Origin of the sequence: Microbulbifer sp. MI-G, from assembly GCF_030440425.1 — a bacterium.
Taxonomy (GTDB): Bacteria; Pseudomonadota; Gammaproteobacteria; order Pseudomonadales; family Cellvibrionaceae; genus Microbulbifer; species Microbulbifer spongiae.
Genome location: NZ_CP098023.1, coordinates 2,678,842 through 2,909,527 on the forward strand (window position 1 = coordinate 2,678,842; position 230,686 = coordinate 2,909,527).

Annotated in this window: 177 protein-coding genes, 2 tRNA genes, 2 rRNA genes, 12 pseudogenes and 2 other annotated features (2 of these 195 running past the window's edge); of the genes and pseudogenes, 65 read left to right on the forward strand and 128 right to left on the reverse strand. The window is 54.4% G+C overall.

Going from position 1 to position 230,686, the window contains the following annotated elements:
* The 10 genes from tmk to M8T91_RS11325 all read right to left on the reverse strand — a co-directional run.
* Nucleotides 1-190: the beginning of a dTMP kinase gene (gene tmk / locus M8T91_RS11280; protein WP_301414263.1), read on the reverse strand. The gene continues 434 nt to the left of window position 1, outside the view; the window shows 190 of its 624 coding nt (coding positions 1-190); it begins with the start codon at nt 188-190; the stop codon falls past the left edge of the window.
* Nucleotides 191-1,252 (reverse strand): endolytic transglycosylase MltG, encoded by a 1,062-nt coding sequence (gene mltG / locus M8T91_RS11285; protein WP_301414264.1) that lies wholly within the window; start codon nt 1,250-1,252, stop codon nt 191-193. It lies immediately after the preceding gene.
* On the reverse strand, nt 1,249-2,019 hold the full coding sequence (locus M8T91_RS11290; protein ID WP_301414265.1) for an aminotransferase class IV: 771 nt from the start codon (nt 2,017-2,019) through the stop codon (nt 1,249-1,251). Before M8T91_RS11290 ends, mltG begins: the two co-directional genes overlap by 4 nt.
* 45 nt (nt 2,020-2,064) lie before the next feature.
* Nucleotides 2,065-3,306, reverse strand: a complete 1,242-nt coding sequence (gene fabF / locus M8T91_RS11295) for a beta-ketoacyl-ACP synthase II (RefSeq protein WP_301414266.1) — start codon at nt 3,304-3,306, stop codon at nt 2,065-2,067.
* A 192-nt stretch (nt 3,307-3,498) separates the two neighbouring features.
* Nucleotides 3,499-3,735 (reverse strand): acyl carrier protein, encoded by a 237-nt coding sequence (gene acpP / locus M8T91_RS11300; RefSeq protein WP_020415205.1) that lies wholly within the window; start codon nt 3,733-3,735, stop codon nt 3,499-3,501.
* Between the two features lie 224 nt (nt 3,736-3,959).
* Nucleotides 3,960-4,715 (reverse strand): 3-oxoacyl-ACP reductase FabG, encoded by a 756-nt coding sequence (gene fabG, locus M8T91_RS11305; RefSeq protein ID WP_367317715.1) that lies wholly within the window; start codon nt 4,713-4,715, stop codon nt 3,960-3,962.
* Nucleotides 4,716-4,760: 45 nt separating this feature from the next.
* On the reverse strand, nt 4,761-5,705 hold the full coding sequence (fabD, locus tag M8T91_RS11310; RefSeq protein ID WP_301414267.1) for an ACP S-malonyltransferase: 945 nt from the start codon (nt 5,703-5,705) through the stop codon (nt 4,761-4,763).
* A gap of 46 nt (nt 5,706-5,751) precedes the next feature.
* Nucleotides 5,752-6,798, reverse strand: coding sequence for a phosphate acyltransferase PlsX (gene plsX / locus M8T91_RS11315; protein WP_301414268.1), 1,047 nt, complete (start codon nt 6,796-6,798; stop codon nt 5,752-5,754).
* 3 nt (nt 6,799-6,801) lie between these two features.
* A complete protein-coding gene (rpmF, locus tag M8T91_RS11320) occupies nt 6,802-6,993 on the reverse strand; it encodes a 50S ribosomal protein L32 (RefSeq protein WP_301414269.1) in 192 nt (63 codons plus the stop codon).
* A 74-nt stretch (nt 6,994-7,067) separates the two neighbouring features.
* Nucleotides 7,068-7,610 carry a YceD family protein gene (locus tag M8T91_RS11325; RefSeq protein ID WP_301414270.1) on the reverse strand — a complete coding sequence of 181 codons (543 nt, stop codon included), beginning with the start codon at nt 7,608-7,610 and terminating at the stop codon, nt 7,068-7,070.
* A gap of 107 nt (nt 7,611-7,717) precedes the next feature.
* Here M8T91_RS11325 and M8T91_RS11330 point away from each other — a divergent pair, with 107 nt between their 5' ends.
* A complete protein-coding gene (locus M8T91_RS11330) occupies nt 7,718-8,332 on the forward strand; it encodes a Maf family protein (RefSeq protein ID WP_301414271.1) in 615 nt (204 codons plus the stop codon).
* Here the strand turns inward: M8T91_RS11330 and M8T91_RS11335 are convergent.
* Together M8T91_RS11335 and rluC are read right to left on the reverse strand one after the other, a co-directional pair.
* Nucleotides 8,307-8,951, reverse strand: a complete 645-nt coding sequence (locus M8T91_RS11335; protein WP_301414272.1) for an HAD-IA family hydrolase — start codon at nt 8,949-8,951, stop codon at nt 8,307-8,309. The genes M8T91_RS11330 and M8T91_RS11335 overlap by 26 nt on opposite strands.
* Entirely contained in the window at nt 8,951-9,952 is a 1,002-nt protein-coding gene (gene rluC / locus M8T91_RS11340) for a 23S rRNA pseudouridine(955/2504/2580) synthase RluC (RefSeq protein WP_301414273.1), read from the reverse strand. The genes M8T91_RS11335 and rluC overlap by 1 nt, the downstream gene beginning before the upstream one ends.
* Nucleotides 9,953-10,753: 801 nt before the next feature.
* On the opposite strand from rluC, the gene M8T91_RS11345 reads away from it, so the two are divergent.
* From M8T91_RS11345 to M8T91_RS11365, 5 genes are all read left to right on the forward strand, one after another.
* On the forward strand, nt 10,754-13,708 hold the full coding sequence (locus M8T91_RS11345; RefSeq protein WP_301414275.1) for an Rne/Rng family ribonuclease: 2,955 nt from the start codon (nt 10,754-10,756) through the stop codon (nt 13,706-13,708).
* A gap of 162 nt (nt 13,709-13,870) precedes the next feature.
* Nucleotides 13,871-13,958: transfer RNA gene (locus M8T91_RS11350), tRNA-Ser, on the forward strand.
* A gap of 249 nt (nt 13,959-14,207) precedes the next feature.
* The gene (locus tag M8T91_RS11355) at nt 14,208-14,624 is read left to right on the forward strand and encodes a hypothetical protein (RefSeq protein WP_301414276.1); all 417 of its coding nucleotides are present in this window, start codon (nt 14,208-14,210) and stop codon (nt 14,622-14,624) included.
* A 100-nt stretch (nt 14,625-14,724) separates the two neighbouring features.
* Nucleotides 14,725-14,940 (forward strand): hypothetical protein, encoded by a 216-nt coding sequence (locus M8T91_RS11360; RefSeq protein ID WP_301414277.1) that lies wholly within the window; start codon nt 14,725-14,727, stop codon nt 14,938-14,940.
* A gap of 80 nt (nt 14,941-15,020) precedes the next feature.
* Nucleotides 15,021-16,183 (forward strand): IS3 family transposase gene (locus M8T91_RS11365; protein WP_301413877.1). Its coding sequence is split into 2 segments (ribosomal slippage): nt 15,021-15,276 and nt 15,276-16,183, totalling 1,164 coding nucleotides; the frame shifts between segments, so codons are not numbered across the junction.
* Nucleotides 16,184-17,145: 962 nt separating this feature from the next.
* On the opposite strand, the gene M8T91_RS11370 is transcribed toward M8T91_RS11365, so the two are convergent.
* A complete protein-coding gene (locus M8T91_RS11370) occupies nt 17,146-18,759 on the reverse strand; it encodes an ATP-binding cassette domain-containing protein (protein WP_301414278.1) in 1,614 nt (537 codons plus the stop codon).
* Nucleotides 18,760-18,954: 195 nt separating this feature from the next.
* Here M8T91_RS11370 and M8T91_RS11375 point away from each other — a divergent pair.
* Together M8T91_RS11375 and M8T91_RS11380 are read left to right on the forward strand one after the other, a co-directional pair.
* Nucleotides 18,955-19,446, forward strand: a pseudogene (locus tag M8T91_RS11375) (transposase family protein); the annotation flags it as partial.
* Between the two features lie 522 nt (nt 19,447-19,968).
* On the forward strand, nt 19,969-20,097 hold the full coding sequence (locus M8T91_RS11380; RefSeq protein ID WP_301414279.1) for a hypothetical protein: 129 nt from the start codon (nt 19,969-19,971) through the stop codon (nt 20,095-20,097).
* A gap of 148 nt (nt 20,098-20,245) precedes the next feature.
* Here M8T91_RS11380 and M8T91_RS11385 read toward each other — a convergent pair whose 3' ends face one another.
* Complete coding sequence (locus M8T91_RS11385; protein WP_301414280.1) at nt 20,246-21,439, reverse strand: NAD-dependent formate dehydrogenase; 1,194 nt, start codon at nt 21,437-21,439, stop codon at nt 20,246-20,248.
* Between the two features lie 1,307 nt (nt 21,440-22,746).
* Between M8T91_RS11385 and M8T91_RS11390 the strand changes: the two genes are divergently transcribed.
* From M8T91_RS11390 to M8T91_RS11400, 3 genes and pseudogenes are all read left to right on the forward strand, one after another.
* Entirely contained in the window at nt 22,747-23,472 is a 726-nt protein-coding gene (locus tag M8T91_RS11390; protein ID WP_301414281.1) for an SIMPL domain-containing protein, read from the forward strand.
* 238 nt (nt 23,473-23,710) lie between these two features.
* Nucleotides 23,711-24,151, forward strand: a complete 441-nt coding sequence (locus tag M8T91_RS11395) for an energy transducer TonB (protein ID WP_301414283.1) — start codon at nt 23,711-23,713, stop codon at nt 24,149-24,151.
* A gap of 90 nt (nt 24,152-24,241) precedes the next feature.
* Nucleotides 24,242-25,218: pseudogene (locus tag M8T91_RS11400) on the forward strand (IS3 family transposase); the annotation flags it as partial.
* On the opposite strand, the gene M8T91_RS18935 reads toward M8T91_RS11400, so the two are convergent.
* Nucleotides 25,210-25,446 (reverse strand): GPO family capsid scaffolding protein, encoded by a 237-nt coding sequence (locus M8T91_RS18935; RefSeq protein ID WP_367317768.1) that lies wholly within the window; start codon nt 25,444-25,446, stop codon nt 25,210-25,212. The pseudogene M8T91_RS11400 and the gene M8T91_RS18935 overlap by 9 nt on opposite strands.
* A 600-nt stretch (nt 25,447-26,046) precedes the next feature.
* On the opposite strand from M8T91_RS18935, the gene M8T91_RS11405 reads away from it, so the two are divergent.
* Nucleotides 26,047-26,385: a hypothetical protein gene (locus tag M8T91_RS11405; protein ID WP_301414284.1), complete on the forward strand. Its 339-nt coding sequence runs from the start codon at nt 26,047-26,049 to the stop codon at nt 26,383-26,385.
* 255 nt (nt 26,386-26,640) lie between these two features.
* Here the strand turns inward: M8T91_RS11405 and M8T91_RS11410 are convergent, their stop codons facing one another.
* The 13 genes from M8T91_RS11410 to M8T91_RS11470 form a co-directional block, all read right to left on the reverse strand.
* Nucleotides 26,641-26,847, reverse strand: coding sequence for a hypothetical protein (locus tag M8T91_RS11410; protein ID WP_301414285.1), 207 nt, complete (start codon nt 26,845-26,847; stop codon nt 26,641-26,643).
* A 346-nt stretch (nt 26,848-27,193) separates the two neighbouring features.
* Nucleotides 27,194-28,255: an FAD-dependent oxidoreductase gene (locus M8T91_RS11415; protein ID WP_301414286.1), complete on the reverse strand. Its 1,062-nt coding sequence runs from the start codon at nt 28,253-28,255 to the stop codon at nt 27,194-27,196.
* 187 nt (nt 28,256-28,442) lie between these two features.
* The gene (locus M8T91_RS11420) at nt 28,443-28,895 is read right to left on the reverse strand and encodes a hypothetical protein (protein WP_301414287.1); all 453 of its coding nucleotides are present in this window, start codon (nt 28,893-28,895) and stop codon (nt 28,443-28,445) included.
* Complete coding sequence (locus M8T91_RS11425) at nt 28,883-33,277, reverse strand: RHS repeat-associated core domain-containing protein (RefSeq protein ID WP_301414288.1); 4,395 nt, start codon at nt 33,275-33,277, stop codon at nt 28,883-28,885. The genes M8T91_RS11420 and M8T91_RS11425 overlap by 13 nt, the downstream gene beginning before the upstream one ends.
* Before the next feature lie 70 nt (nt 33,278-33,347).
* Entirely contained in the window at nt 33,348-33,770 is a 423-nt protein-coding gene (locus tag M8T91_RS11430; protein ID WP_301414289.1) for a tetratricopeptide repeat protein, read from the reverse strand.
* A 49-nt stretch (nt 33,771-33,819) separates the two neighbouring features.
* Nucleotides 33,820-34,935 carry a FlgD immunoglobulin-like domain containing protein gene (locus M8T91_RS11435; RefSeq protein WP_301414290.1) on the reverse strand — a complete coding sequence of 372 codons (1,116 nt, stop codon included), beginning with the start codon at nt 34,933-34,935 and terminating at the stop codon, nt 33,820-33,822.
* Between the two features lie 6 nt (nt 34,936-34,941).
* The gene (locus M8T91_RS11440; RefSeq protein WP_301414291.1) at nt 34,942-35,886 is read right to left on the reverse strand and encodes a TolB family protein; all 945 of its coding nucleotides are present in this window, start codon (nt 35,884-35,886) and stop codon (nt 34,942-34,944) included.
* Nucleotides 35,887-35,901: 15 nt separating this feature from the next.
* Nucleotides 35,902-43,125 (reverse strand): right-handed parallel beta-helix repeat-containing protein, encoded by a 7,224-nt coding sequence (locus M8T91_RS11445; protein WP_301414292.1) that lies wholly within the window; start codon nt 43,123-43,125, stop codon nt 35,902-35,904.
* Between the two features lie 170 nt (nt 43,126-43,295).
* Nucleotides 43,296-43,967, reverse strand: coding sequence for a ferric reductase-like transmembrane domain-containing protein (locus tag M8T91_RS11450; protein ID WP_301414294.1), 672 nt, complete (start codon nt 43,965-43,967; stop codon nt 43,296-43,298).
* 40 nt (nt 43,968-44,007) lie between these two features.
* Nucleotides 44,008-44,985: a chromate resistance protein ChrB domain-containing protein gene (locus M8T91_RS11455; RefSeq protein WP_301414295.1), complete on the reverse strand. Its 978-nt coding sequence runs from the start codon at nt 44,983-44,985 to the stop codon at nt 44,008-44,010.
* Between the two features lie 626 nt (nt 44,986-45,611).
* Complete coding sequence (locus M8T91_RS11460) at nt 45,612-47,120, reverse strand: M4 family metallopeptidase (RefSeq protein WP_301414296.1); 1,509 nt, start codon at nt 47,118-47,120, stop codon at nt 45,612-45,614.
* A 414-nt stretch (nt 47,121-47,534) separates the two neighbouring features.
* Entirely contained in the window at nt 47,535-47,945 is a 411-nt protein-coding gene (locus M8T91_RS11465; protein ID WP_301414297.1) for a hypothetical protein, read from the reverse strand.
* A gap of 905 nt (nt 47,946-48,850) precedes the next feature.
* A complete protein-coding gene (locus tag M8T91_RS11470; protein WP_301414298.1) occupies nt 48,851-49,342 on the reverse strand; it encodes a hypothetical protein in 492 nt (163 codons plus the stop codon).
* Nucleotides 49,343-49,481: 139 nt separating this feature from the next.
* Here M8T91_RS11470 and M8T91_RS11475 point away from each other — a divergent pair, with 139 nt between their 5' ends.
* Nucleotides 49,482-49,799 (forward strand): YceK/YidQ family lipoprotein, encoded by a 318-nt coding sequence (locus M8T91_RS11475; RefSeq protein WP_301414299.1) that lies wholly within the window; start codon nt 49,482-49,484, stop codon nt 49,797-49,799.
* Between the two features lie 15 nt (nt 49,800-49,814).
* Nucleotides 49,815-50,009, forward strand: coding sequence for a hypothetical protein (locus M8T91_RS11480; RefSeq protein ID WP_301414300.1), 195 nt, complete (start codon nt 49,815-49,817; stop codon nt 50,007-50,009).
* Nucleotides 50,010-50,094: 85 nt separating this feature from the next.
* Here the strand turns inward: M8T91_RS11480 and M8T91_RS11485 are convergent, their stop codons facing one another.
* The 12 genes from M8T91_RS11485 to M8T91_RS11540 all read right to left on the reverse strand — a co-directional run bounded on the left by M8T91_RS11485 (nt 50,095) and on the right by M8T91_RS11540 (nt 78,554).
* Nucleotides 50,095-55,290, reverse strand: a complete 5,196-nt coding sequence (locus M8T91_RS11485; protein WP_301414301.1) for an OmpA family protein — start codon at nt 55,288-55,290, stop codon at nt 50,095-50,097.
* Nucleotides 55,290-58,103: a hypothetical protein gene (locus M8T91_RS11490; RefSeq protein ID WP_301419079.1), complete on the reverse strand. Its 2,814-nt coding sequence runs from the start codon at nt 58,101-58,103 to the stop codon at nt 55,290-55,292. The genes M8T91_RS11485 and M8T91_RS11490 overlap by 1 nt, the downstream gene beginning before the upstream one ends.
* The gene (locus M8T91_RS11495) at nt 58,066-68,322 is read right to left on the reverse strand and encodes an isopeptide-forming domain-containing fimbrial protein (RefSeq protein ID WP_301414302.1); all 10,257 of its coding nucleotides are present in this window, start codon (nt 68,320-68,322) and stop codon (nt 58,066-58,068) included. Before M8T91_RS11495 ends, M8T91_RS11490 begins: the two co-directional genes overlap by 38 nt.
* A 306-nt stretch (nt 68,323-68,628) precedes the next feature.
* Nucleotides 68,629-70,008, reverse strand: coding sequence for an AgmX/PglI C-terminal domain-containing protein (locus M8T91_RS11500; protein ID WP_301414303.1), 1,380 nt, complete (start codon nt 70,006-70,008; stop codon nt 68,629-68,631).
* 9 nt (nt 70,009-70,017) lie between these two features.
* Nucleotides 70,018-70,557, reverse strand: a complete 540-nt coding sequence (locus M8T91_RS11505; RefSeq protein ID WP_301414304.1) for an ExbD/TolR family protein — start codon at nt 70,555-70,557, stop codon at nt 70,018-70,020.
* Complete coding sequence (locus M8T91_RS11510; protein ID WP_301414305.1) at nt 70,554-71,129, reverse strand: ExbD/TolR family protein; 576 nt, start codon at nt 71,127-71,129, stop codon at nt 70,554-70,556. Before M8T91_RS11510 ends, M8T91_RS11505 begins: the two co-directional genes overlap by 4 nt.
* Entirely contained in the window at nt 71,129-71,860 is a 732-nt protein-coding gene (locus M8T91_RS11515) for a MotA/TolQ/ExbB proton channel family protein (RefSeq protein ID WP_301414306.1), read from the reverse strand. The genes M8T91_RS11510 and M8T91_RS11515 overlap by 1 nt, the downstream gene beginning before the upstream one ends.
* 69 nt (nt 71,861-71,929) lie before the next feature.
* Nucleotides 71,930-72,250, reverse strand: a complete 321-nt coding sequence (locus M8T91_RS11520) for a hypothetical protein (RefSeq protein ID WP_301414307.1) — start codon at nt 72,248-72,250, stop codon at nt 71,930-71,932.
* Nucleotides 72,250-72,834, reverse strand: a complete 585-nt coding sequence (locus tag M8T91_RS11525; protein WP_301414308.1) for a tetratricopeptide repeat protein — start codon at nt 72,832-72,834, stop codon at nt 72,250-72,252. Before M8T91_RS11525 ends, M8T91_RS11520 begins: the two co-directional genes overlap by 1 nt.
* A 67-nt stretch (nt 72,835-72,901) precedes the next feature.
* On the reverse strand, nt 72,902-76,024 hold the full coding sequence (locus M8T91_RS11530) for a tetratricopeptide repeat protein (RefSeq protein ID WP_301414310.1): 3,123 nt from the start codon (nt 76,022-76,024) through the stop codon (nt 72,902-72,904).
* A complete protein-coding gene (locus M8T91_RS11535; protein ID WP_301414311.1) occupies nt 76,024-78,042 on the reverse strand; it encodes a tetratricopeptide repeat protein in 2,019 nt (672 codons plus the stop codon). Before M8T91_RS11535 ends, M8T91_RS11530 begins: the two co-directional genes overlap by 1 nt.
* 2 nt (nt 78,043-78,044) lie before the next feature.
* On the reverse strand, nt 78,045-78,554 hold the full coding sequence (locus tag M8T91_RS11540) for a hypothetical protein (protein ID WP_301414312.1): 510 nt from the start codon (nt 78,552-78,554) through the stop codon (nt 78,045-78,047).
* Between the two features lie 239 nt (nt 78,555-78,793).
* Here M8T91_RS11540 and M8T91_RS11545 point away from each other — a divergent pair.
* From M8T91_RS11545 to M8T91_RS11555, 4 genes and pseudogenes are all read left to right on the forward strand, one after another.
* Nucleotides 78,794-79,847, forward strand: a pseudogene (locus M8T91_RS11545) (transposase).
* Between the two features lie 323 nt (nt 79,848-80,170).
* Nucleotides 80,171-80,272 (forward strand): annotated as a pseudogene (locus M8T91_RS19035) (IS5-like element ISCARN107 family transposase); the annotation flags it as partial.
* Nucleotides 80,273-80,284: 12 nt separating this feature from the next.
* Entirely contained in the window at nt 80,285-80,449 is a 165-nt protein-coding gene (locus tag M8T91_RS11550; RefSeq protein WP_301414313.1) for a hypothetical protein, read from the forward strand.
* A 399-nt stretch (nt 80,450-80,848) separates the two neighbouring features.
* On the forward strand, nt 80,849-81,322 hold the full coding sequence (locus M8T91_RS11555) for a hypothetical protein (RefSeq protein ID WP_301414314.1): 474 nt from the start codon (nt 80,849-80,851) through the stop codon (nt 81,320-81,322).
* A gap of 653 nt (nt 81,323-81,975) precedes the next feature.
* Here M8T91_RS11555 and nfuA read toward each other — a convergent pair.
* From nfuA to curA, 3 genes are all read right to left on the reverse strand, one after another.
* Complete coding sequence (gene nfuA / locus M8T91_RS11560) at nt 81,976-82,566, reverse strand: Fe-S biogenesis protein NfuA (protein ID WP_301414315.1); 591 nt, start codon at nt 82,564-82,566, stop codon at nt 81,976-81,978.
* A gap of 111 nt (nt 82,567-82,677) precedes the next feature.
* Nucleotides 82,678-83,358, reverse strand: a complete 681-nt coding sequence (locus M8T91_RS11565; RefSeq protein ID WP_301414316.1) for a type 1 glutamine amidotransferase domain-containing protein — start codon at nt 83,356-83,358, stop codon at nt 82,678-82,680.
* A 72-nt stretch (nt 83,359-83,430) separates the two neighbouring features.
* The gene (gene curA / locus M8T91_RS11570; protein WP_301414317.1) at nt 83,431-84,462 is read right to left on the reverse strand and encodes an NADPH-dependent curcumin/dihydrocurcumin reductase; all 1,032 of its coding nucleotides are present in this window, start codon (nt 84,460-84,462) and stop codon (nt 83,431-83,433) included.
* A gap of 310 nt (nt 84,463-84,772) precedes the next feature.
* Here curA and metH point away from each other — a divergent pair, with 310 nt between their 5' ends.
* Entirely contained in the window at nt 84,773-88,468 is a 3,696-nt protein-coding gene (gene metH, locus M8T91_RS11575) for a methionine synthase (RefSeq protein WP_301414318.1), read from the forward strand.
* Between the two features lie 4 nt (nt 88,469-88,472).
* A complete protein-coding gene (locus M8T91_RS11580) occupies nt 88,473-88,694 on the forward strand; it encodes a DUF2970 domain-containing protein (RefSeq protein ID WP_301414319.1) in 222 nt (73 codons plus the stop codon).
* Nucleotides 88,695-88,785: 91 nt separating this feature from the next.
* Here M8T91_RS11580 and M8T91_RS11585 read toward each other — a convergent pair whose 3' ends face one another.
* Nucleotides 88,786-88,923 carry a hypothetical protein gene (locus tag M8T91_RS11585; protein ID WP_301414320.1) on the reverse strand — a complete coding sequence of 46 codons (138 nt, stop codon included), beginning with the start codon at nt 88,921-88,923 and terminating at the stop codon, nt 88,786-88,788.
* A gap of 244 nt (nt 88,924-89,167) precedes the next feature.
* On the opposite strand from M8T91_RS11585, the gene M8T91_RS11590 reads away from it, so the two are divergent.
* The 3 genes from M8T91_RS11590 (at nt 89,168) to csrA (ending at nt 92,244) form a co-directional block, all read left to right on the forward strand.
* Nucleotides 89,168-90,829, forward strand: a complete 1,662-nt coding sequence (locus tag M8T91_RS11590) for a nitrite/sulfite reductase (RefSeq protein WP_301414321.1) — start codon at nt 89,168-89,170, stop codon at nt 90,827-90,829.
* Complete coding sequence (locus tag M8T91_RS11595) at nt 90,813-91,355, forward strand: DUF934 domain-containing protein (RefSeq protein WP_301414323.1); 543 nt, start codon at nt 90,813-90,815, stop codon at nt 91,353-91,355. Before M8T91_RS11590 ends, M8T91_RS11595 begins: the two co-directional genes overlap by 17 nt.
* Before the next feature lie 700 nt (nt 91,356-92,055).
* Nucleotides 92,056-92,244: a carbon storage regulator CsrA gene (gene csrA, locus M8T91_RS11600; RefSeq protein ID WP_301414324.1), complete on the forward strand. Its 189-nt coding sequence runs from the start codon at nt 92,056-92,058 to the stop codon at nt 92,242-92,244.
* Nucleotides 92,245-92,405: 161 nt separating this feature from the next.
* On the opposite strand, the gene M8T91_RS11605 is transcribed toward csrA, so the two are convergent.
* Nucleotides 92,406-93,181, reverse strand: a protein-coding gene (locus M8T91_RS11605; protein WP_301413852.1) for an IS5 family transposase whose coding sequence is annotated in 2 segments (ribosomal slippage) — nt 92,406-92,866 and nt 92,866-93,181 — 777 coding nt in all. Because the reading frame shifts where the segments join, the coding sequence is not laid out codon by codon here.
* 1,175 nt (nt 93,182-94,356) lie between these two features.
* Between M8T91_RS11605 and M8T91_RS11610 the strand changes: the two genes are divergently transcribed.
* Nucleotides 94,357-95,061 (forward strand): helix-turn-helix domain-containing protein, encoded by a 705-nt coding sequence (locus tag M8T91_RS11610; RefSeq protein WP_301414325.1) that lies wholly within the window; start codon nt 94,357-94,359, stop codon nt 95,059-95,061.
* Between the two features lie 289 nt (nt 95,062-95,350).
* Here the strand turns inward: M8T91_RS11610 and M8T91_RS11615 are convergent, their stop codons facing one another.
* The 4 genes from M8T91_RS11615 to M8T91_RS11630 are packed head-to-tail and all read right to left on the reverse strand — an operon-like array spanning nt 95,351 to nt 98,848.
* A complete protein-coding gene (locus tag M8T91_RS11615; RefSeq protein ID WP_301414326.1) occupies nt 95,351-96,670 on the reverse strand; it encodes a sensor histidine kinase in 1,320 nt (439 codons plus the stop codon).
* Nucleotides 96,671-96,682: 12 nt separating this feature from the next.
* Nucleotides 96,683-97,411, reverse strand: coding sequence for a response regulator (locus M8T91_RS11620; protein WP_301414327.1), 729 nt, complete (start codon nt 97,409-97,411; stop codon nt 96,683-96,685).
* Nucleotides 97,412-97,457: 46 nt separating this feature from the next.
* Nucleotides 97,458-97,910: a DUF3019 domain-containing protein gene (locus M8T91_RS11625; protein WP_301414328.1), complete on the reverse strand. Its 453-nt coding sequence runs from the start codon at nt 97,908-97,910 to the stop codon at nt 97,458-97,460.
* An 11-nt stretch (nt 97,911-97,921) separates the two neighbouring features.
* Nucleotides 97,922-98,848 carry a MipA/OmpV family protein gene (locus M8T91_RS11630; protein ID WP_301414329.1) on the reverse strand — a complete coding sequence of 309 codons (927 nt, stop codon included), beginning with the start codon at nt 98,846-98,848 and terminating at the stop codon, nt 97,922-97,924.
* 203 nt (nt 98,849-99,051) lie between these two features.
* On the opposite strand from M8T91_RS11630, the pseudogene M8T91_RS11635 reads away from it, so the two are divergent.
* Both M8T91_RS11635 and M8T91_RS18940 read left to right on the forward strand, forming a co-directional pair.
* Nucleotides 99,052-99,297, forward strand: a pseudogene (locus M8T91_RS11635) (transposase); the annotation flags it as partial.
* A 5-nt stretch (nt 99,298-99,302) separates the two neighbouring features.
* Nucleotides 99,303-99,473, forward strand: a complete 171-nt coding sequence (locus M8T91_RS18940; protein ID WP_367317769.1) for an integrase core domain-containing protein — start codon at nt 99,303-99,305, stop codon at nt 99,471-99,473.
* Between the two features lie 314 nt (nt 99,474-99,787).
* On the opposite strand, the gene M8T91_RS11640 is transcribed toward M8T91_RS18940, so the two are convergent.
* A protein-coding gene (locus M8T91_RS11640) for an IS3 family transposase (protein ID WP_301414331.1) occupies nt 99,788-101,003 on the reverse strand; the annotation gives its coding sequence in 2 pieces (ribosomal slippage) (nt 99,788-100,715 and nt 100,714-101,003; 1,218 coding nt in all).
* Nucleotides 100,610-100,725: a sequence feature (AL1L pseudoknot), on the reverse strand. Its footprint overlaps the gene before it by 116 nt.
* Here M8T91_RS11640 and M8T91_RS11645 point away from each other — a divergent pair.
* Nucleotides 101,003-101,326, forward strand: a complete 324-nt coding sequence (locus M8T91_RS11645) for a helix-turn-helix transcriptional regulator (protein ID WP_301414332.1) — start codon at nt 101,003-101,005, stop codon at nt 101,324-101,326. The two genes, M8T91_RS11640 and M8T91_RS11645, sit on opposite strands and share 1 nt — an antisense overlap.
* 14 nt (nt 101,327-101,340) lie before the next feature.
* On the opposite strand, the gene M8T91_RS11650 is transcribed toward M8T91_RS11645, so the two are convergent.
* The 5 genes and pseudogenes from M8T91_RS11650 to M8T91_RS11670 form a co-directional block, all read right to left on the reverse strand.
* On the reverse strand, nt 101,341-101,688 hold the full coding sequence (locus M8T91_RS11650) for a type II secretion system protein GspG (protein ID WP_301414333.1): 348 nt from the start codon (nt 101,686-101,688) through the stop codon (nt 101,341-101,343).
* 67 nt (nt 101,689-101,755) lie between these two features.
* Nucleotides 101,756-108,265 carry an RHS repeat-associated core domain-containing protein gene (locus M8T91_RS11655; RefSeq protein ID WP_301414334.1) on the reverse strand — a complete coding sequence of 2,170 codons (6,510 nt, stop codon included), beginning with the start codon at nt 108,263-108,265 and terminating at the stop codon, nt 101,756-101,758.
* A 1,471-nt stretch (nt 108,266-109,736) separates the two neighbouring features.
* The gene (locus tag M8T91_RS11660; RefSeq protein WP_301414335.1) at nt 109,737-109,937 is read right to left on the reverse strand and encodes a hypothetical protein; all 201 of its coding nucleotides are present in this window, start codon (nt 109,935-109,937) and stop codon (nt 109,737-109,739) included.
* Between the two features lie 326 nt (nt 109,938-110,263).
* Nucleotides 110,264-110,663, reverse strand: a pseudogene (locus M8T91_RS19040) (transposase zinc-binding domain-containing protein); the annotation flags it as partial.
* A 171-nt stretch (nt 110,664-110,834) separates the two neighbouring features.
* On the reverse strand, nt 110,835-111,413 hold the full coding sequence (locus M8T91_RS11670; RefSeq protein WP_301414337.1) for a hypothetical protein: 579 nt from the start codon (nt 111,411-111,413) through the stop codon (nt 110,835-110,837).
* A gap of 1,281 nt (nt 111,414-112,694) precedes the next feature.
* Here M8T91_RS11670 and M8T91_RS11675 point away from each other — a divergent pair.
* Genes M8T91_RS11675 through M8T91_RS11685 form a run of 3 tightly spaced genes read left to right on the forward strand, consistent with a single transcriptional unit; the run spans nt 112,695 to nt 115,292 of the window.
* A complete protein-coding gene (locus tag M8T91_RS11675; RefSeq protein ID WP_301414338.1) occupies nt 112,695-113,564 on the forward strand; it encodes an SPFH domain-containing protein in 870 nt (289 codons plus the stop codon).
* A 3-nt stretch (nt 113,565-113,567) separates the two neighbouring features.
* The gene (locus tag M8T91_RS11680) at nt 113,568-113,774 is read left to right on the forward strand and encodes a type II toxin-antitoxin system antitoxin (RefSeq protein ID WP_301414339.1); all 207 of its coding nucleotides are present in this window, start codon (nt 113,568-113,570) and stop codon (nt 113,772-113,774) included.
* Nucleotides 113,775-113,801: 27 nt separating this feature from the next.
* Nucleotides 113,802-115,292 carry an alpha/beta hydrolase family protein gene (locus M8T91_RS11685; RefSeq protein ID WP_301414340.1) on the forward strand — a complete coding sequence of 497 codons (1,491 nt, stop codon included), beginning with the start codon at nt 113,802-113,804 and terminating at the stop codon, nt 115,290-115,292.
* A gap of 613 nt (nt 115,293-115,905) precedes the next feature.
* On the opposite strand, the gene M8T91_RS11690 is transcribed toward M8T91_RS11685, so the two are convergent.
* The 5 genes from M8T91_RS11690 to M8T91_RS11710 all read right to left on the reverse strand — a co-directional run bounded on the left by M8T91_RS11690 (nt 115,906) and on the right by M8T91_RS11710 (nt 120,229).
* Nucleotides 115,906-116,250: a gamma-glutamylcyclotransferase family protein gene (locus M8T91_RS11690; protein ID WP_301414342.1), complete on the reverse strand. Its 345-nt coding sequence runs from the start codon at nt 116,248-116,250 to the stop codon at nt 115,906-115,908.
* A 98-nt stretch (nt 116,251-116,348) separates the two neighbouring features.
* Nucleotides 116,349-116,867 (reverse strand): GNAT family N-acetyltransferase, encoded by a 519-nt coding sequence (locus M8T91_RS11695; protein WP_301414343.1) that lies wholly within the window; start codon nt 116,865-116,867, stop codon nt 116,349-116,351.
* 208 nt (nt 116,868-117,075) lie between these two features.
* Nucleotides 117,076-117,528, reverse strand: coding sequence for a nuclear transport factor 2 family protein (locus M8T91_RS11700; protein WP_301414344.1), 453 nt, complete (start codon nt 117,526-117,528; stop codon nt 117,076-117,078).
* Nucleotides 117,529-117,634: 106 nt separating this feature from the next.
* Entirely contained in the window at nt 117,635-118,402 is a 768-nt protein-coding gene (locus M8T91_RS11705) for a type 1 glutamine amidotransferase domain-containing protein (RefSeq protein ID WP_301414345.1), read from the reverse strand.
* Between the two features lie 966 nt (nt 118,403-119,368).
* Nucleotides 119,369-120,229 (reverse strand): delta-class carbonic anhydrase, encoded by an 861-nt coding sequence (locus M8T91_RS11710; protein WP_301414346.1) that lies wholly within the window; start codon nt 120,227-120,229, stop codon nt 119,369-119,371.
* Nucleotides 120,230-120,912: 683 nt separating this feature from the next.
* On the opposite strand from M8T91_RS11710, the gene M8T91_RS11715 reads away from it, so the two are divergent.
* Nucleotides 120,913-122,127 (forward strand): PQQ-dependent sugar dehydrogenase, encoded by a 1,215-nt coding sequence (locus M8T91_RS11715; RefSeq protein WP_301414347.1) that lies wholly within the window; start codon nt 120,913-120,915, stop codon nt 122,125-122,127.
* Between the two features lie 194 nt (nt 122,128-122,321).
* Nucleotides 122,322-122,795, forward strand: coding sequence for a DUF6265 family protein (locus tag M8T91_RS11720; protein WP_301414348.1), 474 nt, complete (start codon nt 122,322-122,324; stop codon nt 122,793-122,795).
* A gap of 282 nt (nt 122,796-123,077) precedes the next feature.
* On the opposite strand, the gene M8T91_RS11725 is transcribed toward M8T91_RS11720, so the two are convergent.
* The 16 genes from M8T91_RS11725 to M8T91_RS11800 all read right to left on the reverse strand — a co-directional run bounded on the left by M8T91_RS11725 (nt 123,078) and on the right by M8T91_RS11800 (nt 138,116).
* Nucleotides 123,078-124,076, reverse strand: coding sequence for a carbon-nitrogen hydrolase family protein (locus tag M8T91_RS11725; RefSeq protein ID WP_301414350.1), 999 nt, complete (start codon nt 124,074-124,076; stop codon nt 123,078-123,080).
* A 551-nt stretch (nt 124,077-124,627) separates the two neighbouring features.
* Nucleotides 124,628-124,704, reverse strand: a tRNA-Pro gene (locus tag M8T91_RS11730).
* Nucleotides 124,705-125,167: 463 nt separating this feature from the next.
* A complete protein-coding gene (locus M8T91_RS11735) occupies nt 125,168-126,484 on the reverse strand; it encodes a sensor histidine kinase (RefSeq protein ID WP_301414351.1) in 1,317 nt (438 codons plus the stop codon).
* Nucleotides 126,481-127,215: a response regulator transcription factor gene (locus M8T91_RS11740; protein WP_301414352.1), complete on the reverse strand. Its 735-nt coding sequence runs from the start codon at nt 127,213-127,215 to the stop codon at nt 126,481-126,483. Before M8T91_RS11740 ends, M8T91_RS11735 begins: the two co-directional genes overlap by 4 nt.
* Nucleotides 127,199-128,683 carry an ArnT family glycosyltransferase gene (locus M8T91_RS11745; protein WP_301414353.1) on the reverse strand — a complete coding sequence of 495 codons (1,485 nt, stop codon included), beginning with the start codon at nt 128,681-128,683 and terminating at the stop codon, nt 127,199-127,201. Before M8T91_RS11745 ends, M8T91_RS11740 begins: the two co-directional genes overlap by 17 nt.
* Nucleotides 128,667-129,695, reverse strand: a complete 1,029-nt coding sequence (locus M8T91_RS11750; protein WP_301414354.1) for a glycosyltransferase family 2 protein — start codon at nt 129,693-129,695, stop codon at nt 128,667-128,669. The genes M8T91_RS11745 and M8T91_RS11750 overlap by 17 nt, the downstream gene beginning before the upstream one ends.
* Complete coding sequence (locus tag M8T91_RS11755; protein ID WP_301414355.1) at nt 129,679-129,990, reverse strand: GtrA family protein; 312 nt, start codon at nt 129,988-129,990, stop codon at nt 129,679-129,681. The genes M8T91_RS11750 and M8T91_RS11755 overlap by 17 nt, the downstream gene beginning before the upstream one ends.
* A 548-nt stretch (nt 129,991-130,538) precedes the next feature.
* The gene (locus M8T91_RS11760) at nt 130,539-131,570 is read right to left on the reverse strand and encodes an NAD(P)-dependent alcohol dehydrogenase (RefSeq protein WP_301414357.1); all 1,032 of its coding nucleotides are present in this window, start codon (nt 131,568-131,570) and stop codon (nt 130,539-130,541) included.
* A gap of 200 nt (nt 131,571-131,770) precedes the next feature.
* Nucleotides 131,771-132,166: a glycine zipper family protein gene (locus M8T91_RS11765; RefSeq protein ID WP_299942385.1), complete on the reverse strand. Its 396-nt coding sequence runs from the start codon at nt 132,164-132,166 to the stop codon at nt 131,771-131,773.
* Between the two features lie 192 nt (nt 132,167-132,358).
* Complete coding sequence (locus M8T91_RS11770) at nt 132,359-133,063, reverse strand: hypothetical protein (RefSeq protein ID WP_301414358.1); 705 nt, start codon at nt 133,061-133,063, stop codon at nt 132,359-132,361.
* On the reverse strand, nt 133,056-133,571 hold the full coding sequence (locus M8T91_RS11775; protein WP_301414359.1) for a DUF2878 domain-containing protein: 516 nt from the start codon (nt 133,569-133,571) through the stop codon (nt 133,056-133,058). Before M8T91_RS11775 ends, M8T91_RS11770 begins: the two co-directional genes overlap by 8 nt.
* A 1-nt stretch (nt 133,572) precedes the next feature.
* On the reverse strand, nt 133,573-134,841 hold the full coding sequence (locus tag M8T91_RS11780) for an SAM-dependent methyltransferase (RefSeq protein WP_301419081.1): 1,269 nt from the start codon (nt 134,839-134,841) through the stop codon (nt 133,573-133,575).
* Nucleotides 134,842-134,843: 2 nt separating this feature from the next.
* Nucleotides 134,844-135,629 (reverse strand): DUF1365 domain-containing protein, encoded by a 786-nt coding sequence (locus tag M8T91_RS11785; RefSeq protein ID WP_301414360.1) that lies wholly within the window; start codon nt 135,627-135,629, stop codon nt 134,844-134,846.
* Between the two features lie 13 nt (nt 135,630-135,642).
* Nucleotides 135,643-136,893, reverse strand: coding sequence for an NAD(P)/FAD-dependent oxidoreductase (locus M8T91_RS11790; protein ID WP_301414361.1), 1,251 nt, complete (start codon nt 136,891-136,893; stop codon nt 135,643-135,645).
* Nucleotides 136,893-137,672, reverse strand: a complete 780-nt coding sequence (locus M8T91_RS11795; protein WP_301414362.1) for an SDR family NAD(P)-dependent oxidoreductase — start codon at nt 137,670-137,672, stop codon at nt 136,893-136,895. Before M8T91_RS11795 ends, M8T91_RS11790 begins: the two co-directional genes overlap by 1 nt.
* Entirely contained in the window at nt 137,673-138,116 is a 444-nt protein-coding gene (locus tag M8T91_RS11800; RefSeq protein ID WP_301414363.1) for a nuclear transport factor 2 family protein, read from the reverse strand.
* Nucleotides 138,117-138,293: 177 nt separating this feature from the next.
* Here M8T91_RS11800 and M8T91_RS11805 point away from each other — a divergent pair, with 177 nt between their 5' ends.
* The gene (locus M8T91_RS11805; protein ID WP_301414364.1) at nt 138,294-138,911 is read left to right on the forward strand and encodes a sigma-70 family RNA polymerase sigma factor; all 618 of its coding nucleotides are present in this window, start codon (nt 138,294-138,296) and stop codon (nt 138,909-138,911) included.
* 7 nt (nt 138,912-138,918) lie between these two features.
* Nucleotides 138,919-139,593: a ChrR family anti-sigma-E factor gene (locus tag M8T91_RS11810; RefSeq protein ID WP_301414366.1), complete on the forward strand. Its 675-nt coding sequence runs from the start codon at nt 138,919-138,921 to the stop codon at nt 139,591-139,593.
* Between the two features lie 19 nt (nt 139,594-139,612).
* Here M8T91_RS11810 and M8T91_RS11815 read toward each other — a convergent pair whose 3' ends face one another.
* Nucleotides 139,613-143,125, reverse strand: a complete 3,513-nt coding sequence (locus tag M8T91_RS11815) for an indolepyruvate ferredoxin oxidoreductase family protein (protein WP_301414367.1) — start codon at nt 143,123-143,125, stop codon at nt 139,613-139,615.
* A gap of 225 nt (nt 143,126-143,350) precedes the next feature.
* Here M8T91_RS11815 and M8T91_RS19045 point away from each other — a divergent pair, with 225 nt between their 5' ends.
* On the forward strand, nt 143,351-144,139 hold the full coding sequence (locus tag M8T91_RS19045) for an Lrp/AsnC family transcriptional regulator (protein ID WP_301414368.1): 789 nt from the start codon (nt 143,351-143,353) through the stop codon (nt 144,137-144,139).
* A 162-nt stretch (nt 144,140-144,301) separates the two neighbouring features.
* Nucleotides 144,302-144,676 carry a DUF4870 domain-containing protein gene (locus M8T91_RS11825; protein WP_301414369.1) on the forward strand — a complete coding sequence of 125 codons (375 nt, stop codon included), beginning with the start codon at nt 144,302-144,304 and terminating at the stop codon, nt 144,674-144,676.
* A gap of 192 nt (nt 144,677-144,868) precedes the next feature.
* Here the strand turns inward: M8T91_RS11825 and M8T91_RS11830 are convergent, their stop codons facing one another.
* The 5 genes from M8T91_RS11830 to M8T91_RS11850 all read right to left on the reverse strand — a co-directional run bounded on the left by M8T91_RS11830 (nt 144,869) and on the right by M8T91_RS11850 (nt 151,730).
* Complete coding sequence (locus M8T91_RS11830) at nt 144,869-145,639, reverse strand: zinc-dependent metalloprotease family protein (RefSeq protein WP_301414370.1); 771 nt, start codon at nt 145,637-145,639, stop codon at nt 144,869-144,871.
* 237 nt (nt 145,640-145,876) lie between these two features.
* Nucleotides 145,877-146,560: a protease inhibitor BamI-like protein gene (locus M8T91_RS11835; protein WP_301414371.1), complete on the reverse strand. Its 684-nt coding sequence runs from the start codon at nt 146,558-146,560 to the stop codon at nt 145,877-145,879.
* A 336-nt stretch (nt 146,561-146,896) separates the two neighbouring features.
* Nucleotides 146,897-150,850, reverse strand: a complete 3,954-nt coding sequence (gene cobN, locus M8T91_RS11840) for a cobaltochelatase subunit CobN (RefSeq protein ID WP_301414372.1) — start codon at nt 150,848-150,850, stop codon at nt 146,897-146,899.
* Between the two features lie 2 nt (nt 150,851-150,852).
* On the reverse strand, nt 150,853-151,200 hold the full coding sequence (locus M8T91_RS11845; RefSeq protein ID WP_301414373.1) for a DUF2149 domain-containing protein: 348 nt from the start codon (nt 151,198-151,200) through the stop codon (nt 150,853-150,855).
* Nucleotides 151,200-151,730: a MotA/TolQ/ExbB proton channel family protein gene (locus tag M8T91_RS11850; protein ID WP_301414374.1), complete on the reverse strand. Its 531-nt coding sequence runs from the start codon at nt 151,728-151,730 to the stop codon at nt 151,200-151,202. The genes M8T91_RS11845 and M8T91_RS11850 overlap by 1 nt, the downstream gene beginning before the upstream one ends.
* A gap of 238 nt (nt 151,731-151,968) precedes the next feature.
* Here M8T91_RS11850 and M8T91_RS11855 point away from each other — a divergent pair, with 238 nt between their 5' ends.
* The 3 genes from M8T91_RS11855 to M8T91_RS11865 all read left to right on the forward strand — a co-directional run bounded on the left by M8T91_RS11855 (nt 151,969) and on the right by M8T91_RS11865 (nt 156,929).
* A complete protein-coding gene (locus M8T91_RS11855) occupies nt 151,969-154,287 on the forward strand; it encodes a TonB-dependent hemoglobin/transferrin/lactoferrin family receptor (RefSeq protein ID WP_301414375.1) in 2,319 nt (772 codons plus the stop codon).
* 206 nt (nt 154,288-154,493) lie between these two features.
* A complete protein-coding gene (locus tag M8T91_RS11860) occupies nt 154,494-156,146 on the forward strand; it encodes an amidohydrolase (protein ID WP_301414376.1) in 1,653 nt (550 codons plus the stop codon).
* 513 nt (nt 156,147-156,659) lie between these two features.
* Nucleotides 156,660-156,929, forward strand: coding sequence for a YMGG-like glycine zipper-containing protein (locus M8T91_RS11865; RefSeq protein ID WP_301414377.1), 270 nt, complete (start codon nt 156,660-156,662; stop codon nt 156,927-156,929).
* 87 nt (nt 156,930-157,016) lie between these two features.
* Here M8T91_RS11865 and dcd read toward each other — a convergent pair whose 3' ends face one another.
* Entirely contained in the window at nt 157,017-157,586 is a 570-nt protein-coding gene (gene dcd / locus M8T91_RS11870; RefSeq protein ID WP_301414378.1) for a dCTP deaminase, read from the reverse strand.
* Between the two features lie 221 nt (nt 157,587-157,807).
* Here dcd and imuA point away from each other — a divergent pair, with 221 nt between their 5' ends.
* Genes imuA through M8T91_RS11885 form a run of 3 tightly spaced genes read left to right on the forward strand, consistent with a single transcriptional unit; the run spans nt 157,808 to nt 159,885 of the window.
* Nucleotides 157,808-158,494 (forward strand): translesion DNA synthesis-associated protein ImuA, encoded by a 687-nt coding sequence (imuA, locus tag M8T91_RS11875; RefSeq protein ID WP_301414379.1) that lies wholly within the window; start codon nt 157,808-157,810, stop codon nt 158,492-158,494.
* Nucleotides 158,495-158,518: 24 nt separating this feature from the next.
* Nucleotides 158,519-159,688, forward strand: a complete 1,170-nt coding sequence (locus tag M8T91_RS11880) for a DNA polymerase Y subunit UmuC family protein (RefSeq protein WP_301414380.1) — start codon at nt 158,519-158,521, stop codon at nt 159,686-159,688.
* The gene (locus M8T91_RS11885; protein ID WP_301414381.1) at nt 159,688-159,885 is read left to right on the forward strand and encodes a hypothetical protein; all 198 of its coding nucleotides are present in this window, start codon (nt 159,688-159,690) and stop codon (nt 159,883-159,885) included. The genes M8T91_RS11880 and M8T91_RS11885 overlap by 1 nt, the downstream gene beginning before the upstream one ends.
* A gap of 317 nt (nt 159,886-160,202) precedes the next feature.
* Here the strand turns inward: M8T91_RS11885 and M8T91_RS11890 are convergent, their stop codons facing one another.
* The 3 genes from M8T91_RS11890 to M8T91_RS11900 form a co-directional block, all read right to left on the reverse strand.
* A complete protein-coding gene (locus M8T91_RS11890; protein ID WP_301414382.1) occupies nt 160,203-161,171 on the reverse strand; it encodes an acyltransferase family protein in 969 nt (322 codons plus the stop codon).
* 2 nt (nt 161,172-161,173) lie between these two features.
* Nucleotides 161,174-162,367: a serine hydrolase domain-containing protein gene (locus M8T91_RS11895; protein WP_301414383.1), complete on the reverse strand. Its 1,194-nt coding sequence runs from the start codon at nt 162,365-162,367 to the stop codon at nt 161,174-161,176.
* A gap of 77 nt (nt 162,368-162,444) precedes the next feature.
* A complete protein-coding gene (locus tag M8T91_RS11900) occupies nt 162,445-162,912 on the reverse strand; it encodes a pilin (protein WP_301414384.1) in 468 nt (155 codons plus the stop codon).
* Between the two features lie 379 nt (nt 162,913-163,291).
* Between M8T91_RS11900 and pilB the strand changes: the two genes are divergently transcribed.
* From pilB to M8T91_RS11925, 5 genes are all read left to right on the forward strand, one after another.
* Nucleotides 163,292-165,001 carry a type IV-A pilus assembly ATPase PilB gene (gene pilB, locus M8T91_RS11905; protein WP_301414385.1) on the forward strand — a complete coding sequence of 570 codons (1,710 nt, stop codon included), beginning with the start codon at nt 163,292-163,294 and terminating at the stop codon, nt 164,999-165,001.
* Nucleotides 165,002-165,152: 151 nt separating this feature from the next.
* Nucleotides 165,153-166,367 carry a type II secretion system F family protein gene (locus M8T91_RS11910; protein WP_301414386.1) on the forward strand — a complete coding sequence of 405 codons (1,215 nt, stop codon included), beginning with the start codon at nt 165,153-165,155 and terminating at the stop codon, nt 166,365-166,367.
* A gap of 20 nt (nt 166,368-166,387) precedes the next feature.
* Complete coding sequence (locus M8T91_RS11915) at nt 166,388-167,260, forward strand: prepilin peptidase (protein WP_301414387.1); 873 nt, start codon at nt 166,388-166,390, stop codon at nt 167,258-167,260.
* Nucleotides 167,261-167,335: 75 nt separating this feature from the next.
* Nucleotides 167,336-167,938, forward strand: coding sequence for a dephospho-CoA kinase (coaE, locus tag M8T91_RS11920; protein ID WP_301414388.1), 603 nt, complete (start codon nt 167,336-167,338; stop codon nt 167,936-167,938).
* 20 nt (nt 167,939-167,958) lie between these two features.
* Nucleotides 167,959-168,210: a DNA gyrase inhibitor YacG gene (locus M8T91_RS11925; protein WP_436970301.1), complete on the forward strand. Its 252-nt coding sequence runs from the start codon at nt 167,959-167,961 to the stop codon at nt 168,208-168,210.
* Nucleotides 168,211-168,241: 31 nt separating this feature from the next.
* On the opposite strand, the gene mutT is transcribed toward M8T91_RS11925, so the two are convergent.
* The 19 genes and pseudogenes from mutT to mraZ form a co-directional block, all read right to left on the reverse strand.
* The gene (gene mutT, locus M8T91_RS11930) at nt 168,242-168,655 is read right to left on the reverse strand and encodes an 8-oxo-dGTP diphosphatase MutT (RefSeq protein WP_301419085.1); all 414 of its coding nucleotides are present in this window, start codon (nt 168,653-168,655) and stop codon (nt 168,242-168,244) included.
* A 21-nt stretch (nt 168,656-168,676) separates the two neighbouring features.
* A pseudogene (argJ, locus tag M8T91_RS11935) lies at nt 168,677-169,878 on the reverse strand (bifunctional glutamate N-acetyltransferase/amino-acid acetyltransferase ArgJ).
* Between the two features lie 224 nt (nt 169,879-170,102).
* Entirely contained in the window at nt 170,103-172,844 is a 2,742-nt protein-coding gene (gene secA, locus M8T91_RS11940) for a preprotein translocase subunit SecA (protein WP_301414389.1), read from the reverse strand.
* Nucleotides 172,845-173,006: 162 nt separating this feature from the next.
* Nucleotides 173,007-173,942: a M23 family metallopeptidase gene (locus M8T91_RS11945; protein WP_301414391.1), complete on the reverse strand. Its 936-nt coding sequence runs from the start codon at nt 173,940-173,942 to the stop codon at nt 173,007-173,009.
* A gap of 146 nt (nt 173,943-174,088) precedes the next feature.
* Nucleotides 174,089-175,000 (reverse strand): UDP-3-O-acyl-N-acetylglucosamine deacetylase, encoded by a 912-nt coding sequence (gene lpxC / locus M8T91_RS11950; RefSeq protein WP_301414392.1) that lies wholly within the window; start codon nt 174,998-175,000, stop codon nt 174,089-174,091.
* A gap of 460 nt (nt 175,001-175,460) precedes the next feature.
* Nucleotides 175,461-176,675, reverse strand: a complete 1,215-nt coding sequence (gene ftsZ, locus M8T91_RS11955; protein ID WP_301414393.1) for a cell division protein FtsZ — start codon at nt 176,673-176,675, stop codon at nt 175,461-175,463.
* 87 nt (nt 176,676-176,762) lie between these two features.
* Nucleotides 176,763-177,998: a cell division protein FtsA gene (ftsA, locus tag M8T91_RS11960; RefSeq protein ID WP_301414394.1), complete on the reverse strand. Its 1,236-nt coding sequence runs from the start codon at nt 177,996-177,998 to the stop codon at nt 176,763-176,765.
* Nucleotides 177,999-178,111: 113 nt separating this feature from the next.
* Nucleotides 178,112-178,927 (reverse strand): cell division protein FtsQ/DivIB, encoded by an 816-nt coding sequence (locus M8T91_RS11965; protein WP_301414395.1) that lies wholly within the window; start codon nt 178,925-178,927, stop codon nt 178,112-178,114.
* Nucleotides 178,928-180,343, reverse strand: coding sequence for a UDP-N-acetylmuramate--L-alanine ligase (gene murC, locus M8T91_RS11970; protein ID WP_301419087.1), 1,416 nt, complete (start codon nt 180,341-180,343; stop codon nt 178,928-178,930).
* Between the two features lie 76 nt (nt 180,344-180,419).
* Nucleotides 180,420-181,511: an undecaprenyldiphospho-muramoylpentapeptide beta-N-acetylglucosaminyltransferase gene (gene murG, locus M8T91_RS11975; protein WP_301414396.1), complete on the reverse strand. Its 1,092-nt coding sequence runs from the start codon at nt 181,509-181,511 to the stop codon at nt 180,420-180,422.
* Nucleotides 181,511-182,722 (reverse strand): putative lipid II flippase FtsW, encoded by a 1,212-nt coding sequence (gene ftsW / locus M8T91_RS11980; protein ID WP_301414397.1) that lies wholly within the window; start codon nt 182,720-182,722, stop codon nt 181,511-181,513. The genes murG and ftsW overlap by 1 nt, the downstream gene beginning before the upstream one ends.
* Complete coding sequence (murD, locus tag M8T91_RS11985; protein WP_301414398.1) at nt 182,719-184,098, reverse strand: UDP-N-acetylmuramoyl-L-alanine--D-glutamate ligase; 1,380 nt, start codon at nt 184,096-184,098, stop codon at nt 182,719-182,721. The genes ftsW and murD overlap by 4 nt, the downstream gene beginning before the upstream one ends.
* A gap of 8 nt (nt 184,099-184,106) precedes the next feature.
* Entirely contained in the window at nt 184,107-185,192 is a 1,086-nt protein-coding gene (gene mraY, locus M8T91_RS11990; RefSeq protein ID WP_301414399.1) for a phospho-N-acetylmuramoyl-pentapeptide-transferase, read from the reverse strand.
* The gene (locus tag M8T91_RS11995) at nt 185,192-186,571 is read right to left on the reverse strand and encodes a UDP-N-acetylmuramoyl-tripeptide--D-alanyl-D-alanine ligase (RefSeq protein ID WP_301414400.1); all 1,380 of its coding nucleotides are present in this window, start codon (nt 186,569-186,571) and stop codon (nt 185,192-185,194) included. The genes mraY and M8T91_RS11995 overlap by 1 nt, the downstream gene beginning before the upstream one ends.
* Nucleotides 186,568-188,094, reverse strand: a complete 1,527-nt coding sequence (locus M8T91_RS12000) for a UDP-N-acetylmuramoyl-L-alanyl-D-glutamate--2,6-diaminopimelate ligase (protein WP_301414401.1) — start codon at nt 188,092-188,094, stop codon at nt 186,568-186,570. The genes M8T91_RS11995 and M8T91_RS12000 overlap by 4 nt, the downstream gene beginning before the upstream one ends.
* Nucleotides 188,091-189,851, reverse strand: a complete 1,761-nt coding sequence (locus tag M8T91_RS12005) for a peptidoglycan D,D-transpeptidase FtsI family protein (protein WP_301414402.1) — start codon at nt 189,849-189,851, stop codon at nt 188,091-188,093. Before M8T91_RS12005 ends, M8T91_RS12000 begins: the two co-directional genes overlap by 4 nt.
* 190 nt (nt 189,852-190,041) lie before the next feature.
* Nucleotides 190,042-190,317 carry a cell division protein FtsL gene (ftsL, locus tag M8T91_RS12010; RefSeq protein WP_301414403.1) on the reverse strand — a complete coding sequence of 92 codons (276 nt, stop codon included), beginning with the start codon at nt 190,315-190,317 and terminating at the stop codon, nt 190,042-190,044.
* 4 nt (nt 190,318-190,321) lie between these two features.
* The gene (gene rsmH / locus M8T91_RS12015) at nt 190,322-191,254 is read right to left on the reverse strand and encodes a 16S rRNA (cytosine(1402)-N(4))-methyltransferase RsmH (RefSeq protein ID WP_301414405.1); all 933 of its coding nucleotides are present in this window, start codon (nt 191,252-191,254) and stop codon (nt 190,322-190,324) included.
* Between the two features lie 12 nt (nt 191,255-191,266).
* Nucleotides 191,267-191,710, reverse strand: a complete 444-nt coding sequence (gene mraZ / locus M8T91_RS12020) for a division/cell wall cluster transcriptional repressor MraZ (protein ID WP_301414406.1) — start codon at nt 191,708-191,710, stop codon at nt 191,267-191,269.
* 1,140 nt (nt 191,711-192,850) lie between these two features.
* On the opposite strand from mraZ, the gene M8T91_RS12025 reads away from it, so the two are divergent.
* Nucleotides 192,851-194,806: an alpha/beta hydrolase family protein gene (locus M8T91_RS12025; RefSeq protein ID WP_301414407.1), complete on the forward strand. Its 1,956-nt coding sequence runs from the start codon at nt 192,851-192,853 to the stop codon at nt 194,804-194,806.
* A 503-nt stretch (nt 194,807-195,309) separates the two neighbouring features.
* On the opposite strand, the gene M8T91_RS12030 is transcribed toward M8T91_RS12025, so the two are convergent.
* Nucleotides 195,310-195,861 (reverse strand): flavodoxin, encoded by a 552-nt coding sequence (locus tag M8T91_RS12030; RefSeq protein WP_301414408.1) that lies wholly within the window; start codon nt 195,859-195,861, stop codon nt 195,310-195,312.
* A 215-nt stretch (nt 195,862-196,076) separates the two neighbouring features.
* A complete protein-coding gene (locus M8T91_RS12035; protein WP_301414409.1) occupies nt 196,077-196,547 on the reverse strand; it encodes a Spy/CpxP family protein refolding chaperone in 471 nt (156 codons plus the stop codon).
* Nucleotides 196,548-196,715: 168 nt separating this feature from the next.
* Between M8T91_RS12035 and M8T91_RS12040 the strand changes: the two genes are divergently transcribed.
* The 3 genes from M8T91_RS12040 to M8T91_RS12050 all read left to right on the forward strand — a co-directional run bounded on the left by M8T91_RS12040 (nt 196,716) and on the right by M8T91_RS12050 (nt 199,572).
* Complete coding sequence (locus M8T91_RS12040; protein WP_301414410.1) at nt 196,716-197,423, forward strand: response regulator transcription factor; 708 nt, start codon at nt 196,716-196,718, stop codon at nt 197,421-197,423.
* A 12-nt stretch (nt 197,424-197,435) separates the two neighbouring features.
* The gene (locus M8T91_RS12045) at nt 197,436-198,809 is read left to right on the forward strand and encodes an ATP-binding protein (protein WP_301414411.1); all 1,374 of its coding nucleotides are present in this window, start codon (nt 197,436-197,438) and stop codon (nt 198,807-198,809) included.
* A gap of 88 nt (nt 198,810-198,897) precedes the next feature.
* Complete coding sequence (locus tag M8T91_RS12050) at nt 198,898-199,572, forward strand: SRPBCC family protein (protein WP_301414412.1); 675 nt, start codon at nt 198,898-198,900, stop codon at nt 199,570-199,572.
* A gap of 229 nt (nt 199,573-199,801) precedes the next feature.
* Here the strand turns inward: M8T91_RS12050 and rluB are convergent, their stop codons facing one another.
* From rluB to M8T91_RS12080, 6 genes and pseudogenes are all read right to left on the reverse strand, one after another.
* Nucleotides 199,802-200,659 carry a 23S rRNA pseudouridine(2605) synthase RluB gene (gene rluB, locus M8T91_RS12055; protein ID WP_301414413.1) on the reverse strand — a complete coding sequence of 286 codons (858 nt, stop codon included), beginning with the start codon at nt 200,657-200,659 and terminating at the stop codon, nt 199,802-199,804.
* Nucleotides 200,652-200,837, reverse strand: coding sequence for a hypothetical protein (locus tag M8T91_RS12060; protein ID WP_301414414.1), 186 nt, complete (start codon nt 200,835-200,837; stop codon nt 200,652-200,654). The genes rluB and M8T91_RS12060 overlap by 8 nt, the downstream gene beginning before the upstream one ends.
* The gene (scpB, locus tag M8T91_RS12065; protein WP_301414415.1) at nt 200,821-201,828 is read right to left on the reverse strand and encodes an SMC-Scp complex subunit ScpB; all 1,008 of its coding nucleotides are present in this window, start codon (nt 201,826-201,828) and stop codon (nt 200,821-200,823) included. The genes M8T91_RS12060 and scpB overlap by 17 nt, the downstream gene beginning before the upstream one ends.
* A gap of 200 nt (nt 201,829-202,028) precedes the next feature.
* Nucleotides 202,029-202,853: pseudogene (locus M8T91_RS12070) on the reverse strand (segregation and condensation protein A); the annotation flags it as partial.
* 114 nt (nt 202,854-202,967) lie between these two features.
* Nucleotides 202,968-203,591: an L-threonylcarbamoyladenylate synthase gene (locus tag M8T91_RS12075; RefSeq protein WP_301414416.1), complete on the reverse strand. Its 624-nt coding sequence runs from the start codon at nt 203,589-203,591 to the stop codon at nt 202,968-202,970.
* Between the two features lie 83 nt (nt 203,592-203,674).
* Nucleotides 203,675-204,589, reverse strand: a complete 915-nt coding sequence (locus M8T91_RS12080) for a PHP domain-containing protein (RefSeq protein WP_301414417.1) — start codon at nt 204,587-204,589, stop codon at nt 203,675-203,677.
* A 256-nt stretch (nt 204,590-204,845) separates the two neighbouring features.
* Here M8T91_RS12080 and M8T91_RS12085 point away from each other — a divergent pair, with 256 nt between their 5' ends.
* The 7 genes from M8T91_RS12085 (at nt 204,846) to M8T91_RS12115 (ending at nt 209,765) form a co-directional block, all read left to right on the forward strand.
* Nucleotides 204,846-205,571 carry a VC0807 family protein gene (locus tag M8T91_RS12085; RefSeq protein ID WP_301414418.1) on the forward strand — a complete coding sequence of 242 codons (726 nt, stop codon included), beginning with the start codon at nt 204,846-204,848 and terminating at the stop codon, nt 205,569-205,571.
* Between the two features lie 46 nt (nt 205,572-205,617).
* Entirely contained in the window at nt 205,618-205,917 is a 300-nt protein-coding gene (locus M8T91_RS12090; RefSeq protein WP_301414419.1) for a YciI family protein, read from the forward strand.
* Nucleotides 205,918-205,953: 36 nt separating this feature from the next.
* On the forward strand, nt 205,954-206,634 hold the full coding sequence (locus M8T91_RS12095; protein WP_301414420.1) for a TIGR04211 family SH3 domain-containing protein: 681 nt from the start codon (nt 205,954-205,956) through the stop codon (nt 206,632-206,634).
* A gap of 127 nt (nt 206,635-206,761) precedes the next feature.
* Entirely contained in the window at nt 206,762-207,346 is a 585-nt protein-coding gene (locus M8T91_RS12100) for a peptidylprolyl isomerase (protein WP_301414421.1), read from the forward strand.
* 12 nt (nt 207,347-207,358) lie between these two features.
* Nucleotides 207,359-208,117, forward strand: coding sequence for a pyridoxine 5'-phosphate synthase (locus M8T91_RS12105; protein WP_301414422.1), 759 nt, complete (start codon nt 207,359-207,361; stop codon nt 208,115-208,117).
* Nucleotides 208,117-208,986 (forward strand): Rossmann-like and DUF2520 domain-containing protein, encoded by an 870-nt coding sequence (locus M8T91_RS12110; RefSeq protein ID WP_301414423.1) that lies wholly within the window; start codon nt 208,117-208,119, stop codon nt 208,984-208,986. The genes M8T91_RS12105 and M8T91_RS12110 overlap by 1 nt, the downstream gene beginning before the upstream one ends.
* On the forward strand, nt 208,983-209,765 hold the full coding sequence (locus M8T91_RS12115; RefSeq protein WP_301414424.1) for a TrmH family RNA methyltransferase: 783 nt from the start codon (nt 208,983-208,985) through the stop codon (nt 209,763-209,765). The genes M8T91_RS12110 and M8T91_RS12115 overlap by 4 nt, the downstream gene beginning before the upstream one ends.
* Nucleotides 209,766-210,184: 419 nt before the next feature.
* On the opposite strand, the pseudogene M8T91_RS12120 reads toward M8T91_RS12115, so the two are convergent.
* A pseudogene (locus tag M8T91_RS12120) lies at nt 210,185-210,451 on the reverse strand (integrase core domain-containing protein); the annotation flags it as partial.
* A gap of 188 nt (nt 210,452-210,639) precedes the next feature.
* Between M8T91_RS12120 and M8T91_RS12125 the strand changes: the two are divergent.
* From M8T91_RS12125 to M8T91_RS12140, 4 genes and pseudogenes are all read left to right on the forward strand, one after another.
* A protein-coding gene (locus M8T91_RS12125; RefSeq protein ID WP_301414425.1) for an IS5 family transposase occupies nt 210,640-211,415 on the forward strand; the annotation gives its coding sequence in 2 pieces (ribosomal slippage) (nt 210,640-210,955 and nt 210,955-211,415; 777 coding nt in all).
* Nucleotides 211,416-212,108: 693 nt separating this feature from the next.
* On the forward strand, nt 212,109-213,476 hold the full coding sequence (locus tag M8T91_RS12130) for a M12 family metallo-peptidase (protein WP_301414426.1): 1,368 nt from the start codon (nt 212,109-212,111) through the stop codon (nt 213,474-213,476).
* A gap of 144 nt (nt 213,477-213,620) precedes the next feature.
* Nucleotides 213,621-214,680: pseudogene (locus tag M8T91_RS12135) on the forward strand (IS3 family transposase); the annotation flags it as partial.
* Nucleotides 214,610-214,818: pseudogene (locus M8T91_RS12140) on the forward strand (IS5-like element ISCARN85 family transposase); the annotation flags it as partial. The pseudogenes M8T91_RS12135 and M8T91_RS12140, both read left to right, overlap by 71 nt.
* On the opposite strand, the gene M8T91_RS12145 reads toward M8T91_RS12140, so the two are convergent.
* Nucleotides 214,799-215,653, reverse strand: a complete 855-nt coding sequence (locus M8T91_RS12145) for a hypothetical protein (RefSeq protein WP_301414427.1) — start codon at nt 215,651-215,653, stop codon at nt 214,799-214,801. The pseudogene M8T91_RS12140 and the gene M8T91_RS12145 sit on opposite strands and share 20 nt — an antisense overlap.
* A 543-nt stretch (nt 215,654-216,196) precedes the next feature.
* On the opposite strand from M8T91_RS12145, the gene M8T91_RS12150 reads away from it, so the two are divergent.
* On the forward strand, nt 216,197-216,505 hold the full coding sequence (locus M8T91_RS12150) for a hypothetical protein (protein ID WP_301414428.1): 309 nt from the start codon (nt 216,197-216,199) through the stop codon (nt 216,503-216,505).
* 176 nt (nt 216,506-216,681) lie between these two features.
* Here the strand turns inward: M8T91_RS12150 and M8T91_RS12155 are convergent.
* The 8 genes from M8T91_RS12155 to M8T91_RS12190 form a co-directional block, all read right to left on the reverse strand.
* Nucleotides 216,682-217,756 (reverse strand): IS3 family transposase gene (locus M8T91_RS12155; protein WP_301414429.1). Its coding sequence is split into 2 segments (ribosomal slippage): nt 216,682-217,504 and nt 217,503-217,756, totalling 1,077 coding nucleotides; the frame shifts between segments, so codons are not numbered across the junction.
* Between the two features lie 144 nt (nt 217,757-217,900).
* A complete protein-coding gene (locus M8T91_RS12160) occupies nt 217,901-218,218 on the reverse strand; it encodes a phage virion morphogenesis protein (protein ID WP_301414430.1) in 318 nt (105 codons plus the stop codon).
* Between the two features lie 124 nt (nt 218,219-218,342).
* Entirely contained in the window at nt 218,343-218,792 is a 450-nt protein-coding gene (locus tag M8T91_RS12165) for a phage tail protein (protein ID WP_301414431.1), read from the reverse strand.
* 89 nt (nt 218,793-218,881) lie between these two features.
* Complete coding sequence (locus tag M8T91_RS12170) at nt 218,882-219,040, reverse strand: hypothetical protein (protein ID WP_301414432.1); 159 nt, start codon at nt 219,038-219,040, stop codon at nt 218,882-218,884.
* A gap of 4 nt (nt 219,041-219,044) precedes the next feature.
* Nucleotides 219,045-219,443 carry a hypothetical protein gene (locus M8T91_RS12175; RefSeq protein ID WP_301414433.1) on the reverse strand — a complete coding sequence of 133 codons (399 nt, stop codon included), beginning with the start codon at nt 219,441-219,443 and terminating at the stop codon, nt 219,045-219,047.
* A gap of 93 nt (nt 219,444-219,536) precedes the next feature.
* Entirely contained in the window at nt 219,537-220,217 is a 681-nt protein-coding gene (locus M8T91_RS12180) for a hypothetical protein (RefSeq protein WP_301414434.1), read from the reverse strand.
* Nucleotides 220,147-220,818: a hypothetical protein gene (locus M8T91_RS12185; protein WP_301414435.1), complete on the reverse strand. Its 672-nt coding sequence runs from the start codon at nt 220,816-220,818 to the stop codon at nt 220,147-220,149. Before M8T91_RS12185 ends, M8T91_RS12180 begins: the two co-directional genes overlap by 71 nt.
* Nucleotides 220,819-221,121: 303 nt before the next feature.
* Complete coding sequence (locus M8T91_RS12190) at nt 221,122-221,445, reverse strand: hypothetical protein (RefSeq protein WP_301414436.1); 324 nt, start codon at nt 221,443-221,445, stop codon at nt 221,122-221,124.
* Between the two features lie 1,153 nt (nt 221,446-222,598).
* Here M8T91_RS12190 and M8T91_RS12195 point away from each other — a divergent pair.
* Entirely contained in the window at nt 222,599-223,651 is a 1,053-nt protein-coding gene (locus tag M8T91_RS12195) for a DMT family transporter (protein WP_301414437.1), read from the forward strand.
* A 272-nt stretch (nt 223,652-223,923) separates the two neighbouring features.
* On the opposite strand, the gene M8T91_RS18955 is transcribed toward M8T91_RS12195, so the two are convergent.
* The 3 genes and pseudogenes from M8T91_RS18955 to M8T91_RS12205 form a co-directional block, all read right to left on the reverse strand.
* The gene (locus M8T91_RS18955) at nt 223,924-224,010 is read right to left on the reverse strand and encodes an integrase core domain-containing protein (RefSeq protein ID WP_367317772.1); all 87 of its coding nucleotides are present in this window, start codon (nt 224,008-224,010) and stop codon (nt 223,924-223,926) included.
* A gap of 31 nt (nt 224,011-224,041) precedes the next feature.
* Nucleotides 224,042-225,258, reverse strand: a protein-coding gene (locus tag M8T91_RS12200; RefSeq protein WP_301414438.1) for an IS3 family transposase whose coding sequence is annotated in 2 segments (ribosomal slippage) — nt 224,042-224,970 and nt 224,970-225,258 — 1,218 coding nt in all. Because the reading frame shifts where the segments join, the coding sequence is not laid out codon by codon here.
* Nucleotides 224,864-224,980: a sequence feature (AL1L pseudoknot), on the reverse strand. It overlaps the preceding gene by 117 nt.
* Before the next feature lie 52 nt (nt 225,259-225,310).
* Nucleotides 225,311-226,308: pseudogene (locus M8T91_RS12205) on the reverse strand (IS3 family transposase); the annotation flags it as partial.
* A gap of 605 nt (nt 226,309-226,913) precedes the next feature.
* On the opposite strand from M8T91_RS12205, the gene M8T91_RS12210 reads away from it, so the two are divergent.
* Entirely contained in the window at nt 226,914-227,693 is a 780-nt protein-coding gene (locus M8T91_RS12210; RefSeq protein WP_301414439.1) for an alpha/beta fold hydrolase, read from the forward strand.
* 270 nt (nt 227,694-227,963) lie between these two features.
* On the opposite strand, the gene rrf is transcribed toward M8T91_RS12210, so the two are convergent.
* A 5S ribosomal RNA gene (gene rrf, locus M8T91_RS12215) occupies nt 227,964-228,079 on the reverse strand.
* 200 nt (nt 228,080-228,279) lie between these two features.
* A 23S ribosomal RNA gene (locus M8T91_RS12220) occupies nt 228,280-230,686 on the reverse strand; it runs 473 nt beyond the window's last position.

Here is a 230,686-nt window from a genome sequence, read left to right on the forward strand (position 1 = left end):
CCACCACTTCCTCGCGCCTGGTGAGCAACAATGCGCGCAACTGTTCTGCCAGGGGCGTACCCCCGGGCTCCCGGGTCTGCACAAATGGGATTTTGCGATCGTTTAACCATTGGGTAATAAACTGCAGGTTGGTGGACTTGCCAACGCCTTCCACCCCCTCCAGAGTTATGAATTTTCCGCGCGACACCATTTAATTTCCTTCTGCCGGGCTGGAGCGATAATCTGCTCGCCGCTTCAGCTGATACTCCCGCACTGCACGGTTATGCTCTGTCAGAGTTGCTGAAAAGTGGTGGGAGCCATCACCCTTGCCTACAAAGTAAAGGCTTTTGCCCGGCTTGGGGTTGAGCGCTGCGCGAATGGCCGCGCGCCCAGGCAGGGCTATAGGCGTTGGGGGAAGCCCGTGGATGACGTAAGTATTATAGGGGGTCGGCTGGCGCAAATGCGCGCGGGTAAGATTTCCGTTGTAACCCTCACCCAAACCATAGATCACCGCAGGGTCCGTCTGCAGCCGCATACCCCTGTTCAAACGGCGCACGAAAACTCCGGCAATTTGGCCGCGCTCGGAAGGCTGACCGGTTTCTTTTTCGATTAGCGAGGCCATGATGAGGGCCTCATAGGGGGATTTGTAGGGAAGCTTGTCTCCCTTCGCCCGCCATTCTTCGCCCAGCACCTGCTGCATGCGTTCATAGGCCTGCTGCAGCAACTCGATATCCGTGGTGCCTGAGCGATACACATAAGTGTCGGGGAAAATCCAGCCCTCGACCGCGCCTTCTTCCAGGCCGAGCGCTTGGGCTGCAGCATGTACCGTGCTGCCCGCTGCAGATTTCACGATCTTATGCTCCGACCTGATCTTCTGCAGTGCCTGGCGAAACGTCCAGCCCTCCACAAGAGTAACCCGGTAGCGCATCACCTCACCGCGGTGCAGGCGGGAAACCAGGTCTATAGCGCTGCTGCCTTTGGGCAGCAGGTATTCCCCGGGATGGATATCGGTCTTGCCCGCCCAATAGGCATAGGCGAGCACAAGACGGGGCCAGTGGATAATGCCATCGCGCTCAAGGTGCCTGAGCGCCCTGGACAAGCTGCTGCCCTTTTCCACTTGGAACTGCCACCCGTTTTCCTCTATCGGCAGTGCAGCGGTCAAGGTGGCATTCGCCATCCACAGCGATAGCGCCGCCAGCAGACACACCAGGAAGAACCCACCAAATGTGGCCTTACAAAGCTTTGCGAGGACACTGGGTCGCTTTTTCTTCACCACAATTCTTCCACAATCAACTGCTGCAATCTTCGCGCACCGGCGCTTATTGACCAGTTCTTGATACCAATAACCTCTACCACCGGGAGCACCCCCCGGACACTGTTACACAGCACTACCTCATCGGCGCTGCTGAGTAGTTGAATATCCATATCCCGCTCCTGCCACCTGACCCAATCAGAAAGCCATGCACGCATGACTCCCCGGACACCACAGCGTTGCAGATCCGGGGTCACCCAGGTCTCGTCGAAACGTGCCAACAGGTTACAGCGCAGGCTTTCTATTACCCTGCCAGCGCTATCGAACATCAGGCCGTCCAGTCGCTCACCCGCCGGCAGTTCAGCTTTAGCTGCATTATATCGGCTGCGAGACAGGAATTTGCAGCCCGAATTCATCAAACCAGAAATTGGCAGGCGTGTGTTGCAAGGAAACAAGTGAACACCGAGTTCCGCCTCCAGAGAGCACATCATCGGAAAAAAGGACAGATCCCAGCATCTGTCACCGCCAACAAGACCAATACGCAAGCGGGCGACCGCTTCTCCCCGGATATACCGGGCGGCCAGATGTGGGATGCAACGATCGATTTCATTGAGCAGGTCCCGATTCAAAGAGGCGCAGCGGATCAAGCGGTCCCGGTGCAGTGGCCACAACGGCAGGCTGCCGCTGTGGCAACGCATGGTTTCGAGGATGCCCTCTGTATAGTCACTGTCGGGGGCCAACCGGGGCACAGCCCGCCCCCGCAGGAAGAGTTGTGGTAACTGGAACATCCTTCCCCCAGCGGAGCGTGTCCGCCCCCTGTTCGGGCGAGTGCATCAGACTCGCTTGAAGATCAGCGACCCGTTAGTGCCACCAAAACCAAAGGAGTTTGAAAGCACCGCGTCTATCACCATGGACTGGGGCTCATGGGGAACAAGGTTCATACCGCGACAGACATCGTCCGGGTCATGCAGGTTGATGGTAGGCGGTGCTACCTGGTCGCGCAGAGACAAAACGGAGAAAGCCGCTTCTATTGCACCCGCAGCCCCGAGCAAATGACCCGTCATCGACTTGGTGGAACTCACTGCCAACCGACTGCTTGTATCCGCAAAGATACAGCGCACCGCCTGAATTTCAGCCCTGTCACCCAATGGCGTTGAGGTACCGTGAGCGTTGATGTACTGAATGGCATCCGCATTGAGTCCGGCATCTTTGAGCGCATTTTGCATTGACAGTGCCGCACCTGCACCGTCCTCGGGGGGAGAGGTCATGTGGAAGGCATCGCTGCTCATACCAAAACCGGCGGCTTCTGCATAAATTGTTGCCCCTCGCGCTCTGGCCCGCTCGTACTCCTCCAGTACCAGCACGGCAGCTCCTTCCCCCAGCACAAAACCGTCGCGGTCTTTGTCCCAGGGTCGACTGGCGGATTTCGGATCGTCATTGCGGGTCGAAAGTGCCCTCGCTGCGCAGAATCCACCGAGTCCGACGGGTGTTGTAACCATTTCGGCACCGCCACATACCATGACATCTGCGTCGCCATATTGGATTGCGCGCATGCCCAGGCCCAGCGCGTGCGTACCTGTTGTACAGGCCGTGGTCACAGCGAGATTCGGCCCCCTCAGGCCATACTTAATCGACAAATTGCCCGCGACCATATTGATAATGGCGCCCGGCACAAAGAAGGGGGACACCCGGCGCGGCCCTTTTTCAGCAATCAGCATGCCATTGTTTTCAATGGCCAGGATGCCCCCCATGCCGGAACCGATACAGGTACCCATGCGCGGTGCGTCGCACTCATTGACTTCCAGACCACTGTCTTCCACCGCTTGGATACCCGCAATCAGGCCATATTGCAAAAAGGTATCCATTTTGCGTGCATCTTTGGCGGGCATATAAGGGGTGGGATCAAACGCTTTCACTGTGGCCGCAAAGCGGGTAGAAAAAGCGGAAACATCAAATGTCTCTATCGGAGCTGCACCACTGGTCCCTGCGAGAATACCGGACCAAGTCTCTCCCAAGGTATTACCCAGCGGGCTGACACCCCCCATTCCGGTTACTACCACTCTTCTGTGCGACACTCTGATTCCCCCGAAGCTCTTGCTGCCGCCGTAGATTCCAACCCAGTGGAGAGAACAACCCCCGGCCAGCAGTCATCATTCCATGGTGCGAATAAAAAGAGAGCCGCGCTATGTAACACATAGAACGGCTCCCGGAGTCGCTTGGCCAAGTATCGAAAGGATACTGCCAGCGCCTAAACTACCCAGCAGAAATTAACCAAGGTTGTCCTTGATGTAATCCATTGCCAGCTGAACAGTAGTGATTTTCTCAGCTTCTTCATCGGGGATTTCGGTCTCGAATTCCTCTTCCAAAGCCATTACCAGCTCAACTGTGTCGAGCGAGTCCGCGCCCAGATCTTCAACAAAAGAGGCTTCAGGCTTGACATCTTCTTCCTTCACGCCCAATTGTTCAGCAACGATCTTTTTAACGCGCTCTTCAATGCTGCTCATGATTCAATTTAACTCCTAGTGGGTAAAAATCTGTTTTGGTCGCTATTGTTATTTCACCAAATCCAACCATTGGTGACAACGACCGGCTCACACAGCTTCTGGATAATTCAGAGGCCATTGTACCCCAAGTTTTTGGGGATGTAATGCACGGCCCTTCACCACCTTCAGAAAACAAGCATATACTTTTGAAATCAATAAGTTATAAAATTAATTGCAAATGCTGGTCAAGTCATGTACATGCCGCCATTGACCTGTATTGTCTCACCGGTGATATAACCACCGGCGTCACTCGCCAGGAATGCCACCACAGACGCAATCTCTTCGGGCTGGCCAAGTCGACCGAGAGGGATCTTTTCCAGGAGTGTTGCCCGCTGCGCCTCAGGCAACACTTTGGTCATATCGGTATCAATAAATCCGGGCGCAACGGTATTGACTGTAATACCGCGAGAGCCGATTTCCGCCGCCAATGAGCGCGCAAATCCTGCCACGCCGGCCTTGGTAGCGGCATAATTACTCTGGCCCGCATTTCCCATACTGCCTACAACAGAACTGATATTGACAATACGCCCCCAGCGCGCCTTGGTCATATCGCGCAAGCAGGCCTTGGTCATACGGTATACGGCGGTCAAATTTGTTTCAATCACTGAGTCCCACTCATCATCCTTCATGCGCATCAGCAGGTTGTCCCGGGTGATGCCCGCATTGTTGACCAGGATAGTAGGCGCACCAAAATCACTTTTCACGGCAGCGTGCAATTGTGTGATGCTCTCCGACTTGGTGACATCGAGAACCATGCCAACACCGCTGAAGCCTTTTTCGGCAAAGCGCAGAGTGATTTTCTCAGCGCCGGCAGCACTCGTGGCAGTACCAATGACCGTGGCACCCAGACCGCCCAACATATCTGCCGTCCCCGCGCCAATACCCCGGCTGGCTCCGGTAACCAGGGCGACTTTGCCCGCTAGGGAAATCTGTAACGTCATAGTGGCTTTGTCCTTGTGAATAGTCGCACCGAGCTTTTGTACGGTCTATGCCGCAGTGGATCTCAGGGCTTCATTAAAGCTGTATGGATTATCAACAGCATGGCAGGTAATGTTGCGATCGATTCGCCTGACCAGTCCAGCCAACACCTTGCCGGGCCCGCATTCAATCAACTGCGCCGTACCATCGGCGATGATTTTTTGCGTACAGGCGGTCCAGCGTACAGGGTGATAGATTTGCTCGATCATCAGGGCCTTTATTGCCGCCGGATCTGATTCTGCTTGTGCATGCACATTGTGCACAATGGGAATTTCAGGTGTATCAAACTGCACCGCTTCAATCTGGGGCGCAAGTTTTTCGGCAGCGGGTCGCATCAACTCGGTGTGGAAAGGGGCGCTAACCGGCAGAGACATGGCCCTCTTGGCACCCGCCGCCCTGCAGGCCTGTATCGCTCTCTCCACTGCAGCGCTATTGCCGGCAATCACAACCTGACCGGGAGAGTTATAATTCACAGCAGCAACCACTTCGCCCTTTGCAGAACCAGCACAGGCAACTTCCACTGCCTCATCATCCAGACCAATCACTGCTGCCATGCTTCCGCTGCCCAAGGGTACAGCCTCCTGCATCAGGCGACCGCGTTCACGCACCAGGTGCACCGCCTCTTTAAAAGCCACAACACCGGAACAGACCAGTGCCGACCACTCCCCGAGGCTGTGGCCTGCCATACGGCCCGGCAAAGCGCCACCGCGCCCGCGCCAGAGACGATACAGGGCAACGCTTGAGGTCAAAAGCAGGGGCTGGGTGCGCTGGGTGAGATTGATATCCTCCTGCTCGCCATTTTGACAGAGGTCCCAGAGGTCGTACCCCAAAACTTCCGAAGCCTCGGCAAAGGTGGCCGGGATTTCGGGAGCCTCCAAGGCAATCTCGGAAAGCATCCCAATCTTCTGGGATCCCTGCCCCGGAAAGACAAATGCAAGTGCAGCATTGGTCATAAGATATCCTTAAACCTAAGTGGCAATTATCAGCAGAGGCTATTTCCTACCCTGCTTCATTCGGGTTCCGCGCGCCGGATTGCGCCAGAGCTGCATCAACCCTGGCGGCAAGATTGGCATCGGCGCACTCCTTGGCCGTTACCAGCGCCCGGTAGAATGCCTCGCTGCTGGCCCCGCCGTGACTCTTGATCACATTGCCTTTCACCCCTACAAAACTGGCGCCATTATAGCGGGCAGGCTCCAGCTGTGTACGCCATTTTCGCAACAGTTTTATGGCCAATTGGCCAAAAAAACGCTTGAAATATCCCTTTTTCTCGATGGTGAACACTTTTTGACCCATTAGTCGAATCACGCCTTCAGCGGACTTCATTGCCACATTCCCCATCAAACCATCGCAGACAACCACATCCACGGCCCCGGTAAAAATATCGTGCCCTTCCACAAAACCCACATAGTTAATCCGGGGATCAGTCTCAAGCAGATTTGCGGCTTTTTGTATCTCGGCTGTTCCCTTGTGCGCCTCCGCACCGATATTGAGCAGGGCCACCTTGATGTCCTCGCGGGCAATCGCCGTGTGGATATGCTGCGCCTCAATGCCCATCCGTGCAAATTGCAGCAGGTCTGTTGCATTGCAGTCCACATTCGCCCCGAGATCCAGAAGATAGCAGGAGCCCTTACCCGAAGGCACAGACTTACCCAGCGCCGGCTTTCGAACCCCGTCAATATTACCCAGAATACTGCGGCTTAGCGCTAACAGTGCGCCGGTATTGCCTGAGGTGACAACGGCCTGGGCATCACCACGGGCAACCGCCTTCAGTGCCAGGGCCATTGTGGACTCACGCCTGTGACGCACAGCCTGCAGGGGATTGCATGCCTGGGTGATCATTTGTTCGCAGTGAATGATCTCAAACCGATCGGGGGAACTCTGGCGGTACTGCCTGGATAGCTGAGCCGCGAGCACGTTGCGCGGGCCAAAAAGCGTTAAGTGCGCCTCCGGGAAGCTCTGAAGAAATCGGATGCAGGCCGGAACGACAGAGCGGGGACCTAAGTCCCCGCCCATCGTATCCACGGCCAATCGCAATCGGTTGACCAAGACTTACTCTTCTTCGGTGCCGCCGGTTGCGATCACCTTGCGGCCACGGTAGAAGCCATCTTTGGTCACGTGGTGACGGCGGTGCTTTTCGCCAGTCGTCGGGTCTACCGAAAGCGTTGTATCGTCACCCAAGGCGTCGTGAGAGCGGCGCATACCGCGACGGGAACGAGTCTTCTTGTTTTGTTGAACAGCCATTACCAGCTCCTAAAATAAACAGATTTCGCTGGAACCGGGGCGCCTACCGGCGAGCCCTAACCCATCGGGCCAATCTACGACTTGCCCGATGAACCCTTCAATTGCTCCAGCACTTTAAAGGGGTTTTCCCGTTGCCCACCCGCTTCGGTATCACTCTCACCAAACTGGAAATGCCCCTTGGGGACACACTTCTCCTGATGATAAGCCACCATCGGCAGATTGAGCAGAATTTCATCCTCGAGAATCTGGTACAGATCCAGCTCATCGCCGCCCTGTATCACTGGGTCCAGGTCTCTGGGGAGAGACTTGCCCTGCGCCTCGGACCATACAATACCCCAGTAAAATGGCGCTTCCAACTGCTCGCGTACCGGGTGCAGACAGCGCTGACAAAGCAGCTCGACAGTACCAGTGACTCTACCGCGCACAGTAAGGCGCCCTTGTAGGTCCCGCCCAAATCGCAGTTCCGCTGAAATTGCGCCATCAATAGACTCTACCGCACTATTTAGCCGCTCAAGGGCATCCGGCGGCAAAATGCCGTCGAGAGACTGCTCGCGTTGCGCCAACTTTCGCGCGTCAATACACTTCGGTAACAATGATCTAGAGGGGTCTGTCGGCATAAGCGCGCAATTCTATGGACTCACCCCACCCTTGTCAAAGCCATTGAGGCACTGCAGTATCCCCCGAACTTAAACCGCAACCGGACAAAAGTGGAGACACGGTAAGCATGGCCCAGCCCCTGATACTCGCCTCAAGTTCTCCCTATCGAAGGGCCCTGCTCAGGCAACTGCAACTCCCTTTCCAGTACGCCGCCCCCTTAACTGATGAGGAGACGAAACCCGGGGAGAACGCTGGCACCCGGGCCCTGCGCCTCGCCGAAGAGAAAGCCCGCGCCCTGGCCTGCACATATCCGCAGGCCCTGATTATTGGAGCGGACCAAGTGGCCGAATGCAGCGGCCACATCCTCCACAAACCGGGCTCCCGGGAGCGCGCCATAGCGCAATTGGGCACCTGCGCCGGCAAACGAGCCACTTTCCATACAGGCTTGTCTGTCCTCGACAGCGCAAGCGGCAGGCAATCGACCTGCCTAGAAACCTATACGGTCTATTTTCGCCCACTCAGCAAAGCACAGATTGAACGCTACGTGGAACTGGAGAAACCTTACGACTGCGCGGGCGCATTCAAAGTGGAGGGACTGGGGATTACGCTATTTGAAAAGCTGGAAGGTACCGACATCAATACCCTGGTGGGCCTCCCGCTGATCCGTCTAACAGACCTGTTGTGCGAGCACGGTATGGACCCACTGGCACCGCCTCTCAAGACACCAGGGGCGGCCAGCTGAGCAACTCGGTGAAGCGGTGGATAATGGCTTTGGGGCCACATTCCCGCAAACGCGCCGGACAATGTACACCGTAGCTGACCCCGACGGAGGGCATGCCTACCGCCGCCGCCATCTCCAGATCGTACACTGTATCTCCCACCATGACCGCCTGTCCAGCGGAGCGGCCTGTCTCCCGCAGCAGTTCCCGCAGCATCCTCGGATCAGGTTTGGAGGCCGTCTCGTCTGCGCAGCGGCTCGCTGCAAACAGGTGCCCCAGACCATGCTGCTCAAACTCGCGATTGAGGCCGCGGCGGCTTTTGCCCGTGGCCACTGCCAGCTGATGTCCAGTGCAACGCAATTGATCCAGGGTATTCAACACCCCGTCAAACAGCGGCAGGGGCTCGGCCCGGGCAGCCAACCACTCCTCGGAATACAATTGACGCAGCGCCTGTTTTTCCTTAACACCGGCATCGGGCAACAGTGCCTCCACCGCCTCCGGCAACCCGAGCCCGATAATATCGCTCACCGCCTCTGCAGCAAGCACTGGAAGCCCCACCCGCTCAGCAGCGCGCTGCATGCACCCCACGATACGGGACTCGGAATTACAGACAGTGCCATCCCAGTCGAGAATAACCAGCATCAGCCCATTTCCTCGCGCAATCTCTTCAGCAGTGCCCCCAGTTCATCGGGTAACGGCGCCGCCACAACTACCTTTTCCCCATCGGGGAGCTGACAACCCACAGAGGCGGAATGCAGAAAGAGACGCTTGAGGCCCAGGCTGCGAAACCTTCGGTTCACGTCATCTGGTGTGTACTTGTCATCACCTGCCAGTGGACAACCGACAAACTGCGCATGTACCCGGATCTGATGAGTGCGACCCGTCACCGGTTTTACCGCAAGCAGGGTCGCCGCCCGAAAGCGCTCCAGCACCTGAAACCGGCTCACAGAGGGTTTGCCGTCGGGATGAACGGATACCATCCGTTCGCCGCTCTTAAGAGTATTCTTGCGCAGGCAGGCCTCTACTACCCGCCGGCTGCGCGGCCATTTACCCGCAGCCAGCGCCAAATACGATTTATCCACGCGACCACTGCGCAGATCAGCCTGCACATGCTGCAGCACTGCGCGTTTGCGCGCCACCATGATCGCACCACTGGTATCCCGGTCCAGGCGGTGTACCAGCTCAATAAAGGGGCTTTGCGGATAGATCTGGCGCAGCACCTCAATAAGCCCGAGCCGTATACCGCTGCCGCCATGCACCGCCAAACCCACAGGCTTGTTGATAACCAACAGCCCATTGTCATCGTAGAGAATCGACGCTTTCACCAGCTGACGCAGTGATGCCCCCGCCAGCGGGGCAGGCGCTGTGTCGGCCACGCGTAGTGGCGGCACGCGCACCACATCACCCGTCTTTAGCTTGTATTCCGCTTTCACACGCCCTTTGTTTACTCTGACCTCCCCCTTGCGCAGGATTCGGTAGATCCTTGAACGGGGCACCCCCTTGAGGCGTGCCAGAAGGAAGTTATCGATCCGTTGCCCCGCCAGCTCAAGCGGCACAGTCAAAAATTGCACGCCACCAGAGGGAGTCCAGGTACCAGAGGAATTGTCGGCCGCAGCCAACTTAAAGGAGGGTGTACTTCGCATGGCAGGCATCATAGCGTTGCAACTGGGACAATTGAAGCACTCTTCTGTCCATGCTATATTCAGGCAGACCGGATTCGGCAGGTTTTCGACTGTTGGCATCTTGCCACTGTAAAAAACAGCTCTGTTTTCAAAGAAAATATCGCCGTTCGGCCGGTGCGCGGAAATGCCGCGTTATCGATAACAACCCAGCCGGTGAGGCGTTACCCAGCATTGCAAACCCCTGGGGCCTCATCGTAAGTAACAACCCGCAGTTGCGCGGGTATTTATCGCGAAGGTAAGACGGGCCGTGACCCGCAGCGCTTGAAAGGACGACTCATTAACTTGCGTCCCATTCTGTAGCAGATAACGCCAGCGACCGCACTGGCTACCCGGGTTTCTCCGCTTACGCAGACCCGGCGCACAAAATATAGAACTGCTGGTCTCGGTCAAAAGCCGCGCTACACAACCAGCAATGTTGACGCAAACCTTGCCACCCCGCCTGAAACTGACCGACGGGTGGCACCCGACCCAGCCATGCAAGCCCATGGTACGGGTACCGGGCAGTACTCACAGAAAGTACTGAAGGAAAAATGGTACAGAAGGTACCAATGGATCACGTGGCAGCAGTGCGTATCCAGAGTTTTTGCAGTGCCAGAAAGGGTGCACACTGGTTTCAATCAGCCGCACAGATCGAATCAGCGGCAGAGCATAGTGCCACCCTTGTCCCTGCCCCGCCATCTGGTCCTCTCCTCTTGGCGGCCCACAAGCAAGCCTGTGAACAGCGGTTGTCCTCCTTTGCGTAACGCAAGGAAAACGACACGCATGAAGAGAATGCTAATCAACGCAACCCAGCCAGAGGAGTTGCGTGTTGCCCTGGTAGACGGCCAGTGGCTCTACGATCTGGACATTGAAAACCGTACCCGCCAGCAGAAAAAAGCCAATATCTACAAAGGCAAGATCACCCGTGTGGAGCCTTCCCTGGAAGCTGCCTTTGTCGATTACGGCGAAGAGCGCCACGGCTTCCTTCCACTAAAGGAAATCTCCCGCGAGTACTTCCTCAAGCACGAAGGCCGCATCAAGATCAAGGATGTGGTTAAGGAGGGCATGGAAGTCATTGTACAGGTAGATAAGGAAGAGCGCGGCAACAAGGGCGCAGCGCTCACCACCTTTATCAGCCTTGCCGGGCGCTATCTGGTGCTCATGCCAAACAACCCCCGCGCCGGTGGTATTTCCCGGCGCATTGAAGGTGATGAGCGCTCTGAGTTGCGCGATGCCCTGGCCAGCGTGGAAGTCCCTTCGGGCATGGGTATTATCGTGCGCACCGCTGGTGTCGGCCGCAGCAGTGATGAACTGCAGTGGGACCTGAACTACCTGCTGAAGCTGTGGGCAGCGATCAAAGAGGAAGCCGACTCCTCCAAGGCGCCACACTTCCTATTTCAGGAAAGCAACGTCATTATCCGCGCAATTCGTGACTACATGCGCGACGATATCGGCGAAGTGATTGTCGATGACAAAGGCGCTTACCAATTGGCAGCGGAATTCGCCCGCCAGGTCATGCCCCACTATACCAGCAAGGTAAAGTACTACGAAGATGCTATCCCGCTGTTCAACCGCTACCAAATCGAAAGCCAGATAGAAACCGCCTTTGAACGGGAAGTAAAGCTGCCCTCTGGTGGCTCCATCGTGATTGATGTCACAGAAGCGCTCGTATCTATCGATATCAATTCCTCCCGCGCAACCAAAGGGGGAGATATTGAGGAGACTGCCCGCAATATCAACCTGGAAGCGGCAGATGAAATTGCCCGCCAATTGCGCCTGCGCGATATGGGGGGCCTGGTTGTTATCGACTTTATCGATATGCAGAGCAAATCCAACCAGCGCGAAGTGGAAAAGCGCATGGAGAAGGCCCTAAGCATGGACCGCGCCCGGGTCCAGGTTGGCCGAATCTCCCGCTTTGGCCTGCTGGAAATGTCCCGCCAGCGCCTGCGCCCCTCTCTGGGTGAGACCACTTTCCGGATCTGCCCCCGCTGCAGCGGTCAGGGCACCATTCGCGGCACAAAATCCCTGGCGCTCTCCATTTTGCGCCTGGTGGAAGAAGAGGCCAAGAAAGAGCGCAGTGCAGAGATTCGTGCGATCACGCCAGTCAATGTCGCCACATATCTGCTCAACGAAAAGCGCAAAACCATTTCGCAGATCGAATCCCGAAATAATACCCGTGTCGTTGTCGTGCCCAGTGCGGAACTCGAAACTCCACACTTTGAAGTGCAGCGCCTGCGCGATGACGACACGGCCACTCCGGAAACCTCCTATAAAATTTCCGGCACTGTCGAAGAGGTCGCTACCAGAAAAGAGGAGAAGCCCCAGCGCACAGCGGTTCAACCCGCTGTACAGCAGATCGCACATACCGCTCCGGCACCCACCCCGGAACAAAAGCTCGAACCCGGTCTGCTCAGCCGTTTGATTAACGCCATTGCCTCTCTCTTCTCAAGCGGGGAAAAAGCGTCTGACAAACACAAAAAATCCAAACATCGCAGCAAAGGTTACCAGCGCAATCGCAATCAGCGCGGTGGCCGCAGCAACCGCAATGGGCGTCCCGCACGCCGCAAGGATGACCGCCGCGAGGACACCAGACAAGAAGACAAACGCCAGGGGAAGCAAACCGAGGAATCCGAGACCGGTTCAGGGCGGGGCGATGGCCAACGCCGACGCCGTCGCCGTCGCAGCCACGACAACCGTGGCCAAGACGACAACCGCTCTACAATTACTGATACCAAAGCTGAGCAGGCTGGTGAAGCCACGGGGCAACAACAGAAGCCGGCACGCCGCCCAAGCAATGTTCGCGGACGCCCGCAGGCACGCCGCCGCGGCCGCCGTGGAGAAGTTGCCACAGCCGCAACCCAAGGCCAGGAAGAACTGAACCGCGAAATCAATGAAGCCATTGACGAAGCGGAAGGTGAAGCCAAAAAGTCACAAGCCATTGCCAATAAAAACCGCAGTGCAGCGCCGCCTGCAGCCCAGGAAACCAGATCCAGGAGGCGGCACGAGCGCCAGCCCAAGACATCAAAACCCGCACCTCAAACAGAGCAAGTTGCGCAGGTAGCAGAGGTTTCAACAAGCCCTCACTTGATGGAACAACCTGAACCCACAGCAATACAAAGTGATACCGCCAGAGGAAATAGAGCCAAGGCCGAAACGGCATCTACACTCGCAGAACCGACGATCACTATTGATACCGAAAAGCAACCGATCCCGGCAGCATCTGAGGAGCCGTCTGTTGCCAACCCAATGGCAGAAGCACAGGCTCCCGGCAAAGTGGAAATAGACACTGCTGTTGAGAAAGCGGTTGCCGAAACACCAATAACAGATCCCTCTCCGCTGGAGAATGCTTCTGCTATTGAGCCGGTGGATGTCGAAGAGATTGCCTTAAAAGAAGCCAATGACGCCGCTTTGTGGGAACAGCGCGATGCGGGCGACGGCGCCCAGGAAGCCGTGTTGGCCGCGGAAGCTGCGGCATCGGAAAAAGCACCCTCCCCAGCACTGCAGGGCCGCGCCGGTAATGATCCCCGGATCAACCCCAAGCCGCTGCACGAGCTTTCGATTGTCACAGAACACCATAAAATGGGTCTACAGCAGCCGCTGGACACAGATCAGCCCGCTGCCGTCGAGCACAGCCCGCGCACCCTGCCCCGCCCCACCAATGATCCCCGTGTGAGCCAAGGGGAAGCGCAGAATCATGCCGATACCGACATCGGCCGCAACTCAGCAGAGGCCAGCTGAGCACACAGGGTAAAAGCCACCTGCCCCTGGAGGTGGCTTTTACCCGTGCAACGCTGTGGCAAAAACTGTCCAACAAATCGTCTAACTTATTGAACTATTTGAAAAAATTTATAATGATGCTTGTATCCAGCCAGGAGCCAGGTATAATCCCGGGCACAAATTGGTGGGGTGGCTGAGTGGTCGAAAGCGGCGGTCTTGAAAACCGTTGACTGTAACAGGTCCCAGGGTTCGAATCCCTGCCCCACCGCCAGTAAAAAATCTTTTAAATCATATAGTTAAAAGATGCAAAAAGGCGCAACCAAATATCTTGGTTGCGCCTTTTTTCATTGAGGTGTCAACACAAAAATATCTCTTACTGCCAGAGACGCGCAAAGTGCATGTGCATATAGCGCCCCTCCCCCGCTTCTCAGCCGATTTATTAGCAAGCAAAGCCGACTGAAAGAAAAAGAAGCCAGCTGCAGTAAGAAAAAGCAGAAGTGCCATTTGAAAAGGAGTTTATATGGCGGGCTATAAGCTAAACATGCGCGAGGAGCTAGAGCGCAGATATACCGAACTCAGGCGGCAATCAATCCAAATGGCTTATGAAGCACTGGGCCTGCCGGATACCCGCCTTGCACTTGTCGATAGCACTTCCTATGCCGCTTTCCAACACTGGGAAAATCACCCTAACAGGAGGGTTAATTGGGACTGGCCTTCTTCTTGGATATGCTGGAAACTTAAATTCCCTAAACGATTTGAGGCTGCCACTTGGGCTGGCAATCGCTTGGTAGGCTTTGCCATGGGGCGCCCAACCTATCACGCTACAGGGCTAAGACTTGACTACATCGAGAAGTCACCAGAAGCAGGGGAGCCACATTTAGACCTAACTTATTTGGCCTATACGCCTATGCCACTCTTCTTGGTGCCACGCATGTGAAAATCATGCACCCCATAAATAGTGATGTCCGAGATTACTATGAACACAAGGGGTTCCAGTACGACCCCAAAAGCGACAGCTGTATCCGGAGAATTATTTGATGAATGACAAAATCAAAGACTTCAATACTGCTCATGATGAGAGGCTCAAAGGGCTTTCCAAAGAAGAACGAGCAAAAGCTGGGCTAAAGAAGCTGGCTCAACAAATGAGAAAAGAGAAAGGCAAGATCAAAGAGCCTAAAGGCTTGGCGTCCGGCAAAAGTGACAAAGACAGAAAGATGATCATTGATCTCGATAAGGACCATGACAATGAGTAACAAGCCGCTAACTGTAGTGGTCTACTAAACCCGGACACCATTTTAGGTGGTAAAGTCGCCACCTGAGTTAGAGGTGTTCAATGAGTAGACAACGTCGTTCCTTCTCCCTGGAGTTCAAACTGGATGCTGCCCGCCTGGTCGTAGATCAAGCTTATTCAGTACCTGAGGCCGCCCGTTCATTGGATGTGGGTACCACCGCCATCCGCCGATGGGTGAAACAGCTTGAAGCTGAACGTAGCGGGAAGACACCTGCGAGCAAAGCATTTACCTCCGATCAACAAAAGATCCAAGCGCTTGAGGCCCGGATCAATCGCCTGGAACGGGAGAAAGAGATACTAAAAAAGGCTACCGCTCTCTTGATGTCCGACGAGATGAATCGTACGCGCTGATAGACCGATTAAGTGAGCAAGAGTCCGTCGAAGTGGTCTGCAAAGCGTTTGATGTACCTCGATCATGCTACTACGAGTACAAGAGCAGAAAAAATAGCATTGATGTATCGAGGGTTCAGCTTTGTGCCAGGGTCAATGAAGTCTTCAAGCGTAGCCGCAGTGCCGCTGGTAGCCGAACAATTGTGGGGATATTCAACAATCAGGGCATCACAATCGGGCGCTTCAAAGTGCGCAGGCTGATGCGCGAAGCTGGTCTGATCTGCAAGCAGCCGGGCTCTCACAATTACAAAAAGGCAACGGTTGAACGGCCAGATATACCGAATGAGCTTGATCGAGAGTTCAATGTGGAAATGCCAAATCAAGTCTGGTGTGGCGATATCACCTACATCTGGGCTGGCTCTCGCTGGTGCTACCTGGCTACGGTGATAGATCTGTACGCCCGCCGTACCGTCGGTTGGGCGATTTCAGAGCAGCCGGATGCGGCTCTCACGGTGAAAGCTCTGGAAATGGCCTGGGAGCAGCGAGATAAGCCAAATGGTGTCATGTTCCACTCGGATCAAGGTAGCCAGTATGGGAGCCGTCTTTTCAGGCAGCGGCTATGGCGCTGCCGGATGAGACAGAGTATGAGTCGTCGTGGAAATTGCTGGGACAATGCTCCGATGGAAAGACTGTTCCGCAGCCTGAAAAGCGAATGGGTACCGTTTCTTGGCTACGCCTCCATCGCAGAGGCAAGCCGGGACATCAGTCACTATCTGATGACCTACTACAATTGGGAACGTCCCCATCAGCACAACGATGGTATACCACCCGCAAAGGCGGAAGAAAAACTTAACTTACTGTCCGGAAATAGTTGACCACTACAAACCGACAAGGAAAAACAGTTCACTGTTCTACCTAATGAAGCAGACCCAAAGAGTTCATACACAAAGGCAAAGAAAGCAATCTCCAAGGCATTAGCTGAAGTAAAGAAAGGTAAAGGCACAAGATAACTGCCTGACCAGCGCTGCCATTACAAATCAAGCCAGAGCGCGCCAGCCCTAGCTGCAAAGATGCTCCTGTCGCCCTCTTCCCTTGTAGCCCGTACCAGTACTCTGAGGTTCTGATCAGTGAAAAATCTGTTCAAAGCGCTTCAATACCTTTCATTTTGTGAAATCTCCACTGGCTGTAGACCCCGCACCAGCTCAGGCCCTAGCCTCTTATGCCATTTCATCAACTAAAAGAGCGCCCAAAACCGGCAGGCGTGGGGAGGAGTGACCTGCGGCCCTCTTCTCTGTGCAATTAACGATCAATTACGCATTATTGGTTTAATGGATCCTTTTCTAATTTTTGGGATCATATTGCATCCTAAAAGCCTATATTGGATTATCAATCGGAACACTTTCAGACCAGTAAAAATTAACAGGATTTTCATAATTATATTCTTCATAGCCCCCCTCTAGAGTAGCCAATTTGATTGACCATTGGATTTGAAAATGATTTTCTTTAACAGTGTGACTGTCATATTCATCTGACCTTAGTCGTATATGCAAGCATATAGAACCGACGCAGAGAATAGGAAGGATATCTACTTCAAACAAGGTGCTGTGCCCGATCTTAGACTTGGGAATGGGTATTCACAAAAATTGGACAGCCCAAGAGATGCGAAAAGGTCACTATTACCAGAAAATCTTGGGTTTAATTCATCGCAATTTTTATCTGGCACTATTTTTGTTCTCTTGGGTAATTGGAAAACCTGGTTGATCTTTGCGTTGGCACTCAAAAGTAGAGCTCAGGTGAACAACGGAAAATATGGTTTATCGCGAGACAGTTCTTCCTGTCAAAGTGACTCCAAGCTCCAGCCTTGTTCAGTAGCAAGCAAGAAATCTGTTAGTTCGAGGTTTTCCAAAAATGAGTCATCATGCGATACTATTACCAACGTACCTTGGTAACTACGCAACATGATTTCCAGTGCCTGTATCGAGGGTAAATCAAGGTGGTTGTTCGGTTCATCCAGCAACAGTAGCTGCGGTGGTGAATCGGCGTAGAGTATGCATGCTAGAGCCCCCTTTAGACGCTCTCCACCGCTCAGCGATCTGCTGGGTATTGCTATTTTCTGCGCATTAAGGCCTAGTTGCGCCAAACGCATGCGAAGATCCCCTTCGATAGCTTTACGATTGGCTAATTGTAGCTGTGCGAGTACCGTCTTATCCGGATCAAGATTCCCTAACTCCTGGTTGAGGTATGCATTCTCGGAGGTCACCTTGCATGACCCGGTCAAGGGCTTTAGTTGGCCCGAAAGCACACGAAGCAACGTGGATTTGCCACAACCGTTCGGGCCGACAACACCTATACGCTGTTGCCCACTCAAGATCAGGCTGATGGCACGAGTTGATGTAGTTACGTAAGGTAGCTCTACGCGATCCAACTCTGCCACACGACGTTTTACGGATTGGGTGATTGCTATTGCATGCAGGATTATTTGTGACTCATCTTCAACTTGCTGCGCTGCTTCGCGCACATGTTGGTTTAGTTGCGCTCGAATAGCGGCGTGTTTCTTACACAACTTGCCTGACGATGTTTCGCAACGCTCTTTTTGTCGATCCAGCAAGCTCTTAGCTTGGTTGGCTATTTTACCTTGTCGATAGCCCCGTGCTTGGCGTCGCTCTTGGCGTTCACGCTGCTTCCGCGCAGCTTGCTCCTGACGCTGGCGTTCAAGCTTGCGCTCATTGAGATTCTGTAGGGCATGCTGCCGCTCGTGTGCCTTAGCCTCGGCATAAAATGAGTAGTTTCCCCCGTAGCTGTGCAGTCCCTGAGATGATAATTCCACGATGCGTTCCATGACTTCCAGCAATTGCCGATCATGACTGACCACAATCAGCCCGTGCGGCCACCGTTGTAGTTGTTCGATCAGTGCTTGACGATTCGGTCTGTCGAGATGATTGCTCGGCTCATCAAGAATCAAGAAGTCTGCATCCGAGAGCGTGGCACCAATCAGGGAAACTCGCACCGCCTCACCGCCGCTCAGAATGCCGGCAGGTGTATCTGCCACAAGGTGGCCCAAGTTGTTGTGTTCAAGCTCATATTGAAGTCGCTGGTGTATGTCCCAGTCATCCCCTACGGCATCGAAATCCTCCGATGCCGTACTGCCAGACTCGATCCGTGCTAGTGCATCCAGTGTACGCTTTACTCCCACCAAGTCGGCCACTGTAGAACCATCAGGATATATCACTTGCTGGGCAAGATAATACACGCTGCCGGAACATTGACAGTACCCGGAGGTTGGTTGTAACAACCTAGCCAGTATGCGTGCCAGCAAAGTTTTTCCCACACCATTACGTCCAACCAACCCCGTTGAGCGCAGGTCAAACAGTTCATTAAGGTCGGAAAAAAGAGTTCTGCCGTCTGGCAGCACGTGAGACACGTCTTTTAGTACGAGATGGGTATTTGTCATGGGCTATTTCCAAGATGCCAAGTACTCCCCCTGCTACTGGGGGCTGGTGGAGACTGGCCGTTATAACAACGGCGGCATCAATAGCGCATTGGACAAATACCTCATATTGAAGGGAGCTGGCGAAAGATCATACAAGAATTTACAAAATTGGACAATGCAAGAAATTCAACTAATTGAACCATCGTACTCAGATCTATGACTGAAATACTGAATAACATCCTGCCTCTGCTTAATTACCAAGTGTTGGGTTGCCATTCCACCGACGACGAAATACGCCACCAGGTAGCCGCGCTCAATCCCATTGCTTGCGAGGAATGCGGCGTGCAGGTCGAGTTCGGGCAGTTCGGCAAGCGTGATGTTCCCTACCGTGATCTGCTCCTCTCTGGTAAGCAGGCCACCCTTTAGGTGGTCCGCCGCCAGTTTACCTGCTGGGCCTGCAAGATCACCTTCAGGCCCCAGCTATCGGAGATGGTGGACGGCTACCGCATGACGCTGGACTGCATGAGTACGTGGAAAAAGAACCCTTTAACCACCCCCTACACTCTCATAGCAGCTCATGCCGGGCTGATCAAAAAGACGGTATGCGACATATTCGGCGCCCGTGCTGAGCTTCTGGGGTGCAGGCACCGATTCGGTGAACCCCACATTCCGGGCATCGACGAGCTGTACCTGAACAAGCGCTTCAAGGGGGGAGGACCAAGTGGTTCAAGGAGACAAATGCGCTATTTTTACAGTTAAAGCATTATTCAGAAAAAATTTCTAGGAAGATGTATTTTCAAGATAGATAATTGTATAATAGGTAAGATTGCACACAAGGCTCAGGCTTTTTGATATGAGGATACATTGCATTAAATGTGAGCCCAAAGCAGTGATCACCGTAACAACAGGATAGTTCCCAAACTCACACAGCTATATTGCGCCTGTAAAAATCAGGACTGCGGACACACCTTTGTGTGTGATGTCGGTTTCTGTCGCACCATCAATCCACCAAAAAATAATCAACACGCCTTACTTAAAAACTGGCTATTGACACTGCCCGCAAAGGACCGTCTGACTTTGTTTGAATCCTTAAACAAGCATTAATGACTACTCACAACATGCCAGCCTGCGATCAACATTATTGTGTAGGGGTGATGGAAAGCTCACGCATTTCGTGATGGCGTAATATTCTACCTAACCGAACAAAATATCCATCAGATAATCTACGGTGTGCTGAAGTATCTGAGCGCACTGCAGTCCCGTTTTGCCGAACTCAACGAATGGATCGGCGAAGCGGTAGTGCAGTTCCAGTCCTACCAGATCGACAGCGGCAACGAGCCGCACGCCCAGCCCGCCTAAGTCACGCTCACCTCTTTGACTCCCTGGCCACCTTGTGCAGTCTTTTTAATTGTAAGCGGTACGTAAATCCTATTGTTCATAAAAAGAATGAAACTGGTATACCCTTTACAAGGTAAAACGTTTGGCAGTCAAAGATATCCTCCAGTTATTAGGTATCCTTTGCTAACTGTTCTGCTCCCTCTGTTGTGTTACCCTCGGTATACGCATTTGCACCGGCCCCTGCAAGAGAACCATTTTTAACAATGAAGTACTCCTCACGAATAGCCCTACCCGTCAAAAAGCACTCTAAAATTTCTCTGACGCCTGCAGCATAGCGTGCCTGAGCAGATAGGCTTGTGCCCGAAGTGTGGGGTGTCATTCCATTGTGGGGCATTGATCGCCAGATATGGTTGGCAGGGGCAGGCTGTGGAAACCAAACATCACCAGCGTAACCACTGAGTTGACCTGACTCAAGGGCCTTGGCAATGGCTTCACGGTTGCAGATTTTACCTCGGGCTGTATTGATCAAATAAGCGCCGGGTTTCATTTGATCAATAAGCTCTGTAGTAAATAGATTCTCAGTTGCGGGGTGTAGGGGGCAGTTGATGGAGACAACATCGCAAGCAGCGAGCATAGAGATTAGTTCATCATGATAATTAAGACCAAGCTCTGTCTCAATGCTTTCTGGCAGACGATGCTGATCAAAGTAATGCAAATGGGTCTCAAAAGGCTTTAGTCTGCGTAATACGGATAAACCGATTCTGCCTGCACCTAAAACTCCAACATGCATGCCCTCCAAATCGTAAGAACGCGCCACCGCATCCGCAATATCCCACCCGCCTTGTTTAACAATGTCGTGCTGGTGAATGTAATCCCGCACCAATGCCAAAATCATCATGACGACGTGTTCGGACACAGAAATCGAGTTAGACCAAGTAACTTCCACAACATCAATGCTATGCTTAATAGCGGCACCCAGATCGACATGATCAGAACCAATACCGGCCGTGATCGCCAGTTTGAGATTTTTGGCTTTTCTCATCAAACTCTCTGTCAGGTAAAAAGGCCAGAAAGGCTGTGAAATAACAATATCAGCATCTTCAAGTTCTCTTGCTGCTGTTGAGCTGGGGCCATCCTTATCGGATGTAACAACTAATGTATGCCCAGCACTTTCAAGGAACTTGCGTAAACCCAATTCTCCTGAAACAGACCCCAACAGTTCACCTGGAGTAAAATCAATACTCTGTGGGCTAGGCAAACTGGACCCATCTGGATAGCTTGTAAGTTCAGGCAGTTTTTTGAGTGGATATTGTGAAGGCATTCCCTCTTTTGGATCACTGTACAAAACAGCCAATATCTTCATGGTCAGCATTCCTTTATTTAATTTAGATAACAAGTGAGATATTGATTGTAGATTAAGATAGGAAAATAGACCGGCATTGTCGCGATTACTTTTTATAACGTCATAAACCTGCTCTTACTTGATCATTCATCCCGGTTATAGTTGATTACTTTTCTGGGCTTTCAAAATAGTGATCAACGGTCAGAATTACTCATCCAATCTTCCCTGCCTCTCTCATTTTATGTTGATAAATATGCCGCCCCGGCTACCCACTCACATTTTCATCTGTAAGGAGGGGGCGGTGAGATCGAAGACGTGCTGTGACTACCCCATGGTGCTGATCCGAGCCAGAGAGATGTCGCTCAAGCTCTCATTGTCTCCAGTGGCGTGAGAATAATTGTCTTAACTGTATCTAGCAGGTCGGTTACGCTGGTCGCTTTCCACTGACCTCGGTGAGCACGTTAGGAAGCTTACTATTCCCTTCTCAACCCCCCATCTGTCATTGTCCGCCTCCAAGACCACTCGCAGCCTGTCACACACCTCGTATCATCCCGGCACGCGCAGTCAACCCCCCGCCTCGCCTACGGTCTTTCTGCTGACTGGTGCGCGCTCTTGCCTTTGCGCCACAGTGGGGACAACAGAGGCCGATGCGCATAGGGGTTGTGTCCATTACCGGTTTGGGTCCTATCTCGTTGATTGCCTGGGTATCCATCACTGTGCCCTCGATCAGTTGTTCATAGTAATAGTACCCGATGCACCTGTTGTGGGAAGCTGAAGCTACAAATATTGGCGTTTTTATAGAGTGATCAAATTATTGGCCATAGAAATTATGCTCCAGATACAGATAGTTCTACTCATTTACATAAGTGGTGTGTGAATCACGTTTGTTCTCAATACACAAACACAGAATCGGCACTCCATATTGGTGAAAGCATATAATTCATACCGGCCATGGAGCACCACAAATTGCTAAAGCTGGCTGAGTGCCACGGCTAAGTCTGGCAATGAAGCCAATTCGGCAAACTGGACAGGTCCACTTCCGCCTCTGCACATAACCATTTAAGCTGCCCATCAATGATGTGCAAGAACGCCCCTCTGGCCTCCCTGGGCGCATCCGGGTTCAGCGCACACAGCGCCAGACGGATATTAACTAACTCTTGGATTAGCTTTGGCGACACCGCTCAAACGCTGCTGTTTCTGCTGCCGGTGCACGCACCGGTCGATTATCATGATTCGGCATAGTTCCAAAACTCCTTTTTCCGTTGTAAAGTGTAATTCCATAACGCCTATAGTCGTCCTATTGGATTCAAAAGAAAAAGGAAATATCCATGAAATTTGTTTTACTTTTTATATCGATGATGCTTCCACTGTCAGTATTAGCCAATCCTGTTCCAGACTTTCCTTTTGTAATAGTCACGGAAACGGCACAGGAAAAGGTTAAACCAGATTTAGCAAGTATAAGATTCACACTCATCGCTTACGAAAAAGACTCTGAAAAAGCAATGGCGTCATTGACAAGCTCAAGCATTAAAATGCTCGAGTTACTTAAAGAGCATGACATATCGGTATCACAGCTAGAATCAACACAGATCGACAAACGCACCAAACGGGCAAGAAAGGAAGGTGTTTACGATTTGGAAATTTTAGGCTATGAGGTTGAGCAGGGTTTCACCCTAAAGCTGAATGTCCTAGAAAAATATCCTGCCATTATGAATGCATTGGTTAAAACCGATGGAATTCAAGGTATTGATGCGCTTTTTGAAACCTCACAAGAGGAGCAATATAAGGATAAGCTTATTGCTGAGCTTAGCGAAAAGACAAGAAATAAAGCAGAAACACTTGCTCATGCCCAATCCAGAGAGGTAAAAAGTGTTTATGGTATAACTACGGAAGGTAACTTCGGACAGGCGTATGCGATTTTCTCCTTAGAATACAGTCCTACAATGTCTGCTATGGTAGCGTCACCTGACTATTATGGCATGGATTTGATTATGGCAGCACCGGAATACATCAATATACAACAACGAATTACAGCAATCTATGAATTGAAATAGACGAAATATATTGATAGCAGTCTGAGAAATATAAAGATGAATTCAACCAAAACCAGCTTGTGTAAATATTTTTTAATTTATGCTCCGATCAAACTGAATAAAGTAATTTCCCTCCCATCAGAAAAACTGCATTGCCCTCTTGCTTTCGTCATACCTGATAATTTATCATTAAAAAACTCCTATAAGAAAGGAAATGATACACTGACCTATTAACTCCCTACTTCCATAGTGTTATACAATGAAAAAGCTAATAATATCTTTACCAATTTTAATTTCTGGATGTTTCCGTATCCCTATTCCTTACCCAGATATAGAATGCTTACCCAACATTGAGTGCCCATCCTATGGGGATTGCCCCCATCTTATCGGCTCCCTTAAACCCAATAAAGAACAAATAGAAAATGCAAAGAAAAGAGGCTGGGCAGTACCAGTATATAAAACCCAAGCAATATATCCAAGACTCGCCTTAGACCAAAACATTGAAGGCTATGTGATTGTTAAATTTGATGTACATCAAAATGGTGATCCGATTAATCTAAAAGTTGTTGAAGCTATGCCAGAAAATATTTTTGAAGAAGCCGCGATTCAGTCAGCAAAAAATTATAAATATGAATCGAGCAATCAAGGGTTCAAAGATATGAGCACAAAGATATTTTTTAAGATAGCTAATTCTAATTAGAACGCAAACACGCGAGTATTGGCCTTCTTTTTTCTGGTCCTCCCCCCTTGAAGTGGTCGACCCGTATAATTAGGAGATGGAAGACTAAACATGGGAATCAAACATCATAAGCCGGAAGAAATTGTCACGAAGCTGCGGCAGATTGAGGTGCTCTGCGGTCAGGGAATGTCGCGTTTGGATGCGATACGCCAGATGCAAATAACTGAGCAGACGCTCTATCGCCGGCGTAAGCAGTATGGCGGGATGGGAACCGACCAACTGAAGGAACTCAGGCGACTACAAAAGGAGAATGAGCGGTTGCGCCGAGCAGTACCGAATCTCACGCTGGACAAGTTGGTTCTGTCAGAGGCTGCCAAGGGAAACTTCTGAGCCCTTCACGTCGCCGTGCTTGTATTGCCCGCCTACGAAGTCGATTTCACATTTCTGAGCGTCGGGCGTGCCGTGTTTTGGGCCAGTATCGATCCACACAAAGGCGCCTGCCTGTTGGTCGTTCCGACGAAAACCGTTTGGTTGCTGACATGGTCGAGCTTGCGCGACAGTATGGTCGATACGGCTATCGCCGGATTGCAGTTTTACTGAGAGATGTGGGCTGACAAGTGAACAACAAGCGCGTGGAGCGACTGTGGCGGCGTGAGGGGCTGAAGGTTCCAATGAAACAACCAAAGAAGGGATAGCTCTGGCTAAATGACGGGTCGTGTGTTCGACTGCGTCCGGAGTATCCGCACCATGTCTGGTCGTATGACTTTGCTCACCATCGGACTAGCGATGGGAAAGCATTCCGAATGCTGAACATCCTGGACGAGTACACCCGAGAATGCCTGGCAATCCGGGTGAAACGAAAGCTGAACTCAACGGAAGTGATTAATGTATTAACAGATCTGTTCATTTTACGCGGTGTTCCCGCCTACATCCGGTCAGACAATGGTCCGGAGTTTATTGCACAGGCGGTCAGGGACTGGATCACATTTGCTGGTGCAAAGGTGGCTTACATAGAGCCGGGTTCACCCTGGAAGAATGGGTACTGTGAAAGCTTCAACGCCCGGCTCAGAGACGAGCTTCTAAACGGGTGTCGAAGCTGGTCTGTTCGCAGCGATAGCGCTGCGCATCCAGCGCGCTGGGGTATTTGGTCTGGCGGTCCTGGTCGCCGGGGAGTCGGTGATCGCCATCCCCACCAGGTAGGCCTCACCACTGCCGGCAAAATCCGGGTCGACCTCAATGGAGGAATACAGCTTCTGGCGCTTCTTGTTCATTTGCACCAGCTCTTTGGTGGGATCGATCTGTCCCAGCAGCGCCATTTTCTGTTCACCATCGACGGTGAGTGCTTCCGCTTTTACCGCCAGGATACTCGATGGTATCGAACCGCCGCTTTCACCACTTCTTGAACTCCCAGTTCCCGGCCCTCGAAAACAGGGATAACTGGGCACCTAGAGTTGGCCAGCATCAAGCACCTCTCTTCCTGTCAAGAATTTTACATGTCAATTGACCATCCGGGGCCACCACTACAACGTCACCATCTACAGGGGGTAGAGATCAATCGACAATGAGCAAGTCATGGTCATGGATACCCACAACGAACTTCTGGTAAGATAAAATTTTGATATTGAGTTTCAATTGAATCGAATTGTTTATTTCATACTCTGTTTATAGTAGTACTTCGCTTGGTCTGTGAAAATGACAGGTTTGCCAGGTACCTGTTAAATAGATCAATTTTGCTATCTGGCTAAAATCCTGTAATATCTCTCGCCGCACTGGCCCACAGGAATGTTACCTATTTGTCTACTGGTCATATTTCAATCAGTTAGCAAAAATACAGATTATTTTGTTTGTCTGACTCATCGGTCTTCTGAGAATGTGTCGCTCTGTCACCAAAAGTAAAATCTTAAGAGTTCATGCCAATGAAAACAAAGTCATTATTGATATTTCTTTGCATTATCATACCTAGCACATGTTTCGCAGAGTTTCATTACTCTGGAAAAATTAGCCAAATACACGCTGGCCCTCAATATCAAGATAAGGTATTGATTAAAATTGCTGGGGAACCATCAGGCGAAGTAGCGTGCTCTACTAACGCCAGCTTCACCTTTGCATTCAATGGTGCGGGAGACGGTAGCATTTATTTCAGCTTACTACTGAGCGCACTAGCTGCTGAAAAAACCGTCACCCTTAGAAGTAGTGACGATTGTACTGTACATAGCAATGTTGCCGATCTAAGAAATATATCAATCGTACCTTAGAATTATCAGCAGGTTGGCACTCGAATAGAATTTTGACACCAGCTATTCTTTAATCCGCTTATATTCAGAAATTATTTTTTGGAAAAAACAAATTTGGATTGCACTCCTAACGCTAATCAATACCTTATTCTGAATATGAGCCTTCCATTAGGCAAAGAGGCTCTTTCACTATTACTTGCAGCACATCAAGCCCAATCAGAGTTTTGGATAAACAGTTCTGGCACAGGCACAGAATGCACAGTTGTCTCGATCCGATCAGATAAATAGATATGTGCAGATACTGGCTGACACTTTGTATTTTTGCAAATCCCAACGGGTAAAAAACAGGCAGCAACGCCCGGTCAGATCCTGATCCGCTACCGCGTCGCGGTAGATCACGCCAAGGCCCACATAGCAGTGAATGATGGTGGGCCAATTCACTACAAGGGCGCCGTGGGCAAAGCTGCACCCGAACTGCCTCACTGCAATATCCTCTGCCCACCCCGGCCCCGCAATCTCCTGTCCGCGCAGTAATACCTAGCCCAGATAGTGCTCCTCGCCCCGATGCAGGTGCCGGTCCAGCGCGTAGTTTTTCACCGCGTTGACCTCGGCCAGTACAGCTGCGCACTACGCTGCTTCTGTCATCGCACCTGCTTCGGCAGACTGGGTACTGGCAGCAACAAGGTTGCCACTATCTTGGATACTCTGCACCAGGCGATCAAGGCCATCGTAGCTGTTATTTTCTAGTGATGGTTGATCGGGACCAGTTGCTCTGTAATGGCTCTGAAGTGGTCAACGGCTTTCGGTCAACTGGCCACTATAAATCACTTCAGAACTCAACTACAAACTGCCCCAGCTTTCTGCGCACCACAGGTAGGGAGCTGGCAACAGCAAGGAAAGCTCTAAATTCAAGCCTTGCTTTTATGGACCTTCCGGTGACGATTTTGCGGACACGCTCGGTAATCTCTATGATTTTTTTATCTTCGCGGTGACGCAGCTCTGAATAGCCTGAAAGTCGCCTCTCCACAACGCGCTTGGCCAGTTCGGCAGCGTCCGCAATACCAAGGTTCATACCACGCCCTCCTATAGGTGAATGGCAGTGCGCTGCATCGCCGGCAAGATGCACCCTGCCTTTTGAGTATCGCTCGGCTTGGCGAATAGAGATTTTAAAGGTTCCCTCCCGATGAATCTTGCAAACCTTCAATCCCATTGGAAAAGCATCTATAGCATTATCACAACTGGCCACTAAACGGTGACGATCTTTTCCAATCGGAACCGCAACCGCCACTGTGCCAGACGATGACCTCACCAAGGTGAATTTTTCACGAGATGGCCAACCCTCTGTGTCCACATCCGCAATAGACCACTTTTCTTCCAGGTCAAATCCTAGATAGTTGATTCCAGCTGCTTCCCGCACTTTGCTATGAATACCGTCTGCACCAATGATCAAATCAAATCTCTCTTCCACTCCGCTGGAGAGCAGTGCCACGACACCTTTGGACTCCTCTCTCAGGTCCTGAAGCTCATTTTGGTATCCCACTTCAACGCCCATGCTCCCGAGTGTGTTAGCCATAATCGCCTCTGTACGATCCTGAGGGAGCCCAAGGATAGTTGGGAAATAGATGCGATTCGAATGCAGCGGTAGCTCCAGAGCCAGTCGCTCTCTCTGGTAAATACAAGCGCCGCGTATCGGCACCCCTTCCTCAATCAACGTTTCCGAAACTCCCGAATGGGATAGCAACTCCAGACTACGAGAAGTGATGCCTACAGCCCGACTCAACGTTGATGCATTATCCCGCCGGTCAATTACCTTGGCCAGTAAACCTCTCCTGGCCAATTCAATTGCAGCGGTAAGGCCAGTGGGCCCAGCGCCAACAATCAATATTTTCACAAGCTTCACCCAGTTCCCTTACCTGTCAGTCAGTACGATAGCAGATGACAAAGTTTGTGAAGAAATTGAGGCCCGGCATCCCGGCTATTTGGGTTCCCAAGACATGCAGCACATGCCGTGTAGGGTGTACATGACCACAAGAGCTAGTGAAAATCGCATTGTGAACTTGCAGTGTCAATAGAACCAGCTATGGATAACCAGCAAGCAGGGAAATGAGCTCCTCCAGACTTGCATAAGATTCAAGCTTGTCATCGATAGACTTAAAATTCTCATTTTTAGGATCAAACCACTTGGGATTTTTTTTCATGAGCACAGAGAGCTGCTGCTTTACAGATTCAAAAGAGACTTTCTCGGGCTCAGATAATTCAAACTGAATATTGGTAGAAAGCTCCTCTTTTGGCCTCAAGAAAAAATCCAGTGCAACATCAATAATATTTTTGACTTGCACGTAAAAGCTATCACGCGCCTCATAACCCAAAACAGAAAATTTATGACCTTTCGAATCAATAATTGTTAAGTCGTCAAAAAGTTTTTGCTCTACGCTTTTTCGCGTCCTTATGCACAAATCTTTTTCGGTGTTGAGTTGCCCCTGAATAAATTTCTTATTAAATATCAAAACTGGATAGGTTAAGGATTGCATTCACAACCTCCACCCCCGCCTACTGAATTCCCAGCAACACCTCCTGCAATGCCCCCACCTACTTGCCCTTGCTTATACCAGCTTGGAGTTCCATACCACCACCGTTGGGCGGCATTGAACTTTGGCTGCCCTTGCCAGGAGCCATGAATTCTGCGGTGAATATTCTTTGGTAGCGGGTTTAAATTTAGAGGATGGTTTCTCCAACTAGGGCCTGTCCTGCCACCACGGCCAAATGCCCAGTGATGCGCTTCCCAGTCCCCTCGGGGTGCTGATCCATTTCGATTATGATACCTCCTGTATCTCCGTTGAACATTATTCCACCTTTTGCTTGATCTTGCCCACTTGGCTCCTGAAACGGAGTGTTTAAAGGCATTCGTTGTAGCAGCGCGCCCCAAGCTTCCTAACCCCCCGGTTACTGCGCCAAGTGCCGCTGAACCCGCAACCTGGCCCCAATTGACACAGTTCAGATTTCCACCGTTTTGGGCAAGCTGAAGTCCCAAATCAACAAGGCCACCAATAACGCCACCTAGAACCCCAAATTCGCCGGTAGGGTCTGTGTAAATTAATGGGTTGTTGTCAACGTAGGTGTATGTGTTCAAACCGTCATATAAACCCAGCGGATCACCTTGGATGAACCTGCCGATCATTGGTTCATAGTCACGGTAGTAATTGTAATAGTGTGGTGCTTCAGCAACTTTAATCTGTCCAGGAAAGCGCAGGTTCACTACCGTCTGATTGTTATCACCATCCGGATCAGTATCCGGCATTGACTGCCCAAAGGCATCGCTGTCCCAGCGCCAGACCACGGTTTCATTCTGGCTGGTGCCCACCCTTGGCGTGTACAAGTGGTCTGTATGCAGGTAAGTCAGAGCCGCACTCTGAACCTGCCCTCCAGTGTAAATAGCCTCTACCTGTGCAATGGGCATATTGTCCAGGTAAATATAGTCCACCCGATTCTGCACGGCACCAGCTGCGCTGAGGTGGGTTTCACTCAGGTACTGGCCGTTCAGATCGTAGTGCAGCAGATTGTCTTCCGTCTTGTCGGTGCGTACCCGCTGGCCGATGGCATTGTAGTAGTAGGTACCCTTGAGTGTGCCGTTTTCGCTGTAGGTGTTGAGCCGGTTGGCGTGGTTGTAGGTGTACTGCCTGGCGCCATCATTGGTGCTGGTAGTATTGCCGGCGCTATCGGTGCTCCAGGCCTCACCACCCTTTTCGCTGAGGCGGTTCGAGTTGCTCTCGTAGCCATAAGCGATCACCTCACTGGTATTGTTTTTTGTGGTGGTCTGCTGGGTACGGTTGCCCAGCAGGTCGTAGGTAAAACGGTTTTGCCCTGCCACAGAGCTGTCATCGGTGAGGCGATAGAGCGTATCGTAGTCGTAGCTGCGGTTTTTTACCGCATCCAGACTGTCGGTGATGCCGGTGATATTGTCGACCGGATTGTAACTGTAGCTTTGCGACAGAAGATCGCCCCCGCTGCCGGTGGCGCTCACCGATTGCAAACGGCCGTCCTGGTCGTAGCCGTAGTGTTGGGTAATGCCGTTGCCGTAGTCCATGGCGGCAACACCACCGAAGGGCTGGTAACGCACATTGCTGACCAGGGTCTGGGCTTCCGCTTCGGCATTTTCCCGGGTGGTGACTGTGGCGATACGCCCCAGGGCATCGCGCTCATAGTGGACGACGCGCCCGGAAGGATAGGTGATTTCAATCACCCGCCCTTCGCTGTCGTAGCGGTAGCCGGTGCTGAAAGCCTGCCCGGCGATGGTGTCGTCCTGCCGAGTGATGCGACCCAGTACGTCATAGGTCAAACTGGTACTGCCGGCGTCATTGCTATAGCTGGTCAGGCGGCCGATGCCTTTGTTGCCGTCAACAGTGCTGTCGTAGCTAAAGTTGGCATTTTCGCCGGGGCTGCCTGGATAATGAATGCCGATAAGACGGTTGAGGGCATCGTAACTCCGCTGACTGACAATACCGCGGGCATCGATGCTGGATATGCGGTTGCCGGCAGTATCATAGGTATAGCGGCTGGCGCCGCTGTCGGGGCTGACCAACTCCAGCAGGTTACCGGCCAGGTCGTATTGATAGCTGGTGCGGTTACCGCGAGGGTCGGTGACTTCCGTTACACGCTCCTCGGCGTCATAGGCAAATTGGGTACTGGCAGCCAGGTTGCCGCTGTCCTCAATACTCTGCACCAGGCGCCCGAGGCCGTCGTAGCGATGATCGGTATCATTATCCAGAGCGTCTTTGACTCCGGTCATGCGCCCAAGGCCGTCGTAACTGAACAGGGTGCGCTGCTGCTCGGCGCCGAGGGTCTGTTTGAGGCGGTTGAGGGCATCGAAGGTGCGGCTCAGGGTGCGGTTCAGCGCGCCCTGGCTGTCGAGCACGTCCTCTTTGCGGATATTGCCCTGGGAGTCGAGGGTATAGCGTATCCTGTTGCCCTCACCGTCCTCGATCCGGGTCAGGCGGTTGCGGGTGTCGTAAGTGAACTGGAGGCTATTGCCATCTGACTGGGTCACCTTGGTAACATTGCCGCGGTCATCGTATTCGTAGGCAGTGACGATATCGCCGTCGCTATCCTCTCCCCCGGCATGGATCACCTGCTCCTGCAACCAGCCGCGGGGGTGGTAGCGGTAACTGGTAGTTAAGCCGTTGGCATCGCGGGTGCTGGTGACACGGCCGGCGGCATCGTAGGCAAGGTATTCCAGGGTCTGGCCTAGGGCGTTGGCCAGGGTTTTCAGGTCGCCTTTGCGGTAGCAGTTGCCACCACTGGTACAGCCGCTTTGATCGGTGGTGTCGTAATAGGTGTAGGTAACAATATCCTGCACGTCGGTGCGGGGGCCGTCGATCTGTTTCACCAGGGCGCTGTCGGGGCAGCCGGTTTCGCCGCTGCAGTAGGTATAGGTGGTGATGGCGTCGGTGTTGTCGTCCTGGCGCTGCCGCATACTGGCAATATGCACCGGGCGATTCTGTGCGTCGCGTACAAAGGTGTATTCGGTGTGGAACACCCGTTCGGGGGCCAGGCTTGAGACCCGTTCCATACTGGCCACGCGGCCGTGGTCGTAGGTCCAACGCTCGGTGATCACTTCACCGCTGGCGAGGGTGGTGCTGGCGCTGGTCTTCTGTGCCTGGCTGTTGTAGGTGTAATCGGTGGCGGTGAGCAGGGTTAAGTCATCGCCCTGCTTTTCCCAGTACTCGCTGCGAACCCGGTCCTTGCTGTCGTTGTAGATCTGGCGCAACTCGTTGCCGAGGGGGTCGATGCGTTTAGTGAGATAGCCCACCTCGTCAAATTCATAGGTGCTGTTGCGGGTGTCGAGCACTTCGCCACTGGCACTTTTCACCGTCTCGGTGATTTGGGTAATGCCGGTCTCCAGATATGCCAGCTCAATACTATTCTGCCCCTCCACCTGCTTTTTCACCCGGCCCTCATCGTCGTAGGTGTTGGTCACCCAGACAGCGCCGGCACCGCGCTGCAGGCCGGTGATGCGGTGGGCATCCGCGCTGTCTTCGTATTGAAAACTGTGCTGGTAGTTGTCCAGGCCCGCCACCTGTACCAGGTTGCCGCGGGTGGCGGTTTGCCATTGGTCGTGGTGGTAATCGATACGGCGGCCATCGCTGGCGATCACGTGGCTGAGGCGGCCGCTGTTGTCGTCGTAGAAGAAGTCGACTGCGGCACCGGTGGCGGCGCCGTCCGCACCCCGCTCTTCAATGCGGGTCAGGCGCGGCTGGTAGGCCACCACCATCGGCTTGCTGGGGTCGACACTGTTGGGGGAAGTGCCGATCAGCGGCAGGCGCCCGCGCTCGTCGTAACTTAGACGGTGGCTCTGGCCCTGTTGATTGATGATCGCCACCAGGCGCCCATCGGTGTCGAACTCGTCGCGCTTGCCGCTGGCATAAGTAAAGGTGTAGCTGCCGTCGCCGTGCTCCTCCAGGGTGCCCTGGGGGGCATCCCGCGGCGTGACATAGGCGCCGCCGGTAAACACAAAGGTATCGCGGCGGCCGCAGCCGGAGCGCAGCAGCACCGAGCCATCGGGATATTCAAACAGGCGGCGGTCGTGGTCGAAGGCCCAGCCGTAACCGAGAGCATTGTCGAACTGAGAATTGCTATCAAAGCGACGCAGCAGGCGGATGGGATAGTTGACCCCCACCTGCAGGTCGGTGTCGGCCAGGTAAAAGCCCCCATCGAACGTGCGGATGGGGTCGCCCACGGAACTGGTGCTGCTGTCACAGCAGGGGTTAGGGCTGCGCTCGCAGGGCGGCGGCTCCGGCGGCTCCGGCGGGTGGTCACCGGCCGAATCGCCACCAAAATCATGCGCCGTCGCGGCCTGCATCAATACAATCGCACAGAACCCGGCGAGCACTGTGCGCACCTTTCCCCAACTGGTCATGCTGTATTCCTTTTTTATTCCGCTATTACCGGGCGTGTCTGAATCGACCACGCTTGAAGGATGATTAAATTCAGTTCTTGTCCAGTGCCCGGTACCGGGCGTAGGCCTGATCGGCCTCGTCCTGCCGGCCCAGCTGCTCGAAGGCCTGACCGCGGCGCAGGTGGATATCCGCCCGCTGCGGGGCCAGTGCCAGGGCCAGATCGTAGGCTTCCAGGGCCTCTGCCCACTGGCCCCAGGCCCGCCACAGACTCCCCATCAGCAACCAGCCCTCAATATTTTTGCGATCATGTTGCAATAAAAGATCGAGCTGCTGGTAGGCCCGCTCCAGTTTGCCCAGGCGGTAGTAGTGATCTCCCAGTGCCAGGAGCTGCCCGGCGCTGCGCGCGTGGAGACGAATGCGTTCGATCGCCTTGATACGCGCGTGGTAATTTTGCTCCGCCGCCTGTGCGGGCAGGCAGAGCAACAGGGCCAAAAACAGGACAAAGCGTTTCATGGGAAAAATTCCTTTTTGTTGTCGGCTTGTTACCATTTCAGTGTCTGCATCAGGGCTCGGACGCCGCCGGTGGCCGCTCTACCCAGAGCTTCAGGGTGGCGGTGCCGAAGTTGCCTTCGTAGCCGCGCACATTCACCGTGACAAAGTGTTCCCCTGCACTGACGCGGCGGCTGTCCCACTGCCAGGTCATGGGCAGAAAACCCACCTCGTTTTCAAAGGCGAAAATGCCATCCACATAGAAAACCGGTTCAAAGCGCTGGGCCAGCAGGCGCGCGCGGTCTTTCTGTGCCACATGCAAACGCAGCGGCACGGTGCCGGACACCCGCCAGCGCCCTTCGCTGTCGCGCTCGGCGTCGATCCCCAGGCTCAGGTGTGTGGCAATATCGCCGCGGCGCTCCAGGGGCTGGTCGGCGTGGTGGTACATACGCTTGGTCCGCGGACCCGTTGTGTTTTTCTCACGGCGCTTTTCTGCGGGGAGATCCGCAAAGGCCACCCGCTGCGGCCGCTCGCCCACAAACAGGGTGTTCTGCGGCAGTGCATAGGCGGTGACCGCCAGATTCAGACGCGGGTGGGCATCGATCTTCAATACCTGGGATTCGTCCCAGCCGTCCCAGGATTCCGCCTGGGCACCCCCCGGACGCGGGGCCCAGTCGAGCAGGGTGCGCAGCAGCGGGCCACCCGCTTTCAGACCCAGGCGGATACTGACCCGCGCGGGCTGACTCAGGTGGTAGCGGATCCGGCCCGCATCCGTATCCCAGCGCACATCCGCCACTTCGACCCGTGCACCGCCGGTGAGATCGGTCAGGTCATGGGTAACACTGCGCTCATTATTTGTGGCGCTCAGGGTGTAGCTGTAGGCTTCCGCCGGCACCGGGTGCCCGTGCAGATCCAGGCCGTCCCAGCTCAGTTGCTGCACGCCGGCGGCGACTTCGCCGCCCTCCACCACCCGCACCAGGCGATCGCGGCCATCGTAGAGGGCCAGGGCAATCCGGGCCGGTTCATCCAGGACAAAACGGATCCGGGCGCGCTCGCCCCTGGCCGGTTCGAATACCTGCTTGTCCACGCTCACCTGGGTGATTGCCAGCGCCTGTACCCCGATGCTCAACAGCCCCGTGGCCAGTGTGGCTATGGCTGCCAGGGCCCGGCCCCAGTTCGATTTGTACATACTTTTTTACCTCCCTAGCCCGAGCGCCGCCGCTCCGTCCGCCTTTTCTCCATCCACTTGTTCTGCAGAGGATGCGGCCCCTGTATTGCCGTCGGTCGGCGCCCACACCGGTTGGCGTGCGCCCCCGGCACTGCGGGTCAGCGCCATTGCGGTTTTGCTGGCAAGATCGTACAGCCAGATATTCAGAGCACCGTCGCGGGTGGAGTGGAAAACCAGTTGATCCCCTCGGGGAGACCAGTTGGGGCGGGCATCCAGTGCCGGTCTCTGTGTCAGTCGCTCGCTGCGCCCGTCGGGGCGGCGCAGCCACAGTTCGTAATCGCCGGAGCGATTGCCGGAATAGGCGATGGCGCCATCCGGGCGCACCGCCAGATCGAAGTGATAGAGATCGCCCACGGTAAGCTGCTCGGTGGCGCGGGCGGCGACATCCACTTTCCAGATATCGTGTACCTGGCCACCACTGCCGGAGAGGAAATACACCGCCGCACCATCCGGCGACCAGTTGGGCTCGTGCTGCAACCGCGGCATCGCGGTGAGCTTGTCCAGTTTCTTACTGGCCAAGGTGTACCGATAAATATCGTTGTCATCGATACTGCTGGAGGTGCTAAGGGAAAAAGCCAGGCTGTCCCCGTTGGGGCTGATCACCGCATCCAGAATATTCGGCAGGGGCGCTGCAATCTGGGTCAGTGCCCGGCTGTGGCTGTCCAGCCGGTACAATTTGCCATCGTGCAGGTTCACCAGCAGATGGCGCCCATCCGGATACCAGGAGATGCGCGAGACATCGGCACCAAACCGGGTTAATTGCTCAAACTCCTCACCTGCGGTATCGGTGCGCCACACTTCCCAGTAGCCGTCGGCCACACCTAGGTAGGCGATATCGTCTGCAGTGCCAAGCTGCGTGAGAAAGCCGAGGTAAAGCAGAGAAACTAATCGAGTAACTGTTTTAAATGACATACAGTTTCTACCCACTCAGCGATACAGATTCACAACACCGCGGTACAGGGTGCGCTCGCCGCTCTGCGGCGAAGTGGCCTGGATCGCAAAGGTGTACACCCCTTCCTCCCCCACCAGCACCGCGTTGGGATCGGACTCGTTGTAGCCGCGCCACGCCACTTCATGTAACAGGGCATTGCCCTCGGTATCCTGCGCGCGCATCAGCTCCTGATCCACCAGCACAATGGCCGAGGGGTGCTGGGGATCGACAATACCGGGGGGCAGCAAGCTGAAGGTGACGATGGCATCCGTGCTGACCTGGTAGGCCATGCGCGTCTGCTGCTCGTAACTGTGGCTGACGATATAGGGATCGGATTTGACTTCGATACTGGGGGCCTCTGCGGCACCGGTGATGCGCGGTGCAGTGCCTGCGAGATAGAGGGCAGTACTGCGCAGCGGCTTGGGTGCCGGATAGTAAATAGCAACCGGGGACTCAACAATACGGCCTTCCCGATCGCGCCCATCCCAATAGAGCCAGTGCTGGCCCTTGGAATAAAACACGTCTTCGAAGGCGTAGAAAGGGGGTTCGCCATTTGGAGTGACCCGCATACTCACCAGGCTCGGGCCCGCGACATTTACTGAGATTTTGTAAAACTCATTGGCGTAAGCGTTGTAATCGCGCGGTACAGAACCGGACACACTGCCCTGTCCCCCCGGTTGTGGCACCTCATAGACAAATTCATCGAGCCCATCATTGGCGCGCAGCACGACATGATAAAGCCCCTCTGCTTGCAGGGCATTCTGGTTATCGCGCCCATCCCACTGGATCGGATAGTCACCGGCTGTGGCATAGTTTTCCGCCACCTGATAAACCAGGCTCTCGTCGGCATCCCTGCGGATCTCGATGCTGACACTGGCAGCGCGGTTGACACGGAAACTGCCCAGGGCCCGCTCCCCTTCCAGGGGATAGAACTTTGCTATTGGCAGAGCCACATCGGTGAGATATACCGCCGGCAGGCCGGGGGCGACTTCCAGGTAACCACTGAAATCCACTTGCGGGGAGGACGCTGAGGCCGTATAGATTTGCGATGTAATGGTGGCTTCATCCACCGTACCCCACCAGTTACCGGTGATATCCAGGCTGGTGTTGGCGGGATCGCCAAAGTCCGTGGCATAGAAATCGTACTGGTTATTGCCGTAGAGGCTGTTGCCGGTTACCACCGGCTGGGGATTATTGGCAACACTGCCATCCCCTTTGACATAAATCCCATAATTGTTGAGGGTAATTTCGTTGCCACCGGTAATCAGGGGACTTCTGCCGGCACGCACATAAATGCCGTAAGTATTAAAACGGAACAGGGAGTTGCGCACCCTGCCCTGGCCACCGTTGAAGTCGAGGCCGTACTCAGCTCCCTCGATACGGGCATAGTCCAGATCAACACTGCCGCCGGCAATCACTTCAATGCCGTACCACTGCCCCGGGGCGGGAATGATCGAGGGCGGGGCAAAGGCCACGCGGGATGTGGCGATACCCTGGGCGATCAGGGTACCGGCCACCTGTAGTTTCTGATTGGGGGCTGCTCTCAGGCTGGCACCCGCTTCCAGAGTCAGGGTGACTCCGGGCTCTATCAACAGGCCACGCAGCATCAGATGATGGCCGGCGGGCAGGACAGTATCCTCCGCAATCGGTCCGGATAAAGTGAGGCCGTCATAGGCTGGCTGGCCATTCAGGCCATCGAGATAGCTGCCATAGTTCACCAGCGGCAGACTTGGAGTATCAACCCTGTCGTAAATGGAAGCGGTAATAATGGTCAGGTCAGTACTACCCCACCAGTTGCCGGTGGCATCCAGGGTGGTCTGTGCCGCATCCGCAAAATAGCGGGTGTAATAGCTGTAAGAACTGTTGTCGTAGAGACTGTTGCCGGTGACTACCGGTAGCGGGTTCTGCGCCGCATCGCTCCTGTGGCCCTCGGCGTAGATACCATAGGTATTCCCGGCAATCACATTGCCGCCGCTGATCTGCGGGGCACTGTTGCGATACACATAGATACCGCTTTGGCTGCCGCGAATGGTATTGCCGGCTATCTGCGGGGCTATCACCGCTTCTGTCGAAGCGGCCCGGGTATCGATACCGGTGTAGTTGTTCAGCAACTGTGAATGGCGCAGCGAACCATCGCCGCCATTAAAATAGATACCCTTACTGGCACAGTGCACTTCGGCGTATGCGATGCTCGCCGTGGCCCCGGTAACAATTTCGATACCCGACCAGTCCTGCCGCTTGGTATTGATACCATCACAGGCTTCTGCTGCCGGCTTGAAAATAATGGGCGAGGCCTCACTACCCGCTGCCGTCAGTGCACCTCTGACCAGTAACGGAAATTTGCCGGCAAACTGCAGCTCTGTGCCGGAACCAATGCCCAGGGTGGCACCCGCCGCAACTTCCACCCGGCCCAGCACCAAATAACTGCCTTCTGACAAGTCCGCATCTTCCTTGAAAGGACCCAACAGTATCTCTCCAACATAGGCCGGATCACCCTCGGCCCCATCCAGAAAGCTGCGGTAGTCCACGACCGGATAGGTGCCCTGGTTATCCGTCCAGTCGTAGATCTTCTGTGCAATCTGTCCCGCATCTGTGGTGCCCCACCAGTTGCCGGTGGCATCCAGGGTGGTCTGTGCCGCATCTGCAAAATACCGGGTGTAATAGCTGTAAGAACTGTTGTCGTAGAGACTGTTGCCGGTGACTACCGGTAGCGGGTTCTGCGTCGCATCGCTCCTGTGGCCCTCGGCGTAGATGCCATAGGTATTCCCGGCAATCACATTGCCGCCGCTGATCTGCGGGGCACTGTTGCGATACACATAGATACCGTTTTGGCTGCCGCGAATGGTATTGCCGGCTATCTGCGGGGCTATCACCGCTTCTATCGAAGCGGCCCGGGTATCGATACCAGTATAGTTGTTCAGTAACTGTGAATGGCGCAGCGAACCATCGCCGCCATTAAAATAGATACCCTTACTGGCACAGTGCACTTCGGCGTATGCGATACTCGCCGTGGCCCCGGCAACAATTTCGATGCCCGACCAGTCCTGCCGCTTGGTATTGATACCATCACAGGCTTCTGCTGCCGGCTTGAAAATAATGGGCGAGGCCTCACTACCCGCTGCCGTCAGTGCACCTCTGACCAGTAACGGAAACTTGCCGGCAAACTGCAGCTCTGTGCCGGAACCAATGCCCAGGGTGGCACCCGCCGCAACTTCCACCCGGCCCAGCACCAAATAACTGCCTTCTGACAAGTCCGCATCTTCCGTGAAAGGACCCAACAGTATCTCTCCAACATAGGCCGGATCACCCTCGGCCCCATCCAGAAAGCTGCGGTAGTCCACAACCGGATAAGTGCCCTGGTTATCCGTCCAGTCGTAGATCTTCTGTGCAATCTGCCCCGCATCTGTGGTGCCCCACCAGTTGCCGGTGGCATCCAGGGTGGTCTGTGCCGCATCTGCAAAATACCGGGTGTAATAGCTGTAAGAACTGTTGTCGTAGAGACTGTTGCCGGTGACTACCGGTAGCGGGTTCTGCGTCGCATCGCTCCTGTGGCCCTCGGCGTAGATGCCATAGGTATTCCCGGCAATCACATTGCCGCCGCTGATCTGCGGGGCACTGTTGCGATACACATAGATACCGTTTTGGCTGCCGCGAATGGTATTGCCGGCTATCTGCGGGGCTATCACCGCTTCTATCGAAGCGGCCCGGGTATCGATACCGATATAGTTGTTCAGTAACTGTGAATGGCGCAGCGAACCATCGCCGCCATTAAAATAGATACCCTTACTGGCACAGTGCACTTCGGCGTATGCGATACTCGCCGTGGCCCCGGCAACAATTTCGATGCCCGACCAGTCCTGCCGCTTGGTATTGATACCATCACAGGCTTCTGCTGCCGGCTTGAAAATAATGGGCGAGGCCTCACTACCCGCTGCCGTCAGTGCACCTCTGACCAGTAACGGAAACTTGCCGGCAAACTGCAGCTCTGTGCCGGAACCAATGCCCAGGGTGGCACCCGCCGCAACTTCCACCCGGCCCAGCACCAAATAACTGCCTTCTGACAAGTCCGCATCTTCCGTGAAAGGACCCAACAGTATCTCTCCAACATAGGCCGGATCACCCTCGGCCCCATCCAGAAAGCTGCGGTAGTCCACAACCGGATAAGTGCCCTGGTTATCCGTCCAGTCGTAGATCTTCTGTGCAATCTGCCCCGCATCTGTGGTGCCCCACCAGTTGCCGGTGGCATCCAGGGTGGTCTGTGCCGCATCCGCAAAATAGCGGGTGTAATAGCTGTAAGAACTGTTGTCGTAGAGACTGTTGCCGGTGACTACCGGTAGCGGGTTCTGCGTCGCATCGCTCCTGTGACCCTCGGCGTAGATACCATAGGTGTTCCCGGCAATCACATTGCCGCCGCTGATCTGCGGGGCACTATTGCGATACACATAGATACCGCTTTGGCTGCCGCGAATGGTATTGCCGGCTATCTGCGGGGCTATCACCGCTTCTATCGAAGCGGCCCGGGTATCGATACCGGTATAGTTGTTCAGCAATTGTGAATTACGTACCGAACCATCGCCGCCATTAAAATAGATACCCTTACTGGCACAGTGCACTTCGGCGTATGCGATACTCACCGTGGCCCCGGCAACAATTTCGATACCCGACCAGTCCTGCCGCTTGGTATTGATACCATCACAGGCTTCTGCTGCCGGCTTGAAAATAATGGGCGAGGCCTCACTACCCGCTGCCGTCAGTGCACCTCTGACCAGTAACGGAAACTTGCCGGCAAACTGCAGCTCTGTGCCGGAACCAATGCCCAGGGTGGCACCCGCCGCAACTTCCACCCGGCCCAGCACCAAATAACTGCCTTCTGACAAGTCCGTATCTTCCGTGAAAGGACCCAACAGTATCTCTCCAACATAGGCCGGATCACCCTCGGCCCCATCCAGAAAGCTGCGGTAGTCCACAACCGGATAAGTGCCCTGGTTATCCGTCCAGTCGTAGATCTTCTGTGCAATCTGCCCCGCATCTGTGGTGCCCCACCAGTTGCCGGTGGCATCCAGGGTGGTCTGTGCCGCATCCGCAAAATACCGGGTGTAATAGCTGTAAGAACTGTTGTCGTAGAGACTGTTGCCGGTGACTACCGGTAGCGGGTTCTGCGTCGCATCGCTCCTGTGGCCCTCGGCGTAGATGCCATAGGTGTTCCCGGCAATCACATTGCCGCCGCTGATCTGCGGGGCACTGTTGCGATACACATAGATACCGTTTTGGCTGCCGCGAATGGTATTGCCAGCTATCTGTGGGGCTATCACCGCTTCTGTCGAAGCGGCCCGGGTATCGATACCGGTATAGTTGTTCAGCAATTGTGAATTACGTACCGAACCATCGCCGCCATTAAAATAGATACCCTTACTGGCACAGTGCACTTCGGCGTATGCGATGCTCGCCGTGGCCCCGGTAACAATTTCGATACCCGACCAGTCCTGCCGCTTGGTATTGATACCATCACAGGCTTCTGCTGCCGGCTTGAAAATAATGGGCGAGGCCTCACTACCCGCTGCCGTCAGTGCACCTCTGACCAGTAACGGAAACTTGCCGGCAAACTGCAGCTCTGTGCCGGAACCAATGCCCAGGGTGGCACCCGCCGCAACTTCCACCCGGCCCAGCACCAAATAACTGCCTTCTGACAAGTCCGTATCTTCCGTGAAAGGACCCAACAGTATCTCTCCAACATAGGCCGGATCACCCTCGGCCCCATCCAGAAAGCTGCGGTAGTCCACAACCGGATAAGTGCCCTGGTTATCCGTCCAGTCGTAGATCTTCTGTGCAATCTGCCCCGCATCTGTGGTGCCCCACCAGTTGCCGGTGGCATCCAGGGTGGTCTGTGCCGCATCCGCAAAATACCGGGTGTAATAGCTGTAAGAACTGTTGTCGTAGAGACTGTTGCCGGTGACTACCGGTAGCGGGTTCTGCGCCGCATCGCTCCTGTGACCCTCGGCGTAGATGCCATAGGTGTTCCCGGCAATCACATTGCCGCCGCTGATCTGCGGGGCACTGTTGCGATACACATAGATACCGCTTTGGCTGCCACGAATGGTATTGCCGGCTATCTGCGGGGCTATCACCGCTTCTATCGAAGCGGCCCGGGTATCGATACTGGTGTAATTGTTCAGCAATTGTGAATGGCGCAGCGAACCATCGCCGCCATTAAAATAGATACCCTTACTGGCACAGTGCACTTCGGCGTATGTGATACTCGCCGTGGCCCCGGTAACAATTTCGATGCCCGACCAGTCTGATCGCTTGGTATTAACGCCATCACAAGCCGCTGTAGCGGGTATGAATTTGATCGGATCGGCTGCCATCCCAGCCACCTGCAAGTGACCGGACACCGTCAGCTTGCGGTTCCCATCCGCAACAATATTCACGCCCGGCTGAATCCACAGTGTGGTGTTCACGGCCACATTCAGGTTACCTGTCAGGGTATAAGGCGAACCATCCCCCTTTGTCCACACCAGCGTACCGGGGATCTCCCCCGCCCATTCTCGTGTAAGGGTATTGGTATAGGTGGTGGTGACACTATTGGAGGGGGGGCTTTGGCTGCTTTCCGTTTCAGAAAGCGCATAAATCACATTGGCTCCATCCTCCAACGGCACCCAGGCAGAGAAAACACCGCTTGCATCGACAGGGATGGCCCTGGTTACCCTGCCATTGACAAAAAAGCTGACAACGGATCCCGGCTCTGCCGTGCCTGTCAAGGTAATCGGATTCTCTTCGGTATCGGCAGCGGGTGCATCCAGTATCGGCGCAGAGTGATTGGCAGCAAGCGCCAGCTGCCCCCCTGCAACGTTTCCACCAGCGGTGAGCACATATTCAACGCTCAGCATTTCTGAAGCATTGCTCGTATCACTGTTGTGCATCGCACGAATCTGGTTTTCACCGGAGGTCAGGGCAATCACCAGGGCAAAGTCTCCTGTTGCATTGCTTGTGGTTTGGGTGACAAGCGAACCATTGATCTCGATAGCAACTGTGGTATTGGGCTGTTCTGTAAGCCCCGCAATATACAGCTGGGGGGTATAGACCCTTTCCGATACCGGATACAGCAGTACCTCCGCATGGCTGCTGACCGGCAGTAACGCGAGGAGTCCCCAAAGTAACACGGGTAGGCAGGTGCTGAGGTACGAGCCCAAAACCCCAGCGTGAAAGTTCCGTTTAACCATTTTTACTCTACCCTGTAGCATGTCTTAAACCCTGTGTTTCCACTCTTTAACAATCAATCAGGACAGTTGAGCTTTCCAAAAACACTCCGATGAATTGCAGTGTTGGAGCGAATTTTCCCGGCAAATACACAGCCTCCAGTCAAAAGCGCCTGTGATCAAAATCGGGCTTTTTACCAGGCACTGCCTTTCTGGTTGAGTGTGAACAGCCCCCTGAACCTGGCCACACCAATAACCAGTAATGTGGCGGACATCGACACCAGGAAATACATCATTAATGACATCTGCGATTCCGTCCCAATGGCTGTAGCGTGCAGAAACACCAGTGGAAACACGATGATCCAGAGGTAGTGCCCAATCCGCCATCTCCCCCTGCCCGATGCCAGTTTCCACCCGGCAAAGAAGCCGACACACAACAGCCCAAACGCGATCAATCCCAAACTCACCGATTGATTAAAATAGCCCTGGGTGAAATTCGGCAAAAACAGCCCCCAGGCGGGTTTGCCTGCCCGTACTGACGCTGCTGCAAAGAAAAGTGCGACGTGCAGAAAGGCGAGGGAGAAGGTCACAATGCCAAGTAACCGATGAGACCTGCTACTCCACGCTGCCCTGTAGGCCGGGCCGGCCAGCCGCTTGGTCAGTGCCAGCAAACACTGAAGCCAAAATACACAGATCGCCATCAATCCGGCCAGCTTGGAAAAAATATATAATTTCTGCCCCGGCGGTGAGTAACCAACAAAATAGTCCGCCGGATTGCCCACTGAGGTCCACCATGCAAACAGAGGGATTGCCATCGCGACGATGGCGATAAGTGCCAGGAAAATGCTTGTGACTGTGCTTTTCATTACGCCCTGATCCCGAGCATACCCACTTTTCAAAAACGCGCTAAGTACCAAAACCGGAGCACTGGCCTTGGGAGATACAACGATCAAACTGCCGTAAAGCCTGTTCCTGGCTCAACGCCCGGGAACCCACTGTGGGCAGGCCCTGTGCAACCCAGCCTTTAATCCCATAGGGCTTTAAAATCACAGAGCGCTGAATGCCCGCCTGGGCCAGCGCTTTTGCCATTTCAAACCCCCTAAAATCCTTGACACAGTAACTGACAACATAATCCGCCGCCTGCAGCTGTGCTATGGCCTGATCATCAAGCTCGCGCAGGGGGATGTTGAGCGCATGGGGGATATGAGCCTCTGCAAATTCCGCAGCCTCCCGCACATCCACAAAGACAACGTTTTTCCCCCGCTGCAATTCACCGAGAAGCTCAGCAATCGGCATTTCTTGCACGGCAGCCGCGGCGGATACCAGGTTGAGCTGGGCGTCTCTATCACAGGTCACCGTTAAGTCTCCCTGCTGTATCGGGGCCCCCGCGGCCTGACTCTGCCCCAAGGCAGAAAAGACTCGGTCAAAAAACGTGAGATAACACTCCGCCGGCACACGGTCTCTGCCATATCGTTCCTGCAGGTCCCTGAATGCGGATTCCACAACCTGAGCTTCCCGGGTTTTATCCGCCCCCCAGAAATTGACTTCAATATCGTGCACAATGCCCACCAGATCCTGGACAACCGGGTTACCTATCCCGTAGGTATCCCGAGTTACCTCAAAAGCCGTGCGATTCTCTATTCGGCGAAGTTCAGAGACGGGCGTATCAAATGCAATGCCGGCAGGTAAGCTTGCGCCCTGCTCTACAACCACCAAAGACCCATTGGTGTCCACATGCCGCGTAAGCAGCCAGGCCGTGGCCCACTTATCGGGCCCCAGCCCATATTCAGTGACAAAACGCTGGGGATTATTTCGCTCCGACGGGGTACAGGCTGTTAAACACAGAAAAAACAGAGCTACAGATACACGAGAGATGCTAGCCAACTACAAACTCCTTTTGTGTTCTGGCAATTACCTATCGTAAAAAAGACGGTGATAGCGTTTCTATCACAGTCATTGAACTACAGCAATGCAAACGAGATGTTTTTGAGACCTTGATCTTTACAGGTTGTTGAAAATATCGAATAGTTCGAGAATATTTTATTAGACAATCTATAAAAAAAGAATTTTTGGTACAGCCAAAATTATTCAACTACACCATTTAGTCATTCCTTTTTTAATCCACCCTACCGGGATAATTTACTTGCATTGTTCATACACGACGGGGCGAGATTAATCTGCAGGGTGATTTCTGAAACCGGTAGACGTCAACCCAAAGCACAGTGACATCAGTTGTGACTGCCGAAGGCGCGTAGTTTACATCCTCGCCTGGCGGGATAATAAACTAACAAAAGTAAGTCTGATGCTGTATTTTCCTGAATGCTTATGCCAGTTTCCACTACATATAACAGAGCACTGCCAGGCGGACAATATGAAGTCGGTAATGACCGATGAAGCACCCTGCTCAGAACGGACAAGGTGCGTTTTCTACCAAATACACTTCGATGAAACTTGTAAAGTAACCTATTGACTTACAACCGGAAGATCAATTTGCTATTTTCTGGCAACGGCTAATTACTGGCACAACTCGCGGTGGGAACGCCTACGGTATCGAAGGCATTAACAACCACCGCCGCATCATAGCCAAGGTCATTGGCTGCAAATAAAACACCACAGGCACCTTCAATAAAACTGGAATCTGTATTCCAGTACATCTGATTGGCTAACACAAAGAGATCAAAAGCATGCCGGGTATCCCAGCCACTGCTGTTCGCCATCAGGTAAAAAGCCCGATTAAACACCCCAGAACTGCCATGGGGGTCAAAGCCCTCCTGGTAATCGGAGGCATGGCCAATGGAGTAATCATCTAAGGTAGGATCTTGAAAATACCGTATTGCGTCTCTTCCCCAATATTCATTTCTGGTAATTTCTTGACCAACAAGCCAGTCATTACTGCCGTACAGATAAAACTCGGCAGCTTCACCAGCGATATCTGAAAAAGATTCATTAATACCCCCCGGTTGATTCCAGATGCTTAGATGCGAGTTCTGTTCAGTGAACCCGTGCGCAACTTCATGGGCAATCACATCAAGGCTAACCAGCGGGTAGGTAACGAAGGCCCCGTCGCCAAAGTTCATCTGGGTACCATCCCAGTTAGCACCGACATAATCCTCACCATAATGCACCTGTAATCGCATTTTATGCGTCAGAGGGGCAATACCGTACCAATCAGTATACATATTGGATATGACATTCCCAAAAAAGTGGGCATCATTTAATGGCGAGTAAGCGCCGTTAATCGCTTTGTAGGTATTATTCGGACAGGTAAACTGAAAAACCGTACCCCCCTCCCGCTTGTGCTCCATATTGACAGTTTCAACGTTGGTGGTATCCATCCTGCAGTCATTGTCCACCTGGAGAGACGGAAAGTCGATGCCATAGAGATACTGTCCTGTTTTCTCATTCCCGCCTGGCCCAGTAGCCTCCAGATGGTTTATGCCTTCCCAGTGCTCTAAAACTTCACCGCTAAGTGCGTCAATAAAGTAGAATGGTCGTGATATTTGATCGCCATACTCAACCCAGTTGACCAGATAAGAGAGACGCGCCCTGTTAAGATAGTCAATGTAAATATAGAGCTCCTGACTCTGGTTCCGGGACAGCAGTTTGAGTGCTGAAAGCGGGAGTGCGTTTGAAAGGGGATTTTGTTGCATACGCAGGTTAGTGGATCGAGTCATCGCCCGTTCCAGCGCTTGCTCTGGCTTGATCTCAGGCTGTACCTTGGGCAGCTCAAGATGTAATCCGGTTACGATATCACCATACAGTTGCGCACCTGAGCCCTCTCCTGAACGAGTAACTGTTTGCCCCCAAATCGGGATTCCCCAATGGGTTTGCCGCAGCCGGGTAATGCGTTTGCCATTGGGAAGAACCCGCGAGCGCACAATATCAAATGTCATATCAGAAGCTATTCTTGCTGAGTCTTGCGCTTTGAATATTTCCGAAGTTACCGGAACTCGACCTACGGCTTGAGCGCCAGTGGCGATAATCAGGATACAAATAGCACCTAGTAACTGCATTCTCATTATTTTATTCCTTATCCACAGATATCTGGATGATCTTTTCAGGCGACAGGTAAAGACTCGATAATTGGAGAATATATTGTTAATCGACTCTGGCTTTGATTTCCAATACAAATAGCACGTCACACATCTGCACTTGCCTGACAATACAAACCAATCCAAAACCGAGACATTACATTTAAATATTATTTATTGTATAGAAACAGGAAATTTCTAGAATTTTTATTGGTATGAATTATCATTACCACCTATTTGAAGCGCCCTTCCCTTTTTTCAGCCTATTTTTAACGAATAGCCTGATTTCCTCTAGAGTTTGCCAACTAATAGCTATTCAGCAATGAAACTGTAAAATTGGAGTAAAGGGATCTTCCAGAATACAACAGCAACCCGCCCCAAAAATTGGGGCGGCACAGAGGCTCAACCGTCAATATTAAATCTTATTTGATATTCCCCGGTAAAGACATTTTGCACCAGAACTTCAGAGCTGCACCGTGATGAGGGTTCAGCACCAATTGAAAATGTGTAGGCGGCTCCAAGCGCAATAACCGACCAGTTGAACCTGCAGGATTGATAGGTCAAAACACCCGCATCTGCCAGACCATTTGAGATAGAGGTATGGAAAGTGGTACTATTCGCAAGTGCAGGACTTGGAAACAATGGGGTAACAATACCAGTGGTATTGGTTCCATCAATCAATGTTTTATCCGATGAGGTATTATTTTTCAGCTCGATACTTGTCGACAAAGTACCAGCCAGAGCCAACAACGGGTTGACAACCAAAAATACGACCGCTGTTATTACCAAACATTTACGCTTAACTGCCATCATAAATTCCCTTTTAAAAAAAGAAAACACACCATAGCAGATACTTTCCAGAAAAACCCTTAAAGAACAATTCCTGCGTGATATCTTGCGTCAATTAATTTGTGATTTGTGACACAATTCCAACAAGTCATTTGGGATAAATCCGAATCGTTTTGCATTCAAACAAACATCCTTTCAGGACACCACTAAAAGCAAGACAATCAAAATTGTAAAATACTGTTACCAACTTTGATTCACAGCATTGTCAATTTTTTTCGTCCGATAGTTTGATAGCTCAATACGTATGAATCACTGGTCCAGACAGAACATATCAGTTCAGTTCAGTTCAGTTCAGTTATTCTACACAGTTTAGGAAAAGAATATGATCAACGTTCAAGTTGATCCTTTCTCTTTTGATTCACAAGCTGTCAAAGTTTACTCAGGTCACACAGGCCCATCCAAACAAGCTCACAACCTATCGACAAATCAAGGATAGGCGAGGATACCAGCAATCATACGGCCTGATTTGGCCACAATTCGCCATATTAGCATTCTCTCTAGGCTAGGCCAAAGATGAGATGATGCTACAAAGGGCAAAAAATCACTGAAAAATTTGAACAATTACAGTCGGGAAGGTACTAAAGTGAGCATGGATAAGGCCTTAGAGGATGGTGAAACTCTCAGTGCCATCAAAAACTCACCGACTGAGAGTTTGGATAGCATCGCAAAATTTATAAAATCGGAAAAAGACTACTCCGCTGACTGATAGATTTCAAATAAATTGTTACTACTGAATAAACCAGACATCACTTTCAAATACTTCACCCATTGTGAAATCAATATAAAAATACAATCGGATAGAAAAGAGGGCTGTTGGACTTGTGGGCCTACTCTCGTAAGACCCCGTCATCGCCATTTGCCAATCATATTCATAAGCACCGCCTGGCTGGCGTAATTCGTTGGGTGTGATCATCGGAGCAGTCGGTGAAGTGATAACCAATTCCCAGTTTCAATTGCTCCTCCAGGTGCCGGCACAAACCGATAAAGGCACCACTGCGGCGGTCCTGGGCATTGGGCAGATCCAGCAGGCACCCTTCGATCAGGAGATCCCAGCGGTTCACGAAATGCCAGTCGGCACGCAGCACATAAAGGCTGACGCGGCTGTCGAAGAACTCCGGCTCCTGTCTATCGAGACTGAGCTGGCCGAGGCGGTAGGCGTGCTTGCCCCTTAGGGTCCAGTGGCGGGTGAGGTCGTAGCTGGCTTCCACGGAGAAGATGTGGCGCCTCTGGATTGACACTATCGCAATGCTCGTTATCCACAGTGTATGCAAACAGAGCATAGCCCTGTCGCTGAGCAAAAAATCAGACCCCAGGCGCGCTGCTATGCCGATATCAACGCCGACACATTGAAGTCTCGACAATAATAACAGCCGACAGTACCATGGGCGCACTTCAGGGAAAGGACATAAGCCCGCAAAAATGCAGCTCCTTTGGAACCTAGCCCTCGTCCAAGCACTCTAACCCACCGCCTGTGGCTTTACTAGAAATGGAGAATAAAAAGTGCATAAAATCTATATTATTGTTTTTTCGTTGATTGTTACTGGCTGTGGAACTTTTACTTCCCTATCGAGTTCGGATAACAAAATTGCAAGTGCTCTGAAACGTCAAAAAACCCAGTGTGAGGAGACATCACGAGCCTATGGCGGGGTGTCATACAATCTCTGCAAATTAAATTCAAACCCCGGTTACCCACATTTTGACTGGGCTCTTGGCTTCTACGTATTGGACATAGCAGCATGTACGATTACAGATACCGTTGTCCTGCCCTATACGATTGTTGAACAGCATAAAAAGGGAAGCATCAGGATCAAATCTTGAAAACCAATACAGGGAGTGATCAGAATTTTCCTTGACCTCCCCGCAAGCAGCTTTGACGAAGTCGATGGAGACGATGCGGCACCGCTCAATGCCACTTATCACCTTGATAACGACCCCGGTAGCTTAAACTGGGCACCGGGCTCGACAACACCGGTGCCAAAGACCAGTGGCCAACCGGTTTCCGGCAGAAACAAATTGCTTATCGTATGAGTATGAGAAGGCGGAAAACTTTATTTTTACTGGCGTGTAGACAGAAAAGATAAAGTGTTCCGCCGTTTCAGAGCGCTCTCTGTAATCACCACTTTCCGATCATATTCACAAACACCCCCTGGCTGTCGTAATCCAGCTGGGTGAGGTCATCGGAGAAGTCGGTAAAGTTATAGCCAACCCCCAGTTTCAATTGCTCCCCCAGGTGCCGGTACAAACCGACGAGGGCACCGCTTCGGCTGTCCTGGGCATCGGGCAGGTCCAGCAGGCGCCCTTCGATCAGCAGATCCCAGCGGTTCACGAAGTGCCAGTCGGCGCGCAGCACATAGAGGCTGGCGCGGCTGTCGAAGAACTCCGGGTCCTGCCTGTCGAGACTGAGCTGGCCGAGGCGGTAGGCGTACTTGCCCCCCAGGGTCCAGCGGCGGGTGAGATCGTAGCTGGCGTCCATGGAGAAAATATGGCTTTTCTGGATAAACTCCGCGGAGGTGTTCTGCACCGTGACCTGGTCCCGGGTCGGCACATTGTAGAAGTAGGTGTACTTCATCAGGGTGTTGAGGCGGTCGTGATGCACCGGGCGGTAGGCGTAGCCCATCACCGCTTCGGTAAACCTGCCATCGTAGAACTCCCCCTGGGAACTGCGGCTGTCGGAGTAATTGAGTTTGCCCACTAGGCGCCAGTCGGGATTGAGCTGGTAGCTGAGGGTGTTTTTCAGCAGCCAGGTGTCCCGCTGGGATTCCGTCACGGTGGTTTCATCCAGTGCGGTTTCCATGGCGTCGGTGCGGTACTCCACTGCGGCGGCGAGGCGGACTGTCTCCAGGCTGTAGCCCAGATTGAAGCCCAGTGCGTTGCGCTGGGTTTTGGCACCGGTGCGCGGATCTTCCAGGGTACCCGCCTCCAGGGTGGTGCCGTAGGTCCAGCGGTCGCTGGGGGCCAGGTCCACCCCCAGGGCATGGGTCAGGCCGGTGGATACATCGCCGTGGCTGTAGCGCTCCTCGCCGTAAATGCTGAGGCTGTCGGAGTAGCGGCTGCGGAAGCCGGTGCTCATATTGCCCTTGCGCGCCCGCACGCCGGTATCACTGCGCTCGTTATCCAGGGTGTAATTCAGGTACAGGCTGGTCCTGTCACTGACCAGAAAATCGGACCCCAGGCGCGCCGCCATGCCGGTATCGCCGCCGGATACCTCGCTGTCCAGGGCCAGGCGTTCGCTGACCCGGTAGGCGCCGCCGACGCCGATGCGATTGTTGTCCTCGCGGTTGCCGGTTACTTCCAGGGTATTTTGCACAAAGCCGAAAGCGCTCCAGTCTTCTCCGGAATCGTAGCGCGCCTCCACCGCCATATCGGTGCGCTCCCCCTGGGTCTGGGTGGCGGGAACCGCGGTGGAGAAATCCTCGCGGCGGTCCCTGCGCACCCCGGAGCTGAGGCGCCAGCGGTCGTTGAGGCGGTAGCCCAGGGCCAGGTCCAGGGCACGGGTTTGCAACCCGAACTCCTCTTCCCTGCTGTCGGCCTTGAGACCCAGGTCCAGGCGTTCGCCCAGGGGCAGATTGACACCGGCCCCGTACTGCAGTGTGTCGCCCTGTACAAACTGACCGGGGCCGGAGAAACCGGCTTGGCGCTCCTGGTGATAGAAGTTGGCGGAACCGGGCAGGTTTTCGAACAGGTCGCCCAGTTGCAGGCTGCCCTCCAGTTTGGTCGCGCCCGCACTGGCTTCGGGATCGAAGCTCTGTCCGTTGTCAAAGCTGAAACCACCGTCCAGGGAACTGGTACTGTCCAGGTTGCCCCCTGTGCTGTCCGCCACTTCGACTTTCAGCCAACTGCCGGCGCTTTTGCGCAGGGTGAGATCGAATCCCTGCAGGGCACTCTCGTTGCCCTCTTCGTCCTGCCGGGTGCCACTGATACCCAGTTTGACGCTGTCCCCCAACCAGTAGTGGGCGCGGCCACCAAAGGCCAGGGTATTGATTTCCTCGAAACCGGGGGTGTATTCGTAGCGGGCCACCAGGTACTGGGGGTTGCCGTTGTAGGAGCCGTCCTGGATCAGCAGGTTGTCGTTGGCGAGGGCGGACAGGGGCTTGTTCAGCAGCACCCGCCCCTGGAGGTAGTCGATATCGTAATCGATCACCGGGGAGAGGTTTTTCACCCCCAGCACCAGGTCGGAATCCTTGTCCCGCACTTCGATACGCAGCCGCTCGGAGCCGCTCAGAATATCCTGGTGGCGGAGGAAATACAGGGAACCGCCGGTGCCGCGATATTCGTCGCGGCCGGCGACGGTACCGGGCTCGGCGCCAAAGGCATCCACCTGCAAGCGCTTTTCCCCAAAGCTGGTCACATCGTCGCTTTCAAAATGGCCGTTGGCACCATAGAGGGCGCGGTCGATCTGTGCCAGTTCGTTGTCGGCATAGGTGGCCTTGAAGTTGCCCCAGAGGCCATAGTCATCGTACTTGGACAGTTTCAGATAAAATTTGCCGGAGGTGGGCGCGTCCTCCACCACGGTGGCATCGTCGCCGAAAGTGGGGTAGTAGAGATCGCTGTCCAGGCGGCGAAACAGCGCATCGGGGGATTTTTCCATAAAGTTGGAAAACAGGTCGTCCACCGGTCCCTCTTCGGTATCGGCACTGGCGGCGAGACGCCAGCCTTCGCCGAAACCGCCGCTGGTGTAAAACGCCAGGCGCCCGTCATAGCTGACGGCATTGTCATAGTGGGTTTCATCGCCGGTGACCAGTGCCGCCGGGCCATTGGTTTTGTCATAGCCGATGGTGAGGTCGGCAATCCCCACGGTAAACCAGTCACTGCGGGCAAATTCCAGATCGCGCAAGAACAGTTCGCCATTGCCGCCCCCATCCAGAACCGCCACTTCCACCGTGTGGGTACCCGGCGCGAATATCTGTTCGGCAACAAACTCCCCCCGCGGATTGACCGGCACCGGGTTGCCCGCCAGCCAGACACTGTGGCCCGGTGGCACCTGGGCGCCGTTGACCAGCACGCTGTTGCCGTCCAGGGGGATATTGCGCCGGGCGAGGCGGTTTTCGCCGTAGCCCACCAGCAGTTCCCGGCCCACATCCACCGCCTCTGCGGGGGCTTCGATGGTGTCCACCAGCCACAGTGTCTGTGCATCGGTTTCGTCGTAGCGGCCCTGTTGGTCGTACACCCGCAGCAGGTAGTGCAGTTTTTTCAGCGGTGCCTGAAAAGCGCTGAACTCCGCCTGCCAGGCCCCGCGTCCATTGCTGTCCAGGGGCACCACGGCGACAGGGGTATCGCGGGGGGACTGGTCCGCTTCGAACAGGCGCACTTCGGCCCGCTCGATAAAGGACGGATAGTTGGTATAGCTGCGGAACTGGACCCGGTTATCCGCCATTTCGGTATCCGGATTGTCCGCGTAGCGGATGCTGTTGGGCCAGGCGGTGACATTGAGGCGCGGCTGCATGGTCTTGTTGTCGAAACGGAACTGGATATTGGCATGGTCCAGGGCCACGTCGGTACAGCGCTGCAGGTCGGCGGAGTTTTTGTAGGGGTCATATTCCGGGCTGCCATCCACGGTGATGCGCATCAGGTTGAGGGCATAGGGATTGTTGGCCAGGGCCTCACGGTTGATGCGCTCTATTGCCAGGCGGTCGCTGTCGGCCAGCACGGCCAGCTCATCGTAGAGCACCTGTACTTCCACCCGCGCGTCGTCCAGTTGTACAAAGCCGTCGCGCACCACATCGTCGGACTGCACATAGCCGCGCCCGTCGAAGGTCACCTGGGTGTCGTCCAGCCCCAGCTGTTGCTGTACCCGGGCCATGGCGCGGCGGGCGCGGGCGCGGGACAGGCCGACATCATCGCCATACACCATGGCCTCGCGACGCTCCATGCGCTGGTTGTCGCTGTAACCGATAAAGCTCAGGCGCACATTGGCTTTGCTGGCCACCTCGGCCATGACACTGCGCATCCGCTGCAACTGGGTTGCGGTAATCTCCGGGTCGCCGTCGCGAAAGCGGATAGGTGGCAGTGGCCCGGAGGGGGATTCGTGGGCGATGGTGATGGTTTCCGCGGCCGCCGCTTCGGGGCAGGCCTGCACGCCGTCGGTCTGAATCTCCAGGGGGTCGTCGTACCAGAATTCCACTGCCACACGGCGATTGAGGGCGCGCCCCTTGGGGGTGTCGTTGGCGGCGATGGGCTGGCTGGCGCCCTTGCCGCTGTAGGTGACGGCACTATCGGGCAATCCCAGGCTGTCGCGCACCGCCAGAGCCACCCGGCGAGCCTCCGCCAGCGACAGCGCCGCGGCGTCCCGGTAGCGCTGCGCAGGACCCTCCGGCAGTGGAGCCCCGTCCGTATGGCCGACAAAGTGCATCACCAGGTTGTGCTTGTCCGCCAGGTTGGCGCGCACCTCGCGCAGGCGGCGCACAAAGCCGTCGGGCAGGTCCACCTGCCCCGGCGCCAGGCGCAGGGGGGTCAGCAGGTTTTTCAAGCGCGCGCGCTGCTCGCTGCCGGCGGTGTAACTGAGCCTGCACACGGTTTCCTGGCGGCACACCTGGACGCGGTTCAATGCCAGCGCCTGGGCGCGGGCGCGTTCGGCCATGGCTTCCTCGTCCAGGGCGTCATAGGTGGCCAGCACCTGGACGCGGCGGTTCAGTTGCCGCCCCGCGGTGGTGATGTTATCGGCGATCGGCTCCTTATCACCGCGGCCTTCAACCGCAATCCTCTGCCCGGGCAGTGCCAGGGCGCGCTGGAAAAAGTCCGCCACAAAGCGGGCGCGGGCCAGGGTCAATGCCTCCTTGCTCCGGTATTCCGCCACCAGTGCCGGATCCAGGGGGTCGGCGTCCGTGTGGCCGATAAAGTGCAGCTTGAAGTTGGGCTGTGGACCCAGCTCGCGCAGTTTTTCCCGCAGTGATGCCACGGCACCGTCGGCAAGCCTGTCCTCAACCCCGGTAAAGGTCAGCGGCTGGATAAAGTCCTCCACCACGACGGGGTCGGCGGCGGCAATAAAGCTGGTGGCATCCTGCAGCCACTGGTGCTCGGGGGCGCGCAGCAACATGCCTTCGGTGTTGCTGCCGATGGGTTTTTCCTCGAATGCGGCCTCTGGCTCCTCCACCTCCGGCGCCAGGCCGGGAATTTTCTGCCACAACTGCCACCAGCTGGACTCCTCCGGCTGGGATTGCGCGTCCGCGGCGCGGCCCTGAGCCGGCAGGGACAGGGCCAGGGCGAGGGCGACAGCACTGGCGAGACAGTGGTGTGGACCCCTGCGGACGCAGGCTTTGAGGCCACTGAACACCCCGGATCTGGCGGTTTTATTACCTATTGCAGAGGACATCACTGCAACCCCCCCTTACCGGGCGGCGCGCCGCGCCGCCAGAAGACTTCAGTTTCAATCGTCAGTTCGTAGTCCCTATCCGCGCGCGCCCAGTCATCGGCAATCTCCGCCTTGATGGCCTGCAAACGCGCTTCCACCAGGTCCGGGGCCTCATTTTCCGCCAGGTAGGACAGGCGCAATACGGAGGGCGCCTCGCCGAGTTTTTCCAGCAGCAGGTCGATACGGGACCGCCACTGGGGGCGCAAGCCGGTGCTGTCCGGCTCGAACACCGCCTCGGCCATATCCAGGCGCACCACCCGGTGCAGGCTGGCACCGAAGTTAAACTTCACCATCTTGCCCCGGGTGGCCCGCATCACCCGCGGGTTTTCCGTGGTGAGGCGATAGCCGCTGGGCAGGCTGCGGTCGTCGAGCTTGAGCACGAAATTGGAGCCGCGGTCGGCATTGGGCACCACCGCGCAGGTGATGTGAAAACGCCCGTGGGCATCGGCGGTGGCATTGAGGCCGGTGGCACTCACCACCCGCGCGCCGGCCAGGCCGCCCTCGCCGGCATCCTGGTAGCCGTTCCTGTTTTTATCGTCGAATACCTTGCCGATCACGTCGGTGCAGTCGAAGGTGGGGTCCGGCACCACGCGCACCGTGGCGGAGGCCTCGCCGGAGGCAAGCTGCCCGGAGAGCTGGTTGAACAGGCGCGCGCGGTTGATATATTTGCCTTCCCCCACACCGGAGCCCACCACCAGCAGCAGTTTCAGTTCGCGGGTCTGCTCGGCCTCCACGCGCAGGTCCGGCCAGATCAGCTGCAGGCCGTTCATCACCGGCTCCACCGGCTCGCCGTCCAGGCGCGCCGAGCCGGCCACATACTTGAAGCCGGCGGGGAAGAAATCCACCAGCTGCAGGTCGGTGAGCGGTATCGACAGGGTGTTGCCGAAGGTAATGGTGTAGGGCACCAGCTGGCTGCGGGTCACGTTCAGCAGTGCGGCGGTTTTGGTAATGGAGAGCGCGCCCTCCAGTTGGGGGTCCATGGGAATATGGTTGTTGAACAATTGGCTCTCCCCCGGAATCCGGTCGTCGTCCAGGGTCAGGCGCAGGTAGTAATCGGTGGCCGCATCGCGGGCCGCCACATCCAGCGGTGGAAGCTGGGCGGACAGCTGCACCTCGCAGTGATCCGTGGTGCCCGGTATCCGGTCGGCGCTGCTGCCGAGACAGGCGCCCACGTCGAAACCGGCCGTTTCGCCATGGGTCTGCGCGGGGATGATCAGGGATTCGCCACCCACATAGTTGTCATCGGCAATGTTCACCCGAATCAGGTAATCCGTCCGCGCCGGACAGGCGGCATCGCTGAAGTTGATGTCGAATTTGTAGTAGCCGCCCGCGCGGGTCACCTGGCCCTGCTGCCTGTCGTCGTCGAAACAGCGATCCGGCAGCGCCTGGCCGGAACTGGCGCGCAGCAGGGTCAGGGTGGCGCCGGCGATGGGCTGGCGCAGCACCGAGTTGTAGATCACACCATTGGGGGTGATGGGCAGGTTGAGGTTTTGCGGATTGGCGCCGGACCCGGCCACTATATCGCCAATGCGCTGCGGGCCATTGGTGAAGTTGGAACTGGTATTGCCCAGGGAGGCGGTGTTCTCCCCGGCATCCGGGGCCCGGTAGCGTATCTCATAGCCGGGACCGGCGGCGCCGTTGGGCGCCAGCCCGCGAAACTGGAAATAACCGCTGTCATCGCTCTGCACCGTCTCCAGCAGGGCGTCATTGAAATAGAGATCCACACTCCAGTTCAACAGCAGGCGCTCGTCCACATCCGCTCGACTATTGAAATTCACGTCGTGCCACAGGTAGCCGGCCAGGTTGGCGATACCTGGAGTGCCGCCCACATCGATGGCGACACTGGCCCGGTTGCTGGAGGCGGGATTGTTCCACTGCACCTCGGCGGTGTTGAGCACCCGGTAGCCGATGGCCAGGCTGTCCGAGAGCCTGGCCTGAAAGCGCAGGCTGGCACTTTGGCCCGGGGGAAGGTCGCCATAAACCGCGGCGTAATCCGCACTGATCACCGTGCCACTCACACTGATGCCGTCAACCCGGCCGTTGAGCGTGGCGGAATTTACAACGTAGCTGAGAACGCCGTCGCCGGCAGTGGCCAGGTCGTCGCTGATGCGCACCCGGGTCGCCGGCACGGCACCGATATTGGCAATGGTCACCAGGTATTCCAGGTCCGCGCCGGCCTCGGCGGCACCACCGCCCACCACCGTCACTTCCTTGACGATGGACAGCAGCTGCGCATCGCCCACCACCACCTGGGTGGGCTGGGCGCCATTGGCGGGGTTGCCGTCCGCATCGGTGAGGGTCAAAGGCGGTTCCGCTGCAGTGACGCTGCCCTGGTTGCTGATCACGGTACCGGTGGCGGTGCCGCTATCGACCGTCACCTCGAAGGTCACTGTGGCGCTGCGGGCGGCAGTGATCACGCCGCCGTCCGCCGCTGGCAGTGGCGGCGTCAGGTCGGCGGAGGAAACCGGCAGCCCGGATTCCAGCGGTGCACCGCCGCTGTCGGCCACGGCGATACCGTTGAGGCGGGTACTGTCAGCCACATAAGTGGTATTGGCGGGCACCTGGTCCCTGAGTATCACCCGGGTGGCATCCACGCCGCCCTGGTTGTGAATGGCAATGGTGTAGCGGAGTACGTCGCCGGGGTCCACTATCCCGGGGGACAGGTTGTCCACGGCAATGGCCACGGTCTTGTGGGCGACCAGCAATGGCACATCGCCCACAATATCGATGGTGGGGTCATTGGGCACACTGGTGTCGGGGTCGTCGGAGGGCACTTCCGCGAAGGGACCGCTGCCCGCGCCTTCGCCATTCAAAAAACCCTGGTTGGAAATAATGGTGCCGTCGCTGACGTCGTTGATGGTGACATCGAAGGTAATCACCGCCGCCGTCGCGCCACTGGCCGCGGCGCCGATAATGCCGGCTGCCTCGCCGGCGGTGTTGATCTGCAGGCCGGCGACGAGGGCGAAGCGCCCCCACATCCGCAAGCGCTGTGCCGTTCATGGTGGTGGAGCCGGGGACATAGGTGGTGTTGGCGGGCACCTGGTCACGCAGCAGCGCATCGACACTGTTTTCGTTGCCGGTATTTTCCACCCGCAGGGTGTAGCGCAGGGTGTCCCCCACCATCAGCAGGTCCGGGTCGCCGGTTAAGTCCGCCGAGGTTTTGTGCACCAGCAGCAGCGGCCCCGACTCGATCACCACCCGGGTGGGGTCTTCATCCCCGGCCAGGTCGGGGTCGTCGACGCCGTTGATATTGGGGTCGTCACTGTCCCGCAGCAACTGGCCGGGCAGCTGCACCTGGGCCTGGTTGAGCACCTGGGTGCCACTGTCGATCACATCCGCCAGGGTTACCTGGTAGACCAGTTGGAGGCGATCACCGGCGCTGCCCGCCGCCGCCAGGTCCAGGCTGTTCACCTGCAGCAGGCCGCTGCCATGGGTACCACCGGTGGCACTGGTGCCGCTGCTGTCAGCGCCCGCCGGCACCGAGATCAGTTGCAGTGAACCCGAACGGAACAGGGGCAGGCTGTTGAGGCGGCCGAGGTCGTCGCTGATTGCAATACCGCTGACCGCGGCCCCGCTGAGGTTGGCGAGGGTGAGGGTATAGCGCAAAACCTCCGCGGGGCTGGCCAGGTTGGTGGGATTGTCCCCACGGGTAATATTTTCCACCGTTTTATAGAAGGTCACCCTGGGCACCGAGGCGCTGACCGTAAAGGCATCCTCATGGTCGAGGACGCCGGGGGTGCCATCGGTGGGTGCCGGGCGCGTGTACTGGCGCACTTCCGGCATGGTGCTGTCCCAGCTGTGCCAGCCTGTCACACCGGCAATGTTGGTCAGGGTATCGCCGTCGCGGGTATCCGCATCCAGATAGGCGTCGTAGCGCAGCAGCAGGTGGTGGTCCGCGGCCAGCATCGCCGCTGCCCCCCGGGTGGTCAGGCTGAGGGTGCAGCTGGCCGGATCGAAGGCGACATCAAAATCGGTGCCCTCGGCCAGTGTGGCAACCCCATTGCCCGCGCCGTCGGTAATCTGCGCGGCAAAGTTATCCGGCGGGGTTGCGCACATGCCGCCGGGACTGTTGTCCGGCAGCCTGTCGGACACGCGCATATCCCAGGCGGGACCTGTGCCGATATTGTGCAGGTCCAGGGTAAAGCGGCCCGGCAGGCCCGACTGCACGCTGGCGGGTCCGCTTTTGGTGAGGGTAATCGCGGTGGGCTCCACCACCCTCATGGCCGGGGTGGTGTTTCCGGCACCGGTGCCCTGCCCCGCGGCCGGGTTGTCATTGTCGTAGTTGTAGCGGTAACTGGCGCTATTGGTGAAGGTGAGGCCGTCCAGATTGGGCGGATTGCTGTCCCGCAGGCGCAGGGTCACATCCATCACCACCTGCTGCCCCGCCGGCACATCGATACCGCCGCCGGTATCAGCAATCACCAGTGCTGTGGCCGATCCGGTGTTTTGCGGCGTAAACGGGTTGCCGCCGGACACCCTTGCGGCGCCGACAAATTCCAGTTCCGCGGCAGAGGCGCCCAGGTCCATCAGTACGCTGACATCGTGCAGGGCGGTGGGCTGCGGAGTTTCCGGAATGGTGATGCGGTAATTGAACGGTTCGCCGATAGCCGCGCTGGACTGGGTGTTGGCAATCGACAGCGGCGCCGCATTGGGGGTATTGAACCGCACACTGACCGGCGCGGTGGGGCCATAGTCCTCGCGCATGGCCTGGCTCACCGCAGTGGCGCCCAAAGACGGCAGGTTGTCGTCGTCCAGGGAGTAATAGACCTCCACGAAAGCGGCGTTTTGCAGATTGAGGCCCGCCCCCAGGTTGGCATCCGCCTGCACCCGATACACCATCTGCAGTACCTGGCCCGGTTGAATGGCGTAGCCGGTGCCGGCGGAGAAATCCCACACCGCCGCACCGGTGGCGCTGTCGAAACCGGGGGCGAGCAGCGGGGCCGCGGCGCCATTGACCAGAATGGACTGCACATCGATACCGCCCTGGCGCAGGCCGGCGGGGATACTATCCCGGAACACCGGATCATAGGCCGGCGCCGAGCCGTTGTTGGTCAGGGTGATGGTGTAATCGATGCTGTCCCCCACGGCGAGGGTGCTGCCGTCCGCGGGGCTGGAGCTGATGCCCACCACCAGTTCCGGCTGGCGCAGATCCAGGCTGTCACTGTCGACGCGGGTTTCGGTGCCGGTCGCGGTGTCGAAGCTGAACTGCACCCGATTGGTCAGGGGGGTACTGTCGGCGGGCCAGGGATGCACATCCCGGTTCAGCACCCGCGCCCGGTAGCGCAGTACAAACACATCGTTGGTGGCATTGTTGTCACCGCTGTTGCGCAGGTCCGGGATGGACCAGCGCAGGGTGGTGGGCCCAGTGGCGGGGTCGCCGCTCTGGGCGGGCTCGGCGATATCGCCGTGCACAAAGGGCGCTGTGGCGGCGAAGGGGGCTGTGGTCACGCCGTTGACGGCGAGTGTGCCCTCGAACACCATGCCCCGGGGCAGAGTATCTACAATGGCCGCCCCGGGGGCGCTGCCTTCCGGCAGCGACAGGCGCAACTCATAGTCCACCAGGTCGCCTACACGCAACTGGGCATCGCCGCTGCCGTAGCTGTCATCGATACGGGTTTTGCTCAATGCGCTGTAATTGGCGGCGGTGAGCTGTGCGGCAATATTTTCCAGCACATAGTCGTTCAGGCCGCCGACACCGTCGGCGCCGTCGCGCTCATAGGGGCTGCTGTTGTCTTCATTCAGGCTGGTCCACTCGATACGGCCCGCGGCGGACAGGGAAGCTGAGGCGAGTACGCTGTCCAGTACCACCACGTCGAACACCAGCTGACGGTTGCCGCCGGCGGCGATATCCAGGTCGCTGTTGCTGCGGTTCCACGCCAGTGACTGCGCCGCGGCGACACCATCCCCGCTGAGGATGGGATCGGCCTGGGGGGCACCACCAAAGGCGGCACTGCCCGGCACAAAGGCGAGACCCAGAGCCAGCTGTTGGCGGATGGAAAGGTCGTAGGCATCGGCATTCTGTGGATCGCCGGCGGCGGCGATATCGAGGGTAAAGCGCAGCATATCGCCCGCATCCGGGTCGCTGCCGGGACTGGTCCGGTTGGCAACAGTTGCCGTTGCGGACAACTCCGGTTCCACAATGGTGAGAGTGGGCGCAGTGCCACTGCCGCCGGCCTGTGGCGCTCCCCCTCTGCTGACGGCATAGGTATAGGCGGCCCGGTTGTCGACACTGTAGCCCGCCTGGGCGGTGGCGTTGTTGGCGACCCGGGCGCGCAGTTCGAACACAGCCACTGTGCCGGCGGGAATCAGTTCCAGGCCCAGGGCGATATTGTTGCCGCTGCTGTTATCCGTAAAGGCCAGGCCGTTGATCTCCCGCAGCTGCACCAGTTCCAGGGCGGGGTCGAGGACATCGGTTATGTCCACATCGTAAATGGCCGCCGTGGTGGCACTGCCGGGTACCTGGATGCGGTACACCACTGCCTCCCCCACTGCGGCGCTGGCGGCGGTCTGCAGGGATTTCCGGGGCGCGGTCACCGCAGTGGCCACAGTGCCCATGGGATAGGGCGTTGCCAGGGGAACCGGTGCATACCGCTCGCCAGTGTTAGCCGGCAGTGACCAGAATTCGTCGACGGCAAAGGTGTTTATCCAGTTTTCGCCGCCGCCGATATCGGTGTAAAAACCGATCTCGTAATCAATATCCAGACAGCTCCCCGGCGCGATGGGCGCCTGGAAGCTGAACCCCATAGCGTCGCCGCGACTGGCCGGCGGGGTATAGGTGTAGTCGCTGCCCTGGGTCAGCAATGTGCCGCCGGCAGTGACCTGCAAATTGGCGATGGAACCTTGGTCCATCTGGGTGGCCAGGTCATCGGTGAGGGACAGGTTGTAGGCCGGCGCCAACCCGGAGTTGCAGGCGTGCAGGGTAAACCGCATCAGGTCGTTGGCCGGGTCCACATTCAGGTGGGCGTTGGGCCAGGTGGCATCGGTTTTGGTCAGGCCGTCGATCAGCGGCTGTAATACCGTGATAGTGGCGCTGTCCTGCAGACTGGCGGCGGCGCCGGTGTAATTGAGTACGGCGGTATTGGTCAAAGTCGCGCTGGGCGCGGCGATACCGGCACCCGCCACCACTTCGGCGGTGTACTCGATCACAAAGGGATTGCTGTTGCCAAAATCGCTGCGGATATCCCCCAGGTTCCAGCTCACCGTGCCGGTAGCTCCCGCAGTGGGAAGCGCGATGGCGGAATAGGTAAAGCCATTCAGGTTGGCATCATAGGGGGCGCTGGTATCGCCATTGACACTGACAATGGCATCGAACGCCAGCCCCGCCGGCAGCGCATCGTTCACGGTGACCGCCGGCGTGGTGCCCGGCTGCAGGTTGAGGGTCAGTCGATAGGTGACCCTGTCGCCGATCCGCAGGGTCCCCACTGGGGAAGCGGTATCTGTATCCGCGATAACGGTTTTGGCAATACTGGTATTGTCCACCGTGTCGATACTGGCCTCCGCCGGACCCGCACAGTAATCATCCGGTGTGGCAATGGCCGGGCAGCCGGCGCCGTCGCGCTCGTAGGCCAGATCGTTGATGTGGCTGTTGTCCAGGGAGGTCCAGTCCAGCAGTACACTGTTGCTGATGGGGGAGCCGAATACCCCGGCCACCTGGGTGCGGTAGGTGACCACCAGCGTCTGGCCCAGGGGCAGGTCCAGGCTGTTGTCGCCATTTCCCCGGCCCCACACCAGGGGCCCGCTGGGGGCCCCCGCCGGCGTCGCCACAAAGCCGGCAACGGCGGTGCCGCCAATGCTTGCCGTGGGGGTAAAGCCGCTGTCATAACGCAGCTCTGGGGGCAGTGTATCCACCAGGTTGAGATCGAATGCGGCGGCGCTGGAGCCGGCGTCGTGGGTGACGGTAATCACATATTCCAGCACATCGCCGCCCACCGGCAGATTGCCCGGGTTGGTGGCGTTGCGCACGGTTTTACTGACCGCGAGCTGCGGTTCCACCACCGTGACTGGGGGCGTATCGTCATTGCGGCTTTCCGTCGCCCCGGATTCGCCGTTGCGGTATCTCAGCGCGGCGCCGTTCTGGCGGCTGTCGCCGCTATTGGTGGCCAGGTCATTGTCGACGCGGGCAAAATAGGTGATGCGGATCAGCGGCTGCAGTGCGTTGCCGGCGGTATCATTTTCACTGGCGGTATCGACAGTGCCAATGTTCCAGGTGGCATTGCCAGCGGTGTTATCTGCGGGGAAGCTGTTGAATGCCGCCTCGGCGGGCGCGCTGCCATTGATGCTCTCGATACCCACAAACGCATAGGTAATGTCGTAGTCGGCATTGTGACTGAGCACATAGCCTTCCGGGCTGCCCAACTGGTCGGCAATGACCAGGTCCCGGCTGACGCCCTCCGGCAGACGGATTTCCAGCTGGAACTGTTTGTGCGCACCAATGGTGGGAATGACAGTGGGTTCGAGATCGGATTTGACCAGTTGCAGGGGCGGCACTTGGGTCTGGGCACCGGCGGCGGTTTCATAATCGTTGATGGCGTCGCCGGCGTTGGGCAATACACCGATGCGCATACCGTCGGCCGCCCCATCGGGGCCAATGCGGTTGGTGCTGTTCAAAGCCACGTCCGTGCCCGGCAGGGACTGCCAGCGGGCCTGGAGGGTGTTGTCCAGAATCTCGTGGGGCTCTACGCCCTGCCCGACGCGGACATCGAAGGTAAAGGATCTGCTCTCGCCGCTGGCGATGGTGTAATCCCCATGGCCGCGGTTCCAGCTGAAAATCGGGGCATTGGCCCCGAGGGTCGTGACATCCACATTCTGGGGCGGGTCGGCGCCGCCGATATTACCCGCATAAATCAGCTTGGAACCGGTGAGATCGTCCAGCACCTGCAGGTTATAGGCGGCCGCGGTGCCGGTATTTTCCGCTGTTACGGTGACGGTCAGGATGTCATCCGCATCGCTGTTGGCGACCGCAAATGCCTTGCTCAAGCGGATCTGCGGCTCCTGCACCCTGATCTCGTGGGCATCGAAAGGCACCACCACGGTTGACCCCGCCTCATCCACGTAACGCAGCTGGGCAGTGGTGTAGCTGCCGCCGTTGCGCAGCAGGTCGCCGCCATTGGTATTGCTGCTGTTGTCGATGCGGGCGATAAATTCCACCGGGAAATCAAACAGGCTGCCAGTCACCATGGTGACTTCCTGATCGCCAAAGTCCCACGCCACATAGTCGGCGCTACCGGTATTGGTACAGGTCGCGCTCACAGTGCCACCGGGTACGAATCCCGCCGCATCATAGGGGGGCGCATCGAGATTGACCGTCTGCCCCTCGATACAGCGCATGCCCGCCGGCAGCTCATCGCGGATAACGAAATTGCGCAATTTGGCCGCGGGTATTTTTGCGGTGAGCCGGTAGCGGACTTCCTCGCCCACGACGGCGGTATCACTGCCGCTGCCACTGGCAGTGCCATTGGACAATGCCACAGCCTGTTTCGGCTCCGCCTGCACGGGGATAATCTGCATCTGCGCATTCGCATCCGCGGACCGGTAGTGGCGCGCGCGCCCGGCGGCGGGGGTGCCGTCACCGACTCCATCGTTATCCCCGTCACTGTCGATCTGCGGCACGCTCTGGTTGCCGAAATCCCCCTGCAGGCTGTCGTAGCGGGCGAAGAAGCTGTTGTTAAAGGTCTGCAGTGGCGCTACGGAAGGGTGGGGTTTCACCCGGTAGTAGAGGGTCACCGAGTCGCCGGGGTTGATGCGCTCCAGGGCGGAGGAGTGCTCGTAGGTAAAGGTGACAATGGCCGGGGTGCCGCCATCGCTGCAGTGGCTGGCGATGACATAGTCATTCGCGCCGGCGGTGATGCCCACCAGGCCGTCATCGCCAGGGGCAGTTTCCGCAGCGCCGTCGCCGTCGTTGTCCAGGCCGTCGCTATCCAGCGGCTGCACACACATCTGCCCGCTGGCATCCAGGGTGTCGGTCACCACCAGGTCGTAGGCCGGTGCGCGGTTGACGCCATTGTCGGCGGCGCGATTGGTCAGGGTCAGGCGGAAAATATAAGTCTGGTCCCGGTGGCCCTCGTTGGTGAAGTCGACAAAATTGCTGCAGCTGATCCCTGCACCGTAGAGGTTTTCGTTACAGACTTTTTTATCCACCTCGATGCGGGGCTCGGTAACGGTCACGGACTCCGACCACTCGCTGATATCCGGAAAGCCCGGCACTGTGGTGGGCACGCCGTCGATATTGGTCAGGATGCCGCTGGTGTTGTAATTGTCCACCACCAGAGTTTCGCTATCGAACACCGCGGTGAACCGGGCCCGCCCATAGTCGGTGCTGGGGTTGACGTGCTGGTTGGGGTCGACGTTTTCCGTGTCCACGGGATCATTGAGCAAACGGGTGGTCATATCCGAGAGAAACCAGCGATCCCGCGCGCTGATGCTGGCACTGATATCCCAGAGCAGGTCCGTTTCACTGAGGGGGATATTCAGGCCGCCGCTCTCGACGATATCGCTGCCGGGAATCACCACACAGTTGGCCTGGGAGACCGGGTGCGGCAGGGTGACGTCGGCACAGTTGAGCAGTCTATCGGCGATATAGCCCTGGCCGTCCGGCAGGTCGTCGCGCACATCGATATCGCGCACCTCGATCAGGGTAAATCCCGGCGTGTCAAAACCAAACCAACCACCGGCCTGAATTTCGAAGCGGCACTCCTCGCCGATCAGGACACTGCTGTTGGGGAAAGCGGCCTCGCCGGTCAGCTCGTTGCAGGCGTCGGCGCGGTCTTTGCGCAGATTAAAACCCATCACCCGCGCGCGCATACCGTCGAGGGTATAGTTGTTGGCCAGTTGCTTGTTGGGGGTTGTCTGCGCCAGGGTGGCCGGCTCGGGAAAGGTCAGCGGGGTGCCATCAGACAGCGCAATCTCCCCCACCACATCCGCGCGAAAGGTGAGGTCGTCATCGGTGGCGGAGTGATTTTTCTCCACCTGGAATAAAATGCGCTCGGTGGTGCCCGGTTCGATCACACCGCCCAGGTTGCTACAGCGATACACGGTTGCGGAGGCGGGCAGGTAATCCGGCTGGTTCCACAGCGGGTGTGCGGGCACTGTGCCGGGGTTTGGATTTCCCACAGCCGTACAGGCGCGGTTATTGGACAGCACCCGCATGGCCTCGCCAAAGGTGACATACACCGCGTAATTGTCCGCGTCGTGGCCGCCGTTGTTGGTGACGTCCACGGTCAGTTCCGAAGTGCCGCTGTCGCGCACGATATACAGAGGGTAAACGGTGCTGATATCCAGATCTTCCGGGTCCGGTGTGACCGGCTGGCGCTCGATCTGCGTGGGCGGATTGGTGCCGGGACAAAAATCCTCGTAATCGATGCTGAGCACATTGTCGGCCAAGCGCAGATTGCTGTTGGGGTCCAGACCATTGGCCGCCGTCTCCTCCTCGACATCCAGGTCGGCGGCCTTGTCGTAAAAGCCCGGCTCGGTGGTGACGATGCGAAAACGGATCTGGATTTCATCCCCAAAGCGCATCATATTGCGCTGATCGGCATAGCGCGGGTGCACACTACTGCTCAGCAGACGGAACTCCGGGCGGTTGTTGTTGAGCGGGTTGGGGTCCCACTGATTCCAGTTACTGCCCACACGCCACTGCAGTGTGTCCGCCATGCCCGGGTAGTTTGCGCCGTAATTGGCCCCGTGGCCGTCAATACCCCGCCGCTGGCGGGTGATCCGCGGGGTATAGGTGGTGTCCACCACATACTCATCGGGCAGGTCGCTGACAAACTGGATATCCCTGACCGATCCCCCCGTCCGGTTGTTGAGGGTAATGGTCACAAACCCGGCGGCGCCCAGTGGTTGATTGAGGTTGGTACCGGTGATCGCCTGGGTAACAGTGAGATCCGTTGCCACCCGGGCAAACAGTGTCTCCGTATCGGCGCCCGGCGCACTTCCGGTGGCTGGAGAGGAGATACCACCAACGCCGGTATCCGCATCAATTTCACAGCCCCACTGCAGATCCGAAACCCGATTGGTGCCGTCGCTGCAGGAACTGTTCACCTTGCCCACCAGGTAGATGTCGCGACTGCCTCCCGCCGGCACATCGGTACGCCCGGGCCCACTGGCAAAGTTGCCGTTCAGTGAGAAATTATTGATGTTATTGGCCGCCGCTATACAGCCGGTACCGCCGGGATTGTTACCATTGTTATTGGCAACTGCGAGCGCAGCACTTTCACTCGGACAGGCATAATTGATATCCATATTCGGGTTGGTCATCAAATCGTCGAAGCGCGCATCCTGCATATCTGCGAGGCCACTGTTCGAGATGCGGATACGCCAGATAACATCATCATGGATATTGCCGTAGACGTCATTGGTGTAGTTGCTCTGGGCCGCATCCACATTCCGCCCGCGCTTGTCCATGGACGGCAGCGGCTCGCGGATAGCCAACACCAGCCTGTCCGTATCCGTGGTGGTGGGATAGCTGCAGTAGTCGAAGGATGCACTGGCGTTCAGGGTGCGGTTGTTGACCACCAGTTCCTCTTCCCGGTTGACCCGGCTGCGCACACCGAAGGTGATGGTCATGGTGGTGTTTTCGTTACGCGCGGCCAGCGCGGACAGGTCCGTGCGATCCCAGCGAATGGTGGTGCCGCTGATGGTGGGTTCGCCCAGCACCACCCCGGCGCTCACGGAAGTGGAACCGGGAATATATTCCAGCTCCGAGGTACCCAGGTTTTCGCTGACGACGATGTTTTCGATATGCTGGATTCCCTGGCCGCCACTGCGGATAGCGGGCACACGGATTTCAAGGGTCACCTGACCATCGCCACACAGCACACACCAGCTGCTTGCAGCGCGGTGATCCAGAATATTGAAGTTTGCCGGGTTATCGGGAAAAGTGGGGCAGTTGTGATCGGCCAGCGCCTGCGGCGTAAAAAAAACCGACCAAGCGCTCAGCAGCAAGCCGGCAAGCAAATGACTCCAGGATTTCCGCCCAATTACTTCTGACATCATCACCACTGATTCGCCGCCACTTTTCTATTTCAAAAAATCCCTGACCAAACCTGCAGGCATCACCACCAGAAAGACACAGTCCGGCCCGGCAAGCTTAATTACCAGGAAAAAAACTGGCCGTGAAACAGGTCATAAATCACTGTCAGGTAGGGGTATTTTTTGGGGATTGCCAAGTAGTTCTCAGGCTGGCTTTGGACAAACACAGCCCGAACACAGGCGCTAACGCGAAAATAAAAAAACCTTTGGAATACTATTTTTCTGCGTGCCCGGCTCCGCTGTGCAAGCACACAGCGGGGGTCACGTGCATTAATTGTTGGGAAAGAAGTCGATCGGGAAAAGAATGGTGATGGTGGGCACACCGGCCTTTTCGCCGAAATTAAACCGCTTTACCCGCGCCACAATTTTGGCGTTGAGCGCCGGCGAGTCCATATCGCTGGAGTCCACTTGCGCCAGGGATACGGCGCCGTCCGGTTCAATGGTGATCTTCAGCACCATCTTACCCTGCAGGGCGGGATTGTTGCGCAGTTCGCGGTTGTAGATGCGATACAGTGCAGCCTTGTAGCGGTCGAAAACAATCTGGATTTCCTCGTCGGTACGGGATGGACCAACACCGTCGCTGAGCGGCCGGTCCTCGCCGGCGAAATCCCCTTCGGTACCAATAGAGCTCTCCACCCGCGCGAAGGCCACACCACCCAGGGAGGAACCGGTACCACCCACATTGCGGCTCAATGCTGCGGTACTGATGCCCCCACTCCGGGTGGTTGCAGCGGCAGTGATCAGCGAGCGCTGACTGCGGTTTTCCCGTTTACCGGCAGTGCTCAACTGGGTTTGCTGGCCAAGGCGATTGTCAAGGTCGTCTTGAATAAGATCCTGAAAATTATCCTTAAAGGCGAGGACACCGGCGCGCTCCGCTTTTTTACGCGCCTGCTTTTTTTCTGCCCGGGCGGGCTTCGGGTCCTGCTTGGCCACTTGCTGCTCCGGCTCGGCCCGGGGCTTTTTCTCCTCCGGCTTGGGCTTGCTCGGCTCCGGTTTGGGCACCGGCTTGGGCTTGGTTTTCTTCTCGATCACCAGCTTGGCCAGGCGTTCGGGAATCTCCACCACCTGGGTTTCCGGCTCGGGCAGGGTATACAAGGGCACCAGATATCCCAGCAGCGCAGCGATACACAGCGTGGCGAAGACGCAAATGCGAAAGCGCCTTTCATCCTCACCCCGGGTATGCCAGGGCAGCACCATCGGGCGGGCATCCGCCGGCTCAAATGTCCGGGTAACCTCCAGTTCAAACCGGGATTCCTCTTGCGCGAGTCGCAATTCTTCAGCCCGCTCCTTTAGAACAAGGAGCTCCTCGCTGCAGTCCTCTATTTGTTCAAGGACTGCCCTGTGGCGCTGTTGCAGCTGGTCCCGACTGTCGTTATAGCTCCGGGTGGATTCCCTGATCCGCTCGATAACCCGCTCAGAGGCATCTGTCTGGTAGTTCTCAGCCCAGAACAGATCGCCGGCACCAACTGCTTCGAGCTTGTGCAGGCGCTGGGCAATTTCATCCAGCAGCTGGTACTTGGTGCCGTGGGTCTGTAATTCAGCCAGCTTCTCTTCGATCTGCCGCTGCTTGTGTCCAAGCAGATGCTTGCGCTGGCGGGCTGCATCAAGCGCCTCGGTAATCGCCTGCTGTTGTTGAAGAAAATTACTCACAAACTTCCATTAACCCTGAGATGCTTTCTGAATTACCGCCAGTGAAACCTTGGTATAGCCCGCTTCAGTGCAGCTGGACATCACCTTTTTCAGCAAACTGAACGGGATACCCCGGTCTGCGAGAATATTCACCTCCGGTGGTTCCGGCCCCTGCTCGCCTTCGTTTTCATTCCCCCCGTCTTGCGGCAAGGCCTGGGCAACACCAATCGCCTTACCCAATTCTGCCACCATGGCCTGCTTGATCGCCTCGATAACAATTTCCTCGCTTTCAAGCACCGCGCTGGTGGCAACGACGGAGTTGGATTCCACCAGAATCTCGTCGGCCGTCACCATCAGGGTTACTGTTTCCCTCGGCTTGGTCTCCACAACCGAATCCGGCAGGGTGATTACCTTGGGGGGCTCTAGCGCCTCATTGCTGGAGGTGTTGGTCAAGAGAAAAAACACCAGGATGGTGAACACGTCCATTAAAGATGTGAGGTTCATGCCTGAGGTTTTTTTGCGCTTATGGCTGCGCGCCATGCGCTTCATACGTCGGCTTTCATGTCTCACGGCGCATCCCCTATGGAAATATCGGGAAACAGAATCACCTTCTCCACCGCCTCGGGATCATCGGGATCACTGCCTTCAAGCCGGACTTCAGCACCGCGCACGGTATCCATAACGCCCACAAGATGTTCATAGGCAATCTCTGCCTCCATCAATAGAATGGAGTCTGTCTTTTCCGGGTAACTGGCTTTTACCTGCAGCAAAAACTCAGTGAGTTTTTTCAAGTCGTAGACTTCTGCCGTCGGCAATACTGCAAAGCCAGCTTCCCGCCCAGCCACTTGCGGCTGTTCTGACTCGGTCTCTTCCGCAACATTCAGGTTGGGAAAGCGCGCAATCACCTTTTCACCATCGCTGATTTCCAGCGCCGCCTTGCGCACCACCACTTCCACCGTCACGGTGGGATCGTCCGGGGCACCGCCACCAGCACCACTGGGCATATTCAGCTCCAAAATAGTCACCCGCGAGAACACCGCCGATACCAGCAGGAAGGGGACCAGTACCACCATCAGATTCAGAAAAGCAGTGATATCCAGCTCAGGGGTTTCCCGGTCTCTCCCATGGCGCCGCCTTCTCATTACGCGGTTTCCACTTTGGGTGCTTTACCATGGGCTGTACTGGGCGGGCGCTTGGCGGTTTTGCTTTCCGGCTTTGGCACATCGATCTCAAAGCGGCGTCGGGTGGCGCTGTCAATCAGGTTGGAGGCCTTGACAGACACCATCTCCAGGCTGTCGATAATCTCACCGGTCAGGGAGTTGAGCAGGGCGTGCACGATCAACAGGGGAATACCGGTCATCAGGCCGAATGCAGTCGTGTTCATTGCCACAGAAATACTGGCAGAGAGCAAGTCGGCCTTTTCCGCCGGGTTGGCATTGGCTACTGCAGTAAAGGCTTCGATCAGACCCATAATGGTCCCGAGCAGGCCCAGCAGCGTGGCGATATTGGAAAAGAGCGCCACATAAGGGGTGCGCTTTTCCAGCTGTGGGGTAATCTCCATCATGCTCTCTTCCATCGCGATCTCAATATCTTCGCGACGGCGCACCGTACCCTGGCGGGCCAGCCCCATAGACAACAGTTTGCCCACACTGGACTGATCCTGCTTGACCAGGTTGCGCGCACGATCAAAATCCCCGGAGGCCAGAATTGGCTGCATTTTGTCCCACATGGCGCGATTGGTATGGCGTTCATAGTGCAGGCGAATAAATCGCTCAATGGCAACGGCGCTACCCAGGGCGGCAACCACGAGAATGGGGTACATAAAGGTACCGCCCGTCTGGAAAAACTCGATGACGCTGTGAAAAAAGTCCATTGCAAACCCTCTTGATAAATACTGCAGTACTTTGTTGCCACTCCGGTCGCAACCGGAGAAAGGACGGCTTTAGTCGCCAGACAGGCTGAGCTGGTAGAACGCCAACTCGCGCAGGAACACTGCCTTGTCGAGCGGCTGTAACTTGTCGTCCATCAGGCTTGAGACCAGGTCACTTTCGACACCCACTTCGGAACTTTTCCAGGGGACAATATACAGGGACTTGGGGGCTTCCTTGTTCCCAATAATGGAGATGCCCGATAACTCTTTAATGGCCGAGTCCACTTTCTTTTCCACAGGCGTTTTCTGTTTCACATCTTCAGATTGTGCCAGGGCTACAGGAAGGGTAGCGACAGAGAAAATCACCGGCAAAATCCATTGGAATTTCCACATCACTTGCTCGCCCTCCGTTTAAGGTCCGCCAGCCAGATGGATACATCCTGGTCCTGCGGTTCCAATTGCACATAGTGTTGGAATTGTGCCAGAGCACACTCAAGATCTTGCAGATAGAGATCACACAATATGCCAAGATTTTTTATCAGGGGAAGGTACTCGGGATTTTCTGCCAAAGCATGGACATACAGATGTCGCGCATCGGCAAAACGCCCCTGCCTGCGGTAGAGCACCGCCAACTCGTTTGTGGCCACCGGATGGTTCTCATCCAGCTCAAGGGCCTTCAGGAAAGCGTCTTCCGCATCTTTCTCATTGTCCACCTGGTAATGCGCAATGCCCAGGTTGATATAGGGCGCCGGCAGGCGCTGCTCCCGCGCCAGCACCGACTGCAACAGCGCAATGGCAGATTCATATTCCCTTTCGGCCAGATGGTCCAGTGAGCGCTCAAAGTCCCGCTTCACACTGCCGGAAACCCGCACTGCAGCGTAGTCGGAAATCTTACCGGTTGGGGTTTGGGTACCCGCACAAGCGGTGACAATCAGCGTGAGCCCCAACAGAAAAAACCGTCGCAATGGTATTTGCATAACCCTCAGCTCCACACTTGCTGCCATTTATCCACAGCTTTATTCACAACCGGTTCAACGGGCTCGGTTACCGACCGGAAACGACTGCACCCGGTTCCACCGGCGCCGGTGGCAGGGGCACAATACTCTGTAAATACCGGCCTGCTTCCTCAGCTCTTGCATAGCGGGCTGGTACCAGCCCGGCGAGCCGGTTGATACTCTTGTCAATCCAGGGGTTGTAGATACCCACCCCCAAAAGCTCGACATTTTTCTCATGGACCGAGATTGCTTTTTCCTCAAACGGATAAATCTGCTCTTCCAGCGCCAGTTCGTACTCCTCCAGCTCCAGGGCATTCAGGTTGGTGGGGCGTTCGGAATCTTTGAGTGACTGGCTGAAGTGCCAATAGATTTCCGCCAGATAATAAGTAGCCGCGGCCGTGACATCGGCTATCTGGTAATCAATGAGATCCGTGAAAGCACTGACAGCGGCCTGCATACGCTGGCGTTTCAGGTTCAGGCTTTGCTCGATTGGCTTCACCAGAGCGATCTGGGTAAATGAGCTGTAAGCGGGTTCGGCGAGCTGCAGCGCGGCATGACCGGCAAGATAGCGGGTGCGGTCACTGCGCTGGGAGCCACCACGCAACTCGATACGCACCATCTCACGCAGTGTCTCCCGGTAGCGCTGTTCATTGTCATCGACTTTATGGATATCGGCAATTCTCTGTCGCGTCTCCAGTGCCGGTTCCAAGGGATTGGGAAACTGGTTCACATAGCGGCGCAGCACCGTTAGGGCTTTTTGACTGTTCTGTGCCGCACTGTAGAGATCCGCCGCCTGGGTCAGGGCCTCGCGGCGGATTGCCTCATCCCCGGACTCGCGCTCAATGCGCTCAAACTCCCCTGCGGCCAGCAGCAACTCTCCACTCTCCTGATAAACCACCGCCAGTTTCTTGGTTACTTCTTTCGCCAGCTCGTGTTGCGGGAAATTGCTGCGGAAATTGTTGAGCACCATCGCGGCCCGGGTCCATTCCTGCAATACGATCAGTGAGGCAGCCGCATCGTATTCCGCTGTGGCCAGCAGGGTGGCTCCGGGAGCGGCAGCCCGAATACGCAGGAAATGGTCGGCGGCGGTGGCGTGATCCTGTTGCTGGCGGGCCATATCCCCCTGCTGGTAAATGGACGCCGCCAGGTTATCGATCACCCCGGCGCGATCCTTGGCATCTGCGGCAGTCAGATTCAGGGTTTTTCCGTAGGCCACTTCGGCATCCACAAATGCCTGCAGCTCAAACGAGGCGTGGGCTACCAGCATCCAGCTGGAGCGGCGAATCTCCCGTGCCGCGGCCGGGAATTCCTCCAGTAACAGGCGACCGTTTTCGATGGCAAGGACATAGTCCTTAAGGCCATACAAATCCTCCACGGCACCCAGCATCACCTGCGGTGCTTTGTCGTGTCCGGGGAAGGTGTCGGCGAAGGTCAGAGAGGAGCGGATAATCTCGCGCAACAGGACAGCACGCTGGTCTGCAGTGGCCGCTTTCAGGTGATTTGCCAGGTGTTCTCGATAGGCGTAGACCGCCGCATAACCCGCCCCGCTGGAATCTTTGTGGGCCGGATATTCATAGGCGGTGCGCTCATATTCCAAAGCCGCACTGTGGAAATCCCGGTTCTCCAGCATTAAACCGGCCAGTTGATAGTTCATCTCCGGCGCGCGCTCGGTTTCGCGGAAGGACTGCAGGTAGCCGCGATACCAGTGAATCGCCTCGCGATAGTGCTCGGCCTGTGTATCCTTGAGCTTTTTATTCTGGTAAGCCGCATGGTAGTGGCTGGCCAGGTCGATCAGGTTTGCCTGCAGGAATTCGACCACCTCTCCGTATTCATCGATATCGAATACCGTCCAGTAATCGGCCTTGAGCCCATAGGTGTTGGCAAAGGACTTCTTGGCTTCCAGCACCAGTTTGGGGAAGCCACCCCTGCTGTAAATATCAATCACGCGCATAGAGAAATCCGCGGAAACCTTGTGCAGGGGATTACGTTCCACAAAGGCGGTATAGGATTTTGCCGAGTCCTGGTAGCGACGCTTATCCAGGTAGTATTCCCCCAGGTGGCCATACACCAGGTATTCATACTGGCGCGCCCCCTTGCGGGAGAAATAATCGACAATTGACTCGGGGCCCTCCAGATAGGAGAAGCTCAGGCTCACCACACGGAAGGTGTCATCAATGTGCTTGCGCTCCACCTCATTGGCCTGCTGGTCAAAGTCATATCCCTGGGAAACTTTGTAATCGAGCATGGCGATATAATCGTCCAGCGCCATCTCGTACATATCCTGTTTGAACAGGGACCAACCGCGCTTGTACAGAGCCAACTCATAAAAACTGGAAACCACCCCGATATGGATCACCTTGCCGTAGGCTTCCTCCGCATCCAGGTATTTCTTGCGGGTAAAGTAGTATTCCCCGAGGCGGAACCAGGACTCATCGATATGTCGGGAGTCCGGATATTTGGCCACTAACTGTCGCAGCACCTCTACCGCCCGTTCAATCTGTCCGGCCTCCTCATAGGCGCGGGACAGCTGGTACATCACTTGATCGTTGCGGTCGTACAGCGGGTATTTTTTCAGTAAGTCCAGATACAGGTGAATGGCTTCCCGGGCATTTGCCGACATCAGCGCGTCGGGATTGCCCACGGGCAAGGGTATCGCCGTGTTCTCCGTGGCAATTTCCATGCTACTGCTGGCACGCGCAGCAAACGCATCATCCGATTCTGTCTCGCCAGCGCCTTTTGCAGCCTGCTGCTGAACCCGGGCAGCCGGTAGGGTTACCCCAGCGGGAGCATCGAGGGTGTTGTTTGCAGAAACCTCCGGGGCATCAATCGCAACCACCGCTTGGCCGGTATCTGCTGCAGTGGCGATTCCATCGATCGCGGCATCCTCAGCACGGTGTGCCTGCTGGATTTTCAGGTCGGCAATTCGTCGCATCGCCTCAGGTGTGAGGCTGGACTCGGGGGTTTCCTGCAGGTAGCGCTGGTAACTGGCGAGCGCCTTCTCAAGGCTTCCGTCGATATACGCCTCTTTAATTTCAATATCGACGTTTTGCAGACTGCCAATCGTCTTGCCGCTGTTGACCGCGCAGGCATTGAGCAGCAGGGCAAGCACCGCAAGCAGGGCGCACCGGGTGGCAACCGCCCTACCCATCCGGCTGGGCTTGAATCCGGGCATCAGGTGTCCCCTCCTTCACCCGCTTCCAGTTCGGGAGGATTGTCGTCGGGCAGGGATTCCGGCTGGGCCTCGCGATACTGCTCGATTTTGCGCTGGTCCTCGCGCTGCTCCTGCAATGCGTTGGCGCGGTCGTAACTGTCGGCCAGGGCAAATCGCGCTTTGATCTGGTAGCTCTCCAACTGGGTGCGGCGGCGTTCCAGTTCCTCAATTGCCAGGGCTTCCAGCATGCTGCCCTGGCGAGCCATCAACATTTCCAGGCGCTGCTGGTAGTTGCGGATCTGCGCACGCAAGCGGGTGATCTGTTGGTTGTAGCCGGTATAGCTGTGCGTGGCTGCCTGGCGACTGCGCACATAGGATTGGTAAACCCCCTGCAGTTGTTCAATTTCCCCATTGAGTTCCTGCAGATGCTTATAGGCTTGCGTAAGCCGCTGGTCGTACTCTGTGGAGAGACGCAAATCCAACACGCCCTGCAGGCGCGCCACCCTGCTGCGGGTGACCTCGGTAAAGCCCTGCGGATTCTGGGCAAGCTGCCGGCGCAATTCCCTCATTGCCAGGCGCACCGCCTGCTCATCGGCAGTGGCGAGATATTCCGGACGACGCGAAACCAGCATCTGTTCAATGCGCCCGGCAAATGTATCCCGTTGCTCAAGCCGCAACTTGATCCGTGCATCCAGTTTGCGGAATTGTTCGTCGAGCTTTGGCAGCAGGGGGTCATAGTAAGCTCTGCGGTGACGGATAATGTCCTCGTAGGCACTGAGACTTTTGAGCCACGCTTCATTGCGCTCGTAGAGGTCATTCAGATCGCGGTAATTGTGCAGGAAGGCCTGGTAATCATTGGATGCCATCAGGTCGAGAAGATAATGGGTCTCCGGTGCATTCGGCAGGTTGCGCAGTGCCACCACCCAGTGCTGCACCTGGGTGGCCTCTTTGCGACGCAGCGCCTGCAGGAATTTGCCCTCTCGGATACTGTGGATTGAGGCGGTCAGGGTATCGATTTCACTGCCGAAAGAATCCAGCGCACGCCCATAGTGAATCGCTGCCGTGCTGTGTACATCCAGCTTGCCGAAGGCATAGGGCACGGCGAGCATGGCTTCCTGAACGGATTCGTTGGTCCCCTTGCGGTTTTGCAACATTTTCCAGGGCACCAATGCCCGCTCGTAGCGACCTGCGTGAGCCTCGGCCCAGCCGGCACCGAGCAGCGCACGGTTGGAAAACGGGCCTTCGAGATTGACGCGGTCAAAATACGGGCGCGCCTGCTGCAATTCGCCGGCTTCCATTAAATAAGCACCCAGCAGCAGGTTGGTCTTGTCATACAGCGCCTGCTCAGCCAGCTCGCTGCTGCGTTTTTTGCCCAGGTCCGTCAGCTCCAGTATACCGCGAGCCTCCTCACCGGATTTTAACTGGGCGATACCGAGGTTGAACTCGATAAAGCCGGCGAGAGATTTCTCCCCTTTTAAATCCTTTAGCAGTTCCACCGCCTCATCAAAGCGCCCCAACTGCATAAAGACCCGCGCCCGTAAAAACTGCTCCTGCGCACGGACACGCTCTGGTACCCGCCCTTCGATCCATTCCAGCGCGTGCAGGGCATTGACCGGCTGCTGTTTGTGATAGTGAATCCTGGCAAGGCGATAGGCCGCTTCATTGCGTACCGACCGGGAAACGTTACCCTTGAGTACCGCTTCAATCGCCCGCCCCGCTTGCCGGTGCATGCGATAGGACAACTCCAGATCGCCCACAGAAAATTCCGCCTGCCCCAGGTGCGCACTGAATGGGTCCAGCTCCGGCTCATCCAAGCGATGGAACTGGGCCAGTTCGGTATCCAGGGCCACAATCGCATCGAAATAGTTTTCCTGGTTGGCGTGGAACATGGCCGCGCCAAAAAACAGATCGCGCAGCGCCTCGTGTTCTTCTGCACCCGCCACAGCGGAGAAAATGGGCAGGGTACACAGGGAGACCGTCAAAACCCGCAGCGTTGCCCTGGCCGGGCCCGGCAGTACCGATAGCAGAGAAATGCGCATGGTTACCAGTCCTTGAAATGAATCTCAGACTCGGTTCCCAATATACTGATCTCGACAAACTTCGGCCCCACAGCCTTATCCACCTGGTAAGTTGCATCGGCCTGATACGCCCGGCCCGAGGGGGTTTTCCCGATAAAACGGACTTGCAAGGGATGCACACCGGTCTGGACATTCCCGGTATATATTTTTTGCACACCGCCTTTCTGCAGGGACTGGATTTCACGATAGGTGTATAGGTGGTGCGCAACAATTTCGCCGTTCAGTCTGAGCTCTACGGATTCCAGCTCAAAGGGCTGCCCATCGGCGATGGAGACAAAAAAAGCCACCTGGGAATTTGAGGGAAAGAGCAGTTTCTCTTCCAATTGCGCCAGAGTCGCAGTCAGGTCGATCACATCTTTTTTTACATCCTGGATTTGCTCATCCAGGCCACGGATTTCATCGCGGCTGACGTTCTGCGCAACTGCAACGCCCGTCAATAGCAGAAGGATTGTGACCTGTAGCATTCTGAACATGTGATCTACCTCTGACCCTACCCGTTAACCATGGACATCAACCAGGTCAGCCCATTCGGGGCCGCATTGAAATGCCTGTAAACTGGGACCTTTCAGTCTGCGGCATTGTATTCAATCGGAGCGCGTAGGGATGTGAGGGACGTCAAATCTAGCCCGGATTTTGCATGGTTCCAGACATAAGAACGGCGGAAAGTCTTATCATTATCACTGTACAAGACAGGCCAATAAGAAATTCCGCCGTGACAGAATGCTACCAACCTGAACTCCGATTTTCATCCTTTTCCCGTCGCAAAGTCACCGCAGATTTCACTGGTGGTGATTTGACCTCCAATGCCGGCCTTCTGCTTTTGCGTGAGTGCGACCAGCACCTTGGCCTGTCTCGCTCTGTGGCCGAAGTCGTCAATGACCCGCGCCGCCCAGCCTGTGTCGAGCACAACACTGAACAGCTAGTGCGCCAGCGGCTACTGGCTATCGTCGCCGGCTACGAAGACCTGGATGACCACGATCAACTGCGCTTCGACACCGCACTCCAGGTCGGCAGCCAGCGCTTGGGCCCTCTGGCAAGCACGGCCACACTATGTCGGCTTTGAACAACAACAGGACCGCTCCGTCGCCATAGGTCTGCACAAGATGCTCCTCGACCAGTTCGTGGCCCGCCACAAGACGCCGCCCAAGCGGCTGGTGTTGGACTTTGATGCCACGGACATCCCGGTATACGGGGAGCAGGAGCTACGTTTCTTTCACGGCTATTACGACAGCTACTGCTTTTGGGCCATCCTCGCCCTGCTGGTAAAAGCACTACGTCAAGAATGGCCCAAGGTGAAGATTGTCTTCCGGGAAGATAGCGGTTTCTGCCGCCATCGCATACTGGACTGGTGCAGGCGCAACAACGTGAAGTACATTGTTGGTATTGCACGCAATAAGCGGCTCGAGCGCAAGCTAAGCGGCTACCTTGAGTTGGCAAGGCGTTACTGTGCCCGTGACGATAGGGAAAATCCCATTAAGGACCAGCAGGTGGACCTGTTCGCCGGTCGCACCTCCTGCCACCGCTGGTGGCCGAACCAATGGCGACTGTTGCTCTCGGCACTGGCCTGGGTACTGTATGAATATCTGCACGAGCAGCTGCGAGACACCAAACTGGCCAAAGCCTCGGCAGCCACCTTGCGCAATCGCTTGATCAAAGTTGGGGCCGTGGCAATTAAGAATACGGGCCGCTTTCGCTTCCTGCTGCCAACATCGCTTCCTGACAGAGAAATCTTCCACAAGCTGGCTACTCATTTGGAACCGACGTAGCGTCTTGAACTGCTGTCCCCGGCACTGACAAATAACAAGGTAAAAAGAAGTTGTGTCCAGCCCAGCCTGGATCGAACAAAGCCTGTTCAAAGAGAATAAATTACCAGCAAAAGCCAACAGTCCCAGCACCGCTCAAGCAAGAAACATAAAATACTACGGTGTTAAGCTGACCTTGCAAAATTCGGGCTAAAGAATTACACCACACTCTTCTTTCTATTTTTTTGTGATAGAGGCCACAATATAAAAAAATATGCACTCATGTGTTTTAATTCCACCACTTTAGGGGTTTTTTTTATGGTTATTGATTGTATGCTAATTATTAAGGCAGTATCTTGGATGCCACTATTATTTCCACGCCAAACTCCACCAAGAACCGAGAAAAGACCCGCGATCCAGAGATGCACCCAACCAAGAAGGGCAATCAGTAGCATTTTGATATGAAAATGCATATTGGTGTCGATGAAGTACTGGGGATTATCCACAGTGCGGACAATTCACATGACGTCACGATGGGGAAGAAAAGAGGGTTTGGGGTGATGTGGGCTACACCGGCGTTGAGAATCGAGAAGAACTCAAAGACCGGGAAGCTGAATGAAATATAGCGATGAAACGAAGCAAGCAGAAAAGCCTTCCGGGCCAACAGGCTGTTCGGAAATCGGAAAAAATCAAAGCTCAGATCCAGACAAAAGTTGAGCATCCCTTCCGCTACATCAAGCATGTGTTTGGTGTTTGGCTATGACAAGGTTCGCTATCGCGGGCTAGCAAAAAAAACGAGCGCCTATGCTTGCTGGCAGGTTTCACAAACCTGTTAATTGGGAAAAAATACCTACCGGCCTAGGGGCAGCACGCCCAAAATCCGCAGTTAGCAGGCTTTAAGCAAGAGGAGAGGAGAGGTCGAGAATATCGAGGATGCGAACCAAAATAGATCAATTCCAGATAATTTGGCTTCTTTCTATAAAGTAATGAGTTGTTCAGAGTTTTATCAATGTGAGGATAAGATTATGAAAAACATTTTTATACAACTTACCGCGCTGTTTTGTCTGTTAACACCAATGGCATCTGCATCAAATGCACCCAGTTATGCAATATTACTCGGGTATGGTGATTTCGATGTTGATTTAGGGAGACTAAACCCACGGCCGTCCCCCCCTGTGAAAAAATGGTTCCTCATCTCAAGCATTGCAAATATGGAAAATGAGATAAGAGAAGGTGATACGGTTAGAGTATTCGTGATAGCAACTAATGATAAAATATCTCATAATATAACTCTTTCTGATTCATATGCCAATATTCCATTAGAAGATAATGACACTAATAATATTTGTTATAAACAAGATGTTGGAGTGAATCACCGCTATTGTCAATTCACTTATCATTCAGAAAATAATTACTTCATGTTGTTATCATCAACTAACACATCAATTTATGGTGAACTGGACGATGGATTAAAAATATCTGTAACAAAACTGGAGTAACCTGCGGCAGAACCCTGTGTCCGGGCCGTAGGTATATCTCAGGCATAAGAAAACTAGGTAATAGGACCCAAAATCCGGGCTAAAAACCTTCTTATCCTGTATTGAAGTTACGAATTATAATCTATTAATCATTGAAGTAGATTAGTTTTAGAAAGCGTAATTCAACGATAACAACGGCTGGGATATCGCCAACCGTCCAGTGGTAGAGAAATCTTCTACAAGCTGGCTACCCGTTTGCTACCGACGTAGCGCCTTGAAGTGCTGTCCCCGGCACTGACAAATAACGAGGTAAAGAGAAGTTGTGTCCAGCCCAGCCTGGATCGAACAAAGCCTGTTCAAAGAGGATACATTACCAGCAAAAGCCAACAGCCCCAGCACCGCTCAAGCAAGAAGCATAAAATGCTGCGGTGTTAAGCTGGCGGTGCAAAATTCGAGCTAGCGCAGTGCAGCAGAGGGTTGTATTTCAGGCAGCAATGCCGACTTCAGGAAAACGCATCGGCCGGGCGGGGATTTTTTACTGCAAAAGGCAGCCAGGGGCAGCCGATGGGGATGCGGACGCGCTCCGGCCTGTGGCCAACAGCAGCGCGCCCGCCGGGTTCGCGGGTTCAAACAGATACTGGCAAGGGAGCTGTCCCTATGCTGGCAGGGTCCAATTAATAATAAGCCTGGGACTTGTCGGAGTGGTCGGTAATATCTTTCACACCGGCAAGCTCGGGAATTTTTTCTTTCAGTGTTTTTTCAACGCCCTCTCTCAAAGTCATATCCACCATGCCACAGCCCTGGCAACCACCGCCAAACCGCAACACGGCGAATTTGTCCTCGGTGACCTCCACCAGGCTCACTTGCCCCCCATGGGCCGCCAGACCGGGGTTGATCTCGTTGTAGAGCACATAATTGATGCGATCCTCAATCGGGCTGTCATCGGTGATTTTGGGCATGCGGGAGTTGGGGGCGCGAATGGTGAGCTGCCCGCCCATTTTGTCCGGGGAATAGTCGACGCGGGCCTCATCCAGATAGGGCACACTGCGCCCTTCAAAGTAGGCCCTGAAACCGTTCATCTCCATGACCACATCGTCTTCCTCCTCTTCCCCCGGGCGGCAGTAGGCGATGCAGGTCTCGGCATTCGGCGTGCCCGGACTGGAGACAAACATGCGAATGGCAATACCCTCGCACTCCTGCTTGTCCAACAGCTCTTTCAGGTATGCCTGCGCGGATTCGGTAATGGTCACATTCAAATCTGACATAAGCCTTCTCAAATAACCGAGTTTCTCTGTCGGGTATTTTACGCCCCCAAGCGCACAAGGGAAACCGCTCTGTTTGCGGGGGGATGCGCGCGAGCAGCGCACCCCCCGGCCTCAGACCGGGATAAACCCCAACAGGGTCTCGGCAGCCTCCACAGAGGACGCGGGGTTCTGCCCTGTCACCAGCTTGCCATCCACCACCACATAAGGCGCCCAGTCCGCGCCCTTAGAATAGTGACCACCCCGGTCCCGGAGCATCTCCTCCACCAGAAAGGGCACCACGTCCAGCAGTTCCACTGCGGCCTCTTCAGAGTTCGAGAAGCCCGTGACACTCTTGCCGGATACCAGTGGCACGCCGCCTTTGCGCTGGGTATGGCGGAATACCGCGGGCCCATGGCACACCGCGCCAATGGGCTTGTCCGCCCCGTAGAAATCCTCGATCAGGGCGATGGACGCCCGGTCCTCTGCCAGGTCCCACAGGGGACCGTGCCCGCCCGGGTAGAACACCGCATCGAAATCCCGCGCGTGCAATTGGGCAAGTTTCACTGTATTGGCCAGCGCCTGTTGCGCCGCCCGGTCGCCGTGGAAGCGCCGGGTGGCCTCGGTCTGGAAATCCGGCTCGGCACTTTTGGGGTCCAGGGGGGGCTGTCCTCCTTCCGGGGAGGCCAGGGTAACTTCGGCGCCGGCGCCCTTAAAGACATAATAAGGGGCGGCAAACTCCTCCAGCCAGAAACCGGTTTGCCGGCCGGTTTCACCCAGTTTGTCGTGAGAGGTCAGTACCATCAGGATCTTCATCGCATTCTCCGCATGCTTCTGTGCCCCCGGCAGCCCATCGGCGTGCCGGGACGTCAATACAGACCGGGCAGGTCAGTCGTCGGCGCCTACACGCACCACCAACTTGCCAAAGTTTTCGCCCTGTAACAGGCCCATAAACGCCCGCGGGGCCCGCTCCAGGCCCCGCACAATATCCTCGCGATAGCGGATTTTGCCCTCGCCGACCCATTGGCCCAAAGCCTCACTGAATGCACCGAAGCGCGCATACTGGTCGAAGATGATAAAACCCTGGATTTTCAGGCGCTTGATCAGCACGTCGCGCATCAACAGGCTCATCCGATCGGGCCCCGGTGGCAGTGCAGTGGCATTGTACTGGGAGACCAGGCCGCACAGGGGGATGCGCGCAAAGTCATTCAGCAGTGGCAACACTGCGTCAAACACCGCACCGCCAACACTTTCAAAGTAGATATCGATTCCGCTGGGGCAGGCCGCGGCCAGCTGTTCGGGAAAGTCGGCATCGCGGTGATTGAGGCATCGATCAAATCCCAGTTCCTCCACCCCGTAGCGGCATTTCTCGATGCTGCCTGCAACACCGATGACACGACAGCCCTGGATCTTGCCGATCTGTCCCACCACCGACCCCACAGGCCCGGTGGCTGCCGCCACAACCAGGGTCTCATCCGGCCTCGGCTCACCAATTTCCAGCAGGCCAAAATAGGCCGTGATACCCGGCATGCCCAATACGCCCAGGGCATAGGAGGGATGATCGGGGTTGGCGCCCATATTGACGAGACCGGCACCATCAGAGAGCGCATAGTCCTGCCAGCCACTGTAGCCCAGTACCCAATCGCCAACCGCGTAGCCCGACAGGCGGGATTCGACAACACGGCTCACGGTGCCTCCCACCATGGTATCGCCGAGGGCGACAGGCTCCGAATAGGATTCTGCATCACTCATGCGGCCACGCATATAGGGGTCCAGGGATAAATACACTGTGCGCAGCAGCACCTGGCCGTCTTGGGGCTGTGGCACGGCCACCTCCTCAATACGGAAGTTATCCTCTCCGGGGGGGCCCTCGGGCCGGGAGGCAAGTATCACCCGGCGGTTCTTATCACTGGTTTGCATCCTGTTCCTCTCCTTGTGGCTGTGCAATCTGGAACGCCTGGTATGCGGGCGCATTTTATGGACATTCAGTACACCCCGCCGCCTCAATCTGGTTTTCCAGGCACGCAAAGGTAGTACCAGGCAGACGGAACGTCTAGGGCTTTATGGCCTACGCGCCAGACCCTGTAGGATACAGTGCCTGTAGCAGACAAAAATCGACCAGTGAAGTGGGCGCAGCGGTCGAAGGCAATCAGGTCGCCATCCGTCAAAGGGCGTGCCTGTGCTAAGATTGACGCCTTTCCCGCCCCCGACACCAAGTAAGGACTGGTACATGTTGCAGCCGTCTCGCAACCGGCGCCTCGAGCAACTCAACACGGCACTGGCTCAGCGTATCCTGATCCTGGATGGCGCCATGGGGACCATGATCCAAAGGGCAAAGCTGGGGGAGTCCGACTACCGGGGCGAGCGCTTCGCCGACTTTGCCCGGGACCTCAAGGGCAACAATGACCTGCTGAGCCTGACCCGCCCCGAACTGATCGAGCAGATCCATCGGGAATACCTGCAGGCGGGCGCCGACATTATCGAAACCAATACATTTAACGCGACCCGGCTGTCCCAGTCGGATTACGATATGGCGCATCTGGTGGAGGAGCTGAACCGCACCTCCGCCGAAATCGCCCGCCGCGCCGCGGATGCCCTCTCCACACCGGCGCGGCCCCGCTGGGTGGCCGGGGTGATCGGGCCCACTTCCCGCACCGCCAGTATCTCGCCGGATGTCAATGATCCCGGCGCGCGCAATGTGACTTTCGAGGCCCTGGTAGAGAACTACCTGGAAGCCGGGCGCGCCCTGGTCGAGGGCGGCAGCGACCTGATTCTGATCGAGACCATCTTCGATACCCTCAATGCCAAGGCGGCCATCTTCGCCATGCAACGGCTGTTCGAGACGCTGGGTTTTGAACTGCCGCTCATGCTCTCCGGCACCATTACCGATGCCTCCGGTCGCACCCTGTCCGGCCAGACCACCGAGGCGTTTTACTATTCCATCGCCCATGCCAAACCGCTTTCCGTGGGCCTCAACTGCGCCCTCGGCGCCACCGAGTTGCGCCCGTATATAGAGGCATTGTCAGGCGTCTGCACCGCCTATGTCTCCGCCCACCCCAATGCGGGCCTGCCCAACGAGTTTGGCGAATACGACGAAACCCCGGAGCAAACGGCCGCAATTGTGGCGGAGTTTGCCCGCAGCGGTTTTATCAATATCCTCGGTGGCTGCTGCGGTACCACCCCCGACCACATCCGCGCCATTGCCGGGGCAGTCGCCCCAGTGGCCCCGCGCCAGCCACCGGAGATCAAACCGGCCCTGCGCCTGTCCGGCCTGGAGCCCTTTGTCGCCGATGCAAGCGCGCTGTTTGTCAATGTGGGCGAGCGCTGCAACGTCACGGGTTCCGCCCGCTTCAAACGCCTGATTCTTGAGGAGGACTACGATACCGCCCTGCAGGTCGCCGCCACCCAGGTGGAAGACGGCGCTCAGGTGATCGATTTCAATATGGATGAGGCGATGCTCGATGCGCTCGCCGCTATGCGCCGTTTCCTCAACCTCGCCGCCACCGAACCGGACATCGCCAGGGTGCCGTTTATGGTGGACTCTTCCAAGTGGGCGGTGATCGAAGCGGGGCTGCAGTGCATCCAGGGCAAGCCCATCGTCAACTCCATCAGCCTCAAGGAAGGCAGGGAGGAGTTTATCGATAAAGCACGCTTGTGCCTGCGCTATGGCGCGGCTGTGGTGGTAATGGCCTTTGACGAGGAGGGCCAGGCGGATACCTTCGAACGCAAGATCGCAATCTGCCAGCGCAGCTACGATGTGCTCGTGCGGGAAGTCGGGTTCGATCCCACGGATATTATTTTTGACCCGAATATTTTCGCCGTCGCCACCGGTATCGAGGAGCACAACAATTACGCGGTGGACTTTATCCGGGCCTGCCGCTGGATTCGCAACAACCTGCCCGGTGCCCAGATCAGCGGCGGAGTCTCCAATGTCTCCTTCTCCTTTCGTGGCAACAACCCGGTGCGCGAGGCAATCCATTCGGTATTCCTGTTCCACGCTATCAAAGCCGGTCTCAATATGGGCATCGTCAACGCCGGCCAGCTGGCGGTCTACGACGAACTGCCGCAGGAACTGCGGGAAAAGGTCGAGGATGTCATTCTCAACCGCAGCAGTGAGGCCACCGAGGCCCTGCTGGATATCGCCCCCAACTATCAGGGCGAAGGCGGCGCCACCGCGCGCAAGGAGGACCTGAGCTGGCGCCAGCTATCGGTGAACGAGCGCCTGGCCCACGCCCTGGTAAAGGGCGTCAACAGCTATATCGAAGAGGACACCGAAGCGGCCCGCGCAATTGCCTCCCGCCCCCTGGACGTCATCGAAGGGCCGCTGATGGACGGGATGAATATCGTCGGCGACCTGTTTGGCGAGGGTAAGATGTTCCTGCCCCAGGTGGTGAAATCCGCCCGCGTGATGAAACAGGCGGTGGCCTACCTGCAGCCGTATATCGAGGCGGAAAAAACCGAAGACAGCCGTTCCAACGGCCGTATCCTGATGGCCACGGTAAAGGGCGATGTGCACGATATCGGCAAGAATATCGTGGGGGTGGTACTGGCCTGTAACAATTACGAGGTCATCGATCTCGGTGTGATGGTGCCCGCCGAGACCATCCTGCAGACCGCGCGGGAAAAAGCCTGCGACATCATTGGCCTGTCCGGCCTGATCACCCCCTCCCTGGATGAAATGGTGCATGTGGCAGCCGAAATGGAGCGCCAGGGGTTTGATATGCCCCTGCTGATCGGCGGCGCCACCACCTCCAAGGCACATACCGCCGTCAAGATTGAGCCCCAGTTCAAGCGCAACCAGGTGGTCTATGTGGCCGACGCCTCCCGCGCAGTGGGAGTGGCCAGCAGCCTGATTTCCGATACGCTGCGCCCGCCCTTTGTAGAAAAAATACGCGCTGAGTACGAAAAAGTGCGCCACCGCACCGCCAACCGCAAGCGCAACGATACCCCCCTGACCTATATGCAGGCGCGCGATGCGGCGCCGGAATTTGACTGGCAGAACTACCGCCCTACCCGACCCAACAAACTGGGCCTCACGGTCATTGACGATTTTCCCCTGCAAAAGCTGCTCGACACCCTGGACTGGACGCCCTTTTTTATTGCCTGGGATCTGGCGGGAAAATTCCCCGGCATTCTGGACGATGCCATCGTGGGTGAAGCCGCCACGGATCTCTACAGGAATGCGCAGCGCATGCTGGACGAAATAATCCAGCAAAAACGCCTGCGCGCCCGCGCCGTGTTCGGGCTCTGGCCCGCCAACAGCATCGGCGACGATATCATTGTCTACAAAGACGAAAACCGCAGTGCAGAGCTGGCGCGCCTGCACCACATGCGTCAACAGGTGCAAAAGCGCGGGGGCGATGGGCTGTGCCGCTCCCTGGCAGACTTTGTCGCCCCACTGGCATCCGGCCAAATGGATTATGTGGGGGGCTTCGCGGTCACCACCGGTATCGGCGTGGATGCGCTGGCGGACAGCTACGCCGCCAAACACGACGACTACAACGCCATTATGGTCAAAGCCCTGGCAGACCGATTGGCGGAGTCTTTCGCCGAAACCCTGCACCGCCAGGTGCGCACGGAATACTGGGGCTATGCACCGGACGAGGCGCTCAGCAATGCACAGTTGATCAAAGAGGCCTATCGGGGTATTCGCCCCGCCCCCGGTTACCCGGCCTGCCCGGATCATTCGGAAAAAGCCACCCTGTTCAAATTGCTGCAGGCGGAGCAAAATGCAGGGGTCAGCCTCACCGAGCACTTTGCCATGATGCCTGCAGCGGCAGTGAGTGGCTGGTACTTTGCCCATCCGCAGGCAAAGTACTTCAATGTCGGCAAAATCGGCAGGGACCAGCTGCAAAGCCTGGCAGAACGCAAAGGGGTCAGCGCGCGGGAACTGGCGCGCTGGCTGCGCCCCAATCTTGAGGAGTGAGCCTGTGCAAGAGAGCAACGGCAAGAAAGCAGACAAGCCCGGCTTTGGCCAGATAGTGCTCAGCACCCTGGCGGCCGCCATCGGTGTGCAGAGCAACAAGAACCGCAAGCGGGACTTTCAGAGCGGCAGCGTGATGCACTACCTGGTAGCCGGCATCGTTTTTACAATCCTGTTTGTGCTGATCCTGGCGGGGATTGTGAAGGGCGTGCTCAGCAATATGGGCTGAGCGGCGCACTTGCGCGGTCGCGGTATGCAGCCCCGGCCAGCGCTTGAGGAGGGTTTGCCCGGCACCGCTCAGCTCCGGGCCTGGGGGCCGACTATCGGGTGGCGACCCAGAAAACACAGGTAACGACGAACACAGCCACCAGTGCCACGGCGGCGAGGGCGTCTACGACGTTGTCATCTTCCGGGGCGGCAACAACTTCATCACTCATCGAATCTCTCCGATTGCTCATTATTGTTATTCAACGCAGATAGGCCGTTGGCAACGGCCAGTCAAGTAGACCAAATCCCCGCGGGGGGCGCAAGGCGGACCTGCTGGACCCACCACCTACCTTATAACCGTTGGTTACAGACATAGCGAAAAATATTGTTATTTTTTGCATAAGCGCGCTGGTATGTTATGCGCCATCGGAGGACCGCCCGGGGCTCGCCCCTTTCTCCGCCACCAGCGCACACAGGCAATGGAATCAAGCTGTAATGTATCGATACGATGATCGGGACCGCGCCATACTCAATGACCGCGTGGCCCAGTTCCGCGGCCAGACGCAACGCTACCTCGCAGGCGAGCTGAGTGAGGAGCAGTTCCTGGTGCTGCGACTGCAAAATGGCCTCTATATCCAGCGGCTGGCCCCCATGCTCCGCATCGCCGTGCCCTACGGCCTCCTCAACAGCACCCAGCTGCGCCGCCTGGCCCGCATAAGCCGCGACTACGATAAGGGCTACGCGCACTTCACCACGCGCCAGAACCTGCAGTTCAACTGGCCGCACCTGGAAGATGTGCCCGATATCCTCGCCGAACTGGCCGAGGTGGAAATGCACGCAGTGCAGACCAGCGGCAACTGTATCCGCAACACCACCTCGGACCCCTTCGCGGGCATCGCCCCCGACGAGATTGCCGATCCCCGCCCCTACTGCGAATTGATCCGCCAGTGGTCCAGCTTCCACCCGGAATTCGCCTTCCTGCCGCGCAAATTCAAGATCGCGGTGAGCGGTTCCCAACAGGACCGCGCCGCCATCCGGGTACACGATATCGGCGTGCAGATCACCAAGCGCGACAGCGACCTGGGATTCCAGATACTCGTTGGCGGCGGCCAGGGACGCACGCCGGTGATTGCCGAAACCATCCGCGACTTCCTGCCGGAAGCGGACCTGCTCCCCTACCTGGAAGCCATTGTCCGCGTTTACAATCGCCTCGGCCGCCGCGACAACAAGTACAAGGCGCGCATCAAAATCCTGGTGAAAGCCCTGGGTCCCGAGGAGTTTGGCCGCCGGGTGGAAGAGGAGTGGCAGCAGGGTAAAGACGGCGCAGAAAAACTGACCCCGCAGGCGCTGCAGTGGGCCAGATCCTTCTTCACCGCCCCCGCCTACAAAACCTTCGACGGCAGCGCCAGCGAAGCCGCCCTGCAACAGCAGGCAGAGGGTGACAGAGCCTTCGCGCGCTGGCTGGAGCGCAACACCTATTGCCACCGGGTAGCGGGTTACCGCGCCATCAAGTTATCCACCAAACCCACCGGCGTCCCCCCCGGCGATGTGACCGACCGCCAACTGGATGCCATTGCCGATCTCGCCGACGCGTTCAGTTTTGGCGAGGCGCGGGTCACCCACGATCAGAATGTGGTGCTCGCCGATGTTGAGCAGGGCAGGCTCTACGCACTATGGCAGCAGGCGCGCCAACACGGTTTCGCCACCCCGAATATCGGCACCCTCACCGATATGATCTGCTGCCCCGGTGGTGACTACTGCTCCCTGGCCAATGCCAAATCCATCCCGGTGGCGGAGGCGATCCAGCGCCGCTTTGACGACATGGATTACCTCTACGACCTGGGCGATCTGAACCTGAATATCTCCGGCTGTATGAACGCCTGTGGCCACCACCATGTGGGGCATATCGGCATTCTCGGCGTGGATAAGAAAGGCCAGGAGTTCTACCAGATCCAGCTCGGCGGCAGCGCCGCCAATGATGCCAGCCTGGCCAGGGTGCTGGGGCCCAGTTTCTCCCGCGCGGAAGTCCCGGAGGTGATCGGCAAGATCCTCGACCTCTATGTGCAACAGCGCCGCACCGCCGAGTCGTTTCTCGACACCTACAAGCGCATTGGCCTGCAGCCCTTCAAGGAGAGCGTCTATGCCAAAGCCGGCTAAACCGGGCCCGCAGCCGGGCAACCCCAGCGAGCTGATTATCGACGGCGAGATCCTCCCCAACCAGTGGCGCTTGCTGGCGCAAACAGCGGCGGGGGAAAGCCCCGATATTCCGGCTGCAGGAAAGGTGATTTTGCCCCTGCGCCAGTGGCAGGCCCAGCGCCGGGCGCTCACCGCGCGCAGTGACGAAATCGGCGTATGGCTCGACAGCGACGAGGGCGCGGAATCGATTGGCGCTGCGGCGGCCCAATGCCCGCTGATCGCCGTGCACTTTCCCGCCTTCGCCGATGGCCGCGGCTTCACCACAGGCCGTTTGTTACGCGAGCGCTTCGGCTTCAAGGGCGAGTTGCGCGCCGTGGGCGGTTTTATGCGCGACCAGCTTACCTATCTGCGGCGCTGCGGTTTTAACGCCTACGCTTTCGAGGGTGACGAGCCCCTCGCCAGCCTGCACGACTCCCTACACGACTTCAGCGACAGCTACCAGGCCGGTGTGGACCAGCCGCTGCCCCTGTTCCGACGCCGCCTGTAAACCGGCGTTTAACGCCCCCCTGCCAGGGTGCTGGATGCTTCCAGGGAAGCGAAAAAAGCATGGCAGTGGCAACCGCACATCAACAGCCCGCCCGCTGCTGTGCCATGGCAACACCGGGACAGGCGCTGACAAGAGTCAATGCTACTTGTAGGTTTCAGGCGGAAATTGCCATTTTTCTAGGCACGGGCGGTTAGAAATATAGGCATCAAAATAATCTTATTGGATTGCATTTAGTTTTCTTTCATGTCAAAACGGCGTAGAAACCAAAGGCATTTTTTGATATTTGGGCCAGTTTTTGCGAGCCAATAGCGCAAGGGGCCCAAAAAGCCCAGGCAGTTTCCAGCCCGGGCATAGTCTCTAAAGCCCTCCCTGCAACAGGAGAACGGTACGTGACCTAAGCGTAAGTAAAAGGCGCTGACCCAAGGTGCTCGAACACCAGGGGCCAGCTAACCAAATTGATACATGAACTATCAAAATGGCTCTATGGATAATACGCTAGAAGCCCGCTCGTCTTCAATAAAGTGGGACATTACCAGACGCCAGGGGTGGTTGCCCAGGCTCTGGAAGCGTTGCACGCGCCTGTTTTGCTTTACCGCCTACCGTTCCCGTGCCCCACCCTGCTTTGCCTCCCGTCGTTATTTTCCAGCTATTCCCATCACGAAAAATCACTCCAGGATTTGCGATCCGGAAGGAAAGACTTATGTTGGTTGTAAAACGCCGGCCAGGCGAGAACCTCAGAATTGGAAAAAATGTTTCCGTCACCGTATTGGGTATTTCCGGCAATCAGGTCAGGGTGGGCATCGCGGCTCCCAAATCCCTGCCCGTGCACCGGGAAGAAGTGTATCTGCGTATTCAAAAGGAGCGGGCGCTGGACAGTGAAAATGGTTGAGAAACGGATTCTCCCGATAGGGAGGGTCCGTCATACTACCGGGCCGGATGGAAAGAATACCCCTCTCCCAAGACACGCTGTGAATACATCCTTGTACGTTCGTAATCGGCATCCATGTCTCATACGATCCTGTGAGAGGGGTATTCTTCCTTCCTGCTCTACTAGGGCCTGTTCACACTAATTAAAGTATCGACAATAAGCGCAAAGTGAATAAAAAATGTGAAAACGACATCCAGTTTGTCAAAACGAGAGAAAATTCTTCTGAAGCCCTTCAGGCGTCGAAACAGCCTCTCCACTTCATTTCGTTTTTTGTACGCCTCCACGTCGTATTTCCAGGTGCTCATTCGGTTACTCTTCGGTGGCACGACAGGTTCCATGCCCAGATCGAATACCAACTGCCGGGTTTCATTACCCTCGTAGGCCTTGTCCATGATCACTTTGGCACCATCCCAACCGCGGTTATCAAGGCTTTTCAGCAGCTTTCGGCCCTCCGGAGCGTCTCCAGCCTGCCCCGGTGACAGAGAAAATACTACGGCGCGGTTGTGGTCGGCTGCAACCATATGAATCTTGGTGATCCATCCTGCTCGTGATTTGCCGATAGATTGAGGACCGTTTTTTTTAACGCGCCAGTGCCATCTGGATGAACTTTAACAGCCGTAGAATCAAGAGAGATATGATCGACCTGGATATTGATCACATTATTTTCCTGGAGGGCCAGAAAGACCCTATCCAGTACACCTTGCTTGGCCCAACGATTCGCCCGCATGTAGACGCTGTGCCAACGGCCGAATTTCTTGGGCAGACCTCGCCATTTGCAACCATGCTCGGCTATGTAAAGAATGGCGTTCAGCACTTGTAAGTTGGATATTTTCACGTTACCGCGCTGAAGGGGCAGAAAATCTTCGATAATTTTGTATTGTTGCGCTGTAATTTCCATGAGGGGATTATACAGGATTTAGTGTGAACAGACCCTAGTAAATCGCCAACACTCTGCATTATTCATGGACGTGCCCGCCCATCAGGTCCAATTAGCGAGCCAGTAGAAATCGCAGCTGGGAAGGAAAACTCAGCACCCATTGGCGAATGGGTACTTCTGAAAAGACTTCATCCATGCTTTCTGCCAGCAAGCGGTTGTATTGCCGTGGCGGTCTGTGGGGTATAGAGACAGGGCAAACGCCCTACCATTGTCGCAAGCGCTTTCCCCTAAAGCCTGGACCCCGCTGTGGATGCCATACGCGGATCGGGTTAGGTGCCCCATGGATTATCGGGCCCCTCGATCAATGGGTGTGTTGATGCAAGGGCAAGCCAGTTAGTTAGGCCATTTCGCTTTTTATCCCCGCTTGCATGGTGGAGCGCATACGGGTTAAAGCGCCCTTTTCATTGGTGATGATTGCGATACCGGCAGTAACCGGGCGGTGATGCACATTACACATAGTTTCACTTCCTGCTGTCTTTTGCAGATTCTTGGTGGCAGCGCGCAATAGCGTTGCGCACGCTTGGCGCAATGGTAAGCTCATCAATTTTCATGTATATTCCCGCTGTTTACAATAATGCTTAAATGGCGTGAATATAAAGTAATCCAAAACGCCTGCAGTGGTAAGGCCATTGTTACAATAGTGTGCAAAAAGAGCGTATTAGAGTAGGTAGAACATAAAAATTGTATAGTCCGGTGGATACAAAAGCGGTTAGGGCAATGCCCGACCACAAGAACATTGTCATTAAGCGAGAAAAAGCCACATTAGGTTACAACCTATGGCAACTCGTTCCATAACGAAGTCAGAATAGAGTGCGTTATTAAGCATTAACAATCCCGTTTGGCTCAGCTACATACCATTGCAATACCAAGAGATATTGCGAGCGTGCTTACGAATGGCGAGGGTTATTGGGCAGTGTGCCTTCCAAGCATTGTGATAAAGTTTACCGAGTCAGTCTTGGTATTGAAGAGCGCCTAAAATAGATAATTTTGTTTTTCACAACAGTGCTTGGACAACTTCAAGCAATATTCCTAAGTATTCGTGGGTTATTCTAATAGTATTCCTGTTAAGACTTGCGAAGAATATTGGAGGTCAAGTCGATGAGATTAAAGATTAAATTATATCAAGGAAATTTATAATGAAATTTGGTGTATACCTTCGAAGCCTAAGAGAAAAAACGGGCTGGACTCAGCCTGAAGCCGCTGAAAAAATTGAAATTGAGCAATCATATTTGTCAAAACTTGAGACTGGCAAGTGTTTTCCATCGGAAGATATATTTTCAAAGTTAAGCAGTGTTTATCACATTGATGCGCAGCAAATGAGCGAGACGATAGATTCCAATGAACTGGAAAAGTTAAAAGAAGTGAGTGAAGTGCGTAAAGTGGTGTTGGCAAAGCATCAATCTCACAAGTTAGCATTTCGGCGATGGCTAATCACTGGATTGGTGTTCCTTATGTTCGGCGGTGCGTTAATGGGTGCCAGTACATTAAGTGGCACTGAACGCCAGTATCACTATCGCAGTCAAGGTGTTTTGCTGGCTGGAGAGAGCTTGGATGCCTTCTCAATTCTTAACATGAGCACCAGCGGCTCTAAAGATGAGCGTCGTGATTTTGACAAACTGAAGCAGGAAATGACAAGTCGAGTTGATCAGCTGGATAATATTTCATCTATTAATCGCGGCAGGACTTATCTCGAAGAGGTCGATGGAGGCAAACGCCTTTATAAACTGTACGCAGATCCTTATGTTGGCGTTAATACAATACTGCAATGGTTTATTATACCGGCAATGATGTTTTTAGCTGGCAGCCTTGGTTGTTTTTTTATTAGTTATCGCTGGCGGTAATTGGCTATTCGATTTAATGAATAATGGCTAATAAAGAATGCGGATTAGGGGCTAATCCGCATTAGAATATTAAGTATAGTAGCTCAGAATTGAGCTGAAAGTAACCGGTTTTGCAAACGGTACTCTGTCAGGTCAGGTCAGGTCAGGTCAGGTTCAGTGACTGTTTTTGAAATTGATCTTTGTATACATCAATACTATAGCTCACGAAAACAAATAGTGGAAAACCACTTCACATAACCAATAAAAACGTGCAACAATCCAATATTGAATAGCCGACTTAAAAGTGCGGTTAATTTCTAAGTAATGCAACAATAAAGCAAGCACCGCCTAACTTGGTTGAATTTTCAATAACCAGTTTCCCTTGATGCCAATCCAATACACGTTTGACCAGTGCTAAACCAATACCATGGCCACCAGTTTTAGTTTTATACTGATCACCACGGACAAAAGGTTTTACTATTTTTTCTCGCAGTGAAACATCAATGCCCTTGCCGTTATCATGAACATATATCTTGCAATAATTGTCTTCATTCATGCATTCGATGAGTACTTGCCCACCTCCATAAGTCAGTGCATTTTGAAGGAGATTATTTATAATCATTTTAATATAAAAGGCATCAGCCTGAATCGTTAAATTCCGGGGCTCATACGCAAATGAGATGTTTTCTTCAAATGGATTATTCGCCTTTATACACTGGGTAATCAATAGCACTAAATCAACAGTATTACTATGCAAGGACACCATGATTTGGTCTAAGCGGGCATAAGTTAACAGGGTTTCAACCAGGGTTGTCATATCGTCAATATGATCGCTGATCTTTTCTTGATACTTTTGCCTAAGCATCGGATCACTTTCCTCGGCAAGTGTATCAATACCAAAACGAATACGTGCCAGAGGCGTTCGTAAATCATGTGATACTGCACTGCTCAGTAACTTCACATCATCCACCAAACTTTCAATCCGATATGCCATCTGGTTAAATTCCGCCTCGATTTCCTTAAGATAAGAAAACTTTCTGGGCGGAATTCGTTGCTGCAGATCCCCCTGGCCAAAACGTTTTGCTGCGTGCCTCAACGATAACAATTGTTGTATTAAAGGAAACACCCAGAGTAAAAACAAGAGCAGTAACGCAATATAAAAACCGATGGTAAATCCGTATTCTCGGGTTGATATTGCAGGCAAAAAATAGGATTTTGGTGCTTTTATCAATAACACTTCTTGCGATTGCTTTAGAGGGAAATACCAGGTTAAATGCTTTTTTGTCTCTAGCAGCAAGGGCTCACCTTGCTCCATTTGAAGTGCGAGCGGGTTAGGCATAGGCAAATCAGTCCTTAATAATAGGCTTAATTCAAAGGGCAAATGTTCTGCTTCACTCTGCACTGATAAATTTTCGTTAATGGCGGTTTGCCAATGTTCAATATATTGCGCTCGCGAAGGAAAGTTAGCCAATGAGTTTGACCATTGATAACCAAAATCTTCTATCATCTTGGCCTTATCAACATCTCTTATCAGGGAATGATTTTGCGCATATAAATAATCAAACAGCCAACCCAGACCAGCGCTAGCCAGAAAGACGAATAACAGCAATGAGTACAATAAAGTGCGCATATGCTTCTTTCGCTACCAGGCATCTTTGGCAAAGAGATAGCCTTTACCCCAAACCGTCACAATACGGTGAGGCTCACTTGGGCAATCACCCAATTTTTTACGCAGTCGCGATACTTTAAGATCTATTGAACGATCAAAGCCATCATATTCAAATCCTCGCAGCTCACTCACCAACTCGTTTCTAGAAACGAGTTGCCCCGCTTTACTTGCCAATAACCACAACAGATCAAATTCATTGGAGGAAATTTTTAGCACTTTGCCTTGCAAAGAAACTTTCATGGCTTTCTTATCAATACAAAGTTGATTAAAGACAAGCTGGCTTTCATTATTATTTGGCATTAAATAATGGTTTAATTCTTGTTGGCGAGCAATATACTTACGAATACGCGTGAGTAAGGCACGTGCCCGCACAGGCTTTGTCAAATAATCATCGGCACCCATTTCAAGCCCTAAAACCTCGTCTATTTCTTCATCTCGCGCAGTCACCATAATAATCGCATTTTTAAATTCTGGCCGTACCGCTTTACAGACATCCACGCCGTCCAGATTAGGCAACATGCCATCGAGAATAACCACATCGGGATTAAGCGCTTGTATAAGTTTGACCGCTTGCTGACCACAGCCTGTGACATCTACTTGATAGCCCTTGGCAACAAGGTAATCCTGCATCCATTGGGCTAAATCAATATCGTCTTCAATCAGAAGAATATGCCCTGAGCTTTGTAAGGAAGCGTTAGTCACTGATGCGCTTATCTCTTTTATGAATAAATTATTGCTCTGTTAATTATTAAAACATTCGCCAAGATAATCTTGAGCGGACATTTTTCTTATATACCCATGCCATTTCCAATTCAGCAGCTACCAGTCTTACCCGCTGTTTGTCATCTTTTTCTGTTAGATAGAAGATCACATTAGTATTTGAAACAATTTCTTTTGCATAGTGACCTTGCCTTGCTTCTGACCAGCACGCCAAGTGTAAGTCTTGTTGACTGGAAAAAAGACAGTACGCCCCTTTTTTATTTGCTGACCACTGCACATCAATATCTACATAACACTTTTGACCATAATGAAGCGCAATACACTGCTTGGGCGACAGTTTTAATGTTGCCGACGGCTTGGTAGTATTCACAGCTTGCGCAAACGAACTAGCACTCAAAGAAATTACCAGCCCAATAATAACAAGGCTATGAAATAGTGCAAAATGCACCAGCAATGCGATGTTTTTAATAAGAAGTTTCATGAGTCCCCCTACTAAAATACATAGCTAACAAGTAAGCCAAATTCAGTGATATCTTCTTTTCTTTCTGGTGATGCAATAATTAGTTTCACAATGGGGCTATCCGTGATACTGCTTGATATATTGGTGTAGCGATAATAAGTTTCAAACAATATATTTTCACTGATAGGGTAGCTTGCACCAATCTGCCCAACAAAATCAATGCCGGCCCCTGCCTGGTAATCGGGGAAATCCAATTGACTTTGCAACTCTGTAGTAGAGTAATAATAATCCAGAATTTCTTCTGAACGATAAACGAGTCCGGCAGAGACGTAAACTTCCCAGTTTTTTATCTGCCATGCATTAGAGGCAAATAAGGACGCATATACACCATCATTATACTCATCATTAAACGAATATGGCGCAACCACAAGTTGCAATAATTGATTTTCAAACAGCCCCGTAGCCCTCAACCCCAGCATTTCTGAGCTTTTTATTTTTTCTTCTTGATGAAACCCCGATTGTCCGTAGCTATATTTGTTACGCCCATGAGCACGCACCGAGGTTAAGTCAAACTGCCACTGTTCGGTATTGTAGAAATTAAATCCAATATTTAAACCTTGATCTAGTCTATTTGCGTCAGAAGAAGCTTCAACAAAAAAGCCCCACTTGACTTGATATCGCCCACTAACGAATAATGCAGGCTTTTTTACTTCGTCGTCATAGAAACCTTCCTCGATTTTGTAGCCAAAGCCTACTTTTAAGTATCCCCCTTGAAAGTCATCGCTCTGAGGCCCTGAACCACTGCCCCCCTCAGGTGTGGTCGGGGCGTGAGTTTGACTTGAATTCGCTGCTTCAATCAATTGCTCTTGATGAGCATTAAGAATACTGGCTGCAGATGAGTAACTGATTAAACTGGCGCACAAAAGTGATATAGCGCGTATCCAATGAGAGTTTGCCATAGTGTTTCCCAAACTTTTCATTATGTTAACAGGGAAAGAATAGAAGAGTTAATGCTAAAAAGGCGTACCACTGATTGTCAACCTGTATCAATTTGTATCTACTTCCTGTTTATGATCATTGATCGGCATTGACCTTTCCCCCTAAATTAACACCATGACCTCGATGAGATTTTCAATTAACCTAACGGGATGGAGATCTCACAATGAAAAAGCACTATACAGAAGAACAAATCATCAAAGAGCACGAAGCGGGCGCCAAGGTTGATGATATCTGCCGTAATCTCGGCATATCCACGGGTACTTTCTACAACTGGCGAAGCAAGTACGTAGGCCTGGAGGTCAATGAGGCCAAGCTGCTGCGGGAGCTAGAAGCTAAGAACAACAAACTTAAGCGGCTTCTGGCTGACAAGCTGCTCGAAGTCGAAGCAATGAAGGACGTGCTCTCAAAAATGTGGTGAAGCCCATTGGCTGGAAGCAGAGTGAGTGTTTGAATCGCCATTGGTTCAGAACACTAGATGAAGCTCGCTGGGAAATCGATCAGTGGCGAGAACTCTACAACACCATCAGGCCGCACAGCTCACTCGACTATATACCGCCAGTTGAGTTTGCTCAAAAGATGGCGTAATTTATCGGAATCTCATCCTGTGGATGGTACTAATGCAGGGGAAAGATCAGACCAGCAGAGACGTCGGCACCGTAAATCTCTTTGAAGGCGTCGACGATGTTGCGGGTGCTCATGCCAAGTCCTCACGCGTTGCTCCCTTCTGCAAACTCCAAGTTACTCCTCCCTTATGCGATCAGCCATACACTGGGAGCCCTCCATGGCACCGCACGATAAGGCGTTCTATGAAGCGATGGGTAAGCGTATCGCCACCTTCAGGAAGGCACAGAGAATAACACTGAATCACCCCGAGTTTGTCGGAGGCAATTTGATTTGAGTCATGCCGCTTGGGCAGACTCGGCTTGTTGATAATACAGGTTTTCGTATTCAGCTGGAGGCATATCGCCAATTGGCCCAAGAATGCGGCGATGGTTAAACCAGTCGACCCAGGTCAAGGTTGCATGTTCAACCTCATCCAGCCCTTTCCAGGGACCTGCCCTGTGGATGACCTCCGCCTTGAATAAACCGTTGATGGTTTCTGCCAGTGCGTTGTCGTAGGAGTCGCCGACACTGCCGACTGACATATGGAAACCCGCCTCACTAAGCCGCTCGGTATATCGAATCGACAGATACTGACTACCTCGATCACTGTGATGGGTAACGCCACGGGGCTTACCTCGTGCCCAGAGTGCCTGCTCCAGAGCATCAAGCACAATGTCGGTTTGAAGGCTCTTTAATACGCGCCAGCCAACGATGTAGCGAGAGAATACGTCGACAACGAATGCGACATAAACAAAACCAGACCAAGTTGTGACATAGGTTATGTCGGCCACCCAAAGCTGGTTGGGGCGCTCTGCCGTAAACTCGCGATTCACCAGATCCAGCGGCTTATCGGCCAGCTCATCCGGGATAGTCGTAACGCAACGTTTGCCTCTTCGAACACCTTCCAATTGCAGTACCTTCATCAGCCGTTCAACTGTGCAGCGGGCGACCTTTACGTCTTCACGGTTAAGCTGCTTCCAGACCTTGTGTGCACCATAGACGCGGTGGTTTTCTTCGTAGATCCGCTGGATCTCAGGCTTCAGCTCATCGTCACGTTGAGCGCGCGCACAGCGTTGCTCTGGATTGGCCTGTAGATGCTTGCAGCGGTAAAAGGTCGACGGTGCAATCGGCAGAATCTCACAGATTGACTCGACACCGTACGCCTCACGCTCCTGGTCAATGAATGCCACCATTACTTCGGTTTGCGGTCGAGCTCCGCCTGGGCGAAAAAGCGGCAGCCTTGCGCAAGATCTCGTTAGCGCGTTTCAGCTCGCGGACTTCGCGCTCCAGCTCTTTGAGGCGGGCTGCGTCATTGCTGGTGGTGCCGGGCCTGGTACCATTGTCGACTTCCATCTTGTTGACCCATGATCGTAGGGTCTCGGGTGTGCAGCCGATCTTGGAAGCGATAGATGTGATCGCTGCCCAGCGTGATTGGTGCTCGTGCTCGCCGGTCAATACCATGCGAACTGCGCGTTCCCGTACTTCGGGAGAGTATCCAGGTCGTTTGCTCATTGGCTAATTCTCTCAAGAAAGTTAGCCTCCGAGAAATCCGGGGTGATTCACTGGCCTATGCCCTGGGTCTGTCACAGAAAACCATTGCGCATTACGAGGGTGGCAAACTAAGAGTGGTTTTCATCCTACTGCCGCAGCTGGCCAAGCTGCTCGCCGTCTCCATTGAAGACATCGTCGGCGAACCCAGCAAGACCACTAAAGGCAAGCGCGGCCCAACACCGCGACTACAGCGGCAAGTCGAACTGATCGGACAGCTGCCGCGCACGAAACAGAAATTTATGATGGAAATGCTTGATATCGTTATTCAGCAACAAGCTTCTTGAGTCGGAGAGTAAGGCTATTTTTTTGTAACATCATCACCAGCTCCACACTCATCAATGCCGTTAGGTCCCTTTGAATACAGATCAAATTTTTTACTATTTATTCCACATTTGGAAGGATATCTGTAGATCAACGGATTACCCCATTGATCTATGTTTTTCATTTTCCCACCTAGATAAGGACCGTTCCAATTTTTGTGCTGAAGCTCGTTTGCATAAAGCACCCTGAAACCAATTTCATTTGATGGGTAAGAGCCAACATCCTGAAAAACCATATTAAGAGCTTCATCATATATAGATAGATCAATTAATTGTGCATCCCTTTTCCCAAGAGCCATTTCATCTTGAGAATCCAAATTCAGCATGACAATCCCCACTATGAATATCAGCCCAAGCGAAAGAATGATAGGGTTTCTATACCAAGATTTGGATTCATTCATTTGTGAAAGCATTATATATATCTCTCTCTAAAGTCCCTCGTAATCCTCCAAGCTTAATATGTCTATCCAACTTATAAATTTCTTGATGCCTTGATGACATCACACCAAACCTTGCCAGAAAACCTGTGTGAGCATTAATGTATCCGGGGTCATTGAAGTGTAAGACTTCGTGGTAGGCTGTGCTCAAGAAGTCAGTAGCTGAACGTCCAGTCTGAAGATATTGTTTTGACACAAGTATATTGTCATCGCAACCGAATAAACCACAGCTAATACCAGCTAATCTGCCGTTCAGCTCGCTGGAATCGACTACTGTAAAACCAGGAACCTCCAAGTCTGACACTTCATCAATGACACTAAGAGCTTTCTCAAAAGAAGCGAGGTTTTTGTCAAAGTTTTTCTGCTTTTGCTCTTCAGATAAACCCTCTAACTCCGAATCCACATCACCAGTATTTTTTGCTAGCTTAGATAAACCACCAACGACAATTGATTGAAAAGCCGCCGTAGCCGCCCCATTTGCGAACTTGCCACCGGTGGCCTCCGAAACCAACCCAGAAACTACCATCTTCACAGCTATATGAGTATCTTGTCCAAAACCACCACCGACTCCTGCAGAGATGAAGCCGTGAGCAAACTTTCCTCCGCCCAGCTTTGCTAATACCCCTCCAGTTACTCCACGGATTGCAATATTGGTCGGACTCCACCCCCCAGGCATGGCGGAGAAGGCCGCCGCAGAAACCCCTGCAAGCAAACCATTACGGAAAGCTAATCCTATATCCCCTGTTACCTGGTACGTCTGATTCGCATTATACATGGCGAGTGCAGCCGGACAACCGGGGCCGGAGACCACGCAGATTGCAATCTGGGCGACTGTATTTAACAGCGGCTTTCCAGCTAAATAGCGATGAATATCCCGATTATTTAAAAAAGCATCCCGAAACTTGTTCCATGAACTGTACCCAGAAGGGTCTGTATAAGTCAGCGGATTATTGTGCACATAAGCGTAGCGGTTATAGCCCTGTACCGAGGTGATCCCATCAATCATTGGATCCGCGGAGACAAAGCGAGCCAGAGTCGGGTCGTAGACCCGTCCATTCATATGGATCAGGCCCACCTCATCCAGCATTTCATGGCCGGTGTAACCACGGTTGCTACTCATATGATTGAAGATACCCACCCTGAGCGTGCTAACCGTATTCGCAGGTGCACCAGCAATCTGCTGCCAGCTCAGCGCGTTACGGCGCTTGCCCCAGGCATCAAAGCTATAGACCAGCTTGTTGCCAGCAGCATCTTCGGCAACCTGACCATTGCTATCAGTAATAACATCCAGGGAGCCCTGCAGGTCTTTATGTAAATACTGGGTGCTGGTACTGCCGATTTCATCCGCGGTATTCAGCTCTACCCGCTCGATAGCAACGCCTGCGATATTGCGACGATAAAAGCTCTTGATAGTAACCCCGGAGGTACTGCGCTCGATCACTTTCTCAACGCTGCCTATCTGCAAGGTGGTGACAGTGCCTTTGCCATTATCGTCCACCCGTTTGAAGCGGCTGCGATCGGGGCCATAGTAGAAGCGCGTATCGTGGCTGCCTTTGGTGACCAGGCTGGGTTTATCAAAGACGGTGTAGTCCAATGTGCGGCTGCCAGAGTCGCTGCTCATATTGCCGTTATTGTCGTACTGATAGCTGGTATTGCCCGCTTTTGTTACCGCATGGGGGCGTGGGCCACTGTACTCATAGCTACCAACGCCGGTTTTATAGGTGATATTGCCGGCATCATCGTAGCGTACCTCCTGGGTGGTGGTATGACCGCCGGCCTGATAGAGACGCGCGTAGCGCAGGCGGTTAAGGCCATCGTACTCAAAGCTTTCCTGTAGATCCTTGCTGTAGCTGCCATCACCACTGAGATCGGCTTTAGACAGAAGGTTGCCGATTGCACTCCAGTCGTAGCTCAGGTTCTGTACCTGGCCCACACCAGGATTGATATCCGTGAGGATATTGGTAAGGCGATAGTGCTGCGGGTGATATTCATAAGTAGTTGTAAGGCCATTACCCAACAATACTTCTTTTACCTGCCCACGAAGATTCATATCCTTGATGCGATAATAGTAGCCCTTCCCGGCGGCTGCCTGAATATCTCGCACACCCACCTTATAGCCATAGGGGTTGTATACCGTTTCTACACCGCGCAAGTAGCCCTCGCCCTTACCCAGCTGCTGATTACTGGCGTCGAAGCTATGGCTGACGCGGCCGTATTGGTCGTAGGTGACCTTCTCATAAAAGTCCCCTTCGCCATTAAGCAAGCCGAGCCCGGTAACAGTCTCGCCAAGGCGGCCATAAATATCATAATGCAACAGCTTGAGGTAGCTAACGTCCTCCATATTGGAATTGCAACCAGCCCCAATAGCGACGGAGGCTTGGGCTACGGCCACCAGCTTGCCATCGAACCGGATGGAATTACAGCCGGGATACCGGTCGTAGAACCAGCGGCTAAAGTTCTGCAGGGTGCCCATTTGGCTGTTGGAGTTGAAGCTGGTGTAATCGGCGCGGGTCACCATACGACCAAGGGCATCGTAGGTCATGGCTGTGCCCTGCCCCTTGGCGTCCTTCTGCCAGGCCAGTTCACCAAAGCCGGTGTAGCCATAGGTCCAGGTGCCCTTGTCCGGATCTACCATACGGTTTTTGCGACCGAGATTATCGTATTCAACACTGGTTACTGAAGTTTCACCACCGCCACTGTTGAGTACACGCACATGTCGCAGATTACCATCGGCATAGTACGCATATTTGAGTTTACCGCCGATATTGTCGGTGACCTGGGCCAGCTCGCCGAGCACATTTTTCTGGGTAACCTTGGTTTGCTGAGCACAGTTCGTTGCAGTTTCTGTCAGACCGTTATAAGTGATCGTGCTATCACACTGGCCACTGGGGCTATCCACTTTGGTAGTACGACCGAGAATATCGTAGGAATAAGTGGTCCAGCGCGGAGAACTGCCGCTGCCATAGGGGTCGGAGATCCTTTTAACGCGGGACTGTTCATCGTACTGAGTGTCGACAAATACCGGATTACCATGAAAGTCCTGGGTTTGCTTGCGGATCTCTCGGCCCAGGCGATCGTGGTACATCACGCTTTTGGCCTGTTCGATACCGGTAGTGATCACTTTAAAGTGAGCCGGTATGCCAGCAACTGTAGGACAGTCACCGCTGTCGGCACAGAGTGTACTCAGAATAGTGCTATGGCTGCCTGTCTCATGATACTCAAAGTAGCGGGTTCCAAATTCGGAATAGGCGTAAACGGTGGCCACCTCACTAATATCCAACACTTCGCGCGGCTGGCCAAAGGCATCCATTCCCAGATACTGCTCTACCGTTTGGCCAAGAGCATTGGTTCGACTGATGGGGAAGCGCCCATAGTTATCATAACCAGTGCGGCTGGTACGGCTTTCACCAAGTGCATCGGTAACAATAGTTTTAATGCGATTGCCAAAGCGGTCATGCTCATACCGGGTATGCAACTCTTGTGCGCTACCCTTGGCTACCCATTCATCGGTTAACAGGCCGGTCTGGCTATCGTAATCAAAATGTACCGTGCGTTTGATCTGCGGTGCAGCCAGGCTGGCATACCGCTGGGTAGTGATGCTACTCTCACTCAGGCGCGCCAGGTGCCAGCGGCTGCTGCTAACCTCATTATTGTACTTGTTGCTTGTGGTTTTACTCTGCACCAGGGTGTTAGAGGCATCGTAGTTTTTGACAACCACCGAGCTGGCGTTGCCGAATTTAATATCATTGGCAGCCGTATAGCTGGTAGTGGTGACCACTTTGCCCAGATAGTTACCATTCAGGCTATAGGATTTATCTTGTGCCTGGCTGATATAGGGCATCACTGTTTTGCCAGATACCGGCTCAACCGATTTGAGAGTATTGATAGAGCAACTGATCAATTTCAGGCTGGATTCACTACAGGAAGCTGGGGTTTTGATATTACTGGCATTGGGCTCTATCACCTTGGCGGTTTGTGAAGGCATACCAATATAGGGGTAGTCCTGGCGGTAACGGGTTGTTGTCTTCACCTTGTTTTGAGGGTCATAGGTGGTGACTGACTCAAAGCCCAGAAATCCCCTGCCGCCACTTTGCATACGCGCCCCCGCGTAATGGTAGTGGGCCTCTACAGTATTGCTGTTGTCATTGGCCGCCGGGGCATCGGAGATCACATTTTGCACTACATACATCGGCGAGTATAAATCGAATACCGGCGAGCCGCGCCCGTAGTTGAGCGTAAAGGAGCCCTTCTTACGAGTGTAGACATTAGCGCTGTCGTCATTCAGGCGCGCGTAGCGGATTTCTGTTTTCACCCCGAAGCCATTTTCAACCTCGGTCAATACATCCACCGGTTTATCAGAATGCTTGGGCTTAAGGACACGCACATACTTATCTGTAAGACCTGAACCAATAAAGAAGCCGCGGTTGCGCATATCATCGCAGTGGTTTTCCTTCTCATCCCGGTTCGCGCACTTCTCGACGAGTTCGGGGCGACCATCCCCTGTTAAATCCATTATGTAGTGATTGTGGTCATTCTTATCTACACCAAGTATCAGACCAGTCCTAAACCCGACTCCAAAACCGTCAGACTCGTTGGGGAGTACATATAAGTATTGATACTCATTGTTCAACTTATCGTTGGCATTGGGGTAAAGAATATCAACCAGGCCATCCATATCCCAGTCGTAAAACTGGATATTGTCATCCACGATAGTTGGAAGAAAACCAGCAGAAACAAACTTCACACCATTAAAGTGATAAATTTCCCAGTTACTTGTATTGCTGGTTCTATAGAGTAAATCAGGTAAGCCATCGCCATTGAGATCACTCACCCTGTGTTCAGTGGAGCCTCCACTATTTGATAGCCTGCGTGAATAGACGGCCGAGTGCCCGCCATTACTATCAGACATCAATACCACAAAGTGAGAATCAGTACTTGACGTAATACCGTTCGCACAATCAATAGAAGGTTCAGTACAATGCCAATGAGTTGATACAACCGCGGTTAAGTCCGCAACTCCATCGCCATTAAAATCGGCTACGATATCTTTATCACGTATATTCACACTCGTACGGCCTAAATATAAGCCATTACCTCCCCCAGGGGGGGATGAACTGGGAAGAGATAGACTTCTTGCCACTTCACTATTTTTGAAAGATAGCTTCCCGGAACTGCTACGCTGCAACTCTCTAACTTTAAGCTTAGGTGGTTCACTATCAAAATAGCTGGTGCTACCTCCGGTAAAATATATGTAATCCGGCAAGCCATCTGCATTAAAATCATGCATTTGACCTACTTGACCTTTTTGAAAGGTAATGGCAGTAGGCGTATCTGTTACACTAAATGCCACACCATTCGAATAATTCACCTCCCAATAAGCAGAACTGTCAGAGATTGGCGTATGCAGCAGGTCATCCTTGCCGTCATTATTATAATCCAACAGGTGCCACTCTTTCCGCTCATTGGAACGAATGCGCATCTGCCCCGGTTGAATGGCAAGTGAACCTTGTTCTGTACCTAGCGCAATACGAATATAGCGCTTTCCATTACTGCCATCGTAGCGAATAAATACAAAGTCAGTACGCCCATCACCATTAACATCTCCATATTTACCACCCTCAAAGCCAGAGTGAAAAATGTTAGGGTTGGCAAGACTATTAACCAAGCCAGCACCAGCAGATTTTGCGTAAGTAAACACTGTCGGCTTGCGACAATTACTATTTACACATTCCTCCACCTCTTCGAGCAGCAAACGTCCGGTAGCGCTTTTCTGGTAGCTAAAGTTGTAACGACGCAACTCCACGGAACCTGCACTGGATGTAATGGCTGTAAGTCTACGGGTTGCGGCTATCTTCTGTCCGAAGCGGTAGCCATATCTCTTATCACTGCGGTTCGTATCGTAGTGGAACTGAATCCGATTCAATGCAACAGCGTGGTAACCGTGCGCGGAATAATCGACCGTCTCAATCAAGTGTTCACCGAGGGCGGTGTCTTTCAGGTAGGTGTACTCAATACGGTTGCCAACGCTGTCCTCTTGGGTATTCAAGTACCAGGTGCTTTCCTGTTGCGCATCCTCATTCATACCATAATAAGAGATTGAGCCATCCTTTCGGTACACCTCAAAGCCCTGACCGTTGCCGGTGGAACTAGAGACCAATCGTACGCGCACAAAGCTGTCGATACTGGTGCGGTACTCGCTGCCAAGGCTACCGTACTGACCCAACACTAGCTTCAGACGTTGGCCATCCAGACAGAAGCGATCAAAGGCACTGCCATTGGCGCCGTCTTCTTCAAGCGTTTTGCGACAAGCAGTAATAGCAGACAACCCGTTGATACCCCAGCCGACCCCCAGAGGGCCATTGCTGCCGGAACTACTGTAAGTCACACTGAGAGCCGGGGTACTGCCACCGGATGAAGGGCCCACCTGGAGCGGAATTGTGTAAGTAGCCGCGCCGGACTCACTCACACGGAATTCCCCCGGTAATATGCCAACACGGTCGGAGGCCAATACACCGGGATCAGTGGGGGACGGTACTGTACCCACATGCGGGGGCACAGGGACTGAAGACCTGTCTACAATTACCCAAGAAGAGGATTCAAACCCTCCGGTGGTACTACCTTTAACCGCTGCAACTCGATATTTAAACTTACCGTAACCGCGACCAGTTAAGATTGTACGATGCTCTGTTCCGCTGTAAACCTGGGTCCAGGACCCACCGTTCTTCAACTCCTGAAGAATATAATGATCTGCTCCTTCAACCGGGAACCAATTGACAGATATTCCAACGTCGTCATCACTTATCGCAAACACTTCCAGTGGGGTTCTTACCCGTGTAATACTTTTTATATCCGTATAGCTGCTACAACCAGAATTGCAGGCGCGGGCCCGAAATTGATACGTGTCGGTTAACAGATTAGTAAAATCCTTATAGAGACCTGGGCCAGAGTACTCCATTTGCCAGCTGGTGCTTCCCTCACTTTTTCGCCAAAGTTCATATCTGTCCGGTTTTCCGGAAGCTTCACCCCAGGCCACTCTAAACTTGTCAACCGGGAAGCCCAATTCAATGTCCTCACTAACCTCGGGAAAAGTGCTGATAGCTGGAAAATAAATAGGACCCGGGGGATTAGCGTCCGGTTCGAAAGTAACTTCAACTGTATGGCTGCCGATAGAGTTCTTCCTACTATCCCACGCTTCACAGTTGTCTCCGGGCAAACCGGGATCGGGATCGGGATCGGGCAAACCGGGATCGGGCAAACCAGGATCGGGCAAACCGGGATCGGGCAAACCAGGGCCGGGCAAACCAGGGCCGGGCAAACCGGGACCAAGATTGGAAAAGCTCAACGCGAGTGGGCCAGGCTGGGGTAGACTGAGCAAACAGAACCGCCACCAGCCCTCATACGTGTAGGTTCCTGACGATGAAACAGTGATTGATGCTGAGTTCCCGCTGACCGCAATATCTCTTACAGGAGAACCATTTTTGTATTCAGTAAGAAAATGCGGTTTAGTAATTCCAGTCCAGGTTATAGTAAATTTTCCTGTAGAACTGGAAGATGGGCCCGATACGTTAGCCAAGGCTAGGGAAGATAAACAAAGAAAAAATAATCCTAACAACCAGGCACTGAAAAGTGCACTACAACTCTTGAACACAGCAAAAATATCCTTACTCATACAAACTACAGCTCTCGTTCATTTATGGCGAGAACTAGGCAGACGGGCGAGTATAGTCGAGCATTAATACTTCTACAATTACGATTAATGGCAGGAGCACTTTTAGCAAAAAAACCAACCAGAAGGACAGTTTGGAATATATTGACAGGTTGGATTACAGGAAATATAACCCACTTATTTACCCTTGATGCGAAGAGTTCTGCTTGAAATTCCTGAGGTTGTTTACTGTCCAAACTTATTATTTTAAGTCGAGGGCATACAAAGTAGATTATTTTTTGTTCTGCTCGGCCAGAAAGTCCTGACGAAAGGGCAACGCGGCATCGGTCGCTCCACGGGTCCCTTTGGTCCTTCCCACTGTAAGCTCTAAAAGTCCGTAGTGTTGGCTTTGCGTGATCAATCGAATGAACCAGTCTGCGAGGGATCGAACAGCCTCGCCAGCGATACCCACTATGGCGAGGAGTGTCGACATGAGCGGCTTTCTGCCCAAGAGATCTGGAGATGTGCTTGATTAATATCGGACTTTCAATTCCGGCACTCACCTTGACGTAACCGCGGCAATGTTCACAGACTTCATTGCTGATGCTCAAAACCCGTTCGATTCGCTGCATCCAGGTCATTGTTCCTTGCCATTCCATAGAGCGTTTAGGGAGCCAGTCATCCCTTGGAAATGCCGGCCTGACCTGTTTACTGCCAAGCATAACCGGAGTAATTAAGAATCCTGTGCTTGCTATTGGGTACAAAGATGCCGTGGAATCGGATAAGATTGACACGAGGCTTGGGTGTCCATTGGTTCAGGTAGCGAGCCAGTACAAATCGCAGTTGGAAAAGGTAACTCAGCGCCCAATGGCGAATGCGTACTTCTGAAAAACTTCATTCATCAATAGGGCGCTACTTTCTGCCATCCACCGGGTTCCACAACTGAAGCAAAAACCCCATCGTTTGCAACTCAATGCCACCAAGCATTCATGGTGGCAATCTTCACAGCGCACGCGCAGGAAACCTTACTCTCGACAGCCGTACTGATGGAAGTCTTCAAACTCCTGTTGAATGGTGAACCCTGGGCTTCCAACGCGGTTTTGAATACCGGACAGTGCTGCTCAACGAATGGGCAGAGCAGCAACTGTTCGGGTTGGTGACGTTCGCAGCTCGGCGATTGATTTGCTGTAATACCCCTTGCCAGTGAACGTGTAGTGATATTGATCCGATCAGGCTAGCCAGTTGTTTATCTGAATTCTTATGTTCGTTTTTAATGGGCCAATTAGTATCCTTAGAGAAATTGGTGGTGCCTGAAAATATTTATTTCAAGGGCATTTATTGTATAGAGAATATTTAAATATAAAAAGCCCAAAGCAAGTGGATTTTTATATTACCATTGTGGATCAGGTGTACAACAGACACCGCATTGGCAGCACCCAAAGGGATCACAGCAAACAAGTCTCCACCGCTTATCATCTCTGCATCTTTTTTCACAACAGGGCAGCGCTGTTGTTGAGTCGTTAGAACTGCACTTTTCAAAACTTTTTATCTCCGATTCGCTATTGCCAGGCTGTGTCGTTACGAACAACTCGTAGTAATCTGTATCATCATTATCCCATCGTAAATACGCTTCCTGGCCAGGGGATGTGCCCATAAATTCCGGATAACCCAGTAATTGCCAGGACCCATTAACATACTCCTCTATTTTAAAAGCGACTGGGATATAAAGATCGTTATCCATATATTGTTGCTTTGTGGTTACACGCATCCGCCAAAGTGGATCATCATTCTCATTATAGTTCTCTATAATTTTTGGTTCGCCGTGTTGAGTATTAATATTAAAATTGTAAAAGTCACCATTGCGATTATATATCACAGAAACCTCAGAGACTTTAATAGCTTTTTCGGACGCGAGTACAAACTGCGGGACAAGCAAAATAAATGCCACTATTAAAGTTAAATATTTCATTGTTATTTAATCCTATCTATAAGTTAACGTAATTATTGTGATTTCAGTACAGCATCACTCTACCCCTCCACCTCTGCTGCTACCATACCCTATCCTTTTTAGTATGGTAAGGCTGATTTTGGGGCAATGCTGTACTTGCAGCCTGCACCTTTCTTGCCAATTCAAGCCTCTTACTTCGCTGCTACTGAGCCGCTCTGGGTATTGCAGATGCCTGTGTAGGCGTGATTTACTTTGTACGGCTGCTAATGATCCCGATAATTACCAATAGTCAACAACAAAATAAATAATCGAACACTCTGAATAACAGGGTTTCAATGCGCTACTGTTAAAGCCAATTCTATTTTGTGCTGGATATGGTGACAAGGAATGAAGATGTAAGATCATGCCCACTTAACGATTTAGAGCTGTTATATTCAATATAGTTGTAAGAATCATTTATAAATTGAAAATCCCATCTTAAAAATACGTAATTACGAGTTTTTGGCATATTTACATGCTATAGATTGCCGCGTATTTTTTTGTGCTTTATTTTCTGTCAGGTAAGGCAGTCAACACAATGTGAATTTATTAAATTGAAAGAATTAGATTATTTATCCTCCTCCTGAATTGGTGTGAACACTCGACGGGAGGAGCTGCCTATAACCCAATTTATTAATCATGTAAATGGTACAGATGGAGTGTATTTACACAAATGTATTTTTGTACAGAAACAATAGGATTTATTTAAAAATTCCCATCATGACGATTATTAGTCTGCTTACTGCTGATAGATGAAAGTACATCAGTACCACATATACCCTATTTGCTAGCCGATCGGATGCATATGAATACCTCTCTCCGAGCCGCAATGTGAATACACGCGCTGTAGGCTCGTCATCGGCTTTTAAGTTTTAGACGATCCTGGGAAAGGAGTCTGCTTCCCTTCTGCCTTATCAGGATATCCCATGTTTGAATCTGAACACGGCTTGATGAAATGATCCTACCAGGGGATAGGAATGATAATTCCCTATTTACCCTAAATTTGAACTGCTCTACTCGAACTGCCTGAAGGAAATCTCAACACCTTTTGGCAAATGGGTCCTTCTGGAAAGACTTCATCCACCATCTGGGCGGTACTTTACACCTTTCCTCGGGTACCACAGTTGGGCTCCAGCCCTCAATATGGCGTCACATACCGGAAAGATCTTATGCTAACGGGGGAAGTGTCGTGGAAGGAGTTGACTAAATGCGCAGATCGGCATTAATATGATATCATAAAGATATCACAACTTGGAGCCTCCAATGATCACAGAGAAGAACGCATTTACGGTCAATGGTTACGGAATGGTCGCGGGTTTACTGTTGTCGCAGCTAGTTTCCGCAGGCATGGTGATGAGGGGAATGGCGATGGGGGACCCTGTAGCGATTGTGGGCTGGATCCTTGCATCTTTGATCGTCGCCTTCTGTTGGCACGGGTTGTTTATGGTCGCCCCGAACCAGGGCAAGGTACTGCAACTGTTCGGCAAGTATGTTGGCACCGAGCATGTTACCGGACTGCGCTGGACCAACCCGCTGATTTTCACACGCACTCCCATCTCGTTGCGGGTGCGGAACTTCGAAAGTGGCAAACTCAAGGTCAACGACGCCAACGGCAACCCCATCGAGATTGCGGCAGTAGTGGTATGGAAGGTGGTGGACTCGGCGGAGGCCTATTTCGAGGTGGACGATTACGAGAGTTTCGTCACCATCCAGAGCGAGGCGGCGCTGCGCAACGTGGCCAACGAATACCCCTATGACAACCACAGCGATAAGGTTCTGTCCCTGCGGGGCGATCCCGTCGCTATCGCCGGGAAAATCCGCGAGCAGGTGCAGGAACGCCTGGGCAAAGCGGGCATAGAGGTGATAGAGACACGTATCAGCCACTTGGCCTATGCGCCGGAAATCGCTCAGGCCATGTTGCGTAAGCAGCAGGCTAGCGCCGTGTTGGCGGCTCGCCAGCTGATCGTGCGCGGTGCGGTGGAAATGGTTACCGACGCGATCAGGTCCCTAGCAGAAACCCAGGAGCTTGAACTGGACGAAGAGCGCAAGGCCAATATGGTCAACAACCTGCTGGTTGTTATTTGCGGCGAGCAGCAGGCGCAACCGGTTATCAACAGTGGCAGTCTCTATTGAGCCATGACGAAGAAGAAAGCCTTTCCACTGAGAATCAACGAACAGGTGTTGGCGGCCATGCAGCGCTGGGCCGACGACGACTTGCGCAGCGTGAACGCGCAGATAGAGTATGTACTGCGCGATGCACTGGTGAAATCCGGTCGTGTCAAGTTGGTGCAGAAGGTGGTGACGGAGATTGAAGAAAAGGACGGAGATTCCGAAAACCATTAATAACAACGAGCTGAATAAGGAAAAAGTATGGTGCTCTCATATTTAAAACAAGTAACCAGGGGATCAGTGTTCGGCAGCCTTCTCATATTGGTACCATTTGACTGCTATGCCTCTGTTACCAATGATGACCCTGTACATCAAAATGAGTCGATCACCGAATACTCTGACACTGATGACGCCGACGGCATCTTGGGAAACTGGAGCGGTCATCTTCAAACGCCAGCCGGACCTTTGGCTTTCGTACTTGAAATTGAACAAAAAGATAGACGCTTCCTAGCGCGAGCACAAAGTCCAAGCCAAAGCCCAGAGTACTTTCCAGTGGACACCGTTGAACTCGTGAACGGAAAATTTACCTTTGCTATCGACAACCTGAATATCCGGTTTGAAGGTGGGCTCAGCCGGGATAAAAAGACTATCAGCGGAGATTTTGCCCAAGGCCCCGCGGTAATGAAGTTGAAGCTGGATCGCGAACCCATAGAGAAAAAGCTTTCTGTCAGGCCGCAAACACCGATACCGCCCTTTGATTATCTCGCCGAGGAAGTCAAAGTGCTGAATTCAAAGGCGAATATCACTTTGGCGGGCACCCTAACCAGGCCGATTGGCAGGATCAAGGCGACCGCGGTTATGATCACCGGATCAGGGCCCCAAGACCGGGATGAGACTATTTTACGCCACAGGCCTTTCGCCGTAATTGCCGACCACCTGGCAAAAAATGGATTCGCCGTTCTGAGGTTGGACGACAGAGGGGTTGGCCAGTCCACCGGCAATTTCGAAACCGCAACTTCCGAGGATTTCGCCGGTGATACGAACAGCGCCATTCAGTACCTGAAGGCTCGCAATGACATACCACCGGACACTATCGGATTAATCGGTCACAGTGAAGGTGGAATGATCGCACCGATGGTCGCCGCTCGCAGGGACGATCTTGCCTTCGCCATCCTGTTGGCAGGACCAGGCGTTGATATCGTGGATCTCTACATCGAGCAAAGGTCCAATATTTTTCTATCGATGGGCGTAAAACCGGAGAAAATCAGTGAAATAAAACAACTTGATGCCATCGTATTCGAACAGATCAATCGGCTTTCCGATGACTCTGAAATCTCAGAGGAGACACTTGCACTGATGCGAAAAGTCTCTCGGCTGGTTGGTGTGCAGGAGCGAAATGCAATTGAACTACAGGTTGAGGCATTGGCCAAAACCTATACCACGCCCTGGTTCAGGTATTTCCTAAAATTCGACCCTGAACCTTACATCCGAGAAATAAAAGTACCGGTGCTGGCGATAAACGGTAGCCTGGATGCTCAGGTCACTGCGAAGCAGAATCTCGCTGGAATACAGAATTCACTAGCGGAAGTAAATCACAATGATTACCGGGTTGTGGAGTTGGAAGGATTGAACCATCTTTTACAGACGGCTGAGACCGGCGCAATTTCCGAATACAATCAAATTGAAGAGACGATTGCTCCGCAAGTTCTAAATCTGATCAGCGGTTGGCTCGATGAACGTTTTGGGGAATAACATTGCTCGCAAGTCTGGCCACCCTGATAAATTTCACTGTTAACCAGAGACTGGCCCAGCGCCCAAATTTCTCTTTATGGGACAACGTCTTCCGAGACATTGAAATTGGTATTGTTAGACTGTGAAAATCATCAAATACCCCCCATTCACGACACCTTTTACTGCTTTTTAAAACACCTGAGCCACACACATCATTCGGTGGCAGAACGAATGCTGTCAAAATGGCGCAAGTTCTGCCTCTTGCTGAACACGCACTCAATTTTCTTTAATAGATACTATAAATTGGCCCTTAAGCCTGAAATAGAGGTAGGGCTTCAGGTGGAGCACAATAGACAGTTAAAGGCCCTGGGTACACAGTCTTCTCATTGTTTGGAAGAGAAAATGGACTTTGTGTCTTCACAACCACCTATACCAGAGTAGTTCATAAAGATGCTTTCTCAGATTAAATGAAGATAGCTATTCATTAAACCTGTATCCGGGTTGTTTGAGCCAACCCCCGGATGCTAGTGTACGATGTTCAATCTAGCATTCCCTAGCGTCGCTATCATTTTTTCCACTCAGCTATTAGCCGAATAGGATTACAATCAAATTGCATCAACTACCGCATACTCGATCATGTATTGTCATTTTTTGCTGCATAGATCCAGCAGGTACGACCGGATTCCAATACTGCAGAAATCCGTTGGTACTGATCAGTTTCATAGTTATCTGCCTGGGACAACTCTTTTCTGGTAATCTCAAAAACAGTACCGAGAACCCGGTCTTCTGTATTGCCGGTAAAGCGTAATATTGGATGTACGCTCTTTCCACTTTTTCTTATAACAACTTCATCAATAATGTTTATTTCTTCAACAACATACTTAGGCAGAAAGTCCCTAAATCCGCTCAACTCCCTCCCGAAATTGGCCATCTGTACATTTCGTTGTTGCAAAGTACCATAAGAAAATAAAAATTCCATCCCAATCTCTTTACGCTGGATATAAATACTGTACAGCAATCAAAGAACGACACACAAGACCGCTATTTTTCGGGTTTTATTTGTTGAGCAAAAAAACATTAGAGATTGCCCTTCTCCTGATTAAACCCTGGATGAATTCTGGCCATCTGGTACAGGCCAATATAATGACCGGCTTTGAAGGATGCAAACCTGGATTCCCCTTCAATTTCAAATCCAAATTTCTTGTACAGAGATATTCCATGGGTATTATCTGTGTAAACAGACAGCTCAAGGCGAATAATATTCAGCCACTGATCCGCCAGTTCGATGGCCTCCCTTAAAAGACAACTACCCACCCCCTTTCCGTGGATTTCTGGATGCACAGCCATACCCAAGCTGGCAACATGTTTTGACCTGGGCTTGGTACACAGATCTATTCCAATATAGCCTTGCACCCTGCCCCCGACTTCAGCAACCAGCACAACTGCATTTTCAGTGCGCTCTTGAAACAGTGTGCTGACTTTATCAATACCGAGATAGGGATGTTGAGAGCTTTGCGCTACCACATAAGGGTGATCAAATATTTCCGATATTCTTTTATAGTCCCTGATTTCAGCTGCTCTGACTGCTACTTCCATTACATCTCCAACAGAAATTTAATACCGAAAATATACCTAAACAGTAAGAATCAACTGTTGTGCGGTCACTTTTTCCATGAATTTTGCTTCTTCTGGATTTTGCTAATTGCGTCACCATTAATATAACAGTAATCCTGAGCACCCTGGCTTGACTACGCTTTAAAACACAAGACACCGGATTGAATATTCCTCGTGGAAATAATAACATTCAGGATTTATGCTTCTTAGCATCGTGATATTGCCATAACACATTGATAATTTTCCATTTTTTATTCTTGTCTTTATATAAATGCAGATAATCCATCCATTCATCTACAGTTAATTTTACAGATGCAACCCGTCTGTCGATATCCATAATCTGGATATCCACTCTGGGAGAAGATGGAAATTTATTTCCATTCTTATTATAGGCTTCAGCAACCTTGAGCATAGTGTCAAAATTTGTTTCCATTATAAACTCACTGCCGTCTTTTGCTTGCCAATAAGTTCTTTTTGCTAATTTATTATCCAGGCTTCTTTTCATCATGTCTGGGCGAACCTTGTGCTGAGATTCAATATAGTCAAGCACCGCCCGGTGTATACGCTCTCTGTCATGTGTGGCATTGGCCGATATTGTAAAAGGGAAAACCGCGAGTAAAGCAAAAATCATAACACGGCACATCAGGACTTTCCTCATTAGGTCAGTGAATTTAGGACAACCAAGAGCATAGTACTAGTGGCTGGAGCACTCTGAGCAGGCATTCAGCCTGCAACGTCTATCGCACTCATTAAAGCTTCTTTTCCTGCTCTAGCAATTCAATCATTTCCTTTGCCACAAGTGCCGCTGATGGCAGGAACATGGTAGAGACAATCCGTTGATCAATAACCACCTCATGCTTGTCAGCAATGTTCTCTTTATTAATCACAATGGCACCATTTTTTTGAAGCTGCTCTTCAACAAGAAACGGTAACAGAGTACCCTGTTTTGCCCAGGTTTTCTTCTTTTCCGTAGAATTCGGAAATCCGGCAATACGTTTTTCCTGAACCAGGAACCTGCCGTTAGGTAATTTTACCTTTGCAAAAGCCCCTGCGCCATGCCCACAACTGCCTATCACGCCACCCGCCCGATAAATCTGCGCAATGATATCTAGCAACTCCTTGTTCGCCGCCACATCAAATAAAGTGCCATAACCTCCGCCAATATATAGTGCACTATAGTCCTTCGCATGAATCTGGCCTGGTGTCAGAGAAACGTTGGCTTTATCCAGAAACCCCTCGTACTTAATCGTGTAACTGCTGATACCCAGAGGGTCCATCATAAACGGTATTTTTCCACCCATTGGAGATACAAAATCCACATCATACCCATGGGAGACAAAAATATGATATGGCGGCGCATATTCCCAGAGATTATTTCTTGCATCGTGCTTTTCCGTATCGCCCATATTCTCAATATTAGAAGCAATGATCAGAATTTTTTTAGCCTCATCTGCGCTGACATGACAGACAGCTACAGAGCAGCAAACACTAATCCACAGTAAGGTTTTTTTCAGCATAAGTTAACCATTGAATTTTGCTTGCTACAAAAATGCTATTTATACAGCGAACTTTATCTACACTGCACCCTGATGGGTGTTTTCCGGGAAAACCCCAGGTTACAACTCCCGGACCAATCGGGCCTCATAGGTGTTTTATCCTGCATTTTTTCAATTTGCTTCAACACGATCCACGGATCCACTGCATCAAAAAAGTGGGATGCATACTCATGTTAACCACATCCATATTTTCTGAATGTGTATGAAGTGCTCTCTGAGACCCATTTGCCATTCCTGCACAATCATAGAAGTATATGACTTTGCGTCATGAAAGGTATTCTTATAGGTTGATTGGGCCTCTAATACTATGCCTAATCTCGTTAAAAATACCAAGTCTCCACTTCTTTTGCAAAGCTAAGCCAGTGGATTTCCATTCACCTCAACGTAGTGATAAGCATGCTCCTCAGCCAAAATTGGCATGGAAATCAATACACTGAAAACACCTACAGGAGTGTCAAAACACGGCCTCCACTAGAAATGACACTGCCAGCAAAGGAACTCCTATAAATTGCCTCTTAGCTGGTACCTGTGTACGTACGGATCCAAACCGGCACATATGAAAAGTAAATTCACCAACAGAAGTGTAAAGTTACTCAAGCCATTTTAGCCGCGCATAAAAAGTACAGGTAAACAGGCATCCTAGCACTAGCGAGTCCCGGTTAATTTATTTGTGCAGAATTAAAAAGGCTTTTTCAGTTCAATTCATTCAGCGGCAGATTCTCTGAGACATAGACCTGCACTCGGAAATGGCTCCAGCCGGACGCATCAGAGCGGCCCACCGCATCTGTAGATGGGGTCCACAGGCCGCACTGTATCAATCCCATCATTCAGGTGTTCTGGCAGTACTCATCAGCGCCAGCCCTATTCAAACCCATAAACCAGATCCTACAGCCGCAGCGAATCAGAAATAGAGGCTGTATCCCCAGGTTACTGCTCAATGGGAGATAAGAGGTCTGTATTCATTACAAGGTTTCTTACACCATGCGCATGATTTTCATTGAAAACATTCTCTTCACACCATTTCCCAACGGTCTCTATATTGACCTTGGCAACATTGGGGCGAACGCTCCAGGTTACCTGGAACGGGGAACCCACTTCATTGTAGCCAGGACCCGTTGTAGAACCACTGTACACAATGGGCGTGCCGGTATTATCGGGTATATTTAGGGCCTGGTAAAATGTATTTTTTTGACCAAGTTTGGTCAGCACCATAAAGTTCATCGCACTGCTATCATTGACTAAAACAACGACCTGGGCTTCCACACGCAATTGTGGGTTCTTGATCGAGTCACTCAGGCAGGCACCCAGTGTAGGACCGGGTTTTACCTGGGCCGAGGAATGCACATAGTGCACCTCGATAGTGTCTCCAGACTGGAGACTGCCATGCTTGCCAGGGCATATCTCCCGGCTCACAGTTAAAATCTCGCCCTGGGTTAACTTGCCTGAATAAACGTACCCGGTTTGATACCCGTTTCCGTCACCGTTGCCCGCGTATTTTGCATATTGACCGCCGGCATGCTCGGCAGACTTGTGAAAATGTATGTTGCATAAATGCATTTCGTTGTAGGCAGGCGCCGCGGCAAAAACAATCTGATTATTCCCCAATAGGGAATCGATGTTACGCGGGGACTGGGGACCAAACCCTTTACTCTGGGTATTTTTTTTGAGATTTAGCCGTTGCTCGGTAATTACTGCGTCGTCAACCACATCCGAACGACGGGATTCAGCTGTAACACTGGGCGATAGAACCACTGCTGTCATTGATAATAAGCAGGCTAATTGCTTCATAAGGTCTCCCGGGGTTTATAAAAAGATAGCCAAATTGTCTGGATTACCATCGTGCTCATACTAGCTGCTGAGACGCCTGCCATCCCGGCCGGAGTTCAAGTTCGCAGAGTGCGTTGTATAGGGTGTGTCCAGACGCCATGCACTCCAGCCTCTGTCATCCGCTACAGGTTTTCCGTGCAGCACGGGCCTATCAACAATCGCCAACACTGACATCCACACGCTGTAGCGGGTTAGTTGGCGCCGGGAATTGCCCTGTTTACACAGTCTATCGCTCTAACGGGTGCCTGTGAGAACTCTGCTCCCGCAGTCCTACTCTGCCACAAGCGTTAGCGCGTTTTTTCTTAAATTCAGGGTACCCTCCCCTTCTTTGTCTCTCTCGTTCCACACGGTTCAACGCACTGGCAGAAGACAGGAGCCCAGTTGGGCCTACAGACCATCTCCTTTTCACCAAAATAGGTGCAGACTGCAACTAAAAGCTATCAGGCACTGGATAAATTCTATTCAAAAACCGGTATTTTCGTCCTGTCGTAGCGGGCAATTCATGCCCTGGACCGCTTCGGGTAATACATGCGCCGATAAGGCTATCTGGCTGGCAAAGAATTTTATACACTCCCAGCGCTGAATTACTGCATTAGCGTTTGCACTCCACATAACATACAAGAAACTCAAGGAGAAGAGCACAAATGTCAATCACAACCCTCATCAGTGTGGCTGTATTGGGCCTGAGCATCACGGCACTGCAGGCGTCACCATTACCGCAAGCCCCCGCCTCTCTCTCCGGCAATTCCCAACAGGAACAGATACAGCTTGTTGGAACTGGCGCCTTATCATCTTTTGAATTCGTCAGCGGCTTGACCCGACCGGTTTTTGTAACCCATGATGGCACGAATCCCGACTGGATCTATGTGGTTGAACAGCGTTCCGGGTCCACCGGGCGGATCAAGATCCTCGATCGGGCAAGCGGCGCCTTGGTCTCGACTTTCCTGTCAGTCAGCAACTTAAACACCAGTTCTGAACAGGGCCTGCTCGGCCTCGCATTCGACCCAGATTATGCAAACAACGGCTTTCTCTATATCAACTATACCCAAAACAATCGAACCTTTGTAACTCGCTATCAACGCTCCAGTACCAATCCGCAAACAGCGAACCCCGGTTCTGCGCAGGTTGTATTTTCTATCAGCCAACCCTTTGCCAACCACAATGGTGGCTGGATGGCCTTCGGTCCCGATGGTTACCTGTACATCGGTATGGGTGACGGCGGCTCAGGCGGTGATCCGGATAACCGCGCGCAGAATCTCAATGACCTGTTGGGAAAGATGCTGCGTATCGATGTGAGTTCACTGCCCTATTCTATTCCCGCGAGCAATCCGTTTGGAGACGAAATCTGGAGCTACGGACTGCGCAACCCATGGCGTTCCAGTTTTGACCGCGACACTGGCGATCTCTGGATTGGTGATGTCGGCCAGAACAACTGGGAGGAAATCAATTTTCAACCAGCCTCCAGTAGTGGCGGCAACAACTGGGGTTGGCGCTGCTACGAAGGTAACAATGCGTTTAATACCAGCGGCTGCCCGAATCCCAGCACCTTGGACTTCCCAATATGGGAATACAGTCACGGTGGTTCCCCTTTCCGCTGCTCCCTCACCGGTGGCTATGTCTATCGGGGCACCAGCATACCCTGGCTGGACGGAACCTATTTCTTTGCCGATTACTGTTCCAACCAGATCTGGTCGCTGAAGTATGACGGCAACACGGTATCCGAGTACACTGACCGCACCACAGAATTGGCTCCGAGCAGCGGCAGCATCAGTAGAATTTCAAGCTTTGGTGAAGACTATTTCGGAGAACTGTATATCTGTGACATAAATGGAGATATCTACAAGATCATACAAAATTAGTCCATTAGAGATCGGGATGGTTTAAGATTGACCGCCATTAAGCCATCTCTGTCGGTGTAAAGGGCATGGACGCTGAGAAAATACGCCGCCGTGAGTAAGACCCGCTCCCATTTGGATAAATGATCGGGGCCGGATTTTTCAACAGACTCAGTATTATTACTGCAAGCATAGTTTGATCAAAGGGTGTGACCACCATGTATTTACTGAGATATGCGATATTTTTAACCATTATTTTTGCACCACTCACCCAGGCATCGATGGATTGCCGTTCTTTGGACGCACTTGACTGGATCCTGGGCAGTTGGGTTTCCGAATCCTCCCAGCGAACCTATAAGGAACATTGGAGTAAAGTCAGTGACGATACCTATGAGGGCTACAGTGAAGTCACTCTCAGCAGTGGCAAAAACTCCGGCTATGAGTCGCTCAGACTGGTAAATATGGCTGGAAATATCTTTTACCTTGCCAAAGTCTCAGAAAATACTCTGCCCATCGCCTTTAAATTGGTCTCCTGTTCAAAAGGCCGGCTACACTTCGAGAACATTGATCATGATTTTCCACAATCGATTCAATATTCCTATAATAGTGCAGGAAATCTCTCGGTATTAGTTGCGGGTAGTGGAAATAAAGGATTTAAGCTCAATTTTGACCGCAGTACCCTGATCAAATAAAAAGCCACCAACACAGGAGATCTATTGTTTGAATAGGCATAATGTCACTGTTCTCCTGTTAAAGAAGCAGCCATGGGGAAACGTGAAATTCCTATTGGTGGCTTGGCTGTAAAGCAAGCATTATATGATAATGTCCATAGCGATAAATCCTCTGAAACAGTAACAGAAATCTAAAACAGGCCTCTCCAGCTCTAACCACAAGGAAACTGCCTGGCAGCTCCCGCCCCAAGAAGCAATAGGCCAAAGCAGGGCTTGAGCCCGGGATTGTACCGCGAGCCGGTTTTACTCGGCATCGATAAAATCGGCAAGCTGCTGGCGTTTGCGGTCAACCACCAGGCGGGTCACATCGGGCCTGCTGTAATGGCCGGTGGGATCGAAGTTCTGGCGCTCGCCCCTGACAACTGCGTGGTCCAACTCTGCGGTGATCAGGATTTCCTTATCCACCTGGGGCGCCACCACCCAGGCTCCATCCGGCGCGGCAATACAAGAACCCCCATTTGCCAGAAATGGGTCCGCATTCTCGAGTATTTCCGTCCGCGCCATTGTATCCTCGGGAAAATCTGCAGGGCGCATCAGGCCTGAGACCGAGATCACAAAGCTTCTGCTTTCCTTGGCAACAAATCTGGTGGTGTCTTCTGTATTGTGTAACCCACCGGGCCAAACGGCCACATGCAGGTCTTCCCCTTGAGCATAGAGCGCCGCGCGCGACAGCGGCATCCAGTTTTCGTAACAATTGAGGCCCCCCACAGTAAAGGGGCCCAGAGAGTGCACACGCAACCCATTGCCATCCCCCGGTGCCCAGGCGAGGCGCTCTTCGTAGGTCGGCTGCAGTTTGCGATGCGCAGAACCGATTACCCCCTCCTGGTTGATATAAACCAGGGTACAATAGAGGCTGTGTCCGCTTCTGTTCGCCGCGCGCTCCATAATGCCGAGATACACAGCAATACCATACTGCTTGGCAAGGCTGCAAATTGTCTCCAGATGACCATCCTCAATGACCACACCCTGTGCAAGATACTCCGCGTAGATGGCTTTTTGCTTGGGATCATTGAAGCGGGCACCATTCGTGCGCTCAATCCAAAACGGGTACCCGGGCACCAGTGCCTCTCCAAAGGCAACCAACTGACACCCCTGTCTGCCGGCCAGTTCAACCGCCCCGGCAACTTTATTGAGTGTTTCCCCGCGTTTCAGCCAGACCGGCGCGATCTGGGCAAGGGCGACCTTGATTTTATCCACAGCAGAAATTGTCTGCGTCTTATCCGCAACTGAAAAAATTTCCATAGAGGTCTACCCAGGTTGCAACAGACATAGCACAAAGATGAAAGGCGGAAAAACAACCGAACTGTGATGCTTATCTTCACCATCACTAAATTTCGGCTTTCCAACACAATAACCTGACCGAGTTCATCAGGGGCGTGATTCCCGGTTAGAGAGGACAGTGTTGATCCACAAGGTTAACATCGTCGCACCTGCCAAAACAGCCACGACCCTGGTAACAGCTTCTCCGCGGGGTTTTTCCCTGCCGCATCATAACCTTGTCAGAATGCCATTTCCACTGACTGCCAGCAAAAGGGTGCGCCGGATATAGTAACCGCGGCACTGCAGGGAAACGCCATCACAGGCTCTTCGCAAAAAATATACTGTGGATCAGAGAGCAACAAAGAGAAGTCCAGTAGACAAAACAGACATAAACCACAAGCACGCAGGGCAACAGGCGCTGTTAGATCTGGACCCTTGAGTGGATGGTCCGCGGGAGGCGGGTTACCACACCCGAGCAGGTTGTTTTCTCCTTCGGCTGTAGAATCTGTTGTTTCGGCGAGAGGAGAGAAAATTGGTCGGGGATAGAGGATTCGAACCTCCGACCTTACCGTCCCGAACGGTACGCGCTACCAGGCTGCGCTAATCCCCGATAAAGGTGGCGCGGATGGTAGCGGTAAGCCTGGCCCTTGTAAAGAGGATTGTACCGCCCTGCGCGCACCGATGCGTAATACCGGTATTACCTACTGCTTGTAAAGGGATTTTAGATGCGCTCAGCGCGTTTTTCTGCACCACATCGGGGACTGCCCCCGCCTCTAATGCAAAGGCCCCGCCTTTGGCGGGTTTTTGATGATTGAGGCTTGTTCGCGCTGTGGGGCCTTGTAAAACGCTTTGCAGGCATGTCCCCGATCTCTTCTGCATTTCACTGACCATGGGCCTTAATTGCCCTGGCCGCCTTGCAGCCTGATGCTGCAACAGCCGCGCGCCTTGGTCAGTTGAAGGGCAACAGGGAAATTGATCTCCCGATCGACACTCGACTCCCCCTCACTATCCCAGTGTGCTTCGCAGCTACTGCTCACCATATCACCATTCAGCATCTGCAAGAGCGTTTCAGCTCAGGGCTCTAAGCCCCCGCACGGCAAAATCGACACATCCTGGCCGCAATCAGGCATTCGGATGATAAATTGGGTTCCGCTACTGCCGGAATGCTCAATCTCCAGTTGCCAGTTCAGGCGCTCGCAGATGAGTTGCACAATAAGCAGGCCAAAACTGCTCTCCTGCAGTCCGCCGGGCGCTTTGTGGGGAACCTGTGAAAACTGGCTGACCACACTTTGCGGCAGGCCACTGCCAAAATCGTCAATATGAATGGACTTCCTGCCCAGTTGTACTTGCACCCTCGCAGAAGTATGCATCAGGGCATTTTTAATCAGGTTGCGCAACAACATGCGCACCAGGGCGGGGTTTGAATACACAAGCAGCTCCGCACTGCCGTAAATCACCTCAGTGCGGCCCTTGAAATTGCCACAGCTATTGCCAAGATCGGCAACAATTTCGATTGTCAGCTTTACCATGTCGAACGCGATAAAATCCTCTTTGGCGGTTTTCCCCCGTGCCAGTTGCAGCAGCATTTCAGTATCTTCCTGCATGGTGCGGGTTGCATTGCGAATCCTCTGCAGAGTTCTTTGATCGTTTTGCGAGACATCACGGCGCTGCTCCAGAATCTCTAGTGCGCCACTGATAATGGCCAATGGGGTGCGCAATTCATGGCTGGCCAGTTTGACAAAGGATTTTTCCCGCTGGATATGGGACTCCAGCGCGGACAGAAACCGGTTAAAGGATTCAGCGATCTCTACAAACTCACTGTCGCGATAATCTCTGGTAAGGCGCTCCATGGCAATACCGGGTTGGATTTTCTGGATATCCCGGGAGAGTCTTTTGAGCGGTCTGGTCAGTAATTTCGCACTGCCCTTTGCCACCATAAAGCCCGCCGCCAGCATAATCATGGCGATTGACACGAGCAGGATTTTTACCAGAACTTCCCGTCGTTCCAGGATGGTGAAATCCCGGGCCAGGAACAGCTTTCCAGACGGGTTGTCTATTTTCTCAATAATAATCAGCAGCGTTTTGTTCCCCACAGTGACTTCCGCGGAAAACGGCGCAGGTCTATTGCGGAAAAATTCCGGCAGGCGGGTTTCATCCGCTCCGCTTGGCAGAAAAACTGCTTCCAGGTTTCCCGTCCTCCAGCGTTTGAACTGTCCGTTATCGATATGGGTTTTAAAAAACTCCGCATCCGCATTTAACTCAAAATTCAATGCATTGTATTCAATATCCTCCACAAAGAGATCCACAGTGATCAGGGAAATCACTATTGTGACCGCAATCATTAAAAACAACGTCTTGTAAAGACGACTGGAGAGTGTGCTTTTTTTCATTGCCGGTCTTTGTTGTGGTTCACGGCTTCCAGCCTGTAGCCACGCCCGTGTACTGTTTTGATAAGATTGATTCCAAAGGCTGTCTGAAGGGTTTTTCGCAAGGTATAGATATGCGTGCGCAGGCTGTGGCCTTCGATCTCCCTGGAATCCGCGCCCCAGATCGCCTCGTGCAGGGCACCGTGACTGAGAAAATTTGGATAGGCGCGAATCAACAGCTCAAAGATCCGGGCGGGAGTCCCCACCAATTCCACTTTTTTGTCGTGCAATCGGACTATGAGCGTTCCCGGATCAAATGACAGGCTGCCCGCCTGCAAATCCGTTTTTTTCAGTGTGTGGCGTCTGTGTAAAGCCTCAATGCGCAACTGCAGCTCCTTCAATTCAAAGGGTTTTACCAGGTAATCATCAGCTCCGCAGGAAAAACCCTTCTCCTTGTCGGCCAGGGAGCCGAGGGCAGTTGTTAAAATAACCGGGGTGTCGCATCTAAGGTCCGAGCGAATCCGCCGGCAGATTTCAAAGCCGTTGACGCCCGGCAGCATCAGATCAAGAACGATCACATCGTAGGACTGGGTGGCCAACAGGTGCAGGGCCGTCAGGCCATCGGGAGAAAAGTCGAGGCTGTAGCGTGCCTCCCCCAGAAATTCGAACAGGTTCTCCGCCAGATCTATTTGATCTTCCACAATCAGCAGGCGCAGTTTCCTGCGCGCCGATGAAGGCTCAATGGAATTCGGCACGGTTCGATGACTCACGATGGGAAATCGGGCTTTTTACAGACAGCAGTCTGAACCTGAGATTTTGCATCTCCGTGCTGCCGGCCTCAAGAAGGGGAGCTAGTTCGCTGTCTTTCAGTCGCTTTGCAGGAATAGCAACAAAATACTCCCGGTAGGCATTCTCCTCTCGCATGCTTTCCAATTGCTTTAAGTGTATGGATCGGGCCCTGCCGCGTGAGTAGAAACGGGCAGAAAACGGTGCTTTTCCAAGATATAATAAAGGACTGCTATCAGCTTCACTACGTTGATTATAGTAGTCCACCAAGTTTTTTTCACTCTTCACTGAATACAGACCACTGTTGCAGACCAGTGTAATAACAAGCAAAAGCAGGGGGCACACTGCCACTGAGGACGCATAGAGAAACTTAACCGTGCCCGGCCTGCCGATCCTTGAAACCTGGCGCCCTATCAGCACAGCACAAAAGGGCAGGGATGGCAGAACATAGGTCCAGAGTGTATTGCTGGCCAATGTAAAAAACAGCAAAGGCCCAATGGCACAGAAGAGTAAAAAAACTGCGTTTTTATCTTGCCAGAAGCTGTTGAGACAACGGGCCCTGCTCCTTGTGATACAGATTCCCAGGGCCACTAGTGCCAGAATGCCCCAGGGAAAACTGGCCCAAAGCCAGAATACCCAAATCATGCCCTTAGGCTGCGAGTGTGCACGGCCGTAGAGATCACCGGACCAGCCTGGATCAATAAAGCGCAAGATATGTTCACCAACAATGAAATAGTCGAGAAATCCCGGGGTCTTGAGTTCCGCTGACAGATACCATGGCAGGGTAAGCACTAGGGTTACCAGGCTGCCCCAAAACCATGGCAATTGGGCCAGCGCTTTCAATCTGTACAACCCAAACAGTATCCCCAGGACAATCGGTATGCCAACAAGGATGGTTGCCAGAGGCCCTTTGGCAAGGAAGCCGATAGCCAGGCCCAGGAAAAACAGCCAACCCCAACAGGCCCTGCCCCCCTGTACAGTCCGGAAAAAGCTTAGCAGTGACAGGGTGATACCCAGCGCAAGAAATGCATCGGTCATCACGGCGCCGGCACTGGTATAAGGCAGCGCCATACTGGCAAAAATCAACACGGACCAGCGCGATGTCGTAGCGTCCCGGTACCCACGGGCAAGTCGCCAGGTAAGGAAACCGGTCAAAATCGTTGCCATCAGGGCGGGAAGACGAAAATAAAATTCGTTGAGGCCAAACACCTTTGCTGAGGCGGCTTGTGCCCAGAACGACAGCGGGGGTTTGCCCCAAAAGGGCACACCCGCTTCAAACCAGGGAGTAATCCAGTCACCGGTTTCCGCCATCAGTCGGGCAACTTCGGCATACCTTGCCTCAGTTGTATCCACAAAGGGAAACAGGGCCATACTGACCAGGCGACTTATCAGGATAGCGCCCAGCGCCAGTGCCCAGTACCTATATTGCCTTGGCATGCTGCAGGGTTCCCTTGCGTTTGATTTCCAGATACGTGTAGCCAGGCTGGCTCTCGAAGATTTCCTCAGTCAGGTACACCGGTCTCTGCTTTGCTTCCAGATATGCTTTGCCGACATATTCCCCAACAAGGCCGATGCTGAAAAGCTGGATGCCGCCGAGGAAAGTGATAATGGCTATAAGGGAGGGGTAACCGGCGGTGGCATCGCCGATAAATACGGTTTTGGCCACAACCCAAATGCCAAACAGCGCACCAGTGAGGGCCGAGATAAGCCCCACGCCCACGGCCCATCTCAAAGGGGAAACCGAAAAGGATGTCAAACCTTCCAAGGCGAGCCCGAACAACCCACAATAGCTCCATTTGGTCTTCCCGGCTGCCCGCGGTGCCCGGTCGTAGCGGATCACTTTTGTCGGCATGCCCACCCAGGCAAACAGGCCCTTCATGTACCGGTTGCGCTCCTTAAGGGTTAAGAGTGCATCCACCGAGCGACGGCTCATCAAGCGATAATCCCCGGTATCCACGGGGATTTCTGTCTGGCTTATGCGGTTAAGCAAGCGGTAAAACAGATGTGCACTCATGCGCTTGAACGGGCTTTCCCCTGCCCGGGATCGACGCTGCATCAGCACCACATCGGTGCCGGACAGCCAGGTATTGACCATGATTGGGATATATTCGGGAGGGTCCTGCAGGTCGGCATCCATGATCACAACCGCATCCCCGCCGGCATGTTCAAGGCCGGCTGTGATCGCGGCCTCCTTGCCAAAGTTGCGGCTGAGTTTAATCAGCTTCTGACCCGGGTATTTGTCCAGAGCCTGCCTGAGATATTCCGCACTGGTATCGGTACTGCCATCGTCAATAAAAATCAACTCCGTCCTCAAAGGTAGAGTTTTCAGGATGGGTATCACCCGCTCAAGAAAAATTGGCAGCATCGCGCTTTCGTTGAAGACCGGTACAATGATCGAAAGCAACACATCCTCAAGATGGTTTGTTACCGCGTTAAGAGTTTTTTTCATGGAATACCAATCTTTTATAAACAACAAAATTCAAGCCGGCTACCAGTGCGGTAGTGACCACCTGTGCTGTAATGATGGGAAAATGGACAACCCGGGTTAGCAGGAAAAAGAAAGACACATTGGCACTCCATGCAAGAACACAGGAGGCGAGGTAGCGAAAAAATGTCCGGGCATATATGTCGGCATCCGGAAACGCCAACCGGTGCTGAAGCCAATAATTAGCTACCGCACCGAAGGCAGAACCGACCAGGGTGGCAATAACAGGCCGATCAGTCAGCCCGACAAACAGTGCCATGACCGCCCAGTGCACTGTGGTAGCCAGACCTCCGGCCGCAAGGAATCCAATAAAGGGCGCTCGAAAACGGCTGAGCGGGAAATAAGCGTGCATAGGGCTCCGGGTCTTGATACTTAGGGCGCTGGCCCATTGGCCACGATGGCTATAGGCCCGTATTCTATGAATTCGTGTGTCAGCCTGTTGTGCGGTTTTTGTCAAGAAGGTGTCAAATCATCGACGCTTGTTTATTCTGCAACGTGGGTGTCTATGGAAGCTCGCACCAAGGGTATCTGGCTTTAGCGGGAAGATATGACTTTGGCCTTTGTGCCTGGCCTGTTAGAACACAGTACTCGCAGGCACTTTCAAAATGCGAAGACAGGCTTGAGTGTAAAACCGGTAGGTTGGTAAACCCATGCAATTCAAGTGCACCGCGCTGACTGCAGTTTGACTCAAACCACCAAAAGTGCAGCACATCCACCCACTGACCCGAACATTTCCTCAGTGATCAATCAAGGGGGACTGGAATATCCAGTGGATCAGCGGGAGAGAGTTACCAGCACCGCGCTGGTTCAATCAGGTGTGTCCCCCTCCCGCGACAGCACAACCCGGTAATTTGCCTTACCGGATTTCAGGTGCTGAAATGCCGCTTCAATCTGGTGCATGGGGTAAACCTCCACCCGGGGTCTGATGCGGTGGCGGGCGCAGAAGTCCAGCATGGTCTCCATGGTCGCGGGGCTGCCCACCGGTGAAGCGGACATGGTGCGCTGGCCGAGGATCATGGGCAGCAGCGTGCATTGAATGGGGTCTACGACAACACCCACAAAGTGCAGACGCCCCTTTGGTTTTAACGCCTGGATGTATAAATCCCAATCCAAATTGACATTGACGGTCGATAGAATGAAATCAAAATGCGAGTCGGCCGCTTCAATCTCCGCCGGGTCAAGGGAGTTGAGGGTGTTGTGCGCACCCAGGGCCAGTGCATCCCGGCGCTTGTACACGCTGGATGTAAAAGCGGTCACTTCACAGCCCCAGGCATTCAAAAACATCACCGCCAGGTGCCCGAGCCCGCCGATGCCAATCACCGCCACCCTATCGGTTGGTTTGATATCAAACTGCAGCAGCGGATTGAAGATGGTAATGCCCCCGCACAACAGTGGACCGGCAGAGACGAGGTCAACCCCGTCCGGAATCGCCACCAGGCTGTTCACATCCGCGCGCACTTTGTCCGCAAAACCCCCGTTGGTAAGCACGGTGAATCTGGCCTCCCTGCAGAGGTTGCGATCCCCCATCCGGCAGAGGTGACATATCTCACAATACCCCGAATTCCAGCCCAGCCCCACAATTGCCCCCGGCGCAAAGCGCTTCACCTGCCTGCCTGTGGCCGCAACCCGCCCGATCACTTCGTGCCCGGCGATCATCGGGTACTGGGACAGCCCCCATTCGTTCTCAATCATGCTGAGGTCACTGTGGCAAATGCCACAGTAGAGGACATCCAGTTCCACCTCAGTCGCCCCCAGCGCACCCACCCGAACCCGGTAGGGTTGAAACGGCCCGCCGGCTTGCAGAACCGCATAGGCATTGATGCCGGTCGTGTTAGACATAATGGCTCCCAGTGCTGTTGCCAGAGCGCTGTCCGGTGTTTGCCGCAATTCAATGTGCCATTGGAGGAAGCCCATCGGGCAATCGGCCGCGCGCCCCTAAAAAAAGGGCCGGTGTTTATCCCGGCCCGAACCAAGTCCTGTGAGGTTGTCGTATACCAGAGGACCTGCGGGAGAAGCTGGTCACTCCCCGGCGGGAGAAATCAATTCAACACGCGATAGCCGCGGCCACGCAGACAGTTCTTGATAATCTGATTGGCTTCAGCGCCGGCACTGCCCGCGCCGGAGAGGCCGCCCACCAAAGCACCGGCACCGGCACCGGCAGCGGCCGAACGGCTGCTGTCACCGACAATGGCACCCAGCGCACCCCCAACCACAGCGCCCCCGGCAGCACCGGCCAGGCCGCGGCGACCCTGGTCGCTGTAAGTGGAGTAGGCAATACCCTTGCACTCGGCAAGGTCAGCCTGGTACTGATTGATGTTGACACCCCAGGTGTCGATCACGATGCCCCCGGCACCGGGTACCTGCTCCGGTTGGGCGGCACAAGCCGCGATCAGTACCATGCAGAATCCAGTGGTGGCAGCAAAACCCGTTTTCATCGGATACCCCTTAGAGCGACAGCCAATAGCGGAGATGTCACGCTTTTCTTCTTTAGGTGTAGCTGTTGGTTGAAGTTGACGCCAGTATCCCAGGGAAGAAAAACACGGAAAAAATGACCAATTGGCCGGGCTTGGGAGGAGACACGCCGGTGAGGGGTTGTTCCCACACACTGGCCAAAGCCAGCGGGCAGGTCAGGGACTGTACTGGTAGTAAATTCTTAAACGCTGGGTTTGCGCCTTGGGGTCGAGAATATTCACCACGCCGTCAAACCACAGGAGATTGCGGCTGGCCCCATCGTAAACAAGGTCGAGATTCCCCGCGAACAGGCGCAACAGCGGTTGCGCAACATCCACGCGGATACACACCGCTTGCGGCCGGGCATTAAAACAGGCCACCTTGCGCGCGCGCAGCCGGATCGCGCGGCCGTGGAGGGGTGAGGCGAAATTGAAGGTCAGGGTGTCGCCGCGCACCAATTCAGCCCAGTGCTCGCGCACATAGACATCAAAGCCTGCATCCACCACATCGATACCGGCAAGATCGCAGCGCGCTGTTCTCCAGTCCGCATGTGCAGATTTTCGGTAGCGCATCAGCCACTGACCCCGCTCCTGGCGCACCTCGCGGATTTCCCCATGGCGAAAGTCCCTCTGCACCACTTCCGGCACCGCCGTGCCGCCGCGGGGGCTGCCCGAGTGGTCCAGCAGGGTTTTCTCGGCAAAGCGCTGCCCATCGGCAGTAAAATACAGGACCTTGATTTGGTTCTGTGCCGAAGGCAGGTAATACTCGCAGTATTCCAGCGACTGGCTGTCGGGGTCGAACGCCAGGCCCCAGGCTGTGGACGGCCCCTGGTATCCGCAGCCTGCGGCTGTCACCGCCAGGGCGGTGAGCAGTTCAAGCATGTTTCCTCTCCTTCAGGTATTGGCTGCGGGCAATGCGGGCAAACCCCGGCAGCATCAGGGCCCACAGCAGCGAGAGTACCAGCAGGGACTGCCAGAGGGGCTGCTGTAATGTCACAGTGCCATTGAGGAAGGCACCGGTATAGTAGCTGAAGGGTCCGAAAATCCCGCCCAGTAACGCCGCTAGCCACAGATTGCGTTGTAGAAAAACCAGGCTGTAGCGGAGCGTCATGGCAAAATTCAACCACAGGCATATCAGCCATAGCGGAGGCCAGGGGTGTCCACTTTGATTCTGTAACAACCCCAGGTGAAAAAGGATCGAATCCACTCCCACACCAAACAGGAAGACGCCGGCCAGCCACAGGGGCTCCCTGCGCAAATTGGCCACAAACACCAGGTGCAGGAACAGATTAATCAGGGTAAAGGGCACAACGATCCAGGGCCTGGCCACAATCACGCAGAGGGGCCAGGCAATATCGAACAACAGGGCATTGGCGACAAATCGCCACATGTCAAAAGCCGCCGAGAAACCGCGGCTTGGCGAAGACAAATTGTGCGGTACTGATTACTCTCTGCATGAAGCCACCCTGGCAATAGCACAAATAGAATTCCCACAGTCGGATAAAGCGCTCATCGAATCCCAGTGCCCGCACTGCGTCTGCCCGGGCCAAAAAGGCCCGGTGCCAGGCACCCAGGGTGCGCGCATAGTGTGCGGTAATATCTTCCAGGCCCACCATTTGCAGATCCGTGGCTGTGGCAATATGGTGGGCGATCACCTGATTTGATGGCAGGCAGCCGCCGGGGAAAATATAGCGCTGGATAAAGTCAACTTCTTTGCGGTAATACTGATAGCGTTGATCCTGGATAGTAATGGACTGCATGAGCATCAGCCCATCCTCCTTCAGGAGCCGGCTGCAGGTGGAGAAAAACTGCCGGTGGAATTCGTGCCCCACGGCCTCCACCATCTCAATGGAAACCAGTTTGTCATAGCGCCCGTGCAAATCGCGATAGTCCTGCAACAGCAGGGTAACGCGGTCCTGCAGCCCCTCCCTGCTCACCCACTCCTGCGCATACGCGTACTGCTCGCGGGAGATGGTTGTGGTGGTTACCCTGCAGCCGTAATGTTTTGCAGCATAGATAGCCATGGCACCCCAGCCAGTGCCGATTTCCAGCAGGTGATCGCTTACCTTTAACTGCAGCTTGCGGCAGACAAGTGCCATTTTATGGACGGAAGCTTCGTGGAGTGTGGCGGATTGCGAGGGAAATACCGCCGAGGAATACAGCATGCTGGGATCGAGAAACAACCGGAAAAAGTCATTGCCCAGATCATAGTGTGCGGCGATATTGCGACGCGAGCCGCTGCGGTTATTGGCATTGAGACGGTGCAGCCAGCGCAGTAGCTTGCGCGGCAAGTAGCTCCAGCGGCTGTCCATATTCTCGATCAACGCCATGTTGTCAACCATCAGGCGAATCACATCCACCAGGCTCTCTGAGCGCCAGGCACCCTGCATATAGGCCTCCCCGGAACCGATGGTACCGTTTGCCAGCACCTGCATATAGACACTGCTGTCCTCTATGCGGATATGCGCGCACAGGTGCGCCTGCTCCCGGGGTTCGCCAAAGCTGTAGCAGCGCCCGGCCTCTTCCAGTGCCAAGTGCCCCCGCTGGATCAGGCGCAGCTTGTTCAGCACCAGCTTGCGGGCAAACTGTATCAGCCGGGACCTGCTGGCCCGCGCCATTGGGGCCTGCGAAGTCCGCCCCGTGTCCTGCAAGGCTCTCATCACTACTTCTCTCCTGTACGAGCTCCGCGACCACCACGGGGATGTGCAAACACCGGGGTGCGCTTGAGCCACAACTTGAATGCTTGCCAGTAGATGGCAGTGATTACTTTTACGGTCATGAGCGGGTACTGGATCAGAACCCCGTTGAGGACGCCGGGACTCGGATCCTGCCTGCGCAAACTCAAGGTGGCATCAAACAGGGGACACTCGCCCTCCCCCGCCGCATTGGAGTCGACATTCTGCAGATAGGCAGTAAGCCGCTTTCCAGGGGTGGTACTTCGCCAGCGATAGCGCTGTGCCATGGGCATAAACGGGGAGACATGGAATGTCTTGGCAAACGCAGCCCGCTGCACCCGGGCACCCGAACGGCAGTCCAGCACATAGCTGTGGCGCTCCTGCCAGGGGGTGTTGTGGACTTCCAGCAATAACCAGTGCACCGCCTGGCCCCGCGCATCGAAACAGTAATAGATACTGATGGGGTTCATGTTATAGCCAAAGTAGCGCCAGTTGGCCAGCAGGCGCACGGGGCCCTGTGGACGCTCCCCGCAGGCTTCCCAAACCCGGCGCCGCACCGCTTCGTCCAGGCTGAGGGACGGATCACCGAAAAAATCCTCCCGGCAAAAGCGCGCCGGCGCCCAGGGTTTCCTGGACCACCAGGGAGACAGCGCACACAGGCTGTCCAGCTCCGCCAGGTCTGCGTACACCATAAACACCTTGTAGCGGAACCGGTGTGCACGGGGAGCGAATCTTCGATGCTGTACCCACCCGGTGTAGATGGCGCTCTCCATCAATCCAACCCCCTCACCAGCGCACGCCCAACTGTTCGGCAACGCGCAGGGCGCTGTTCACCCCGTCTTCATGAAACCCATCGGCCCAGTAGGCCCCGCAAAACCAGGTGCGATTCACCCCGTTAATGTGCGCCCACTGTGCCTGCGCCCGGCTGCCGGCCACGGAAAATTGCGGATGGGCATATTCGAACCGGGCAAGCACTTTGTCCGGCTCGATACGCGCTCCCGCATTCAGGCTGACACAGTAAGTTTTGCAGGTTTTCAGCCCCTGCAGAATATTCATGTTATAGGTGAGCACCGGCAACTGGTCCCGCTCTGCGCACAAGCGATAATTCCAACTGGACCAACTGCGCCGGTGTTTTGGCAGTAAGCAGGTATCGGTGTGCAGAACCACCTGATTGCAGGCATAGGGAATGGCGCCGAGGATCTGCCGCTCGGAATCGTTGGCATCCCCCAGGCACCTCAGGGCCTGATCCGAATGACAGGCAAATACCACCCCGTCAAAAGACACCTTTTCCCCGGCGCCGGTGACCAAATCCACCCTTCCGGGCCGGCGCAGTACGGAGTTTACCGGCGTGGAAAGGCGTATACGGTCGGCAAAAGGCGCACTCAAGGGGCCGATATATTCCCGCGATCCCCCCTTGACCACGCGCCACTGGGGGCGCCGGAACACATTGAGCAGGCCGTGATTAAAAAAGAAACGCACAAAGAAACTGACCGAGAACTCCAGCATCTGCGCCACGCTGGCAGACCAGATAGCCGACCCCATCGGCACCAGGTAGCGATTGGCAAATTCCGCCGAATAGCCGTTGGCTGGCAGATATTCCCCCAGAGTCAGTCCCTCGTGCAGGCGCCCCTGGCGCCAGTCCCGCAGGGCCCCATGGTTGAAGCGTACAATGTCCCACAGCATGCGCCAGTGGCCGGCACTGAGCAGGTTGGCACGCTGGGAGAACAGCGCATTCAGATTGTTGCCCGCATACTCGAATCCCTCCCGCTCACAGCGCACACTAAACCCCATGGACGTGGGCTGGGATTGAATACCCAGTGTCTCCAGCAGGCGGATAAAGTTCGGGTAGGTCCAGTCGTTGTATACAATGAAACCGGTATCGATCGCCAGCGCGCGATCCCCCTCCTGCACCATCACGGTGGCGGTGTGCCCACCCAGGCGCTCGCGGGCCTCGAACACAGTGATCTCATGTTTGCGGCTCAGCAGATAGGCCGCCGTAAGCCCGGCAATACCGCTGCCGACAATGGCGATACGCATCAGTGCTTCCTTAACGTGCGAATTCTTGTCAATTTCGGCACACAGAGATGGAACCAAAGTGCCTTGCAGCTCCCCAGAAACCGCAAAGGCCAGCTCAGGCGCCGGGGAAAATCGATGGTGTTGCGCCCTTTGCACAGCCCCAGTTCGATACGCTCCGCGGCCTGTTCGGCGCTCATTAAAAAAGGCATTGCGAAATCATTGCGCGCAGTGAGTGGAGTGCGCACAAATCCGGGACGAATCAGCACCACTTTCAAGGCAGTGCGGCAGAGGTCTGCACGCACTGCACCGAGGAAGTAATCCAGCGCGGCCTTGGAGCTGCCATAGGCCTCTGCACGGGGGAAAGGCACTACCGAAGACAGGCTGCCCAACGCGGCAAAGACCGGTGCGGGACTGGCACCCAGCAGTGGCAAGGCGCTGCGCAGGGTATTGACCACGCCGAAGAAGTTGGCATCGAAGACCCGCCGGTAGCTAAGCCCATCGAGCTGCAAATCATCATCGTACTCACAGGTACCGGCACAGGCGACCACCATATCCAGATGACCGGTCAATGCCTCCAAACGCTCGGGGACAGCCGCCATGGCATCGTCATCGGCCACATCGCAATCGAGTACACGGATACGCTCGGGGCAGAGCTTTTGCAACTCGGCCAGGGCCTCGTAACGCCGCCCGGAGGCAATGACGATATTGTCATGGCGGGCAAGCCGCAGCGATAGGGCGCGACCGATACCGGAACTGGCACCGGTCACCCACAGTGTCTTGTTGCGAATCTGCTTCACCACTCAACACCCTCCCAGTCGCGTCTTGACAAAGCGCACCAACGAGCCCAAAAGCGGTATCTGTTCATAGGCCATGGCACCCAGGTCAAAAAAATCCTCGTGATAAAACACCTTATCGGAATATCGCAGCAGACTGCAGCCACGCAAGCGCAGCGGGCGCCCCCCGCGCAGGGACTGATGGGCGTAGTGCATATACCAGGGCAGGCAGGCGCTGTCTCGGTCGATCGAGGCCTTGTCAAACTGAAAACGGCACTGGGTAAGCCCCCGGCTCATATCCGAAAAGTGCGCTTGCAGGGCCGGGAGGCCTTCAACACGGCGCAGCGGATCACAAAAAACCACATCCTCACTGTAGATCTCGGCCAGATCCGCCGGATCCTTGACCAGGAAATCCGTGTAGTAACTCTGCACTTCCTTTATCAGCGATTGCCCGCTCATGGTTGCTTCCATTTTATTCCGCCTTGCACACTCTGGTGAGATACGTCCCTACAGGGAGTATGGATCATCACACGACAATCGATCCCGATCACTTTTCAGACACGCGCACCAATAAAAAACTGCCCCGGCTGGATCCATTCGCATCGGTGATACGTAGTAAGGATCGACAACACCGAAAAGAACGTTAAGATGGCGCAGAGATACAAACTCAACCGATCTGAAACTGCCGTGAGAGATCCCCAGGACCGCGAAAATGACTGGTCTTCCCTCCTTACGCTTGTGGGCACAAAGCGCGACCGGCAGGCGTTTGAGCGCGTATTTCAGCATTTTGCCCCCCTGATCAAGGGGTTTCACCACAGCCGTACCACGGCGCATCTCAATACCGAAGCGGGCGACGAGCTGGTGCAGGAAGTGATGCTCAAGGTCTGGCACAAAGCCCCCCGCTTCGATGCCAACAGAGCCTCTGCCAGCACCTGGATCTACACCATCATGCGCAACTGCCGTATCGATATGCTGCGCCGCAGCCAGCGCCACAGGAACCGCGACGACGATATCGATGTGGCCGATATCTGGGATGAAACCCTGGAGAGCCAGCCACTGCTCTCTTTACAACACAAGCGCAACGAGCGGGACATTGCCGAAGGCCTGAAAGCCCTGCCGGCGGAACAGGGCCATATTCTAGAAAAAGCCTATATGGAGGGCAAATCCCACAGTGAGATTTCCGCGGAGTTGAAACTGCCCCTGGGCACGGTCAAATCCCGCGTGCGCCTGGCAATGAAAAAACTCCAGGGCAGATTGAGCAGGTAGGTACGCTATGATTCACCATCACCCAGATCAAAATCTGCTGCTGGAGTATGCCTCAGGGAGCCTGCCGCTAGGCCCCAGCCTGGTGATCGCAGCCCATGTGCAATTGTGTGCAGAGTGTCGCCGCCAGTACCATGCACTGAACAGCCTCGGCGGTTCGATACTCAGGCAAAGCCCCGCGCAGCCTTTGCAGGCTGGCGCCTTTGAACGGGTAATGGCGCGCATTGAGCGGGCGCCCGACGGGATACCCGGCAATTGTGAAACCCCGCCGCCTTCCCCGCCCGACGCAGCCCTCGCCGATGTCCCCCCGGTTCTGGGCAGGCTGCTGGCCCAAAACCCCCCGCTGCGCTGGGAAAAAGTGACCCGCTCCCTGCAAATATGCCGGCTCAGGACTGGGCAGAAACACTACGAAGTAGCCTTCCATCGCTTGTGCAGTGGCGGCGAGATGGCCGAACACGATCATCGCGGCAACGAACTCGCGCTTGTGCTAAACGGCAGTTTCTCCGACCAGTTTGGCGTCTACAAGCGGGGGGATTTTATTCTGCGTCAGCCGGGCCAGGTGCACAAACCCATAGCCACCCAGGACCAGGCCTGTGTGTGCCTCTCCGCAGTGAGCGCGCCGGTGGCTGTCACAGGAATCAGTGGCTGGTTGCTCAATCCGCTGATCCCCTTCCGGCCCGGGTGACACGCCTGCACGTGCCGGGTCAGAGCGACACTGCCGAAACCCGACCGCTGTCTTCACCGGCGAACCCCTCAAGCAGGTGGGCCCAGCGCGCCTTTACCCGGGCAAAGTGCTGTTCGCGCACGTGACCATATCCCCGTACCTGCAGCGGGATCTCCAGCAGTTCCTGCGCTGCGGCCACCGTGTCGGGGCAGAGCCGGGCTGCCACCCTATCCACCGCCTGTGCCACCTGGCGCGACCAGGCGCGCTCGGCGCGGCGCTCGCGGGTGTAGCCGAACATGTCCAGAAAAGTCCCGCGCAGCACCTTGCCCCGCGCAAGCAGCGGCATCAACCTGCCCATCCAGGGGCCAAACTGCATTTTGCGCACGCGGCCATTGACATCGCCCCGCGCCAGTAGCGGCGGCGCCATATGAAATCTGAGGGTGAAGTTGCCACTAAAAGTCTCGCGCAGCTGGCGAGCGAATGCTTCCCCACTGTAGAGACGCGCCACCTCGTACTCATCCTTGTAGGCCATGGCCTTGAACAGACTGTTGGCAGCCGTGCGCGTGAGGGTGGTGCCAGCGCTCGGCAGGGCCTGCTCCGCCCGGCGAAGACACTCAATACGCCGGGTGAACTGGCGGGCATAGGCCGCATTCTGGTACTCGCCCAGTTCCTTTGCCAGGCGGGCTATCAGTTGCTGCACAGACTCCTGGGGGTCGGCCAGTTGCACCGGTTGCGCCGGCACCGCCAGCTGTTTGACCAACTTAGGGTCCACCGCCAGCAGGCGCCCTGCGCGAAAGGCGCGCAGGTTGTTTTCCACCGCAACACCGTTCAACTGGATGGCGCGCTCCAAAGCCGCCTCGCCGATGGGCAGCAGGCCCTGCTGGCAGGCGAAACCCATGATCATCAGGTTGCTGGCCAGGGTATCGCCGAACAGGGCCTGCGCGGTTTGATTGGCATCGAAAGCGTAGTATTGGGCACATAGGGCCTCGATACTCTGCCGTGTTTCCTGCGCCGGGAAGGCCAGGTCGTTATCGCGCACAAAGGCCGCCACCGGCACTTCGGCAGTATTCACCAGTGCGCGCATTTTGCCTGCCGCAAACTTGGCGCGCTGCCCGGCGGCAGTCACCATATCACAGCCCAGCAACAGCTCTGCGGCACCGTCGCGGATACGCGCAGTGGTAATATCCTGCGGTCGCGCAGCCACTTTTACATGGGCCACCACTGCACCGTTTTTCTGCGACAGACCGGTGAAATAGAGCGTGGTACTACCCTTGTCTTCCAGATGCGCCGCCATGCCCAGAAGCGCCGCCACAGTGAGCACACCGCTGCCGCCGATACCGGCAACCAGGATACCCAGGGGCCGGTCCAGTGCAGCGACAGGCACAGCGGGCAAGGTGGCAATGGCCGCATCCAGGGATTCCGCCAGGCGCTCCAGCGGTGGTTTTTTCAATGTACCGCCCTCGACAGTGACAAAGCTCGGGCAAAAACCATCGGCACAGCGCAGGTCCTTGTTACAGCTGGACTGGTTGATCTGGCGCTTGCGCCCGTAGGGGGTTTCCAGGGGCTCCACGGCGATGCAGCTGGACTGCACACTGCAGTCCCCGCAGCCCTCACACACCCGCTGGTTGATCAATAGCCGTTGCGCCGGGTCGGCCAGTTGCTGTTTCCTGCGGCGGCGGCGCTTTTCCGCCGCGCACACCTGCTCGTAGATAATTGCGGTCACACCGGAGATCTCGCGCAGGCGGCGCTGCACGCTATCCAATGCCGAGCGGGGCAGGATCTGCACCTGCGCCGGCAGCTCACTGCGGTGCTTGTGCCAGTGCTCCGGGTGCTCGCTGAGCAGCACTACTGTGCCCACCCCTTCGGCCAGCAACTGCGCCGACAGGCTGGGCGCGCTCACTTCGCCATCGGCGGGCTGGCCACCGGTCATGGCCACGGCATCGTTGAGCAGGATCTTGTAGGTGATATTCACGCCGCTGGCCACTGCCTGGCGGATAGCCAGCAGGCCGGAGTGATTGTAGGTGCCGTCGCCCATATTCTGGAAAATATGCCCGGTGCGGGTGAAGCGGTGCAGCCCCACCCATTGCGCACCCTCGCCGCCCATATGGGCGTAGGTGTCGGTGCGCAGGCCCTTGCCCAGCGCCATAATATGGCAGCCGATGCCGGCGCTGCCGAGGCTGCCTTCGGGCAGCCGGGTGGAGGTATTGTGGGGGCAGCCAGCGCAGAAGATCGGCTCCCGCACCAACAGGCCCGGGGCCTGTTCCGGCACATTGCCACCGAGCTTTTGCGCCAGTGGAATCAGTTTCGCTGCCAGTTCGGTATCCGCGAGCCAGCGCGCAATGGCCTTGGCTACCTGATCTGGTCCAAAGCCCCAGGCTGCCGGCAACAGGTCCTCTCCGTTCAGGTCTCTCTTGCCAACCACCTTCGGGCGGCGGGTGTCATCCCAGTCGTACAACTGCGCCTTCAATTGGTCCTCCACCAGCGGGCGCTTCTCCTCCACCACCAGCAGCCGCTCCATATCCTCGGCAAATGCGCCTATGCCCCTGGGTTCCAGTGGCCAGGACATGGCCACCTTGTAAATGGAGATGCCGGCCTCGCGCAGGTCGGACTCATCCAGGTTGAGCAACTGCAGGGCCTCGAGCAAATCGCCGTGGGCCTTGCCCACGGTCACAATGCCAAAGCGCTTGCGCCGGGCTTCACAGGTGACCTTGTCCAGGCGGTTGGCATAGGCGAACGCCTGCGCCGCCGGCAGCCGCTCTTCCAGCAGCCGGCGTTCGTATTCCAGGCGCTGCGCCGGCCAGTTGAGGGTGGGATCGTAATTGAGGCCGTGGGCCGGAAGGGGGAAGTCAGCGGGCAGCGCAAACTGCGGTAACTCGGGCACAACCAGGGAGGCCCCGGCCTCTACCGTCTCGGTGACCGTCTTAAAACCCACCCACAGGCCGGAGAAGCGCGACAGGGCGATACCGGCGAGACCGAGGCTCAGGTACTCTTCAATAGTGGCGGGAAACAGCAGCGGCATCATTACCGACTCGAAAATCTGGTCGGTGTTGTGGGAAAACATGGAGGATTCCGCAGTGTGGTCATCACCGCACAGGGCCAGGACCCCACCGCACTTCGAGGTGCCCTGAATATTGGCCTGGCGGAACACATCTGCGCTGCGGTCCACCCCGTGGCCCTTGCCATACCAGATCGCAAAGACCCCGTCGCGGGTGGCCTGCTGGCGATAGTGGTCGAGCAGTTGGGTACCCCAGATATTGGTGGCCCCCAAATCTTCGTTGATGCCCGGCTCAAAGTGGATATCCCGCCCGGCAAGCAGCTTTTTGTGGCGCCACAGCGCCTGATCATAGCCGCCCAGTGGCGATCCGCGATAGCCGGAGATAAAGCCGGCGGTGTTGAGGCCCGCCTGTTCATCCAACCGTTTTTGCATCAGGGGCAGGCGAACCAGGGCGTCGATACCCGTTAAAAAGACCCGGCCGGATTCACGGGTGAATGCGGCTTTGAGGGAATACGCTGTATCAAAGCCCAGCTCCTGATCGCCTTCAACCATTGCCATGGGTACCACCTATTGATTCGTTTTTGCTCTTCTCGCTCGCCGGCAGCGGCCGGCGGACGCCGCCAGTGCCTGCAACACCGATTCAGGCCTGTGTGAATAGCGGTTAAAATTACCATCGCCCGACCAGGCAGGTCATACCAAAATAAACCCAGCTAAGGCATAATACGGCCATAAATCGCTAAAGGGTGCCCGCTGGTGGCAACAAATCACCCAGATTGCGGGGTTTTGAGGGATATAACATTTAAGAGCCCTCACTGCAGCACGCTGCCGGAAGGCAGGGCCCGGGCTCACCTGGCAGAGGTACCAAAAGCGCGGAAAGGTGCCGGTGGAACCTGGGTAAAACCCAGGCAGGGCACAAACAGAGACCCTTTTAACAGCGATGCCCCGACAGGGGGGGATAATCCGGCATGCACCTACAGCCTGCCCAACGGCACATCGCCTGCTGGCACTGGCGAGTTTGATCGAACGGATGCAGCAAAAACGCCGGTGGGGATTCAGAACCTTGACATACGGGAAAAAACCATGGCCTATTTACTGGATGCCATCGATAAAAAGATCCTGGAAATTCTGCAACGGGACGCCACCATTGCAAATATTGAACTGGCAGAGAAGGTTTGCCTCTCGCCCTCCCCCTGCTCGCGGCGGGTAAAAAATCTGCACGAGCAGGGCTTTATCAAACGCGCTGTCACTCTGCTTGAACCGGAGAAAGTGGGCCTGCCGGTGAGCGTATTTATTCAGGTCACCCTGAATCACCAGGTGAAAAAGGAGCTGCAGGATTTCGAATCCGTAATCGGTCAATGGCCGGAAGTCATGGAGTGCTACCTGATGACCGGCGATTTCGACTACCTGCTGCGTGTTGTGGTACCCAACCTGCAGGCCTACCAGGAGTTCCTCGATCAAAAACTCACCGAGTTGCCGGGCATTGACCATATCAAGAGCAGTTTCTCCCTCAAGCAGGTGCGCTATCACACCGAACTGCCGCTGGACCAGTTGCTGGAGAATCGGGGGCAGTGACAGAGAGCCAAGCGAGCCCTGTATGTTGATCCGGCAAGCGGACAACGCCGTACCCGCGGCACAGCGATGACAGGGGCGAACATCCAGGAGAGCCTGCAACTGGTGGGCAGCGGGCCTCTCTGCAAACCCTTTTGCCAACAAAAAAATCGGGAGTGACCGGTAATGGAAGAATACAAACCCTGGGGCTTAAAAAGAAACACCTTTTTAATGCTGCTGCATTTGAGTCAATTGGCCTGGATCATTATCCCCGGCGCAGGATTTGTACTACCCGTTATTATGTGGGCGACAACCAGGGACCACTGTACAGAAGTCGACAGGCACGGAAAAATGATTTTCAACTGGATGCTGAGCCTGTTTCTCTACTCTATTGCCTGCACCATTTTAATATTGATCGGTATAGGCCTGTTGGGACTGCTGGTACTGGCCCTGCTCAATATTGTGTTTATCCTTATCGGCGCAGTCAGAGCCAGCGACGGGATATTTTGGCGCTATCCCCTCAGCATTGGCTTTTTTCACTCCGGTAACCCGGCGGCTTGACATTTCAGAGCCGGTTTGCGACTTGTATCGCTGCTTGGTTTTCAACGCCTTCCCCAGCCGGTGCAGTGACGCCACCTCCCTGTGCCGCCTTGATGCCACAACCTACTGGTTAACCGGATCAATAGTGGTGCCCGCCAGCGGGGCCTGCGGTTCTATTTTCCCCTAACTTTCCAGTAGGCCCAGCCCGTTGCCTTAATAATAGGATGCAATGTCATCCACGATCGGACCAAGGGCCCGATAGGCGTTGGAAATGTCCACACCATTTCTGCGCTCGCCGCACGGCAGGCCGCCACACTCATTCCAGTCCGGGTCGGAGAACCAGTCATACTGGGTGACATTGGCACCGTACCGCCAGGGATACGCCATGATCGTGGAGAACCGGTTGTCAACACCGTGTCCCAGACCGTAGGAGTAAACTCCGCCTGTGGTATCCCCCTGCTTGGTGGAATGTGTCAGCCCCATATTGTGGCCAAGCTCATGCACGAAAGTGTTGTAACCGCAGTCGACCCCGGTAACGCTGTAGGCGCGATCACGGGCACTCGTATACATTCTGCCGTTCGCACCCTGGCCAACCCAGGCGATACCACAAGTGATATAGGTGCTGCCGCCAATCACCTGCTCCTCCGCCTTGCCCAGCATAACCACCATGTCGGCATTTTCCGATGCGCGCCAGTTATTGACGGTTCTGTGGAAGGTAATCAAGTCCAGGGTGTCTTCATTCACCCGCAAATCCGAACTGGTGGCACGCCAGGAATCCACCAGACGAAGCTGGATATCCACACCATTTCTTCGGTAAGAGTTATTCGCATAACTGATATAGTTGTCGATTTTTGCAGAGATATCACCGGTATGCTGCGCCGCAGGCGCAGTGTACATAATAGCAATGTCAACCGTGTCTGCCGTTGCGACACTGGAAACAGTCAAGGCCGCAATAGCCACTGCCAGGCTTTTTTTGAAATCCATTATAAACTCCCATTATTATTACTCGTGCATACCCTAATCCCCACAACCGACAGGGCACTGCCGGTTGTCGGTCAGTATATGTGCGATACACTTTTTCATACCCTGACTCGATAAAACGCGCATCCATCCCGTTTAATCGCCTGTGAAGATAAACTTCCGGTATCCGCAGGATTTACACCGATCCCTCCCTTGCCCGATGATCAATCCGAAGCCAATCACCCCGGACCAATTCTTGCCCTAGTCAAAATCATTCAGAGGTAAGTCCTGTTCCCCAAACGATTTCTCACGGGGCGCTTCCGATGACAGATCCTGATCATGTTTCTCTACGTGATTTTGAATCAGTGCACCGTTGGGGGCGATCCACGCATAGCCACCCTGGGCTTCCAGCGTGTAAGAGCCCGAAGGCAAATTCAGTTGTGCGTACACGGTATCCTTCCCGAGGGTAAAGGTAGCCCCATGCAGGCGGGTCAAACCGGGAAAGTTCATTTGCAGGCTTTTATTGCCACTGGCATGTTCCTCAATATCCCCCACCTGGGCGTCATAGCTGCCTCCCACCCCCGGCAAAGTGATATCCAGGTAATCCCCGATCGCCAGGTTCCTCAAGGTTGCCACATCAATTTCCAGGTAGGTTTCCCCATTCAGATCAACCGGTAAGCGGCCGGATTCCTGCAGCACTTGCCGTGCCAGCTCCGATTCTGTCCATAAATTCTTTTCGACATCTTCGACACTTTCTACAGGTTCGTCACTAACGGAAGTTGGTGTCGTTTTTTCTGCAGAATTGTTTTCAGGCAATGTCTTATCCAAAGGGGCCACGGGCGCGCGTTGCTGCGCAGTGGGCCCGTGGGTATCGGATTGACTTTTCACCCAGAAGAAGTAACCCCCAGCCAGGAGGAGGGCAACGAGAGGAATTATTTTTTTCACAATCTTTTTCTCGTAAAAATAACGCAAAATACTGCTTAAAGAACCAGCCAGTGGCCTGTACCAAAAACACTGCCGTGTCAAGACTGAACCCACCGCAGCAGCAGATACTTAACTGAGACGCTTAATGGTAATTTTCACGCAAAAAAAATTTAGGGAATGCTTCACAGAAGCTTCACAAAGCTGAAAAACCGGTGAACTTCCCTGTGGTTTTGTGGGCTGCGGCACAGGGTGGGAGGAGCGCAATAGTCTTCGGGAAAACCGCCCGCACACTGCCGGCGGCTCTTTTTGTGCTGTATTAAGCCGGCAGTGGGCTGGATGGGAAATCGGGTAATGCACTCACAGCGCCGAGGCCGTGCGGCGATAGCGGGAGTGCATAAGAGATTCAAAAAAGCTACTGCCAAAACCAATGAACACTATGCCCAGAAGCAACAACCACACCAGCGCGTGGGGGTTGTTCTGGGAACTGGGCTTTTCAACCTGTTCCAGCTTCTGGCCGCTGACTTCTGAAGTTGCAGCCGTACTGGCAGAGACAGGGTCGGGTGCCTGTCCGTTCAACAGGGGAGTCAGGCCAAAGCCGAGCGCCTGGGTATTGACATACTCGGTGAATGTTTCATTGTCCGTCGCAATATCATGCCGGTTCGCCAGCTCCGTATAGGTCTCCAGCATTTTTTTCAGGGTTTGCGCATCTGCGGGCCAGTAGCCCTTGCGCACCGCCTCCAGCATCCGCTCCAGCATCTGCGCCAGGGCTTCGGCATTGTGCGTTTCAAAAAACGCGCGCATCTCCATCTGGTATTTGTCATCCACATAGACTTCAAACATCTCCTGCCACTGGTCATCGCGGATGGTTTCCGGGGTCATCACCTCCCAGCCCCACATATTATTCACACGATCGAGAATGGCCGTGGCACCGGCGTAGCCAGACGCCTGCATAGCTTCAATCCAACGGGGGTGAAAGTAACGGCTGCGCATTTCCTGATTGATAAACGCCGCCAGTGTCTGGGTTTTCACCGAGTCCTTGCGGCGCAAGTTGGCAACGTACATCTCCGGTGTTTGTCCGTCCAGATTGCGCACCGCAAGCCCCATACCGCCGAAGTACTGAAAGGGATCGTCATTGGTCATCATCGCGTAGAGATTGGTGGAGCGCGAGAAAATCACCCCTTCGGTGCCGGACAATACCTTGCCATACAGCGCGATATTGCGCTGGTCCTCACCCCATCGGGATTCATCCCTGCCGTAGGCAAAGCCCATACGGCGCAGATACAGGTCTGCCAGCTTGTCATCCGTCTCCCAGCTATCGGAAGCCAGGCTGGCGCCATTCAGTCCAGTGCCGTAATTGCCACTCTCATTGGAGAAGATCCGCACTGAGGAAAGATAGCGGGCGTCTTCCTCGGAACTGCCCTCCTCCAGTAACTGTTGCTGCAAGGCCTGGCTGTGGCGGTAGACAAAGTTATTGTCCTCCTTCATCTGTGCCACCTTATCGATCGCCTCTGCCAGCCACAACATCACATTGGGGAAGGCATCCCGGTACAGACCCGTTGCAGAGATCACGACATCGATTCGCGGGCGCTTCAGCTCTGAGTAGGGAATCACCTCGGTCCCGGCCACATTGCCCTGCTGGTTCCATTGTGGCCTGAGACCCAGTGCATGCAGTATCTGCGCTTCCAGTGCCCCCTGATGGCGCATGGTTTCCAGTGACCAGAGGGAAAAGGCCAGCTTGTTCGGGAATCGGCCGTGCTTTTCGCGATAATCGGCAATGGTCTGCTCCATCAGGTGCACACCGGCTGCGTAAGCTTCCCTGGAAGGCACCTTGGCCGGGTTGAACCCGATCAGGTTGCGCCCTGTGGGTACGGCCTGCGGATTGCGAATGGGGTCCCCCCCATGGCTCACCGGAATATACTTGCCGTCGAGTGCAGACATCAGGTTTGGCAGCTCGGCGATATGGGCGAAATTGTCCGCGTACATCCGGCCCTGCTGCAGATGGTTTTGCAGCTCTTCGGACAATTCAGGCAGCTTGCGCCCGGCCAGATAGGCATCCAGTAGCTGGTAGCCCGGCTGGGCTTGCAGCGCCATGACATTGCGTGCATCAAGCACCTGCTCCTGCGGCAGGCTCAACTGCTGCTCCACTTCGTATTGCCCGGCAGCTGCAATGAAATCCTCACCCAGCATTTGCAGCATGGTGCTGGTAAGATGCTCAGGCTTGGGCAACTGGCCAAAACGGTGGATGCCGAGGGGCTGGCTCATTTCTGCCAACTGACCCAGGTGATCCTGCAGGCGACTGAGCTGGCTATCAAAATCCGCCCGCAAATTTTCAGCGCTGATTTCCAGGTCCTTGAGCATATTCAGCTTTTCCGCCAGAGCGACAATGCGCTCCCGGGTATTCAGCCGGGTCTGCCCTTCCTCCAAAATCAGGTAGTTGCCAATCAGCTCGGAAAGCTCTGCCACTTCTGCATAGAGGCCCGCTTTGGCAAAGCCCGGTGTCAGGTGGCTGATCATGGTGGCGCGGCCACGGCGTTTGGCCTGCATGGCCTCGCCCACATTGTCGATAATATAGGGATAGAACACCGGGATATTACCCAGGGCCAGATTGGGTGCATCGTAGACGGACAACCCGCGCTCCTTGCCGGTGAGCCACTCCTGGGACCCGTGGGTACCCAGGTGGATATAGGCATCGGCCCCGAACGTCTCGCGCGCATAGAGATAAACCGCCAGGTAGGCGTGGTTCACCGGGGTTTTCATATCGTGATACAGGGATGAATGATCCTTGGCATTCTCCGCCCGCACGCCCTGGGGCAGGACAATCAGGTTGCCCAGCGTCATGCGCGGAATCACAAACGCCCGCTCACCCTTGTGCTCTGCCAGCATGGCACTGTCTTCCGGCTTGCCCCAGCGCGTCACAATGGGATCGCGCACCGCGGATGGCAGAGTATTGAACCAGTCGACATAGGTGGAAAGTGGCATCCAGTCTGCCAGGCCCTTGTCAATCAGCGCGGCACTGTCTTCGCGGCGATAATAAGGGCGCAGCAACTGGCCAGCCCAGTCGATCAGGGTATTGGAATCCCGCTGGTCTATTTGATAGCCGCGCTCCGCCATGGCCCTGGCGATTGATTCTATGGATGAGGGTACATCGAGAAAGGCCGCACCAATATTCTTTTCCCCCGGGGGATAATTCCAGATAAAGGTGGCGACTTTTTTCCGGGCATTCGGTTTATATCCCAGTGAGGCCTGGCTCCAGGCGCGCTCCACCAACGCATTGAGTGGGTCTGCCATCACCACCTTATTGCCACCTTCGCTGGCGGCGATGATGACCGGGTCAATACTGCCGGTATCCTCGGGCATCACCAGAAAGAAGGGCGTTAATGACGGGGACACACCACTGTTATCGGCGAGGTAATCCGCTTCGCTACCCTCTGTGTAATTCAAAGCGTGAATAACCGGCACCCCCAGTTTCTCGAACTCTGCGCGGCGCTTACTCACATAATGCAGGGAGCGATAGTTGATCATCAGGTCGATACGGGTTTGCCCCGCTTCATCCTGCAACAGGTCCGGGTAAGCAAGTGGCAAGTCCTCACCCTCAAAGAAAAACCCAAAGGCTCTTGCCCCTTTTCCCTCCAGGCCACTCAGAAGGGCATCGACTACCTGCTGCTGTTCGTAATCCACCACCGAGCGGTGAATAGCCAGGGCAATGACCGGTTGCTCACCGGAGGCCTGCAACCACTTAAAGAAATTCTCTTCATTATCGGTCACCAGCTGTGGCAGGCGTGGATGATAGAACCCCACTTTCGGCACTGTGATGGGATCCGCCACAGCAAGCTCGGAGAGAGCGAAGACCTCAGCGGAAAGAAACTGCAACAAGTGCCGGTAATTCTGACGCCCGGCATTGTTGAAGTATGCAGCGATGGCCTTGTGCTGCCTGGCGGACAGTCCCTGATTCATGGATTCGTTATCCGCATCCCCGAGGGAAATCACCGGCACTTTGGGATATTGAGCCAGCATTGGCTGGAATTTTCCAAACATAAACTGCGACAGCGGCGGATTGATACCATCGAGCATCACCAGGCTTGAGGAGGCCCAGGCCTGTGCTATTTGTTCTTCACTCTTCCCCTTGCTGTTAAAAATCTCCAGGGTAAACGGCTGGTCCGCGGCCAGATCAGTTAACAGGTCTCCCTTGGCTTTGGCAGTGTGACTGGACATCATCAGCAATACACTGGGTGTATCGCCGGCCTCTACCGTCAAAGCACAAAGAGCGATCAGAGCCATACCTGCCAGGCGCAGACTATAGTTCTTCAGCATGGCTATTTACCCCCTGCAGCTTTGTTGAGTGAAGGCGCTTCCTTTTCTTCCGGTACATACACCAGGCTGCCATCGGCCATCTGGTAGGCAACCCCCGCACGAGTGCCCTCGCCTGAACCAATTTCACCGCTGGACTTGTACTGCCGGATCTCCCGGCCATCTTTTACGATCACTTCCATATTGGGTTCGCCGGCATTCTTGATTACCGTGACCTTTTCACTGGAAAAAACATTGAGAGGGTTTTGCGCGATGGCGATCAGGAGTGCAGCGATGATCACCAGGAAGACATCAATCAGGTTGACCGCACTCAGAATTGGATTGAGTTCTTCATCTTCATCCAGAAAGCGCATCAGGCCAACTCCTTCAACTTGCGGATATTGATCAGCTCAGCGGCAAACCAGCGCTTTTTCACCGAGGCGGGCCAGAAGGTGAGTGTGGCAATCACCAGCCCCCAGATCACCGCGGCAAAGGCAATGATCAGGTTTTCGCTGATGCCCTGGATATTGCCATCGGCCAGGGCACGCAGCGCCGGTCCCATGGGGATCATGGTGGCAATCAATCCCAGCATGGGGGCGATGCGGGTGGCCATACGCAGCGTTTCCAGTTTCTTCAATGCGAACACCTCCAGTTCGTCCTCACAGGCCGTGGGGTGACGCACAAAGTAGTTATGCACCTGGTACCCAGGCAGCCACTCGGCCCGCCCCTGTCTCAGTGCCAGCCGATAGGCAACGGTGTTGCGGCGGCGCAGCAGCCACAGGGCAACAAAGCGCCCCGCGGCGTAGAGGGCATAGACAAACATGGCCAGGATCATGAGCAGCACCGGGGTCATCAGCACATCGGCCACATTCGCCATCAGGTTTTCAATCGTCGCAATAATCACCGCAAGCCTCCCCAGCCCGGCTGTTGTCGTTGTGTAGCAAAGGCCGCGAAAAGTACCCGAACAATTCGGTAGGGTCAAATTTAATCTAATTAAAATTGATTATCATTTAGCTTTACATTTGTTGTCCACTCCCTATAATCCGCTTCCGGTAACCCGGCAACCAAAAAGGTCGCGGGGTTGCTGCGGCACAGGGAGCTGCCGCTGCCGGCTTGCCGCCGGCACGGGCCCCGAAACACCAGTGATTCCTCGCAGTTGCGCAGAGTTCGGGAGCGGCCCCCAACAGGTCACGGAAGGCCTGTTGGGGACCGGGCTGACACCGGGCCAACGCGGTGGACACTGTGCCGGCGCACCACCCTGGCAAGCGCAAAAACAACGCAAGGACAACACCATGCAACTTCGCCCACTCGCAGCGGCCTTTCTGGGCCTGGCTTCCTCCTCCAACCTCTTTGCAGAGACTGCGCCCGCTCCCTCCGCCGATGACCTGGAGCTGATTGTTGTCAGCGGCCGCGCGGAAAAACCGCTGAAAGACGTTACCGGCAGTATTTCCGTGGTAACCAGTGATGAAATCGAACAGCTGCAGCTCAACGATATGAACCAGCTGTTTCAATACGAGCCGGGCGTCGACGTCACCGGAGTGGTGGGCGGTGCGCAGAATATCCTGGTGCGCGGTATGGGCGGAGACCGCGTGCTGATTATCAAGGACGGTATGCGGGTCAATGAGGGCTATGGCGCAAATGGCCTGAACGATATTGTGGGCCGCGGCTTTATTGAGGTGGACACCCTGAAACAGGTGGAAGTGGCCAAGGGCGCCGCATCCTCCCTGTATGGCTCCGATGCCCTGGCGGGCATTGTGGTCTTTGTCACCAAGGACGCCAGCGACTACCTGGAGGATGGGGCGCAGTTCGGCGGCACCCTGAAAACCGGTTACACCGGCATTACCCACCAGACACATCTCTCCCCCACCCTGGCCCATCGCGCGGGCAATTTTGAACAGCTGCTGCAGATGGCTTACCGCGACGGCGAGGAACAGCAAAATTACCATGAGACCCGGATCCCCTTCCAGATTGAATCCGAAAGTCTGCTGTACAAGGCCAGGTACAATCTGGGCGGCGAGGATTTTATCGGCTTCAGTATCGACCACTGGCAGCAGGAAACCGAGGGTGGGCGTGCCAATGGTCTGTTGAGTAACTTCCGTCACTTAGCCAGTTTCGGCTACAACATCGTTGAGGAACACACTGTCTCCAACAGGGAAACCCGCGCGTATCAGCTGCGCTATCACAGTGCAACCCCCACTGGCGTCTACGACCAGTTGAACATCAGCCTGTACCGCAACGAGTCAGAGCAGGAAGACGAGCAGTATGCACGCCTGGATATCAATGCGCCCCAATTCGGCGTATTCGAAATCCGCGACATGTGGGAAACCGGTCTCTACCGCCAGGATACCCTCGGCCTGCTGTCCAATGCCAGCATCACCCTCAACGACACCCATACCCTGGGCTACGGCCTGGACCTGGAGCGCACCGAGAGCCGCCGCACCGTTCACCAGTACCGGGAAGTGGAAACGACTACCACCCGGGATTTGACCACGGATAAATTCCCGCAAAACGAGGTAAGCCGTGCCGGCCTGTTCCTGAACGACGAGATGACCCTTGCCGCCGACCGGCTTACGATCACGCCGGGACTCCGGTACGACTGGTACGACATGGATCCCGGTGGTGCCCTGAAATCGGACGGCACCCCCTACACCACCATTGAGGAAAGTAACCTCTCCCTCAACCTCGGCGCCCTGTACAGAATCAATACGCACCTGTCCGCCTTTGCCCAGTACGGCCAGGGGTTCAGGGTGCCGGCTTACGATCTGGCCTATATCGAGCATGAGCAGCGCTTCTCGGACTACATTTACCAGATACTGCCCGCCGATGACCTGGCACCGGAAACCAGCGATACCTTCGAACTGGGCTTGCGCGGGCACTGGGGCTCCCTGACCTTCAGCAGCGCTGCTTTCTATACAAAGTACGACGATTTCCTGCAGGCCGCCCTGGTCCACAGTGAGCGGATATTCGACGACGCAGGCAATTTCTCCCACGACCTGGATCAGTACCAGTACCAGAACATCGAGTCCGTCACTATCAAGGGGGTGGAACTCGCTGCCAGCTGGTCCCTGTCTGCGGCCATCGAGTTGTTTGCCAACGCCAGCTACCAGCACGGCAAGGACGACGCTACCGGCGATTACCTCACCAGTATCAGCCCGCTCTCCGGGGTGGTCGGGGCCAGCTACAGCGGCACCAGGCTCTCCAGCCAATTGCTGCTGCGCTGGGCAAACCGCATGCACCTGGTCAATGACAACGAGACGGAAACCGCCGGCTTTGGCACCGTGGACTGGGTGATGGGCTACCAGCTGTTGGATCAATTGTCTGTGAATCTGGCGGTCAACAACCTGTTCGACAAATACTATGTGCCCTATTTGAATGTGGCGGGCCGCGACGCGGTCAGCGATCTGTCGGTCAATGCCGCGCCGGGGCGCACCTTCTCCGCATCGCTCCGGTACACTTTTTAATTACCCCTCCCACGTTTTATTCAGTCTCTTTCGGCCGCCCCCATGCGGCCTTTTTTATTTGTTGGTCAGCAAGTTTTCAAAGCCCTCCTGTGGGAGCCGGCGAGCCCGGAAAAACCCGCGCGCCCCTGTGCCGAGGACAGAGGCGGCACACAGCCCATGAAACAGATACAATACGCACAAAAAGACCAACAGAAAGGCAAATCACCATGCAGATTCTCCGCACACTGGCAGCCGCACTGGTGGCCGCCGCTTCCATGGGTGCCCAGGCCACCACGCTGATACACAACGTTTCCGGGTACCAGACAACGGACAGGGCCCTGGTCCGCTTCAACGCCCTGGCCTTTGACCGCGGCAAGGTGCTGGCAAGCGGTGATTTTCAGCAGCTCAACCGGCAGTATCCCCAGGCACAGAAAATCGATGCGGGGGGCAAAACCCTGTTGCCCGGGCTCATCGACGCCCACGGGCATATGCTGGGGCTCGGTCAGTTGAACCGGATGCTGGATTTGCGCGACCAATCGCTCGACAGCGCCCGGGTATCCATCAAGCAGTATGCCAAACAGCTGGCACCCGGCGAGTGGCTGCTCGGGCGCGGCTGGAACCAGGTCACCTGGCCCGGCAAACAATTTCCCACCCGCACACAACTGGATACCCTGGACATCGACCATCCCATCTGGCTGCGACGCGTCGACGGCCATGCGGGCTGGGCCAACTCCAAGACCCTGCGCCTCGCCGGTATCGACCGGCATACCGCGGCTCCGGAGGGCGGGGAAATCCTGCGCGATGCCAGCGGCGAACCCACCGGCATACTGATCGACAATGCCATGGGCCTGTTGCAGCGGGTGATCCCCAAACCCACCCTGGCCCAGGATAAAAAATCCCTGCAGGATGCATTTGCGCAGGCGCTGGCTGTGGGACTGACCAGCGTGCACGATGCCGGCATTAACGAGCAGACCCTGCAGGCCTACCGGGAACTCGCGCGGGAAAACGCGATCCCCCTGCGGATGTACCCCATGCTCTCGGTTAACAGCCACAACTACGCCAAACTTCTGCGTGCCGGGCATATCGGCAGTCCCTCCGAGCGGCTCTATATGCGCAGTATCAAACTATCCGCCGATGGCGCCCTCGGCAGCCGCGGTGCCGCGCTGCTGGAACCCTACCACGACCGCCCGCAGGAGAAAGGGCTGCTGCTCTACCCGGAAGCAGAGATGCTATCGCTGCTAAAACTTGCCAGCGATAACCAGTTTCAGATCAATGTGCACGCCATTGGCGACCGCGCCAACCATATCGTGCTGAACCACCTGGAAACCCTGCACAAGGCCAGCAGCCAGAAAGACCACCGCCACCGCGTAGAGCATGCCCAGGTCCTCCAGGTGAAGGATATCCCCCGTTTCCAGCGCCTCAACCTGATCGCCTCCATGCAGCCCACCCACGCCACCAGCGATAAAAATATGGCCGGCGCGCGCCTCGGCGAGGCGCGCCTGACCGGGGCCTATGCCTGGCAGACCCTGCTGAAGCAGGGCACCCCCATTGCCGCCGGTTCGGACTTTCCGGTGGAGCCGGCCAATCCGCTCTTCGGCCTGCACGCCGCGGTCACCCGCCGCGACCGCCAGGGCGCACCCGAGCGGGGCTGGCGCGCGGCGGAGGCCATGAGCCTCGAACAGGCCCTGCGCGCCTTCACCCTGGACGCCGCCTATGCGAGCCACCAGGAAATGGTGATCGGCAACCTCACGCCGGGGAAATTTGCCGACTTTATCCTTCTGGATCGGGATATTTTTGCCATAGACCCACAGGCAATCTGGCGCGCGCAGGTGCTGGAAACCTGGGTGGAAGGGGAAAAGGTGTACACCAGGGACCACTGAGTGCGCGGCCTGCATTAGGGTACGGTGGGCACAGACCCGCCGTAAGGCAGCAGTGCCGAAAATGGGACGGGGAAATTCAGTGCAGGGATCAAATCATCCGGTAAAAAATAATTTGCGGCCGAATTCATTTCGACCGCTCCCTCTTTAAGCTGACTGGCTCTACTCCCGCTGTCACCTCGCTGAAATCATTCAGACCAGTGGTCACCCGCTGTGGGCGTATTTCCGGGTTAGTCCAGTCTCCATTACGGCCCGCTTTTTATTGGGCTTTGCTCCGCAAAGCACGCCTCGGCAGTTGAATAATAGTCTCGCCACATCCCTATTCCCAATTTCATCAACCCGCTGGTATCGGGCGGCCGTGAACCCTCCTCTGCCCGGCTCGTATTTTGTACTCCAACAGGCCCTGGATTGAGCACAATTTGTTGCTGCAACGGCCCCACCCTACACTGGCTGCGACATTGTTCGGCCCTATCCGCCGACACCATAACCCTCAATCAACTTATGCCAGAGGTGTCTATGCGACGCAAAGTGATCAAACATCTCAGCCTGGCCGCGGTATTGGCTGCGGGCCTCGGGGGCCAGGGCTGTGCCAATGTGAGCGATACGGACCGCCGTATCGGTACCGGGGTCGGCATCGGTGCCGTAACGGGCGCGCTGATCAGCGGCGGGCGCCCCGGAGGTACCGCTGCAGGTGCTGTGATCGGCGCCGGCGCCGGCTACCTGTACGACCGCGAGAGAAAGCGCAGGGATTACTACCGCTATCGCGGCCGTTACTACCGCTATTAGGTTGAAATGGCCGGGGGCCGGCAGGTGCGCCGGGCCCCGCTGGGCAGGCGACCGCATCGCGGACCCTGAACCCGGTAGAGCCGGGCCTCAGGTGCGCGGCAGGGTAACGCCCCGCTGGCCCTGGTACTTGCCGCCGCGGTCTGCGTAGGAAACGTCACACACTTCGTCGGACTCGAAGAACAACATCTGCGCCACACCCTCGTTGGCGTAGATCTTGGCCGGCAGGTTGGTGGTGTTGGAAAATTCCAGGGTGACATGCCCCTCCCACTCCGGCTCCAGCGGGGTCACATTGACAATGATACCGCAGCGGGCGTAGGTGGACTTGCCCAGGCAGATGGTGAGCACCGAGCGCGGGATACGGAAATATTCCACCGTGCGTGCCAGTGCGAAAGAGTTTGGCGGGATCACGCAGTGATCCCCCTCCACATCCACAAAACTGTTTTCGTCAAAGGTCTTCGGGTCCACCGTGGCGGAGTGCACATTGGTAAAGATCTTGAACTCCCCCGCACAGCGCACATCGTAGCCGTAACTGGAGGTTCCGTAGGAGATCAGCCGCTCGCCCGCCTTTCCCTGGCGCACCTGCCCCCCCTCAAAAGGCGCGATCATGCCGTACTGCTCGGCCATCCGGCGAATCCACTTGTCGGACTTGATACTCACTGCACCCCCTTAGATAGAAGCATCCGCAATCGGTAAAGGAGGCGGAATCATAGCGGGTTTGCTCTGGGCAAAAAAGTGGTGATCCACCCTGCCGGCACTTGCGGCCAATCGACGATTATTGTATAAATTCACAGTATTACTGTATAAATTCACAGTACTACTGTATAAAAACACAACCCACCTCCTGCATTGGGACGGGGGCCGGGATTGAGGAGGGAAACTTGGACAGCGCAATCACTCTACAGCAGGGCTGCAACCTGAACAGCCAGCCGGCATACCGAGCCATGGACGGGGATAGCCCTCTGACAACTAATGTGCGCGAACGCACCGCTGTCCCGACCGGCTACGCCAGCCTGGATGCCCTGCTCCCGCAGTGCGGCTGGCCCCTCGGTACTAGCACCGAACTGCTGCCGGGGGAAGCCGGGATTGGTGAATTCTCCCTGCTGCTGCCCACCCTCGCCCGGCTGACCCGACGCGGTGAACAGGTACTGCTGGTCAACCCGCCCTGGACCCCTTTTGCCCCCGCCCTTGCCCGCAGCGGCATTGCGCTGGACAAACTGTGGCTGGTGCACCCCCGCGGGCCGCAAGACACCCGCTGGGCGATCGAGCAATCCCTCTGCTCCGGCAGTTGCGCGGCCCTGGTCAGCTGGCAGGGCCACCACACCTTCACGGTCAAACACCTGCAGCGCCTGCAACTGGCCGCCCGCAGTGGAAACTGCCTGCACTTTCATTTCCGCCCCCACACTGAATCGCTCAGCCCCTCCCCTGCCGGGCTGCGCCTGCAACTGCACAGCGACGGCGAGCGGCTGGTCCTGGAACAGCTGCAACAACCCGGTGCTGCCAGTGGCCAGCGCCTGTATTTGGCCCGCGCCGCCCACCCGGCGGGGCCGGCCCAGTCGTTGCACTGAGCTGGCAACAACGCGGGCGCTGTCATGCTCTGGCTCTGTATTCAATTGCCCACACTGCCCCTGGAAGCCCGCAATCCCATCCCCACAAAGGGGGAACAGAGCGGGGCTCTGGCGGTGGGCGAACAGCAGCGGATTGTTGCCCGCATCCACCCCGCCGCTGAGGGCGTTGTGGCCGTGGGGCTCAGTAGCGCCACCATCTGCGCGCGCACTAGCAGTCTTCCGCTGCTGCAACGGGACCGGGCACAGGAGCAGCAGCAGTTGGCGCAACTGGCCCAGTGGGGCTGCCGCCCGGCCTGCCTGCTGCTGGATTTAAGTGGCTGCCTGAAAACCTGTGGCGGACTCAGGGTCCTGCTGGATCAAGTGCAACAGGCACTGGAACAGATGAACCTCAACGGGCTCATGGGCCTCGGCCACAACCCCAGTGCCGCACGCCTGCTCAGCCAGTTGCCATCGCATCGGCGGTGGCTGACACACACCCATAGCGCGCCCAGCCCGCAACAGCGGCAACAGTGGATCGATAGCGCCCCGAGTAAACTCCTCGACTGCGACCATCGCACCATTACCCAACTCCATGCCTGTGGTATCCGGCGGGTGCATCAGTTACGCACCATGCCCCTGTCCGAGCTGAATTCCCGCTTTGGCCGCTCCTTTGTGGAGTATCTCACCCGTCTAAACGGCAGCCGGCATTATTCGGCCTACGGCGATCACCCCTCTGCCCGGTGCCATAGTGTGCTGGGTCTTCGCACACCGCTGGAAAACCGCGAGCAATTGCCGTTTCCTGCCAGCCGCCTGCTCAGAGCAGTGTGCGAGTCACTGCAGCGCCACCCGTGCTTTCCCCGCGCTCCGCTGGCACCCCAGCGCCTGTTGACATTAACCAGGCTGCAACTGACAAAGGCAGCGCCCGCCCACCCGGTGCGCACACTGCGCCTGGTGTGCAGCCAGCCAGAGCCCCTGGCACGGGAAACAGAAGCACTGCTTGATAAAGGCGGCCAGGCGCTGCTGGACAAACTCAAAGCCCGCCTGGGTCACCAGGCCCTGTCCACGATTGCCTTGAAGGACGGCGACCTGCCCGAGCGGGCCTGGCAGCGCGCCGGCATACCGCCCCTGCCTGGCAGTTGCGCGCAAAAGCGCCCCCCACCTCCGCCTTGTCATCCCCCCGCCCCAACTGGCTGCTGCCCCGTCCCAGCCCATTAGTGCACCGCGGCCACAAGCTGTTTTACCGCGGAGAGTTGCACCTGCTGCAGGGCCCCGAGCGGATCGATGGTAACTGGTGGCAACACGGCCATCACGGGCGGAATTACTATATGGCGAAAGGCGAAAACGGCGGGCTCTACTGGGTCTTTCAGGATCTGACTTCCAAGGCGTGGTTTTTACAGGGGATTTTTTCTTGATTTTGTGTTTTTTAAAGACTTATTCCTATATTCGCTGTAGCACTTTGGCATGCGTGCTCAATCTTAAAAGAGGAACACTTTTGACATCACTTCGCTTTTCTACACTCACCCAATAACTCTCCCTACAAATTCGCTACCTTTGCCAGATCTCAATTGAAAACAAAATATTTAAAATTGTATAAACACAATCAAGAGCGTGCATCTTGGGCTAATCAGTCCTTCTCACGAGTTTAATTTATCTAGACCACTGCTAAACAAGTAGAACTTGATAAATAAGATTTGCCAGAAAAATATTGGCGGAAAAGTTATCTGTTCATTTACAGAATAGCCTTCCTTGTAGCAACTAACGTTTTTCCTCTCCCATTTTCAAGAAATCTTGATTCTAAAAAGTGATAAGATAGCATAGCCCCACCTATACCTATAACGGCCCCCACCAACAATAAAACAGGCCAAGTCGCATTAAATTCCTGAGCGATACGAATTGCTGGATAATGCCACAAATAAATACCGTAAGAAATCCTCCCAAAATAAATCAAGAAGCGATTCAAAAGCCATCCTGGAGGCAGAAAAATAATAGTCAGGGCTGAGGATATCTCTACAATCATCACACCCCAATCCTGAAAAAAAGGATCTTTACTATAATAGTGGAAACAACAAAGCCCAAGCAAAATCAATGGCAGCCAAGAGGTTGCCAATGGTTTAATTTTCCAATGTGCAAGGGCGCACCCCAACAACAAAGCTGAAAGACGAGTATCAAAACTATAATAGGTAACTACCCAGTCATTTTGGACCCACCTCCATGCAGAAAAAAAAACATAGGCAAATATAATATGCCACAATTTTGGCTTTAAGTATAAAAACAATAACGGCCATATTAAATAAAATTGCTCTTCAACTGATAGGCTCCAGGTATGCTTTAGATAGTCTGGAATATCTCCATAAGCTGCCGCATAGTCGGAAAGATAAAAAAAAGCAATGGCAGCATCCCGCAAATGGGGATAGTTCGGTCTTATAGAATAAAAGACCAATAGATAAACCATTAGCATTAGTGAAAGAGCAGGCATTAGACGTCTTGCCCTTTTTTTATAGAATTCAAGAAGTTTTGGTTCACGCTGAAGACTCCGCGTTACCAAATATCCAGAGAGAACAAAAAAAATATCAACCCCGACAAACCCACCAGAAAATCCAGGAACACCCGCATGGAAAAGTACAACCATTGCAATTGCTATGGCTCTTAATCCATCCAAATGTGGAAAATAAGATTTAAGCTTGACTGGCTCATTCATTGTTAATACTGGTTATAATAGTTAGCCAGTGTCTTATACAGAAATTTATTCATACCATCATTTGCAGGACCATTTGGCGCTCCATTCCCCAGCCGAACTGTCACTCCTCCAAACTCATCAATTACCACAGAACCCGCCATCCCGAACAAATGACCTGATTGTATATAAACAGAAAAGGATTGATCATCGAGTCGATATTCAAATAAACCGTACCCAAAGCAATTCTCTAGGAGCCCAACATCGCAATTTTTAACAGGAAATCCGGAAAGCAAATTCAAAGGCTTTCTTGATAGCATAATATTCACTTTATCGGCAAGCGCAGATGCATTCCCGCTTAGTCCCGCCGATGAAGATAAGGCATGAAAATCGAAACTACTTGTATACTCTCTACCAAAAAAATTACTATTGCGAAAATCGTACTCCACTTCATCAGGGAAGTATTCATTCTCTACAAACTTAACGCGCTTACTTTTGAGCGCATATCTAGTTGATATTAAGTCTTTAAATTCTTGTCCCGATACTTGCTCTACTACAATACCAAGAAAACAGTATCCCAGGTTAGAGTATACAAAGCGTTCACCAGGATAAAAATCTAACGTAAGACTTGCTAATCTTTCGGGCTGATATGGACACCATGGTTTTCTCCAAGGTGTGAACATTGGATCGCCACTTCTCTCTCGGTCAAAACCGGCCGAGTGCGTAAGAAGTTGTTCCACCTTAATTTGCTCTACACGTCGATCTTGAACCTCATTCAAAGCAGGGAGAAATTTAATTAAATCATCATCCAATTTTAAAAGTTCATCATTAATGAATTCTAGCGCGGTATCTGCGACAAATAACTTAGACATACTTGCAAAACGGAAGCGCGTATTTTTATCAATTTTTGAAGAGAATATTACTGGCCCTAACCAGCCACTTTCACAATGATGCAATTCGCCTTCGGGTGAAACATATGCCAGCTGATTGGCAAGGGCCCACCCTTCAAAAATTGCATACTCCAAAGCTTCATACATCCAGCCTGGCGCAACTTCAGAGCACTGAATAGTAAAATAAGCTGCTGCAGACTCTATGGGATAAAAAGCCCTCTTGACCTCCAATCTATATGTAACCCAAAAAAAAGTTGGCAGGCCCATAAAAAATAAAATTAAAGTATAAATTACGATCCTTTTTAGCACTTTTGCTCCATTTTTACCCAAGAAAAAGGGCACCAAAGGTGCCCTTCTTGTATGCAGTATTAAATACTATCTGTACTGCAAACTTTGGCTTTTATCACTTAACCTGACTTTTCATCACAGCTTGAAGGTCGATATTCATCATCAACATCAGTAGCGCAGCTCCAAACTCCTTTATTGGTACGAGTCCAGATTAGCTCTTTGCCACTTAGAGCGGTTGCAGCTTGCTGGCCAAATTTTGCTGTAATAGTGGTATCAGCTGTGGAACTAAATGCAATTACTAATCCTGTTGTGTTGGCTCGGGTTGAACCAGAGCCGCTACCACCACCAGTACCGAGCAACAGATTACTCTCGGTCCAACCAAGCGCACAATTGGCCTCAGTGGTAATCCCCTCCAGTAAACAGGTTTCAATCGCTGTTTTCAAAGCTGCTGTCTCCTGCATAACACGGCTAACCTGGGACTTAGCCACATAATTTTGGTATTGCGGAATGGCCACCGCAGCAAGAATGCCGATAATCGCTACGACAATCATTAATTCAATAAGAGTAAAACCCTGTTGCTTTTTCATTGTAACCGTCTCCATACACTTGTCTTGTAAGGTGAATCCCGTGAGGAAGTCGTAAAACAATATACAAGGATTGTGCCAATTCTGACAAGCAAAAGCCTAGGGCCTTTGGCATAAATGGGATCTGTATCACTTATCCTGTCTGCGGCCGTTTCTCGGTAAGCAAGAGCTGACCAGAATCAGCCGTCAGTGACAAAATTTGTCAATATTTAACGAATTGATTTTATATTTTTATCTGACGGCCAATACAGCTTGGTTTGGCTGATAGGGGTTCTTTCGTTATATTTGGCCCTGACCCTTGGCCTTTTTACCCAGAAGTAGTGGGGTAAAATAGCACTCCTCTTTGTCAAGGGTTCGGTAACTTTTTGCGGCGGTGTATTCCATGACAGCTCCCCCCCTCAGCGGCCTGGCCAAACGCCTGGTGGCAGACCAGATTCTCGACGCAACCACGGCTGCTGCTGCCACCCAGGCGGCGCGGCGGGAAAACCAGACCTTTGCCCAGCACGCGGTGGAGGCCAAACTGGTCAAGGCCCGCGAGCTTGCCGGGATTGCCGCCCAAGCCTTTGGCACCCCCTTGTTTGAGCTTGGCAGTTACAACTTCGAGCTGATCCCCAGGGAAGTCGTCGATGAAAAACTGATCGCCAAACATTTTGCCCTGCCCCTTTACCAGCGGGGCAACCGCCTGTTTGTGGCCGTGGCAGACCCCACCAACCTGGCGGGGCTGGATGAAATCAATTTCAACACCGGCCTCAGTACCGACGCGGTGCTGGTGGAGGCGGACAAGCTGGCGAAAGCCATCGAGAGTTACCTGTCCCATAACAGCGATATGGGTGCGGGCCTGGAGGGCATGGACGACGAAGCGCTGGACGCCCTGGAGGTGGGCAGCGACGAGCCGGCACAAGATGACGAAGAACCCGGCGGTGACGAGGCCCCTGTTGTACGCTTTGTGAACAAGGTGCTTCTGGATGCGATACGCAGCGGCGCCTCGGATATTCACTTCGAGCCCTACGAAAAAACCTACCGGGTCCGCTTCCGCACCGATGGCGTACTGCACGAAGTGGCCAAACCCCCCATCCAGTTGGCACCCCGCCTCTCCGCGCGCCTGAAGGTGATGTCGAAAATGGATATCTCCGAACGGCGCGTACCCCAAGATGGGCGCATCAAGATGAAGCTGTCAAAAACCAAGGCCATCGATTTCCGCGTCAACAGCCTGCCCACCCTGTGGGGGGAAAAGATCGTGCTGCGGATTCTGGACCCCTCTTCCGCCCAGTTGGGTATCGATGCACTGGGCTATGAAGAGGAGCAAAAACAACTGTATATGGACGCCCTGGCCCAGCCCCAGGGCATGATCCTGGTGACCGGCCCCACCGGTTCCGGCAAAACCGTGTCCCTCTACACCGGGCTCAATATTCTCAACACCCCGGAACGCAATATCTCCACCGCGGAAGACCCGGTGGAAATCAACCTGGAGGGGGTCAACCAGGTGAATGTCTCCGCCAAGGTGGGACTGGACTTTGCCGAGGCCCTGCGCTCCTTCCTGCGCCAGGACCCGGACATCGTGATGGTAGGGGAGATCCGCGACCTGGAGACCGCCGAGATTGCCATCAAGGCCGCACAGACCGGGCACCTGGTGTTGTCCACCCTGCACACCAACTCGGCCCCGGAAACCCTCACGCGCTTGATGAATATGGGTGTGCCCACCTTTAATATCGCCACCTCGGTGAGTGTGATTATCGCCCAGCGATTGGCACGGCGGCTGTGCAATGAGTGCAAAAAACCCGTCACACTGCCACATGAGGTACTGTCGGCAGAGGGCTTTGCCGCAGTGACCCTCCCCAAAAACACCTGGACGCTGTTCCAGCCGGTGGGTTGCGAGCACTGCTCCAAAGGCTACAAGGGACGCGTGGGGGTGTATGAAGTGGTTCGCATTACCGATGGCATCTCCAGAATTATAATGGAGGGCGGCAACTCGATTCAGATTGCCGACCAGGCCCGCGAGGAGGGCTTCAACAACCTGAGGACCTCGGCTTTGCGCAAAGTGGTCATGGGCATTACCAGCCTGGAGGAGGCCAACCGGGTGACCAAGGATTAAATGTCCCCCTATTGTATCTTCTGCCCCAAAGAGAGCTGGATAAGTTACAGTATAAAACTGGATGCCCTGGCCACTCACGCCAAGCCAGCAACTGCACAAGTGTGCCGGAATTTTGATTGCCACAGTGAAATAACAAGCAGGAATAGCATTTATGGCCAACGCCACAGCGGTCGCCTACCTCTATAAAGGCGTGGATAGCAAAGGGGCCAAGGTCCAGGGGGAGATCAGCGGCACCAGCGCGGCGCTGGTCAAGGCGCAATTGCGCAAGCAGGGCATTATCGCCAACCGCGTGCAGAAGAAACCGAAACCACTGTTCGGCGGCGGCAAGAAAAAAGTCAAGCCCGCGGATATCGCCCTGTTTACCCGCCAGATGGCTACCATGATGAAAGCAGGGGTGCCGTTGGTCCAGAGCTTTGAGATCGTCGCCGATGGCCTGGATAACCAAGGCTTGAAAGAACTGATCTACAAGATTCGAGACGATGTGGCCTCGGGCACCGCCTTTGCCGATGCACTCCGTAAACACCCTCTTCATTTTGATAACCTATTTTGCAATCTTGTCGCTTCTGGTGAACAATCCGGTGCTCTGGAGACAATGCTGGATCGTATTGCCACCTATAAAGAAAAAACTGAGTCTTTGAAAGCAAAAATCAAAAAGGCAATGACCTACCCCATTGCTGTTATTGTGATAGCAATTATTGTCACTTCAATTCTATTAATCAAAGTAGTCCCACAATTTGCCGAAACCTTTTCTGGTTTTGGAGCCGACCTTCCCGCCTTTACTCTTTTAGTCGTAAGCATATCCGAGTGGATGCAAGCAAACTGGTTCTTTGCTTTACTTGTGACAGTTGGTCTTATAGGTGGATTAATTGAAGCCAAAAAACGCAACAAACGCATCGCAGAAGCTTTTGACAGGCTTGTGCTCAAGCTGCCCATATTAGGCAATATCACATATAACTCTATTGCCGCTCGGTTTGCCCGTACCATGTCAACCACCTTTGCCGCCGGTGTCCCTCTAATTGATGCGCTTAAGTCCGTTGCTGGAGCAACGGGAAATTCTATTTATGAGGAAGCAACGCTCAAAATCAGGGATTCTGTTGCCACTGGTATCCCCCTCAACGCTGCCATGCGCGAGTCTGGCCTTTACCCAGTTATGTTAGTTCAGATGACAGCGATTGGTGAAGAGTCTGGTGCTCTAGACGAAATGCTTTCTAAAGCCGCTGACTTTTATGAAGAAGCCGTAGACAATTTGATTGACAACCTCACCACCCTCCTTGAACCTATGATCATGGCAGTTCTTGGAGTGCTGGTCGGTGGTCTGATGGTTGCCATGTACCTTCCAATTTTCAATCTTGGAAATGTAATTTAAGGATAGATAGGTAACACACCTTGGTAAATAATATAGCACTGCTCATAAGCAGCGCTTTTCTTCTCGGCCTGTTGATCGGCAGTTTTCTCAATGTGGTGATTCTCCGCCTGCCCGAGATGATGGAACGGGACTACAAGCGGGAGTGTTTTCGCTACTTTGATATCCAGTTGGATGCTGCGGAGCAGAAAGCCCTCGCCGCTCCATTCAATCTGATGCAGCCCCGTTCCCGCTGTCCCCACTGCCGAGCGGAAATCAAACCCTGGCAAAACGTCCCGGTGATCAGCTATCTGCTTCTGCGCGGCCGCTGCGCCGCCTGCGGTGCTGGCATTTCCGTCCGCTATCCCCTGGTGGAGCTGGTCACCGGGGTCCTGACTGCGGTTGTGGTCTGGCAGCTGGGCTTTACCTGGCAGGCCCTGGCGGGCTGTGGGTTGACCTGGGCCCTGGTGGCCCTGACCGCTATCGACTTCGACAAGCAACTGCTGCCTGACAGTATTACCCTGCCGTTGCTGTGGGCCGGGCTGCTGATCAACCTCCAGAGCCTGTTTGTGCCCCTGGAAGATGCGGTGATCGGGGCCGCGGCGGGCTACGGCGCCCTGTGGCTGGTGTTTCACGGCTTCAGGCTGGTCACCGGCAAGGAGGGCATGGGCGCCGGGGACTTCAAGATCTTGGCCGCCATCGGGGCCTGGTTTGGCTGGCAGGTGCTGCCCATGGTGATCCTGCTCTCGGCAGCGGTGGGCGCTGTAGTCGGGATCACCTGGAGCCTGGTGGCGGGGCGCGACCGCAACCTGCCCATGGCCTTTGGCCCCTACCTGGCCGGCGCCGGCTGGATTGCCATGCTGTGGGGGGAGCGGATACTGCACTGGTACCTGAACTTTGCCGGCCTCGACCACTGATGCCCCTGTGCCCTTGGGCAGACCCGACAACTTGCCGTACACTGGGCTCCGGGTTTCACCAGGGGAGACAATACCTTGTTTAGGGTTGGCCTGACCGGTGGTATCGGCAGTGGCAAGTCGGCCGCTGCCGGGTGCTTCCGCGCATTGGGTATTCCTGTTGTGGATGCGGACTGGGCCGCACGGGTGGTGGTGCAGCCGGGCCAACCGGCCCTGGAGGAGATCGCCCGGCACTTTGGTGGCGCCATACTGCTTGAAAACGGCGCCCTGGACCGGGCCGCACTGCGTACCCGGGTATTTGACGATCCCGCCGAGCGGGCCTGGCTGGAGCAGTTGCTGCATCCGTTGATCCGGGAGGAAATCAGCACCGCACTCAATCGGAGCCCGGGGCCCTACGCCATTCTGGAATCCCCCCTGCTGATAGAGTCGGGCCAGGATCAGCTGGTAGACCGGATCTGTGTGATCGACCTGCCCGAATCCCTGCAGATTGCCCGCGCCTGCGCCAGGGACAGTTGTTCCGGGGCACATGTCAGCAAGGTCATGGCAGCGCAGCTGAGCCGGGAGCAGCGCCTGGCACAAGCCGACGATGTACTGGACAATGCAGCCGGTTTGGCGGCATTGCAGGCCCAGGTGGAAACTCTGCACAACCGCTATCTGCAATTGGCCGCTGCCACACCCTAACTACCGGGGCGCACATTCAGATGACCAGCCCACCAATTACCGGTATCCTAGTCTCCATGAACAAACGCAAAGCCGCCCCCACCTGTAACTGCCCCACCTGCAAGACACCCATCGCGTGGAGTGACCGGTTTCCTTTCAGGCCGTTTTGCAGCGAGCGCTGCAAGTTGATCGACCTGGGCGAATGGGCCAGTGAAGGGCACAGGATAGCGGGCGAACCGGTCTGCGGCGAGGTGCCGGGGGCCGGACCAGGCCCGGACCAACCCAGGCACTAGCCAAGTACAAGCTGGTTCACAAGCGGCTGGATTACCGTCCCCGGGCGCTGTGTGCCGTACCTGGTCGCGCCCTTTTGAGCGCAGTGATTATTCCCCGATTGGCATCGGGAAAGTGGTACTGGTCCAGTGCCCGCAATGCCACCCAGGCAATCTCCTGGCCCTCCCGGCCCTCAGCCTGGCCGGAAAACGCCGTGACCTGCCAGGTATCCAGCAACACGGTTTTTTCCCGGTAGGCATGGCGGATGGCCACCAGCGGCTCCAGTGTGCGCACTGCGATGGCCACTTCCTCGCGCAGTTCGCGGCAAAGGGCCTGCTGGACACTTTCCCCCGCTTCCACCTTGCCTCCGGGAAATTCCCAGCACCCTCCCATATGCTGGTGCCGGAGGCGGCGGGCGATCAGGATTTTGCCGTCGCTGCGCACCACCACCCCAACGGCAACATGCACGGTTTCCTCCACGGTGACTCCTCAGGACCGGTATTCGGCATTGATGGTGACATACCCGTGGGAGAAGTCACAGGTCCAGATATGCTCACTGCAGTGGCCGCGGCCCAGTGCAATATGGATGGTAAAGGCCGCTTTGGCGAACACCGCCGCGCCCTGGGCCTCCCGGTAGCCAGGGCGCGGCTGCCAGCCTCCACCACCGCTACCTCGTCCAGGGAGATATGCACCCGCCGGGTATCCAATCCGCCCCGTATGCCATTGCCAATGGCCATCACCAGCCGCCCCCAGTTCGGGTCCGAGGCGTAGAGGGCGGTTTTGACCAGCGGCGAGCGGCCCACGGCAAAGGCTACCGCCAGGGCCTCCTCGGGGCTTTTCGCCTCCGTCACCTGCACGGTGACAAACTTGCTGGCCCCCTCTCCGTCTTGCACGATCGCCTGGGCGAGGGCGATATGGACCTCTGTGATGGCCTGGCGCAGGGCGCGATAACCCGCATCCCCGGGTGTTATATCCGGCCCGCCCGCCGCACCCGTGGCAATCAGGACACAGGCATCGTTGGTGGAGGTATCCCCGTCCACACAGATGCGATTGAAGGAAGCCCCCACCGCCTCTTTCGCCAGAGTATCCAGCAAGGACTGGGCAATGGCGGCATCGGTGGCGACATAGGCGAGCATGGTGGCCATATTCGGCTGGATCATACCGGCACCCTTGGCGATGCCGGTAACGGTAAGCTGCTCACCGTTGATCTCCAGGGTGCGGCTGGCAGTTTTGGCGCGAGTGTCGGTGGTGAGGATTGCCTGTGCGGCGCAATCCCAGCCCCGCTGGCACAACTGCGCGGCGGCTGGGGGAATAGCGTCCAGCAGTTTCTGCAGCGGCAGGTGCTCGCCGATGACGCCGGTGCTAAAAGGCAGAACCTGTTCCGGGCGCACGGCCAGGGTCTCGGCCACGGCGGCACAGCAGGCCCGTGCATCCTTGAGCCCGCGCGCCCCGGTGGCGGCATTGGCGCTGCCGGCATTCACCAGCAGGGCGCGAATCCGCCCCCGGCGGAGGTGTTCCCTGGCCACCACCACCGGCGCTGCAGCAAAGGGATTTTGTGTAAACACAGCAGAGACAGCGGCGCCTTTGTCAATTTCGACCAGCAACAGGTCATCGCGCTGCCAGTCTTGGAGACTGGCGGGGACGCTGGCAAGGCGTACCCCCTTCACGGGGGGCAGTGGTGATTGGGCCATGGCGGTCACACTCGCGGGCTGCCCCGGCGCAGGGCTTGCAGGGCCTGGTCGGGGCATAAAAAGCAACATTATCAAAGTGATCCGGGCGTCTGACAAGCCCTTTCCGATTTTTTCTGCGGTATACAGGTTTCATTCCGCAGATTATGCTTTCCTGATTGCCAAAAAACCCCCCTGCAATTGGCAGGGGGTTTTCACTGGCTTGCCAGATGCTCTCATCCACGGGACTAAGAGCTTTGGGTGGGGGAAGCCAGCCTACCGTGGCACTGCTTGAATTTTTTGCCGGAGCCACAGGGGCAGGGGTCGTTGCGGCCCACTTTGGGCCCGCGACGGGCAGGAGCGGCTTGTTGCTGCGGCGCGCTCTCCCCCAGTGCCGAGGCCTGGGCGTGGCGCAACTCCAACTGTTGCCTGCGCTGCTCCTCCAGGCGGCGCTGCTCCATCTCCTCCATCTGTTCGCGGGTCATGGGCTCCACATGGGCGAGGATGCGCACCACTTCATGCTTGAGATTTTCCAGCATACTCTGGAACAGGTGGAAAGACTCGCGTTTGAACTCCTGCTTGGGGTTCTTGTTGGCGTAGGCGCGCAAGCCGATGCCCGCTCGCAGGTGATCCATACTGGAGAGATGCTCCTTCCAGAGCTGGTCCAGCACCTGCAGCATAATCTGCCGCTCTATGGTGGGCATCAGGTTGGCATCGCCGGAGGATTCGCCGATCCGCACCACTTTGCCCACATAGGCCTCCTGGGCCGCACTGATGATCTTTTCGCGCAGACTTTCTTCATGCAGGGTGCGGTCCGCATCGAGCCATTGCTGCACCGGCAGTTCAATACCCAGTTCTCCGGCCAGCTGCTGCTCCAGCGCAGGGATATCCCACTGCTCCTCCACACTCTGGGGCGGCACCGAGGCGGAAATCATTCCGTTCACCACATCCGAGCGAATGGCAGTGATGGTATCGCTGATGCTGTCCGCTTCCAGCAGTTCATTGCGCTGGCCGTAGATCACCTGGCGCTGGTCATTGGCCACATCATCGTATTCCAGCAGCTGCTTGCGGATATCGAAATTGCGACCCTCAACGCGACGCTGGGCCTTTTCGATGGCATTGGATACCATGCGGTGCTCAATAGCTTCACCGCGCTCCATACCCAGCATCTGCATAAAGTGCTTGACCCGGTCTGAGGCGAAGATACGCATCAGGTTGTCTTCCAGGGATAGGTAGAAACGAGTGACACCGGGATCGCCCTGGCGTCCGGCGCGACCGCGCAGCTGATTGTCGATGCGGCGGGACTCGTGGCGCTCGGTGCCGACAATATGCAGGCCCCCCGCTTCAATGACCTGATCGTGGCGCTTCTGCCAGTCTTCCTTCACCGCAGCAATCTCGGCCTCGCTGAGTTCACGGCTTCGCTCCTGGCCGAGCGCTGCCACCTCGGCTTCCCAGTTGCCGCCGAGCACGATATCGGTCCCGCGGCCGGCCATATTGGTGGCGATAGTGACGGTTCCGGGGCGGCCCGCCTGGGCGATAATTTGCGCTTCGCGTTCATGATATTTTGCGTTTAGCACCTGGTGCTTGATACCTGCTCTCTGCAACCGGCGCGACATCTCCTCGGAAGTTTCGATGGAAGCGGTACCCACCAGGATCGGCGCCTGCTTTTCGCGGCAGTGCTTGATATCCTCGATGATGGCTTCCATCTTCTCCTCTTTGCTCAGGTACACCAGGTCATTGCGGTCTTCGCGCAAAACCGCCACGTTGGTGGGAATCACCACCACGTCCAGCGCGTAAATCTGCTGGAATTCGAATGCTTCGGTATCCGCGGTACCCGTCATGCCGGCCAGTTTGGGGTAAAAGCGAAACAGGTTCTGAAACGTGGTGGAGGCGAGTGTCTGGCTCTCGCTCTGGATCTGTACCCTCTCTTTCGCCTCCAGGGCCTGGTGCAGGCCTTCGGAAAGGCGGCGCCCCGGCATGGTGCGGCCGGTGTGCTCGTCAATCAGAACAACCTGGCCATTCTGTACGATGTAGTCCACATCCCGGCTGAACAGCACATGGGCGCGCAGCGCGGCGTGAACATGGTGCAGCAGCCCCAGGTTGCCGGGGGCATAGAGGGATTCATCCTCCTTCATCAGGCCGGAACGGGAAAGCAGCTCTTCAATCAGCAGGTGCCCCTGTTCGGTCAACTCCACCTGGCGGGTTTTCTCGTCCACGGTGTAGTGGCCCTCGCCGCCCTCCTCGGCACGAGACAACTGTGGCACCAGCTTGTTCATGGCGGTATACAGGTGGGAGGAATCCTCGGCGGCACCGGAAATGATCAGCGGTGTGCGCGCCTCGTCGATCAGGATGGAGTCCACCTCGTCCACGATGGCAAAATTCTGTGGGCGCTGGGTGCGGTCCTCCTTGCGCAGCACCATATTGTCGCGCAGGTAATCGAAGCCGAACTCGTTGTTGGTGCCGTAGGTGACATCTGCCTGGTAGGCGGCTTTTTTCTCGTCGGGTTGCTGCTGGGAAACAATCACCCCCACACTCAGGCCGAGAAACTCATATACGGGGCGCATCCAGTTGGCATCCCGCGAGGCAAGGTAGTCGTTCACCGTGACAATATGCACCCCCTTGCCCTCCAGGGCATTCAGGTAGGCGGGCAGGGTTGCCACCAGGGTCTTGCCCTCACCGGTGCGCATCTCTGCAATGCGTCCCTCGTGCAGGGTCATGCCACCGATCAGCTGCACATCAAAATGGCGCAGGCCCAATGTGCGGCGGCTGGCTTCACGCACCGCAGCGAAGGCCTCCGGCAGGAGCTGGTCGAGCGTTTCCCCGTCCGCAAGGCGCTGTTGGAATTGTGCCGTTTTGGCGCGCAGCGCCGAGTCGTCCAGCTTCTGGAACGCCCCCTCCAGCGCGTTGATTTTGTCCACGACCCGCCGCATGCGCTTCAGCTCGCGATCATTTTTAGAACCAAAGACCGATTTAATCAGTTTGCCAATCATTGTCTTGAAACCACTTATCTTATGTGCACTGTCAGTGCGAATGCTGGGCAGTGTGCTGCACCGACGCTCCTTTATGCGAGGGGTGCAAGTAAACAGGAAGGCGCTGATGCTGGCAACTCCGATGCCGGTTGCCAGCGCTTGCGCGTATGGGAAGCGTAGTTGCTATCTGCCGGTGCGACGGATATAGCTGGCCGGGTCGACGGCGCGATTGTTCTTGAAGATTTCGAAGTGTACATGGGGGCCGGTAGAGCGCCCGCTGGAACCCATCTGGGCAATGACCTGCCCTTTTCTCACCACGTCCCCAAGGCCAACCTTGAGGGCGCTGTTGTGGCCGTAGCGGGTTGAATAGCCATTGCCGTGATTGATTTCCACCAACTGGCCATAGCCGTGCCGTTCATCGGCCCAGGTCACCACACCGGCGGCGACGGAGACCACATCGGAGCCCATTTTGCCGGCAAAATCCACTCCCTTGTGCCAGGTGCGGCGCCCGGTGAAGGGGTCCGTGCGATAACCGTAGCGGGAAGACATCCACCCCTTGGTAATCGGGCGCCCGGCAATAAACTGCTCGTCCTCGAGCTTGAGGTTCGCCATCAGGGACTCGAGCATCTCGAGCTGCATCTGCCGGTCATCAATCTGCTGCGACAGATCATCGATTACATCGAGGAATCCGGGGGACTGGTAGGGCAGTTCGGAGGCACCGGCTACCTGGGGGTCTTCCGGACCGCCGAGCGCCGGAGGGGTGCCGAACTGAAATTCCCCCTCATCCAGGTTGGCGGCGGCGGTGAGGCGCTCACCCAGCGCATCGAGACGGGTGAGGCGCGCCTGCAACTCCGCCAGTTTTACCGTCAGCGCCACCAGCTGCTCCCGCGCCGCCCGGTCGGCCGCCCCGATTTCCTCCTGCTGCTTGCGCAGGGCCCGCTCCCACGCCTTGGCAGTGCGCGCATCGAACAGGTCGGTCTCCACCACCGACAGATTTGTGCCAAGCAAAAAGGCACCCACCGGGAGACCGAGCAAGCACAGCCCCAGCAGCGCTTTACTCAAGCCACCAAAATTGAAGCTGCGGGTTGCGCCGCGTTCGTTGACGAGAATGATTTTCATAGCAAGCGGGGGAAAGTCGACATTCTATAGTTTTGATTATCCCTGCCAGGAATCCCGGCACTGCGGCGCACAGCGCGCCAATCACCGGTTGTGCAGCTGCCGCCAAAAGAGAAGCGGCTCTATCATGCCCGCTTCCCGCCGGGGGATCAAACTGCCAGTATCGGCTTTACGTAGGAGATGGGCGCTTCCTGCTCGCTCTCGAAAGTTACCATTTCCCAGGCATCTTTCTGCGCCATCAGGTGGCGCAGTGATTTGTTGTTGAGCGCATGGCCGGATTTAAAGGCCTTAAACTCACCGATCAGGCTGGTGCCAAGCAGGTACAAATCACCAATGGCGTCCAGAATCTTGTGTTTCACAAATTCGTCTTCATACCGCAATCCACCTTCATTCAGAATACGGTACTGGTCGATCACAATAGCGTTGTCGACGGAACCGCCCTGCACCAAACCCTTGGAACGCAAGTATTCGATTTCATGCATAAAACCGAAAGTGCGCGCACGACTCACCTCCTTGACGAAGGAGGTACTGGAAAAGTCCACCGAGGAGGTCAGGTTGCGCCCCTGGAATACCGGGTGATCAAAGTCGATGGTGAAGGTCACCTTGAAGCCGTCGAACGGGACAAAGCTGGCAGTTTTGTCGCCTTCTTCTACTGTAACCGGCTTTTTGATGCGCAGGAATGTTTTCGGTGCAGACTGCTCCTGGATGCCGGCGGACTGGATCAAAAACACAAACGGACCGGCGCTGCCGTCCATAATGGGGACTTCCTGGGCGGACAGCTCGACAATGGCATTGTCGATCCCCAGCCCCGCCATTGCCGAGAGCAGGTGCTCTACAGTCGCAATGCGTACACCGTCTTTCACCAGAGTTGTGGACAGCAGGGTGTCGCCCACATTTTCCGCCAGGGCCTCAATCTCCACCACCGGGTCCAGGTCCGTTCTGCGGAACACGATGCCGCTGTCTACGGGGGCGGGCTTGAGGGTGAGAACCACTTTTTTGCCAGAGTGAAGACCTACACCAGTGGCGCGAATAGCATTCTTAAGCGTGCGCTGTTTGATCATGAAACTGTGTTTTCCCCGTCGGTGGGCCAAGCGGCAAGCAGCCGATGCTAGCACAATTGCGACGCCAATACCAATTCAGGGCAGGCGGTCATCTCAACACGCCGCTACCACTCTTTGAGGATAGATCAAGCAAGGATTGGAGCGCCACATCATTTGGCAATAAGACAACATTCTATGTGCTTGAGTGCCGCAGGCGCTGTAAAAAATTGTTAATTATTCATCGACAGCGTGGATTGCCAGGGAAATATGGCACGGGGCGGCTAAGTCGTTGGGTTATAAAAGCCCAGCCGGGCTGAAGAGGGGAGGCCGGTTCAGTTTTCGATCTTGATCCAGGATCTGTCTCAAGATACACAATGCCCTCCCGGACCCGTTCTGGATCCGGGAAAGTCCCACCACAGAGGCGGCACCCGACTCGGGGGCCGGATGGACATGAGCAGTGAAGCCCCTGCGGTGCCGACACTCAGTCGGCCTGGCGGCGCAGGAAGGCCGGAATATCCAGGTATTCCATATCGGTATCCGCCGGGCTTGGCGCCGGTGCCGGGCGTCTGGGGCGCTCGGCGTCCAGGCGCGGGCGGGGATCTGTACTCTCCCGCGGGGACAGACCGGCGGCGCTGTGGGGTTCGCGCATCTCGCGGGCCGGCTCGCGGGCCTCCCCGCGGCGGCCGTTGTCCACCACTTTGGCCGGGCGCGAGGACGGAGTGCCCTCCCCCAGACCCGCTGCGACAACCGTTACCCGCATCTCATCGCCGAGTTTGTCGTCTACCGCAGTGCCAATCACCACGGTGGCTTCGTCAGAGGCGATCTCCTGCACAATCTCTCCAACTTCCGAGTACTCCCCCAGGGTCAGCTCCTGGCAGCCGGACTCTTCACTGCCGGTGATGATGTTGACCAGAATACCGCGGGCACCGGACAGGTTTACATTGTCCAGCAACGGGCTGCGCACGGCTTTTTCCGCGGCTTCACGCGCGCGGCTTTCGCCGATAGCGGAACCGGAACCCATCATGGCCATGCCCATTTCGGACATCACGGTGCGCACATCGGCAAAGTCCACATTCATAATGCCCGGGCGGATCATCAGGTCGGCAATGCCCTGCACGGCGCCGAGCAATACGTTGTCGGCCTCCTTGTAGGCGGACTTCATGGTGATCTTGCTGCCCAGCACCTCCAGCAGGCGGTCGTTGGGAATAGTGATCAGCGAGTCGACCTTGTCGCGCAGTTCGAGGATACCCTCCTCGGCCACCACGGTGCGCTTGCGCCCCTCGATCTTGAACGGGCGGGTGACAACCGCTACGGCGAGAATGCCGAGTTCTTTAGCGACCTCGGCAACCACCGGAGCACCGCCGGTTCCGGTACCGCCACCCATGCCCGCGGTGATAAATACCATATCCGCACCGCTTAATACCTCGGCAATCCGGTCGCGATCCTCCAGAGCCGACTGGCGGCCAATATCGGGATTGGCACCGGCACCCAAACCGCGGGTGATGGAACTGCCCAATTGCAAAATGGTTTGCGCCTGGATATCTTTCAGGGCCTGGGCGTCGGTGTTTGCGCAGATAAAATCCACACCTTCCACATTGCTGGCAATCATCTGCTTCACGGCATTGCCGCCGCCGCCGCCGACACCAATTACCTTGATGACAGGTTTGTCCTGTACACTATCAACTAGTTCGAACATTGCTGTTCCCCTTTCTTGCTCATGTCGAATTCTACTGCCGCGCCGAAAAAAATCTCTCCCGGGGCGGCTAATTCTGGTTGCACGCTATTACATATTGCCGCGAAACCAGTGCTTCACTTTGTCCCACCACTGGTTTTCGTTGTGCGCGGGCGGCATTTTGCCTTCTGCGGCCTCTTCCTGCTGCATCGCGTACATCAATAATCCAACCCCGGTGGAGTAGATTGGATTGTTCACAATATCGGTGAGCCCGGAAATTCCCTGGGGGACGGCAAGCCGCACCGGCATATGGAAAATCTCCTCGGCCAGTTCAACGGCACCCTCCATCTTCGGAGAGCCACCGGTCAACACCACACCCGCCGCGCACAGGTCCTCAAAACCACTGCGGCGCAGTTCGGCCTGCACCAGAGTGAACAATTCGTCGTAACGGGGCTCTATCACTTCCGCCAGGGCTTGCCGGGACAAATCCCTGGGCGCCCTGTCGCCCACACTCGGCACCTTGATGGTCTCGCCCTCCCGGGCAAGTTTGGCCAGCGCGCAGGCATATTTGATTTTCAGCTCCTCTGCATGCGGTGTCGGTGTGCGCAGTGCCATGGCGATATCGTTGGTCACCTGGTCCCCGGCGATGGGTATCACCCCGGTGTGACGAATCGCGCCGCCGGTAAATACGGCGATATCGGTTGTGCCTCCGCCGATATCCACCATGCACACCCCCAACTCTTTCTCATCCTCGGTCAGCACTGCATAACTGGAAGCCAGTTGCTCCAGAATGACATCCTCAACCTCAAGTCCACAGCGGCGGATACATTTTTCAATATTCTGCGCAGCATTGACCGCACCGCTGACCAGGTGCACTTTCGCCTCCAGGCGTACCCCGGACATGCCCAGAGGTTCTTTCACTCCCTCCTGGTTATCGATCAGATACTCCTGGGGGAGCGTGTGCAGAATCTTCTGGTCCGCCGGAATAGCGACCGCCCGCGCCGCATCTATCACCCGGTCGAGATCCTGTTGGGTCACCTCCCGGTCCTTGATGGCGACAATACCGTGGGAGTTCAGGCTGCGAATATGGCTGCCCGCGATGCCGGCATATACGGAGTGAATTTCACAACCCGCCATCAGTTCCGCCTCTTCCACCGCGCGCTGGATGGATTGCACGGTGGATTCGATATTCACCACCACACCCTTTTTCATTCCAGTAGAGCGATGGGAACCGATACCGACAATATTGAGTTCGCCATCAGCGGAAACCTCGCCCACAATGGCGACCACCTTGGAAGTGCCGATATCCAGTCCCACCATCATGCGCTGATCGGATACTTGTGTCATATTGCTACCAACCTCGCAGGGCAGTGTGCCCGGCCTCGCCAATAAAAACCCGCAGGAATACCACCTTCACTGTTAAACCACATTTTCAACTGCAGCCCTCGCCGCCTCCCTGTTTACTTCTGTCCATTCTTCCACTGAACCGCTACTGCATTGCCATAGCGGGTATCCACCCCGGCCACCTTGTGTAAATGCGGCGCGAGCAATCCGCGGCTCAGGAGGAGAAAGCGGTTGACCCGTTCCAGCAGCGCGTCATGCCCCAGTTTTAATTCAATTCCCGATACCAATTCCAGACGCCAGCCACTCAGGTCGTCAAATGACAACCGTTTGACTTCCATATCCCGGGAAGTCAGTATTCCCGCCAGGGCTTGGTACTGCGTCATAATCTGTCCCACCAGCAACTCATCCCCGGCGAGTTCGGGCAGTGCTTTCACATGCATGTGTGCCGGTCTTGGCAATAATGCCCCGCTCGCAACCAGCAACCGGTCACCTCCCCATACCGCGAGGGGCTGTGCTTCCGCAATCTCTACCAGAACCCCTCTCGGCCAGCGTCGACGGACTGACGCCGAGGTGACCCAGGGATTGGCCAACAGCGCCGATTGCATCGCGCGGATATCCACGGAAAAAAAACCGGCCTGCAAATAAGGCAGCAGTATTTCCTTTAACTGCACCTCGTGCACTGCGTTAAAAACCCCGCGGACCTCTACCTGCTCCAGTGCATCCATTTTCCCCAGTGGCACCACCTGAAGTCTCTGCCTCAACCAGTGGCCGCCATAAAGCAGCCCGCAAGCCAGACTCACAGCGAGTATCAAAGTCACGCCAAAGCGCCAGACAATACCGCGTGCGGTAGTTTTCTGAGCGGCTATGGGTCGGGCTCCGCGTACAGGTCTGCCCAATTTTTTCGTGGGCTGCTTTCCTGTGCGCTTCACCACTCAGACCCCGGCAGTTTTCTCGCCCAGGCGCCACTGTGCCAACTTCTGAGACAAAGCGCCCACATTGCCCGCGCCCTGGGTCAGAACCACATCGCCCGGTTCGAGAAGATCCGCCAATACCGGCGGCACCTGGTCGATTGTCTCGGCAAAAATCGGATCGACCTGGCCGCGGTTGCGCAGGCTGCGCGCTAGTGTGCGCCCATCGGCACCGGCTATAGGCGCTTCGCCCGCGCTGTATACATCCAGCAAAACTAATTTGTCCACGCCGGACAGGACCTGAACGAAATCTTCAAACAGATCCCGGGTGCGGGTATAGCGGTGCGGTTGGTAAATCATCACGAGGCGCCTGTCCGGCCAGCCATCGCGCACCGTCTTGATGGTTGCGGCCACCTCCCGAGGATGGTGGCCATAGTCATCCACCAGCATGACTTTTGCCGCGCTGCTGTCGTCACTTATGGAAAAATGTCCAAAAATCTGAAAGCGCCGGCCCACGCCCTGAAAACCTTCCAGGCCCCTGCGAATGGCCTCGTCACTGATCCCTTCGTCCGCAGCCACAGCAATCGCGGCTGTGGCATTGAGCACGTTGTGAATGCCCGGCGTGTTCACCGATACCCGCAGCAGATCCCCTCCGGGGCGCTGCACGGTAAAGTGACTGCACAACGGCTCCTGATTGACCTCGACGATGCGGAAGTCATTCCCCTCAGCAAATCCATAGGTCAGTACCGGGCGGGAAAATTTCGGGATCACCTCCTGGACATTGGCGTCATCACCGCAGACCACCGCCAATCCGTAAAATGGCAGGTTGTGCACGAAGTCAATAAAGATCTGCTTGACCCGCTCGAAATCCCCCCCATAGGTCTCCATATGATCGGCATCGATGTTGGTAATTACCGTCACCATCGGCTGCAGGTGTATAAATGATGCATCGCTCTCATCGGCCTCGGCGATCAGGTAGCGACTCTCCCCGAGTGCCGCATTGGCACCAGCCGCATTAACCAGGCCCCCGATCACAAAGGTAGGGTCCTTTTTATCCGCAGCAAAAATAGCTGCAATCAGGCTGGTAGTGGTGGTTTTGCCGTGCGTGCCCGCCACGGCAATACCGTAGCGGTAGCGCATCAATTCCGCGAGCATTTCCGCACGGCGCACTACCGGGATCCGCTTTTCTAGGGCCGCAGCCAATTCCGGGTTATCGGCTTGGATCGCCGATGAATTCACCACAACATCCACATCCCGGATATTGTCCTCGCTGTGCCCGATCGCCACCCTGACACCCAGCTTGCGCAATCGCTCGGTCAGCGGGGACTCGCGCAGGTCGGAGCCGGAAACCTCGTATCCCTGATTTTGCAATACCTCCGCGATGCCGCTCATACCGGCACCGCCCACACCGATAAAGTGAATACGGCGGATACGGCGCATCGCCGGTACAGCGTAACCTTGATCTGCGTTTGCCCACTCAGAAGAAAGGCTCTCAACTTTCACCCACTGTTCTCCTTTATCCCGCCAGCGCCTCTCCACAGGCGGCTACCACCTGCTGCGTTGCATCGACTTTCGCTACTCTCCGCGCGGCCTGCGCCATCTCCAGCAGTTTTTGCGGATCCGACAATAATGTCCGCAGAAGCTCCGACAGCTTTTGCGCATCCATCTCGCGCTGCTGAATCACAATCGCCCCCCCCGCATCCTGCAACCACTGCCCATTGCGCGTCTGGTGGTCGTCTATCGCAAAAGGAAAAGGCACCATAATCGCACCGATACCGGCCGCGGCAATTTCCGACACCGTGAGCGCTCCCGCACGGCACAAGATCAAGTCGGCAGCGCTGTATGCCTCGGCCATATCGCCAATAAACGGCACAACCTCTGCCGCTACACCGGCTGCCCGGTAGGCCTCCCGAGCCAACGCCAGGTGGCGCTCACCCGCTTGGTGCACCACCTTTGGGCGCAGTGACGGCGGCAGCAAGGCAACGGCTTCTGGCACCATTGCGTTAATGGCAGCCGCTCCGAGACTGCCACCAAGCACCAGCAGACGGAGCGGCGACTCGGTGCCAATACGCAATTGCGGCGCCGGCAACTGGACAATTTCACGACGCACCGGGTTGCCCACTTGCCGGGCCCGCGGCAAACCGCTGGGAAACGCCTCGAGCACCCGGTTGGCAATACGGGAAAGCAGCTTATTGGTGGTGCCTGCCACGGCATTTTGCTCGTGAATAATCAGCGGCCTACCGCTGAGGCGCGCCGCTACACCGCCGGGCCCGGTAACAAATCCTCCGAATCCGAGCACAGCATCGGGCTGTACCTTTCCGATCACCGCACGCGCCTGACGCACAGCGCGCGCAATCTGCACAGGCGCCTTCAGCAGGGCCAGCCTGCCTTTGCCGCGCACCCCTTCTACTGCAATACAGTGCAGCGGGATGTTGGCCGGTGGCACCAACCGCGCTTCAATGCCATGCCGGGTGCCCAGCCATTCAACTCTGGCCCCCTGCTCCCGCAGGGCCTGGGCCACCGCCAGTGCCGGGAAGACATGTCCCCCGGTGCCGCCCGCCATCAGTAACAAGCGTTTACCCGAAAAGGCGCTTCTTTCCCGGGACATCAAACCGCCCTCCTACTGTGTCCCCGGCTCCCGGTCCGGCGCCAGGAAAATACCGGCAGTTGCTGCAAAAGCCCCTGGCCCTCGGCCTTCGGGCGCAGCTCGCCGCTGATACGTACTGCCAATCCCAACAGCGCGCAACACACTATCAGACTACTGCCACCGGAACTGACAAACGGCAGCGTCAACCCCTTGGTGGGCAACAGGCCCGAAGCCACCCCCATATTCACAAATGCCTGCCCCGCCAACAGAAATGCCATACCAAAAGCCAGCAGAGCGGCAAAAAAGTTCTGCCGCACCAGCGCCTTGCACACCAGTTGCAACAGTGCACAGGTCAGCACCACAAAAAGGCCGATTACAGCCAATCCTCCCAACATACCCCACTCCTCGGCGAGGATGGCAAAAATAAAATCCGTATGCGCCTCGGGCAAATAAAACAGTTTCTGCACACTGTTACCCAGGCCAACCCCAAACCATTCACCGCGACCAAAAGCGATCAGCGACTGGGTGAGCTGGTAGCCACTGGCAAATTGATCTCCCCAGGGATCCAGAAATGTCAGCAACCGCTGTAAACGATAGGGGCTCATCAGGGCCATTAAGGCCAGACCGCTGGCTGCCGCCAACACCAGTAAAAAGGTGTGCGGCAAGCGCGCACCGCCGAGAAAAACCATTGCCAGTACCGTGCCGGATAACACCACAACCGAGCCGAAATCCGGCTGCATGAGCAGTAACAGCGCAAAGATCCCGAGCACCGTCACCGGTACCATAAAACTGCTCCAGTGGTGCAGCTGCCTGTTGCGGCGAGTCAAAAAACTGGCGAAGAAAACCAGCATACAGAACTTGGCCACTTCTGCCGGTTGAATGGTGATACCACCAAACACCAGCCAGCGCCGGCTGCCATTCACCTCTCGGCCGATACCCGGTACCAGAACCGCAATCAGTAGCAGACAGGCAAACAACAACAGCGGCCAGGACAGGCGCGACCAGATCGCCAGGGGAATCTGGCTCACAACCAGTGCCACCATGCCTCCAATCGCCAGAAAAGCCAGGTGCCGCTTGAGAAAGTACCAGGGGTCTGCGTATACATCCGAGGCAAAGGCAATAGAGGAGGAAGCCACCATCACCACACCGATACTGACCAGTGCCAGCACACTAAACAGTAAAAGCCCATCGAAGAAATCGCGCTTTTGAGGGGACGAAAACAACGCGTTCACTCCGCACCTCCAGCGCTTTCACAGAGCGACGCTACCACCTGGCGGAAATCCTCGCCGCGGGCTTCAAAATTGCGGTACATGTCGAAGCTGGCACAGGCCGGGGACAGGAGTACATAGTCGCCTCTGTGCGCCAGGGATCGAGCCAGTGCCACGGCCTCGGTCATGCTGGCCGCACGGCGGATGACACACTTACCCGCAAAAACCTGCGCGACCCTGTCACCGTCTGTGCCAATGGACACCATCGCGCGCAATGCGCTAACGCTGTTGCTCAGCGCGGAAAAATCTGCCCCTTTGCCATCGCCGCCAGCAATCAGCACTATCTTGCTGGTGGCTGTTGCCAATCCATCCAGCGCCGCCTGCGTTGCGCCGACATTGGTGCCTTTGGAGTCGTTTACATAGACAACGCCATCCAGGTCAGCGGTCCGCTCACAGCGATGGGGCAGGCCCCTGAATGTGCGCAGCACCGACAGCATGGCCTCCATGGGCAGACCGATGGCATTGCCCATCGCCAAAGCGGCCAGCGCGTTGGCAACATTGTGCCTGCCAACCATTGCCAGCGCATCAACCGGTAACAGGATTTTGGCACCCTGTGCCAGCCAGTTCTGGCCACCGACAGTGCGCATTCCGAACTGATTCAGGTCGGGCGGGTCCAGACCAAAACTCCACTCGCATCTACCCTGAGACAAAGGCGCCCGGGTCAGCGAGTCGGCGCGGTTGATGACAAACTGCTGCGCATGGCGGTAAACCCGCTGTTTGGCCCGGTGGTATTCCACCATGCTGGGGTAGCGGTCCATATGGTCCGCACTCAGATTCAACACAGTGGCCACTGTGGGCGCCAGCGAATAGGTGGTTTCCAGTTGAAAGCTCGACAGCTCCAGCACAAACAATTGCGGTATTGGTCCCTGTAACAGATCGAGCACCGGAACACCGATATTGCCACCGACCCGGACTGTTTTGCCGGACGCTTCCGCCATCCTGCCAAGCAGGGTGGTCACCGTGCTTTTGCCATTTGAGCCAGTGACCGCTGCCAGCTTTACCGAGGTTTTTTCTCTGGAGAGCGCTCGTGCAAACAGCTCGATATCCCCGATCACCGGGATACCATCGCTCATGGCGCGCTGCAATACGGGCTCGGCCAGCGCAATGCCGGGGCTGGCAATAATTTCGCTGGCCGCCAGCACCGTATCGGGGTTCAGTGATCCTGTTTCCACGGGGACCTGCGGAAACTCCCGGCGAAAGCCCTCGAGTCCCGGCGGATGGTCGCGGCTGTCGGCTGCCACGGGGGCATAACCCATGCGCAGCAGGTAGCGCACCACCGATTTTCCGGTAGCGCCCAGTCCGATTACCAGTGTCCGCTGCGAAGTCGCGATCAGACTCATTGTGTCAATTACCGAAGTTTCAGCGTCGCCAGTCCAGCCAACACCAGGATGACGGTGATAATCCAGAAACGGACAATCACCCGCGGTTCCGGCCAGCCTTTCAGTTCAAAATGGTGGTGCAGTGGCGCCATGCGAAAAATACGTCTGCCGGTCAGTTTGAACGACGCCACCTGCAGGATCACGGATACCGTCTCCATGACGAACACTCCACCCATGATGAACAACACGATTTCATGGCGGGTGATTACCGCGACTATTCCCAGTGCCGCGCCAAGGGCCAGTGCACCCACATCCCCCATAAACACCTGCGCCGGATAGGTGTTAAACCACAAAAACCCGAGCCCCGCGCCACACAGGGCCGCACAGATGACCGCCAGTTCCCCGGCACCGGCAATCGCCGGTATATGCAGATAATTGGCGAACTCTACATGCCCGGATAAATAGGCGATAACACCCAGGGCGCCCCCCACCATCACTGTGGGCATAATGGCCAGGCCATCGAGGCCATCGGTGAGGTTCACGGCATTGCTGGAGCCCACCACCACAAAATATGTCAGCAAAACAAAACTGACCGGACCCAGATTGATGGCAACATCTTTGAAAAAAGGTACAAAAAACTGTGTCTCAGCAGGACTTACTGCACTGAAATACAAATAGGTCGCCGCGCCCAGGCCGGCGATGGACTGCCAGAAATACTTCCAGCGGGCAATCAGACCGCGGGGATTTTTGTGCACAACTTTTTTGTAGTCATCCACAAATCCGACTGCCCCAAAAATAAAAATCACCAGTAACGTAACCCAGACATAGCGGTTACCCAGGTCCGACCACAGCAGTGCCGAGGAAAAAATCGAGGCGAGGATCAGTGTGCCGCCCATGGTAGGCGTACCGGATTTGCTCAGGTGACTCTGCGGGCCGTCATCGCGAACGGCCTGCCCTACCTGCAATTGGTTCAACCAGTTGATCATACGCGGCCCCACAACCAGGGAAATTCCCAGAGCAGTCAGCGCCGCCAGAATTGCACGCACAGTCAGGTAATTGAAGACCGCAAAGGTGCTTACATATTTTTGTAATACTTCTGCCAGCCAAAGCAGCATTACTTCTCTCCCCTGCTGTTGCCGAGCAGTGCCTGGGCCACCAGTTCCATTCGGGCACTGCGTGAACCCTTGACCAATACGGTGGTATGCCTGTCCAGTTCGCGGGACACCGCCGCTATCAACGGCGCTCTCTCCCGGTAATTGTGCAGGGCTTCACGATGGCCCGCGCCAAAGGCCATACTGGCGGCAGTGCCCAGCGGCCCCAGAGTAAATAGAGCATCGAGGCCGCGTTTGCGCGCCAGGGCACCGACACTGCGATGCAGCGCTTCCGCGTCAGGCCCCAGTTCAGCCATATCGCCGAGAACCAGGATTTTCCTGCCGGGTCGCTGCGCCAGCAATTCAATGGCCGCACCCACAGAACCCGGATTTGCGTTGTAGCTATCGTCGATTACCGTTGCACCAAGGATGCCCCGGCGCGCCTGCAGGCGCCCGGCCACACCGCCGAGACCGGCGAGGCCGCGGGCAATGTCCACCGCCGGAATACCGCTGGCAAACGCGCAACCGGCGGCAATTAAAGCATTGTGCACATTGTGCTCGCCCAATAACTGCAACACCACCGGGTGGGAGACCCCCTCAATCACCAGATCAAAAGCGGCACAGCCACTTTCATTCAGAGCGATATGCTCCGCATGGATGGCACAGGAGTTAGCGAGACCCACCTCCAGGGTGCGGACACCTTCGGGCATCCGCCCGCGCCAGTAATTCGCGTAGCCATCATCGGCATTGATCACCGCGGTAGCTCCGACATCCAGGCAGGTATAAATCTGCCCTTTCGCTTTTGCGATGGCATCCACCGAGCCAAACCCTTCCACATGCGCGGGCATCACATTGTTGATCGCCGTTACTTGGGGTTTGCCGATACTGCAGAGATAACCAATATCGTCCGGACCGTTGGCACCCATCTCCAGAATCAAAACATCGTGCTGCTCTGAAAGCGCAAAAAGGGTCATCGGCAAACCGAGCTGATTATTTAAATTCCCCCTGGTGACACAGGGCGTATGGTGCAGGGAGAAAATTGCCGACAGCATCTCCTTGACGGTGGTCTTGCCACAAGAACCGGTCACGGCGATCACCGGCCCCTCAAATTGCTCGCGGCACAACAATCCGATTTGTCCGAGTGCTACCGTGGTATCTTGCACGCGCCACTGAGGCAGGCTGCAAGCGGGTACTTCGCGCTCCACCACCAGCCCCAAAACCTGATCATCCAGCGCACCGACAAAATCGTGCGCATCAAAATTGTCACCCACCAGGGCAACAAACAGAGCCTGGGAATCCAGTTTGCGAGTATCGGTACAAATGCGGGAAAACTCGGTGGAGCCATTGATCAACGCACCGCCAAAGCGACTCTGTAACTGCTGAAGAGATAACGCGCGAATCACCAGGGCTCTCCCTGCATACCACTCCCGGCGCTCGCACCCGAGCGCCGCTTCAGTGCCGCTGCCACCTGTTCATGATCACAGAAGTGACTTCTTTCACTGCCCACAATCTGATAATCCTCGTGGCCCTTACCGGCGATAATGACGATATCACCCGGTTGCGCCGCTGCGACTGCACGGGCAATCGCAGCGGCCCGATCAATCTCCACCTCGATCGTGCTGGCCGCACCCTCGAGGATATCGCCAATAATTTGTTGTGGCTTTTCACTGCGTGGATTGTCACTGGTCACAATGGCGCGATCGGCCATCTCCGAGGCGATTCTTCCCATGGAAGCGCGTTTGCCCCGGTCCCGGTCACCGCCGCAGCCGAACACACACCAGAGATTGCCGCGACAATAGGGACGTGCGGCTGCCAGCGCCGCGCGCAGGGCATCGGGGGTATGGGCGTAATCCACCAGGACGCCGACATCATCGGCGCCCGCAACACGAACCCGCTCCATACGGCCCGGTACCGCTTGGATGGAGGGAAAGGCCGCGAGAATCGCCTCAAAGGGCATGCCCGCAGACGCCACAGCGGCTACCACTGCCAGTGCGTTGTAGATATTGAAGTCACCGATCAACGGGGCCTGCAGTTTGCCGCACCCCCAGGGCGTATTGAGTTCAACGGAAAATCCCTTCTCATGACGGCGCAGGTCAGTGACGTGCAGGTCTCCCGCCTGCAGTCCGTAAGTCAGTATCTGCAGGCCGCGCACCTTACAGCGCTCGGCCAGCTGTGCACCGAAAGGATCATCCAGATTGATAATGCCGCGCTTGAGTTTGGGCAGCCCGAACAGCTTTTCCTTGGCCATGCCGTAGGCGGCCATATTGCCGTGATAGTCCAGGTGATCCCGCGACAGATTGGTAAAAATCGCCGTGTCAAACACCAGGCCATGTACACGCCCCTGGGACAGGGAGTGAGAGGAAACTTCCATCGCCGCGGCGGACACACCGCGGTCGCGGTAGTCAGCAAAATCCGCCTGCAGACGCACGGGGTCCGGTGTCGTAAGCCCGGTTTCCTGCAGTTCGATAACCCGGTTGTGCCAGATGCCACTGCCGATGGTGCCGATCAGCGCAGCGCTGCCAAAGTGATGCGCCAGCAGCTGGGAAATCAGATAGGCACAGGTGGTTTTACCATTGGTACCGGTCACGCCCACCAGGTGCATTTGTCCACTGGGGTTGCCGTGAAAACGCGCGGCAATTTCACCGGCGCGCTTGGCCAGCCCGGGCACGCCGACCACCTGAATATCACCGCGGTTGATACACTCCAGCCTGTCACTGTCGGCCAGTACCGCAGCGGCACCGGCGGCGATCGCCGCATCGATATATTCTCGCCCGTCCACAACAGAACCGCGCAGCGCCATAAAGACATCGCCGGCTTTTACCCGACGGCTGTCCAGAGCAACACCTGTCACGGGCACATCGGGGATTCCCGCGTATCCGGGCACCAGTTCCCGCAGAGAAATGCCGTGTTGTTTGCGCTGATTCACGATTTTGTACCTCTCTCGCTTAACTGCGCGGTTAACTGGCGTTCTGCCGGCTCCACCCGCTCAGGGGGTACCTGCAGCAGGTGCATGGCCCCGGTCATCACCGAGCCGAAAACCGGCGCCGCCACTTCCCCACCGTAATACTTGGCCTGGCTCGGATCATCAATCACCACAACCGCCGCCAAGCGCGGGGTATCCGCAGGAATAAACCCCGCAAAGACCGATCGATAGCGGTTGTCCGCATAGCCACGGCTGCCTACCTTGTGTACCGTGCCGGTCTTGCCCGCCACACGGTAGCCCTCCACTGCGGCCAGCTGCCCTGTACCGCGGGAGCCAATAACGGTTTCCAGCATGGCGGACACCTGCTGTGCGAGAGGTGCTGCAATCACCCGCTCTGGCTCCGCGGTGGTGGTATCTGTAGATAAAACCAGTGAAACCGGGCGCTTGATCCCGGCATTGGCCAGCACGCTATACGCCTGGGCCAGTTGCACCCCATTTACGGTTAAACCGTAGCCGAAGGCGAAATTGGCCCGCTCGATCGGGTGCCAACGGTTGCGACTGGGCAGGATGCCCGGAGTCTCACCGGGGAAACCACTGCCAACCGCCGCCCCCAGTCCCAGTCGATAAAAGAGTTCCCGCAAACCGTTTGGTTCCAGATCCAGGGCGATTTTTGTGATACCCACCTGGCTCGACTTGGTGATAACGCCGGTCAGATCCAGCTTTCCATAGTTAATGGGGTCCACCAGGGTTTTCCCCGGTACACGGATATAACCGGGATTGGTATCGATCTGGGTTTGGGGTGTATAGCGACCGCTCTCAAGCGCAGCCAGCACGGTCAGGGGTTTCACTGTGGAGCCGGGTTCAAACTGGTCGATCAGGGCGCGATTGCGCATCGCTGTCGCTTTTACTCCTTTGCGATTGTTGGGATTAAACGAGGGCTGATTGGCCATCGCCAGAACATCACCGCTTTGGGTATCCAGAATCACCATAAAGCCGGAGGAGGCACCGTTCTCGGCCACAGCGCGCTTCAACTCCCGGTAGGCCAGGTACTGCAGGCGCATATCGATAGACAGACGCAAATCGCGCCCCGGTCGCGCTTCGCGCTGGATCGACAGATCCTGCACTGTGCGTCCCTTCAGGTCCTTAACCACCTGCTGCGCACCGGAATGGCCGGAGAGCCAGTCGTCGTAAGCGAGTTCCAGTCCCTCCTGGCCGCGATCGTCAATATCGGTAAAGCCTACAAGCTGAGCCACCATCTCCCCGGCTGGGTAGAAACGCCGGTACTCCTTTCTGCTGAAAACCCCGGCGACATCCAGTGCCAACACCCGCTCGGCCTGCTCCGGCGCCAGGTGGCGACGCAGGTACATAAACTCTCTGTCGCGGTACCTCTGCAGCCGCGCGGTCAGCTTGGCAGGCTTCAGTTCCAGCGCATGAGCCAGTCGCTGTAATGCCCCCTCCCCGGCCTTGCGCAACAGCTTGGGGTTGGCCCAGAGACTGCGTACCGGTGTGCTGACCGCCAGCAGCTCGCCGTTTCGGTCGACAATGGAGCCCCGATAGGCGGCGATCTCTTCAGTGCGGATGGTGCGCGCTCGCCCCTGATCCTGCAGGAACTGATAACCACGCTCGGCAGCGGGCAATACCTGGAGGCGGGCCAAATGCAGGATCAGTGCCAGGGCCAGCAGACACAGCAGGGCCGCCACCAGCACAAAGCGCCAGCGGGCAATGCCCGGTTGGATCTGTTTTTTCTTGACTACACCCATGGCTTTCCAATTGGCGTTACGTTTTCACTTCGAGACCAACACTCCCCCTGAGGGCCGTTGGTTCACCGCCCCCAAACACCGCGCAAATACGCAAGGATTTACGATTATTCGCCGGCGTTGCAGACCTTAAATGCACAAAGCCACGGAAAACTATTACTGGTTCGCGCTCGCCACACCGGCCTTTATCAGATTACTCACTCGGCACCAGCACCTGTTCAGCAGGGGCAGGCACATGCATTCCCAACTTTTCTCTCGCCACCTTTTCCACGCGACCGTAAGCAGACCAGGCCCCCTTCTCCAGCAGAAGACGCTCCTGCTCATAGCGCAACTCATCGCGGGTTTTTTGCGCCTTGCCCAATTCTGCCGTGAGTTCTCTGCCCATTTGGGTGGAATAAACCACGGCGAGAGCCGATACCAGCGTCGCCAGCCACAAGAATCCCGTACCGATCAACGCCTTGCGGTACATCCATTCAGTCTCCGCCCAGCTTTTCCGCAGTGCGCATCACCGCACTGCGCGAGCGCTGATTGTCTTCTGCTTCAAAGGCAGTCGCCTTTAGCGCCTTGCCCACAGAGCGCAAGGATCTTGCAATCTGGTTGTGCATCACCGGAAGCCCGCGGGGCAGCAGCGGCCCCCGTTCCTGTGCGCGGATAAACCGTTTCACCAAGCGGTCCTCCAGGGAGTGGAAACTGATAATCACCAGCCTTCCGCCCGGTGCCAACAGTGCCAGCGACTTCTCCAATGCACTCTGCAGGTCATCCAGCTCTCCATTGATATGGATGCGAATGGCCTGGAAAACCCGGGTGGCCGGGTGTTTGCCTTTTTCCCAGGCGGGGTTGGCGGCCTTGACCACCTGAGCCAGATCGAGTGTGCGCACGAAAGGTCGCTCTGCCCGGCGGCGCACTATGGCGGTGGCCATGCGCCGGGCAAAGCGCTCCTCCCCGTATTCCCTGAACACCCGGGCCATCTCGGCCTCGGCCTCGGTGTTCACCCAGTGGGCCGCGCTGATACCGCGACTGGTATCCATGCGCATATCCAACGGACCATCCCGCATAAAACTAAAACCGCGTTCCGCCCGATCCAGTTGCGGAGAGGACACACCCAGATCCAGCAGTATTCCCCTGACCTGGCCCGCATGCTCTCCAGCGGCACGGTCCATATCAGCAAAGGAGCCATGCCAGATAGAAAAACGCGAGTCAGTGCCAAAATGCCGCCTGGCATATTCTATGGCCTGGGGGTCCTTATCCACCGCCAGCAAGTGCCCGCCGGGGCCCAGTCGTTCCAGAATGGCTGCACTGTGTCCCCCGCGACCAAAGGTGCCATCAATATAAAAATCGTCCGGTTCTGTTACCAGGGCGTCCACGGCCTCGCGCAACAATACACTGCGATGCAATTCCTGAGACACCCGGCGAACTCCTTATAATGAGAGGGATGCCATTTCCCCTGGCATGCCCTCATCGCCTTCACTGTCATCGAGCCAGGACATCCAGTGCGCTTCGCTCCAAAGCTCCAGTTTCTTGCCCTGTCCAACCAGCATCAACCGCTTTTCCAGCCCGGCATATTCCCGTAGGGTCGGGGGTATCAACACACGACCATTGCCATCCATCTGCAGTTCACAGGCATAGCCGATCAGCAGGCGCTGGGCGCGGCGTGCCACCTTGTTGAAACTGGGCAGGGCCTCAATCTTTGGCAATATCTGCTGCCACTGGGGCGCTGGATACACCAGGAGGCAGCGCTCTTCCGTGTGAGCCGTCACTACCAGGCAGCCGGCACAGGCCTCCATCAGCTTGTCGCGGACGCGTGCCGGTATGGCCAGACGCCCCTTGGCGTCCATATTGATTGCATGGCTGCCCAAATACACTTCGTGATACTTGCTCGCTACGGATCCCGCTTAACGCAGTAGACACCCCCGCTGATAAACCCATAGCGGGGAAGCCCAAACGTGATTCACACAATGTAATTACTCACTCACTACAGGACACTAAACCACAAAATTCCACGATTTTCCACTTTCGCCCACTTTTCACACTATAAAACTGGTCAACACAAAGTCAAGGAAATAGACTGCAAAGTCCCTATACCCCCAGTAAATCCGCGCTCTACAAAGGAAATATGGGTAGTGGCGTAGGAACCCCGGTTGTAATTTGCTGAATTTAAGCGAGCGCTCACCCGCATAATAATCAAATATTTTAAGCTAATTGAATACCCTAATTGAAATCTGCTAGCCTGCCTGAGACCTGTCAAGACTCGCAAAACGCAGGGGCAAACCGGGGGGTTGGCCACACTCACCCGGTTTCCAAAGCAATTGGCCGTAGAGTGGGTTTGTCCCCGCTGCTCTCCCACACCGGTGCTTAAAAAACACCGCCACTGAATGCTTCTGTTTGTTCATTTCTGTCGTGAATTGTCACCCACCAACGTCTCCGGGCTGGCCTGGTCAACGCACTTCCTCGCCGGCCCCCGATGCACGGGCGATCGTACAGCCCACAGGGGGCGTTGTGCTCTGTGAGTGAAATCCGGTCACACCTGGTACTTTGTCCGGGTACGCGATTGTGCTCAGTGATGCCACACGACCCCTCCAAATGACCATGCCATCAATCCGGGTATTTCGACTGCCTTATGGATTAGCCCTCCCTCTCTGTGTGCAAGACTGCCTTCAGCTCCCTATTGAAACGTTTTATCACCGGCAATACAGCCCGTTGGGGGACAATGTATTTCAGTCTTTTCAGGTCCGGGGATGCCCGTAAAATAACTTGTCCTGGTGGTCATTATTGGCCGACCTGCCATTTCACTTTTAGCGCAGCCTCCTCTGTTATTTGTGTGACAGAGGACAAATGCGGTACCGTTGCGCGCGAGGTAACTTGCGCCTTGCTTTTCCTGTGTGCTTTCACCCCCATTAAAGACACAGTAGGCTGGGTCGTTTTTGTGAGATGGCCCTTTGTTTCGAATGATTCACTTGCAAGTGCAACCAAAACCTTAAGGAATAAACAACAAGGGCAAAAATATGCATAAATTCCTACTCATCTTTTTATTTTGGTCAACCTTTGCCCTTGGCAATCAAATTCCACTGTCAGACTTGGTGCGGCATGCCGATATTGAGGAGGTAAAAATTTCCCCTACCGGTACCCATCTGGCCATACGAAAACTATATGAAGGGGAGCGTGTCATTGTGTTTATGTCGATCAAACCCCTGAAAGTCACCGGCCATCTACGCTTTTCAGGCAAAGAAGAGGTGGGAGATTTCTACTGGGCCAACGATAAAAGAGTAGTTGCCGAAGTACTGTCACGCAAAGCAGGCCTGGAGTCTCCGGTTTTTTATGGCTCCCTGTACGCAATTAACTTCGATGGAACCCAAGGGATGAATATTTTTGGCCACTTATCAGGTCGAAAACAAGTGGGATCACGTATAAAAAGATCTGAGTCCACCTACGCACATGCAGTTATAATTGATCCTTTGCTGAAGAAGAAAGATAAAATACTGGTTTCTACCACGCCCTGGGCTAAAAATGGGGAAACTACTGGAGAAGTTCTAGAGATTAATATTTATAACGGCGTAAAAAAAAGGGTCGTAGGGTTGCCCATCGCCGATGGTCGAGCCTATACAGACGGCAATGGCAATCTCCTTTTTGCTCGCGGAACAAACAAGGAGGGATTTCTCCGGCTGTATAAAAAGGATAAAAATGGCTGGAGCAAAGTTAAAGATAACACCCTAGAGGGTGGCAGACCCGTCGGCATGGATCTCGAAACTAGTGAGGCTTACCTTGAGATAGGCCGCGAAGGAAAAACAGAGCAATTGGTTAGAATGCAGACCAATAGTGATGAATACTTACCCGTTTTTGAAGACAACATTTCGGATTTCAGCGGCATTATATACCACCCAACCTCCAACAAGCCACTAGGAGTCCACCTGGACCCAGATTACCCAAAAGAGTCCTTTTTCGATGAAGGGGACGGGTTTGCGGCTTACTTTCGGGGACTAAAAAAAGCCTTCGAGGGTTACAGCATCCGCTTTACCAGCTTTAGCTCCGATGGTGCTCTGGGGGTTCTCAAAGTCAGTGGGGACCGACTCCCTGGCGACTATTTTTTGGCCAATTTGACCACCAAGAAAGTAGACTTTCTGATCTCCTCATCTGAATGGCTTGATCCAAAACAGCTCAATCCTATGCAGGCAGATGCTTTTATTACAGAAGATGGATTCAGGATTGGAACCTACCTCACATTCCCCAACGATCATCAGCAAAAGCTGCCAACGGTAGTCGTACCCCACGGAGGCCCCCACTCCCGAGATTACTGGGGGTATCATCAAGACGCTCAAATATTATCTCAAAACGGATACCTGGTGCTGCAGATCAACTTTCGCGGCTCTACGGGCTATGGAGACCACTTCTATGACGCTGGCCGGCTCGAATGGGGTGGAAAAATTCAGAGAGATATCTCCGACGCGGTGCACTGGGCAATAGAAAAAGGATATGCCGACCCCGAACGTATTTGCATCTATGGTGCCAGTTTTGGCGGCTACTCTGCTTTAATGAACCCTATAAGGTATCCCGACCTCTACCAATGTGCCATAGGTCACGTAGGTGTTTACGATCTGGAAATGATGTACAAGAAAGGGGATATCAAACGGCGTGACCGGGGTCTCGCTTATCTAAAGAGGGAACTGAGCAAAGATAAAGATTTTCTCAAGGAAAATTCACCGGTACATAACACCAGCAAACTCAACCTTCCCCTAATGATTGTTCACGGCAAGAGGGATGAGCGCGCACCTGTAGAACATGCCGAACTTTTATTGAAACAATTAAAGAAAGAAAATAAACCGGTAAAATCCCTTATCATCTCCAACGCGGGGCACGGATTTTACAGTGAGAAAAACAATCTACAATTCTATACAGAATTATTGAGTTTCTTGGACCAGCACATCGGTGTTGGCGCTTCCCAACAGCAATCCGACCAAGGGTAAATCCATACGCGGAAATTCCTTGCATACGCCCAGGATCCAGCAGCAATGCTACCGGATCTTGCGGCTGGCTTGTAGACCGAAATGATAGGAACTCCAAGACACAAAAGCCATTTCTCCGGCACCCTAAAGCAATCGGTCAGCGCCCTGGCTGGCTTTTGCCGGTTGCTTAGCCGACGCCTCAAATCCATGGGAAAACACAAAATAATACATCACTTGTGACCGTCCCTGGGCCTGTGAAACCAAGTCGGACTTGAACGCCCCCCCTTTCAATCGGGACCATGCCTACAAATGCAAGATGGGCCGGTTCGATAAAGAGTTCTGCCACGGGCCGTTTGCCGCGTATAACCTGCGCAAGCAGTCTGCAAGCATCCTCCTCGGTAAAACACCAATGATAGTCATCATACACTACCATATCGACACAGCCCGCCCGGAGAATACAATCGGAATGTTCCGTCAACCAGAGTCAACACGCTTGAAACGGGGGGTGATCTGCTGCATGGGCTCTAATCATCCAGTACAATTACGCTTTGCGCGCCATCCTTAATATCAAATTCTTCGGCAATCTGCCTACACCAGCGATTGAGGCGCTCGGCAGTCATGCTTTCCTGCTGGTCCTCATCAATACCCAGGCCGACAAATCGATCCTCACCTTCAATTTCCGCTTTTGACGCCTCAAACTCATAACTCTCTGTAGACCATTGGCCAACGATGGTGGCTCCGCGCTCAACGATAGCGTCGTGCAGCATACCCATAGCATCCAGGAAGTAGTCACCGTAGCCAAATTGATCACCCAGGCCAAACAGCGCAACCGCCTTGTCAGTGAAATCTATCTCCTGCACATCCTCCCAGAAATCCTCCCAATCGGACTGAATCTGGCCGAAATCCCAAGTGGGAATACCAAAAATCAATTGCTTGTAATTGGCGATATCCAGTTGGGTGACATCGGCAATATCGAATAGGTCCACCCGGTCATCGCCCAAGCGGGCGCGGATGCGCAGGGCAACGGATTCAGTATTGCCCTCATCGCTGCCATAAAACAAACCGATTTTGCTCACAGTCATTCCTCTTTGCCCATGTAGGGCCACACCAGATACCATTCGCAGAGGCGGCGTATTCTCCCAGTAATCCCCGGGCGCGGCAAGCGGCTCTAAAGGGCCGTAATACGGCTGAAAAGACGCTCAAGCGGTGGGGAAACAGGTCAGATTTGGCGGGAAGGGTGCGCCGGAGGTGGCGCACATGCGTGGGGGCTAAGACTGGCCGCTAAACAGTATCAGGACTCGCCGGCATTCCTTGCACCACGACTGTGACCCCGCAGTTTCTGCCGGCTTTCCCTACGCTTATCTTTCAGCTCAGCTAACTTGGCCTTTTGCTCATCAGTGAGAATCGCCTCGAACTGCTGGCGCATCTGGTAACGGTTTTGCATCTGCCGTACTTTCAGTTTGCCCAGTTCCGCGCCAAACTGATCCAGAGTAGACTGCTCGGCACTGCGCTCTATGGCGGTATGAATTTGCTGGCGCAGCTCTTTGAGCTGTTTGCGCAGGGCCATTCTCGCCTCCCTGGTGCTCTCCCGGTTGGATTTTAGCTGCGCCCTTTGACCCTCAGTCAGCTGCAGTTCGCGAGCCATATGCTCAAATCCATGCCTGTGGTGGCCTTCTCCACCACCGAAAGCCAATGTTGTCCCAGGAGCGGCCAGCACGCCAGCTAATGCCAGGCTGCCCATTGCTAGTTTCCAATTTTTCATCGCTTGGTCCTCTCGTTGGTATTCAGCCACTACATGGTAAGTCCAGCCTGTGTAAACGGGGGCAAACCCCAGTAAACATTTGTTAAGAACCGTAAAAAGCCGGGGCAATAGAAGCAATAAACGCCAGCGCTTTGCATATAATGGCTTCACAGCAATCGAGAGCATCCCATGAGCCGCATCCTTCTGATCGATGACGATACTGAACTGACCGATCTGCTACAGGAGTTCCTGAGCGGCGAGGGATTTGACGTGACCGCGGCAAACGATGGCGCTCACGGATTGGAGTTGGCACAGAGCCAGAATTTCGATGCCCTGATACTGGACGTAATGCTACCGGTGCACAATGGGTTTGAAGTGCTGCGCAAGCTGCGCGAAGAGGCGTCAACCACAAACCGCTCCCTGCCTGTCATCATGCTCACAGCCAGGGGCGATACCGTGGACCGTATCGTAGGCCTGGAAATGGGCGCCGATGACTACCTGCCCAAACCCTGTAACCCCCGTGAACTGGCAGCCCGTCTGCGCGCGATACTGCGCCGGGGGCGGATTGAGGAACCGGAGAACAACGATGACAGCCTGAACAGCGGCCAGCTGCGCCTGCTGCCAGCGAAACACCAGGGCTACTGGAGCGACCAGGCCCTGTCTCTCACCGGTGCCGAGTTCGCGGTACTCAAGGTATTGGTACAACACGCGGGAGATGTGGTGAGCAAAGAGATCCTGACCGAGAATGCACTGGGGCGCAAGTTGATGCCCTATGATCGCTCCATTGATGTGCATGTGAGTAATATCCGCAAAAAACTGGCCGGTAAGGGCGCCAGCCGCGATTTGATTATCAATATCCGCGGTGCCGGTTATATGCTTACCCAGGGCAAGCGGTAGGCCCCTGCAACGATGCGCAGCCTCTTCTGGAAAATGTTCTTCGGCGCCTGGATTACTGCCATGGTGATGGTGGTGGCTGTCGTTTACATTACCCATTTTGGCGAGTTCGGCGATCCCCGCCAGAAAGAGCGCTGGGAGGGTGCCCTGTTCCGTGAGGTCATGCGCAATATGCGGATCACGCGCCGCCACGGACCCGAGCATTTCCAGCACTGGCTCGAACGGGCACCCAAGAAGGTGCAACGCCGGGTCTACGCCCTGGACCCGCAGGGCAGGGATCTACTCGGTCGCCCCATCCCCCCCGGCATGGAGCCGCTGATCAACAGCTTGAATTACCGCAACCGCGAAGCGTACATGCTGGTAGACAAGCAGCCAACCGTGGCTTTTTTCCTGCCCATGCGCAGTGGGAATCCACTGCGCATTGCACTTATAGCCGGGAAGAGCAAGGAAGGACTGCTGCTGCGCTTTCTATGGCGCAATTTCTGGCCCATGCTGCTGCTCTCCATGATCGCCTCGGGAATCGCCTGCTACTGGCTGGCCCGCTACCTGAGTCGCCCCCTGGATCAACTGCGCGCCGCCACCAAACGGGTCGCCGCCGGTGAGCTGGACTACCGGGTTGCCCCCAGCCTGCGTACCCGCAACGATGAGTTGACCGGTCTGGCACTGGATTTCGACTCCATGACCGCACAACTACAGGAGTCAATGTCCGAGCAGCGTCGCCTGATCAAGGATGTTTCCCACGAACTGCGCTCCCCCTTGGCAAGATTGCAGGTAGCCCTGGCCATCGCGCGGCAAAAACAAGTAACAGTCCTGGGCCCCGAGCTGGACAAGATCGGCAAAGCCGCGGACTACCTGGAAGACATTATCGCCGATGTACTGTCCCTGCCCGTCAGCGGCCCCGAGCAGCGGCCCCTGGACGATGTCGTGGAAATCAACTCCCTGTTCTCAGCGCTGATTGACGACTTGCAGAGTGAAGCGGAAGAAAAAGGCTTGAGCTTCGATGTCAGTACAAACAGCGCCGAATCACTGGTGGCCACCCGGGGCAGTTCCCTCACTGCAGCACTGGAAAACATCCTGCGAAACGCCATTAAATACAGCCCCAGAGGCGGTCTGGTCCGGGTGCTGGTCAAAGCATCCGGTGATGCCTGTCGAATATCTGTGATCGACTCCGGATCCGGCGTAGCCGAAGATGAACTCACAGCCATCTTCCGCCCCTTCTACCGCACAGACACTGCACGCACCCGGGAAAGCGGTGGCTTGGGTCTGGGGCTGGCTATAGCCCAGCGAACCATTTTGCATCACGGGGGCACCATTACTGCGTATAACAGCAGCCGGGCGGGTTTATGCGTCGAAATTAAACTGCCACTACTGCACATCACTGACGATTAATCGGCATGAACATGCTATAACCATGCCTATCCTCAACCGTCCTTGGTAATCTTCGTATTGCATGTGCAAATAACAAAAGGGACCCGCTATGCGCTGGATATTCTATATTCTGATTTTTCTGGTACTGTTGCTGCTCGCCGGTTATTTGTTTCCCCGCGAAGTGATGCTGGATCGCAGTATTTATATCGACAAACCGCCCCAGGCCGTTTTCCCCTTCGTCAACAACTTCCGCAAATTCAACAACTGGTCTCCCTGGCGGCATGTCGATCCCTCAGTACAATACCAGTACAGTGGCCCTGAGCAGGGCATCGGAGCTGAAATGCGCTGGCACGGTGAGGCTTCCAAGGCGGGCAGCGGCACGCAAACCATTACTGTAAGCGATCCGGATAGCCTGGTACGCACCAGGCTCAACTTTGGCGATGGCTCCCAGGCCATGGCGGAATTCCAGCTACAGCCGCAAAACGGCGGCACCCAGGTGACCTGGCGCTTTAGAAGCGACACTGGCGGTGGCCCAAGTGAGCGCTGGATGGGCCTGGTGGTGAAAAAGATGGTGGGTCAATCCTATGAAGAGGGGCTTGCAAAATTGAAAGCGCTGCTGGAAACCACCAGCAGTGAACCAGGGGCCGCCAGCGATACATCCGACTCGGTCTCGGATATTCCCTCGGATGTCGATGACGCCATGGGAGCTGGTCCCCAGGCTGTGCCTTCCACAATACAGAACCAGCAGCAGGAAGAGGCCGGAGAAACACCGGAAAATGAATAGCAGTCCAGGCTGGCGAATAAATCCGGTGAATTTTTCCCGTGGGCAGATAATGGGACATCAGGGGCTGCCCCATCGATCTCAGGCCAGGGCAGACCTTAAAATAGCCAGTCACCCTGTGCCGTTGCAGTGTTGTTTTTTACTGCAGCCATCAACCGGGCCATAGAGGATCAATTGCACTGCCGGGTTAATAACAGCCCGCCTTACGATGAAAGCTGGCAGTTTCCCGGCCTTAGGATTTCCCTTTGCGCGCCGGCGGCAGCGGTGACTTGCGCAGCTTGCGACGCTGGCGTTCCAGGTCCAGCCTCTCTCCCTGGGTCAGTGGACGCTGACCCAACTTGGGCAATCCGGCGGTCACACAGAGGTCGTCGATCTCCCGGGGCTCCATCTCAATCCACTGGCCCACACGCACATGGGAGGGAATAAAGACACTGCCATAGCGCACCCGCTTGAGGCGGCTTACGCGCACTCCCTGGGATTCCCATAAGCGGCGCACTTCGCGATTGCGCCCCTCCATCACCACGCAGTAGAACCACCGATTTTTACCCTCGCCACCACTCTCAACAATATCGGTAAAACGCGCGGGGCCATCATCCAGCAGTACCCCCTTGAACAGGCGCTGTTTCATCTCTTTATCCACATGCCCCTGGATACGCACCAGGTATTCACGGTCGATGACTGAGGACGGATGCATCAGCTTGTTGGCCAGTTCACCGCTATTGGTAAACAGCAACAGGCCGCTGGTATTAAAGTCCAGCCGCCCAACGGAGATCCAGCGGCCACTCTTCAAGTGCGGCAGTCGGTCGTATACTGTGGGGCGTCCCTCAGGATCCTGACGGGAACAAATCTCTCCAACCGGCTTGTTATAGAGTAAAACTCGGCAGCGATTTTCCTCTGTCGAAGGCAGGCGCCGGCCATCAAATTCTATGCGATCCTGCCCGGTTACGCGCTCGCCAAGTTCCGCCACCTGACCGTTCACCGTCACACGACCGGCATTGATCGCACGCTCCATCTCACGGCGCGATCCAAGGCCGCCGCGCGCTAATACTTTTTGCAATTTTTCGCCGGTAGGCGAGGTACCATCATTCATGGGGCGGTATTTTCCACTTGCGCCACTTGTTCAGAATCATCACAGGTACCAGCACCCCCTCAGCTCCAGTTTCTGCAGCAGTCCCATTTTTGTGGCTGCCATCAGTGCCAATACCGTGCGCAGCCAGAGACACTGTTTTGCCCGGTGTATCTTCCGGGCGGTCATTGGCCACTTCCATCCCCTGCCTCCGGGACAGTAGATACTGCTGCTTCTGTTGGCACAGCATCGGTGGTGTCAACAAGCACTGCCTCTGGTGGCGTTACAACAGGAGCCCCGTTAGCCCCGGTCTCCATTTCAAGGGCCACCGCAGACGTTTCCGTCTCACCGGAACTCTCCATACGCTGTTCTTGCGCAGTCTTTGTACCAGTGTCCAATCGATTCTCAGGCAGGGTTACGGGAGGGGGAGCAGGAACTGCAACCTCGGCCTCCGCAACAATTTCCTCTGCCAGCGCTGCAATCAGGACTTCATCAGCCTCGGCCTCACTGCTGGCCTCTTCAGGGGATGCCTCCGGGCCGCCTGAAATTCTCTCCTCAGCCCTGCCCCGCCCTTCACAGGCCGCCTTATCCGGCTCTGCACTGTCCCCCTCGTCATCACCAGCAGGCGGGCTGTCCTGATTCAGCAGTTGAGTCAGAGTTTCTATATCGCGAATTTCCGCCAGTGTCGGCAGTTCATCCAGGGAACAGAGATTGAAGTAGTCTAGAAATTCTCGGGTAGTCGCATAAAGAGACGGTTTTCCCGGCACATCGCGCTGGCCAACTACCTTGATCCAACCGCGTTCTGACAGGCTCTTGACAATCTGGGAACTCACCGCAACACCGCGGATTTCTTCAATATCACTGCGGGTTACCGGCTGGCGATAGGCGATGATCGCCAGGGTTTCCAGGGTTGCACGGGAGTACTTTTGCGCTTTTTCCTCCCACAGGCGATTCACCCAGGGTGCCAGGTCTTCGGGCACCTGAAAGCGCCAGCCACTGGCTACCCTCTTGAGTTCAAACCCGCGTCCGGCACAACTTTGCGCTATATTTTCCAGTGCGTCTCTCAAGGTCGCCTTGGAGGGTTGCTCCTCCTTATGCAACAGCGACAGCAGCTTTTCCTCACTCAGGGGCTGCTCTGCCGCCAGCAGGGCACCCTCCAGGATTCTGTGTAACAATTCCGGTGCTATTGTCATCTCTTCGTTTCTAACTCTGGCCCTTCACGGACAATTTCCATGATTCCCGGCGATACTCTTTCCTGGGACCCGGTCAACTCGGTCACTGTCGGTTGGCCGGTCTCAGGATTCGCTTCCTTTTCAACAAAAGAGTCAATTCCGCCAGTTTCGCTTTCTTCTGTACATTCAATATCCGCAACATTTTCCTCACCGTGGCCGGCGGCACGTACATGGATAGGGCCAAAGGCCTCGTTCTGGACCAGTTCCACCAGGGATTCCTTGACCAGTTCCATCACCGCGAGAAAGGTGACTACAACCCCGAGACGTCCTTCTTTCACAGTGAACAAACTTACAAAAGGCACAAACTGACGGTGACGAATTCGTTCCAGAACCTGGGTCATACGCTCGCGGGTAGACAACTTTTCCCGCTCCACCTGGTGGCTTTCAAACATATCCGCACGCCGCAGCACATCCGCCAGCGACACCAGTACCTCCTTGAGGTTCACCTCCGGATCCGGACGGGTACTATTGCGGTCGGGGCTCTCGGCACTGGCCCGGTGAACATCGCGGCCTATACGCGCAATTTCGTCCAGCTCCTCCGCTGCGGTCTTGAAGCGCTCGTACTCCTGCAGGCGGCGGATCAGTGCCGCACGGGGATCTTCACCCTCTTCCTCCTCTACGTGCGGGGGGCGCGGCAGAAGCATACGCGATTTGATTTCCGCGAGCATCGCCGCCATCACCAGATAGTCCGCTGCCAGCTCGAAGCGGATTGCCGTCATCATTTCCACATACGCCATATATTGGCGGGTGATGTCTGCGACATTGATCTCGAGAATATCCAGATTCTGGCGCCGAATCAGATAAAGGAGCAGGTCCAGAGGCCCTTCAAATGCCTCCAGTATCACTTCCAGCGCATCTGGCGGAATAAAGAGGTCAGGCGGAAGGTCGGTAAAAGCTTCACCCTGCACCAGGGCCAGGGGCACGTCCACCGGCCTGCCCTGTAGACCAGCATCGGTCTGCGCAAGCGACCCGGCTTCGCACGCCACAATACCAGTGGGATCCCGCTTTTCCCCATCGGTTGCCAGTGCTTTTGCTTTATTAGACACCCTGCCACGCCTTTAAAAGTGCAAACTTGCAATTATACACCAGCACAGCGCCTTTCAGCCCAGTATCCCGCTAATGGCGCCACACCCATGGCGAATCAGTTGGGGTTCGTCCCCGGTAAGATCAATGACGGACGTCGCCTCCAGTCCGCAAAAACCCCCGTCTATGACCAGCTCCACCTGGTGCTCGAGCATATCGCGGATATCGTAAGGATCGGTGAGCGGTTGCTCGTCGCCAGGCATAATCAGGCTGCAACTCATCAGGGGTTCGCCAACCGCCTCGATCAACGCGAGAGCAATCGGGTTGTCCGGAACACGGATGCCGATGGTTTTGCGCTTGGGGTGTATAAGGCGCCTGGGTACTTCCGCTGTCGCCGGCATAATAAATGTGTAGGGACCCGGCGTGTGATTTTTTAAAAGCCGGAACATCTGGTTATCCACCTTTGCGTAAGTGGCCAACTCTGAGAGATCCCGGCACATCAGGGTAAAGTTATGCTGTTTGTCCAGTTGGCGCAGTGCACGAATCCGCTCCACCGCCAGTTTCTCACCCAAACGGCACCCAATCGCATAAGCCGAGTCCGTGGGAAAAATGATAACGCCTCCGTGGGTCACAATGTCAGCGGCCTGACTGATCAGACGCCCCTGGGGATTATCCGGATGAATTTGAAAAAACTGCGCCACAAAAGCCCCCGAGCCTCGAATGAATGGAAAAAGTTCACAGCGGTTACACGCGCTCGCCAGGGGACTCAGAGCCCGCCAAGTGATCAAACTGGCAGTGGATGGCTCTGCAAGCCCCGGTGCAGAGTGTGCCACAGATTCCACACCGGCTCGACGCCTTGCGGCAGATGCACACAGCCCAACTCCCGCCAAGCCTGCCCGGGCTGGTGAAAATCGCTGCCCAGCGAAGAAGGGGGCACGGGTAGCTGCACCGCCCTAGCCCCCGCGGTAATCAGGGCGCTCAGCTCCTTGGTCTGCGCGGGATTCTGACGGCCACAAAGCAGCTCCAACGCATCGCCACCACTGCGTAAGAAATCGCTGATCAGGCGCTGCAACTGTGTGCGGGTCAGACGGTATTTAAGCGGGTGTGCCAGCACAGCACAGCCCCCCGCTGCATGGATGGTGTCGATGGTCTCCGCCAGTTGCGGCCACTCGACCTGTACATCACCGACCCTGCCTGTGCCAAGATAGCGTTTGAATGCGCGCGCAGAATCCACCACATGCCCCGCCTCCACCAGCCAGCGGGCAAAGTGCGGGCGACCCGGAGCAGCTCGCCCGGCAAGGCCACAAGCGCCCTCCAAGGCACCGTGAAAACCGCATTGATGCAGTTGCCTGGCGATCCGCTCGGCCCGCTCACAGCGCAATGTCTGGCGCAACCCGATGGCTCGCTGCAAGAGCGCCGAAGTCGGTTGGATATTAAGCCCCAGGATATGAATGGGGCGCCGTCCCCAGAGCGTAGAAAATTCAATGCCTGCCACCACGGTAATACCCGCGTGTTCACCGGCACACTGAGCCTGTGCCACACCATCGACCGTATCGTGGTCGGTAAGCGCCATTAATGTCACACCCAGAGACTTAGCTCTCGACACCAGTTGCGCAGGACTTAAAATACCATCCGAAGCGGTACTGTGACTGTGCAGATCGACCAGATCTGTTTTCAGGTCTGCTAAAAGGGCTCTCAATAACTGGGCTCTCACTGGGTTTTGCGCGGCATAATGGCGCAAAATACGTTATTTTGGAACAATTAGCCGACGCGAATGTCTCACCCGCACCCGGCACTACCAGGGATAAGGCCCGGACCCGGAGTCAACCAGCAGTGACACCAATGGCCCGGCGTCTGGCAGCTGCATTGCCAGTGGGGAAGTATTTGTATAGGCAGGTCATCCTGGCATGACTTACCAGTAGGCTTCCAGCGGGCATTATCACCGGAATTTAAGTATGACCGAAACGAATTCGACCACCCCAGCACCCCGGCCAGCGCCCGAAAAGAAAGGGGGCCTGTTGGGTAACCTGCTCCTGAATATTGTAATCCCCACCCTGGTGCTCACCAAACTGTCCGGCGATGACTGGCTGGGAACCAAGTGGGCTCTGGTTGTTGCACTGGCCTTTCCATTGGGCTATGGATTGCGGGACCTGATTCGCTCGGGCAAAATCAATTTTTTCTCGGCGCTGGGCATTATCAGTATCCTGCTGACCGGCGGTATCAGCCTGCTGGAACTGGACCCGCAATATATCGCCATCAAGGAAGCCGCTATTCCCGGTCTGCTGGGTCTAGCCACTGTCATCTCCCTCTATACCCGTTGGCCACTGGTTAAAACCCTGCTGTACAACGACCAGATCCTGGATACGGCAAAAATTGCCCAGAGTTTGGTAAACAACGGCAACCAGAGGGCATTCGAGCGCGCATTGCAACAGGCTTCCTGGATGATTGCAGGCTCCTTTTTCCTATCCTCCGCCCTCAACTACCTGCTCGCCAAAGTCATTCTGCAGAGCCCTCCCGGCACCGAGGCCTTTAACGAAGAGCTGGGCAAAATGACCGCGCTCAGCTACCCGGTAATCGCCCTGCCGGCAACCATTATTCTGATGTTGGTGCTTTTTTTTCTGTTTTACCGCATCGGCAAGCTGACCGGGCTGAAACTGGAAGAGGTGATGATCGCCCGATAAACCGTGATGGTATTTTTATTATCAACTGACGAGAGCATAAATAACCATGTGGTACGCCATCATCAGTGAGGATGTGAGCGATAGCCTCCCCCTGCGCAAAAAAGCGCGAGCCGGTCACCTGGCGAGACTTGAGCGCTTGAAAAACGAGGGCCGCTTGCTGGCCGCGGGACCGCACCCGGCTGTGGATAGCGAGGAACCTGGCGCAGCAGGATTCAGTGGCAGTCTGGTAATCGCTGAGTTCCCGTCTCTGAAGGATGCCGAGGCCTGGGCCGGCGATGATCCCTATCGTGAAGCCGGTGTCTATGCTTCGGTGACCGTCAAGCCGTTCAAGCTCGTATCCCCCTGATCAACAACACTCTACAAAGCAAAAGCTTGGCCAATAATGAAGAATATACTGCCCTATCTACTCACTACGTCACTGCTTTTTGCGGCCCCGGCGACCCTGAGCGCAGAGACCCGCTATATTACCGACCTTCTACATGTACCTGTGCGTTCCGGCAAGGGCAACGAGTTTCGCATCCTGCACCGCGGCCTGCCCAGTGGTACCCAACTCGAACTCCTCGAAGATATCCCAACAGAAGGTTGGGCACGTATTCGCACCCCCAAGGGCACGGAGGGCTGGGTGAGGCGCCAATACCTGATCTCGGAACCCGTGGCAAAGCTTAAACTGGCACAGGCCGAGAACAGTCTGGCCCGCTTCGAACAACTGGAAGGCAACCTGGGTGGAGAAGTTCAACGCCTGGAGGAGGAAAACGGTCTCCTCAGCACCTCCCTGAGCACTGTCCGAGAACAGAACCAAACACTGGCTACGGAGCTAAAAGCGTTGAAAGCCCTATCTGCCGATGCCCTGGATCTCAATGAGCGCCATCAGAAACTGTTACACCAATACGAGCTGCTCAAGCAGGAAAAGACCATGGTAGAAGCCGAGATCCAACGCCTCTCCGGCAGCGAATCCCACAAGTGGTATCTATACGGTGCCCTGTCTGTGGTACTGGGAGCCCTGCTCGCGATGATCGCACCCCATATGCGCCCCCGTAAGCGCCACACCGAGTGGGCAAACTGATCTCCCCCTGTGGCTCAAAAATCGCATACCATAGGCCGCCGGGGACAGCAATTGCGGCTGCTCCCACAATTCACCCGCATCTGCTGCGCTGTTGTAGCACAGGCTGGGCAAACCAATAAGGACAAGGATGATGCGTAAACTCTCTATTTTTTTTCTCTGTACACTGCTCACAGTGCCCGCCCTGGCGAATAATCCTCAGGTGGCAATTAAAACCGATTTGGGCGTGATCCGCGTTGAGCTCTTCTCCAGCGAAGCGCCCGTTACCGTGGAGAACTTCCTCGCCTACGCGGACAGCGGTTTTTACAATGGGGTTATCTTCCACCGGGTGGTGCCGGGGTTCGTGATCCAGGCTGGTGGCTTTACCTTCGATTTTCAAAAGAAGGAAACCCGCAATGCCATCGTCAATGAGTCCGCCAATGGCCTGCAGAACCTGCGCGGCACCCTGTCTATGGCCAGGACGAATGACCCGGACAGCGCTACCTCTCAGTTTTTTATCAACCTAGTGGACAACACCCGCCTTGACGCCGGCGAGAACAAGCCCGGCTATGCCGTTTTTGGCAAAGTCGTGGAAGGCATGGATGTTGTAGAAAAAATCGTGCAACAGCCTCGTGGCCTGCATCGCCAGTATCCCAGCGCACCGAATACGCCCGTACGTATCCTCGATGCCAAGCGCGTCAACGCCGGCGACGGTGTCACTGCCAACAAAAGCTGAGGAGAGCAGGCCTTGATAGCGCTCAGTGCCAATCTCAACAAAATTGCTCTGATCCGCAATGCCCGCGAAGGCAACTTCCCCGACGTGATCACCCACGGCCGGGTTTGCCTGGATGCCGGCGCCCAGGGCCTGACCGTGCACCCGCGCCCGGATCAACGCCATATCCGTCCCGGTGACGTACGCAACCTGGCTGCCCTCTGCCGGGAGCGACAAGATACAGAGTTCAATGTAGAGGGCAATCCCTTTGCCAAACCCTCAGGCGGCTATCCCGGCTTGATGGCGCTGGTGTTGGAAACCCTACCGGATCAGTGCACCCTGGTTCCAGACAGCAGCGACCAGCTGACTTCTGACCATGGCTTCAATCTCAAACTCGACAGCGCGCGTTTGTTGCCTCTGATTGCTGAATTAAAAAGCGCCGGCATCCGGGTCAGCCTGTTTATGGACCCGGACCTGGAGCAGATCAGTCTGGCCAGGGATGTGGGTGCGGATCGCATTGAACTTTACACCGGTCCCTATGCCCAAGCCGCCTCCGGCCAGCACAGGGCACTGAATGATATCTTTGCAGCACATTGCGCCGCTGCTGAACACGCCCTCCAACTGGGTTTGGGCGTCAACGCGGGCCACGACCTGAACTTGGTCAACCTACCCCGTTACCGCACCCTGCCCGGGCTGCAGGAGGTCTCCATCGGTCATGCCCTGGTCGTGGATGCCATTGGCATGGGGTTGGAGAACGCGGTTAAAGCTTACCTAGACTGTCTTGCCGGCAACTGATGCAGACCCTCAATATTATCGGCGCGGGCCAACTGGGAAAGACGCTCGGTCGCCTATGGCATCAAAGCGGATTGTTTCGGATCCAATCCATCCACAATCGCACCCTGCGCAGTGGCCAGGCCGCACGGGAATTTATTGGCGCAGGACAGGCCTGCCCCACTCTCCAGTCCATGCCTGTGGCCGATTACTGGCTGATCGCCTGTCAAGACAGCGAAATCAGCGCCCTTGCCAAACGCCTCTCCAAGAGGCCGGACAACCGTGAAGGAACTGTGTTTTTTCACTGCAGCGGCGCCCTCAGCTCCGAGGCACTGGACATACTGCGCCCCGCCTCTATCGCCAGTGCCCACCCGGTGCACAGCTTTGCCGACCCTTTGCGCTCTCTGGACAGTCTCCCTGGCAGCAGCGTGGCTCTGGAGGGAGACGGCCCTGCAACCCGTGCGTTGGGGGGCGCCTTTAACGCGATCGGCTGTGAAATTATCACCATAGAAGCCCGGCATAAGTCCCTCTATCACGCGGGCTCAGTGTTTGCCTGCAATTACCTCACTACACTGGTCGACCTGAGTCTGCGCAGCTTTGCCGCAGCCGGCATTGAGCGCGGCAGCGCACTCAAACTGCTAGCACCGATAGTACTGCAAACCGCTCGAAACAATATGACACTGGGGCCGGAAAAATCCCTCACCGGCCCCATTGCCCGGGGTGATCTGGACACCGTGAGCAATCAAGTGGAAAACCTGATCTCTGTAGACCCTCAAATGGCGCGTTGTTATCGACATCTGGGTCTCGCCTGCGTAGCCTTGGCACAGCGCGGACCGCTGTCGGAGAAAAGTGCGACCCGATTGATCGAACTGCTGAGTGAACCACCACGGTGAAAGACACCTCTGGATATCTGGAAAAAAAGGCTTTTTACAACAGCCTACTGACCATTTACGGACGCAAGCCTGTACTGGAAGCCCTGCAGAACCCCTCTCTTCCAGCGCACAGACTGCACTTGGCCAGCAGCAACCAACGCGACCAAGTGATCAAGCGTATAGAGGCACTGGCAGAGGCGCGCCATATCGAAATTCTTCACTGGAACCGCAAGAGCTTATCCCGTATCTCCAAGAACGCCCGCCAGGATCAGGGAGTGGCTTTGGACCTGGCTCTGCCCCAATACAGCACCTGCGACGCCTTTATTCGCCAGCAAAGCTCCATCGCTAAAAAAACCCCCTTTGAACTACTGGCACTGGATGGCATTACCAACCCGCAAAATCTGGGTATGATTATCCGCTCCGCCTGTGCCGGCGGTATGGACGGTATTATTCTGCCGCGCAAGGGGTGTGCGCAGATAGATCCACTGGTGATCAAGGCCAGCACCGGTACCCTGTTCAAAACCCGTATCCTCCGTTGCGACACCCTGGCGGATGCTCTGGGAAATTTCCGCAAAACTGGTACCCAGATCCTTGGCCTCTCCTCCCATGGGTCAGTTACACTGACAGAGATCACCGGCAAAGCCCCCAGGATTTTTGTGCTGGGCAACGAAACCCACGGCGTTTGCGACGCCGTGGCAAGGCAGTGTAACCGGCTGTTGCACATACCGATGAAAAATGGGGTAGAGAGTATGAACGTGGCGGTAACCGCTGCGCTGATCAGTTTTCGCGGGCAGCTCTGACGTCTTCAAGATAACTGCTCAAGGCCGCCTCAGCGACCGCCGTTGCTCAAGCTTCTCCGCTTCTTACGACTTTTCAAGGCCACAGGTGGCCCACCCCATTTTTCGAGACCGGCATCTATTGCCAATAGATCCCGGCCGATACCACTCACAGAATCTGTGGATATCTCTGTGATTAACCGTGTTGTACAGAGCGCCAAGGCTCATGATTGCAGGACTTTCACAGTCCGAAGGAAAAATAGACAAGAAAAAAATTAAAAAAGAACAGAAGGTTACTGAAGTAACCCGAGATTGCCCTGAAGAATGGAGAGCTGGCTTAGCGGAACGGTAGGAAATGGTACTGTTGTGGAAAGTAGATCAGTTTTCAGGAAAAATATGGAGATTGAATCACCCCGAGTTTGTCGGAGGCAATTTGATTTGAGTCATGCCGCTTGGGCAGACTCGGTTTGTTGATAATACAGGTTTTCGTATTCAGCTGGAGGCATATCGCCAATTGGCCCAAGAATGCGGCGATGGTTTAACCAGTCGACCCAGGTCAAGGTTGCATGTTCAACCTCATCCAGCCCTTTCCAGGGACCTGCCCTGTGGATGACCTCCGCCTTGAATAAACCGTTGATGGTTTCTGCCAGTGCGTTGTCGTAGGAGTCGCCGACACTGCCGACTGACGCCTGAAAACCCGCCTCTAAAATAATCTGCTAAACCAAACTGGTGAATTGTCCTTTATTTTTTTGCACCAATTTTTCAAAAAATAATAGATTTTTCTCAATTATGGAAATTGATGAAGTACTCAGGTAGGTTTCATCATTATCTTTTAATGATTGGTTGGAGTGATTAACTTATTAGGGCCTGTTCACACTAAATCCTGTATAATCCCTTCATGGAAATTACAACACAACAATACAAAATTATCGAAGATTTTTTGCCCCTCCAGCGCGGCAACGTGAAAATATCCAACTTACAAGTGCTGAACGCCATTCTTTACATAGCCGAGCATGGTTGCAAATGGCGAGGTCTGCCCAAGAAATTCGGCCGTTGGCACAGCGTCTACATGCGGGCGAATCGTTGGGCCAAGCAAAGTGTACTGGATAGGGTCTTTCTGGCCCTCCAGGAAAATAATGTGATCAATATCCAGATCGATCATATCTCTCTTGATTCTACAGCTGTTAAAGTTCATCCAGACGGCACTGGCGCGTTAAAAAAAACGGTCCTCAATCTATCGGCAAATCACGAGCAGGATGGACCACCAAGATTCATATGATTGCAGCCGGCCACAACCGCGCCGTAGTATTTTCGCTGTCACCGGGACAGGCTGGAGACGCTCCGGAGGGCCGAAAGCTGCTGAAAAGCCTTGAGAACTGCGGTTGGGATGGTGCCAAAGTGATCATGGACAAGGCCTACGAGGGTAATGAAGCTCGGCAGTTGGTATTCGATCTGGGCATGGAACCTGTCGTGCCACCGAAGAGTAACCGAATGAGCACCTGGAAATACGACGTAGAGGCGTACAAAAAACGAAATGAAGTGGAGAGGCTGTTTCGACGCCTGAAGGGCTTCAGAAGAATTTTCTCTCGTTTTGACAAACTGGATGTCGTTTTCACATTTTTTATTCACTTTGCGCTTATTGTCGATACTTTAATTAGTGTTAACAGGCCCTAGAGAGTAAATTAGCTCAGAAAAGGAAAAATTTGTATATTATATAGTGAGAAAAGATATTCTCGAGACTAATGCAAGCTTAAACGTCAAAGAGCAATTATACAAATAACAGTCATAATGAACTATTCAAAAACATCAAGCTTCTTTCATTCAAAAGGAAATAACAGTAATCTTTACCATCATTCCACGTCTTTATAATTTTTCTCAACATAAAGTACGATATAGATAGCTTTTCTCAGAAAAAAGTCGCAGCCATTAAGGAGAAAAATAATGACCTGAATATTTACACTTCCCGCACTCTCAACCATCTCTCTACACCACTATAGAGGAAATGAGCCACCCAAAATGGATAATGAATTACATAGAAAATAACGCGCCAAAAAATGGCTTGTTTATTAAAGCCAATATTTTTCAACATTAAGGGCTTCCCTGAGCTCACATAGGATATAACAATCTGGAAATTCTCGTGAGCAATGAAAAATACATCCAGACTTCTCTACTCAATCCACCATAGAGAAAAGTAATATTTGGCATTAATAGACACAAGTTCAAGTGTTTAGGGCGCCCAGCAATACAATTTGCTGAGGTTGAGAATTAGCAGTAATCGTTAACAACAACCGCCTTACAAATAAAAGCAAGATTGCTTGAAAAACTGCTGTTGAAATTTATCATATAATTTATAATTAAGGAACTCACATGAACCCTGCAACAATAGTTAAAACCCTGCTGATTATGCTGCTACTCACAAATAATGCATATGCCGAATCTATTTATGGCTTATTTGTTCAACATGCCAATAAAAACCATGACACACAGTCACTTAAAGACAACAGAAAAGAAATAATTAACCTGGGGAAATACAACAAAGATATTACAGGAATTCCCAAAGGATCCAGAATTTCTTTTCGAGCAGGAGATAAGAAATTTATCTTTAATGTTAAAACGACCAGAAAAAAAAGTGCGGACAGGTTTTCTTTTTCCGCATCCGGACCGGACAATGATGCCCTCTATGTTGCAGAAAAAAATGGCCGTGTTGTCGGCTCGCTCCACCATCAAGGTAAATTATACAAACTCAGGCCAAATACAAATGGTGATACCCTATTGGTGGAAGTACCGAGAGAAACATTAGTTGATCATGATGATTCTTATTATGAAGAGTTTGAACATAATTTCTTGAGTAATGATGATTTATTGGGAAAAAATGATTCCGGATCAGAATTCACAGTTATTGTTGCCTACACCCCTCAATTTTCGTCCGCTGCAGGTGACGTAGATGCCTATATGGACTTGCTTGAACTTGAAACAAATACGTCGTATGAAAACAGCGATGTCAACACCAGCGTAAAAATCGTTCATTACTATCAGACAAATTATAACGATACAGGGAATTTTTATACCGATAGAGACTACTTTTCAAACACAGGAAATCCGCAAACACAGGAATTATATAATTTAAGGAACACTTATAATGCAGATATCATGATAGTTCTTACTGGGAATAATTATAGCTTCTGTGGCATTGCCAGGGCCATAGGTGCTACAGAAGACCAGGCATTAGCTTTAGGTAGGGAAAGCTGTGCTACAGGATATTATACTTTTGCCCATGAAATTGGGCACTTATTTGGTGCGAGGCACATTATCTCACAAGACCCCAATGTAACTCCTTTTCCATTTGGGCATGGTTATTGTAATGTCACTGCAAATACGTGGCGCACCGTAATGGCTTATGGATGTCCACCCGGAACTGGCGGGCAACGCATTCAACAGTGGTCCAACCCTGATGTCTTTATTAACAATCAAGCCACAGGGACAATTGATGTTGAGTTTAATGCTAAAGTGATGAATCTGCGCGCTGAAGAAGTCGCAAACTTTAGAGTTTCCTCTTCTCCTTTTGACGTTAATGGCGATGGTTGCGTTGATCAGAACGACCTGATAGAAATGTTACCCCATCTGGGTAACCCGGTCCCGCCCGCTCCAGCGTCACTGGATGTCAATGGAAATTTGATAGTTGATATTGTCGATTATAATCTGGTATTTGATAATTCCGGGCTGGGCTGCCAGTAGTTGAAACAAGCTGTGCTCAATGGGGAAGCCACCCTTAGTCTTAATCAGTTGAAAAACTGCCAATATACGTCTTTGGCAGCGTTGAGAGTGGTCCTCCCCCCTTGAAGTGGTCCACCCGTATAATTAGGAGACGGAGGACTAAACATGGGAATCAAACATCATAAGCCGGAAGAAATTGTCACGAAGCTGCGGCAGATTGAGGTGCTCTGCGGTCAGGGAATGTCGCGTTTGGATGCGATACGCCAGATGCAAATAACTGAGCAGACGTTCTATCGCTGGCGTAAGCAGTATGGCGGGATGGGAACCGACCAACTGAAGGAACTCAAACGACTACAAAAGGAGAATGAGCGGTTGCGCCGAGCAGTATCGGATCTCACGCTGGACAAGTTGGTTCTGTCAGAGGCTGCCAAGGGAAACTTCTGAGCCCTTCACGTCGCAGTGCTTGTATTGACCACCTAAGAAGTCGATTTCACATTTCTGGGCGTCGGGCGTGCCGTGTTTTGGGCCAGCATCGATCCACGCAAAGGCGCCTGCCTGTTGGCCGTTCCGACAAAAACCGTCTGGTTGCTGACATGGTCGAGCTTGCGCGACAGTACGGTCGATACGGCTATCGCCGGATTGCAGCTTTACTGAGAGATGCGGACTGGCAAGTGAACAACAAGCGCGTGGAACGACTGTGGTGGCGTGAGGGGCTGAAGGTTCCAATGAAACAACCAAAGAGGGGACGGCTCTGGCTAAATGACGGGTCGTATGTTCGACTGCGTCCGGAGTATCCGAACCATGTCTGATCGTATGACTTTGTTCACCATCGGACTAGCGATGGGAAAGCATTCCGAATGCTGAACATCCTGGACGAGTACTCCCGAGAATGCCTGGCAATCCGGGTGAAACGAAAGCTGAACTCAACGGAAGTGATTAATGTATTAACAGTTCTGTTCATTTTACGCGGTGTTCCCGCCTACATCCGGTCAGACAATGGTCCGGAGTTTATTGCACAGGCGGTCAGGGACTGGATCACATCTGTTGGTGCAAAGGTGGCTTAACGTTACAAGAGGCGGAAATTATTATTGAGGGGTGGAGGAAGCACTACAACACCAAGCGGCCACACAGTGCCTTGGGCTACCGCCCACCGGCCCCGGAAACCACCGAAGAGAAACCGATTAAGCACCTGGAAATACGACGTAGAGGCATACAAAAAGCGAAATGAAGTGGAGAGGTTGTTTCGACGTCTGAAGGGCTTCAGAAGGATTTTCTCTCGTTTTGACAAACTGGATGTCGTTTTTACATTTTTATTCACTTTGCGCTTATTGTCGATACTTTAATTAGTGTGAACAGGCCCTAATATCGCAACCAAATTTTGAAAAAACCTTCTTATATAAATATGATGGATTAGATGTTAGCATTTTCTTTGTGAACAGCTCCGGAGAGTGTTTATGTAATGCTGGACCAAGTAAGTATAAGTAATTCGCATAATCGTCATGAACGCTATTATTTAAAGAGTACTTCAGTCTTTCACGCTTATATGTAGAGAAATCAACACTGCCTTTTTCCCTCTCTAACAATTTAAGGTAACTATATAGTTCAGCAGGAAATTCCAAAATCAATGCATTTTTCGTATACAATTTGATCCCGTTCATAGCTCCAGACAACTGCTCCAACCATTGCTCAGTCATTAGACACACTAAATGATGCGAGGCATCAGAATCTTGCAGGGTAGATATGAGGTTTGATATTGATACCACTAAGCTATCATCGACAAAACTTTGATTGTAATTGTAAATAATATTGCCTGGATTTCTCTCAAAATCCGTGAGCGCATAATACTCTCGACTGTACTGAGCAAAAACGTGGTATGCTTCATGGTCTATAGCAAATTCAATATTGAAATAATTATTTTCCCCAAGCACCTCCTTAAGATTATCTCTATTGATGTATAGCTTCCATTTCTTTTCCTTCAAGCATTGGCCGATTCCACCCCATAACGCATCTTCATTAATTTTATCTTCTCGACCATCACAATCAAATTTTGCATGTTTGGAAACTATTAGATCTACTATATTTGTCTTGTAACTCAGCTTGGGTAATTTGTAAGAATATTCATCACGCGCCTCCCCTTTTACATTTATAGAGAAAGTAAATGCATATAAAAACATAAAGATAATAAATTCATTTTTCATATTTTTAAAATTACCCATATGTAACGCGTCGGCAAAATTGCCGACGCTGACTTAGTTTACTATCATGGATGGTCTTTAGAAAGGGAAATAGTTGTAAACCCTGAACCACCACTACCAGGCTGCGTAAAATCTCCGAAGGGATCGGTCATACCGCCAATGAATGAAGTGCTACCACCACCGCCCCCTCCTGGCTGTTCAGTAGGTTTTTCTTTGGGTTCTTCTTTTCCTCGTGCTCTCTTGCATCGCCACATTTTGCTGTATACTTAAGACTTGATCCACTAATAGCACTGCCTATATTTGGGTTACCAAGTTCACCGCTTGTTGTTCTACCTACTTCAATAGTGGCCGAATCAGGCAAACCATTCGCATCGCAGATCTCAGATGCAGTTGATCAATTACGGTTTTTGGCTTTTAGTGTACTGTTAGAAAAAGTAGCGTATCCCCCTCTTTTCTTTTATCACCCCTTGACTTCAGGTATGGTCGCTTTCAGCGTCAATTATCCGCAGTGGGAATGACGGTTATTAGTTTAAAAAAGGATGCAAAATGAAAAGACTAACTTGGCTCTTGGGTGGCATTGTTTTGACTTCAAATGCTAATGCTGTTGCTAATGTTTGTCCGGGAAAGGTTACTCAAGTACTGGAATGGCCCTCAAAGTGTGAGAATTTGGCATTTCGGCTTGACTCTACAGGAAATAAGTGGTGGTGTGCGATTTCTGATCGAAGTAATTCAATGGTGTTAACCGCTTTTGCAACGGGTAAAGAAATTTCTCCACGTATTAATGATGCATTAGCTCAGAGTTGCGAAAGTATTGAAGATTATCATAAACCGTTATACATGTCTTTGATACAGTAGTATTTGCAAAGCTATAACCAGTTTAAGGAGGAGATCTCCAGCCCTCCTCAGCCTAAACTCCCGATATCAAACCACTTTACCAGTCTAATGACGATAAATAATGGGACCAGAAGAAAGCATACCCGTAGAACACTATCGGTAATCCCCCCATTCTTACCCGCAACCAAAAGTAGAGGTTAAGCCACCATCAACGGTGGTTTACCGCCATTTGCTTTGTGTGGCCGGCGGTGATTGTAAAACCATAACCATTCAGTTGCATAATCCTGAACCTCTTCAAGGCTGTCGAAGAGGTGCTTGCTGAGCCAACTATACCGAATGGTTCTGTTGGCTCGCTCGATATAAGCATTTTGTTGTGGTTTGCCTGGCTGGATGTACTCGATCCGTATTCGCCGCTTTTTCGCCCATGCTACAAACTCATGGCTGATGAACTCAGGGCCATTATCACAGCGGATAGTGCTGGGCTTGCCCCGCCATTCAAGTAGCTGGTTGAGAGCGCGAGTCACACGTATCGTTGGCAGTGAAAAACCGGCCTCGATTGCCAGTCCTTCACGCCTGTAATCATCAATGACATTGAACAGCCTGAAGTTCCGGCCATCGCTTAGCTGGTCATGCATAAAGTCCATTGACCATACTTGGTTCGCTTTTGTTGGTGCTTTCAGAGGTTCTGGTGCCTGGCGCTTGAGGCGACGTTTTGGCTTTATTCGCATATTTAACGCCAGCTCACAGTAGATCCGGTAAACGCGATTGTGGTTCCACTGAGCGTCCTCCACGTTGCGTAGGTAATGAAAGCACTGGCCAAAGCCCCAGTCTCTCTGCTCATTTGTTAACCGGATAAGCCAATCGGCAATCTCCTCGTTTTCATCGCTGAGAACAGGCTGATAACGATAGCAACTTTCACTGACACCGAAAGCAGCACAGGCAATTCGAATACTGATGTACCGTGTGGCTACGGCTTGCCGCGCCATCTCCTTTCGCCGAGATGGCTTTACCACTTTTTTGCAGAGCTTCCTGAACGATTTCAGCCTTCAACCGCTCTTCGGCATACATCTTCTTAAGGCGTCGATTTTCATCCTCCAGTTCCTTCAGGCGGGCCATCATTGAGGCATCCATGCCGCCGTACTTGGATCGCCACTTATAGAAGCTCGCTGAGCTCATACCGTGTTCTCGGCATAGTTCAGGCACTGGCACGCCGTTTTCGGCCTGCTTGAGTATCGCCAGAATCTGGCTGTCGCTGTACTTCGATTTTTTCATGCAGAATCTCCTGTGTGTATTTTACGGGAAAATTCTACTTTTGGTTCCGGTGGGTTTTCGGGGTGATTACCTATCGTCTTCATCACACAGGGATATTTCCTCCCCAAAATAGCAACATTAGCTTCAATAGATTTCGGCCGGAATTCAGCCCGCCAGGTGCTTCAACAACAAATCCCGCTCCAGCTCCTGATCGTCAGCGCTGAACCCCACCAGCTCGCGAGCGGAGTAGCGGATACCCCGCTCTCGAAGGCCATAGTGGTGGACTCTGGCCACACCTGCGGTACGACCGAAGAAACCAGCGCTGAAACTATCTGTAGAGACGCGGAGTTTGAGATGTTTGGCAGTGCGCAGTTTCGGGAACATTTTGCCGCGGCGATTCAAGTGGCCGGCCTTGCCGCGCAAGTTGTAGGGCTTGCTGGAGGCAAAGGCGCTGGCGCTGGTGGCGGCGCAGTTCGATACCAATAGTGCACGCCAGCTTGCGCCGCTCGGCGGGGGCCAGTTTGGCCAGCAGGGGGGCGGCCCAGATCTCCAGTTGCTGCAGGGAATCAGCCACCGACCTGGCCCTCACTGATATCCCATTCGGCGATCAACTCGTCGCGCAGGTAGAGTCGCTAGTGGGTGGCCGGCCAGGGGGGTCCTCCTGGGGCTCGGGGTAGTGCTCAACCGCAAAGCCCCCGCCCTCCCTGGGGATTACGCCCACGCGTTCGGTAAGCGAGATCTCGACAGAGAGATCCATTTTACCTTGATCAAGCAGTTCCGCTTCAAAATGGATCTGATCGTGCAGGTCCGGGTTGTGGAACAATTCCGGCTGCTGCTCGCTGATCCATACCAGCAGCGGTACCACCACCGCATCCAAATGGCCAGCGTAGTCGGTGAGTAACACATTGAGGGTGTAGAGGTACTCGAAGGCAAAACCGGGGACGCCTGTACTGATCAGTGCGCCCCGGTCGAGAAAGGCCTTGAGGATTTCGGGGTTGCACCGCAGGTGGGGGACCGCTGCTTTCATAAAGGCGCGCAGGCTGTCGGGCTTGATCATTTGAAAAGGTTCGTAATTGCAGCCTTGATACCGGTGTCCAGCAGGGTGCAGGCGCCGGTAAACACAAACAGCAGCAGCACGCGGCGAGTTCAGGTTTCGACCTGTTCATTTGCTTTGCGTTGGGTGCGCAGATAGACAATATCTTTCTGCATTTCACGCACGTCTTCCGGTTCCATCCCCTGGGCCACCATAATTTCCACATGGAGCGCGCGGGCGATCTGTTCCACTTCCTGCGGTGTCAGTGCCATGCCCTTACCCTTTTCTGGCCCGGAAAATTTCCGCAATAAACGGGCAGATATTTTTCACTACGCGCTCGCCGAATAAAAATCTCAGAACCAACAGGTTGATGGCGATCAACGCGGTCTCCTGTTTTTCCGTGAGGGTCCAGCGAGCAAACCAGGGCCAGTCCAGATACAAGGTGGCGAAGCCCCATAAAGGGCGCTGGCTACCGCGCAGAAACAACATCGTGCGACCGAGGATGGAGATCTGCTTCAGGTCGGCGGCACTGCCTTCCAGTTCCCGGATACACCGGGTGAGCGCCTGCTCGGCTTGCAGGGCGGCCTGGTCAATCTGTGCGTGCCGCTGAATTTCCAATTGCTCGAAGGCAAGCCGCGCGGCCTGTTTGTCGATGGGGCTGATCAGCATGATCACAAGGCTCTCAATGCCCGTATACCATAGGCCTCTGTATTTAACAGTATTATTCTCGCCCTCGATGTGTTATTGATTAAGAGATGGGCTCGACATCTATGCTGGCCCAGGCTTTTTAATAGTAATAAAAAGTCCCATATGATCAGTCATTGAAACAGCCACTTTGGACTCCTTGACTAAAGAACCGATGTTTTGCGACCAATAGCCGTGAGTCTGCAATGCAACTGTTTTCGTATTGTATGCGGCAATATCAAATATTTTGGTTTGGACCGAGTTGGTACCATTCAATGCCAAATCATAACCATCCAGTGGGGAAATCTTGGACGAAAAAGCTTTAGACGCCAAATCTAGATTTGGATTATGTGCATAGACAAAATGTGAATCTTTAATTACATTGTTAAGTGCTTGGAGGGTTAAAGGTTCAGAATGTTGGTTTGTGTCACCCATAACAATATCAATATTTCCCAGGTTTTTGCCATTAAGGAATTGATTATTGATTTTTTTATAGAAGTCTTTTACTTTCGAAAGCTTTTGGCTAAATGCGTTTGGTACATGCACGAACACAACATTAAAACCATTGATCCTTATTCCTAAATAGCCCGGACCTTCGCAGACTTTCTTACAGTTTCGAGTCGGTAACGCGTTGGTATCTTCAGATATTTTAAGCTTTTTATGGTTTATAGGTTGATTGAATTCTTGGGTTAGCTTAGCTTTTTTTGGGTGGGGGGAGGGGAGCTGGTCTGTAAGCAGCGAAAGAGTTGCAGGCCTTCGGCGCACGATACGATGCCACTAATTCGCCATTGATCTTATTCAAAAACCCCCAGGCCTGTTTGGCTCCCTCAAACTCTCCTAGCACTAATAAGTCAGCCCTTTGTTGACCATTATTGCGCATAATAATCTGCTGAATTTGTTCCATTTTTTGCCCAATAAATAGTCTGGCCTGATCGTTTTCAACATATTTCCTGGGTGAACGTTTACGCTTATGTTTACCTGATTGAGGTTCCTGAGGGTCATAAAATTTCTTATCTGCCTGACGGATTAGATTGGCTGGACCAGACACTGCTTTCCCCGGTTCCTCTTTTAAAGTAGGCAATTCAAGGTAGGTGCCGGGATTCTCCCAGACATCCCCTTCCGCAGGCTCGTGTTTGAACTTATCCTTAAACTTCTTTCTTTCCTCATCCTGCTTTGCCTTAGCTGTAAGGTCTCTAGCGCCTTGAATTTTAGCAAAGTTTGCATGTGTTCCTCGGGTAAACGTTTGTCCCGCACAAGGCCTGACTTGTTCCTCATAGATATCTTCCTGAGTATAGTCTTCCGAAAATTCCGTTCTTATCTTCGATGAATTTGCTTGGAGGGATTGATAACCGATAGTAGTATACATAACAGAAACTCACTTTTAGGATAAGGTATTGGTTGAAACTAACAATTTTAACCCTTGGCCCTTAGAAAAAATTCATTATCCAGGTTCGCAACCGAGAACTATTCAAATATAGAACCGAACGCTGATTACCAGGCCCAGTAACGAATTACTCCTAAGTACCATAATAAATCAATTAATTTGATTTTTTCGAGTAATGGCATCGCCGCCTAAGCTTGCATAGCTGCCAACTATAACTACTTGGTTATCTACGTCAAATGGCATGGCCCTAATTCAATAAGTAATACTGGTGTGTCTCACGTTGGATCAGAAAGTGAATATGTGAATCTCGTCACCGACGAACACGGTTACAGGCCCTGCTCGTCGTTTTTGCCGGCCGCGACTCACCACCTCAAAATTGCTCACAATGTCGTCATGAGAGGTGAAAGTGATTTCGTCGCCATCCCAGCAATGGGCCAGGCGGCAGGTAGTGCGATGTAGCTCATCCTCACCACACTCTTCGAGTACAGACGCGTTGTGGCCCAGCTTTAACAGAAAGGCGAGTGCTTTCTCTCTTGCGGTGATGCGCTCCTCTAAATACAAATTTTTTTGGGTAACGATAATCAGTAGCAGAAGGTGCAGCCATTGCATCGTGGGACTTGATTCCCTTGCCCTTGCTTTAGCTGTGACCAGGTGCCCCCTGCTAGTGGACCGCCACTGCAGTACCGTCGTTATTGCCATAGTGCATACAGTCACGACCTTTGGCCAACGCCAAGAGTTTAGGTTGAGCCTTATGCACTTTTTTATTGCGTCCTGAATATTGACAACCCAAGACTCAATATCATTTTCCTGACGCAATACAGGGTTTGTCGTCGGATCGCGTATCTGTTCACTTGTTAGGGGGACTTTCCGCCACCAGTGCTCTGCCTAGCTGTGTCTTGAGGAATTCCACGACTTCACTCTGTACGCTTTGCTTGTCCATCCTTCTCTCCTGTATGGAAAGCTGCGGTTCAGAAACTGATCTCTCCCGGCTGTTACACCACTGGGCAAGTGTCGCCATTCCCAGTATACAGAAAGCCCAAGCACACAACAGTCAGTACAAAATCCATGGCCAGCTATCAATACTATTTAAACTATCTCTTTGTTGAAGATGATTTACACCCCACTACATTTCGATCAGAAATAATGTTCCATTCCAGCGATTGCATTTTTGCGGAGTTTTTCTGGCACTATGTCAACCGCCTCGACTACTCGAAGACAGGCGTTCAGCTCGCGTCCTCGAAATCTGCTCTGCCACTTGAGGAGGCTGTGATTTTAATAAAGCAATATGAACATCACCCAATCATTTGGCAGTCTCAGCCTGAATAGCGAAAGTATCTCTCGTTGAATGCTCTGGTCATATCAGTACAAACTGAATCTTGGCCCCAATGTCTCTTACTCCCGAAATGGTAACCAGGAAAGCCGCTAGAATTCTGTCACAAAGGGTCAGCATATCCAGCCGACGCCACCACTTCTCTGTAGCCTCCATCGCCCTTCTAGCGTGGTGTATTCGGGCTAGCCCCGTGAAGCGGGGGCTCGGTTCAATTAATCTGCATAGCACTCTTTGCCACTAGCTTTGCACAACTGGCAAGTTGGGCGGGTTCGCTGGATCTGCCTCAAGCTCCATCAAGCGAATGGGTCAGATTTGGTCTAAACTGATCCAGGTCAGACTGACCTGCTTTCCTACTAACCGCAGGTAGAAGCATGCCTGGAATAGAACGAGGTAGATGCGCTGGAGTTATCCGCAGCGCTCAAAGGATACAAAATGGAAAATCAACCCGTCGTAAAAAGCACTCGATTTTGGCTATGGATCTCGATTCTAATTTTTGCTGCCTCCAACTCAGTCGTTGCAAAAATCGGAGAGCTAGGAGCCGGTCATCCCATCCATGGGAATAACCCCATCTCTTTTTGTAACCTCTTGTTCGCTGGAAATCTTTTAGCGGGTATCACACTTTTTATCATCTATAGGAAAGATTGGCGCCTCAGTGTCTTAAAACAGTACCCTTTCAAAGACTGGTTTTACATGCTTGTGCTTATCCTGATGTCTGGAGTTCTGGCCCCTGCCTTCTTCTTTATTGCTCTAATGATCACGGAAGTGACCAATGTCGTTTTAATCTCAACACTAGATGCTCCCTTAGGACTCTTGATAGCTTATATTATGTTTCGGGAGAGGCCTACAGGGTTCTCAATAGTAGGTGCCCTTGTTGTATTGATTGGTGTTATTGCTATTTTTGCCCTAAATCAACCTCCGATGGAAAGGCAGATGACCATGAAAATGCTGGACGTTGGAAATCCTGCAGTGAACCAATTCCTACAAACCTTTCCCAAAGCTGGAGAAATTTTAACTGCTATAGCAACACTCTTGGGAGTCATTGCCGTTCAGGTGAGCCGAAAACTACTTGATCGTGTCCCTATTGGCGTCTTTTCAGTCTTCCGCATGCTTGCAGGGGTGATCCTCTTTTCGATCATAGTCCTCTCTGTATTTGGCCCCAACCACTTTGAAGATCTCCTTTCCCCTTTCCTCTGGGTGTGGATGCTTGTATATGGAGCGATCATTATCGTTTTTGGGCAGATCACCTGGTTTAAAGGGCTCCAAGGAGGGGCGAGCTCTGCTGATATCTCTATCGCGACAGCCATCACTCCCGTTGCCGGTACCTTCTTCGCCTTTCTTATCCTGCAAGAGATTCCCAACTTTGCTCAAATCGTTGGAGGAATCATCATCATGGCAGGAATAGGGGTCTCATTACTCGGCCAATATCGTGAACAAAAATCCGTCGAAATGAGATATGAAAAGCCGTGCTCATTTAAGGGTGTATAGCGCTCTCAAGCGGCGATACATTGAACTGACAGGCACTGCCAAATCAACAAGGATCGTCAGATCAAGACGCGCCAGATTTCTTTCTGAAGCACCGAGGAAAAATGCTAAAGTAGACTGATAACCATCTTACCACGTGAGCACTTCACCCTTGATGAAGTCAGTCAAATATATCGTTTCCGTTGACTAATCAATCTGCTTCTTAAGAAAAAAATTATATGCAAATTGACCTTTCCCCAGCATTAGTACCATTCGCAGGATGAAATTCCGGTACATTACGCCACCTTTTGAGCAAACTCAACTGGTGGTATATAGCCGAGTGAGCTGTGCGGCCTGATGGTATTGTAGTGTTCTTGAATCACCCCGAGTTTGTCGGAGGCAATTTGATTTGAGTCATGCCGCTTGGGCAGACTCGGTTTGTTGATAATATAGGTTTTCGTATTCAGCTGGAGGCATATCGCCAATTGGCCCAAGAATGCGGCGATGGTTAAACCAGTCGACCCAGGTCAAGGTTGTATGTTCAACCTCATCCAGCCCTTTCCAGGGACCTGCCCTGTGGATGACCTCCGCCTTGAATAAACCGTTGATAGTTTCTGCCAGTGCGTTGTCGTAGGAGTCGCCGACACTGCCGACTGACGCCTGAAAACCCGCCTCACTAAGCCGCTCGGTATATCGAATTGACAGGTACTGACTACCTCGATCACTGTGATGGGTAACGCCACGGGGCTTACCTCGTGCCCAGAGTGCCTGCTCCAGAGCATCAAGCACAATGTCGGTTTGAAGGCTCTTTAATACGCGCCAACCAACGATGTAGCGGGAGAATACGTCGACAACGAATGCGACATAAACAAAACCAGACCAAGTTGCGACATAGGTTATGTCGGCCACCCAAAGCTGGTTGGAGCGCTCTGCCGTAAACTCGCGATTCACCAGATCCAGCGGCTTATCGGCCAGCTCATCCGGGATAGTCGTAACGCAACGTTTGCCTCTTCGAACACCTTCCACTTGCAGTACCTTCATCAGCCGTTCAACTGTGCAGCGGGCGACCTTTACGTCTTCACGGTTAAGCTGCTTCCAGACCTTGCGTGCACCATAGACGCGGTGGTTTTCTTCGTAGATCCGCTGGATCTCGGGCTTCAGCTCATCGTCACGTTGAGCGCGCGCACAGCGTTGCTCTGGATTGGCCTGTAGATGCTTGCAGCGGTAAAAGGTCGACGGTGCAATCGGCAGAACCTCACAGATTGACTCGACACCGTGCGCCTCACGTTCCTGGTCAATGAATGCCACCATTACTTCGGTTTGCGGTCGAGCTCCGCCTGGGCGAAAAAAGCGGCAGCCTTGCGCAAGATCTCGTTAGCGCGCTTCAGCTCACGGACTTCGCGCTCCAGCTCTTTGAGGCGGGCTGCGTCGCTGCTGGTGGTGCCGGGTTTAGTACCATTGTCGACTTCCATCTTGTTGACCCATGATCGTAGGGTCTCGGGTGTGCAGCCGATCTTGGAAGCGATAGATGTGATCGCTGCCCAGCGTGATTGGTGCTCGTGCTCGCCGGTCAACACCATGCGAACTGCGCGTTCCCGTACTTCGGGGGAGTATCCAGGTCGTTTGCTCATTGGCTAATTCTCTCAAGAAAGTTAGCCTCCGAGAAACCCGGGGTGATTCATCTCGCCACTGATCGATTTCCCAGCGAGCTTCTTCCAGTGTTCTGAACCAGTGGCGATTCAAACACGCATTCCTAAACTTGCCGTTAAGACTTTTCACAAATGCATTCTGCGTTGGCTTTCCTGGTTGGATAAAGCCCAGACCAACACCAGATTCACGGCTCCGGAAGAACATCGCCTTGCTGGTAAACTCGGTGCCGTTGTCACACACAATCTTCGATGGTTTACCTCGCTGCTCGCAAAGCTGCTTCAGGAATCGAGCCACGTGCTGTCCACTAATGGATGTTGAGACCAGTTGGCCCACCATCTCGCGAGAAAAATCGTCAACGATGTTCAATACACGGAAGCGACGGCCGCTGCTTAACTAATCCGATACAAGGTCCATGGACCATCGTTGATTCGACTTGACGGGCACCTCCATTGGTTGCCTTGGCCGTTGGAGCTTCTTCCGTTTCTTTGTGCGGACCTGAAGGTTCTCTTCGGTGTAAATTCGATAAGTACGCTTCCTGTTGACTACCAGTCCTTCAGCTTTAAGCATGCCATGCAGCAGTAAATAGCCGTAGGCTGATTGCCCAACGGCTAATTCCGTCAGTCGAGCCCGCAAGACATGATCATTTGCAGATTTGGCTTTGTATCGATATGCGGTTCTGCCAATGCCCGCAAGCTGGCAGGCTAGTCGCTCACTCAGCTTATGCTCTGCAATCATGTGATGAGCAACCTGCTTCCTGCCAATGGGCTTCACCACTTTTTTGAGAGCACATCCTTCATTGCCTCGACTTCGAGCAGCTTGTCAACCAGAAGCCGCTTAAGTTTGTTGTTCTCGGCTTCCAGCTCCCTCAGCCGCTTGGCCTCATTGACCTCCAGGCCTACGTACTTGCTTCGTCAGTTGTAGAAAGTACCCGTGGATATGCCGAGATTACAGCAGATATCATCATCCTTGGTACCCGCTTCGTGCTCCTTGATGGCCTTGATGATTTGTTCTTCTGTATAACGCTTCTTCATTGTGAGATCTCCATCCCGTTAGGTTAATTGAAAATCTCATCGAGATCGTGGTGTTAATTCAGGGGGAAAGGTCACAGTCAAAACGACGTCTAAAGCGCCACAGGCCAGAACCCTCGAAGGAGCCTGTTTGCAGCGTCAGGTCTGGCCTATGGGTTTGATGCACAACCACTTGTCAGATGGCCGTCAGTGCCGGGTGCTGAATCCGCTAGTGGAATGGCAATCAAAATCCAGTGTTGTAGGTATAATAGTGGGCTGGAGTTTATTAGTCCTGAATTTATTGAGTGGACTAAGAGACACAACATTCGCATTGAATTCATTCAGCCTGGTAATCCATAGCAAAACACTTACATTGATATGCCAATAAACTATACGCTGCAGTTGGATGACCAAGCACCTGCTCGAAATCTTGAAAGGGGTTCAGGAATATGCAGCGCAGTGGATATGATTTTACAATCACCGGCGACCGCACAAGGCTAATGGTGGAAAGCCAGCACGAATGGCAATAAAAGCGCTAGTTTTACCTTCGGTAAAAAGCGGGAAGGCTACCGTTGCCTTTGCGCCAAGCGTAATAGTCGCTTTCAGGGCACAGGAGTATATGCAAAACAATGCAATCCCATCTTATTGATTTAAATGGACAAATTACTGAATATGTTTTACTTGGCAAGACGGGGCCAGTCATTGTTTTAGAGTCTGGCCTTGGCGATACTTTGGAAGTATGGAGACAGTTTATTGAAAAAAGTGACATCCAGGGAAGATTCTGTCTTTATAACAGGGTCGGATATGGGAAAAGCAAGTCCAGAAATCTTAAAAGAGACGGACTGACTATTGCAAAAGAACTTAAGATACTGCTCCATGGGCTCCGGTTGGAGCCCCCATATATCTTAATTGGCCACTCTTTGGGTTGTGCATTTGTAAAAATTTTTGCGGGTTTGTACGCTGATGAGGTTAATGGGATACTGTTAATAGATCCTATGGCCGCAGAAATGGACGAATTATGTAGAATAAATGCTGTGAAGGGTTGGAAGCAATCGAAAATTAAAAAATTTTTAGCGTCTATATTTTTATCCAAAGGAGCTAAACGGGAATTAAGTTACAGGGAGACCAGTTTAAAGCAAGCAAAAGAAAACAAGAGTATAATAAGCCCTATTCCAGTAACAATTATTAGCGCCGGCAGAGGGATGGCCATGTATTCAAAAGAGATACAATATCAATGGATTCACTCCCATGACCTTGTAGCACATAGTATCCCAGGCTGCACTCATATAATTACAGAAAACTCTCAGCATCACATACAAATAGATCAGCCAGAAATCATTGTTAAAATGCTAAAAAAACTGTTGCACACTGCAACTGCTAACACGGCATTCCAGCGCGCTGGACGATAAATAAATGCTGAGTCAATTTTTTAAGCAATAAACAAAGAGCCAGCTAGCGAATTTGAAAAGGTTGGAAGAAAGCTCAAGGTGAGGCGGAAAGGATCAGAGCCCTGCAATAGAAACCTCACAGTAGCCCCAGTGTATGGCAAACCCCACTCGCCACCCTTGGCCTTGGCGCCCCAGGCCCGCACCTGCGCTGCCCGGCAGCAAATACCAGTTCCATATACCCCAAAAAACAAAACCCCCGCAGGCTTCCCTGCAGGGGTTTTCTCTTTAAAAGCCTGACAGTGACCTACTCTCACATGGGGAGACCCCACACTACCATCGGCGATGCTGCGTTTCACTGCTGAGTTCGGCAAGGGATCAGGTGGTTCCACAGCTCTATGTCCGTCAGGCAAACTGGCTCCGGGTGGCGTTGGTCTTAAGAGCCTTAACTCTGCCCGCCGTGTTATCGCTGTTTGCCTCGGTCAGTGTGACCGGCGATAACCCCAAATCATTCGGTAAAACACCCTGTAGTAATACACCGCAAGCCGCCTGTTGTGTGCCTTTCTATACACAATCCACTCGCTCAGTCGCCAGTAACCATCTCTGTTGTATGGTCAAGCCGCACGGGCAATTAGTACTGGTTAGCTCAACGCCTCACAACGCTTCCACACCCAGCCTATCAACCTGGTAGTCTTCCAGGGCCCTTCAGGACTCTCAAGGAGTCAGGGAGATCTTATCTTGAAGGAGGCTTCCCGCTTAGATGCTTTCAGCGGTTATCCCGTCCGAACATAGCTACCCGGCAATGCCACTGGCGTGACAACCGGAACACCAGAGGTTCGTTCACTCCGGTCCTCTCGTACTAGGAGCAACTCTTCTCAAATCTCCAACGCCCACGGCAGATAGGGACCGAACTGTCTCACGACGTTCTAAACCCAGCTCGCGTACCACTTTAAATGGCGAACAGCCATACCCTTGGGACCGGCTTCAGCCCCAGGATGTGATGAGCCGACATCGAGGTGCCAAACACCGCCGTCGATGTGAACTCTTGGGCGGTATCAGCCTGTTATCCCCGGAGTACCTTTTATCCGTTGAGCGACGACCCTTCCATTCAGAATCGCCGGATCACTATGACCTACTTTCGTACCTGCTCGACATGTCTGTCTCGCAGTCAAGCGCACTTATACCATTATGCTCATTGCATGATTTCCGACCATGCTGAGTGCACCTTCGTACTCCTCCGTTACTCTTTGGGAGGAGACCGCCCCAGTCAAACTACCCACCATACACTGTCCTCGATCCGGATCACGGACCTGAGTTAGAACCTCAAACATACCAGGGTGGTATTTCAAGGACGGCTCCACAATAACTGGCGTTACTGCTTCAAAGCCTCCCACCTATCCTACACAAATAGGCTCAAAGTTCAGTGCAAAGCTGTAGTAAAGGTTCACGGGGTCTTTCCGTCTAGCCGCGGGTACACTGCATCTTAACAGCGATTTCAATTTCACTGAGTCCCTGGTGGAGACAGCGTGGCCATCGTTACGCCATTCGTGCAGGTCGGAACTTACCCGACAAGGAATTTCGCTACCTTAGGACCGTTATAGTTACGGCCGCCGTTTACCGGGGCTTCGATCAAGAGCTTCGCCTAAGCTAACCCCATCAATTAACCTTCCGGCACCGGGCAGGCGTCACACCCTATACGTCCTCTTACGAGTTTGCAGAGTGCTATGTTTTTAATAAACAGTCGCAGCCACCTGGTCACTTCGACCGGCCTCAGCTTAGGGAGCAAGTCCCATCACCAAAACCGGCGTACCTTCTCCCGAAGTTACGGTACCATTTTGCCTAGTTCCTTCACCAGGGTTCTCTCAAGCGCCTTGGTATTCTCTACCTGACCACCTGTGTCGGTTTAGAGTACGGTTCACTATTGCCTGAAGCTTAGAAGTTTTTCCTGGAAGCAGGGCATCAACCACTTCGTCTCAAAATAGAGACTCGTCATCAGCTCTCAGCCTTAAGGACCCGGATTTGCCTAAGTCCCCAGCCTACAACCTTAAACATGGACAACCAATCGCCATGCCGGCCTAGCCTTCTCCGTCACTCCATCGCAGCAATAGCAAGTACAGGAATATTAACCTGTTCCCCATCGACTACGGCTTTCGCCCTCGCCTTAGGGGCCGACTAACCCTGTCCCGATTAGCGTTGGACAGGAACCCTTGGTCTTCCGGCGGGGAGGTTTTTCACCCCCTTATCGTTACTCATGTCAGCATTCGCACTTGTGATACCTCCAGCCAACCTCCCGGTCAACCTTCAGCGGCTTACACAACGCTCCTCTACCATGCTCCTAAGAGCATCCGCAGCTTCGGTTACCAGTTTGAGCCCCGGTATATCTTCCGCGCGGGCCGACTCGACTAGTGAGCTATTACGCTTTCTTTAAAGGATGGCTGCTTCTAAGCCAACCTCCTAGCTGTCTGGGCCTTCCCACATCGTTTCCCACTTAACTGGTATTTGGGACCTTAGCTGGCGGTCTGGGTTGTTTCCCTTTCCACGACGGACGTTAGCACCCGCCGTGTGTCTCCCGCGATTGCACTCCACGGTATTCGGAGTTTGCATGGGGTTGGTAAGTCGGGATGACCCCCTAGCCCAAACAGTGCTCTACCCCCGTGGGTGAGACGCGAGGCGCTACCTAAATAGCTTTCGAGGAGAACCAGCTATCTCCCGGCTTGATTAGCCTTTCACTCCGATCCACAGGTCATCCCCTAATTTTTCAACATTAGTGGGTTCGGTCCTCCAGTTGATGTTACTCAACTTTCAACCTGCCCATGGATAGATCGCCGGGTTTCGGGTCTATTGCCTGCAACTAAACGCCCTGTTAAGACTCGGTTTCCCTACGGCTCCCCTAAACGGTTAACCTTGCTACAGACAATAAGTCGCTGACCCATTATACAAAAGGTACGCAGTCACCCCGTAGGGCTCCTACTGCTTGTACGTATACGGTTTCAGGTTCTATTTCACTCCCCTCTCCG

Excerpts from the sequence above, each read along its gene's own strand:
- M8T91_RS11290 (WP_301414265.1), bottom strand. The coding sequence starts at position 2,019 with ATGTTCCAGTTACCACAACTCTTCCTGCGGGGGCGGGCTGTGCCCCGG.
- acpP (WP_020415205.1), bottom strand. The coding sequence starts at position 3,735 with ATGAGCAGCATTGAAGAGCGCGTTAAAAAGATCGTTGCTGAACAATTG.
- fabG (WP_367317715.1), bottom strand. The coding sequence starts at position 4,715 with ATGACGTTACAGATTTCCCTAGCGGGCAAAGTCGCCCTGGTTACCGGA.
- fabD (WP_301414267.1), bottom strand. The coding sequence starts at position 5,705 with ATGACCAATGCTGCACTTGCATTTGTCTTTCCGGGGCAGGGATCCCAG.
- rpmF (WP_301414269.1), bottom strand. The coding sequence starts at position 6,993 with ATGGCTGTTCAACAAAACAAGAAGACTCGTTCCCGTCGCGGTATGCGC.
- M8T91_RS11325 (WP_301414270.1), bottom strand. The coding sequence starts at position 7,610 with ATGCCGACAGACCCCTCTAGATCATTGTTACCGAAGTGTATTGACGCG.
- M8T91_RS11330 (WP_301414271.1), top strand. The coding sequence starts at position 7,718 with ATGGCCCAGCCCCTGATACTCGCCTCAAGTTCTCCCTATCGAAGGGCC.
- M8T91_RS11335 (WP_301414272.1), bottom strand. The coding sequence starts at position 8,951 with ATGCTGGTTATTCTCGACTGGGATGGCACTGTCTGTAATTCCGAGTCC.
- rluC (WP_301414273.1), bottom strand. The coding sequence starts at position 9,952 with ATGCGAAGTACACCCTCCTTTAAGTTGGCTGCGGCCGACAATTCCTCT.
- M8T91_RS11345 (WP_301414275.1), top strand. The coding sequence starts at position 10,754 with ATGAAGAGAATGCTAATCAACGCAACCCAGCCAGAGGAGTTGCGTGTT.
- M8T91_RS11355 (WP_301414276.1), top strand. The coding sequence starts at position 14,208 with ATGGCGGGCTATAAGCTAAACATGCGCGAGGAGCTAGAGCGCAGATAT.
- M8T91_RS11360 (WP_301414277.1), top strand. The coding sequence starts at position 14,725 with ATGAATGACAAAATCAAAGACTTCAATACTGCTCATGATGAGAGGCTC.
- M8T91_RS11370 (WP_301414278.1), bottom strand. The coding sequence starts at position 18,759 with ATGACAAATACCCATCTCGTACTAAAAGACGTGTCTCACGTGCTGCCA.
- M8T91_RS11385 (WP_301414280.1), bottom strand. The coding sequence starts at position 21,439 with ATGAAGATATTGGCTGTTTTGTACAGTGATCCAAAAGAGGGAATGCCT.
- M8T91_RS11390 (WP_301414281.1), top strand. The coding sequence starts at position 22,747 with ATGAAATTTGTTTTACTTTTTATATCGATGATGCTTCCACTGTCAGTA.
- M8T91_RS11395 (WP_301414283.1), top strand. The coding sequence starts at position 23,711 with ATGAAAAAGCTAATAATATCTTTACCAATTTTAATTTCTGGATGTTTC.
- M8T91_RS18935 (WP_367317768.1), bottom strand. The coding sequence starts at position 25,446 with ATGGCGCTGCTGGGACAGATCGATCCCACCAAAGAGCTGGTGCAAATG.
- M8T91_RS11405 (WP_301414284.1), top strand. The coding sequence starts at position 26,047 with ATGAAAACAAAGTCATTATTGATATTTCTTTGCATTATCATACCTAGC.
- M8T91_RS11420 (WP_301414287.1), bottom strand. The coding sequence starts at position 28,895 with ATGCAATCCTTAACCTATCCAGTTTTGATATTTAATAAGAAATTTATT.
- M8T91_RS11425 (WP_301414288.1), bottom strand. The coding sequence starts at position 33,277 with ATGACCAGTTGGGGAAAGGTGCGCACAGTGCTCGCCGGGTTCTGTGCG.
- M8T91_RS11430 (WP_301414289.1), bottom strand. The coding sequence starts at position 33,770 with ATGAAACGCTTTGTCCTGTTTTTGGCCCTGTTGCTCTGCCTGCCCGCA.
- M8T91_RS11435 (WP_301414290.1), bottom strand. The coding sequence starts at position 34,935 with ATGTACAAATCGAACTGGGGCCGGGCCCTGGCAGCCATAGCCACACTG.
- M8T91_RS11440 (WP_301414291.1), bottom strand. The coding sequence starts at position 35,886 with ATGTCATTTAAAACAGTTACTCGATTAGTTTCTCTGCTTTACCTCGGC.
- M8T91_RS11445 (WP_301414292.1), bottom strand. The coding sequence starts at position 43,125 with ATGGTTAAACGGAACTTTCACGCTGGGGTTTTGGGCTCGTACCTCAGC.
- M8T91_RS11450 (WP_301414294.1), bottom strand. The coding sequence starts at position 43,967 with ATGAAAAGCACAGTCACAAGCATTTTCCTGGCACTTATCGCCATCGTC.
- M8T91_RS11460 (WP_301414296.1), bottom strand. The coding sequence starts at position 47,120 with ATGAGAATGCAGTTACTAGGTGCTATTTGTATCCTGATTATCGCCACT.
- M8T91_RS11465 (WP_301414297.1), bottom strand. The coding sequence starts at position 47,945 with ATGATGGCAGTTAAGCGTAAATGTTTGGTAATAACAGCGGTCGTATTT.
- M8T91_RS11485 (WP_301414301.1), bottom strand. The coding sequence starts at position 55,290 with ATGTCCTCTGCAATAGGTAATAAAACCGCCAGATCCGGGGTGTTCAGT.
- M8T91_RS11495 (WP_301414302.1), bottom strand. The coding sequence starts at position 68,322 with ATGATGTCAGAAGTAATTGGGCGGAAATCCTGGAGTCATTTGCTTGCC.
- M8T91_RS11510 (WP_301414305.1), bottom strand. The coding sequence starts at position 71,129 with ATGAGAAGGCGGCGCCATGGGAGAGACCGGGAAACCCCTGAGCTGGAT.
- M8T91_RS11515 (WP_301414306.1), bottom strand. The coding sequence starts at position 71,860 with ATGGACTTTTTTCACAGCGTCATCGAGTTTTTCCAGACGGGCGGTACC.
- M8T91_RS11520 (WP_301414307.1), bottom strand. The coding sequence starts at position 72,250 with ATGTGGAAATTCCAATGGATTTTGCCGGTGATTTTCTCTGTCGCTACC.
- M8T91_RS11525 (WP_301414308.1), bottom strand. The coding sequence starts at position 72,834 with ATGCAAATACCATTGCGACGGTTTTTTCTGTTGGGGCTCACGCTGATT.
- M8T91_RS11530 (WP_301414310.1), bottom strand. The coding sequence starts at position 76,024 with ATGCCCGGATTCAAGCCCAGCCGGATGGGTAGGGCGGTTGCCACCCGG.
- M8T91_RS11535 (WP_301414311.1), bottom strand. The coding sequence starts at position 78,042 with ATGCGCATTTCTCTGCTATCGGTACTGCCGGGCCCGGCCAGGGCAACG.
- M8T91_RS11540 (WP_301414312.1), bottom strand. The coding sequence starts at position 78,554 with ATGTTCAGAATGCTACAGGTCACAATCCTTCTGCTATTGACGGGCGTT.
- M8T91_RS11550 (WP_301414313.1), top strand. The coding sequence starts at position 80,285 with ATGAAAATGCATATTGGTGTCGATGAAGTACTGGGGATTATCCACAGT.
- M8T91_RS11555 (WP_301414314.1), top strand. The coding sequence starts at position 80,849 with ATGAAAAACATTTTTATACAACTTACCGCGCTGTTTTGTCTGTTAACA.
- nfuA (WP_301414315.1), bottom strand. The coding sequence starts at position 82,566 with ATGTCAGATTTGAATGTGACCATTACCGAATCCGCGCAGGCATACCTG.
- M8T91_RS11565 (WP_301414316.1), bottom strand. The coding sequence starts at position 83,358 with ATGAAGATCCTGATGGTACTGACCTCTCACGACAAACTGGGTGAAACC.
- curA (WP_301414317.1), bottom strand. The coding sequence starts at position 84,462 with ATGCAAACCAGTGATAAGAACCGCCGGGTGATACTTGCCTCCCGGCCC.
- metH (WP_301414318.1), top strand. The coding sequence starts at position 84,773 with ATGTTGCAGCCGTCTCGCAACCGGCGCCTCGAGCAACTCAACACGGCA.
- M8T91_RS11585 (WP_301414320.1), bottom strand. The coding sequence starts at position 88,923 with ATGAGCAATCGGAGAGATTCGATGAGTGATGAAGTTGTTGCCGCCCCG.
- M8T91_RS11590 (WP_301414321.1), top strand. The coding sequence starts at position 89,168 with ATGTATCGATACGATGATCGGGACCGCGCCATACTCAATGACCGCGTG.
- M8T91_RS11595 (WP_301414323.1), top strand. The coding sequence starts at position 90,813 with ATGCCAAAGCCGGCTAAACCGGGCCCGCAGCCGGGCAACCCCAGCGAG.
- csrA (WP_301414324.1), top strand. The coding sequence starts at position 92,056 with ATGTTGGTTGTAAAACGCCGGCCAGGCGAGAACCTCAGAATTGGAAAA.
- M8T91_RS11610 (WP_301414325.1), top strand. The coding sequence starts at position 94,357 with ATGAAATTTGGTGTATACCTTCGAAGCCTAAGAGAAAAAACGGGCTGG.
- M8T91_RS11615 (WP_301414326.1), bottom strand. The coding sequence starts at position 96,670 with ATGCGCACTTTATTGTACTCATTGCTGTTATTCGTCTTTCTGGCTAGC.
- M8T91_RS11625 (WP_301414328.1), bottom strand. The coding sequence starts at position 97,910 with ATGAAACTTCTTATTAAAAACATCGCATTGCTGGTGCATTTTGCACTA.
- M8T91_RS11630 (WP_301414329.1), bottom strand. The coding sequence starts at position 98,848 with ATGGCAAACTCTCATTGGATACGCGCTATATCACTTTTGTGCGCCAGT.
- M8T91_RS11650 (WP_301414333.1), bottom strand. The coding sequence starts at position 101,688 with ATGCTGAATTTGGATTCTCAAGATGAAATGGCTCTTGGGAAAAGGGAT.
- M8T91_RS11660 (WP_301414335.1), bottom strand. The coding sequence starts at position 109,937 with ATGTCGACACTCCTCGCCATAGTGGGTATCGCTGGCGAGGCTGTTCGA.
- M8T91_RS11670 (WP_301414337.1), bottom strand. The coding sequence starts at position 111,413 with ATGAAATATTTAACTTTAATAGTGGCATTTATTTTGCTTGTCCCGCAG.
- M8T91_RS11675 (WP_301414338.1), top strand. The coding sequence starts at position 112,695 with ATGATCACAGAGAAGAACGCATTTACGGTCAATGGTTACGGAATGGTC.
- M8T91_RS11680 (WP_301414339.1), top strand. The coding sequence starts at position 113,568 with ATGACGAAGAAGAAAGCCTTTCCACTGAGAATCAACGAACAGGTGTTG.
- M8T91_RS11685 (WP_301414340.1), top strand. The coding sequence starts at position 113,802 with ATGGTGCTCTCATATTTAAAACAAGTAACCAGGGGATCAGTGTTCGGC.
- M8T91_RS11690 (WP_301414342.1), bottom strand. The coding sequence starts at position 116,250 with ATGGAATTTTTATTTTCTTATGGTACTTTGCAACAACGAAATGTACAG.
- M8T91_RS11695 (WP_301414343.1), bottom strand. The coding sequence starts at position 116,867 with ATGGAAGTAGCAGTCAGAGCAGCTGAAATCAGGGACTATAAAAGAATA.
- M8T91_RS11700 (WP_301414344.1), bottom strand. The coding sequence starts at position 117,528 with ATGTGCCGTGTTATGATTTTTGCTTTACTCGCGGTTTTCCCTTTTACA.
- M8T91_RS11705 (WP_301414345.1), bottom strand. The coding sequence starts at position 118,402 with ATGCTGAAAAAAACCTTACTGTGGATTAGTGTTTGCTGCTCTGTAGCT.
- M8T91_RS11710 (WP_301414346.1), bottom strand. The coding sequence starts at position 120,229 with ATGAAGCAATTAGCCTGCTTATTATCAATGACAGCAGTGGTTCTATCG.
- M8T91_RS11715 (WP_301414347.1), top strand. The coding sequence starts at position 120,913 with ATGTCAATCACAACCCTCATCAGTGTGGCTGTATTGGGCCTGAGCATC.
- M8T91_RS11720 (WP_301414348.1), top strand. The coding sequence starts at position 122,322 with ATGTATTTACTGAGATATGCGATATTTTTAACCATTATTTTTGCACCA.
- M8T91_RS11725 (WP_301414350.1), bottom strand. The coding sequence starts at position 124,076 with ATGGAAATTTTTTCAGTTGCGGATAAGACGCAGACAATTTCTGCTGTG.
- M8T91_RS11735 (WP_301414351.1), bottom strand. The coding sequence starts at position 126,484 with ATGAAAAAAAGCACACTCTCCAGTCGTCTTTACAAGACGTTGTTTTTA.
- M8T91_RS11745 (WP_301414353.1), bottom strand. The coding sequence starts at position 128,683 with ATGCCAAGGCAATATAGGTACTGGGCACTGGCGCTGGGCGCTATCCTG.
- M8T91_RS11750 (WP_301414354.1), bottom strand. The coding sequence starts at position 129,695 with ATGAAAAAAACTCTTAACGCGGTAACAAACCATCTTGAGGATGTGTTG.
- M8T91_RS11755 (WP_301414355.1), bottom strand. The coding sequence starts at position 129,990 with ATGGCACTGTTTGTCGGGCTGACTGATCGGCCTGTTATTGCCACCCTG.
- M8T91_RS11760 (WP_301414357.1), bottom strand. The coding sequence starts at position 131,570 with ATGTCTAACACGACCGGCATCAATGCCTATGCGGTTCTGCAAGCCGGC.
- M8T91_RS11765 (WP_299942385.1), bottom strand. The coding sequence starts at position 132,166 with ATGAAAACGGGTTTTGCTGCCACCACTGGATTCTGCATGGTACTGATC.
- M8T91_RS11770 (WP_301414358.1), bottom strand. The coding sequence starts at position 133,063 with ATGCTTGAACTGCTCACCGCCCTGGCGGTGACAGCCGCAGGCTGCGGA.
- M8T91_RS11775 (WP_301414359.1), bottom strand. The coding sequence starts at position 133,571 with ATGTGGCGATTTGTCGCCAATGCCCTGTTGTTCGATATTGCCTGGCCC.
- M8T91_RS11780 (WP_301419081.1), bottom strand. The coding sequence starts at position 134,841 with ATGAGAGCCTTGCAGGACACGGGGCGGACTTCGCAGGCCCCAATGGCG.
- M8T91_RS11785 (WP_301414360.1), bottom strand. The coding sequence starts at position 135,629 with ATGGAGAGCGCCATCTACACCGGGTGGGTACAGCATCGAAGATTCGCT.
- M8T91_RS11790 (WP_301414361.1), bottom strand. The coding sequence starts at position 136,893 with ATGCGTATCGCCATTGTCGGCAGCGGTATTGCCGGGCTTACGGCGGCC.
- M8T91_RS11800 (WP_301414363.1), bottom strand. The coding sequence starts at position 138,116 with ATGGAAGCAACCATGAGCGGGCAATCGCTGATAAAGGAAGTGCAGAGT.
- M8T91_RS11805 (WP_301414364.1), top strand. The coding sequence starts at position 138,294 with ATGGCGCAGAGATACAAACTCAACCGATCTGAAACTGCCGTGAGAGAT.
- M8T91_RS11810 (WP_301414366.1), top strand. The coding sequence starts at position 138,919 with ATGATTCACCATCACCCAGATCAAAATCTGCTGCTGGAGTATGCCTCA.
- M8T91_RS11815 (WP_301414367.1), bottom strand. The coding sequence starts at position 143,125 with ATGGCAATGGTTGAAGGCGATCAGGAGCTGGGCTTTGATACAGCGTAT.
- M8T91_RS11825 (WP_301414369.1), top strand. The coding sequence starts at position 144,302 with ATGGAAGAATACAAACCCTGGGGCTTAAAAAGAAACACCTTTTTAATG.
- M8T91_RS11830 (WP_301414370.1), bottom strand. The coding sequence starts at position 145,639 with ATGGATTTCAAAAAAAGCCTGGCAGTGGCTATTGCGGCCTTGACTGTT.
- cobN (WP_301414372.1), bottom strand. The coding sequence starts at position 150,850 with ATGCTGAAGAACTATAGTCTGCGCCTGGCAGGTATGGCTCTGATCGCT.
- M8T91_RS11845 (WP_301414373.1), bottom strand. The coding sequence starts at position 151,200 with ATGCGCTTTCTGGATGAAGATGAAGAACTCAATCCAATTCTGAGTGCG.
- M8T91_RS11860 (WP_301414376.1), top strand. The coding sequence starts at position 154,494 with ATGCAGATTCTCCGCACACTGGCAGCCGCACTGGTGGCCGCCGCTTCC.
- M8T91_RS11865 (WP_301414377.1), top strand. The coding sequence starts at position 156,660 with ATGCGACGCAAAGTGATCAAACATCTCAGCCTGGCCGCGGTATTGGCT.
- M8T91_RS11880 (WP_301414380.1), top strand. The coding sequence starts at position 158,519 with ATGCTCTGGCTCTGTATTCAATTGCCCACACTGCCCCTGGAAGCCCGC.
- M8T91_RS11890 (WP_301414382.1), bottom strand. The coding sequence starts at position 161,171 with ATGAATGAGCCAGTCAAGCTTAAATCTTATTTTCCACATTTGGATGGA.
- M8T91_RS11900 (WP_301414384.1), bottom strand. The coding sequence starts at position 162,912 with ATGAAAAAGCAACAGGGTTTTACTCTTATTGAATTAATGATTGTCGTA.
- pilB (WP_301414385.1), top strand. The coding sequence starts at position 163,292 with ATGACAGCTCCCCCCCTCAGCGGCCTGGCCAAACGCCTGGTGGCAGAC.
- M8T91_RS11910 (WP_301414386.1), top strand. The coding sequence starts at position 165,153 with ATGGCCAACGCCACAGCGGTCGCCTACCTCTATAAAGGCGTGGATAGC.
- M8T91_RS11925 (WP_436970301.1), top strand. The coding sequence starts at position 167,959 with ATGACCAGCCCACCAATTACCGGTATCCTAGTCTCCATGAACAAACGC.
- secA (WP_301414389.1), bottom strand. The coding sequence starts at position 172,844 with ATGATTGGCAAACTGATTAAATCGGTCTTTGGTTCTAAAAATGATCGC.
- M8T91_RS11945 (WP_301414391.1), bottom strand. The coding sequence starts at position 173,942 with ATGAAAATCATTCTCGTCAACGAACGCGGCGCAACCCGCAGCTTCAAT.
- lpxC (WP_301414392.1), bottom strand. The coding sequence starts at position 175,000 with ATGATCAAACAGCGCACGCTTAAGAATGCTATTCGCGCCACTGGTGTA.
- ftsZ (WP_301414393.1), bottom strand. The coding sequence starts at position 176,675 with ATGTTCGAACTAGTTGATAGTGTACAGGACAAACCTGTCATCAAGGTA.
- ftsA (WP_301414394.1), bottom strand. The coding sequence starts at position 177,998 with ATGACACAAGTATCCGATCAGCGCATGATGGTGGGACTGGATATCGGC.
- murC (WP_301419087.1), bottom strand. The coding sequence starts at position 180,343 with ATGCGCCGTATCCGCCGTATTCACTTTATCGGTGTGGGCGGTGCCGGT.
- murG (WP_301414396.1), bottom strand. The coding sequence starts at position 181,511 with ATGTCCCGGGAAAGAAGCGCCTTTTCGGGTAAACGCTTGTTACTGATG.
- murD (WP_301414398.1), bottom strand. The coding sequence starts at position 184,098 with ATGAGTCTGATCGCGACTTCGCAGCGGACACTGGTAATCGGACTGGGC.
- mraY (WP_301414399.1), bottom strand. The coding sequence starts at position 185,192 with ATGCTGCTTTGGCTGGCAGAAGTATTACAAAAATATGTAAGCACCTTT.
- M8T91_RS12005 (WP_301414402.1), bottom strand. The coding sequence starts at position 189,851 with ATGGGTGTAGTCAAGAAAAAACAGATCCAACCGGGCATTGCCCGCTGG.
- ftsL (WP_301414403.1), bottom strand. The coding sequence starts at position 190,317 with ATGTACCGCAAGGCGTTGATCGGTACGGGATTCTTGTGGCTGGCGACG.
- M8T91_RS12025 (WP_301414407.1), top strand. The coding sequence starts at position 192,851 with ATGCATAAATTCCTACTCATCTTTTTATTTTGGTCAACCTTTGCCCTT.
- M8T91_RS12035 (WP_301414409.1), bottom strand. The coding sequence starts at position 196,547 with ATGAAAAATTGGAAACTAGCAATGGGCAGCCTGGCATTAGCTGGCGTG.
- M8T91_RS12040 (WP_301414410.1), top strand. The coding sequence starts at position 196,716 with ATGAGCCGCATCCTTCTGATCGATGACGATACTGAACTGACCGATCTG.
- M8T91_RS12045 (WP_301414411.1), top strand. The coding sequence starts at position 197,436 with ATGCGCAGCCTCTTCTGGAAAATGTTCTTCGGCGCCTGGATTACTGCC.
- M8T91_RS12050 (WP_301414412.1), top strand. The coding sequence starts at position 198,898 with ATGCGCTGGATATTCTATATTCTGATTTTTCTGGTACTGTTGCTGCTC.
- rluB (WP_301414413.1), bottom strand. The coding sequence starts at position 200,659 with ATGAATGATGGTACCTCGCCTACCGGCGAAAAATTGCAAAAAGTATTA.
- M8T91_RS12060 (WP_301414414.1), bottom strand. The coding sequence starts at position 200,837 with ATGGAAGTGGCCAATGACCGCCCGGAAGATACACCGGGCAAAACAGTG.
- scpB (WP_301414415.1), bottom strand. The coding sequence starts at position 201,828 with ATGACAATAGCACCGGAATTGTTACACAGAATCCTGGAGGGTGCCCTG.
- M8T91_RS12085 (WP_301414418.1), top strand. The coding sequence starts at position 204,846 with ATGACCGAAACGAATTCGACCACCCCAGCACCCCGGCCAGCGCCCGAA.
- M8T91_RS12090 (WP_301414419.1), top strand. The coding sequence starts at position 205,618 with ATGTGGTACGCCATCATCAGTGAGGATGTGAGCGATAGCCTCCCCCTG.
- M8T91_RS12095 (WP_301414420.1), top strand. The coding sequence starts at position 205,954 with ATGAAGAATATACTGCCCTATCTACTCACTACGTCACTGCTTTTTGCG.
- M8T91_RS12100 (WP_301414421.1), top strand. The coding sequence starts at position 206,762 with ATGATGCGTAAACTCTCTATTTTTTTTCTCTGTACACTGCTCACAGTG.
- M8T91_RS12110 (WP_301414423.1), top strand. The coding sequence starts at position 208,117 with ATGCAGACCCTCAATATTATCGGCGCGGGCCAACTGGGAAAGACGCTC.
- M8T91_RS12130 (WP_301414426.1), top strand. The coding sequence starts at position 212,109 with ATGAACCCTGCAACAATAGTTAAAACCCTGCTGATTATGCTGCTACTC.
- M8T91_RS12145 (WP_301414427.1), bottom strand. The coding sequence starts at position 215,653 with ATGAAAAATGAATTTATTATCTTTATGTTTTTATATGCATTTACTTTC.
- M8T91_RS12150 (WP_301414428.1), top strand. The coding sequence starts at position 216,197 with ATGAAAAGACTAACTTGGCTCTTGGGTGGCATTGTTTTGACTTCAAAT.
- M8T91_RS12165 (WP_301414431.1), bottom strand. The coding sequence starts at position 218,792 with ATGATCAAGCCCGACAGCCTGCGCGCCTTTATGAAAGCAGCGGTCCCC.
- M8T91_RS12170 (WP_301414432.1), bottom strand. The coding sequence starts at position 219,040 with ATGGCACTGACACCGCAGGAAGTGGAACAGATCGCCCGCGCGCTCCAT.
- M8T91_RS12185 (WP_301414435.1), bottom strand. The coding sequence starts at position 220,818 with ATGTATACTACTATCGGTTATCAATCCCTCCAAGCAAATTCATCGAAG.
- M8T91_RS12190 (WP_301414436.1), bottom strand. The coding sequence starts at position 221,445 with ATGCAATGGCTGCACCTTCTGCTACTGATTATCGTTACCCAAAAAAAT.
- M8T91_RS12195 (WP_301414437.1), top strand. The coding sequence starts at position 222,599 with ATGGAAAATCAACCCGTCGTAAAAAGCACTCGATTTTGGCTATGGATC.
- M8T91_RS12210 (WP_301414439.1), top strand. The coding sequence starts at position 226,914 with ATGCAATCCCATCTTATTGATTTAAATGGACAAATTACTGAATATGTT.